The sequence below is a fragment of the Pseudomonas sp. GW821-FHT09E04 genome (assembly GCF_059416185.1).
This window is the reverse complement of sequence record NZ_JBWKOR010000001.1, coordinates 1-221,976: the sequence shown is the minus strand read 5'-3', so window position 1 is coordinate 221,976 and position 221,976 is coordinate 1. Positions and strand designations below refer to the sequence as shown.

Below are 221,976 nucleotides of genomic sequence, written 5' to 3'. Positions count from 1 at the left end.
CACCTCCAGCAACCCCGGCACCTGCACCGGCTCCAGCCATTGCTGAATCTGCCCGAACAACTCGGTGATCCGTGTGGCCCAGGTCGCTGACTGCGTCTCGAACAATTGCTTCTTGTGCGCTTCGCTGTCGGCATAGTGGCGAAGCATTTCGCCCAGTTGCTGTACGTCGTCCATTTGATTGCCCTCGGAGAGTAGCGATACCGCGAAGGTCGATCATGGCAGGTTCTGCGTCGGGGCGTACGACAAAGCCTGGACGTGTTAACCGCCTGTTCTCCGGAGATTACGACGAACGGCTGCTTTTTTCGGGGTTTACCTGTCAGATCTGACAGTAGGCACGCTGGGATGGGCAGTGTTTGATGACGGTACCCGTTGCAGCTCATGCAACTACCGTCACGAATACCGGAGTGCAGAAGATGAACAGTCCATTTGTGGTGTATCCCGCCAAGGTTGTCGGGGGAATTCAGAGCCCCATTTACTACCCCAACCCCGCTGTGAAACCTCACTACGGCGCACCACTTGCACTCTTCACCTCACCCGGCGATCTGCTGCGCCTTGAGATTATCCCGTGGGACGCACAGGCGATAAACGATTCTGCGTATTTGATCATCAACAACGGTACTCCCCAATTCATGAAAACCATTGGAACGGGGGACGTAGGCAAGTCTTTCGACTATTCCGTGCTTAAAGCTTTTTTGACTGATGGAATCAACACGCTGGTCGTGCGGGTCACAAACACAGTCCAGCCCGGAGGAACGGATTCAATTGACCTTTTGGTCCTCGTCCACACACCGCGCCCGGGAGGAGAGGTCGCAGGCTCCGGGGACAATCGGAATCTTATCCTGTCCATGTCCCACACAAACGTGGGCCCCACAGAGGCTGCAAACGGAGTCGACGCCACACTCACCTACACCTACATGCGAGAAGGCGACGACATCAATCTTGATCTGGACGGTCGAACCTATCCGCATAAAGTGAGTGCAACAGAGACGCAACTGGGTCGAGTAGTGATAAAGCTCTTCGCCAAGGATTTCTGGCAGGACAATCAACGGTTCGCCATTCGTTTCCGAGTGACCGACAGTCTCGGCAACTCCTCAGGCCCGCAAGCCATCTGGTCAGCACCCACCTACATCGATGTGCATGTGAAACAGCCGGCGCTGATCCTGACAAAACCCGATGTACAGGAAGCCAAGTTATCTAACGGTAATCTCCTGGATTTCAACAATGACTTTTACTCCGCGCCACACGCTACGGTGAAGGTAAAGTACACGGGCTCTGATCCAGCACAAAGAGTCTACGTTGAATGCATAGGACGCGCCGAAACCTATACGACTACTCCCCAGCCAGGTCCTGCCGCCGGGCAGGAATTGCTTGTTTTGATTCCACGCCGAGTGATTATCGACTCGATCGCCAACAAGATTCAGTTCAGGTACTACGTCAGGCTACCGAACACAACGCAGGATCTCCCGTCGTTTGATCGGGATGTCAACATCACCCCACAGCGGCACATCTGTGGCGTACCCACGATCAACGCTGCCAGAAACAACCTCAGGCTTTACGCCCCAAATCCCCTCGAGGCGCCATATACGGCACGTATCTCATTAACCATCGATGGTCAGACACGTCTCGACAGCAACGAGATTCCTTACGTCCAGGGTCCCTATATGGACTTCAGTATTCCGGCAGGCTGGGTGAGCAGCAACCCAGGCAAGACCGGCTATTTCAACTACTCCATCAGGCGTACGGGTAGCACGGACCCCATCATTTTTTCGCCGTATTTGAAGATATTCCTCTAAGAAGGCCCCTCTTCAATAACAACACCGAGAACCCGCCGGCCCGTTAAACGGGCCGAGGATCAAGTCATGCACAAAATAATCAGCATACTGCCCCTGATGCTGCTCGTTGGCTGCGCGCAAGTAGCGACCCTGCCACCTGAAGCTCGCACATCCCCCCGCTCCGCAGCGGACAGCTACATCCAGACGGTGGAGCGTTGCTCGAGTTACGTCGCCAGCGCGCGATGGATATACCGGAACTACGAGTGGACGATTTCCATCAAGCCAACCGACTGCGCCAGACGAACACCACCGGAAGGCACGGCCTATTTGTGGGATGAACTCACCCGTGATTATTCCAACAGCCGTTACTGGACGAACACCCACGGCCTGCGCCACCAATTGATTTGCCATTTGATGGTTGCGCGGGACAAACCGGAGTGGAACCTGGAGCCCTGGCGCCCGGATGTAGGACTTACAAAAACCGTGGCAGCAGGCTGCAACCATGAAGAGCCGTTGCCTGAAGTGGCCCCTTGAACAGCATAAGGACATTCAAGATGAGCAGCCTGAAAGCAATCAGCGTGAAGCACATCGTTCAAGCGCTACTGATTGCAATACTTCTCGGTTGTACCCAGGTCGACACCCAGTCAACGCTCCCACAGATTGCCAGCAACAACCCGCACGCTGCGATGACCGGCCCCCAAGTGGTCGAATTGTTGAACACGCTCTATAACCGCCAGTTTCCGAACTGCGACAAGAACGACAATCGACCTGCGTTTCTATGCTCCGGCATCATCTTTCGAGTCACGGACAAGAATCCCGGCGACACCCATCATGTCTGGAATCCCAGTCCGACTTCAGTCAAAAACGGAGGGGTTTCGTTTTCCTACCTCAGGGCCGACTCGAAATTTGGGCGCCTGGCCTGGGGCAAAGGCAACGGTTTCATGCTGTACCCGATCTTCGGCGCCCCCGGGGACAAGGTTGATCTCGATGTGCTTTGCTCGTTTCCGATAGATGGCTGGACCTGGAACCGAACAACGCCCTGCGGCCCTTATGTCTCGTTTCCTGCTACGAGTCAGCGCTGCCAGAGTGCCGGGGTTGCCACCGCCGAACAATGGAAGAATGTATGGGACACCTCACCCAACAGTCATCATTTGCGCCAATGCGGGTTTGACGTTTCCGAGGCCACCGGCAGACCTGCTGGCGTGCCCTTCTATCAATCGGTACGCGCAAGGGGAATGTTGAGCCAGATGCCTGCGCATTTCTCCGCACAGAATGAAATCGTGATCAAGACCTGGCCACAGAACCTGCAAGACACACTCCCGCTCATGGCGTTTTTCTTCATAGCCGGCGGCACCAATGCCGGGCTTGCAGAGGCACAAGGCAATCAGAAGGATTTTTACGATTCCACGACCGCCAGAATCTGGGTGCCGGTGATTCGCTTGTTTCCGCCGTCGACGCCTGCCGCTGAGGCAACGTTCCAGTACGTAGAGTCGGATCAGTTGGTCAAGCCGTGACCCGACGCAGACGCGCCATGCTCAGGGTATCGACCCATTGTCCGTCGCGTACGGCGTAATCACGGAACAGGCCTTCGGTTTCGAAGCCGAACTTGCGATAGAGCCCGATGGCCGCCTCGTTGTCGGCGTACACCGAAAGCTCGACACGGTGCAGGTTCATCCAGTTGTCCGCCACGTCCAGCGCCGCCGCCAACAACTTCGAACCGACACCTTTGCCCTGCCACGCCACCGCAACGGCCATGCCGACACTGCCGGCGTGACTGCGGCGAATCCGCGAAAAAGCCTCCAGCCCGAGATGCCCGATCACCACGCCTTGATGCAGCGCCACCAGTTTCACCATGCGTTCGTTTTCCGGCATCAACCGCTGGCGCCAGATTTCGGCAGACTGAAACGGCATCTGCAACACCTGCCGGGTCACGGCCGGGTCGTTGTAAAGCGCGGTGACGCCTTCGACGTGGGACTCGCTGAAGCGTTCGAGGTGAATGGCGGGGTTGTGCTCAGGCATGAAAGATCCCTCCTGGACCAGTGCGTGGCCGGTCACTGTAAACCGGCGCAACTGATTCTGGCGAGACCTACTCAAACCACTCCTGCCGCTCATTGAACGTTCGCTGAATCAACTCCACCAAGGTCTGCACTTCCCCAACGTCCTGCGATTCGCTGTTCACCGCCAGCCACGCCTGCAACCGCATCGCTTCCTCAAACAAACCAGGCAACGCCACCAACCCGCGATCAAATCGGCTCATGTACATCGGCAACAGTCCGATGCAAGCGCTGCACCGAATCATCTCCAGCATCAGTTCATAAGACTGCATCTGCACCACGCCAGCCAAGCGCTGCTCGACGAGATTGTTCCAGGGGCGGAAGCTGTCGATCTGCCGGTCATGCTGCCATTGCACCAGCATGAAATCGGCGAGGTCATCCGGGCTTTCCGGGCGTGCAGTCACGCGGGAGTAGCGTTTGGCAATGTGCGGCTGATATTCCAGTTGCGCGAGGCGTTGCGGTTCGCTGGTGGCGAAGGTCGGGCCGGGATGCGGGGTGTCGCCATGGGCGAGCCACAGCACGATGTCGGCACTGACCGCACGCAGGGCCAATTCGCTGTCGAGGGCGATGATCTCGAGGCGCACGCTGGCGTTGCGGCGCAGCAGTGCAATGAGGTCTCGGCCGAGGATGTCGTGCAGGATCGACTCGGCGACGGCCAGCCTTATCAGCGGCTGCTCGATCACCGGCAGTTTGCGCTCGTGGGCCAGGGCAACCAGTTGCGCCTGCAATTGCTGGCCTTCGCGGGTCAGGGTCAAGGCACTGCCCTGGAAGCTGAACAGCGCGCATTGCAGTTGTTGTTCAAGCTGCGCCAGTTGCTTGCGCAACAGGGTCGAGCGCACGTTGAGGCTGCGGGCGGCCTGCATGAAGCAGCCGCAACGGGCGCTGACCAGAAAGTATTGGGCGACGTCGCCGTCGAGGGTCGCGGCGTGCGCCGGCCAGGGTTCTTCCTTGTCCCGGGGCCAGCGGAAATCGGCGCTGCTCTGTCGTGCTGCGGGTTCGGTGAATGACATCGATGACTCCCTGTCGATCTTTGTTTTGGTGTGCAGCGCTTAAGGTTTGGTCTCCAGCACCTTGTTGAGCTCGGCCCCGTCGATGCTCAGGGTCGCGGTGTTGAGCATGCCGTCCAGATACGCTTGGGCGATCTGTTCCTGACGCTGGGCACGCAAGGCCTGAGTCAGTTGGTCGCGCAACTCGTCGAGGGTCGCGGTGCGGGCCGGTTGCTGCTCGGTGAGTTTGATCACGTGAAACCCGGCGCTGCTTTGCACCGGTTCGGAGACCGCGCCGACCTTGAGCCGCGCCACCGCACCACGCACTTCCGGCACCAGTTGCTGCAACGGCTGCAACCCTGTGTCACCGCCACGTTCAGCGGTCAGGCGATCCTGGGAAAACTCTTTGGCCAACGCTGCAAATTCCGCCGGGCTCGCCTGTGCTTTCTTGCTCAACTCCGCCGCCTGCTTGCGCACAGCTTCAAGATTCTGCGGCTCATTCACGCCGAGGAAAATCTGGCTGACCCGATACAGCGCCGGCGTCTGCCAATTGGCCTTGCCCGCGTCATACGCCTGCTGCAACTCGGCGGCGCTCGGGTAATCCGCCGGCACTTTGCTCACCGACTGCAAATAGTCGCGGAACACGATCTGCTCGGTGGCCGCACGGGTCTGCCGTACCACGTCCGGACGCTGCGCCCAGCCCTGGGCATCGGCCTGTTCCAGCACGGCCTTTTCGGCCAGGCGTGAACGAATCCAACGCTCCAGCGCTTCACGATTGCCGCGCAATTGATCGCGGGTCTGCGGCGGTACGGCGGCCAGCAACGCCTGCAACTCCTCCGGCGACACCTGCTGATTGCCCAGCCGCGCCACCGCCGGCCCGGCATTCGCCGCAATGACCGGCGCCGGTTGCTGGGCGGCGACCGGGTCATTGCCCGGCCGCACAACCAGCGCCACGGCCACCACCAACAGCGCCACCGCAGCGGCGCTGATTACCATGGCAGGTTTCGTCACAGCGCGACTTCCTCTTGCTCAACCTTTGGAGCCTGGGCGGCAGCAGCGTTCTGGGTGAAATCACGCAGATACACGATGAACTCCTGAAGCAGGCGATCCCACAATTCCAGGTTGCCGCGCAGGTAATCGCTGCTGACGCCAGCGGCCACCACCACGTCCATTTCCATCACCAGAAACTCGCCCTGCAACGACAATCGGGCAAACCGGCGGGTCGCGTTCCACTGCTCGGCCACACCGGCCGGCAACTCACCCTGCACGCGCAAGGCGCAGCTGAAGGTGAAGTCGACGTAGCTGCCCTGCTCCGCCACCGCCGGGTTGCCGAAACGCACCGCGTAACCGATGCCCTGGCTCGCGCTGAGCAACTGGACGATACCGTTCTGTTCGGTCTGGTTGACGCGATAACCGGCGGCTTGCAGGACGTCGGTCAGGGATTGCGGGGAGACGTGGGAGATCAATTGAGTCATTACTTCTTCCTTGTTTATGAGTCTTTTAATCAGTGCGCGATCGCGGCTTGCGGCGCATCGAATTGAGTCTTGTACAGCTCATCGCCGAAGCCCTGAGCCAGTTCATCGAACTTGACCCGGGCGCTCCCGGCGAAGGGCTGGCGGATTTTCATCACCTCGGCCACATCGATGTTTTCGTAGGCGGTGAGAATCTGCTTGGCCACGCCGTACATCTGCTGATTCTTGACCGAACATTGCTGCACTTGTGTGTCACGTTCAGTCAATTGCGCCTGAAGCTTAGACCGTTCTGCCTCTTTGGCACGGGCCATGACCAGCAGCTCGTCATAGGCTTTCTTGAACTTGCCGGTCTGCTCGTTACTCGCCGCCACCTGTGCCTGAGCCTGGCTGTGCAGACTTTGCTGCTGCCCGGCCAGTTGCTCGGCGACGCCTTTGGCCTTGGCCAGTTCGGCGGTCAACTGCTTGATTTGCGCCTGCGCTGCCTTGGCTTCGTTCTGCGCCGCCAGCTGCGCGGCGCTGGCCTGGGCCTGCTGGCTTTGCAGGGTTTGCAGCTGCTGGGTGGTGCTGCGCAACTGAGTGCGCAGACGTTCCTCCATGCCTTCGGCGCTGGCCCCGCTGGCGACTATCAAGCCCAGACCCAACACTAAAAATCGCGCGTTCATAACCCTCTCCCGACGCCTTAGAAGCGCGTGTTGATCTCGAGCTGCAAGACGTCGATGTCGAACGGCGCGCCATACACCGCCTCGGTGCTCATCCAGCGGCCGGTGGCGTAGACGTTCTTCGCCAGACCGTAGTTGCCACCCAGGAAATAGCCCTTGGCGTTGGTGCCGCCGAGGTGGAACGACGAGTCGTTGAAACCGTCCGGCAAGGCGTCAGGCTGGATGTACTTGTAGCCGGCGAACATATTCCAGTCGCCCTGCTTCTTCAGCTCCAGCGCGCTGCCGAGGGTGAACTGGACCATCCACGCATTGGCGCCGCTTTCGATGTTGCCGTTGCTGTCGAGGTTGTTGACCAGTTGCCCGGCCGCACGCTTGCGCATGTCGCCTTCGTCGTAGCCGAGGTTGTGGATGTAGTTGCCCTGGGTGCGCAGCTTGAAGTCTTCCGGCAGGTCGGCGTCCCACACGAGGTTCAGGTCCAGCAGGTTGAACTCCGAAGCCAGGCCAACGAATTGCGGCTGCGGCGTGGTGCTCGGGTTGAGCGGATTCGGCGTGATGTCACGCAGCAGGAACACGCTGTTGCCCTTCTGCATGAATGCGGCACGCGTGCCGTCGCTGTCGCAGCCCGGCGCGCCGGCCCACGGCTCGCAAGGGCTCGAGCGCTGACCCTGGATGTCCTGAAAGCGGTAGTAAGCCAAAGCACCTTTCAAGCGGTTGTTGCTGTTGATCGCCCACTTGGCGCCGACCTGCCCGCCATAAAGCCACTTGTTGTCGCTTTCTTCCTTGTCGAAGCCGTTGCTGGTGGTGGTGTCGTTGGTGTAGTCCACCGGGAACGCGCCGATGGTGCCGAACACGCCCCAGTCGCTACTGAGTTTGTGGTCGAAAATCGCCGCCACGCCGTCGAAGTTCAGGTCGTTGGAATACAGCATGTCGGTGGACATGAACGGGTTGGCGAACCGGCCACCGGTCAGGGTCAGTTCATCCGACGGCTTCCAGGTCAGGTAACCCTGATCGAGCCAGATGTCTTTCTTGGCGAAGCCGCCGCCAAGGCTCTGGGTGGTCGACACCGGGTTGTTGTCCGAGCCGGTGCCGATGCGGATACCGGCGGTCCATTCCGGCGAAATCACCGCTTTCATGCCCAGCCGGGCGCGCAGGCGGAACAGGTTGGTACGGTCTTCACGGGTGTTGAGCAACGGCGGCAACGCGGTGCTGCTGTTGGGGTTCACATCGTACGGGCCGTTGTTGTTGAGTTTGGCGAAGTCGACGATTTCGTTGCTGTTGCTGCCCGAGTAGTAGCGCGATTCGTCACGCAGACGAATATCGCCGTCGAAGCTGATGCGCGACGCCCAGTCCGGGAAGGTGTTGGGCGCGGCCCAGTTTTCTTGCTTGGCGGTGGCCATGACCTCGGCCTTGACCTGATCACGGATCTGGTCGCGCACCGCGGCCGGCACGTATTGCACCCGCACATCGCCCGGTGCTGCGACCGGCCCGGCTGCCACAGCGGTAGACGCCGCAGCCTGCTTGGCCTGGGCCGCTTCGTTCTGGGCCTGGGCGATCAGTGCGTCAGCCTTGTCCTGTTTCAGAATGCCCTGCTCGACCAGCAAGCGGATCAGATTGATCGTGGCGTTCTCCGAGGGCGCAGGCGCTGCCGCGGCCTGACCGACCAGGGTCGCGATGACCATGCCGACCGCCAGGGACAATCGATTCACGTTGGAAATCATCTGCACACAACTCCTTTTCATACAGCTTTATGAATTCGGTTAACCCGGACGCCGCCCTTGCAGGGACATGCGCACAGGCAAGGTGATGGAGGCCGGCGGCCGTTCGCTCAGGTGCGGCGCGTTACGCAAGGCCGCCAGCACCTGACTGTCGATCTCGGGGTTGCCGCTGGACTTGATCAGCTCGACCCGGGTGATCTCGCCGACGCTGCTCAGCCACACATCGGCCTGCAGCGAAAACGCGAGGTTGCGCAGGTCGGGGTTCTCGCGCAGCAGCTTCTGGAAAGTGAACGCGAGGAACTGGCTGTAGGTGCCGTTGCCCACGCGCCCACCACCGGCACCCGCCATGCCGCCGCCCTTGCCCGCACCGATGTTGAAGGCGTCGTTGCCGCTCTGGGCGTCGCCGTCCATTTGCATCGGGTTGGCCAGGTCGTCCGCCGGCGATGGCGGTGCTTCTTCCTCGGGCTTGACCTCTTGTGGCTCGGGTGTCGGCTCGGGCTCGACGATTTTTTCTTCCACCGGGGTTTCCGGCTCCGGCGGTTTTTCCGGCGGCGGAGGTGGCGGTGGCGGCAACGGAATGATCGTCGGCACTTTCGGCGCTTCGCGGCGGATGCCGCTCATGTCGTTGGCCCACTGCCACAGGAACCACGCGGCGAGTGCGGCAAGAACCAGCCCGGCGCCCCACTTCGCATAGCGCAAGGGCGACTTCTTCACCGGCAGCGGTTCGATCGGAAGTTGTGCAGTCATGACTCAGCCCTGACTCGGTTTGCCGGTGACGAGACCGACCTGGGACAGTTCGAGCCGGCGCAGCAGATCCAGCACTTCGATGACCTTCTGGTACTGCACCGTGGCGTCGCCGCGTACGATCACCGGGAAGTCCGGGTTCTGCGCCTTCTCGATGCGCAGGCGCTCTTCCAGCTCCGGCAAGGTCACCGGGTAGGCGTCGAGGAACACCTGGCCGCCGTCGTTGACCGAAATCGCCTTGGTCTTGGCCTCGGACAGCGACACCGCGGCGCTGGCCTTGGGCAGGTTGATCTGGATCCCGGAGACCTGCGCGGTGGCGGTGAGGATGAACATCACCAGCACCACCATCAGCACGTCCACCAGTGGCGTGATGTTGATGCTGTCCACTGCGGCATCTTCGTCATCGTCGTGGGAGGCATTTACGGACGCCATGTCAGTGCTCCTCAGGCCGGTACGGAATGGTTGGCGTGATGACCGCGCTGATGCGCCGCTTCACTGGACTGGCCTTCGCCGTGCATCTCCGCCAGACGGGTGATGAACTCGTCGACGAATACGCGCATGTCGGCGCTGACTTCCTTGTTGCGGGTGATCAGTCGGTTGTAGCCAAACAGCGCCGGGATCGCGACGAACAGGCCCATGGCGGTGGCCAGCAAGGCTGCGGCCATACCTGGGGCGATAGCGTTGATGTTGACGTCGCCGGCCATGGCCGTGCCGAGGAACACCACCATGATCCCCAGCACGGTGCCGAGCAGGCCGATGTACGGGCCGCCGGCGATGGCGTTGGACAGGGTCGAGAGCTTCGAGCTGAGTTGCTGGTTTTCCCGGGTGCGCACACCGTCCATGGAGCAGCGGATGGCTTCGATGGTCGCCGCCGAAACCGACGAGGTATCGGCGCCCTGCTCGCGGCGGGTACGGATCTCTTTCACCGCCACTTGGTACAGGTGCCACAGCGGCGAGTGCTGCAAACGCTGGGCGAGTTGCGCGTCGTCCGCGAACATCTCCAGGCGCGTGCCAACCTTGGCGAATTGCACGCGGAAGTCTTCGTTGGCCGCAGTCACGCGGCTGAGGGTGCGGTTCTTGCGCAGCATGATGATCCACGACTGGAACATCATCAGCACCAGCACCGCGATGATCACCCAGGCGTCCACCGGCACGGCGTTGAGCAGGAAGCCGAGGCTGCCGAAACCGAAACCGGACTGTTCTTCATCGACACCGTAAGCCACCAGTTTCGACTCGGCGCCCTGGGAGGTGGCATCGGCCAGTAACAAGGGCGCCGGGCGTGCGACTTTCGACAGACGCAGTTCATCGATGGCGCCCACGAACGGCTGGAAAGGACCTTCGTGCAAATCGGCGCCAATGGCCATGACCGAATTGAACGCCGGCATCGCCTGGGCCAATGCCGCGCCTTCGCGACCGTTGATGTACAGCGTCACTTTCGCGCCTTCGGCGGTCAGCGCAACGTGCTGCCATTGGCCCGGATTCAGCGGTTGTGTGGCCACAGCGCGCTGGCCGTCGATTTCCACGAACGGCACGCCCTGGTTCACACCGACCAGCAGGCTGTTGGCGCCTTCGCGGCGGGCCAGGATCAGTTGTTCGCCGTTGGCCTGATCCAGTCTCAGCCAGGCACTGAAAGTGAAGGCGCTGCCAGCGTTATGTTGCAACGACGGACTGGCCGGCAGCAGCAACGGCTGACCGCTGAACTGCAAGGCCCGCCCTACTACGCCGTCGATGGCGGCGCCGGTCGCGCTCTGCGCGGTGTTGCCGTAGGCAGTGGTGTCTTTCGCCGGGGTGCCGGTGGCGCCTTCGAAGTGATAGAGCGCGGTGTAATTCGGATCGAATGTGAGCTGACCGTTGCCGGTCGCCGGCGCCTTCTGGTTGCCGTAGTACATCCAGATGTCCTGGCGCTGACCGCCCTCGACATTCGGCACATCGACCCAGATCAGCGCCATGCCCATCAGCGCATCGAAGCTTTCGATCTGGTGGTTGAGAACGGTCTTGTCATCGGCCGCGACGAAGCGCAGGTCCGAGCCGTCCTCTTTCACACCATCAAACGTGAAGTTACCGGTGTGCAGACGCACCAGCAGCGCGGTGCGGCCGAGGGCCTGATTGATCCCGACGCCCTGCGGCGTGGTGTCGACGGCGATCTGTTTGCGGTAATGCCAGTCGTCCTGCCACCAGGCCTGAGCCGTGGCCGGGAGCACGAAGCCCAGGCAGATCAACAACGAAAGGAAGAGGCGCTGCATGGAAGTGCTCCTTGTTAGAAAGTGGCCTGAAGGTTGAAGTGCAGGCGCGATTCCTGTTTCGAGGTGTTCGGCCCTTCGAGTAGCGGGTAGCCCCAGTCGACGCTGCCGGACAGCCATTTGCTCAGGCTGGCGCGGGTGCCGAGGCCGACGCTGGCCAGGGCGTAACTGGCGTCCTGGTCCGGAAGTTCGTCGCGCAGATAGAGTTGCGCGCCTTCGGCGAAGGCGTAGAAGCGCCAGTCCTGCATCCAGGTGCCGGCGTACTTGGCCAGCGACGGTGTGCGGACTTCCTGACTGAGCAACACGCCGTCATCGCCGGTGCGCTCGGCGGCCAGATAACCGCGTACCGAAGTCGCGCCGCCGGCAGAGAATTGTTCGTTGGAAACCAGTGGCCCCGACGCCAGCTGGAACGCGGCTTTGCTCGCGCTCTGCCAGTCGTTGTCGAAGGTCCAGGTGAAGTTGGTATCGCCCTTGAGCACGGCGAAACTCGGGTTGGCGCGGTAGCGTTTGTAGTCGAAGTCTTCGTCGGAGCTGCCGTAGCCGAAGATGCTGCGAGTGGCCGCGACCAGGCTCAGGCCGAGGCCGAGCTGGCTCTTTTCGGTGTAGCGATAGCCGTTGTAGGCGAAGGTGAACGGCGCGTATTTAAGCGGCACCTTGTCGCTCTCGCCGGACAGGGTCAGGCGTTCGTCGAAGTCCTTGAAGTCGATGCCGGCCGACAGCGAGTTCGACCAGTTGCCACTGGACGGGATGGTGTAGATCGCCGACACGCCGTAGGAATGGCCCTTGCCGAGCACGTTGCTGCCGCCGATGGTGGCGACGTTGCTGTCGGACTGGTAACCGGAGAACTGCACGCTCCAGCGATCGGTCAACGGCGCGGTGTACGAGCCCGACCAGACCTTGGCGTTGTCGGTGTCCTGCGGCGCGGTGAAGAACGTCAGGTTGACGCTGTGGCCGAGTTGCCAGAGGTTGTTGTAACCGAGGCTGGTGACGGCGCGGAGTTTTTCGGTATCGGCGCTGTAGTCGTTATTCAGCCCCACGCTGGCGGTCCACGGGTTCTGGTCTTCGACTTGCAGGTCCACGTCCATGGTGCCGGGGCGGCGACCTTCGCGTACCAGAGGCATCACTTGGCGTCCCGGGGTCTTGTTGAGTTGCGCCAGTTCACCCTGGACCTTGGCGAAGTCCGGCACCTCGCCTTCTTTGAGAGCCGGGACGTTGTCGCGAATATCCAGCGGCGAATAGTGTTTGGCGCCGACCACCCGTACCCGGCCGACCTTGGTTTCGCTGACTTGCAGGTAGACGATGCCGTCGGCCACCGCTTGCTCCGGCAGTTCAACGAACACCGATTGATAGCCGCGTTCCTGATAGACCTTCTGCAAGGCGTCCCGCGCGCCTTCGATGTCGCTCAAGGCTTTTTGCGGGCCGAGAAACGGGTACACCGCTTCTTCGATCGCCCGCGCATCGAGCACGGTGTTGCCGCGCACGAAGTATTCGTTGACGTCCACCAGACGCTGCGCCGCTGTGTTTTCGGCCTCCTCGGCGAACGCCGGCTGCGCGCCGGCCGTCACCAGCAGCCAGCCCCACAGCGCCAGCCGTGACGTGAAAATCTGATCCACACTACCCCCTGAAATTCGCGATGACCTATTGGCGCTCATGCGCCTTGCGTGTGCGTCAGTTACTGGCGTTCTTGATTGCTGAAGTGCAGGCCCCGGTGTGTTTGCCCAGCCAGGTGTGCAGCAGCGCGAAGTTCAAGGAGAACTCGGGCATTTGCAGCAGCGCGCCGCAGAACACTTCACCGATGATTTTCTGGATGAGCTGCACCGCACGCGGCTCGTTGAGCAGCATGGCGATGTCGCGACTGAGGACGTTGAAGCTCCAGACTTTCTGGTTCAGGCCCAGGCCGACGAACCAGCGGAACAGCAGGTTGTAATTGAGCTGTTCGTAGAGCTGCTGCTCGCTGGGCACCGAATACAGCAGTTGCAGGAGCAGGATGTGCATGACCGTCTGCGCCGGGATCAGCATGCCGGGCTGGGCGTTGAGGTCGTGCAGAAGATCGCTGTGAGCGTCGAACAGGTCGTCGATCTGCGGGCGCAGCAGCACCAGCGAATGCCCTGGGGGAATGTAGCTGGAGACCTCTTTCAAGGCGCCCTGCCAGTCATCCTGCGACACGATCCAGACCCACGGCGCGCCGTAGCGATACACCGAAACCGGCTTCTTGCGCGCGGCTTCGACGATCTTCGACAGGCGTTGATCGAGTTCCTGCATGCCCACTTTCGAGTAGCGTTCCATAGTCCCCATTGCCTCACTCCCGGCGTCCCGCCTCGGCTTGTGAAAAGCGCCCAAAGGGCCCCTCAAGCGCGTTACATAGGCATGACCGGACTGGCGATGTGCTACCGAACTTTTGTCATAAAAGCTTCATTACAGAAATCCAGTGAGGGTTGAGGAAGCTGCAGCAACACCGTGAAACAGGAAATTTCAGCGCTGCATTTAGGAAACGTCCTAACGCCAGGTCAGGGGCCGCCCGGTTAGGTTTCGCGCCTCTTCGGTTACATGCAGAAAAACAACCATGGCGCGGGACAACGACATTCCCCAGGTCTGGGAAGACCGGGGCGGCAATGGCGGCGCCGGACACGGCAGGCTTGTCCCACGGGACATGACGTCGACCGAGTTCGCCGAATTCAAAGCCCGAGAAGCGACCTACGACGCAATGATCGCCCGCCAGCAGGCGTATGAAGATCGGCACTTGCGCCAGGTCGAGCAGCGTCCGCAAGCGCCCGGCCGGGGTTGTGTGTTCGCCAAAAGCTGCAACCTTCCGGACGGCGTGATAGATCACAAAAATCCGGCCGGTTTTATCCCGACCGAACGCTTGGCCGAGTACGGTCAGTGGGCCGTTCTCGGCAGTCAGGTACCGATCAGCGCTGAAGGCGTGCCATTGAAATGGGCGGCAGGCTCCGGAAGCGGTCGGGCGCTGGCCCAGCGGCTCGGCGGTTCGCTCGGGCTCAGCCTGTTGAGTGGCGCCAGTACCGTCGGCACGCTGGCGTTGTTGATCCCCAACACGGATACCTCGTCCGACAGCGCTTTTTACACAACCGAACAATACGCACTACTCGCCAGCGGCCGCACCCGTGTGCGCTTCAGTGCCAAGACACTGCCCGACGGCTCAATCAGCGCCTACGGCTTCTACACGGGTGGCAAGAAAGACTGGGAGTTCGTCCCGGTCATCAAGGCGCAACGAGAAGGCGAACACTTCGTCGCCGACCTCGGCCACGGCATCGGCCTGATCTGGACACCTGCCGCCAATCCCGACGACGCGCCCCCCATCCCCGCCCTGGAAGGCGCCCCGCCGCTGCCGACGATCTGGGTCTATCCGCCGGGCGAGAAGACTGACCGCATCCTCGTCAATCCGCAGCATCCGCCGGATTATCACGACGCGATCGTCTGGTTTCCGGCGGATGCGGGGCTGGCACCGATTTATGTGGTGCTCAGCACGCGGTATGAGCCGGGGGTTGTGACGGGGGTAGGTGAGGATGTTGAGGGGACTTGGTTGGTGGGGGCTGGCAATGGGTTGGGTGCTCCGATACCGACGCGGATTGCTGATCAGTTGCGAGGGCAGCGATTCAGAGATTTCGATGAGTTCAGGAAGGCGTTTTGGACGACTGTAGGATTTGATCCCGGGCTCCTCGATCAATTCAAGCCGGTCAATAGAGGCAAACTCTTGAACGGTAGAGCACCTTTTGCACCCAGGACAGAGCACAACGGCGAAAACTCTCGATATGAAATACATCATATTGAACATATTCAGAATGGTGGCGCCGTTTACGACGTCGACAACCTTGCCGTGATGACGCCCAAGCGCCACGCGGAAATTCATAAGGAGAAGAAGCAATGAACACCAAAACCAGCATTACTGACTACACGGAAGCCGAGTTCATCCAGTTGATACAAAGCATCGTGGGGAATGAGGAAAGCGAAGAGGACGAAAACTCGCTCGTGCACCACTTCAATACAATCTGCGAACACCCTGCTGGCTCCGACCTGATTTTCTACCCGGATGACGGTGCGGATGATTCTGCGCAAGGAATCACAAGAACCCTGAAAGAATGGCGTTCATTTCGAGGGCTACCGGGATTCAAGCAAGAATGAATGACTCCTTCATCAAAGCCAGCATTTCTGATTACACAGAACATGAATTCATTAGTTTTGTGGATGAGATTTTCAAAGAAGACAAGGCATCTACGGATGCGCGTGCCGACTTGCTGGTTCGCCACTTCAACAAGATCGTCGGGCATCCGGAGAAGATGAACCTTATCTATCGTCCGCTGCCCGAGGCCGATGACTCAGCGGAAGGAATAACCCGAACCATAAAAGAATGGCGCATATCCCAAGGCCTGCCGGGATTCAAACCCGACTAACCTTCAGGTATACACCGGCCAGCTGTCGACAATCTTGCCGCCACGTACCGCCAGCAAATCACCAAACTGCAGCAACACCGCCTCGGTCTGGGTCGGTCGCAGGAACACCTGATCCTCCACTGTCAGCCCCACTGCATTTGAACCATTGACCATCTCCTGATTCGAACTGCGCCCGTAAACGCCATTGCTCTGCAGCCCCGGCGGCGATTCGAACTCGGCCATCCAGTTGCCGCCGTAGATGAAAAAGGTCTGGCGCTGGTTGGCATCCCACCACGAAAACAGCCTCGACTTGTCGTCCAGCGCCGGAATATTCACCGCCCCCGTGCTTTTCAACACCGGTGTGGCGATGTACGCGGCAGGCTCGTGTTCGACCAACGACGGTAAGTCGTAATGAGTCGGCTTGAGCATCGCCGTCCCCACCGAGACTTCGCTGCTCAGGTTTTCGTTTTCGTGCATGCGGTAACTCGGACTGCCGGCGGTGTTCAGGCACAAGCCGTCATGCCACAGCGCCGGATATTGCTGCCGGGTAAAGTCGACGCAGCGCTGATAAATCACCATCACCTTGGCGAACAGCTCTTCGGGCGAACCGAGAATCCCCGGCACGCCCATGCCCACGAACGGGTCGTAGCCCATGAACCCGGCGAACTCCAGGTGTTGCGGGTTGGCGGCGATCAGCGCGAGCATCTGCCCGAGCACGTTCAGATCACTGACGCCGCCACGGTGCAGGCCGACGTCCAGCTCGATGTTGATCCGCATCCGCGTACCCAAACCCTGAGCCAGCGCGAGGTATTGCTGCAGGCGTTCGGGGTTGTCGACCAGCCATTGCAGTTGCTTCGCCGGGTCGAACGGGCCTTTGTGGGTCTGGTAGAACAGCTCCGCCGAGCGTACCGGCAAGGGCTTGCCGAGCAGAATGTCGGACTGCGGGTAAACCTGTGCATCGTGATTGAGAAACGGCTGATGAAACGACATCAGTCGCTGAGTCCCTGCCCTTTGAGCGATGTAGCTGAGCAAACCCGGCGACGGCAACGATTTCTCCACCAACCGCAGGTGTTTGCCGGTGCGTTTGACCGAGCGCATCACCACATCGATGTTGTGATCCAGCCGATCCAGATCGATCAGCAACACCGGGCGCATCGGGCCTTTTGCCTTGAGCTCATTGTTCAGCGCCCGGAAATATTCACTGTAAGGGCCGCCGCGATCCCCCGGCCGCAGCCAAGCGCCAACGCCCACCAGCAAGGCACCGACACCCAAGGTGCCAAGCACAAAATTACGTCGATTGACCGCCATCAGCTCACCCCCAGAATCGACGACAGATGCCCGTTGAGAAATTTGCCGCTCGGGTCCAGCGCCTGGCGTACTCGAGTGAATTCCTGCCAGCGCGGATAGAGCGTTTGCAACGTGCGGGCATTGAGTGTGTGCAACTTGCCCCAGTGCGGGCGGCCGTTGTACTTCCAGAAGATCGGCTCGACGGCGGCGAAGAAGTTGTGATGGTCCATCTGGTAATGCTGGTGGACCGAGATCGAACAGCTGTCGCGGCCCTCGAACATGCTCAGCGGAATGTCGTCGGCCTTCACGTAGCGGTACTCGATGGGAAACCAGGTGCGCAGGTCCTTGTCACGGATCAGCTTGAGAATCTCGCGCAGGCATGCCGGGCCCTGCTCGGCGGGCACCGAATATTCCATTTCGTTGAAGCGCACCGTGCGCACGTTGGCGTAGATGTCGAACGAGTCGCCAACCCGGTCATCGAAACTCGCCAGATGCCGCAGGCTGTTGAGTAGCGAGCTGCGCAGGTTCGGGAAGTCGCTGCCGTACTTGTCGATCTTCTCGATCAGCGTCACGAACTCGTTGCCGCCCTCCTCTTCAGGCGGGATCGGTGGCGTGGGCGGGTCGGTGGTTTCGTTGAGGGCGATCGACAAGGCGTAGTCGGAATGAGTGACGACGAGCATTTCCCAGTGCTGGTTTTCGCGGGTGTTCTTGTCGATGTCTTCCAGCAGTTCTTCGGTCTTGGCGATCCACTGGCGTTCGCGCAGGCGATAGGCCGGGCGGTTTTGCAGGCGGATTTTGGTGGCCACGCCCAATGCGCCGAGGGATACCCGGGCGGCATTGAATACTTCGGGATGTCGCTGGCTGTCGCAGTCCATCAATTCGCCGTTGGCGGTCACCAGTTGCATCCCGCAGACATGGGCCGAGTAGGACTGGAAGGTTTTGCCGGTGCCGTGGGTCGAGGTGGAAATGGCCCCGGCGAGGGTCTGGTAGTCGATGTCGGCCATGTTTTGCAGGGCCTGGCCGACGTCCTTGAGCGGCGTGCCCATGCGCGACATCGGTGTGCCGGCGGCGAATTCGGCTTGCAGGGTTTTCGGGTCGTGATCGAGCAGGCCGTTGAAGTAACTCAGCGACAACAACGTGCCGTCGGTGGGCACCAATGCGCTGAAGGAATGCGCCGAGCCGACCGGGCGAATCTTGCCCGGTGCCTGCTGAATCACCGACGTCAGTTCATCCAGATTCTTCGGCGCCACCCGCGCCGCTGGCAGGCAACTCTGCCCGCCCGACCAGTTGCGCCAGGGAATCAGTCGCGGCGCGCGCATCAACTGGCCCAGCGCCGGATTGGAGGCCAGCGCGCTGAACGCGCCGACGATGCTTGCCCGTTGCAACAACTGCCGGCGTGTCAGATCTATCGGCATGCCAGGATCCTTATTGTGGGAGCGGCTGGTCGGCCATGAAGCCGATCAACTGAAGGAATTGTTCTTCCGAGCACTCCACGCACTGGCCCATCGGCGGCATGCCGTTGTAGCCATTGATGGCGTGGTCGAGCAGCGTGTCGGCGCCCTGCTGGATGCGCGGCTCCCAGGCCTTGCGGTCACCGGTCAGCGGCGCGTTGGCGGCAGGATTGGCGTGACAGAGCTGGCAACTGTTGGCGTAGATCTGCGCCAGCGCCGGGTCTTTGGGCATGGCGTTGTTAGTGCTGGCCGGGGGGTTGGGGTCTTCGCCGCAGCCGGCCAGTGCAGTGACCAGCATCAGCAGCAACGTGATTCGGGATGCCCGCATAACGATCCTCGCGTGGGGTGCCACTTATTGTTGTGATCACACCTTAAGGCAGCGACGGCGGCGGGTTGAGGGCATTGCGGGCCAGTGAAGGGGGCAAACGGGGACAGTCGGGATGAGACTCGGGATCGAATAAAAGGTGGGAATCTTGTTGAGCCCTCTGCCCTGCGCCTTTGAGTGACATTCGGGTGACATTTGCGGGTTTAAATTTCAGCGCATTCAGGCGTATAACCTGTACAGACTTTTTCAATTGGCAAGCAGGGTAGCGACATGACCACAGCAAACATCCTTGGCAACTTGTTCCCTTCTGTCAGCGACATCGCGGAAAAATACCGCCTCGACGGTCAGGTCGAGCAACGCGAATACCTGGTCGATGGCCAGTTGCGCCGCTGGGACGGCCCGCTCGCTACCGTGCGCAGCCCGGTCTATCTCAAGGGTGAGAACGGCGACGAACAAGTGATCCTCGGCAGCACGCCGCTGCTGGACGCCGAGACCGCCCTCACCGCCCTCGACGCCGCCGTGCGCGCCTACGACCGGGGCCAGGGCCTGTGGCCGACCATGCGCGTGGCCGAACGCATCCAGCACGTCGAAGCCTTCCTTGGGCGCATGCGCCAACAGCGCGACGCCGTGGTGAAACTGCTGATGTGGGAAATCGGCAAGAACCTCAAGGACTCGGAAAAAGAGTTCGACCGCACCTGCGACTACATCGTCGACACCATCAATGCGCTGAAAGAACTCGACCGCCGCTCCAGCCGTTTCGAGCTGGAACAGGACACCCTCGGCCAGATCCGCCGCGTACCGCTCGGTGTGGCGCTGTGCATGGGCCCTTACAACTATCCGCTGAACGAGACGTTCACCACGCTGATTCCGGCGCTGATCATGGGCAACACCGTGGTGTTCAAACCGGCCAAGCTCGGCGTGCTGCTGATCCGTCCATTGCTCGAAGCTTTCCGCGACAGCTTCCCGACCGGTGTCATCAACGTCATCTACGGCAGCGGCCGCGAGACCGTCAGTGCGCTGATGGCCAGCGGCAAGATCGACATCTTCGCCTTCATCGGCACCAACAAGGCCGCCAGCGACCTGAAGAAACTGCACCCGAAACCGCACCGTTTGCGCGCCGCGTTGGGGCTGGATGCGAAGAACCCCGGCATCGTCCTGCCCGAGGTCGATCTGGATAACGCGGTGAGCGAAGCAGTTACCGGTTCGCTGTCGTTCAACGGCCAGCGTTGCACCGCGCTGAAGATCCTGTTTGTGCATGAAGACGTGGTTGAAAGCTTCATCGAGAAATTCAACGCCAAACTGGCCAGCCTCAAACCGGGCATGCCGTGGGACAGCGGGGTTTCGCTGACGCCGCTGCCGGAGTCGGGCAAGGTCGACTACCTGCACGGTCTGGTGGCCGATGCGCAGAGCAAAGGCGCCCAAGTGGTCAACCCGAATGGCGGCGAGTCGCGAGAGTCGTTCTTCTATCCAGCAGTGCTGTACCCGGTGACGCCACAGATGCGCGTGTATCAGGAAGAACAGTTCGGCCCGGTGGTGCCAATCGTGCCGTACCGTCACCTCGATACCGTGATCGATTACGTACTGGAATCGGACTTCGGCCAGCAACTGAGCATCTTCGGCACCAACCCGGTGGCCGTCGGCCGATTGGTGGACACCTTCGCCAACCAGGTCGGGCGTATCAACCTGAATGCCCAGTGCCAGCGCGGCCCGGACACCTACCCGTTCAACGGGCGCAAGAACTCCGCTGAAGGCACGCTGTCGGTACACGATGCGCTGCGGGTGTTTTCGATCCGTACGCTGGTGGCGACCAAGTTCCAGGAACCCAACAAGGATCTGATCAGCGAAATCATTCGCGGACGGGATTCAAACTTCATCGCGACCGATTACATCTTTTAAGGAGGAATCAGCGCTGAGCACTTTCAGCCCCCACCGCTGGCCGCCGCTGTTGCGGCGGATACTGCGGCCGCTGCTGGACCCGTACCGTCGCTACCGACACGCGCGGTTGATTCATGCGGTGCGGGTGGCGCTGGGGTTGCTGGCGACGATTCTGTTGACCACCGGCATCAACCTGCCCCACGGCGAGTGGGCGTCGGTGACCATGCTGGTGGTCATCGGTGGTTTGCAGCACCACGGCAACATCGGCAAGAAAGCCGCCGAACGCGCCACCGGCACCTTGATCGGTGCCGGCGTCGGCCTGTTATTGGTGGCACAACAGGCGTGGCTGGGAATGCCGTGGCTGACCTATTTTGCAATGGCGGTGGTGTGCGGATTCTTCTCGTATCACGCCATCGGCAAGGGCGGCTACACCGCCCTGCTTTCGGCCATCACCGTTTTCATTGTCGCCGGGCATGGCGACAACCCGATCACCGACGGGCTGTGGCGCGGGGTCGATATCCTGATCGGTATCGCCCTGGCCCTGGCTTTTTCCTTCGCGTTGCCGCTGTACGCGGTGTATTCGTGGCGCTACAACCTGGCCGACGCATTGCGCGATTGCGCCACGGTGTACGGGCGGATCATCAGTGGTGAACCGGTTTCGGCCGATGAACACTTGAAACTGATGGGCCGGCTGAACACGGTGATGGTGCAACTGCGCTCACTGATGCCGTCGGTGTCCAAGGAAGTGAAGGTATCGATGACCGAACTGGATGCGATCCAGCGCAACCTGCGCATGTGCATCAGCACCCTGGAAATCCTCGGCAATACTCGGCCGGACACCAACGATCCTGAAGCGATGGCGCATCTGCAATCGGCATTGAAGGCCGAGCACCGGCAGATTCGCGTGCAACTGATCGGCATGGCCCGGGCCCTGAAAACCGGTGCAACCCAGCGTCTCGGGCGCCCGGTGGAATTACCGGACGCCAGCCTCGACGCCCCGGTCTACAACCCGTTGGACGGTTACCGTCTATTGACCCGGCAACTGGCGTCCAACATCGGCGAAATGCGCCAGCGCCTGGCGAAAACCGCGCCGCGCTGGAACATCTGAGGTTACTGCGCCGCCAACCGTCGCGACTTGAAACCCCAGCCCTGTTGCATCCCGGCGGCAGCCAGCAGGATGGCCGCCACGCCTACCCATTGCAGGGTTTGCAGTTGATGGCCGAAGGCAAACCAGTCAACAAAAATCGCCGCAATCGGATAGATGAACGACAGTGCGCCAGTCAGTGCGGTCGGCAGTTTCTGGATCGCGCCGTAGAGCAGCACATACATCAGGCCCGTGTGAACGATGCCCAGCGTGACCAGACTCGCCCAGGCACTGGGCGCTTGCGGCAGCGCGCTGAAGTGAGCAAACGGTGCGAGCATCAACACCCCGGTGCAGACCTGGATCAGCGCGATCAAGTGTGGCGGCGTGCCGGTCAGGCGCTTGATGATCAACGCGGCGATGGCATACAACAATGCCGCGCCAAGGGCCAGGGCGATCCCCATCAGGTAGTCATTGCCGCCCTCGCCTTGCTCGCCGTGGGCACTGACAATCGCCAACATGCCGAGGAAGGAAATTCCCAGCCAGAACAGCTTTTGCAGGGTGATCTTCTCGCCAAGAAACAGCGCCGCCAAACCCACCAACATGAACGGCTGTACGTTGTACACCGCCGTGCCGATGGCAATCGACGCCCGGGAATAGGAGGCGAACAGCAACACCCAGTTGCCGACGATCGCCATGCCGCTGAGCACCGCCAGCAGGAAGGTGGGGCGCGTCAGAATCCCCGGACGCAAGAAACCGAACGCCGCGCAGATCAGCAGCAAGGTACCGGCGCCGAACACGCAGCGCCAGAACACCACGTCCAGAACCGGTTGGCCTGACACCAGCACGAACCAGCCGATCGTCCCGGATATCAGCATGGCAGCGGTCATTTCAAATGAGCCGCGACGGATTGTTTTGTCCATCATCAATCTCCTTAATGTGTGGCAAAAGTATGCCAAGCGAGACCGGGGCTTCTCCAGCGCAAAAAGCAGGCTAAACTCGATTTCTGCCTTTTTTATCAAGGGTGGTTTGCGTCATTCGCCTAATGCGGGAGATTTTTGTATGACCGACGATATCGACCAGATCCTGATCGGGGCCTTGATGGAAGACTCCCGGCGTTCGCTCAAGGCGCTGGCGCAAATCAGCGGATTGTCTTCACCGAGCGTGGCCGAACGCTTGCGGCGCCTTGAAGAGCGCGGCGTACTCAAGGGCTACACCGTGGAGATCGATCCTAAGTGCTTCGGCTACCAGTTGCAGGCCATTGTCCGGGTGCGGCCGTTGCCGGGGCAGTTGCAGGAAGTGGAACGGCAAATTATGTCGATTCCCGAGTTCACCGAGTGCGACAAGGTGACCGGCGAAGATTGCTTCATTGCCCGCCTGCATGTGCGCTCGATGGAGCAACTGGATACCTTGCTTGATCGACTCAATACGCTGGCCGAAACCAACACCGCGATCGTCAAGAAGACCCCGGTCAAACGACGATTGCCGCCGATGGCGTGAGAAGCGTAGATTGGCGTTTTTCCGGCGAAGGATTCGCGGCATGAAAATTCAGGCGGTGATACTGGCGGCATTGATGCTGGCTGGTTGCGGGACCATACAGACCGTGGTACTCAGCGATAAGGCAAACGTGGATCAGTTGAAGGCAAATAGAACCTACTGCGGCGCCGTACCGCGCATCTACAGCGGCGTGACGTACGATTTCTGCATGCTGCACGCCGAAAAACCGGATGACGTCGATGCGTTCAACTACAAGAACCCGTCCCTCGGGCTGGTGGTCGACGGAGCCGTTTCCGGGGTGCTGGATACATTTCTGCTGCCCTACACGATTTACAAGCAACACGCCGACGGCAGCATAGAGATCAACTGATCGCTGCGCCCTGCCCGCTTTTTCGCAGACAACAAAAAACCCGCTTTCGCGGGTTTTTTGTTAACGCCGATTAAACCAATCAGTCGTCGCGGCTCATGATGCCGAAGATCTGCAACAGGCTGATGAACAGGTTGTAGATCGATACATACAGGCTGATGGTCGCCATGATGTAGTTGCGTTCGCCGCCGTGGATGATGGCGCTGGTCTGGAACAGGATGCAGACCGACGAGAACAGCACAAAACCTGCGCTGATCGCCAGTTGCAGGCCGCTGATCTGGAAGAACATGCCCGCCAGAGTGGCACCCAGCAACACGAAGAAACCGGCGGTGATGAAGCCACCGAGGAAGCTCATGTCCTTGCGGGTGATCAGCACGTAGGCCGACAGACCACCGAACACCAGTGCAGTCATCGCGAACGCCGAGCTGACCACTTCAGCGCCGCCCTGCATGCCCAGGTAACGGTTGAGGATCGGGCCGAGCAGGAAACCCATGAAACCGGTCAGGGCAAACGCGGACACCAGGCCCCAGGCCGAATCACGGAGTTTGTTGGTGAGGAAAAACAGCCCGTAGAAGCCGATCAGCACCACGAAAATGTTCGGGTAGCCAACACGCATCTGCTGAGCTACGAAAGCCATCACGCCGCTGAATGCAAGAGTCAGCGCCAGTAGGCCATAAGTGTTGCGCAGGACGCGGCTAACCTCTAGCTGCTCAGCCTGCACGCTGTTGTGAACTGCGTAATCCTGTTCGCGCATGGCGACACTCCTGTTGGTTTGAAACGTTCAGTCGCAAAGATCATAACAGACGCTCTGTAACAAGCCATGCACAGAGTTTGACAGTGTGTTTCATTCAGGTATTATGGCGCCCGCAACGCAACGGAGGTGTGGCCGAGTGGTTTAAGGCAACGGTCTTGAAAACCGTCGACTGTAACAGGTCCATGAGTTCGAATCCCATCGCCTCCGCCATATTTGATACGACAAAGCCCTGATTATTCAGGGCTTTGTCGTTTCTGGAACCCGCGTTTTTTGGTCCTCCCTTTCTGGATCGTTTCCGCATCTTTTCGGTCATTTCCGCAACCCTATCCTTCTAACACCACTGGATTGGCGCTAGTCAAATCACACCAAGCAGAACTTGTTGCTGCGTTGAATGCGGTCAGTAGGCAGCTTTCGGCCAGAAGCAGGCTCCCCCCCCCAGTTGATCAAGCCTTGTCGTCTAGCTCTGGCTCATCATCTCCCGTCGCATTCCCAGCTAATCTTTCCTCTCCGCCAGGAGGATTTGCCATGCTTCAAGCTCCACTCCTTGCCCTGCTCTATAGGCTCAACCGGGACACCATGGCGGTAGCCAGAGTCGTCGAGGAGTGAGTCGGCCATCTGGACGAACTTAAGCTATGCTTACATGGTGCCTCAATTGAATCGTTAGGTAGAAAAATCACAAACGCTCTGGGGAGGTTAAAATGATTGAAGATGTGTCCACCGAAGCGGTCCAATCGGTGCTAGACGCCCTCACAAGCCCCGACTTCAAGTGGCGCACGGTGGAGGGGGTCGCTCATGAAACGGGACTGACACAAGAGATCGTTCATCAAGCAATATCTGAAGCGTCAGACAAAATTGTTCGCTCATCAGTTCCTTCCTCTGATGGGCGCGAGCTATATGCGACGCGAGAGCACTTCCGAGAGTTCGCATCACTCTCAGAGAAGCTGCTAGGGGCCATCAAGAATCGCGTAATCTGAAGGATCTATACCATGAGCGAGATATTTACTTCACCAGTGATCCTCGCGGCAATTGGCGGTCTCGTCGTCAACCTTCTGAGTTTGATCGAACTACAGCACATTCCTAAAGAACAGCGCCCTGATTTCAAGGACCCACTTTATTGGCTCCCCTTTCTTGCTTGGCCATTATTAGGCGGCTTGGTCGGATTCCTTTATAATGATACGAACTTTCCCCTAGGCAAGTTCGTATCTTTTCATTTAGGTCTCTCTTCGCCGTTGATATTGAAAGTTGCAGCTAGCACGATTCCGAGTCCGTCACCTCCGAACCTCCCGCCGGGTGCCTAAATCGTTTAGGAACTTAATGTTTTCATCAAGCAGGCACCAAAAGCTGCGCTGCTCCTCATAGTCAAGTTTAAGTGCAAAGAATCACTCCGAGCCCGCGTCGAAACGATGACCACCAACAACAAGCTCTTCAAACAGCTCTGGCCGAGCGGTCTCGTCCTACTGTCCTCCAGATGATTCTCAGATTTGTTTTGCATAGCCTGAAAGTCCGCTTCGGGTCGGAAGGCAACGGTCTGGCCCAGACCGTCGCAGTGGAAGATCAGACTTCTGTCTGCTCTGCCATTTCTAGAGCATCGTCTAACTCTATGCCAATAAAGGGGACTGATTTATTTTTTATCAATAAAGGGGACTGATTTATTTTTCTCTGCCTGAAGTAAACCAGGCGTAGCCAGGCCCCATCCGAGCTTTTCCCGCCTTTACAAATTCCAGAAATGAAAAGCCCAGCGCAAGGCCAGGCTCATGCAGCGGCAGCAGTACTACTTTCGATAGAAGCGCCGAAAAACAGTTTTTCCGTCATACAGTCGCTTGCAAATTTTTCGAGATGCAAGCGCGCACAACAGGAAAATGGCTCCAAAGATCACCCAGAGTACTGCGGAGTTAGTCGTGATGAAGGTATGGACCACCTTGGCTCCCCACCATCCCGCAACAACACAAAGTATCAGGAAAAAAACTGCGACGCCTCGAGGCGTACCATAGCGGACTTCGGCTTGACAACCTCGGCAGACCAGAGCCCCCCATGGTACTTCGTTCATGCAATGGGGGCAGGTAACAGTGTGATTGTTTGTCACGAATTCATTCCTTTGATTGGTACCAAAAACGCTACTGCCTTAGAAACGCTTTCGCGTCAGAAGCTCAGCGATCCAGACGGTCAATCTTCCAGCTTTGGCCAGTTGAATTTGTAGTTGAGAGGGGGGAGCTCAAAATGCTCTGCCAAGTAGAGTGCAAGCATTTCTCCTTCCTTAGCGTGGGCGGTCGCCTTGTCAGCTGTCGGGTACCAACTTACCCACAATGAATCCAGTGGAAACACCTTTTCGAACGACGCGTAATTAAATCGCCAGCCTGCCATGTGGCCGGCGGCGCCTGGGTTCTTAGCGCACCGCACGAATGCAGCCAGTCGGCGCCGAAGATTGTCGGATTCGCCGATAGTCAAAATACCCTGTTCATCCGAACCGACTGCACGCTGAATCTCCCTGTCTGCGCAGATGATATACGCGCCCGGTACCGCCGGAGCACCTCCAAAGTGCTCCGTCAACTTGAGCCATTCAGGCTCCCATCCTTGCCAATTTTTGACCCTCACCGCTTGCCTCCTACAAATGAAGGCACAACGATATCACGACCTGTACGAATCCTTATGACGGTTGGCTGCCGGACTCGCAATGGTCAGGGCGGTGAATGCACGAATAAAGGGGGACTGATTTATTTTGTGGTTTCTGCAATGAAGCCGGTACGCCTCCATTGTCATGCGACCGAATCTCCTACCATGCGAAAATCAAGAAACTGGCTAAACTCCCCTACGCATCATCATTTCCGGCTGGAGACTTTAGCTAAGGGGTATATCGTTATTGTAGTAACGATATTCATCGGACAGTAGCTGATAACCATGCCGGTCAACTCTCTGTCTAAAAAGGATATGGATATGGGTATCACTGTTACGAATAAATCGCTTAACAAAATCGAAGTTTCAATCAACAAATGGGGCGACGAAGGGAAGACAAATTTCTTTTCGATAGAAAACGGAAAAACCGAAAGCTGGGATAGATCTGACGAACGTGGCTTTGTACTATCCTTGAAGAGAAATGGAGCTCAGAACCCCTATTATGTGCAGGCTACCAGCCAAATTGAGGTTGATCACAGCGCAGTGAAAGATCACGGGCAAGAGATTCGCCCAATCTCATAAGTTGGCAATAGCAGCCAAGGTACCGCCAGGCACCTTGGCTGAACTGGAACAGTGTAGACACACCATTTCACCGAAATATCTCTTGCACGCAACTCTGGCATGCTTGCAACCCAATCAGCCCATCAGTCCCCGATCGCCTTCATGCTGGGTGAAAACCTCAGCGATTCTCTGATTTCAACGTCACTCGGCAGGAATGCTCGTGAGCTCTTTGAGTGGGCGGACTGTCCTCTCTTGCAAGGTACCTCCGTCGGTGAGCTTGGGTTCGTCTTTGATATTTGCGTAACAGGTTTTCAGCAAACGGTTACGTCTGTAGTCATCAGGTAGCGCCACCATATGCCCAAACTTACAGTTTGCTTCATTGACGACATGGATCGGATCCTCCGCCCAAAAAGAAAGAAGTGTCATCAACAGAAACATCAATTGCAGTCCTTGGCGATTCAGTGGGCCGGCGTTTTATCAGGCCGACGCCGCACCATCAACCCCCTTTCGACACAACCCGAATACTCCCCCTTCGCGCCCAAAGGCAACCCGCGAAGCGTAGGGCGACCTGATTTGCACAACAAGCCTTATGTACCCCGACAATACGCCGATACGGTACAGCAGCACGGAAGCACTACTGACTCCAAAAAGGACCCTGAACAATGCTGGAACACATCTGGCGCAGCATCCACTCCCCGGACTACTTTCCCAGCGTACTGGAGTGGATGATCCATATCCTCCTCAACCCGTTCATGGTGATGATGTGCCTTATGGTCGGAGCGCTGGCCGGTAAAATGGTGGAGAGCCGGCCCCTACGGCAGTCTCACTTGTTATGTGGTGTTCCTGAGCCGGTCGTCATTCTATCTGTGGGGCAGCATATTCCCCGAAACCGGCCTGCCTGCGTTGTTCATTGATGGCGCACTGTTGGCCCTTCTCGGCTTTTACTTGAACGGTGTGCTCAGATCCCGCTCAGAAGCAAAACCCGAAGGCCATCGGTTGCGCTGGCTTTATAAAGGCCTGAAGGGCGTCATGCTGACAGTCATGGTGACGTTCTGGGGACTCGTCGTACTGATTGTCGTGACCTTAACAATCTCGGTCGCTACCCAACCGTCATTGGTGCACTGACCCGTTTCAGAAACGACCAATCAGGGGCACGCAAACCCTCTAAACGAGATTTGCTCTGTTACGTCGTGATAAAACTGTCGCCTCAAAGACCAATTGCCAAGGAAGCATTCATTGCAAGACTCCAAGTATCTGGAAGACCTCCGCTCCCGCTTCAACTCAGGAGAGGCGCTTGAATTTACGTTTTTCTGGGGACACCAGCGAAGCAAGAGCGGCGTTACAGCGTCATGCTTCAGCCAGTGGTTCGAGGCTGAATTCGTTGTCGACGGGCAACGCTACGCGACTGCCGAGCATTTCATGATGGCCGAGAAGGCCGCCTTGTTCGGCGATCAGGAAGTTCGAGCTCAAGTGCTCCTGGCGCCTACCCCCAATGCAGCGAAAGCGCTTGGCCGCAACGTGCGTGGATTCAACGAACAGGATTGGCTGCAACACCGATATGCAATTGTCGTCCGGGCCAACCAGGCCAAGTTCTCTCAGAACCCGGAGTTGAATGCATTCCTCAAGGACACCGGTTCGCGCATCATCGTTGAGGCAAGCCCGGTTGATAGCATCTGGGGCATCGGGCTCGCCCAGGACCACGAAAACGCGAGGAACCCCAACCTGTGGCAAGGCCTGAATCTGCTGGGGTTCGCGCTGATGCAGGTCCGCGACGGAAGCTGATTCGTCCACTATCACACTCTAGCGATCCAGTCGCGGTGGTGAACACCGCGACCGATCTAGCGAACAGTCATCATGCGACTTGCGCGACCGCCCTCTCATGCTCGCTTTCGTGGACGTAAATCCATGAGTCGTTTCCAGTAGTCGGCCCGTTCCATGATCTGGCCATCCGTGAGCACCACACGAAAATCGTCCGCTGGCTGTCCTCCTGTCCGGGGCCAATGACGAAGATGGCATACTCCCCCTGAACCTGATCATTTCGGAGACCCCTATGCTTCGCGTGTTTGAACGCAGGCTCGACCCCTTCCCCCCCGACGAGGCGCCGCCACCGCCGGTTGGCCTGATGCGATTTCTGTGGGCCTGCACCCGCGGTGCCCGTGGTTATGTCCTTGCCCTTGCGTTGTTGAGCGCCAGTGTGTCGATCTACGAAGCCTGGTTGTTTTCCTTTCTCGGGCAAGTGGTGGACCTGCTCTCGACCTGGCAGGCCGGTGGTGAAGTGAGCGGGCAAGAAAGCCGAGTGCTGTGGGGGATCGCAATCGTGTTGCTCACCAGCATCGGCCTGGTGGCGTTGCGCACGATGGTGCAGCACCAGATTCTGGCGATCAATCTGCCGCTGCGGCTGCGCTGGGACTTCCATCGCCTGATGTTGCGGCAAAGCCTTTCGTTCTTTTCCGATGAGTTCTCCGGCCGGGTCACGACCAAGGTGATGCAGACCGCGCTGGCAGTGCGCGAGGTGCTGTTCACCCTCATCGAAATCGCGCCCGGCATTGGCGTTTACTTTATTGCGATCATCGCGCTGGCCGGTGGCTTTGCCCTGAAACTCATGCTGCCCTTTCTTGCCTGGGTCGCGTTGTTCGGGTTGGCGATGCTGTACTTCGTGCCGCGCTTGGGGCAAGTCGGGCAGGAACAGGCCCATGCACGCTCCTCGATGACGGGGCGTATTTCCGACGCATACACCAATATCACCACCGTCAAACTGTTCTCGCACTCCAACCGTGAAGCGCATTTCGCACGCGCGGCCATGGAGGATTTCAAGCAGACCGGTTTTCGCCAGATGCGCCTGGTCAGCCAGTTCGAGATCGTCAATCAGGCGCTGGTGGTCGGATTGATCCTTGGCGCAGGCGGCTATGCCCTCTGGCTCTGGCATCAGGGCCAGGTCGGTGCGGGTGCTGTGGCGGCGATCACCGCCATGGCGCTGCGGATCAATGGCATGTCGCACTGGATCATGTGGCAAATGACGTCGCTGTTCGAAAACATCGGCACCGTGCAGGACGGCATGGCCACCCTGACCCGTGGCCCGAAAGTGCAGGATGCGCCGGACGCCGGCCTGCTGATGCCTTCGGGCGGCGCCGTGACCTTTGACAACGTGCACTTCAACTACAGTGGCGAGCGTCAGGTGCTCGACGGATTGAGTCTGAAGATTCGCGCGGGCGAAAAAATCGGTCTGGTGGGCCGCTCCGGTGCCGGTAAATCCACGCTGATCAATCTGCTGTTGCGGTTCTATGACGTCGACAGCGGTGAGATTCGCATCGACGGGCAGAACATCGCTCAGGTAACGCAAGACAGCTTGCGCAGTGCAATCGGCATGGTGACGCAAGATACGTCCCTGCTGCATCGCTCGATTCGCGACAACATCGCCTATGGCCGCCCGGATGCTACCGATGCGCAAGTGCGCGGCGCCGCGATCAATGCCCAGGCCGACGGTTTCATCAGCCAACTGAGTGATCGCCAAGGCCACTCGGGCTATGACACGCTGGTGGGCGAGCGCGGCATCAAGCTATCGGGCGGCCAGCGCCAACGTATCGCCATCGCCCGGGTGATGCTCAAGAACGCTCCGATCCTGCTGCTCGACGAGGCCACCAGTGCTCTGGATTCCGAAGTCGAAGTCGCCATCCAGGAAAGCCTCGATGAAATGATGACGGGCAAGACCGTCATCGCCATCGCCCATCGGTTGTCGACGATTGCGGCCATGGACCGTCTGATTGTCATGGATGAGGGCCGCATCATCGAACAAGGCACCCACACCGAACTGCTGGAAAGAAACGGCACCTACGCGCGACTCTGGCAGCACCAGAGCGGTGGTTTTCTGGGTGAGGATCAAAGGCTGGATGAGGCGATGGACCGGGCGTGAAAATAGGGACAGATTTATTTTTTCGTCCCCACCAAATCGACAAAGCCCTGATTATTCAGGGCTTTGTCGTTTCCGGACTTCCTGGATATTACAACCCGGTCAACGCCCCGGGCACTTCGAGACTTCGCCATTGGCAGCGCCGCAACGGATGAGATCCCTGACGTCCGGGTTTTTAAAGTAGTCAACGTGCGCGTTCAGGGGGCTCTCCATGATCAGGAGCTTGGGTGCATTCTGCACAAATACGTCCGTCACATCGATCCGTGGCCGCCCTCCCGGTGCAGCCTCAGCGTTGGCGTACCAACTCGGGATATGCCAGGTGAGCAGGTCATTTGTGTCATTGAAAGAGACTATCTGAAGGCCGTCGGTTTGTTTTCCGGTCTTCGTTTCTACGGTTGATTTTAAATCTGCGAGTTCCGAAAGAACATTTCCGTACACAACCGGTCCTGCGTTTTCTTGCGACTGAAACGAGAGAGCATCAAAGTCACTTACAGGAAATAACTGCCAAAAAAAAGGATGTGCGACGCTATCACTGGAGCGGGCTAGAGGCGGAACTTTGGCCAAACCCAGCAACGAAAGCTGATTCGCCATCATGTAGAAGGCAGGCGTATTCGCGATCATGTTTTCGATGAATCCCTGTGCACTGCTGCGTTCGCTGTAGGGAAAAGGGTTGGTCTTGCTGTCTTTTGTCTGGTCCAGAAGCTGGAGGAACATATCGTAAGTCATGCGACTGCCCAGACTGTGGGTCACGAATAAATTCTTGTGCGGTGTTTTTTCACTTTCCTGCGCAGAGGGCCATACACATTTTTTATCCTTGTCCGTAGGCGTGATGGCATGGCAAATCCCCTCTGCAAGCCCTCGCACCATGGTCTGCCCATAGGTTCCGGTATAGAGAATGGCATCGGACAAGTTCCGGTCAAAAACCTGCTCCTTGATTGTTTTGTCGAGCAAAAGCCTTGGTGGCGCCTGTACCGTTGGAGGAATTTTCGGGTCGGGGAACTCAATGCATGGCTCGCGTTTTTTACTTTCGAAAACAGACGGCGAGTCATATCCAAGCTGATTGCTTTTCAGCCATCGGGTCAGGGCTGACCAGGTAATTTCAATCGCCTCTACGCTCACTGCGCGGTCCCTGTCAGGCAAAGTCAGAGAGTAATTTCTTTTGCGGACGTTCACCTCTGAGTACGGGTCTTTTTCTCCCCCCATAAAGACGTTCACATTGATGGATTCATCAGATTCGATTCCGCCGGGTACGGGTTTCAACCCCATCGCAGCAGCGTTTTTTTCATTCAACCAGCCGTCAGGACCCAGGGCGTAACCCGGACAGTGATCTCCTACACCATGAACAAAAAACAGCCTCACAGGGGTGTTGTCAGGGAGCAGTTTCTGTAGCGGTTTTATAGTGCCTGGAGAGTTATCGCTGGCATTGTAGATAAGCGGGGTGGACGAACAAGCGGTCAAACTCAAAACGATAGTTGCGCAGAGCGCGCGAGGGATGTTCATTTTCAGACTCCTTGCCTATGGATGTAGCTATCCAGTCATGGGCATTGAAGTCATGCAGATTTGAAGCTGGCGGAGCGCACACAGATGCCCATGTTGAGGTTAGGTGTAAAAACCATGGCTGCAACCTGCGCAAACTCGCACAAGCGTCTTGATGAGTCCGCGTGGTGATGGGTAACCCTTGCCTCAACGACCGGTTGACCGGCCTTTGAGGCAAGGAAGATACGCTGAATGACTCAGGCGCTGTTGGCCGCTACAACTGAGCGGCTGACCGGCGCACGTTGATCCCGGATTCCCGAAAGAAAAATCCACGACCACTCAGACAGCGCATCACTGCAAATCACAAGCGGAAGTACGATACGTAAGGCAGGAACGGCGAGCGCTTAACCTGAATGGTGTTCATATCAAACACTTCAAGCAGCGCTTGTGTTTCGCCTGGGAAGTGAGGGCAGTTCAGCTCGTCAAAAACCAGAATCGAACCTTTTGACAGTCGTGGCTTGATCGCTTCCAGTACATCCTTCGTCGGCTTATAAACGTCCATATCGAAAATGGCCATCGAGATGAGCGAGTGAGGATTGTCTTCAAGCCATTGTTTCGAAGTCTCTGAGGCATCACCCTTGATCAGGGTGAACTTCTTCAGGTGATTATTGGGGCTCAGCGACTCTTGAGCCTGGAGCAGCCGCTCCAGCAAATTCTCATAACCATCGTCTACATGAAAGTCGCCCGCTTTGACTTGCGCGCCATCTTTCTCGTCAACTTCGGCAAAACCGCTGAAGGTGTCGAAGCCAAAGATATGCCGCGAGTAATTGTAGGGTTCCTTGATAGCCCGAAGATTCAGCAATGTTGCCAGACTGCTGCCGTAATGAACGCCGAACTCGCAGATCGATCCCGCAACAGGGAGCATCTCGTCGTACAGGAGGTTAAGGTTCAGGATTCGCGCCAGCGAAGGTCGTGACAGCGTAGCAACCGAAGGCCAGTTCCAGTATTCCCCTGCGATTGTATGAATCTCGCCATGAATATCCCGCAGTTCCTTGTAGGCATCCGCCTGGCTGGGAGGGGTAAAAAACAGCTGACCGTCTTGAGTTTTCATTTACTTTCCATCAAAAAGTTAAGACCGTTCGAAATGAGTTTGCTTTGAATCAGGTACGCCAGTTTGGAAACCTTGGCGTGGATACTGGATATGTTTTGATCCGGCCTGTGCACGAGCCCCATGCCTCCGATGATAATCGCCTCCAGCGTCAACTCGGCGTTCAATATCCGAGACCAGACATGCCGCGAAGCCTCGTAGCCGACGGTACCGCTCTCATATTCATCCGACGCGGTGAGCAATCTGACGGGAACAGGACCGCCCACGGCCTTGTTCAGAAAACGCTCGAGCTGCCCAAGCAGCAAATCAAAGAGTTCTTCACCTGGGGAGTCATGGAGCTGGCTCGTTTTTATGTCGATTCCGGACACACACTGGGTAAACGGCCCTGGATTCCGGCGCAGAAAGTCTTGCGCAAGATCATAGAGCGACCCGCGATCCCAAGAGGCCGGGTATTGGTACAGCGATTGATTCGCGTAATAGAAGCCCTTGTCGAGCCCCAGGTGTTTGAGGTTCGCCGTGGTGGCGGCCTGATAAGACTTGAATCGGGATTCAATCATCTCGTCCGCACTTTGCTTGTCAAAGGACGGGTAGTTGACAGGGAAACTGTCAGCGATACCGAACTGGATAAAAAAGTAACGGCTTTCAACCGGGACAGCACTCAAGCATTCATTGAGCGCATCGGTAAGCGCAAACGGATATTCGTGCCAGTTATCATTGGCATGAATAACCGCATCGGTTTCAGACACCACAGTCACAATCGAATCATATTCCGTGAAATCCGGATTGATGAAGCATCTCAACTCCACCCCATCGACGTAATGTGCCTCTTCTGTCAGTTCAACCGGATAGCGACCGGTGAGGCGCTCAATCCGCTTGGAGAGTCCATTCGTCTTGAATTTCGGAACAAAGAACGTGGCATCCGCCAAATGCTGCTGAATGAAAAATTCATCCAGATGATCATCATGACCATGCGAGATAATGACATTAAGTTTATCGGCCGGAAGAGAAAGCAACTTCTCAATCATTGCTGTTCTGGGTGACGGGTTTTGAATCCAGCCGCCAAACGCAGGAGAAACATACCAGGGATCAGTAAGAAAATAACTGCCCTTCTCTTCCAGAAGCAATGAGGCGTGATTGACGAACTCTATATCCAACTGCCTAACCCTTCATATATTAATTAATCAAATTGTGAGTTAAGCAAAAGAACAACAACCTCAAAAAATAACCCGTTGCCAGTTTACTGACAGACCACCACTAAACGCAGCCGCTACACCACTTTGTATACATATTCAATGACCTGCTCAAAAAAATAACACACCCGGGCTCAGTACGAAAAGTAGCGGCGCGGTCGTCGCAGCGCGCAGATCAGCAAGGTACTCTGGGCCTGTATCGGCCGCCAAACGCGATTCCACACCTGTCCATCCAACAAAAATACTGAGGTCTTTGATGTTGTTTTCAAAAACGTGGCTCGCACTTGCAGGCCTGGCGCTTGGCCTGATCGGCCCCCATGCTCAAGCGAAAGAGCCGCTGCTATACACCCTCAGCGCCTCAAAGGTATTGCCAGGCGACGGTCACAGTTGGGGCTTCGCGGCACTGGAACCCAAGGGGCCGCACCTGTTCGTGTCCCGCCGGGAAAACGGACTGTCGGTGTTCGACGTCGAACAGCAACGGTTGGTGAAGACCCTCGACAACTCCGCCGGCGCTAACGCCGTCACCTTCGTGCCAGAGCGCAATCGGGCGTATGTCGCCAACATGGACGGGACGTTGGGGATCGTGGCGCTGGATCGCCTGCAAGTCCTGCAACGGCTGAAGCTCGATTCCGGCAACCTCAACAATCTGCTTTACGACGCCAGCCGTGACCGGTTGATCGTCACCAGTGGCCGGCGCGGTGATCATTCGACGCTGTACCTGATCGACCCGAAAACCGATCGCCTGACGGACGCGGTGGACGTGCCGGCGCAGAAGCTCGACGGCCCGGTGATCCTTAAAAACGGCACCTTCATTGTCCCCATGCGCGATGAAGACAAGGTCGCCGTACTGTCAGGGGCGAAGCTCGAAGATCGGCAGTTCTGGACATTCAAAGGCTGCAGCAAGCCCAGCGCTCTGGCCGCGGACGAACCGCATCAACGCCTGTTCGTGGCGTGCCGAGGCGGCGATCCCGTTCTGGTGATCGCAGACCTGACCACGGGCAAGGCCTTGAACACCCTGCCGATCGGCCGCGCCGTGAACGCACTGGCTTACGATCCCGTGAAAGACCAATTGCTGGTGCCCAGCGGCACCGACGCCAGTCTTGCGATCGTTCAGCGCGACAACCAGGGCCAATACCAACTGCGCGGTACAGTCGGGACGCGGCCGTGGGCCCACAACATGGTGCTGGACACCAAACGCAGTCAGGCCTACCTGTTCACCGCCGACTTCACCCAGCCGGCACCGAGCCGGGAACAGCCCAAGCCCGACCCGGTGTTTCACCCCGGCACCTTCACGGTACTGACCTTCAAGTCGCAGTAAGCGTCAGGATGCCTCGATGATCCCGGCGGCCTGTGTCTTGTGCCGCCGACGTTCGAACCACAGGTAGACCACCGGCGTGGTGTAGAGCGTCAGGATCTGCGAAACCGCCAGACCACCGACAATCGCGATACCCAGCGGCTGACGCAACTCTGAGCCAGCGCCATGCCCGAACGCCAGCGGCACGGCCCCGAGCAACGCGGCCAGCGAGGTCATCAGGATCGGCCGCAAACGCAACAGGCATCCTTCCCTCACGGCTTCCCGAGGCGACAGCCCTCGCTGCTGCGCCTGCAAGGTGAAGTCGACGATCATGATCGCGTTCTTCTTGACGATGCCGATCAGCAGAATGATCCCGATCATCCCCAGCACCGACAGATCCTGCCCACAGAGCATCAAGGCCAGCAGCGCGCCAAAACCGGCGGACGGCAGAGTCGAGATGATCGTCAGCGGGTGGATCGCGTTTTCATACAACACCCCGAGCACGATGTAGACCGTCAGGATCGCCGCCAGAATCAGCCACGGCTGCGACTTCAGCGAATCCTGAAACGCCTGGGCGGTGCCCTGGAAACTGCCCACCACCGTGTCGGGCATCGCGACCGCCAGCGATGCCTGATTGATCGCGCTGACCGCTTCGCTCAAGGCGTGCCCCGGCGCGAGGTCGAAGGACAGGGTAATGGCCGGGAACACGCCCTGATGGTTGATGATGATCGGCACCTGTTCGGTCTTGATACTGGCCAGCAGGTTCAGCGGCACCAAGGCCCCGGAGCTGGCGCGAACGAACAGATGCTCAAGGGTGGCAGTGGACGTCTGCCAACTCGGGTCGAGTTCGAGAATCACATGGTTCTGATCCAGTTGAGTGAACATCGTCGCAATCTGCCGCTGACCGAACGCGTCGTACAGCACGTCATCAATCGCTTGAACCGTCACGCCCAGGCGCGCAGCGGTCGGACGGTCGATCACCAGCGTCGACTGGGCGATCGCCTGTTGCTGGTCAGAGGTGACGTGTTGCAGTTGCGGCAAGGTCTTCAGTTTGGCCAGCAGCACCCCGCTCCAGTGATCCAGCTCGACGCTGTCCGGGTCCTGCAGGGTGTACTGATACTGGGTCTTGCTGGCCCGGCCGCCGATCTGGATGTCCTGGTTGGCCTGCATGAACACCTTGACCCCGGACAACCCGTCGAGCGCCGGTTGCAGGCGCCGGATGACCTCGGCCGCGCTCGCCGTGCGCTCACTGAACGGTTTGAGGTTGATCATCACCTTGCCCTGGCTGACGGTCGGGTTCGGGCCGATCCAGAAATACACCCGCGCCACTGCCGGGTCCTGGCCGATGATCTCGGCCGCCCGGTTGACCTGCGCACGCATGGCGATCGGCGAAATATCCGCCGCCGCTTCCGCGACACCCTGAATCAGACCGTTGTCCTGCTGCGGGAAGAACCCTTTGGGAATGCCGACATACAGCACCGCCGTGGCCGCCAGCGTAGCGATGGCCACCGCCATGGTCAGGCGTTGATGATCCAGTACCCAGTCCAGACTGCGTCGATAACCGTTGTGCAATCGGTCGAACACGCGCTCGCAGGCCTGGGCAAAGCGCCCCTCCTCCTGATCGGCATGGGGTTTGAGCAGCCATGCGCACAGCATCGGCGTGATGGTCAGGGAGACGATGCCGGACATGATGATCGCGACACTGACCGTCACCGCGAACTCACGCATCAAGCGCCCGACGATGCCGGACATCAACAGAATCGGCAGGAACACCGCGATCAGCGACACCGTCATCGAAACGATGGTGAAACCCACTTCGCGCAAGCCATCGACCGCCGATTGCAGGCGCGACTTGCCCATTTCCAGGTGCCGGACGATGTTTTCCATCACCACAATGGCGTCGTCCACCACGAACCCGACGGCAATCGCCAGGCCCATGATCGACAGGTTGTCGAGGCTGTAACCGAGCAAATACATGACGCCGAACGTGGCCACCAGCGACAGCGGAATGGTCAGGCTGGGAATCAGCGTGGCGGTGGCCTTGCGCAGGAACACGAAGATCACCACGACCACCAGCGCAATCGACAGCAGCAAGGTGAACTGCATGTCATTGACCGACGCTTCGATGGTCTGGGTACGGTCGCCCACCACTTGCACCTGCACGTCGCGAGGCAATGAAGCGGTCAGCTCAGGCAACTTGGCCTTGATTGTGGCGATGGTCGACAGCAGGTTGAAACCCGGCTGCTTGTGAATGTCGACGATGACCGTGGGCTCGCCACCCAGCTGCGCGGCTTGCTGGGTGTCCTCGGCCCCGGCGATCACCCGGCCAAGGTCGCCCAGTTTGATCGGCATGCCGTTCTTGTAAGCGACGACCTGATCGCGATAGTGCTGCGGATCGAGCAACTGGTCGGTCGCGCCAAGGGTGATCGAACGACTCTGGCCATCGAGCGTGCCCTTGGGCTGATCCAGGGTGCTGACGCCAATCACGCTGCGCACATCTTCGAGGGTCAGACCCCGTGCGGCCAGTGCGTCAGGGTCGATCTGCACGCGAACCGCCGGTTTCTGCTCGCCATGGAAATCCACCAGGCCGACGCCGGGCATTTGCGACAGGCGCTGGGCAATGTAGTTGTCGGCGTAGCGATCCAGCTCCGGCAGCGTGCGGGTCGGCGACGTCACCGCCAGCGACAGCACGGTGCCTTCGGCCGGGTTGACCTTGTTGAAGGTCGGCGCGCTGGACATGGTCTTGGGCAGGTTCGGGGTGGCGGTGTTGATCGCCGTTTGTACGTCCTGCGCAGCGCCATCGATGTCCCGCGACAGATCGAATTGCAGAACGACCTGAGTCTTGCCGGCCGCACTCGACGAGGTCATCGAAGTGACTTGCGGCACGGCAGCGAAGGCTCGTTCCAGTGGGGTTGCCACCGACGACGCCATGGTTTCGGCGCTGGCCCCCGAGAGTTTCGCGGTGACCTGAATGGTCGGGAAATCCACCGTCGGCAGCGGCGCCACCGGCAGCTGGAAGTAAGCGAAAGCCCCCAGCAGCATGACGCCCAGCGCCAGCAGGCTCAGCCCCACACGCCGTTGAATCAGTCCGGCCAGCGCATTCATTGGGCAGCCTCCGCCAGATCGGCGGTGGTGTCAGTCTTGACCGGCACAACCTTCAGCCCCGGTGCGACCCGGGACTGGCCCTGCACCACAACGGTTTCGCCCGCATTCAGGCCTTGGCGAATCCACTGTTTGCCGTCCACCACATTGGCGGCGTCCACCAGACGCGGCTGCACCCGCTGCTCGGCATCGACCACGTAGACGAAATTGCCCTGACGCCCCAATTGCACCGCATCGGCCGGGACAACGGCCACATCGCGGTGGGTCTGCACCAGCAACCGCGCACTGACCAATTCACCCGGCCAGAGTTTGGCGTCAGCGTTGTCGAACTGCGCCTTGAGCTGGATCTGACCGCTGGCCGCCGTCACCTGGCTGTCGATGAAGCTCAGATGCCCATGGGCGATTTCCTGTTGGCCATCCCGGGTCATGGCGACTACTTGCAGGGCGCCTTTGGCGTTCTCATCGAGGATTTCCGCCAATTCGTCCTGGGACACGGCGAACGCGACGGAGATCGGGTTCATCTGGGTGATCGTCACCAGCCCCGTCGCCTCGGCACCGTGGGCAATCGCGCCGACATCCAGCAGTCGCTGGCCGGTGCGGCCGGTCAGCGGTGCCTTGACCTGAGTGAATTCCAGTTGCAGCCGCGCCGCATCCAGCGCCGCCTGATCGGCCTGCACGGTCGCCTGTTGAGCGGCCAGTTGTGCCCGGTAAGTGTCGACGTCCTGAGTCGGGCCAGCCTTGGCAGCGGCCAGTTTGCTCGCGCGGTCGAGATTGACTCTGAGGTTCGCCAGTTGCGCCTGATCCTTCGCCAGCAATGCCTGAGCCTGAGCGACCTGGGCTTGATAGACCCGCGGATCGATCACCGCCAACAGGCTGCCGGCGGTAACGGTCTGCCCTTCGTTGAACAGCACTTTCTGTAACTCGCCGTCCACCCTCACCCGCACATTGACGCTGTTGAGCGCCTGCACGTTGCCGATGGCACTGATCCACACCGGCAGATCCTGACGGCTGACCTGCGTCATCTGCACCGGGATCGCTCCGCTGTCAGTCTTTACCGGTGCGGCCTGAGCCTGTTTGATCCATTGAAAACCGCCGACGGCCACCGCCAGCGAAAGTGCCGCGACGCCCAGGAAAACGACGCGACGACGTGGGTGCAGGACAGTCATGGGTGAGTCACCTGAGCAAAAGAATTGAGAGCGAGGGCGTCAGCGGAAAAGTCGCCGCCCAGAGCGCGGAACAGACCGACAGCCGCTTGCAGGTGTTGCAGGCGCACCTGCAACAGCGTGTCTTCGGCCTGGTATTGCGTGCGCTCGACGATCAGTAGCGTCTGGAAGTCCGTGGAGCCGAGGCGATAGCGAACCTGCGCCAGGCGCGCCGCTTCCCGTGCCGAATCCACCGCCGAGGCGTTCAACGCGTAGCTCTTGTCGAGTTCACGGGCGGCGCTGATCTGGGTTTCGACGTCTTGCAGGGCCTCGACGATCGACTCGCGGTAACTGGCGGTCAGTTCCTGTACGTGGGCCTGATCGAAATGCAGTTGGCCCTTGAGTTGACCGCCGGCGAAAACCGGTTGGCCGAGGGTGCCGATGACACTCCAGATCTGCCCGCCGGCAAGGGTGTCGATGCCACCCAGCAGATCCAGCGACAGATTGGGCAGGAACGCGGCGCGGGCGACACCAACGTCGAAGTTGGCGGATTTCAGCCGCGCTTCGGCGGCCTGAATGTCTGGCCGCTGGCGCAGCAGGCCGATGGGCAGGCCGGTCGCCGGTTGCGGCACTTGCAAGGCACCGAGGCCGTCGCCCTGCAAATGGAACCCTTGCGGTGGCGCCCCCACCAGCACCGCCAGTTGATACAGCGCCTGATCCCGTTGCTGACGCAAGGGCGGCATCGCTGCTTCGAACGTCTGCATGGCGTTGCGCTGCTGGGCGACTTCAAGGTTGGAAACCGCGCCCTGACTGGCCTGGATCTCCACCAGATCGAGCACCTGCCGGGCATCGTCGGCGATCGACTGGGCCAGACGCAGGCGCTCTTCCAGCGACAGCACCTGAAAGTAGCTGTCAGCGATGCTCGCGCTCAGACTCATGCGCAGGGTCTGGGCATCGAACGCCGTCGCGTTGGCCAGCGCCTCGGCCGAATCGGCGGCGGCGCGCTGCTTGCCCCAGAAATCCACTTCATACGTGGCTTCGGCAAATACACTGCGTTTTTGCGTGGTGCCGTAATTGTTCTGGCGCTGATAGTTGCCGCCCAGGTTCAACGCAGGATATTGCCCGGCGCCGGTGACCTGCGCAGACGCCCGCGCCTCGTCGATACGGCTGATCGCTGCTTTGAGGGTGAAGTTGGAGGCCAGCCCGCGATCGATCAACTGATCCAGCTCGGCGCTGTGAAACTCGCGCCACCATTGCCCACCCGCCGCCGATTGACCGCCAGAAGCCTCGTTCCACTGCTGGGCCAAGGGCAGTTCGGGTTGCCGATATTCAGGCACCATCGAACAGCCGCCGAGCGTCAATACGCCCAGCAGGATCAGCGTCGCTGATGATTGAAATGCAACGCGCCGTCTGCGCGCTTTGGTCTTTGAAACCAACATGAGCAAGCTGTCTCCCCCGCTTGAGCCTTTGTGGAGCGATCCACGAATGCGGCGAAGATAGCGAGGGGTGCCTGCCAGAGCGTTCCCCGGCAGATAAACTTTTGTTTAGCCTTGCTCGGGCGTCGTCTGGAAGCTGTAGCCGGCACCGGGCACCGTCTTGATCAGCGAATACTCGAAACCGTCATCGAGTTTGCGCCGCAAGCGGTGGATGTGTTTGTCGATGACGTTGTTGTTCGGGTCGAATTCGTAATCCCAGGCGCTGTCGAGCAACATGTCGCGGGTCACGATCTGGCCGCTGTGGCGCATGAGTTTTTCCAGCAACAGGGCTTCGCGATGCTGCAACGCGATGACCTTGCCCCGCCGCACCGCGGTACGCGTGGCGCAGTCCAGTTGCAATTCACCCACGACCAATTGCCGCGCCGGCCCTGCGGCTTGATCGCGCCCGCGCAACAAGGCTTCGAGCCGTGCCAACACTTCGGCGAACGCATAAGGTTTGGCCAGGTAATCATCACAACCAGCCTGCAAGCCTTCGACTTTCTGCTCGGTCGATGCCTGGGCACTGAGCATCAGGATCGGCACCCGCACCTGCCGGGCACGCAAGGCCTTGATCAGGCCGATGCCGTCGAGGCCGGGCAAGCGCCGGTCGACGACCAGCACGTCGTAAATGCCTTCCAGCGCCATGTCCAGACCGCTGTTGCCATCGCTGGCGACATCGACCACATGCCCGCTTTCGCTCAAGCCGCGCAGCAGGTAAGCGGCGGTCTGGGCGTCATCTTCAACCACGAGAATGCGCAAGGCACCTACTCCATCAAGCCAACCTGAACTTTTATTTATCCAGCGGGAACGTGGCGCGACCGCAGGCTTTGCCACACTATGCCATCTCTGCCTGATGATGTGAGTGGTTCAAAAGCCATGACCCATGTTCTGGTCGTCGAGGACGACTTGCCCACCCGCCGCGAAATCGAAGCGGCCCTCACCGACCACGGTTTCACCGTGAGCAGCGTCGACAATGGCCGCGAAGGGCTGCTCAAAGCTCTTGGCGAGCCTTTTGACCTGATCGTTCTGGACCGCATGTTGCCCGGCGGTCTCGACGGTCTGGGCGTACTCACCGCGTTGCGCGCCGCCAGCGTGAACACGCCGGTGCTGATTCTCAGCGCCCTGAGTGCTCTGGACGAACGGGTTCGCGGCTTGCGTGCGGGCGGCGACGACTACCTGACCAAACCGTTCGAGTTCATCGAATTGACCGCCCGCCTGGACGCCTTGAACCGGCGCCGCGCCGAGCCGGTTGCCCAAATTCAGGAAACCCGTTTGCGAGTCGGCAGTCTGGAAGTCGATTTGCTGAGCCGGACCGTCCGACGCGGCGAGCGCACCATCGATCTGGTGCCCCGGGAATACGCGCTGCTCGAACACCTGGTACGCAATGCCGATCAGGTGGTGACCCGCACCATGCTCTTTGAAGCGGTGTGGAATTACAGCTACGACGAGCGCACCAACGTCATCGAAGTGCACATGAGCCGATTGCGCCGCAAGGTCGACGGTGACGGCGAACCGCCGATGATCCATACCATTCGTGGAGCCGGGTATGTTCTCCGTTCACCTGAGTGAAATCCCGCGCACCATCAGCTTTCGCACGGCGCTGCTTTTTCTCGGGCTGTTCGGCTGTTCGTTTCTGGCGTTGTTCGGTTACGTCTACTGGCAAACCGCGTTCTACCTGAAAACCGAAGCGGACACCGCCCTCTATCGACAGGTGGAAAACCGCAGCGCCCAGCCGCCGGAACTGCAATTGCAGGAAATCCGTAAACACGCGCTGCAGGACGTCGAAGCGCGCCTGCCCCACAGTCTGTTCGACGCCGACGGTAAATTCATTGCCGGCGTGATCAAGCAACTGCCGCCCTTCTCCGCCTATGACAAACCGCAGGAATTTCGCTGGCTCAAGTCCAACGGACATCATCGGCCGGTTCGGTTCATCGTTCATAAACTGGCCGACGGCAAGACCCTGCTGGTCGCCCAGGACGTCCACGACATTCGCGAGTTCGACGAGTTGCTGATCAACGCGCTGATCTCCGGCGGCCTGCTGCTGTTGCTGGTCGGGTTGCTCGGCGCCGTGGTGCTGGGTTATTCGGCGCATCGCCGGCTGGATAAAGTCAGCCGCTCGATCAAAGGCATCATCGAGGGCGACCTGACCGGGCGTTTGCCGGTTCAGGGCAACAACGACGACATCGACCGGCTCGCCTCGGTGGTGAACGGCATGCTCGATGAGCTGGAACGACTGATGAGTGAGGTCAAAGGCGTGTGCGACGACATCGCCCACGACCTGCGCACCCCGCTGACCCGCTTGATCGCCGGCCTTGAACGCACCCAACGCCGGGGCCTGGATGAAGCGCAATACGCCGCCAGCATCGATGCGGCGCTGACGGAAGCCAAGGCCTTGCTGCTGACCTTCAAAGCTCTGCTGCGGATTTCGGAAATCGAAAACAGCGCCCGGCGCAGTCACTTCGCCCCGCTGGACCTGAACCTGATCAGCGCCGATGCCGCCGAGCTGTATGAGCCGTTGGCCGAAGAGCGCGGCATCAGCCTGACCATCGAAAACAGTCAGGCCCCCGCGATCATGGCCGGTGACGCACAACTGCTGTTCGACGCCTTGTGCAACCTGCTCGACAACGCCATCAAGTTCTCGCCCGACCACAGCCAGGTGCGCCTGAGCGTGATCGCCGATCAGGACAGCGTCGGGATTCGCGTCACCGACAACGGACCCGGCATTCCCCCGGCCGAGCGTGAAGCGGTGTTGCGCCGGTTGTACCGCGCGGAATCCAGCCGCCACACCCCGGGCAACGGGTTGGGATTGAGCATGGTGTCGGCGGTTGCGCGCCTGCATGACATGCGGGTGACGGTGAACGATGCGGCGCCGGGCTGTCGGATTGACTTGCTGGGCAAGGCAACGCCGGTTATCGACCGGCCTTGAAAAACGGGCGCCCGTGGATGCCGCCAGCAGCGCCTGATACCACTCGGCAGATGCCCTGGAAAACGCCTTGCATGCAGAATAACGCCGACTATGCTCCCAACAGCTGTCCTACTGGCCATTGGCCTTAAGCGGCTGAACCTCCGGTTTTGCTGTCCGGGCCTCGCAACGCTGATTAGCAAGACGCTATGCACCTGACGACGCCATTGCGGTCGCCGCGGTGTTCCCCAGGAGGGAGTCATGCCTGCACCAGGACAGTACCTGATCGCAATCGCGGTCTACGATGGCGTGGATCTGCTCGACGTCAGTGTTCCTTACGAGCTGTTCAACTGGATGGCTCAGATCGAGTCTTCGCAGAACCCTTCCACCCCCACCCGCGTCGTGCGGCTGATCTCCCTTCATGGGCCTTCCATCACCACCCGGGACGGCATGACCATCGGTGGAAATCTGCCGACTTTCGATCAACATTCAGAACACATCAGCCTGCTGTGGATCCCTGGCGGTGACCCCGGCGCCTTGCAGCAACTGATGAAAGATTCACACCGTATGACTTGGCTGTTGCAGCAGGGCCAGGCCGCGCAATTTGCCGCATCCGTCTGCGAGGGCGCCTTGCTCGCGGCCGCCGCCGGTTTGCTGGACGGTTACAACGCCACGACTCATTGGGCCTTCATCGCCTGCCTGAAACTCTTCACGCGTATCAACGTAGTGGAAGGCTATCCGCGTTACATCGTCGACGGGCAACGCATTACCGGTGGCGGCATCTCGTCAGGCCTGGACGAGGCCTTGAAAATCATCGCCCTGATCGCCGGGGAGATCGTTGCCCGGACGGTGCAGTTGAGCATTCAGTACAACCCCGATCCACCCTTCGACAGCGGCGATCCCTCCGTCGCCAGACCGCCGGTCTACACACCCGGCACCGCGCGCACCTGTGAATTCGATGGCATGGCAACGACCATCGCCGAAGTGCTCAAGCGCACAGGCCCCTCCTGACAGCGAGCGTGCAGCAATACTTCTCAAGTTGTTCAGTTGATCAAAGGACACGCGGCCATCGAGGCTGTCGCAGACACTCGCGCAACGACGCAGGGAGCACAACATGGCTTCGCTTCAAAGGGTTCTGGCCGGATTGATGATGTGTACAGCCTCCCACGCAGCGCTCGCCGACCTGTCGGCGCAGCCTTTCCTGTCACCGCCCAGGCTTCTTGAAAAGGGCCGGCCCGGCACACTGAAAGCCACCGGACTGGCCGTTGCGCAAACGGGTTGCAATCCGGCGGGCGATATCACCCGCGACGGGCAAACCGTGGAACTCAACCTGCAAGTGCAGAAACGCGAAAACTACATGTACAACCCGGGCAATCCCGATGGCGCCAAGGACAAAGTGATGCTGCGTTCGTATGGCGGCTGCCTGTCGGGGCCGCTCATCGACGTAAGGCCCGGCAACACCCTGCGGGTGCATCTGGACAATCAACTGGATAAAAACGACCCCAGCTGTCCGGGGGGACAGGACCCGGCGAACGGTGACCCCGGCTGCTTCAACACGATCAACCTGCACTATCACGGGATGCACGTTTCGCCAGCGGGCAACAGTGACAACGTGCTATTGAACATCGCGCCGCAAACAAAATTCGAATACGAGATCAACATCCCCACCGATCACCCATCCGGCACCTTCTGGTATCACGCGCACCGGCATGGTTCCACCGCGCTGCAGGTCGCCAGCGGCGCGGCCGGCGCCTTGATTGTGCGCGGCGACCGCCCTTACACCGGCGACAAACCGGGCGACATCGACACCATCCTCAAGGACGCAACCGGGAAGCCGTTTACCGAACAGGTTTTTCTGTTCCAGCAGATTCCCTACGCCTGTTTCAACGACGATGGCACCATCATCACGCAAAAGGATCACACCTGGACGTGCCCCAGCGGCAAGACTGGTGTGGTGGAGAATTTCGACAAGCAGCTCGCTTCGGCCACGGTCTGGGACGAGAGCGGTCGATTCACCAGCATCAACGGCGTGGTGCAACCGACACTGCAAGGCATCTCTGCGGGCGAGATCCAACGCTGGCGCTTTATTCACGGCGGCATCCACGACACCGTGAACCTGCAGATCGTGCCCATGAACACGGCCAGTCCCAAAGCGAGTCTCGCCCTCAAGGGCGTACTCGGCGGCACGCCAAAGGAACAGGAAGCGATCATCGCCGACCTATGCCCGGTGACGGTACCCGCCCCCAGCAAGCCGGTCGAGCTTGTCCCGCAATTCGAAATTGCCGCCGACGGAATCACGCGCACGGCGATCCGCCCCATAGGCGTGAACAAGAAAAGCATCAGTGGCGGCATCGGCAGCAACTTTCTGCAACCCGGCTATCGCAGTGACGTGCTGCTGATGTTCCCCCGTGACGGCACCTACTGCGTGCTGAACCAGGCGGCAACACCCGCAGAACGCGCCAACGCCGGGCCTCATGGTGGACCCGGCGGCCAGGGACCGAACGAAACCCAATTGCTGGCGACGGTCATCGTCACTGGTGGAAAAGTCGTCACCGACGACCCGCAGCGTTATATCCAGCAAGCGCTCTACGACGGCAACAAATCAGACTCATCGCTGCCGGCCGAGGCCCTGCAGGGACTGCTGGACGGCAACCTGAAGCCGTGGCGCGGGATGGACGACCTCAAGGATGCTGTGGTCAACGACGACATTCAGAAGGTCGACTTCTTCATCGGCAATCCGCCATTCCCGCCCTCACCTCCTGCGACCCCACCGTCGAAACCGGGAGAACCATGGACGGGTGCGTTCGGTTTTTTCATCAACTACAAATCCTATGACCCGGACCGGGTCGACTTCACCCGCCAGGTCAACACCACCGATGACTGGGTGCTGACCTCCCAGGGCGAACCCCACATCTTTCACATTCACGTCAACCCGTTCCAGGTGATGGATGTGCTGTACGCCAAGCCCGGCGAGAAGCCCAAAAGCATCTACGGCCCCAATGGCGAATGCCTGGTGCCGGCTGACGAACTGGGACTGCAAAACCAGTACTGCGGAATGTGGCATGAATTCAAAGACACCCTTTTCGTGCAGAACGACTATCAGGTGCTGGTGCGCACTCACTACGACCGCTACATCGGTGAGTTCGTCATCCACTGCCACATCCTCGATCACGAAGACGGCGGCATGATGACCAACATCCGGATCGTCCCGGACCTCAATGCCGCCGGCGGCGGCATCGGCATGGCCGGCATGAAGCACGCAGCGAATCAACCGTCGGACACCCATCAGCACTGATGGTTAACCCCATTGCACGAAAATTCACGACAAGGAGTCGGGCATGAAAACTACATCGACCTCAACGTCTGTCACCAACCCCACCTGGTACGGACAGATCCGCGACATGTTCACCACCCAGGACCAGCAGCACATGGCCGCGCAAGGCCTGGACCTTGCCAGCTACGAGGCCGTGGTGAATCACGCCGGCGACATCTATCAACAAGTGGCGGTGGGGAACATGCCACCAGGGCGACCCTGGTCCCCTGACTGGGTGAGCACCTTCCTCAACTGGATGAATAACGGCTATCCGAAAGGCGTCCCTGTCACCAGCGCCAACGAAGTGGAGTTCGATGCTCGATTGCTGTCCATTGCGGCGGCCCCGGCCGGCAGGATCCGCAAGGACATCACCACGCTGTCCAGCACTGAACTCAACCTGCTCAAAAAGGCGTTTTCCGGCATCGTAGCCAAGGCCCCGAGTGACCCGAACAGCTATTTCGTCCAGGCCGGCTACCACTGGTTTCCGGCCCCCAATACTTACTGCATGCACCATGTCCCGGGCTACAACCCGTGGCACCGGGCGTATCTGGTCAGTTTCGAAAATGCCCTGAGATCGGTCCCCGGCTGCGAGAGTGTGACGCTGCCCTACTGGGATATCACCACGCCCTTCCCCGACGTGCTCAAAAGCGCGCCCTTCGATACGTACGTGCTGCCACAAGCGGTCAGCCCGGATTACCCCGAAGGCTATAGCACTTCACGTTTTGACTACGACACGATTGCCCAGAACCTGCTGAACAACGGTGTGGCCGACGACGTGAACCGCGCCATGAGCAAGACCGACTGGGAAGACTTCCACGGCTACTGGTCAGACGCCAATTACAACACCATTATCGCGGCCCATGACGGGGGCCATAATTCCATCGGTTCGACCATGGGCGCCCAGGAGGTCGCGGCGTTCGACCCGGTGTTCTGGTTCTTCCACTGCAACTGGGACAGGTTGTTCTGGGAATGGCAGAAAAAGATGCTGGCCACCGACCTGCATGGCTTGCTGACCACCATCAACCAGGACAGCGACCCCTTGAGTTATCAGATCTTCAATGAAGCGGCGCTCCAGTCCCTGAACCCGTTCACCAGCAACCCACCCGAGTTGAACACGCTGGCGATCATCGACTCGGTCGCCCGACTCGACGTTGACTACGGCCCTTCCGCGACAGCCTCGAACGTCGACTTTCTGCCCAAGACCCAGCGCACACTCGCCGCCAACAAACATTTCACGGTCCAGACCAGTCGGGTCAACGTGCGGGTCAGCGGTATCAATCGCCTGAAGATTCCCGGCAGCTTCTCGGTGCACTTGCAGAAAGACGGCAAGACCATCGCAACCCGATCACTGTTTCAGCCGGTGGCGGTTCAAACCTGCGCCAACTGCGTGGCCAACGCCATGAGCCACTTCGACTTCGAGCTGCCGCTGGCCGAGGTATCGGGCGGCAAACTGAGTGTCTGGGTGGAACCGGTGAACAAGAGTTTCGTCGGCGACCGCTTCCCGCAGAAGTTGATGGGTAACCCGGTTATCGATGTGCATCTATTGCTGCAAACGGATTAGCGCTGCTGCTGGACCCTGGCGCCGGAGCCTACGTGATAAGGGCCGGCGCCGACGTTGGGCAGACATCACCTAACAACCCACCGCCCGCAACCATTCAAGCAAATCCGTTTCCAGGCTGCCCGGCTTGGGAGGTGTGGGCGACAGCAAGCAATAATGCGAGCCGTCTTCAACAAACCCTGATGGCGCGACCAGTACGCCGCTCTGGATATCGTCGCGAACCAGGTGCCACGGCCCCATGGCCACACCCAGGCCGGCGACCGCCGCCTGAATGCTGAAATAAAAGTGCTCGAAGGACTGCATCTGCGTCGCCGGAACCGGCTGCCCTGTTGCGGCAGCCCATTCCTGCCAGGCGGTGGGTCGGCTGGTCGTTTGCAGCAGAGGGGCCGTGGCGCGCAGGCATGTCCCCCGTTCATCGAACCACTGACCGACTTTATCCGGCCGACATACCGGCCCGACCTTCTCGGCAAACAGCCTCTCGGCGTGGTAACCGGACGGACGGGGAAAATCGTCTCGCCGAATGGCCAGGTCTATCCCCTGCTCAAAGGAAAAGAGCCCACCGCCGGCCACCAGATGAATGTCCGGGCCACGATGTTGTGCCTGGAACTCACTCCAGCGCGGGATGAGCCACCGCATCAACAGCGTTGGCTCGCAGGACAGGACCAGCCGCCGCGCACGGCGTGCCTCGCTGCGTATCTCGCGGACGGCATGGTTCATCACCCCAAGCCCTTCACTCACTGCTTTCAGCAGTCGTCTTCCAGCGTCCGTCAGGAAAACCCTGCGCTTGCGCCGCTCGAACAGGTCAACGCCCAGGTCCTCTTCAAGCAGGCGCACGGCCCGGCTGATGGCGCCGGGCGTCAGATGCAGTTCATCAGCCGCACGGGCGAAACTTTCAAACCGGCCAGCAGATTCGAAGCAACGCAGCGCCAGCAGAGAAGGCATTCGCGATTCGGATTTAAGTGATTCAAAATCACCATCTACTTCAGAAATCATCGTTAGTTCCAGCGCACGACATCTGTAAACATGGCTTTCTATCACCAACCACCGCAAGGTTCCACCATGAGCGAATGGATAGCCGTAATCACCATCACACTGCTGGCGTGCATCAGCCCCGGGCCGGATTTCGCCATGGTCTCTCGCAACGGCTTGCTGCTGTCTCGACGCGCAGGCGTTCTCACTGCGATGGGCATTGGTCTGGGGGTGCTGGTTCACGTCGGCTATACGCTGCTTGGCCTCGGATGGGTGTTTCAGCAAACGCCCTGGTTGTTCAATGCGCTGAAGCTGGCCGGGGCTGGGTATCTCGTCTATCTGGGCATCAAAATGCTTCGCTCAAGGCCCGATGTTCAGCCGCAGAATGCGCCGCCACCTGCCCTGTCGGATCTGGCCGCGCTGCGTACGGGGTTTCTCACAAACGCGCTGAACCCCAAAACCTCGATTTTCATCGTGAGCCTGTTCATGGGTGTCGTCCGGCCGGACACGGGTCTGGCGGTGCAACTGGCCTATGGACTGTTCATCGCCGGGGCGCATGTGGTGTGGTTCAGTCTGGTTGCGCTGTGCTTTTCGGCCGGAAGAGTGCGCGAGAAGCTGATGGCGGCACGGCTGTGGATTGACCGGGCCTTTGGCGGCCTGCTCGTGAGCTTCGGGATACTGCTGAGCCTCTCTCAACGCTCAGGATGATCCGGCCGCTACACAGCGATACATAACCCCCCGCTGCAGGACACATCCCGGGTACATGCCGATGCAAAAGTGTGGGCCATCGGAACCTTCGTTTCCGACTCCATCACTCACTCAGGCAGGCATTCCCATGATCAATCAAATCGACACAGTGCTGTACACCGGCAAGACCCGCACCACCGGCGGACGCGATGGCGCCTCGCGCAGTTCGGACGGCAACCTGGATATCAAACTGTCGCCACCCGGCTCCGCTGGCAGCGGCACCAACCCGGAGCAATTGCTGGCGGCCGGTTGGTCAGCCTGCTTCATCGGCGCCATGGGCAAGGCCGCTGCCGCATTGAAAATCAAACTGCCGGCCGATGTAGCAGTGGAAACCGAAATCGATCTGGGCAAGACCGGTGATGCATTCTTCCTTCAGGCACGCCTGAATGTCAGCCTGCCGGGGCTGGAAACTTCGGTCGCCCAGACACTGGTGGAAGCGGCGCACCAGACCTGCCCGTACTCCAAGGCCACTCGCGGCAATATCGACGTGACCCTGCGCCTGATCTGAAACAGGTTCACGCCGGTTTCATCCTCAAAAGCCCGAAGCATTGCTTCGGGCGTTTTTTTACATCACTCGTGTGCGGCATACCGGCGTGACAGTCAGCGAGAACCGGCAAGGGTCTTGCGCATGAAAACCCGGGCAAATCCGTCCTCGGTGGCGCGATGGGTTTCCACAAAACCGAGCTTTTCATAGATGGCGATGTTCTCGGTCATCCGCTCATGGGTGTACAGCCGCACCGCTTCGCAGCCGGCACTCAACGCATGCTCTTCACAGAACGACATCAGCACTTTGCCCAGGCCTTTGCCCTTGTGCCGAGGCGACACCGCGACGTTGATCAGCAGCAGTTCGTTGCCTTCCTGGCTCATCACCAGCACACCGAGGATTTCATCGTTGTCGGTCAGCACGAACGTATCGGTTTCGCGCAGCACTTGTTCGTAGTCATCGAGCATGGGCGCAGGCTTGCGACCGATTCGCGGGATGTAAGGGCTGTAGGCCTCATCGACCAGCGCGGCGATGGGCGCGGCGTCTTCGGATTGAGCACGGCGAAGGGTCTGCAAGGGATGCCTCTTCAGTGACGATGAATAAGACGTTCAGCATGCGATGGATGGCGTTCGTTGCCAACGCCGGGCCTTTGAATTTCTGACAACTCCGGAGCCGATCCCAAGCCTTGCCGTAGCACAATCGAAGCGCTCGAGGATGAACATACGTTCACCAAAAACATCGCCGGATGCGTCTAGTCTGCGGGTTCCAACATAGTGACTACAGGAGTAACCCACCATGTTCTCGCACGAAAGCGTCCCGCTGATCATCCTCTTCATCATCCTGCTGCTTGGCGTGCTGACCGCCGTTCTTCATCCGGTACATGCGTTTTTCAGCTGGCTTCAGAGGCGCAGGCAAAGAGCATCGGCCGGGAATGTGAAAGAGGTGGATGTACGCTGAAGTTCTTTTAATTTGAATGGGGCGGCAATATCGGCTTGATCATCTGCCTGCCTTGAATCCACCAACAACAAAAAGGCCTGCCACTGTGGCAGGCCTTTTCAGTTTCCCGGACGTTATTGCTTGAGGATCAGCAACGGCTCGCCCTTCTTGACGATATAAGTCGCCAGTTCCGAACCCTTTTCGTTGCCGACGTTCTTCGCGATGTGCGCCACGCCCTCCGGGATGAACAGCGAGTCTCCCGCCTTGAGTGTCACCGGTGCCCGGCCTTCCAGCTGATATTCGAAGGTGCCGCTGATCACATAGGCGACTTCAACGCCCGGATGCGCATGCCGAGGCGAAGTGATGCCCGGCTCGAAATCGACCCGCGCCTGAATCACTTCACGATCCGCTGCGCCCAAATCCTGGCGGACGAGATCCGTGCGGCTCAGGCCTTGTTGCCAGCTCTTCGCGGGGGCGGCGGTTTGGGTGTCAGCCGCGTGCGCGAGGCCGGTCATTGAAACGAGTACGGCTGCAGCGGTCATCAGAAGTGTGCGGCGCATGGTGTTGCCCTCTCGGAAATAGTGATGTGTCGACAGTCACTCTGAGCAAGGCATGTACACGGGATGTGTCCTGATATCGGCGTAAGTTACCCCAGTGTGTACGGCGACGGGATTGATACACGCGCATACAACTCAAAGCACCTGCGACAGCCACTGCCTGAACGCGACGATTTTTTTCGAATCGGCGTTTTCATGGGACGTGACGAAGTAGAAACCGGAATCGGAATTCAGCCGCAGATCAAACGGCGCCACCAGCCTTCCGGCCCGCAAGTCGTCCTCGACGTAGGTCGAGCGGCCGATACAGACGCCCTGCCCGTCAATCGCGGCCTGCACCGCCATCATCGCCAGGTCGAAGGTCATGCGCGGGCCTTTGGCCGGGAGCATTGGCTGGCCTGCCGCGTGCAGCCAGTCGCGCCAGTCATTGGCGGTCAGGCCGCTGACTTGCAACAAAGGGTGATTGATCAGGTCCGCTGGCGCCTTCAAAGCGTTTTCGCCGGTCAACAGTCGCGGGCTGCACACCGGGAAGATCTCGTCGGACATCAACCAGTCGGCCCGCAAACCCGGCCATTCGCCGGTGCCATAGCGGATCGCCGCATCGATGCCGCCCTTGCGAAAATCCACCAGTTCGGTGGACGCGCTGATCCGCACATCGATCTCGGGATGCGCCTCGCGAAATGACGGCAGGCGTGGCAGCAACCATTTGGACGCTACCGAAACCAGGGTACTGATCGTCAGGACGCTGTGGTTATTCGACTCCAGTAACCGTTCGGTGGAGTACCGCAGCTCCAGAAACGCCGAACGAATCCCGGGAAAGTACGCATTGCCCTCATCGGTCAACGCCAACCCATCTTTCAAGCGCATGAACAGCCGCACACCCAGCTCATCTTCGAGGCGACGGATCTGATGGCTGATCGCGGTTTGCGTGACGTTCAGCTCTTCGGCGGCGCGGGTGAAACTCAAATGGCGAGCCGCACATTCGAAGGCGCGCAATCCGTTGAGTGACGGTAGTCGGGGGAGCATAGGGTTTCTTCAGTCCATGAGATTTTGTCATACGCTAGCACCACAGATGTCCTTTGCGAAGCGGCGCAGCGGTAGTGGATTCTGGGCCTTCATCTGAAAGGAGATCCCATGAAACTGTACTTCGCGCCCATGACCTGTTCGCTGTCCCCGCACATCGTGCTGCGTGAACTGGACTTGCCGTTCGAACTGATCCGGGTCAACAACCAGACCAAGCGCACTGCCGACGGCCGGGACTTTCGCGAGATCAATCCGAAGGGCTACGTGGCGGCGCTGATGTTGGAAAACGGTGAAGTGTTGACCGAAGGCCCGGCGATTCTTCAATACCTCGCGGACCGGGTGCCGGGGCATTCGCTGGCCCCGGCCAATGGCACCTGGGAGCGCTCGCGCCTGCAGGAATACCTGAACTTCATCAGTTCGGAAATTCATGGGGGCAGCGCGCCGTTGTTCAGCAGCGAAATCCCGGAATCCACCAAAACGATCTTCAAACACAAACTGTTCAAACGTCTGGATTACCTGAACCGCATCCTCGCGACCCAGCCCTTTCTGATGCAGGTGTTCGGCGTGGCGGATGCCTATCTGTTCACGGTGTTGAAGTGGCTGCCGACATTCAGTATCGCCATTGAAGACTGGCCAGCGCTGGCGAACTACATGACACGTATCGCCGAACGGCCCAGCGTGCGGGCGGCCATCGCGGAAGAAGATGCCACGCAACCGGTTTGAAAACGGCCGGTTGCGTGGTCGTTGTCAGGCCTTGGCGGCCTCGTCGATCAGCGCCGCCACTTCAGCAGCGTGAGAGGCCAGCGAGGCATGACTGGCGTCGAGGGTGATGACTTTCTTCGCGTTGAGCCGGGCGGACATGCGTTTCTGGTTGTCCGGGTGAATCATGTGGTCCTGACTGGAAATCTGATACCAGGACGGTTTGTGCTTCCACGCCGGATCACTGATGACATCGCCGAAGGTGCTGGCCAGCGGCGCTTTCTGCGTCACGGCCATCACCAGCGTCTCATCCGCCGGCAGGTCCTGGCAGAAGCTTTCATGGAATTTGTCGGCCTTGAGCCAGAGGAAACCGTCGCTGTCCGGCGCCAGATTCGGCGCGGCGGCAGGCAGATGTTCCTGGGTGATGCCGCCGGGGCTTTCGCCTTGATCCGGAGCGAACGCGGCGATGTATACCAGCCCGACCACATTCGGTTGATTGCCGGCCTGAGTGATCACCGCCCCACCATACGAGTGCCCGACCAACAGCACCGGCCCGTTCACCTGGGCGATCATTTTGCGGGTGCGCTCGGCGTCGTCGGCCAATGAGGTCAGTGGCATTTCCACGGCCTGAATTGCGCTGTAGCCCTTGCGTGTCAATTCAACAATGACTTTGCCCCAGTGCGCGGCACCGCCCCAGAATCCGTGCACCAGCACAATCGTCGGTTTTTCACTCATGGCGTTTCTCCTGCGGATGATGAAGGTCGATTTACCAATGGCGCACAGGAGTATGGAACGGTTCCGGTGACGTGTCTGCCGGCCAGACCAAAGGTGCGTTTCCAGATGTGAAAGTTGTCGAATGCCTCAACGCGCCTATATTGAAGGGGTTCACGCCCTCCTCCCAACGAGCGCCCATGGCCAGCACCGATCGACTGATCATCTGCGAGCATTGCGACTGCGTGTACAAACACGCCACGCTCGCCAAACATCAGAAAACCCTCTGTTCGCGCTGCGGCGGCGTGCTCCAGCGCTATAGCGGCCTGACCGTGGAACAACGACTGGCCTTGAGTTTCACGGCGGCGATGCTGTGGTTGTTCGCCAATTTCTACCCGGTGATGAGCATCAGCATGCAGGGCCTGAAAAACAGCGCGACCCTGTGGGATTCGGTGTTGGCGCTGAGTCAGGGGCCGATCACCTTCATGGCAATGGTCGCGGCGATCTCGATCATCATCGCCCCGGCCTTTCAGCTGGTTCTGTTGATCTGGGTACTGAGCTTCGCCCTCGCCTCGCGCCGTTGCCCGGCCTTCAAGGTGTGCATGCGCTGGCTGGAAACGCTACGGCCCTGGAGCATGCTCGAAGTGTGTCTGCTCGGCGCCATGGTCGCGGTGTTCAAACTGGCGGGCATGCTCGACGTGATTCCCGGCATCGGCCTGTTTGCGCTGGCCGTGCTCAGCCTGTTGCTGATCCGCATCGCCGGGCGCGACGTGCGTGAACTGTGGGACATCCTATGAAGCGACCACCGACTGCCAGCGAACTCAACCTCTGCCTCTGCCACAGCTGCGGACTGGCCTGCGACATGACCGGCGAGCCCCACCAATGCCCGCGCTGCGACGCCCCGCTGCACCGGCGCAAGACCAACTCGCTGGCCCGCACCTGGGCCTACATGTTCGCCGCCCTGGCGTTTTACGTGCCGGCGAATCTGCTGCCGGTGATGAACACCACGCTGCTCGGCAACGGCGCCGACAGCACCATCATGAGCGGCGTTCTGGAGTTCTGGGAGCACGGTGCATGGGACATTGCCCTGATCATCTTCATCGCCAGCATCGCGGTGCCGGGGGTGAAATTCGTCGCGCTGACGCTGCTGCTGGTGACCGTGCAACGGGACAGTCACTGGGCGCGACGGGAGCGCTCGAAGCTGTACCGATTCGTCGAATTGATCGGCTACTGGTCGATGCTCGACGTGCTGGTGGTTGCGCTGGTGGCGGCGCTGGTGAAATTCCAGGCCCTGGGGGACATTGAGCCACGACCGGGGATTCTGTTCTTTGGCCTTGTGGTCGTGTTCACGATGTTGTCGGCGATGAGTTTCGACCCGCGTCTGATCTGGGATAACGCGCCGGCCGAAGAAACGGACGAGCCCCGGCACTCGACTGAACAAGTGCCGGGGCATTGACCGACACAGATCAGATCTGCGCGGTGCCACCGTCAACGAACAACTCGATGCCGTTGACGAAACTGCTGTCATCCGAGGCCAGGAACAACGCAGCCTTGGCGATTTCGCTCGGCTCACCCAGACGCCCGATCGGCACGATAGACGCCAGTTGATCGAACAGCCCTTGCGTATGTTCCGCCGGCACCAGCCCCGCCAGACCTGGCGTACGCACCGGGCCGGGGCTGATCGCGTTGACGCGGATACGACGAGGTTTCAGATCCAGCAACCACGACCGGGCGAAGTTGCGCACCGCCGCTTTGCTCGCGCTGTAGACACTGAAGTTTTCCGTGCCCTGCACCGAAGTGGTCGATGAGGTCAGCAGGATCGATGCGCCATCGCGCAACAGCGGCAACGCCTTCTGCACCGTGAACAGCGTGCCCTTCACGTTGGCGCCGAAAATCCGGTCGAAGTGCTCTTCGGTGATCGAACCCAGCGGCAGCATGTCCCCGCCACCGGCATTGGCGAACACGATGTCGAGGTGCCCGGCCTTCTCGGCGATTTCGCGGTAGATGCGATCCAGATCTTCCAGACTCGCCACATCGCCCTGAATGCCGATGGCCCGTGGGCCGATGGCGGCGACCGCTTTGTCCAGCTCCGCCTGACGCCGGCCGGTGATAAATACGGTGGCGCCCTGGGCGACGAATTCCTGCGCCGAGGCCAGGCCGATGCCGGTGGTGCCGCCAGTGATCAGTGCGATTTTGCCTTCAAGTCTGTTGCTCATGATGTGTCTCCAATAACCGTTTCAAGGAAGGTGACGGGTCGTAGGTGAGCCGTTGAAAGCGACTTTAGGCCGATGGATTGAATTGAAAAATCCGCCAAATCGGTTTTGTTTGTGCACATACATGCACAATACTCAGCCCTGCCTTCCCCTCCGAGCCCGAGCCGATGAATCAGTTAATGGCGATCCGCACCTTTGCCCGCGTCGTGGAAAGCGGTTCATTCACCAAAGCCGCCGACTCGCTGAACCTGCCGAAAACCACCGTCAGCAAACTGATTGGCCAACTGGAAAGCCACCTCGGCGTGCGCCTGCTGCAACGCACCACCCGCCGCCTCACCGTCACGGCCGATGGCGCTTCCTACTACCAATTGACCCAACAATTGCTGCATCAACTGGACGACATCGATCAGGGTTTCAGCCAGGCCCAGGCGTTACCGCGCGGCAAGATCCGCGTGGACATCGGCGGCTCGACCGCGACGATGCTGGTGATTCCCGAACTGCCGAAGTTCTTCGAGCGCTACCCGGATATTCAGATTGATCTGGGCGTCAGCGACCGCCCGGTGGACATGATCAGCGAACGTGTCGACTGCGTGATTCGCGGCGGCGCGCTGACCGAGCAAACCCTGGCCGTGCGCCGCCTCGGCGAAGTCTCATGGAGCACCTGCGCCACGCCCGAATACCTGCAACGCCACGGCACGCCGACCCACCCGCAGGAGCTGGCCAACCACCAGATGATCACCTACCGCTCGGCCTCCACCGGGCGCATCCTGCCGTCGAACTTCCAGCGCAACGGCGAACGTCATCAGATCGAAGGCAAAGGCCTGGTCAGCGTCAACGAAAGCAATGCGCACCTGGCGGCCGGGCTGGCGGGACTGGGGATCATCCACACCTTCAGCTACACGGTCAGGGCCGCCATCGAGCGCGGCGAACTGGTGTCGATCCTCACGGACTGGCGCCCGCCGGCGTACCCGTTTCATTTGCTGTATCCGCCGAACCGGCATTTGAGCAATCGGGTGCGGGTGTTTATCGATTGGCTGGTGGAGTGTTTTGCTCAGGTCGACTGAGCCCTCGCAATCGCGCCGTTTCGTCTAACCTGACTTTGCACCCGATGACGAATGTCATCGCCCGCGCATCGATCCAGACGACCACGAAACGGAGAACTCCATGCTCAAGCGAACCCTGGCACTGACCGCTGGTTTGGCCCTGTCCCTGTCCGCCGTGCTGGCGCACGCCGCGGATGTGTTGAAGGTCAGCGCAATTCCCGACGAAGCCCCGACCGAGCTGCTGCGCAAGTTCGAGCCGCTGGGGGCTTATCTGGAGCAGAAACTGGGCATGAAAGTCGAGTTTGTGCCGGTGGCCGACTACCCGGCGGTGGTCGAAGCATTGGCCACCAACCGCCTCGACATGGCGTGGCTCGGCGGTTTCACCTTCGTCCAGGCACAGCTGAAAAGTGATCCCAAGGTCATCCCATTGGTCCAGCGCGAGCAAGATGCGCAGTTCACCAGCAAATTCATCACCGCCGACCCGAACGTCAAAAGCCTCGCCGACCTGAAAGGCAAAACCTTCGCGTTCGGTTCGGTGTCGTCCACGTCCGGCAGCCTGATGCCGCGCTATTTCATGCTCAAGGACGGCATCAAACCGGAAAGCTATTTCAGCCGCGTCGGCTACTCCGGCGCCCACGACGCCACCGTCGCCTGGGTACAGGCCGGCAAGGTCGACGCCGGTGTACTGAACGCCAGCGTCTGGCAGAAACTGGTGGACGCCGGCAAGGTCGACACCAACAAGGTCAAGGTCTTCGCCACCACCCCGACCTACTTCGATTACAACTGGACCGTGCGCGGCACCCTCGACCCGGCGCTCGCGGCGAAGATCAAACAGGCCTTCCTCGACCTCGACCCGGCCAACCCCGAGCAGAAGAAAATCCTCGACCTGCAAGCCGCCAGCCGCTTCATCGCCACCAGCCCGGACAACTACAAAGGGATCGAGGAAGCCGCCCGCGCCGCCGAATTGCTGAAATGACATTGCGCCTCCAGCAGGGCTTTCTGCGCCACACCCATGGCGTCGAAGCCCTGCGCGGCGTGGATTTAGAGATCGAGGCCGGCGAACAGGTGGCGATCATCGGCCCGTCCGGCGCCGGCAAATCGAGTCTGTTGAACCTGCTGGCCACCGCCATTCGGCCCAGCAGCGGTGAGATCGAAGTGCTGGGCGAGCGCGCCTGGCACTTGTCCGCCCGCCAACGGCAACGCCTGCGCGCACGCATCGGCCTGATCCATCAGGCGCCACCCCTGCCGCCCCGGCAACGGGTGGTGACGGCGGTGCTGGCCGGCAAGCTCGGGCAATGGAGCCTGGGCAAAAGCCTGATCAACCTGCTGCATCCGCTCGACGTGCCCGGCGCCCGCGCCGCATTGGCACGACTGGATCTGGCGGACAAACTCTTCAGCCAATGCCAGCAACTGTCCGGCGGGCAATTGCAGCGCGTCGGCATTGCCCGTGTTTTGTATCAGGCACCGGAGGTGTTGCTGGCCGACGAACCGGTTTCGGCCATGGACCCGGTGCTGGCCGGGCACACGCTGACGATCCTGTCGCGCCATGCCCGGGAGCACAATGTCACGCTGGTCGCGAGCCTGCACGCGGTGGAACTGGCCCTGGCGCACTTCCCGCGCATCATCGGTTTGCGCGAGGGGCAAATCCTCTTTGATTGCCCGTCCGCGCAGGTCAGCCGCGAGATGCTCGACACCCTCTACGCCAACGAACAACTGCAATCCCCGGCGCCGACCGTGCCGCCGCTGGTTGTGCAGATTCCCCGATGCTGAGCGCCGACACCCGCGACCCCGCCGCGCTGCCACGGCTGCTGCTGACCGTGCTGGCGATTGCCTTGCTGTGGCCGGGGATTCAGCTCAGCGAGCTGGATGTGGGGGTGCTGTTGCGCGCCGACAATCAGAACGAAATCGGCCGGTTTGTCTCGACGTTCTGGCCTCCGGAACATGATCGGGAGTTTCTTCAACTACTGCTCAAAGCCACCCTGCAAACCCTGGCCATCGCCACCGCCGGCATGGCCATGGCCCTGTTGCTGGCGGTGCCGGCCAGCCTGCTCGCCAGCCGCGCCTTGTCGTTGTCCGCCGCCTCACGCAGCGGTCGCCCGAGCCTGTTGGGCCGACTGCTGCGCTGGCCGGTGCGCGGGCTGCTGATCTTCCTGCGCAGCGTGCCGGAAATCGTCTGGGCGCTGCTGTTCGTGCGCGCCGTCGGTCTCGGCCCGGCAGCGGGCGTGCTGGCCATCGCGATCACCTACAGCGGCATGCTCGGCAAGGTCTACGCCGAAATCTTCGAATCCACCGACCAACGCCCGGCCCACGCCTTGCTCCAGGCCGGCAGCGGACGCCTGGCCAGTTTCGCCTACGGCGTACTGCCCAACGTCGCGGCAGAACTGCTCTCCTACACCGTCTACCGCTGGGAATGCGCCATTCGCGCCTCGGTCGTGATGGGCTTCGTCGGCGCCGGCGGCCTCGGCCAACAGATCGACCTGTCGATCCGCATGTTCGCCGGCGGCGAAGTCGCCAGCATGCTCCTGACCTTCCTCCTGCTCGTCCTCAGCGCCGACCAACTCAGCCGCCTGCTGCGCTGGAGGCTGGCATGAAACGCCTGATCAACCCGCTGCTGATCCTCGCCATCGTCGCCGCCGTCATTGCGTCATTCACCTACCTTGGCCTCGACCTCGAAGAACTCGGCAGCGCCACCAGCCTTAAACAAATGGGCTCGTACGTGGGCCGCTTTCTCAGCCCCGACCTCAGCCCCGGTTACCTGAGCGCCATCCTTCGCGGTTCGATGGAAACACTCGCCATGTCCGCCCTCGGCACCCTCCTCGCTGCCGTGCTGGGACTGCTATTGGCGCTCCCCGCCGCTGGCCGCTTTGGCTGGTTTTTTCAGAGTGCCGCGCGCCTGCTGCTCAATGCACTGCGCGCCATTCCCGAACTGGTTTGGGCTGCGTTGATGGTGCTTGCGGCTGGGCTGGGGCCGAATGCCGGGACACTTGCGCTCGCCCTGCACACCACGGGCGTGTTGGGGCGGTTGTTTGCGGAGGCGCTGGAAAACACACCGCCGGAACCGGCCGAGGCGATTCGGTTGCAAGGGGGGAATCCGGTTTTGGCTTTCTGCTACGGCACGCTGCCGAACCTGGCGCCGCAGTTGCTGGCGTATTGTTTGTATCGGTGGGAGAACAATATTCGGATGGCCAGCGTGCTGGGGTTTGTCGGGGCTGGGGGGTTGGGGCAGATGTTGTATGTGAGCTTGAGTTTGTTTCAGGAGGCGCAGGCGGGGACGGTGATTTTGGCTATGTTGGGGTTGGTGTTTGCGGTCGACTTTTTGAGTGCTTGGAGTCGGGGGCGGTGGGTTAAGGCGTAAGTTGGATAGTAAAACCGAGTAAACGCAGGAGTTCGTCAAGGTCCGCTTTCGGCCAGAAGCGGACATTCGTGACGTGTAGGTGCGCAGTTCCTGGGCGTGCTCTCGGCGGGTCACGTCGCGCTCGCCGTACTTCGCCCAGCTCGTCGGCTCGGCCTGGACCTGCTTGGCCACCCACTGGATCACCGATTCAGGGAGGTCCCTGTCGGTGCCCAGCGCATAGCCGGGGTAGCGCAGCAGGCAAAGATGCACCGCAAAGCCCAGGCGGTTGGCATCGCCACGCCGCTGGCGGATCAGCGACAGATCGGAGTCGTTGAAGGTGTAATAACGAATCAGGTCATCCTGACTCTCCGGCAGCGCAAGCAGGGTGTCCCGCTCCGTTGCCGAGAGGATCGAGCGACGCGGCATGGATCAGTCATCCGTGCGGAGGTACTGGTAGAGTATTTCCCGGCTGATGTTGAGCTCGCGGGCCAGTTGTGCCTTGGGCTCACCGGCCGCCGCGCTGCGCCGCAGGGTAACAGCCTGCTCTCCGGACAGGGCTTTCTTGCGGCCTCGGTAGGCACCGCGTTGTTTGGCCAGGGCGATGCCCTCGCGTTGCCGTTCACGGATCAGGGCGCGCTCGAACTCGGCGAAGGCACCCATCACCGGTAGTCGCCGGCGCCGTTGCGTGTGGCGATGCAAGTGCTGGTGCATAGCTGACGCCGTTTCACCAGTCCATCGGGTAATGCTCGATCCTGCAAGGGTGGCTGTTGCCGTCGCCTTTGCAGATGCCATCCAGGTATTGGTAACGCATCCTTACCCATTGGCCGGACGCAGGCCAGAGCTTACGCGGGATCATACTTTGCCAGTCGGCGCTCTCCGGCTCGAAGGTGATCACCGTTCCTGTCTTCGGGCACTGAGCGTCTGCGGGGTCAGCCTTAACTGACGCCACACGGCCCTGGAGTTCGGGGTAGGGCTGCTTCCCACTCGCGGTGATCTCTACTTCTAACTTACAGACCTGCCAGCTGGAAGCCTGCGTGGAGCTTACCAAGATCGACGCCATAACCCCTACAACAGCTATGATAATGCTTTTCACGGATATTCTTGTGCCCATAGGAATATATGGAAACGCGTGGTCACTGGAGATCGCACTTCACTCACGTACAAGTCGGACCTCAAGGTTCAAAACGAGCGGCTCGCAGGTAGTGTTGCCGTCGCGCCACAACACCCAGACCCTGACCCATGAACTGCTGTCCCGCGTCTCGGAGCCACCGTTGCAGACGGTAGAAGTCCAATAGCCCTCGTGCAGCGGCGATGTTCCGGACGCCGGGAAATCGGCAGCGGGTATGTTCACTATATTGAACCAACGCTCTGCAAGGCTGTTGACTTCTTTGATGGTGGGCAGGCGCCAGCCCGGTTGCGCGCTGGCGTCTACTAAGGCTCGCAGGTAGCGGTAGCGAACAGGCATCCCGATGCAGCGCTGGCCGCTCCATACTTGAGGCTCCTGACAGCGGCGCCACACCAGGCCGGTGTGGCGGTCTTCAACCACGCCGCCGGGCACGCCGCGTTCGTCGGCTACTGCGCGATAGCGCCCTGCCTCCGGAGCTTCGGGGCCGCGCACCAAGCGAACAAACAACGGCGCAGTGTCGCTTGTCATCCTGCGGTGGCACCTGTTGACAGATCCGGAGTCGAAGCTTACGCACCATATGCGGGTCATATCGGCAGGCTCGGAGGTCATGTAATTCCCCGACACGGTGTTGGGAAACCATTGCACATCGACGGCCGCCTCTGGGGGCCTTTTATCGGCCAGTACATTGATCAGTTCGTCCATATCGATCAAGCCCTGCAGCTCAGCCACCGTGGGCAGGCGCCAATCGGTAAAGCCGCACAACCGCATCGCATTCACCTGTGCCACATAAGCCATGGCGTCACCCGGCCGTCCATCGCCATAGTAAGAATAAGCGTCGCTATTGGTCCGGCTTCCTGGTGTCGGCTGGTTGTGCGGTCCGTAGGTATTGACCAGCGAGCTATAGCCCAGGTCGGGCGGGCCAATCGGCCTACGTGTGAACGCAGGTCTGCCGCTATCTGGCTTGCCCTCCCAGACCAACCCGGACACCCGATCCCGCACGCACGAGCTCAAAGGTTGGCCAGCCACCGTCTCGTAGTCGGGACGGCCTGCACGCAACATGCCGTCCTGTTTTGGTACTAAGGTCAGCGGCCCAGAAGCTGTACACGATTGAGGCGCCGGAGTTTGGCCTTGCTGCCACCCCAGGCATATGCGCGCTCCGGTGGGCGGCACCCTCATTGTTATCTGTTCTGCGGTGCTTGCTGACGGCTGCGCAGCGGCAGACACTGCGCCCAGCCCAAGCATGAAGATCACTGTGGCTGCGACACGCACCACGGTCATCGCGCTGGATTTCTGTTCGGATCGAAGTCGATTCCGGAAAGCCACCACTCCGGAAGCACGAACCATGGCGCAGAGCGCTCGGGGCTTGGGACGGTACCGCGTACTGGCGAGATTGCTGCGGACTTGAAGGTCGGCCTCATGCATTGTACTTGCTCTTCCATCGGGCACATATGCTCGTGTAATACCACCTGGGGCGCCATCGGGAGTATCCAGCAACTGCAAGCGCTTTTCTAGGTATCGTAAGCTCGAACAACTTCGATCATCCATTGTGAACACTATCCCTAGTCGATCGATTAGCAGTAAAGGGGGCTGATTTATTTTCTAAGAAATAAATCAGTCCCCTTTTTCCCCCAAACTACCAAACATAATTTTTGGTTAATTACTTTAGCACCGCCAACGTCGTCAACTCCTGCACGATCACTCGCAGATCAGTCATCATTCTGTCAATATCCTGCCGTTGCGCAATAAATCGACGACTGTGCGCGGACATATCTCCGACATCTTTAAGTCGCGGGAGCGCTGTTTTAGCATTCTTGCTAAGATTCCATTGCTTCTGCGCGGTAAGAGCAGATATGAGATCTCGCAAATAAAAGAAGTCCCCTTGCGAGGTCTTTATGCTGTCAGATAATCCGTACTTCTCATAAACCTCAATTATCAACGTCTCGACTAGGCGGCGTATCATTACCGCTGAAGCATCGTACCAACCGTGTTCGTATGAACCGTTAATCTGGTGCACTAAGCGTTCTAGATATCCCCGTGTGTTACGAACAAGAGAAAAATAAATTACAGGCTCTTCAGGGCTCGGCGCCCCCTCTTCGGGTGGAGGATTTTTCTCTCTCACACTGTCTCTTAGTTGACGAATATTTTGTAGAACACGCTCGGTACTCATTCAATTAGCCCATAAGTGGCAAGTGCTTGGCCATACTTTCGAAAATTTTATCGATTTGTTCAGGACTGCTATCAGGTGAGATATGAATCTGAATATCCACATGCAATTTTGGACTAAAACCGCGCTTTTCCCTCGCATTATTAACATTTTCTTCAGCAGGATCTTGCGTTTGAGCCAACGGCTCACTCTTGGTTGGCTTGATGGCTTTACTTGAAGAACTCACCGAGGCTTTAGCAGATTTAGCAACACCATTACTGGACTTTAACTGCGTTATTTTTTCTTTCGCGCGCGTCAAGTCCGCCTCTATTAGCATCATGTAAGTTGCGCTATAAGCTCTTGCCGCAGACTCTCCAACCTTGGCATCTCGAGCGAACCACGCAGCAACATCCTTCAAACTAGCACTTGATTCTGAAAACAAATCGAGCAACTCCCGAGGATAAGTTCCCTCGAGAATAGCTTTGCACACTGACGGATATTTATTGTCATCCCGCCATTCATAAGCCAGATCTGTTGGTTTCCCCAAGTCATCAATCAGACCGAAAGCACGAAGGGGAGGAATGATATTAGCACTAGCGGATCTCTCCCCCATAGTTAGAGCTGATGCAATATAGCTCGGCGTCACCTTTTCCGGAGTTCGCTGCTTAAATTTATCCCGTAGCAGAAACCAATTACTCATCGGAATTTTCGGATAGCCCTTCTTTTTCTCATCAGCCATAACACACTCCGCCCCATTTTATAGATGAAGCCTCCTCATGCGCCAAGGTGGCCTCCTTTCACCAATCCAATGTAGACCATGGCATCCGATAGCGCGAAAGCGTTTCGGTTTGAATGCAAATCCGGTCGACCAAACTCCATCAAATTATTTTTTCGAATTGCAGAGGTAATGTCTCAGTCTGATGACCAAGGTCTCGGTGGAATGTTAGCGTGACTCCAGCGCAATTTTTGAGGCCGCGATATAACTACGGTATATCTTGAAGGCAATCCCCTCCAGGCTTTGAGCGCTTAAACAGGCCACGTTTAAAGCAACCTGCCGTAACTTCCCCAAGGCTACAACGCCTTGCGTCTTTGCCTACGACTACGCCAGAATCCGCCGGCTTGTGTGTCTACGACGCGGGTCTTATCGTTTCCCGGTCACTGAAAAATAGTGATCGGGTTTGGTAGCCCGAGACAAACACAAGATGCAGAGCACACCATCGCGGCGGTCAATCGTCTCGGTTCTATGGTGGCCATGCACAGGGCACTTTCGAGTGCGCCGGTCTCCTTGTGTCCCGGTCTACCAACCTGCGTATGGCCGCCACCCCATCGTTTGGTAGCGAGTGGGTGATGGCTCCTTATCGCGACACAAGGAGTTTCACCATGATCAAACCAACACCCAACCCACCCGAAACCGACCCAACCTCCCCCTACGAATCCCCCAACTCCAAAAAACTCCACGACGCCGCCGAGCGTGCGCTGGATCACTACCTCTTTCCCGCCGCCGGGGTCATGTCGTCCTGCAACGAGCCCGAGCGGATGTACCTGGCCAATCCGAAGTACAACACCGAATGCTTGCTGGCCAATGCCAGCGAAACCTTGAGCTCTGCGAGCGAGATGCTCAGTAACTTCGCCGCCCTGCTCGATCCCTCGAACCGCAAGACGGCGCTGGGTATCGCGCAAGTGGTGATGATTGCCGAGCTGGCGGTGAATCAGGCGCTGGATCACGTCGAAGTGGCGTAATCGGTCGAATGCTGTGGGAGCAGTCGGTGGCTGCTTCTACAGCGCGATTTGTGTGGGTTGTCTAACGCCCGTTCAGTTTTCAGAATGTTGCATCATGAGCGTCCATGACTGCGTCAGGCTCGGATACCATTCGCTTCGCTCACTCGGTGAAGTCTCGTTGAATAGCCCTGGTGCTGCGCGGGGGTCTTAGGAGAAATGGGGTCATGGAGAAATAGATGAAACGGTTGTTCCTTGGGCTCTTGTTCGGAGTGCTATTTGTCTTGGCCGGTTGCGCAAAGGCCGAACCGCACTGTGAGGACTTTCTAGCAAAACTCAGCGACAAACCTGAGTTTGTTGAGCTTCTGGAGTGCACCCAGGACAACAACATACAAGGAAAACCTTTCGTTGCTCGCTACCGAGTAAAAGGCCTTGATGCACTTGAAGCTGAGCGATACATGAATCAGAGCTTCGGTCTGCCAAAGCTTCAGCACATCTGTTGCGGATGGGATTCAGCGCCGCTTTTCTATCGCGACGAAAGAACACATCTGGGGTACATGCTGGGTATGGGGTCCGAAGAGACGCCAATAGACAAACGGGATTCGTGGTCAGAAATAAAGTATTTCTACATCAACGTTTCCCTCTTCACTGAAGACACCTAAGCACAACGTCGCCCGATTCGGATCAATCCAAAAAAGCGGTCGCTCGTCGGAGGAATTTTCGCTTTGGGACATTTTCTCACTGAGCCGCAACTGACAAAGATCAGAGCCGCCCTTTCTGAGCCGTTCAATCACTTTCCAACCGATTACGACTACATCGCGCGGGAGGTCAAAGACGTCGCTCCTAATGTGCTGTACGAGATCCTTTATTCAGAAGTGGCGCCCGTGTGCTTCACCAATATTGCAGCAGTCTTGCCCACTGTCTGGACAGGCTTCGATCCTGACTCACTCAGAGCCTCAATAGAGGAAAGGCTGGCAGCAAGAAAACGTAACTGGTTTCGCAGGCAGTTCGATAAGGCATTGGTTCGTTGGCTGAAATACAACTACGACTACATCTGGAAGGAAATCTCCTCCAGACTTTGAATGCAATCGGGAAAAATCACAGAGGCTCTGTCAGAACCATTAAATGAAAATAAAACCACTCCTCATCAGCCTTCTCTGCTGCATCAGCCCCCTGTCCCACGCAACGGACGTCCCGATCAAAGAACACATGCCCTTTGTAAACGCCCGAAAGGCCTTGATCAAAAACGGCTGGAAGCCGAACCCGACCTACACAGGTGAATACGGGGTCGAAAACATCCTCCAGAGAAAAGGCTTCACTGAAGTCGAGTCGTGCACGGTTGGTCTTCAATTCTGCAGTTTCAACTACGTCAGGAACGGCGTCTGTCTGGGCGTGGCGACTGTCGGGGAAGAGGTCAAAGACATGAAGATTTATTCTTGGGGCTTCAAATGTCCTGAGAAGGATTGAGGCACTTTAAAACGCCTCAATCCTCCTGCCACTTCACCAAAACCAATACGGCAAAAACTTCGGCGTGGGCTCGATCATGAGCTCCAGGTGGTAGGTGATTGGGTTGAAGAAGAACATATCCAGTATCAGAAAGGCCCCTACCCCAAACGACAGCGTCATGAACTCACGGTAGCGATGCTCGGCGAAGTACTCGCGCTTGGCATGGTAGAAGCTCAACAGCGCAAACAGTCCAAGGCCTGCGCCCAGGTAGTTGGGCTGCAATGGGACTTCGGCGAAGTTGTTGTACACCAGCACCGACAACAGCAGACCCAAACCCAACACTGGCAACTTGAGACAGAACTGCATCAAGCCGTTTTTGGCGCGCACGAATGCTGCTTCATGGCTGACAAAGAGGTAGGCGGCCAACAAGGAAATGGCCGGGGTGATTGCCAGTATGTAGCGTGCTTTCTTGGAGCTTGGAATGGTGAACAGTACAAGCAGTACCAACAGCCACCCAGTTAGATAAAGCAGCAGGTCGATGTCTTTATCGCGGGTCGAGCTGAAGAACAATTTGTACTTCTTCAGAATCACGCTGATGGCGTAAAACACCGTGAAGCCGTAGGTAAACAGGCCTGCGGAGAAGTAGAAGTAATAGCGCGGTGCGTGGTCGGAGCCGAAGCGTCCGATGCCCTGCATGTTCAGCACGTCTTCGAGGAACGCTTGCCCCCCTTGCAAGTACGCGGCCCATGCCAGCAGCACAACCCCAGCGGCCAGAATCAGGCCCGAGAGGAATGAAAACAGCAGCAACATGCGCCATTGGCGGCTCAGGAAGTAAAAAGCCCCGATGACACAGGCGGGCCCGATCAAGCCGATAGGCCCACGAAACGCAAAACCCAGTGCCAGCCCGACGAACAGAAACACCAGGCGACGCGGGTCTTTTTTCAACTCGGCCGAATAGGCAACGTAGAAGCAGATCAACGTGAACAGGGCCGGATAGATATCAAGTGCCAGTGAGTTCACGCCGTCCAGAAAGGCCCAGGTCAACAGGCTGAAAAGTACGCCATACGCGCCCCACTTCTTGCTGTGCAACGCCCCCAGCCGATAAATGAACACCAGCATCAGGGAGGCGGCAATGCAGGAAGGCAGCCCCATTGAAAGAATGGAGACACGACCAAACGGCAAGGAAGCCAGATAGACCAGTAAGGTGTTGAGGACCGTATAGTCGGGATAAGGTTTGAGGTCGTCGGCAATGGGAAACAGCGTGACGCCGTTCGCCAGCATGTAATCGGCGAAGTCGACAAAGCGTGTTGTGTAGTTGAGAACAGCGGGTTTGTACTGCAACACCATGAACACGGCCAGTGTCATGAAGAAAATGCTCAGGCATGGATTTCTTGTAATCAATCCCTTCAACATGCCTGCCCGCCAAGTGCGCTCTACAACAAGCGGGGCATCATATCGATCCATCGGTAACCCTTTAGTGAAGTTGTTCTTTTTGGCTCCAGTCCGGAAAGCACGCGAATGCTGAAAATGAAGTCCTGCTCTCTGGAAAGTTGAATTTGAGCCTAGCCCACGGCGAGGACTATTCAAGCATTACGCGCCCCAACATTCCCTGAACGAGACTAACGAAAGTCAATAAAAAGCCCGGCCAGATACCTCCGTCACTGACGAAGAGTATCTAGCCGGGCTTTTGGCTTTTCAGTTACTGGTTATTGACGGTGATGTAGGGATCCCAGGTGTGGTCTGTGCCAATCTGGTTAAGGTCACGGTCGTACAGAGCGAAGTTGATGGTGTACCAGAGTTTTCCTGGATTCAGAGCAGTGGCTTGCCACAGGCTGTACGTCACATCGGTTTTGGAAATACCGCCGGGAGCCCCCTTGTTCAGATAGATCACCACACCGGGCACGTTGAAAGAGACCGGTGTCGAGATGGTGCCTTTGTAATCGCCGCCCTGGTGCGGGTCGCCTGGCTGGACGTTTTTGATCTGTGCGATGCGGTCGAAGTTGCGCGACAGCGTGGTGGCACGCCAGCGGATGTTGTCGCCGGTTTTGACATCGATCCACAACTCGTTGCCGCCTTCGCCGGTGCTGCCGCTGGCATGCGGATCGACGGCATCGCGCGTCACCAGCATGGAAATCGCACCGCCGACGTCGTTGGGATGGGCAATCAGGTAATCGGCATCGATGTTGACGAGCACGTCATAAGTATTGGTCGCACTGGACATTTTGCTGCTCCTTGTTGGAATGGCATAAACGACCGCGCCCGCAAAGGCTGTCCGGCTCATCCGGTCCCTGGATGCGGTCTGCGGAGAACAATAGGAGATGGCTTTATGGTGTCAACGTGCGATCAGTTGACGCGAAATAAACGCGGTGTGATGCGGACTGACCAAGGCTTTGATTTACTTCTCTGCTGGCCAATCTCGTCATCGTTTTCTGGATGTTCGCTGACTGCTTGAGTTGGCAAAGGCGCACAGTTGTTGTCGGCAAGTGCCGCATAGTAAAAAGGGGACGTATCTATTTCCGGAAAAATAAATACGTCCTCTCTCAGCGCTATGTCGATTCGCATTGGACTCCGAATATCGGCGGGTTAGTCCCTTTGGTCTTCCTCAAGCCTGTTACGGAGCTGGTTCAGCACATTGTGGGTCGTCTGGATGTCATCGACGTCCAGCCCCTCCGAAAGTGTGTTGATCCAGGGCGCTTGAAGTTTCATCGCACGTTCGAATGCTTCTCTTCCGGCATCCGTCAGCACAACCAGCTGCGCTCGGCGATGGTGAGGATTCGGCTGAAACTCCAGCAGTCCATCCTTCACGAGATCGTTGACGATCCGCTGAACGTTCTGGCGATTCGCACCCATGTCGCGAGCAATCCATGAAACGGGTTGCGCCCGATCGGCATTGACGATCGTTCCCAGGAGCTGCCAGCGGGCACTTGTGAGACCTATTTCTGCTACGAGGCGATCGCCTGCCGTGATCATTCGTGCACTTGCTCGAAAGAGTTCAAGGACCAGATCAGTCATCGCGCGCCCAGCGGGGGTGTGGTTTGGCTTCTTCATGGTGCGAACCTTTCCACATTGACACCATGGTGTCAATTAACTAGAGTTTCGACACCTTGCACCACATTGTCATCATGTTTACAAACTGGAGGTCATCATGCTTTCTAGCTGAACCGTTACCCCTCCAGCGCCATGGCCATGCCGCATCTGTTTACCAAGGTCGCGGTGCCGAACATCTGTACCGCTTGAGTAACGCCCAATTGACTGACGGTATTCGATAAATGCTGAAACGACTCCACTTGACCGCCAGCATGCTGGCACTGTTTTGCATCGCCACTTTCTTTCTATCGACGATTCTTGTCGAAACCATGGGAGCCCGGCAGTCGATCGCCCAGCTCAAGCACCTGATCGTCAGCCCCGGACTTTGGGTGCTGATCCCGACGATGGTGCTGGCCGGGGCGAGCGGAATGCTGCTGAGCCGATCACGGCAAGGACGCCTGGTGGGCTCAAAGAAGAAACGTATGCCGTTCATTTCCGCCAATGGCCTGTTGGTGCTTGTACCGTGCGCAATTGCGCTCAACCTATGGGCGGCCACTGGAAGATTCGACATGTGGTTTTACATCGTACAGGTCATCGAACTCATCGCAGGGGCCGTCAATCTCACGCTGATGGGGCTGAATGTGCGCGATGGCTTGCGTTTGAGCGGCAGGTTGCGGCGGGCCACACCTCACGGTCAGTAAACTCGGGCCATCCTTTGCTCTGGCACTCGGATCATGTCTTGCTGCATGAACCTAAAGTGACACCCGCTCCAGAAACCTTTTGATCTCCAGCGAATACGCCCCTGGATGCGAGAACCTGAACATGTGCCCGGTGCGCAGCAGGATGACTTCCTGCGAACCCTTGATGCCGTTGAGGAGAACGCCTGCGGCGTCTTTGCCGATCAGTTTGTCTTCCTCGGGCGTCAGAATCAGTGTGGGCACGTCGATCTTTTTCAGCAGCGCCGTGTAGTCCGCGTTCTCGATCGAGCGCATGCGGTTGATGTAGGCCTTGTGGGACGTTTCCTTGATGAAGAAGGCGCGGCTCTTGCTGGTTGACCAAGGGATCTCCCCTTCCCTGTCGAACGCCGACGCCAATTGCGCGGCGTGAATGCGCAGGGTCATCTGCCGGTAGAACGGGCCTGGGAAGAATGGTGCAAGGGCTGCCAGGGTCTTGAGCCAGGGCGAGGTGATCGGGCTCCTGGCAAAACCGCCGGACAGCACCAGCCCCTTGAGGCCTTTCGGCTGCCGAGCTGCTACCGCGATCGAGGACACTGCGCCGTAGGAATCACCCACCAGCACGTAGCTTTCAAGGTCTTTCACCTGGTCGGTGATGAAATTGGCCAATGCTTCCAGCTCGCACACGTCGTCCGGCAAACGCAGGGTGCGCAGGGGGCGGTTCTGCAAGTGGGTCATCTGGTTCAGCTGCCACGGGGCCCCGGCGAAGCACGGGATCATGACCAAAGTGGGCTCTGTGCGCATGGGGTATTCCTGGCGGGTTGAATGAACGACAACCGAACTCTAGGAAGACCGACGCAGGCGATCCAATGGCTTTTACACAGCCTGTTGATGCACCAGATTCATAAAGCCTCAGTCGGCGATCATCATGTTCGTGATCCACTCGATGGCGGGCTCGTTGGCGCGCCCACGTGCTCGAACAACGAGCACCTCCCAGGTGGGGAGCGCCAAGGGCAGTTCGAACAGGCTCAGTTGCGCGGTCTCTTGCAGCTGCAAGGCGACGCGCTCGGCCACCACGGCGATGGATTGCGACGCGCCGATCATGAACGGAACGGCCAGAAAGCTCGGGCAAGTGACACTCACCTTGCGAGTCCGACCGAGGCTCTCCAGCGCCTCGTCGACGGCGCCCCGAGCATCGCCGCGTGGCGAAACCAAGATGTGCGGCAGGCGCACGAAGTCATCCAGTTCCATGTGCAATTTCTTGCCGCGCTTGACCAGCGCCGGGTGGCCCTTGCGCGCGATGCCGACGAAACGTTCCTGATGGATGAGCTGACAATCAAATCGCTGCGGGATCTGGGCGAAAGAGCCCGAGCCCAGCACGATGTCCAGCTCGCCGGCGTCCAGTTGGCGCAGAGCGGATTCGCCATCGGCCGGCCTGAGTTTCAACACCACGTCGGGCGCGGCGGCCTGAATCCGGGCCAGTGCCGGAACGATGACGGTCAACACCGCGTGATCGGTGGCCGCCACGTTGAGTTCGGCTTGTAAACGACTGGGATCGAACGAGCCACGAGGACTGGCGACGAGCCTGACCGACTCAAGCACCGCCGCGACTCTCGGCATTAGCTCGGTGGCCAGCGGCGTCGGGGCAATACCACGGGGATGACGGATGAACAGCTGATCATCGAAAGCAGTACGCAACCTCGACAAGGCGTGACTGGTGGCGGACTGGGACAGGTGCAATCGTTCGGCGGCGCGACCGACGTGTCTTTCGGCCCAAAGCGCCTCGAGCACCACCAACAGGTTGAGGTCGAAACGCGTCAGGTCCAGGGGCTTCATCCTGTTGTAGCCTTTTTGTTGATTGTTCGGAGCCACGATAGCGTGAGCGCCCTTCAATTGACAGGTATCGGCCGAGGCGTTCTGGAATAAGATCGGTTAGAACGCGTAACGACAGCGGCTGAAAATATGGCTAGTATTCCGGCGTTTTTTGCCAGCATTCAAATCGGACGAAAGCTAATCCAGACATGAAAAGACCACCCGCCTTTCTTGCGCTCATTATCACTTTGTATGTCGCCTATTCTGTATGGCCAATCCTGTTTGGGCCTGCATCAAACAACCTGGGCTATGTAGCGTTTTCATTGACTGTTTCGCTTTTTGCTTTCTACGGAAGTGTGATTGCTTGCAATATTCTGGCGATCGTATGCGCCATTGCGGCTCAGGGCGCTCTCGGCACTGCCATAGAGATCATCGATAGCAGCATCTATATGAGCGCTGTCTTGATTGCTGCTGCAGTGCTTCTGGCGCGCGGCGCTCACTATCTGCTTTTCAGCAAGCGAGTTCACGAGTTCCAAGGAAAGTATGCTCAGTAAAATCCTGGATTGAACGGTAATAACGGAGAAGCAATGCCAGCAGAATTAAGTCAACACGATGGGCTGACGATGACCATCCTGCCATGCCCACGCGGTCGGTCGGGCTGTATTCAGGTTCGCCTCACTGGCACTGCGATGCAGGCAGAAATAACGTCGGAGAAATTTTCTGCGGATATCCAGCAGCCGCTTGACGCGTTTTTTGCGTCGGTTGCGCAGATTAAGGTGGGGGTCGATCAAGATTGGCTTTCTGAAAGCCAGGACTTTTCTTTGTCCGCCACTTTGGACCCATTCTTTCCCGGGTTTATTTACTTGCGTGTGTACCTGGGCTCCACGTCCGATGACGCCTGCGATTGGCAGATGAATGGCTCTTTTTTAGTGACGCCTGAGCAGGTCAGTCAATTCGCCAAAGCGTTGTTGAGCATTTGACGGAGCACGAGGAATTGCCCGGGCATCCGATGGATGTTCCGGCCTTTCACAAAGCCTCAAGCTACGTTAGCGTGCACGTTTTTATGCCGGGAAGCTTCAATGAAAGCAGTGATGGAACGACTTGAAAAATGGTTGGAAACCAATATTCCTGAAATACGTGAAGATTTGGCGCCGGGATGTTCGGACGCTGCAATCGCCGAGTTCGAAAACCTGGTTGGCAGGCCTTTTCCAGACAGCCTGAAGGATCTCTACAAGTGGCATGACGGGCAACGCGGTGCTACGAACTCAGGCCTTTTCTATGGTCTTGAGTTTCTGTCACTGGCAAAGGCCAGAGAGAATTGGGAATCCTGGAAAGACATTATCGATGAGTGGTCGCCCGAAGAAATGACCGAGGGGAGCGCCTTCTGCACGTCTGGAACGCCCGACGCTGTCCAGGCGTTGTACGCCAACCGATACTGGATTCCCTTCGCCTACGACTACGGCGGCAACCATCTCGGCGTTGATCTGGACCCAGGCCCGCGCGGAATCGTGGGTCAGGTCATCAATTTTGGCAGCGACGAAGAAGATAAATACGTTGTGGCTACCTCCGTCGCTGCGTTTATGGAATGGCTGGTTGATCAGCTCGAAAGTGGCAACTTCGCAATCAGTGAGGAAGATGATGGTTCGCGAAGCTTGAACACCAAGGTGCCCGAGTTGTTTCATTTTCTGGATGCGGTTCCCGTTCTGTTTGGGGCACAGCGTGCTGAGTGAGTCGGAATAAGCACTTAAAAGGGAACTGGTTTTTTTCAAATAACAAATCATGCCCCTTTTTTCACTCCAGACGGTGCAACGTGCTCGAAATACTTCAAGAGGACGGTCATGTACGCTTTCGCGATTAGACAAGGCTATGGCAGCAACAAACTGCTAATTGAGTTCTATCCACAGCCATCGGATATTGGGTTCCAGGAGGCGCTCCGCCTGGTACTGGCGCCATTGGGATTCTCAGTCAGCACCACTGAGCATGGCATTTGGGCATCCCACTCCCATCTAGAAAGCAAGTTTGGAACTGTTCGAATTGATAGCGACTCTTGGAGCACGTTCGGAGAAGCCGACCAGTGTTCCGATAATGCCACTCTCAATAGGCAACTCATTTATGAGCTCGGTTCAATACTGACCACTAGCGAAGCGTTCCAAGAAGTTCCGTGGCATTGCGCTGGCAAGTCGGGTGACTAAATGCCTGCAAAGGGCTAATGAGTGTGGACAGCTATCGGCCATCTTCTGCCCGCCGCGAGACAGAAGAAAACGACCCAACACAGCCGGTCGGCACCGCTCGAAGTGGACCAAAAGCGGGAGTTATCTGCTATGACAGCAATGACGAATTGGTCTGTGAGAGAGATTGTAAAAATATGAGCACCCAGGGAGGCACTGGACCAAAAATGGATTTCATCGTGGACTTCCTGTTCAACGTATTGGCTTACAAGGTTGGCGTTTTCGTGCTGCGCCTGCTGAGTGGCGGCCGTTTCAAGGGTGAAAGCGGTTTTGCCTGGGGCTGGGCACTCGTCGTCGGCGGTTTGGTGCTGTACACACCTTTTGTGGTTTTTATCGCCCTGCTCATTCATTACAGCGGCGGGTAGCTATCCGTCATTCGCGTCAACTTCTGAAGCGAGTGAAGCGTTTCATCGTCAAAACCCATCAATATCGACCTATAAAAATGAAAACATCAGTCTTCTCTTTACTGGCCATTTTGCTACTCACTCAAACAGGCCCTTCCTTTGCGGACAACCTCAACGGAAAGAATCTCTACTCACAGAGATGCGCCGTGTGCCACGGACCCGATATCAAGGGAACCGGGCCATTGGCCCATAAAAGCAATCCTCCGACACCTGATCTGACAACACCTGCCTTCAAGAAGCGGCTGAATGATTACCCGGGCGTGATCGTGTCCTCGATCATCCTTCGCCCGAACGGCGACCTGATTCCAAAAACCTTGCGCGAGAATGGTGTAAAGATCCCGCCGCACGCCTGGAGCGTCAGCGATTTTCGCGATTTGAATCAGTACATGAACGATGTCATTTCAAAAAAGCAGCACTAAGCCGGGCAACAGTACCCTTCAGCCTTGGTCAGTCTTTTTGTCGGTGCCTTTTATGTTTTCAATCAGGTCAACGACGTAGTCCTGATTGAAGCCCGCCACAAATGACCAGAACAGCAACTTGGCGTAGGCCGCGTACCCTTCCGCATGTTGGCAAAAAATATCATTGAAGATTTGCTTCAAACATTTCGGATCGTCGTCCGGAACGATCACCGGAAACAGATCGCCCCTGATAACGCCGGAAAGGAACAGGAGATACAACAGCCCCGCCAGTATCCCGCCGATGAATGAAGGCAGTATCAAAGCGAACCATGACTTGGCGAGGTTTTCGATTTCCGGATCGGTCAGTATCGACAGTCGTCTGTGAAACCCTACGTAGCCCCCGATATTCCCGGCGATACAAACGATAAAGGGCACTTTGTAGTCGGGCAGACTGTAAGTGACGGCAATCGCCAGCAACAACAGGGCTATGAAAATCCAGAATATTCGCTTCCAGATGATGTTGAGGTCGTCCTGACGATTCATGATCAGCTCCCTGATCCTGGCCATGTGTTGATCTTCATGACGATAGACGAATCCTGTCGCACGCATGAAAGATCAAACCGAAAAATGCCTCGAAGGTCCGCCTCTAAAGCAACACGCACCCTCGCGGCATTTCGGATGCCACCGCTCAGCCCAACCGCATCGACACTTCAATGTCATCGGCAAACGGCACGCTGAGGTAACCGTTCTCCGGCGAGCGCACATGGGCCAGGTATTCCGGACAGTAATCGGTGTTGTCGGCCACCACCAGCGCGCCAGGTCGCAGGTGTTTTTCAACCAGATTCAACACATCGCCATACAACGCCTTGGCGCCATCGAGCAGCAACAGATCGACCGTTTCCGGCAGGTCGCTCGCCAAGGTCACCAGTGCATCACCTTCGCGGATTTCAATCAGATCACTGACGCCACCCTCAACGAAGTGATGCCGCGCCAGTTCGATTTTCGACGGTTCGAATTCGCTGCCGATCAGCACACCGCCGCCGTTGTCCCGCAGGGCCGCTGCCAGGTGCAGGGTCGACAGGCCGAACGAGGTGCCGAACTCAACAATGGCTTTGGCCTGGGTGCTACGGGCCAGCATGTACAGCAGTTTGCCGGTGTCGCGGGAGACAGGCAGCCACAGGTCCTTGAGCATGCCGTACAGCTCGCGGTACTCGGTTTTGCTGTGCATCAGGCGTTCACGTTCTTCATTGGACACGGTATTCAGGAGCGGACTGGTGGCGGCGCTGGCCTGGGTGTAGAGGCGTTCGATCAGAGTTGCCAGTGGCTCAGTAGTCAACGTTGTCATAGGTGGTTTTCCGTCAGTTGAGGGCTAAAATGCGAATGATTCGTCGCGTTTAAATGATGCGAGCGAATGGCCCGATTCGCTATTCGCATTCCCTCTTCACGCCTGAGCCGACCATGACTGACCGCCAGACTGCCCGTATTTCCTCACGCAAACAGCCGCAACAGGCCCGCTCCGCCGAGTTGGTTTCCGCGATTCTGCAGGCGGCTATTCAGGTTTTGGCCAAGGAAGGCGCGGCCCGATTCACCACGGCGCGGGTTGCGGAGAAGGCTGGCGTGAGCGTGGGCTCGCTGTATCAGTACTTCCCGAACAAGGCGGCGATTCTGTTTCGGTTGCAGAGTGATGAGTGGTTGCAAACAACGGAGATGCTGCAGCGGATTCTGCAAAATCGGGAAGCATCGCCACTGGATCGTCTGCGCACGCTGGTGCATGCGTTTATCCGTTCGGAGTGTGAGGAGGCGCAGATGCGCGGTGCGTTGAGTGACGCGGCGCCGCTTTATCGTGATGCGCCCGAGGCCCATGAAGTACGGGCGGCGGGCAAGCGAACCTTTGAGGCGTTCATGGTTGAATTGCTGCCCGAGGCAAGCGAATCCACTCGTACGCTGGCCTGCGATCTGATCCTGGCCACACTCAGTTCGGTGGGGAAGGATTTCTCACTCAGCCCGCGTACTGACGACGAAATCACCGCGCGTGCGGAGGCGATGGCCGACATGTTTCGTGCTTATGTGGTTTCGCTCGATGACAGGTAAAGCTGTCGATACGCCGTCACCAGTTGTTCCTGGTTGAACGCCAGATTGCGGCCGCTGGGATTCGGCAGAACCCACACTGCCGCACCGCCAAACGGGGTGTTTTGCAGCCCCCATTCAATCGACTTTTTCCCGGACAACCCGGCATAGGCAGCCTTGCCGAGAAACGCCACGAAGCGCGGCGAATACCGGGCGATCTTGCGTTCGAAATTCGCAGCGGCGGCGGTGAATTCGTCCGCCGATAACTGATCCGCCCGGGCCGTCGGACGCTCGACCACGGCGGTCAACCCGCAATGAAATTGCAGGATCGTACGATCGCTTTCAGGGCTCACCTCGTGCGGTGTGAACCCAGCCAGGTGCAACGTGCGCCAGAAGCGATTGCTTCGTCCGGCGAAGTGATGCCCCTGCTCCGCCGCTAACAGGCCAGGGTTGATCCCGCAGAACACTACGGACAGGCCTTCGGTCAGGATGTCTTCAAGCATCAACTTTTCCCCTTTATTTCAGATACTCCAATCTGTACGACTGCGTGTTTTGATATTGACCGTTCAAAACAGTCATACCCCATTCCTTCAAGCTACAAGCCCTTGCGCAAAAACCTACAAATACGTCAGAAAGTGCTGGCTTGTGGGCCAATTCCTTAGGCTTTATCTTTCCCCCGGTCCCTGCTCATCGACAGAATGAAAAGCACATTCAAGACTGATGGGCAGGCCTTGATCAAAACAAAGAAGGCGCGATTGACGGCACCGTCATCGCTCCCTAACCTACCCACATCCCGCCCAAGGCAGTAAGCCGTCCTAACCATCCAGGACGTGCCAAACCCTTGGGCGTTTTTGTTTTCAGGAAGAACGTATGCCCACAGCGGTTCTGGTTGACGGTGCCTACTTCATCAAGCGATTTCGAAGGATAGAACCTCACAACGCATTCAATGCCGAACGCGCTGCCGATCTGGTACACCGATGGGCAACAGCTCACCTGATGTCCAGAGCCTTCTCTGGTCAAAGTGGCCTGCCTTCAGGGCCGCAGCAACGTCCCAGAAAAGAGCTTTATAGAATATTTTTCTACGACTGCCCTCCATTGGACACAAAGCAGCACAACCCCATAACGAAAAAATTCGTGGATTTTTCCAAATCCAAAGAAGCGGTTTTTCGTAGAGAGCTACATATTCGGTTGCGAAGCAAACGCAAACTGGCCCTGCGGCTGGGACATCTATCGAAAGATGTGAAATGGACAATCAAACCCTCAAGAATCGCCGAACTGCTCAAAGGCAAAATTCAGATATCCGACCTGACAGAAACCGACGTCAGCATAGACACCCGACAAAAGGGGGTTGATATGAGAATCGGCGTCGATGTCGCATCACTTTCGTTCAAGCAACAAGTCGATCAGATCGTCCTCATTGCGGGTGATGCAGACTTTGTACCGGCGGCGAAGATGGCTCGCCGCGAAGGCGTTGATTTCATACTTGATCCGATGTGGCAGAACATTCCTGATGGGTTGATGGAGCACATCGATGGATTGCGCTCCACATGCCCGAAGCCGAAGCTTCGACCCGCATCCAATGACCACAGTATCGATCTGGGTTCAAACCCATGATCCGCCCGGCAACTGGCCCACGGAATAACCTCAAAACTGTAACTGTTAACCGCGCAGATCATGAGCGAAATTAAGGCCATTTCCCGCCCTCATGAAGTGAGCGAAAACCTTGGAACTGACCGTCACCACCCTCCTCGTCACCTTCGCCGGCGTGTTCCTGATCTGCTTCATGAAGGGGGCGTTCGGCGGTGGTTTTGCGATTGTCGGGATTCCGTTGCTGTCGTTGGTGATGGACCCGATCACGGCTGGCGGGCTGTTGGCGCCGCTGTTTGTCGCCATGGACTTGTTCAGTCTGCGCTACTGGAAGCCCTCAACCTGGTCGAAACCGGATCTGCGCCTGCTGGTACCAGGACTGGTCGTCGGCATCGGCCTGGGTTATCTGCTTTTTCGGGTGCTGGATCACCGAGCGATCGCCATCGTAATGGCGGTGGTCACCCTGCTGTTTGTCGGTTTGTGGTTCAAGGCGGGTGGAGAAGTCCGCGTGAAGCCGCGCTCATCGCCCAAAGCGCTGGCCGCCGGCCTTACATCGGGCATCACGACCATGGTCGCGCACTCCGGCGGGCCGCCGCTGGCGATCTATCTGTTGCCGCTGGGCCTGAGCAAACAGATGTATGCCGGAACGACAAGCCTGTTTTTCACGGTCGGCAATCTGCTTAAAGCCGTACCCTGGCTGCTGCTGGCCAAACCCAGCGGCAACGTCCTGACGCTGATGCTCGTCAGCCTGCTCGCCGTACCCAGCGGGGTCTGGCTGGGCTGGCGGCTGCACGCCAGACTGGATCAGCGCCAGATGTACCGCGCCTGTTATGGCTTGCTGGTAGTCACAGCGCTGAAACTGTTGTGGGATGGTGTCGAGGGATACATGGCCTGAGTGAATTCTCAGGCCAGATCCGGTTTACTTGAACACCGGCACGGCAGCCGACCCGTCCGACTGTTTGAGATACTCACGCAACCGCCCACCGATTTCCGCAATCTTCGCCTCCCCCTCTCGCAAGGCTTGCGGGTTGGTGTGCACGGAGTAGTTTCCCAGCGCCAGGTCATAGGGATGTGGTTGCGCCGAGCCGATCACGAACACCGTGCCTTCGCGCATGGCCTTTAGCGTCACGGCGCCGTTGCCAGGTTCGAAGACCGCCATTTCACCCGCGCTGACCAGATCCGGCGCCGCCAGCAATCCACGGCTGACACTCAGCCATAACGACTCGTGACCTTCGGGTGGGGTGTACGTCCAGGATTCCCCGGCACCCAGCGTGACCAACAAGTAATTCATTCCCGCAGGCGCTCTAACCGGGCTCTGGACGCCTTGGTGCAAGCCGAGAATCACCCGCGCCGGCCCCACTTCAGGCATCGCGCCGGACTCAAGGTATTGGCTGTCGACACTGGCGTTTTCCAGCTCTGGAGGCAGCGCCACCCACAGTTGAAAGCCCTGAACCCGCTCCGAAGTACCCACCGACATTTCCTTGCCGTGCCAGACGCCGCCGCCCGCTCGCATCCACTCCACGCCGCCGTAATCAATCATGCCCTTGCCCGACTCGGCGTCCTCAAACCGCAGGTTGCCCTCGGTAATCACCGTCACGGTGGCGATCCCCGAATGCGGATGCATCGGCATGCCGTGAATGAACGAGGCCTCGCCTTCAAACAGATCGAGAAACACAAACGGCTTGATCAGATGCCCCAGATCCGAAGGGCTCATCAGTCGCACGATCGCGCCATGCCCACTGCCGCTGGTGCGATAACGGATTGCTCGGAGGGTATGGGTCTCACGGGTATAGCCAGAAAGTTGTTGCTGAACGGTCATGATGATTACTCGGTTCTGTCGCGGGGTGCGGCCAACAAAAAAATGCTGAAGCGCGGTGAAGGAGCCTGTCCTTCACCGCGCTCGGGTATCAACCGCGACGAGCGTCGAGGCTGAAGCGGCCGGCACCGAAGGCCACGACCTGCAACAGGCCACCGGCCATGGCGATGTTCTTGAAGAAGTGGATGAACTGGTTCTGGTCAGCCAGTGCACTGTGGAAGGCCAGTGCGGTGAACACGCTGAACGCAGCCAGCACAGCGGCGACGGTGCGGGTGCGGTATCCGGCGATCAACGCCAGGCCACCACCGACTTCAACGATGATCGCCACTGCCAGCGCCACTTGTGGAAGCGGCAGGCCCACCGAGCCGATGTAACCGATCATCATGGCCGGCGCGGCGAGTTTGGAAAAACCGGAGAGAATGAAAATCACGCTGAGCAATACGCGACCAATCAAGGCAGCCGAAGCTTGTTTGGTGTCGGAAGCGTTCTGTTCAGAAGCCTGTGTTTGAGCGATGTTTGCAGAAGTAGCCATGGGAGTATTTCCTTCAATGGGGTCCGGTTCGACTTGAACCGTCCGGATGAAGAAATGTTGCGCCTCGGCAGCTCATCTGAATAGCCGACTAATTTAGATCATTACGTTCGATAAAATAGGTAAGCTGCATATTCCACGGTAACGCGCCCATGGCGACTCAAGGACACAGGCATGATCTCCGATCCAGGCACACCGACACTCGATCAACTGCGCGTATTCCTGACTGTCGTCGAAGTCGGCAGTTTTGCAGCCGCTGCGCGCAAGCTTCACCGGGCGACGTCGGTGATCAGCTACTCGATCGCCAACCTTGAGATGCAATTGGGCGTCACCTTGTTCGATCGTGAAACCACCCGCAAACCGCAACTGACCGACGCCGGCCGCACCGTGCTGGCCGAAGCCCGGACCATCGCCAACGGCGTGCATGGCTTGAGAGCCAAGGTCAAAGGCCTCCTTCAGGGACTTGAAGCCGAAGTGCATGTGGTGCTCGACGTCATGCTGCCCGCCGAGCGCGTGGTGGATGCGCTGAAATCCTTTCGGGAAGAATTCCCCACCGTCGCCTTGCACCTGCACATGGAAGCACTCGGCGCAGTGACTGAACGGGTGATCAATCGCGGCGCGGTGGTCGGCGTCAGCGGGCCCATGAACGACGGCATCAACGGCATCGAAAGAATCGGCATCGGCAGCGTCGAGCTGATTCCGGTGGCAGCGCCAAATCATCCGCTGGCTTCGGGCGAAGCCAACGTTCCCGGTGCCGGACGTGAGCATACGCAACTGGTGCTGTCCGATCGCTCACGCCTGACCAAAGACAGGGAGTTCGCCGTGCTGAGCAACCGCACCTGGCGCCTGGCGGACCTGGGTGCCAAACACATGTTGCTGCGCGAGGGCATCGGCTGGGGGAATATGCCGAAGCCGATGATTCAGGAGGATCTGGACAGCGGCCGACTGGTACAGCTGGATTTGTCGGAGTACACCAGCGGGCAATACACCTTCGATGCGATCTACCGTACCGATGTGCCACCGGGGCCGGCGGCGCGGTGGTTGATCGAGCGGTTTGTACAACAAGGCAAGGCGCACGTGACGGCTGTCTGAAGCGCCCGCGAAACCAATTGATATTTCACTGAAAAAAGAGCACGACATGGAGTTATCTTTGATCAAAGAAATGTTCGAGTATTCGGCTTACGCCATTCTCGGAATTCTGGGTCTGTTTATTTGTTTTTGCGGGTTGTTCGTTTGGCAAAGCCGTTTATTGCCAAGCCGGCTGAATGACATTGGTTGGAAAAGAGTTGATTACGCCTGGATCATCGCGGGCTCGATGGGCCTCATATTTCAATTTATCCAGGTTGGCCTGGACTCAAAGCTTTCAAACCTGAGAGTGGAAGAAACCTTTGGTCAGCTTTCTGCCCAGTCCCTGAATATCGCAGCAGACGAGTTAAGCGATGCCAGAATCTGCTTGCCAATTTCAGTGAAAAAAGACGACGTACTGGAGCGCGAATCAGCCCAGCAGCTCGCTAGCGCCTGTGATCTGTTTCAAAAAATTCGTCCTGTAAACCGCGTGGACACTAAAGTAGACAGAAACGTTTTCATGAATTACGACAGCGTTTTTCCAGAGGCTGAAAGATTTTCCGATCCGCTGATCGTTGAACAAGTGAAGCGCTTCAAACGGGCCTACGCCGATTACGAGGAACAGGCTCAGGCATTACACAAAACGCAATACGCTGCCTACGTCTACGAACGGTACCTGAAACTCCTTCAATTAATGGCAACACCTCTTCTGGTGGTCGCGGTTGCCCTCAGACTGGCCAAGGTGAAGGGTGAAATTCGATTAAAAACCCACCCTATGGAAAATAAACCGGACAACTCCATCTCCCCGCAAGCGCTGGCCAATGCGGTAAAGGGACTGGCAACTTCGGCCCAAGTGGACGACCTGGTCGTCAGGCTCAATAAACTCGAAAGTTCAAACCGGCTCAAACTGAACATTATCTTCATAATGATGTTTGTACTCGGCGCGGGGATTATCTCGGTGTTTATGCTCTCGAACGTTCACTAGAACCAGAACTTCAGTGATTCAATTATCAGGGTTTGCCGCAATCTCGCGCCTGCGTCGCAGGAGCTTTACATCCTTCAACGAAGTTGACGAGCGGTCATCCGAATGTTCAGATGCCGCCCTGTTTCAGGTGTCCCATGCCGCCGTGCATGGGGTGAAACGGGAAACCGGTACGTTCTTTTCGAACAAGTCCGGTGCTGCCCCCGCAACGGTAGGCGCGTGATGCTTTCGACACACCACTGTGGCCAGACGGCCATGGGAAGGTGAAAGCATCCATACGCGCAAGCCCGGAGACCGGCCTGAAATTCTGTTTGGCAAAATCCTGCGGTGGGCGGGCATGGGCCGGTGTCGGCGTGTGCGCGATGCCTTCTCCTGCATGCTCTTCTGCGAAGATCCTTTCGAGAAGATAATGATTCGACCTTTCAACACTCCGGCTCCATCCCTGTTGCTTGGCTGTCTGTTCAGCCCCCTGTTGCTGGCGGACGACGCGCCGCTCGAACTCACTCAGCAAATCGTTTCCGCACCGTCCGTGGAGTCCACGACCGTGGCCGACATGGCGCAATTCGGCAGCAAGGTCGAGATCGTCACCCGCGAGCAGATCGAGCGCGCCGGCCCCAGCGCCGATGTCAGCCGCGTCATGCAGATGTTCATTCCCGGCCTGTATGTCGCGCCGAAAAACGGCCCGTTCGACTACGGCACCTATTCCCAGCTGGGCGGGCGCAACGATGACACGCTGATCCTGCTCGACGGCGTGCGCCTGAACAATCGCCTGTACGGCGGCCTGTATCTGGACACCCTGCCGGCCAACGCCATCGAACGCATCGAAGTGCTCAAGGGCGGGCAGAGCCTGCTGTTCGGCACTCAGGCCGTGTCCGGCGTGATCAACATCGTCACCCGCAGCCCGCAGACTCGCAAAGCCTCCGGCGAAGTGAACATGGGCGTGGATACCTTCGGTGGCACCACCGAGGATGCGCGGGTCGAGAACATCTTCACCAACGGTTTCGGCGACCTGGGCTTGCTGGCCTACGTCAGTCATAACGTCTCGGACGGCTATCAGCCGTTTCGCAATCGCGACATCAAGAACGACAGCGAAAAGAAGCGCGCCTACGAAGTCACCACCTTCGGCGGCAAGGCGATTCAGTCCTTTGGCGACGACGCGCGCATGGAGCTGTTCTACCAATACGCCGACGCCAACCTCGACTTCGCCCGCCCGGTCGACAACCACAAGACCACCAACGACCGCGTCCAGCAGATCGCCACGGCGACCTTCGAACAGAACATCAACGAGCGCCTGAGCTATTTCGTCAAAGGCCACATCAACGACTGGGACACCCGCTACACGCGCATCAACAACACCGCCAATGGCGGCACCAGAACCATCAACCACAACGACTACTGGGGCTTCACCGACTGGGGCGTGCAGGCCGAAGGCAAAGCTGAATTGCCCGGCGGCCATGTGCTGGTGTTCGGTACGGACAACCAGTGGTTCAAAGGTCAGGACGATGTGCTGATCATCGACAATGACAAGGCCGAAGCCCACGCGCTGTACACCCAGTTGCGCCCGCAGATCGACGCCCTGCCCGACTGGCACCCGAGCATCGGCATTCGTCACGAAGCCATGAGCGGCGGCGACAGCGCCACGGTCGGCATGCTCACTTCGCTGTATGACCTCAATGAACACTGGGCACTGCGCGGCCAGTACGGCACCGCCTACAAACTGCCGAACGCCGAGCAACTGTTCGTCAACGAACCGGGTGACGAGTTGGGCAACCGCAACCTGAAACCCGAGAAAAGTCGCAATGCCGAACTGGGTCTCGACTATAAGGGCTTGCTGCTCGATCGCGAGTTCAGCGCCAGCGTCACCCTGTTCAAACGCAAGATCGACGACCTGATCACCCTCGACGACATCCAATGGGTCAACGGCCAGGGGCGGATCCAGATGCGCGGTTTCGAGGCGGACGCGAAACTGGCGCTCAACGAGCAATGGAGCCTGCAAGCGGACATGACTCGCAACCTCACCGAATCGCGCGCCGGGGTGACGCTGAACGATGTGCCGAGCTTCTTCGCCCGCTCGCGCATCGGTTACGAGTCGGTTGACCGGATGTGGGGGGCCGGCGGCGCGATCCGCTACATTCGCGATGTGATCAGCTCGAAACAGGTCGAGTACGGCCATTACTCCGTGGTGGACGCCGACGCTTATCGCTACCTGGACGGCGCGCACCAGCACCGGTTGAGCCTGCTGGTGGAAAACCTGTTCGACCGCGATTACGTCACCAGCCGCTCGAACAACGTCGACAACCTCGGACGGCCGTTCACCTCCGAAGTGCGCTACACGTACCGTTTCTGATGGCTGAAATCAAAACCATCGACGGCGTCGACACGCACCCGGACTGGTCGCATGTTCCCGCCCATGCCCGCCACGTATTCCTCTGCACCGGCCCGCGCTGCACCCAGCGCGGCGCCTTGCAGATATGGAAAACCCTGCGTCGGCACTTGCTGGCGCATGACCGCATCGAGACACCGGGCGGGGTTTTGCTGACCCGCACGCACTGTCAATTCCCGTGCAACCTGGGGCCGGTCATGACGGTGTATCCGGAGACCTGCTGGTATGGCGTGCGCAGCCACGCGGATGCGCAACGGCTGGTCGAAGTGCACCTGGTGGGCGGCGAAGTGGTCGAGGATCTGTTGATCAAGGAGCGCTCGTGAGAACGCTGTGCTTTCTGGCGGGCGCCCTGCTCTGCGCTTCTCCGATTCTGGCAGATGATTACCGCAATTGTGGCGAGACCTGGCACCTGCCGGCATCACCACCGTCGCGGATTATCGCCCTCAATCAGCATGCGGCCGATCTCGTGTTGGCGTTGGGCGCGGGCCCGGCGCTGGCCGGCGTCGCCTATCTGGATGACACCGGTGCGCCGCAATCCGAGTACTTCGGCGTGCCGGTGATTTCGCCCCGCTATCCATCGAGCGAAGTGCTGTACGCGCAGAAACCGGATCTCGTGGTCGGCGGCTTCGCCACGGCGTTTGGCAACGGCGTGACGTCACGCAGCGGGCTGGGGCGCAACGGCGTGGCTTCGTACTTGCTGGAATCGGCCTGCAACGGACATTCGCTGGATTACTTCGAACACATCCGCAACGACCTCTCGACCCTCGGTGCCTTGCTGCACAAGCAGCAGCGCGCTCGGGAACTGAGCGATGCAATGGATGCCGATCTGGAAAAGGCCAAGGCGTTAACCCGCCCGGGCAGGCCACTGTCAGTGTTCTATCTCGACAGCGAGGTCAATGGTCTCGACAGCGAAGGTCGACGGGGTTTCGTCACCACCCTGCTGGCCGCAGCCGGGGCTGGAAACCTGTTCGCCGAGATCAATCAATACCGGGTGACCGTCAGCCGCGAAACCCTGCTCGCCAGTGATCCGGATGTGATCCTGCTGGCCGACGCGCAATGGTCGCCGGCCAGTCGCAAGCGTCAGTTGCTGATGCAAGATCCGGTGCTGTCGACCCTGCGGGCGGTGCGCGAGAACCGGATCATCGATATTCCCTTCACGCATCTGTTGCCGACGGTGGGTAGTGGTCGGGTGGCGCTGGAGTTGGCGCGACAGCTCAAGGCATTGAGTCCTTAAAGGAGTCCTTAAAGGGGACAGATTTATTTTTCCTGCCTCCGGCTGAAAGGCGTTTCGCGAGTTCTTGGTGAGAATCCCGCACCGCCGCCATTCATGGCGGCAAATGACGATTTTCAATGCGTCCAGCTTTCGGTACTCCCGATTCGCGTTTACCATACGCCCAACTCGTATTACCGCGGCTGCTGAACCCGGTATTCACGAGGACAGACCATGAACAGAACCCGCGCCTGGAGACGCACCCAGGCCCGTAAACACGGCAATGACAAAGCGGTTCGTCCGCCAACTTTCAAACCGGAAAAGAACTGGAAGTTGATGTACATCCGATCCACCAAACTGGTCAGGGCTCGCCAACTCGGCATGAGCTACCCCATTCGTTCCACCCGCCAATTGCTGGATCAAGAGTGACGAACCTACTGTTCATTTGCAGTCGTAACCAATGGCGCAGCCCAACAGCGGAAGCAGTCTGGCGCCGCCGGCCCGGCTTCAATGTTCGTTCAGCGGGCACCAGCCCCAATGCACGCAAGACCATCGGCCCAGCGGATATTCGCTGGGCCGATTTCATTTTTGTGATGGAAACCAAACACCTGAATCGCCTGCAGGCCGAGTACGCCCGGCTGCTGGAGCACAAGCGAATTCACTCGCTGGACATTCCGGATGACTATCACTACATGGATCCGGAGCTGGTAGAACTTCTTGAGAAATCGGTAAAACCCTACCTCCCTGACTGACTTCTCCGTCGCCAGGCAATGAAACAAATAAAACGGAATTCCCCTCATGCCTGCATCATATGGGGACAGATCTATTTTTCAATCGAAGGCGCCGTTTAGCACTTCATAAATCAACCCGGTGGCCAGCGCGACCAGGATCAGATCGGTGCCGACCTGCTGCCATTCGTAGCCGTCGTAGTGCGGCAGTCTGCCGACCAGTCGACCATCGAGCTTCTTCGCAATCCCGGGTGGGAGCGGCTTGCCCCGGGCCAGGTTCTTCTGGATCCCGGGCGGCAACGCCGGGCCCGGGGTCCAGTAGCCGCGATACCCGTCCACAATCCCGATCACCCCGGCGTAGTCGATACTCGGACCATGCCCCTGATACCCGTCCCCGCCTTTTTTCCCCTGATTGCCATGGCCCTGGCTGTTATGCGGATTGCCTTTGCCCTGCCCCTTTCCGTTGCCAGGATCGGCCAGCGCTGTCACCGAACTGCTCAGCAGCGCAATACAGGTCGTGGTCACAATCAATGTGCGTAAACCGGACATCGGTCGTTCCTTGAATGAATGGGTGTCTGTGGATTCTAGTCAGTTTTTTTACAGGTATGGAGAGACGGCCCTGTCATCGCGGTTTGTGACGATTTTCGATGCGTGCAGCTTCCGGTACTCCCCGATTCGCGCTTACCATGCGCCCGACTCGTATTACTGCGGGGAAGAAGTCTGGCGCCGTTGTCCCGACTTCAACGAAAAGGAATTCACCCCATGTTTGAACGGAACAAACTGGTTCCAGAATTGATGGTCACGGATCTGCAGGCCAGCCTCGCGTTCTGGGTCTCCTGCCTGGGGTTCAACATCGCTTATCAACGCCCTGAAGATGGCTTCGCCTACCTCGACCTGAATGGCGCTCAAGTCATGCTCGAGCAGGTTGAACCGAATGCAGGCCAGTGGCTGACGGCGGATCTGAGCAAGCCTTTCGGAAGAGGCGTCAATCTGCAGATTGACGTTGAGGCGGTTGCCCCCATCATCGAAAGACTGGGCACTGCCCAGGTCTCACTCTATAAAACCTGCAAAGACACCTGGTATCGAGCTGACGATGTCGAAGTCGGCCAGCGTGAATTTCTCGTTCAGGATCCCGACGGTTATCTCGTAAGACTGGTAGAACGTCTGGGCGAACGTCCTGTTTGCCCGATTTGATCAAGGAAGATAAAAACAATGAAAAACGCTTTCCGCATCCTGCTTCTGATCTGCTTTTCGGCCAGCGCACACGCTGACGAAAACCCCATCGGTTTCCGGACCGCCACACTGCCGGATGCGCACAACGACCGTCCGCTGGAGATGGTCGTCTGGTATCCCGCCAAGACCACCGCCACCCCGCAGTTGATTGCCGACGATATTGTGTTCTTCGGGACGGCGGCAGTGCGCGATGCACCACCGACTACCGGTGAGCATCCGTTACTGGTGCTCTCGCATGGTTACCGAGGGAACTGGAGCAACCAGGCCTGGCTGGCCACCGCCTTGGCCCGTCAGGGTTACATCGTGGCGGCGGTCAACCATCCCGGCACCACGACGCATGACCGCAGTCCTCAAGCCGCTGCACAGTTGTGGCAACGACCTGCCGACATCAGCCGCGTCATCGATGCGGTCACCGCTCGGCCCGAGCAAACGGGTGCCGTTTCGATGCGGCGAATTGCGGTAGCCGGCCATTCACTCGGCGGCTGGACCGCCCTCGAAATCGCCGGTTCACGGTTCGATCCCGAGCGCTTTGCGAAGGACTGCACAGCCCATCAAAAACTGGCCAGTTGCTCGGTCTACAAGACGATCAACGTCGCCGACACGCCAGAATCGAAGAGCCGGATGAGCGCGGACTTGAGCGACAAACGCGTCAGCGCGATCGTTTCACTGGACCTGGGCCTGTCACGCGGGATGACCGATACAAGCCTCGCCGCGCTACCGATTCCGACACTGGTGATTGGCGCTGGCGTACCGTCAGAAGACCTGCCCGCCCAATTGGAGTCGGCCAACCTTGCCAAGCGGCTGCCTTCGGCATCGTCGCAGTATGTCGAGATCAGCGACGCCAGCCATTTCAGCTTCATGGCATCGTGCAAGCCCGGCGCAGTGGAGTTGCTTGAAGAAGACTCGCCAGGCGACGGCATCATTTGCGGGGATGGCGGCGGCCGTTCGCGTGAAGTGATCCAGCAACAGGTGGTGGCCTTGATCGACGGGTTTCTGACCCGGTCACTCCCGAACTGATGACGGTGTTGCCCGTGCAGCACCGGGCGGCGCTTGATGAGTTTGAAAGGGCTGAATAACAGCGGGTTTTGACCAAGGTGACTCTGGATGACGGTACGGCAATGGATGCCTTTGTCTACGCCCTGCGCTAGACAGCTTCACCAATACGGCTACGCCCTGCTCCGCCAGGCAATCCCGGCTGCATGGCTGACCGGACTTCGGACCACGTTCGACACCGGTGTAAGGCCCTCAAGCGAATGGCCCGTGCCCCGTGGCATCGACTGGCGCCATTCGCTGCTGGACACGGATCCGACCGTTCAGGCCGTGTGCCGATTGCCACAAGTGCTGGCGGTGGTGGGCGAGTTGATCGGCGAACGCTTCTTCCTCTCCCAGGTGGAGGGCCGCGAGCCGCTTGCCGGTGGCGGCCATCAACAGTTGCACCGAGACTTGTCGACGCAACGCCCTGGCGACACCGTCAACGCGCTGGTGTACCTCGACGATTACGGTCCCAACAACGGCGCAACCCGCATCGTCCCCGGCAGCCATCGCCCTGCACTCGGCGAGCCCCCGTTCGATTTCACTGACGAGTCCCGCTCGGTGCAGCTTTGCGGCAGTGCTGGCGACATCCTGATCTTCGATGCCGACCTGATCCACGCTGGCAGCTTGAACCCCACCGGCACACGCCGCCGCACTCTATTGATCACCTGGTTTTCTGAATCTCTCTACGCCACACACCTGGAAACAGTGAGCCTCAGAAACATACAAATGGACACGACCGAGCGGTTCGATCCGGCGGACTTCGTCCTCGAACCCCTGAACTGAAGCAGCCACCCGCCACTGAAGGAACGTGACGCCCCATGGACGACACCACGCAGTACAGAATTGCCACCGCTGAAGATGCATTGATCGTTTGCGAACTGGGCCAGATTCTCAACGCCGTCCACCACGCAGCCCGCCCCGACATCTACACCGCCACCACCGAGGACTTCGCCCGTGACCTGCCGCACTGGATGAACTACTTCGACAAACCGGGTCAGGTTGTCTTCATTGCACACGCCGGTCAGCAGCCCGCAGGTTTCATTGCGGCGAGCCTATCGGCCAGCACCAGCCCGCTGATGCAACCCATGAACATCGTGCGCATCGGATCGGTGTGCGTCGCCGAGGCCTTCTGGGGCAAAGGCATCGGCCGTCAATTGATGGAGCGGGTCAAAGGCTGGGCCATCGAACACAACGCCCAAGAGTTGAGATTATCCGTCTGGCCGTTCAATGAACGCGCGGCACGGATGTATGCAGAGTTCGGGTTCGAGAGCCGCACCGTCGATATGGGTATGCGTTTGTCCCCGGCATGATCAACGCCGACCGTGCCACGACGTATGCATTCTCAATGCGCACGTCGTGACGCAGCCTCACTCATTGCACGCTGATGTACTGGAATTTCGCCTGGGCTTTTTCTACGGCACTGCGCGCCGCATCCTTCTGACCCTCACCGCCCGCGTAATAGATGCGCATGCCATTCAGGTCGAGCGACTCAAACGCATTCTTGATGATGGCCACGTCGAGTGACGTCCCCGCACCGATGATCAAGAAGCCGCTTTCGCCGGCAGACTTGGCGATCAGCAGTTGTTGCTTGAGCAGCGTGGCGTTGGCCCCGCCGCCGGCTGCAATCGCCAGATTGTCGGCGATCAGGCCGTGACTCTGGATTTTGGTTGCGGGCAGGCTGACCTTGTTCTGCCCGGCAGGAAGGGTCATGACATGGGCGTCGGCGGCTTCCCGGTAAATGGCATCGTCGCTCTTGCCGTGGGATGCACAACCGGCCAGAAGGGCCAATACAGACGCAGCAATCAGTAATTTCACGTTCTTTCCTTGTGAGTGTGGCTCCATGAACACGCAGGATAAGGGAGGCTGCCGTTGGTCAGCAATTCATTTGACTTGGTTGCCTTGAGCAACTATATAGTTGCTCAAGGCAACCATTTGAGCACCCACCATGTCCACGCCCCCTCTCATCGAACGAGCCGACATCGTCCGCCAGTTCAACCGTTTCTACACCCACCAGATCGGCGTTCTGCAGGAACACCTGCTGCAAAGCGATTACTCGTTGACTGAGCTGCGCATCCTCTACGAACTGGCCTCCCGCGGCGACCTGACCAGCGCCGACCTGCGCCAGATGCTGAGCCTGGACGCGGGCTACATGAGCCGGATCATCAGCGGCTTCGACAAAAAAGGCCTGATCCAGAAAGTCCCCTCTGCCACCGACGCCCGCGCCAGCCAGTTGCACATCACCGACCTCGGCCGCGAAATACTCGCCCCGCTGGAACAAGCGTCGCGGCAGGAAGTCATCACCCTGCTCGAACGCATGGCCGAGCCGCAGCAACTGCAATTGATCGAGTCCATGAAGCAGATCCAGACCTTGCTCGAGGGCCGCCAACAGCCGACTTACCTGTTGCGCGACCCGCAACCCGGCGACATGGGGCTGGTGGTGCAGCAACAAACCGTGATCTACACCCGCGAATACGGCTGGAACTGGGAGTTCGAAGCGCTGGTCTCCGAGATCGTCGCCAAGTACCTGCGTGAGTTCGAGCCTGCCAGCGAACGCTGCTGGATCGCGGAAAAGGACGGCAAGGTGGTGGGCTCGGTGTTTGTCATCCGGCACGACGCAACCACGGCAAAACTGCGCATGCTGTTTGTCGACGCCAGCGCTCGGGGGTTGGGGATCGGCAACCGACTGGTTGAAGAGTGCCTGCGCTTTGCCCGGGATGTCGGGTACGAAAAGATGATTTTGTGGACCACCAGCAATCTGGTAGAGGCTCGCCGTCTGTATCAGCGAGCGGGGTTTCAATTAATGGAAGAAGAGTCAATTCAGAGCTTTGGAAAAGAGCTTGTAAGTCAGACCTGGGCGATTGAGTTGTGATGCTCCACTTCCTCTGATTCGCTGTGTGCAGGTCAATCATTTGGCGTTGCCTCCCGGCGCACTCTTGGTTTTTCAAACGCCAACTGGTAGCGTGCGGCACCTCGCTGTATTGCCCGATCCCTTTCGTCATTCGTGACCTGTAAAAGGCAGACGTGCACGAGTACCGTTGCCCCACTCGAGGGCACCGACGCAGGACGCATCGGGCGATGCACAGTCATTCGCAAATGGAGTTCACAATGACGCAAAACAGCACCGTGCTGTCCGGCATCCAGCTGGATCAATTCATGGATCGTCTTGAGGCCGAGCATCAGGAACATGGTGTCGACTACCTGTTGGGCCAGCTGCGCGGCCAACCGCTCAAGGCAACCTCGCTGGAATCGATCGGACGGCTACACGTGCTGTGGGTCAACGCGGGTGATGCAGACGCGGCCAGGGCGGTACTGGCCGGCGACGGCCAGGCACTGATCGAAGCTACGCCTGATGATGAGCGCAACGAACTCAAGGTCAACCTGCTGATCTACCAACTGCGGCTGGACAACTACCTCAAAGATGAGCAGGGCCTGCTTCAGGCGCTCGACACCCTTCAGCAATTGACCAACGAGCCGCTGCCGTTCGATATCGAGCAGTACCGGCGCTACCGCATTTTCGAAGATCTCCAACATGCCACACTCGACGTCGCCCTGAAGACCATCGAAGTGCGTCACACCCTCGCCCTGATCAACCCCGACCGTCATGCACTGCGGGCCTGGGACGATGCCGATCAACACCAGCGACGGGCCCAGGCGCTGGCCGCCCATGAACGCGACGAAGAAGCTCGCGAAGCCGCGCTGGCGGCAATTGCCGCATTACGCACCGCTGGCGAAGATCAGGATGTCGACGGTAACGACTGGCTGTGGCTGGGCGATGCGCTCATCGAAATCGTTCCGTTGCGCCTGGCGATGTTCGAACAGCCGGTTGTGCGATTGATCGCCGAATTGTCGCTGCCCCAGCGTCGAGAATGGGAAGTGCGCCTGGCACGTCTGGCCGCCCGCTCATTGCAGGCCCAGGGCGACCTGGCCGGTGCTTTGAAAATCTGTGAAGTGGCGACCCTGAGTCTGGATTCCGGCGGCGGTGACAACTTCGTTGACTTCCATTTGCCTTGGCTGCTTGAAAACGGCCAGATCGACGACGCCGGGCAACGTGCATTCATGGAAACCTATGAAATGCGCGGCAAAATGTGGCCGGGCACGGCCTACTGGGTACAAGATCGCCTGCTCGATGCCGAGGATCAGTCAGCGTGGTGGCCATTGTGCGTGATGCGTGCCTGTGATGATCAGAGGGTGCTGGAGCGATTCACGTCCGGCCTGCCGTGGCGGGACGAGTCGACCCCGTCCATGGGCCCGCTGCTCGATGCACTGCATGACGCGCGCGATGACCTTGAGCAAATCGACAACGTCTTCACTCTGGCCCTTGCAGAAGCCCGGCGACGCGCGCCGAATCACCCGTGGATCACTCGCCTGGTGGCGGTGCGTGAACGTCAGGCCGGGCGCATCGACGCCAACACCGAACTGACGATGCTGCGCGAGGCGGTTTCGGCCGGCGATCTGCAGGACTACCGCAGCGTCTACAGCCTGTTCAGCGCCCACGCCAATGTGTTCGGCATATCCGATGCCTTGCGCCAACCCTTGCCGCCATTGGCCAGTGGCATGTACTACTACAATTTTGCGACTTCCCTTGAAAGCGTGGTCGAAGCGCATGTCGAGAACCTTTCAAGCGAGGAGACAGATTCGGCCTGGTGGCGGCTGCGAGAAGTACAAAAGGCTGCTTACGAACAGGGCCAGGCCCGTATGGAGCAATGCTTCGCCAACGGCCACGGGCACCGCTACGATGCCTGCGCGCACCTGTACTCGATGCTGTGCAACAACCTTGCGCTCAATTACCAATGCTACAACGACAAACTGATGGGTCTGGCCCTTGAGTTGCATAGCCGTGGCATCGCCGCCAGCCCGTTCGCCGAGCACTATCAGGGCATCCTCGACAACCGCATTCTGCTGAACGATAACCCGGGCATCGCCGAAGCCGCCGAACAACTCTGGCACTACGCAGCCGACTATGGCTACGGCCGCCACGACCCGGAAGATTACGTACAGGACGTCACCCGCGCCCTGTTTCAACTGGACCGCGAGCGCGAGATTCTGATCTGGCTGGAGCGCGTTCTCAAATGGCAGGAAGATCGCGAAATCAGCGACAAGGACCTGGAATATTCGCCACTGTTCGCACGAATGAAAATTGCCCTGTACCTGTCATACAGCCTGCCGGAGGCGGCCACTAGCCTGTGGCTACGTTACGCGCCGGTCATTGATGAACTCGCCGAACCCTCTCTGCTGGCTTGTGCCGGCGATGTGCTCAAGAGGCTCGAGCGCAAGGCAGAGGCCGTGGCCTATTATCAGCGCTCCATTCTGCGCAGTGATCCGAACAACGAAGTTGATCGGGGAAACAATGAAATGATCCGCCAGTGGATCGCCGAGCTGCAGGCGCCGGCAAAACCGGCCGGCAAGGCCTGGTGGCAGATATGGAAGTGACACCGGAGCTGCGAACGTCCGGTTACGCCCCGCGCAATGCACTCAATGCCGATCAACTCAAGCGTGGCATTGCCGAGCGCAGCAAGGCCCGAGGTGATGCGCCAGAGGTGGGCAAATGGTTGCTCAACCATTTCTACCGTCATCTGGTCGGCAATTTCGAGCCTGCGCGACGAATCCTGAGCATGGGGCAGGCTATCGAGGCATTGGGAGCCGAGCCGCCATCCTGGGTAGTCAGGCATTTGAGCGAGGCCGGCAGAGATTCACTTGCACCGCTGGTGTGGATCGATCCGCAGCAGGCCCCACTGCTGGCCCAGGAGGCCTTGCTGGTGGAGTTCCTGACCTCGCGCCAGGGCACAGCGCTCGCGGGCAAGCTCGAACGCATCAACTGCCCCCAGGCGTTGTTGCTGTGGCAAAAGGAACACGCGCAGATGGCGGCGCGGGTCGAACAAGGCTGGCGCCAGAGCCAGCCCGAGGCCTTGCTTGCGCGGGTGACCACCGCTGAGCACCTATTGCAGGAACTGCGTCCCGAAAGTTCCTTGCTGCGCGCGGAAATGGCCTTTGAAAGCTACGTGATGCGCCACTGTCTGGGCCAGTTCGCCGATCGCCGCGCCTTGACTGGCGGCTACGGCGAACGCTATGCCGAAGCGGTGGAACAGCAGCGCATGCGCGTGTTCAGTTTGCGTGACAGCCAGGGCCAGCCACACATCACCATCAGCCTGATCGTCCAGGCCGACGGCACCTTGACGGTCGAGCAGGTCAAGGGTAAGCAAAACCGGCCTCCGGTCGAGCGCTATTACCAGGACCTGCTGCAGTGCCTGAATGCCCTGGGCACCGACCAGCAGACACCCGCCGACTGTATCGCCATCGGCATCGTGCGTACCGAAGCAGGCTGGCTGCGTATCGAGGAGGTCAACGACCCGACCGCCCAGACTCGCCTGGTTGCCCGATATCCGCAACTTTACGAGCGCCTCGATGCACCGTCCGCCATGGTCGAATGGCTGGTCGCCGGGCGTCAGCCGCAGCAATTCCTGCAGGCTGCCCCGAAGACGGTGTCGGTCAAGTACGCCATCCGGCATATTTTCAGCACACACATCGAGCGTCAGCCCAAAGACCCGCTGTACCTCACCGAAGGTGTGCCGTGGCCGGAAATGACCTCGCCAATGGCCGAGGAAATCCAGGCCTGGCAGGCCCGGGCAAGGTAAGGAGAGCGGCATGTTTTTGCTTATCGCAGTTGTTGTTTCAGCCTGGATGTTGTGGCGAGCATTCAGACCGCGTGGCGCCCAGTTGTTCAGCCAACGCAGGCACTGGTCGCTGCTGCTGGCCAGGCCCATGGCCGATGCGATGGACGTCGAGGGCTTCTACTCGCCGGCGTGCGATCACTTCACCGAGCAAGCGCAGACGATCGTGCGGGCAGCGCTGCTGCACCAGGCCGGGATACGCAGCGATTGCAATGACGAAGCGGTGCGGTCGCATTTCAATGCGACCCTCGAACAGCGATGGTACGGCCTCGATCTGCAGGCACTGAAGGTTGGCGATGAGCCCCGTGCGGCCATGGCCTTTGCCTGTGTGCGGGTGGCGTTTCTGGTCCGTTGTGCGCTGCTGATGCGTTGGCTCGAGCCCGACCTCGCCTGGCGTGTGCTGCTGCTCAATGCACAGCGGGCGCAGGACTGTTTCGACAGTTGGGAAGATTTCGGCAAGGCCTACCAGCTGGGGCGCGAGCAGTGGGTGGCGGCGTTTCGCGTCGATTCGCTGGGCAAGGCGTTCCATGAGCAGCACCTGCGCCAGTTGCTGACGCCCGGCAGCGGTGCCTGGGCCGATGTACTCTGGGGTACGCCAGCGGCGTTTAACCTGGTTCTGGCGAAAGCGCTTGGGTGAGCGCGTTGTGTCAGAATCGGATGGCCTGCATGGGATCGGAATCTTGTTTTTGTGTGGCGCAATACAAGCTGCCGACCCATGCAGGTCTCTTCAATTCCCGACTTCTTGATCTGTTGTAAGAAAAAGCGGGGAATTCTCAGAATCAGTCCCTTTCATATCAGTGCAAGTCAGAGGGGTTTCTTCATTGAGAGCCGTACTCGTTGCCATTCATTCCAGCAGTCCTCGGCCACTAAGTCCCGGAAACCACGTTCGTTCTCCATGTCAAAGGCGACATCGAATGGAACTGCAACACACGTGGCTTGGTCACGGATCTTGAGGACTTCGGACTCTGTGAGTGGCGAGCCTTTGTCAGTTTCGGGTCGAAACCAGTCACTCGCGAACGTCTGCTTTTGGCCGTTCTCTGCCAGTCGCGTGACTCAGAAAACCCCAAATAAATAGCCGATGTCGAACACAACAAACCGTCGGGAAGAATTACTTCCCGGGTTTCAAACGTTCGATTGCTTCGAGGAGCTGGCCGTCGAAGTACTCGGTTTCATCTCGTTCCTGGTCTTTCAGGCGGCGTTTCGCCTCGATGAGCATGTGTTCGGTGGCAATGTTCTGATTCAAAAAAGTAGCAACCATAAGATCATTCAATCTCTCCAAAGGCGTATCCCAGGCCTCCTTGCAACGCTGAATGAGTCCTGTGGGGGCATCCCCACTCCATGGACCTGCGATATCCGAGACTGCCAGGGTGGAGGTCATGAGCCTGCCTCTGTGAGCAATTGAAGGTCTGGTAATTTCGCACGCTCGGGAGTGAATGAGTGAGTGAGTGAATAGCAAAATCGAATCCAGTTTCTGGCCGTAAGCGATCATTCAAACTGAATTTAGCCCATCGTATTTTTGGCTTCGGCGTCAAACCTGCCAAGCAATGCAGCCCCCTCCGAAACCCCAAGAATTCCATCGACCGCAGCGATTTTCCGGACCACGCTGTCGAGCCGAAAATCCTCATGCCCGTACACCGCCTCAGCTTCATTGTGAACGGCATAGGCAAGGTGGGCCGCGATACGAACGCTCATTGGTGCGTCCACATCACTTCCCAGGTAATCACCCAGCAACGTCTTGATCTCAAGCAATGTGAGTGCGAGCAATCGGGTTTGGTCAGTCTGCATAGAAGGCCTTCAGTAAGCACAACGTATTTGCCAGCGGGTTTCGTCAGATAACATAACCTCTCGGCCGGGCAACAAGAAAAAGGGGGTTGATATATTTTTCAAATAATCCCCCCACCCTTTTACTCCTTTCGCATCAGTCAGATGTGTTCCTGATTCACTCAGGCGAACTCGCAAGCACTGCACTCAATTCGATCAATCGCGCCCTTCCAGAATCTCGAATGAGTTATCAAGCGGCGCGTACCCAACGGTTTTTCTAGTCTGATCAATTGAAAGGCGTTTGTAGCGGTTATCCGAGACACCATGGACAACATGGAATCCGCTCAGCTCGGCCTCGACGCATCGCTCCAGTAACGCAACGACATCCCTGAAGCTGATAAACGCAGCCACGTCCCGGGGGCTGTGGGTTTCGCCAGCATGAAATCTGGCTACGTTCGCAATACGGACCGCGATTGTCGTCATTTGACCATCGTTTGCATGCATCGAAGCCAGCGCTTCGCCAAACGCTTTGCTGACCCCGTAAAGGTTGCCTGGTTTCGGTGCCATCCCTTCATGTATCTGGACGTCTTTCGGATAACCCTCAATCGCCTGGGCACTGCTCGCGAATATGAAACGCTTGCAGCCTTGAGCTTTTGCGGCGAACAGCATGTTGTAGGTGCCGATAATATTCACAGGCAGCAGCGAAGACGTGAAGTCGGCGTCCGGGTTCGGATCAGCAGCGAGATGGATCACAGTGTCTATGCCTTCGCAGGCTTCGAGACAACTGGCCTGATCCCTGATATCGAGAGCGAAACGTTGTGCCGAGTCCGGAAGTGTTGCTACGTCTATATCGGCCAGGCGCAAATCGGATTTATCGTCCCGCGCGGTCCAGAAGGCTCTGCCGATCTGGCCCGAAGCCCCCGTGATCAAAATTTTTGGCGTGCTCATGTCCGTATGTCCTTTTGGTAAGCCTCACGCCAGCCTCTCAGGCTTGTGACCGATTCACAACATTCAAGATGATTGAAAAGTGTGAACGCCGAATGTTGTCTATGGAGGAGAACAGGTTAGAACCCGCAAGACTGGGCAGTACGAAAAAGCATCGATACACTCCCCGCTCACCACTCTACGAATGGATTCGAAATTGCGCCGGTTTTCAGTTGTTCTAATACTCAGCGTCGTTGCATATCTCGTTGTTACCTTCTTTATCACGCTGTGGCGAAGCCCTTTTAACCTCACCACCTTGATCGCTTCAGCCTACGAGGACGGCCTGGTAGTTGGCCGCAACCCTGGCAAAGCTGCCGAGTGGTATTTGAGCGCAGCAGAAAAAGGAGACCGTCTCGCGCAGTTCAAGCTCGGCCTCATTGAATATTACGGTCGAGGTGTTGAAGTTGATCGACCAAAAGGCATGCGGTTGATAAGCGAGTCGGCTGAGCACGGCAACCCGGACGCCCAGTATTTCATGGGCGTTTCGAGCATTGCGGGCCTGGAAATACCGAGGGACTTTACCCAGGCCGCTACGTGGTTTCGCAAGGCTGCAGAACAAGGTCACGCCAAATCTCAACGTCAACTCGCTACCCTTTATTACAAAGGTACCGGTGTCGAGGCAGACCCGCGGCAGGCTTTCAACTGGGCCAGCAAAGCAGCCGCCCAGGACGATAACGAGGCTCTGACATTACTGGGCACTCTCTATTTGTTTGGTCACGGCGTTTCAGCAGACCCTCAACATGCCGTGAAATTACTCACCCAAGCGGCCACTGCTGGCGACAGTCAGGCATCCGGATTGTTGGGAGCGACTTATTTCAACGGCGTGGGCACGAGCATCCCCAAAGATCTGTCAGCCGCATTAAATTGGTATACCCGCTCGGCCGAACAGGGCGAGGCCAAGGCACAGTACGTCCTCGGCGCTCTCTATAGCGGCGGCACCGATGTGCCGGTGAACTATCCACTGGCAAATCGCTGGTTGTTGCAGGCGGCCCTTCAAGGACACGCTGTTTCGCTCGTTACCCTTGCCGTTCATCTCGATAACGGGCAAGGCTTCGAGAAGAACAAGCGCAAGGCTTGCGGGTTATTGCGTGTAGCGCTCAAACAGACGCTGCCTGACGACATGGCAGGCCCCATGCGCGTGCAGCTTGAGAATGAAGAGAAGACACTTTCCCCGGAACAACTGACCGAAGTACTGGCTATGGAAAAACTCTACTCAAGCCCAGCGGGTCTCAGGGAACTGCAAGGTGATCTGACAAGCGAACAGATAGCGAAACCCGCTGAGCCGACAGGCTGAATTCGGTGGAAGCCAGCATCCCGGCCCTACTCAACCCGGAGCTCCGCATGAAGATCGGCCTCATCTCCGACACCCACAACCTCCTGCGCCCCGAAGCCCTGGCCGCGTTGCAAGGCTGCGATCAGATCATCCATGCCGGCGACATCGGTAACGCGGACATCCTCGCGCAAATGACCGAAATCGCCCCCGTCCACGCAGTGCGCGGCAACAACGATCTGAACAGTCCGTGGGCCCAAGACCTCCCCGACCTCCTGAGCGTAAACCTCAACGGCTGGTCAACCCTCCTCATCCACGACATCGCCGACGTCCCCACTGACCTCGACCCCAACGTGAAACTCATCATCACCGGCCACTCCCACAAACCCCGAATCGAATGGCGCGGCGACCGGCTCTACGTCAATCCGGGCAGCGCCGGTCCCCGGCGTTTCAAACTGCCGGTCACCCTGGCAATCCTTGAGATACAACCTGATGCCATCGAACCCCGCCTCATCTCCCTGCTGGATCCCCCCGCCTGAAACCGCTACCGTTCCCCCATCCAGAACAGGAAACCCACGTGCCATGTCCATCGCCGACAACCTCCTCGCCTTCACTTTCGCCGCCACACTGCTGACGCTGACACCCGGTCTCGACACCGCGCTGGTTCTGCGCACCGCCACCGTCGAAGGCAAGCAACAGGCCTTGCGCGCTGCGTTGGGCATCAACGCCGGTTGCCTGTTGTGGGGTGCGGCGGTGGCGTTCGGCCTCGGGGCGTTGATTGCGGTGTCGGAGCTGGCCTACAACCTGTTGAAGTACTGCGGTGCGGCGTATCTGGCGTGGCTCGGGTTGAACATGCTGCTGCGCCCTCGCCGCTCGCTGGCTCCCGCCGAAGCCAACGGCAAGCCGGGGGCCAACTGGTTTTTGAAGGGCATGCTGGGGAATGTGCTCAATCCGAAGATCGGGATTTTCTACGTGTCGTTTCTGCCGCAGTTCATTCCGCAAGGGCAGCCGCTTGTGCCCTGGACGTTCGGGCTGGTGAGCATTCATGTGGTGCTCGGGTTGATCTGGTCGCTGGTGTTGATCGGCGCGACACAGCCCCTGTCCGGGTTTCTGCGACGGGAGAAGGTGATTCGCTGGATGGATCGCACCACCGGGATGATTTTCGTGCTGTTTGCGGCGCGACTGGCCTTCAGCAAGCGCTGAGTCGCCCGAACTTACGGGGTCAAAAAACAAGAGGGGGATTTTGAATAAGTATTCAAAATCCCCCTCTTCGTTCAATCGCTGAAAGCGCGTTACTTCACAGCCATCGCTTTAACCTTGTCAGTGCACACGCTTACCAACGATTTCACCGGTAGCCGCGTCTTCCAACCATATTTCCAATCGGTTGAGACCCACATATTGCGAACGGGCGATGATCTTCTGACCGGGTTTGCCTTCGAACTCCAGATCGGCAAACAGGAACTGCAACGGCAGATTGTATTCCAGTTGAATCGTGTACTTCCCCGGGATCAGCACAGCACGCTGAGGCGAGTCATTCTTGTAATAGTAAGTGGAGAATGGAATGTTCCCCACTTTCTTGTCGTTGATTCTAATGATGTTCAGGTTTGGCTCGCCGTCCCCCCAGGAGCGCTGAGGCCTTCCGGCATAGGTATCGGTTTCGACGACGGTGTAACGGGTTTCGTCGCTCGGCTCACCGGACTGTACGTTCGAATACGCAGGCATCTCTGCACAACCCTGCAGGCACAGCAGCAGGATAAACGTCGGTATCGCAATCTTGATCATTGATAAATCTGCATTGATTGAAGATGAAAACTTGATGTCCTGGCAGTCGACCAAGTCAAAGCACGCGTTGTTTCGCAATGAAGGCCACATGCTATCACTCACCCCGAAAAAGTCACCCTCGCGGGTTGTGGATTGGCGAGCATCTGGCCTTCAGCCAGCGCCTGGGCTGGCGATAACCTGGTAAGCGTTTTACCGGCTGATGAAGACCCGAGAGCCACATGATGGACTACGATCACCCCATGAAAATCCACTTCCCCACATTCTGGTCACAGGACTCCGGCATCGATTACAGTGCCCCGGTACTCCACCTCCACGACTTATTGCCACGTGTTGGCCAAACCACATCGGCCCGTTTTGATCAACGCGAACCGATCCGCACCGGCGAAACAATTCAGGTCATTTGGTGCCCGCCGGTATCCGACCTGAATGGCTGGGATGGACAGCCTTCGGAAATTGCGCAGAGCTACCTCCTGACCGCCAAAGTCGTCGGCACTGCCCCCTCAGGCCTTTATCGATACGAACTCGAAATCCTTGCCTGTGAGCGGTTTGTGAATGTATTGCGAGCGCTTGTGGAGGATTTGCAGACGCAGCAAAACTTCATACACCTGGATCGTCTGGCCTGGGATGAAGTGTCTTGGGCTGGCAGTGCTACTGTTGAGGAGTTCACCTACCTGACCGCCAGCACACCGCATGAAGCCTTCATGGAGTTGATCGTAAAAGTCATTGGGAACGAGGTCATCGGACTGTTTTCGCTGCACATCGATCCGGGCGGTGTTTTCTGCAGACTGGGCAGCAAGCGTCTGGCAGGTTCGGAACTGACAACAGTCAAACGGACGCTCGCCCTTGCCCGTCCACTGCACGACATCCTGGCCCCTTACCTTGCGTGATCCTCTCTGACAGCGTTTCCGCAGAGTTCATTAAAGAAGAGGCTTGCCCAATACATATGGAAATCCGTATATTCGGACAACCATATGTATTGAAGGCATTGTCATGCTCAATCCCGCCTCCGTTTTCAAATGCCTCGCCGACGAAACCCGCGCCCGGGCCACGCTGCTGATCACCCGTGAAGGTGAGCTGTGTGTCTGCGAACTGGCCTGCGCGCTGGACGACAGTCAGCCAAAGATTTCCCGCCATCTCGCGCAGTTGCGCACCTGCGGCTTGCTGCTGGATCGCCGTCAGGGCCAGTGGGTTTATTACCGGCTCAACCCTGACCTGCCAGCGTGGATCCGAACACTGCTTGAAACCACCCTGGCCGCCAACACCGCGTGGCTGGAAGAAAACAGCGCCCGGCTCGATGCCATGGGTGACCGCCCGCTCAATACATCCGCCTGCTGCTGAGGACCGAACATGCGCGTTCTATTCATGTGCACCGCCAACAGCTGCCGCAGCATTCTGTCCGAAGCGATGTTCAATCACCTTGCGCCGCAAGGTTTCGAAGCGGTCAGCGCCGGCAGTTTCCCCAAGGGCCAGGTGCTGCCGCGCAGCCTGACCACGCTGCAGGAGGCCGGCATTTCCATCGCCGGGTTGAGCAGCAAGGGCAACGACGCCTTCGAAGACAACCCGCCGGACATTGTCATCACCGTGTGCGACAAGGCTGCCGGCGAAGCCTGCCCCGTCTACTTCGGCCCGGCCTTGAAGGCCCATTGGGGGCTAGAGGATCCGTCGGAGGTGCGCGGCGATGAAGCCGCCATCAACGCAGCCTTCCACGGGACCCTCGCCCGGATCAAAACCCGCTGCCGGGCCTTCCTCGCCCTGCCCTTCGCCCAACTCGACCGCGATGCCCTCAAGCGCGAGCTCGACCGCATCAGCACGCTGTGACCGGAGCCGTCATGACCGACCTGCCCAACCTCGATCCATCACTGATTCAGAAAACCACCCGCGACGACGGACTCCACAAGCCGCGCATTCTGCTGTTGTACGGCTCGACCCGCCCACGCTCGTTCAGCCGATTGCTGGTGGAAGAAGCCGCGCGACTGCTGGAGCACTTCGGAGCCGAGACGCGGATCTTCAACCCCTCGGGCTTGCCGCTGCCGGACGATGCGCCCGGCGACCATCCGAAAGTCCAGGAACTGCTTGAGCTGATGCAATGGTCCGAAGGCCAGGTCTGGTGTTCGCCCGAACGTCACGGCGCGATGTCGGCGGTGTTCAAGGCGCAGATCGATTGGGTGCCGCTGGCGCTCGGTGCGGTGCGCCCGACCCAGGGCAAGACCCTGGCGGTGATGCAGGTCTGCGGTGGTTCGCAATCGTTCAACGTGGTCAATCAACTGCGCGTGCTGGGCCGCTGGATGCGCATGTTCACCATCCCCAATCAGTCGTCGGTGCCCAAGGCGTATCTGGAGTTTGACGAAGGCAATCGCATGAAGCCTTCGGCGCTGTACGACCGTGTGGTCGACGTGATGGAGGAACTGGTGAAATTCACGCTGTTGCTGCGTGATCGCCCGGACCTGGTGGATCGCTACTCGGAGCGCAAGGAGTCGGCGGAGGAACTGATGCAGCGGGTCAATCAGCGCTCGATCTGAAAACCTGAATAAAAACCGGCGCGATGATTCGCGCCGGTTTTTTTTACTTCACAGCCTTACTGGCTGATCGAAACCAGCGTCGCTTTGCTGCCCTCCATCCGGAACGAAAACTTCACCCGGTCCCCCACCGCCAACCCGGCCAACTGTTCCTCAGTTGCCGCAAACCCCATGGTCATCGGCGGCCACTGCAACGCCGCAACCGCACCATGAGCGATGGTCACAGTGTGCTTCGTGGCATCGATGGCCTTGATCGTGCCTTCGGCATTCGCGGCCGGAGCCTGTTGAGTGGCGGCCTGCATCTGCATGCCCTGCATGTCGTCCATCTTCATGCCGGGCATGTCCTCGGCGTGGGCAGTCAATGCAAACGCAACCAGCGTGCCGGCAACAGTGATCGGGATCAGTTTCATGAGGTTTTTCCTTCAGGTTGGAGGGTTTCAACGGACAAGTGACGACGGCGCATCAGTCGATACGCCGCCGGGATGACGAACAGGGACAACAAGGGCGCCGTGACCATGCCGCCGACCATGGGCGCGGCGATGCGGCTCATGACTTCGCTGCCGGTGCCGCTGCCGAGCAGAATCGGCAACAGACCGGCGATGATCACGGCCACGGTCATGGCTTTGGGGCGTACGCGCTGCACGGCGCCTTCGCGAATCGCTGCGACCAGTCCGCGCTCGGTGCGGTCGCCGAGGTCTTCGCGTTCAGCCCAGGCGTTTTTCAGGTAGAGCAGCATGATCACGCCGAACTCGGCAGAGACCCCGGCCAGTGCGATAAACCCGACCCCGGTGGCGACCGACAGGTTGTAGCCCAGCAGGTAGAGAAACCACGCACCGCCGCTCAGGGCGAATGGCAACGTGGCCATGATCAGCAGCGCCTCATCGAAGCGGGCGAAGGTCAGGTAGAGCAGCACAAAGATGATCAGCAGCGTGGCCGGCACCACGAGTTTCAGGCGAGCGTTGGCCCGTTCGAGAAACTCGAACTGCCCCGAGTAGCTCAGGCTCATGCCCGGCTGCAACTTGACCTGTTCGCTGACCGCGCGGCGCAGATCAGCCACCACCGAAGCGATGTCCCGGCCCCGCACGTCGATGTACACCCAGCCGGACGGTCGGGCGTTTTCGCTCTTGAGCATCGGCGGGCCGTCCGTGACCTTGATCTTCGCCAGCATGCCGAGGGTGACCTGACTGCCCGAAGGCGTGTAGATCGGCAGTTGCTCCAGAGCACCGGGCGAGTCACGCCACTCTCGCGGGTAACGGATGTTGATCGGGAAGCGTGCCAGTCCTTCGATGGTTTCCCCGATGTTCTCGCCACCAATGGCACCGGCGACGATCGACTGCACATCACTGATGTTCAGCCCGTAGCGACCTGCGGCGTTGCGATCGATATCGACGTCGATGTAGCGGCCACCGGTCAGGCGTTCGGCCAACGCAGAACTGACGCCGGGCACCCCTTTGGCCACGCGTTCGACGGCTTGAGTGGCCGCGTCGATCTGGGCCAGATTGTTGCCGGCGACTTTCACGCCGATGGGACTTTTGATCCCGGTGGCGAGCATGTCGATGCGGTTGCGGATCGGCGGGATCCAGATGTTGGTCAGGCCCGGCACCTTCACCACACGGTCCAGTTCTTCCACCAGTTTTTCCGGGGTCATGCCCGGGCGCCATTGCTCATGGGGCTTGAACTGAATGGTGGTTTCGAACATCTCCAGCGGTGCCGGATCGGTGGCGGTTTCGGCACGGCCGGCCTTGCCGAACACATGCTCGACCTCGGGCACGGTCTTGATCAGGCGATCGGTCTGTTGCAGCAACTGCGAGGCTTTTTGCGCCGACAGTCCCGGTAAGGCCGATGGCATGTACAGCAGATCACCCTCGTCCAGCGGCGGGAGAAACTCGCCACCGAGCCTGGAGATCGGCCATGCCGCGCTGATGAACACCAGCAGCGCCACCAGCAAGGTGAATTTCGGTCGGCGCAACACCGCATCCAACGCCGGTTGGTAGATCCGGATCAGCCAGCGGTTGAGCGGATTGCGGCGCTCATCCGGAATCCGCCCGCGAATCCAGTAGCCCATCAGCACCGGTACCAGTGTCACCGACAAGCCCGCTGCCGCCGCCATCGCGTAGGTCTTGGTGAACGCCAGCGGACCGAACAGCCGCCCCTCCTGAGCCTGCAAGGTAAACACCGGAATGAACGACAGCGTGATGATCAACAGGCAAAAAAACAGCGCCGGCCCCACTTCCGCTGCCGCGTCTGTCATCACCTGCCAATGGCGCTCGCCCTTGAGTTCCTGTCCCGGATTGGCCGCGTGCCACGCTTCGATTTTCTTGTGGGCATTCTCGATCATCACCACGGCTGCATCGACCATCGCGCCGATGGCGATGGCAATCCCGCCCAACGACATGATGTTGGCGTTCAGCCCCTGATGGCGCATCACGATAAAAGCGATCAGCACACCCACCGGCAACGAGATGATCGCCACCAATGAAGAGCGCAAATGCCAGAGGAAGATCCCGCAAACCAGCGCGACGACGATGAACTCTTCGAACAGTTTGTGGCTGAGGTTATCGACGGCGCGGTCGATCAGCTTGCTGCGATCGTAAGTGGTGACGATCTCCACGCCGGGCGGCAGGCTGCTTTTCATGTCGTCGAGCTTGGCCTTGACCGCCGCGATGGTCTCGCGGGCGTTCTTGCCGCTGCGCAGGATCACCACGCCACCGACGGTCTCGCCCTGGCCGTCCAGCTCGGTGATGCCCCGGCGCATGTCCGGCCCGGTCTGGATCGTCGCGACATCGCCCAGGGTCACTGGCACCCCGCCGGCGCCGAGTTTGAGCGGGATCGCCCGGAAGTCGTCGAGGCTCTTCAGGTAGCCGGAGGCCCGCACGATGAACTCGGTCTCGGCCATTTCCAGCACGGCACCGCCGGTTTCCTGATTGGCTTTGCCGATGGCCTCACGCACCTGCGCCAGGGTGATGCCGAGACTGGCCAGCCGCACCGGGTCGGGCTGCACCTGATACTGCTTGACCATGCCGCCGAGGGTGGCGACTTCGGCGACGTTGGGCAGGGTCTTGAGCTCGAATTTGAGGAACCAGTCCTGCAACGCGCGCAACTGCGCCAGATCGTGCTGGCCACTGCGATCCACCAACGCGTACTGATAGATCCAGCCGACCCCGGTGGCGTCCGGTCCCAACGCCGGTTTGGCACTGGCCGGCAGGCGACTCTGGATCTGGCTCAGGTATTCCAGCACCCGCGAGCGCGCCCAGTACTGATCGGTGCCGTCCTCGAACAGCACATAAACGAAGCTGTCACCGAAGAACGAATAGCCGCGCACGGTTTTCGCCCCCGGCACCGAGAGCATGGTGGTCGTCAGCGGATAGGTCACCTGGTTCTCGACAATCTGCGGCGCCTGTCCGGGATACGGCGTGCGGATGATCACCTGCACGTCGGACAGATCCGGCAGCGCATCGATCGGCGTGCTCTGCACCGACCACACACCCCAGGCCGTGACAAATAGCGTCGCCAACAGCACCAGAAAGCGGTTGGCCACGGACCAGCGAATCAGCGCGGCGATCATGGCTGGCTCCCCGAGGCGTTCCCGTCCACCTCAAGCGGCTCGGCGACGATGCCCCTGAGACTGGCCTCGGAATCGAGCAGGAACTGGCCGGACGTCACCACTTCCTGCCCCTCCTCCAGACCTTTGAGGATCACCGTTTTGCCGTCGCTTTCCTGACCGAGACGTACCTCTACCGGGCGGTAGTGCCCCGCCTCTTCGGCGAGCATGACCAACGCGCGCTTGCCGGTACGGATGACCGCTTCGGTCGGCACCCACAGGTTGTCTTGCCCGGCCGAGCCGTTCAGCCGCACTTGTGCGGTCATCCCCGGCCGCAAGCGTCCATCAGCGTTGGCCAGTTCGACCCGTACGCGCAGGGTGCGGCTGTCGGGGTTGGTGTCCGGCAGAATCGCGCTGACCTTGCCGTTGAACACGATGCCGGGAAACGCCGGCAGTCGCGCTTCGATGGACTGCCCCTCGGTGATTGAGCCGGTTTGCGACTCCGGTACCGCCACAGCGAGCCAGACACTGCCCAGGCCGTTGATCCGCGCCAGTGTTTCGCCGTTCGCCACGGTCATGCCGGTGCGCACGTTGAGTTCCTGCAACACGCCGCCCACCGGGCTGGTGACGGCCAGGTTCGGCTGAACCTTGCCACTGCGCTCCACGAGGGCAATCAGGTTCGATGGCATGCCGGTCAGTTGCAAACGCTGACGCGCCGCTGTGATCAGGTCCCGGTCGCCGCTGCGCTTGAGGGCGAGAAACTCGGTCTGCGCCGCCGCCCAGTCCGGTACGAGAATGTCTGCCAACGGCGCGCCTGCCGCCAACACATCCCCCGGTGCCCGGGCATAAACCCGTTCGACAAACCCGCTGGTACGCGTCTGGATCACCGCCACATCCCGCTCGTTGAACGCCAGTACGCCCGTCACATCGAGGCTGGAGGCAAAGGCCCCGCGTGTGACCTTTGCCGTGCGCAAGCCCAGATTCTGGGTCAGGCCCGGATCGATGCTGACCGTCGCATTGCCTGCGCCTTCGCTGGCGTATCGCGGTACCAGTTGCATGTCCATGAAGGGCGACTTGCCCGGTTTGTCGAACTTCTGCTGCGGATACATCGGGTCGTACCAGTACAAGGCTTTCGATGTGGCGCCCTGCTCCGGAGCTGCGCCGGGTTCGCCGTTCATGCGCTGATAAGCCACGCCGTAACCTGCGGCAACGCCCACTGCGAGGGCGAGACCGGCCAGCCAGAAGCCATTGAAATTGGGTCGGTTCACAGGCTGGTCTCCCCATAAGCGAAATGCAGACGCGCAGCGGTCAGCGCGCGCTGTTCTTCCACGTCGATCTGTTGGAAGCGAGCCTCAATGAGTTCCCGGCGGGCGCTGACCACCGCGTTCAGATCGCCCTTGCCCGCGCGATAACTGGCCAGGCTCAAGTCGACTTTCTCTTTGGCCAGCGGCACGAGGCTTTGCTGACTGCGCAGCAGCGCCCGGTCGAGCCGCGCGTAGTCGGCCAATTGGTTTTCCAGTTGCTCGGTGTGCTCACGGGACAGGGCTTCGCGCTCGGCTTCCAGCTGGCTGAGTTCGGCTTGTCGGGCGGCGATTTTCGGGTTCTGCCGCGTCTCGGGAAACAACGGCAAATCCCAGGAGAACTGCACGCTGACCATGTCGCCAAACTCGCGGCCACGGTGCTGGTAATCCACTTCCCAGCTCCAGTCGGACTTTTTCTCGGACACCGCCTCTTGCACCTTCGCCTGCGCTTCGCGAGTCATGGGCGCAAACGCGGCCAGTTCGGGATGGTGTTGCAGTTGATGGTTGAAGGTGGCGGGCTCGACCGGCCATTGCGGCAAGTTGCCTTCGGGCCTGTCGTTGGCGGCCGCACCGATCCAGCGTTTGAGGGCCGCTCGGGCCTGGGTGCGCTCCAGTGTCAGGTTGTCTTCCTGCTCCGCCAGTCGGGCGGCCTCCTGCTTCGGCGTCACGGCGTCGGCGGGTTGCGCGCGGCCGCCGGCGATCTGCGCCCGGACGGTGTCGGTCAGCAGACGGTTTTCCTTGTAGAAGTCCTGAAGCAAACCCTGTTTGCGCTCGACCGAATAACTGCCGATCCAGGCCAGTGCCGTGGCCTGACGGACTTTCAGGCGCTCGACGCGACGCTCCGCCGCCGCACGTTCAATGGCCGCGTCGGCGACCTCGATGCGCGCCTTGCGCTTGTCGCCGTTGGGCATGTCCTGGCGCCAGCCGACCATTTGCATGGTCATGAAGTCCTGGTCGAGGCTGTAGCGATCCGGGCCGCCGACGGGATAGTTCTGCACGCCCAGCACCAGTTTCGGATCGGGCAGCTCCCCCGCCGGGATGGCGGCGCTGCTGGCGGCCTGGATTTTTGCATCTTGCGCATTCAGCGACGGCGCATGGGTTTCCGCCAGCCGCAGCGCTTCATCGAGTGTCAGCGCGGCGGCAAAACCCGGCCACGCCAGCACGCTTGCCGCGAGACTGGCCACCAACGGCCACCCCGTGCAATTGCACTTGAATTTCATGTTTACGATTCCTGTGATCGTCCGCTGCGCGCGGTGAAAAACACACGCACAGCCAATCCACTCCGCCTGGGCGGAATGAGCTTCGAAGGGAGACAGGAATCAGACGCGGGGCGGTCGCCAGACCCCGGACGGGGTCGCTACAGGCAGGGAATCACTGAAGAATGAAAGCGTCACGGGGCTGAACACAGTGACGGGCGGCTTGAGGATCGAGACCTGCAGCACGCCGCCGGTCTTGCACTCCTGGCCTGGCTTGCAGGGAGTGCCATGGTCGGCAGGACTTTTCATGTCCTTGCAGCAATCCATGTTCATGCCGTCCATCATCGCCATGCCCATGGCTTGCATCGGGCAGGGTTCTGTCGGCGCCTGCACGCCCGCCATCCCGCTGAGGGGAAGCGCCAGGCTGATCAGGAAGATGAGACAAAACCGCAGATAGCGTTTCATGGCCGGGAGTTTAGTCGCGAAAAAGAGTGCTTTCAATTCGATGCCCGGCGATATCACCGGACACGCATTAAGCCAGGATTAGCAACAGAAAATGATGCAGCAGGCGCCTGATCACCTAACCTCATTGATTGTGTGATCAACCGGAATCAGCCAGTCCCATGCGCAATGCATTGATGTCATTGGTATTCGTCGCTCTGACCCTGCTCGGTCCGGGCCTGACAACCGTGTCGGCCGCCGATTTGTCGAGCACAATCGACATCGGCGCCCCGCTTCCCGGGGTCGGCCAAAACGATCTGCAAGCGTTGCAACAACGTCTCGATGGCCTCAAGCAGCAGATTTCGTCCGCCAACAACTACAACCAGCTCGAAGGCCCGCAGGATCGGGTGCAGATGTTCATTCTGGACATCGATCGGTTGTCGGCGTCGCTGCTGCCGCAGCAGGCACAACTGACCGTGCAACTGGGCGTATTGGGGGCGACGCCGGCGGAAACGGTGGCCGCCGAACAGGCCGATATCGCCGCACAACGGGCGACGCTGATCGAGCAGAAGAACAAAGTCGACACCGCCCTGAAGAACCTGGCGACACTCAAGCAGAACGCCACCGACCTGATCACACAAATTGCCAGCATTCGCCGTACGTTGCTCGAAAGCGAGCTGACCCTCGGCACCGACAGCATCCTGAGCCCCGGCTTCTGGGCACCGTTGGTCGATCCCGACCCTGACGATCGCCAGCGCCTGCGTTCATTCGTCGATCAGATCCAGGAAACCGGCACCGAGGCCTGGCAGCCGGGGCAACGGTTCTACACCAGTGTGCTGGTGGTGCTGGCCTTTATCATCTGGACATTGGGCCGCCGGCTCGCCGACCGCTGGCTGGCGTGGGTGTGCATTCATCGCATGCCGGAAGGTCGGCTGCGCCGCAGTTCCCTGGCGTTTGCCTCGGCGCTGGCGACACTGGCGACCACCGCGATTGCCCTGGAGTTGCTGTATTACGCCTGCACGCGGCATGTGCCGTTGCCACCGATGCTGGCGACGTTTTCCGACGAGTTCCAGAAAGTGGTGTATGCCTGCGTGATGATCACCGGCCTGAGCCGCGCGTTGCTGTCCACCGAGCACCCGTCGTGGCGGCTGCCGGTGATTGCCGAGCCGGTGGCGCAGACACTCAAGCCGTTCGCCCGGATCCTGTCCGCCACGCTGCTGGTGCTGGTGACGGCGGTGCAGGTCAGCAACGCGTCCGGCATGAGCAGCCAGATCGTGATCGCCGGCCGAGGCGTGATTGCGCTGGTGGTACTGGGCATCGTCACGGTGCTGCTGATGCGCGTTGGCAAGGTGCGCAAGGCGCTGGCGGCGGCCGGCGATGCACAGGTGACGGGCAACACGTTCGCCGGCGTGGTCTACACCCTCGCGACACTGGCGATGGTCATTTCATTGGGGGCGTTGCTGACGGGGTATGTGTCGCTGGCCCGGTTCATTACCTACGAACTGGTGTGGGCGTTTATCGTGTTTTCCGGTTTCTACCTGCTGATGCAGTTGCTTAAGGACAGCTGCGAATACTTCTTCTCGCCCCGCCACTCCAGCGGCAAGGCACTGAAGCAACTGCTGGGGGTCGGCGACCGGCGCCTCGAACAAGCCTCGACCCTGCTGGCCGGCGTGGGCCGCGCCGCATTGTTGCTGCTGGCGGTGATCACTCTGTTCGTCGGCGGCATCGGCACCACCCTCGGCCAGTTGGCCACCAACATCGGCGCGATTCTCGGTGGCGCCGGCCTGCGCAAACTGAACATTGTTCCCGGGCATTTGCTCAACGCGGTGCTCGCGCTGCTGATCGGCATTTACCTGATTCGTGCCCTGCGCCGCTGGCTGGACAACGAATTTCTGCCCAAGACTGACATGGACCCGGGCATGTGCGCCTCGCTCAGCACGCTGTTTTCCAATATCGGTTATGCGCTGGTGGTGTTGCTGACGCTGTCTTCGCTGGGCGTGAAGTGGACCAATCTGGCGTGGATCGTCAGTGCGCTGTCGGTGGGGATCGGTTTCGGTTTGCAGGAGATCGTGAAGAACTTCGTCTCCGGTCTGATCCTGCTCACCGAACGCCCGGTCAAGGTCGGCGACTTGATCAGCATCAGCGGCGTCGAGGGCGACATCCGCCGGATCAACGTGCGCGCCACCGAGATCCAGCTCAGCGATCGCTCCATCGTAATCGTGCCCAACTCGCAACTGATCTCGCAGAATCTGCGCAACGTCACCCTCGGCGGCAGTGCCCAGGGCGTGGCGACGCTGGAGCTGATGTTCCCGCTGGACATCGATCCCGAGCAGGTCAAAAACCTGCTGCTCGACACCTACAAAGAGCACGAAACCATCCTTGGCAAACCGGCGCCGTTCGTGCGGTTCAGCAAGCTTTCACCCGATGGCATCACCCTGACCGTGACCGGTTACGTCGACAGCCCGCGGATTGTCGGCAAGACCAAGAGTGATCTGTTGTTCGAGATTCTCAAGCGGCTGGGGGCGGCGGGGATTGAGTTGGCCAAACCGGTGCAGCCGAGTGCCTGATGCGGTTAAACCGGCTGAAAGCGCAGATCCTCAGCGGGATGTGGACACTTGCGGAGCCGAACGCTGTTGAGTGAAGGGCAACTTCACTGAACCCAAGGCCAGCGCCAGTAGAACCAGCAAGATAAACGCCCAATCAAAGGGGCCAGGGTGTTGGCCGAGAATGACCGTCGAACTGACGATGCCAAATACCGGAATCAGCAGCGACAACGGTGCCACGCGCGAAACCGGGTATTCACGCAACAGCAGGTTCCATCCCCAGTAACTGAAGTGCGTCGCGGCGTACACCTGGAACGCGAGTGAAAACAGCGTCATGCCATTCAGTTGCGAAGGCAGCGCATTGAAAGGAGCAGAACCGTGTAGCAGCCACGTCAACAGCAAGAGCGGGATGGGTGGAAACAGACTCGCCCAGACGACGAAGGCAAAGATTTCACGCGCTCTGGAAACCTTGATGATCACGTTGCCCATGCTCCAGGCCACTGCGCTGCCAATCACCAGGGCAAAACCAGCCCTCGGTACATCGCCGGGACTGCACAAGACGATCCCCACCAATCCTGCAGCAGCCAACACACTGCCAATCAACTGAAGCCGTCCCAAGCGTTCTCCAAAGAAGAGCACGCCCCAGCCCAGCGTGAAAAACGCGCTGAACTGGATCAGCAACGACGCGCTACCCGGCGGTACGCCCCATGCGATCCCCTGATTGATCAACGCCCACATCGCGACACCGAAGATCAACCCATAGGCCGCGATCCATCCGAAGGCAACCTGCGGACGCTTGACGAAAAACACCCAGGGCAACGCTGCCAGTGCGAAACGCAACGCCGTCAACAGCAGAGGGTCGATACCGGCCAGCCCGAGCTTGGTGACGGGGAAGTTCAATCCCCAGACAGCCGTTACCAGGACGGCGAGTAAAAAGTGCTTCTTTTGCATATTCAGTGTTTCCCCAGCGCATAGCGGAAATGCTCGTGCCAGGAGAAATATGCAAGCAATCGACCTGGCCTGCTTTCAGTCACAGGCCAACTTTCATTAATATCGGGCCATGCGCGAAAAAACCGTACCGACCTACCAGAACACACCCCGCGATGCCGTCGTGACCGCACGTGACTACGCGGATGGAACGCTGTTCCCGTTGCATGACCACCCGCGTGGACAGTTTGCGTATGCTGCCAGTGGCGTCATCACCGTCTTTACCGATCACGGCAACTGGGTCGTCCCGCCTCAGCGCGGCATCTGGGTCCCGGCGCAACTGCCTCATTCCATGCAGATGCGCGGCCCTGTCACGCTCCACAACACCTATATCCGCAAACATGCGGCGCAGCGTCTCGGGCTGGCGGATCAGTGTCAGGTGTTGGACGTATCGCCGTTGTTGCGCCAGTTGTTGCTGAAGGCAATCGATGTACCTGCGCGCTATTCCACTCAGGGGCGCGACGGTCATCTGATGGGATTACTGCTACATGAAATTGCCGGGATGCCTGCGCTGTCGCTCAACGCGCCGTTGCCGACAGAACCGCGTCTTGCGCGGGTATGCCGCGAATTTCTGACCCAGCCCTCGCTGGAGGTGGGTATCGACGAAATGGCCCAACGTGCAGGCATGAGCCGCCGAACCTTTACCCGACAGTTTCGCGTGCACACGGGCATCAGTTACATCGAATGGCGACAGCAGGCCTGCCTGCTCTCTGCGGTTGTACAGTTGGGAAAAGGTCAGTCGATCACACAGGTCGCGATGATGTTGGGCTATAGCAGCTCGAGTGCATTCACGACGGCTTTCAAGCACTTGCTGGGGGAAGTGCCCAGTCGATACTTTGCAGAAAAATCTCTACTTTAAAGGGGACAGATTTATTTTCTGGATTTATTTTCTGGAAAATCAATCTGTCCCCTTTTGGTCGTTGAAGTGCCGTGTCTGATTGCTATAGGATCTTTGCAGGAGATGGCATTCCTCCTCAAACCGCCTCGTGCTGATGATGCCTACGTGAACCCTGGACAGGGTGCGTAGGCGTGTCTGCTCCCCTGTCCCCCAACCACAGGACAGGATCATGATTCCCTTTATTCAACCCGCCGTTTTTTGCTTTTCCCCTCCGCTACCTGTTTGGCCGCAACGGTCTGAAGAGGTAAGCCCGGTATGCTGAAATCACTTCTGGTCATTGCCGTGGGTGCGTCACTGGGCGCCTGGTTGCGCTGGATCCTTGGCATGAAACTCAATGCTCTGTTCCCCGCGATTCCTCCGGGCACCGTGGTTGCCAATATGGTCGGTGGCTACATCATCGGCCTGGCTATCGCATTCCTTGCTGCCTCCCCTTCCCTAAGTCCTGAGTGGCGGCTGCTGATCATCACCGGCTTCTGTGGCGGGCTGACGACCTTTTCCACATTTTCAGCCGAAACCGTTGCCCTGATTCAGGAAGGCAGACTGCTCTGGGCGCTTGGCTCGATTTCATTGCACGTCGTCGGTTCGCTCGCAATGACTGCGGCGGGACTGTTGTCCTATCAATTGATTGGCACGCGTTAAGGAGACCGAAATGAAAGGTTTTCTGGTGATTTTCTTCACTCAACAAAACCGTCGTCATCAAGGAAAGATGCTCGGCGACTGGATTGTCGATCTGGCAAAGGAACTGGGCCTGCGCGGTGCGACCCTCTCCACTGCCATTGAAGGTTTTGGCCATACCGGGCGACTGCATTCCTCGCACTTTTTTGAGCTGGCGGATCAGCCGACGGAAATCCGAATGGCGATCACCGAAGAAGAATGCGACAGACTGTTCAAGCGCCTGGAAGCGGAAGATTTCTCTGTGTTTTACATAAGGACGCCGATTGAAATGGGCTTTGTCGGCAGAAAGGCCGATAGGCCGCCTCCTTCAACCCATGGCGCCCCATGATCAAGCCCTGAACAAGGACAAAAGGGACAAAAGGGGACAGATTTATTTTCTGAAAATAAATCTGTCCCCTTTTCGTTCAACTCTCAGTGGAAACGACCGAGACCTGAGCCGCTTCAGCTTCCAGTTTCAACCGATCAGCCTTGCTGATGTACTTCGGCTTGTTGCTTTTCGGCGCCAGTTTGGCGTTGGCCTTTCTGGATTTTTCCTTGAAGAGCTGTTGCAGTTTCTTCTGACGGTTCATGGTGTTTTGCCCTGCTTGAAAGTTGTTGAATGATATCAGCCCTGAGTCGGGTTCAAGCGAGCACTTCGGTGATCCACCGCACCTGCCGGGCCACATCCTGCACCTTCTCTTCGCACACGGCATGCCGCGCATGCCCGAAGTGGCTCAGGGTCTGCTGCTTGTGTCGCAACCTGTGTTGCCACTTGCTGACAAACGCCGGGCTGCGCGCCTGCATCTGCAACGGTCCGAAGTACAGTTCCTCAGGGGTGTAGGCCACTGGCCCATCGCGTTCGGCGACGATGATTTCGTAGTCGAAGCGGTTTTCCCGCAAGAGTTCCTCGCAAAGGATCCGGTAGTCGTTGTCCATCAGCCATTGGCGCAACGGTTGCTCGCCGCCGTTGGGTTGCAGGATCAGGCGTTCGCGGCCGCTCAAACGTGCCTTGCCTGCCTCGAGAATGTCGCGGATGGTCTCGCCGCCCATGCCGCAGACGCTGATCGCGGTGATTCCGTCTTGCGGCTCGATCGCCATCAAGCCATTGGCCAGGCGCACGGTGATCTGTTGACCCAGATCGTTTTCACGCACTGTGCGCTCGGCCGAGCGAAACGGCGTCAACGCCATCTCCCCCGCCACCGCCGCCTCGATGGCGCCGCGACGCATCAACGCCACCGGCAGGTAGCCATGATCCGAGCCGATATCGGCCAGGCGCGCACCGGCCGGTACGTGCGCAGCTACACGCTCCAGGCGCATGGACAATGTCTGTTCGTTCAACCGCTACCCCTTTTCACCTTGAGCGTCCGGCACCAGTGGCCGGAACGGGGCGCGATTCTGGGGGGCTACGCGGTGTATTTCAAATTTAAATGACCGGGTGCCTAGATCAGACCAACACCGTCAACCACGCCGACAGCAACAACAAAAACGCCAGCCCGGCATTCATGCGCCGGAATGCCCGAGGTGAACCAAAGAACCGCGCACTGCCCACACCCAGCAACGCCCACGCCGTCATGCACGGCAAGCAGACCAGCAGAAACACAAAGGCCAACAACACCATCCGCGCCTGTTCGTCGCCGTTCCCGCCAAACACGCTCACCACCGCCACGGCCATCATCCAGACCTTGGGGTTGATCAATTGCAGGCCGGCGGCGCCGAACAAGCTGAAGCCGTCATCACCCGCCGCTGCCGAGTCCAGCGATGGCGGCGTACTGCGAAAGATCTGCCATGCCAGCCAGCTCAGCCACAGCACTCCGGCCCAAGCCATCGCCTGCTGCACCCGGGGATAGCGCAGCAGCGTTTCACCCACGCCGAGCCCAACCACCAGCACCACCAGTGCCGCCGACAGACAGGCGCCGAAGATGATCGGCAACGTGGCGAGCATGCCGCGCCGCGAACTGTGGCTCATCACCAGAATATTGGTCGGTCCCGGGGTGATCGAGGCAACGAAGGAAAACAGCAGGAAGGGCAACAACGATTCCATGGCATGGACTCCGAATCAGAACAGGAGGCCATGGTCGCGGTTGTGCGCGGTTCAGTCTGGAAGGTTTGAGCAGTGCTTGCGGGAGTATTGCGGCGCGAAGTAGACCTAATCCAGCAGCTCATGCCTAAGCAGGAAAAACTCTTCCGCCAACTTCTCTGCGATCTCTTCCGCACGCCCGGTGATGTCTACATATAACAAAACCGGATATTCGGGAAATTCCTGTTCCACCGCTTCGCCGTCGAAAGGGTCAATATTGTTTTTCAGCGTGAGGTGCTCTGACTCTTTATTACCAAAGAAATAATATTCACCGCCGTGATAGCTGCTTTCGCGTCTATCAAGGGAAAGCTCGAGACTTTCCTCAACTTTCAAACTGGCGGCTGAAATACTCAAATTTTTGACACCGTACAAATCGTAAGCAGCCATTAATGCACCCTTTGCAAACATGATGTCGGAGTATTCCAGCCTTGAACCTTGCGTCTTGCGCCACCTCCGCTAGATGCCAAGGAAGACCAGATAATTCTCAAACGTCCTCACAACTAATATCGAACCCACTTCCCCGTAGATATCAATTTCGGATTATCAGGGTCAACCAGGTATACCCATTCCGGATCATGCCCCAATGAACCTACTAAAACACCTAACGCATTTGGGTTCTCGGGCGTCGTTGTGTGGTGCACTGCCCCAATATAGCTTCCGATACCATTAGAGCGCAGTTGAAAACGCAAAGAGCCATCAGCATTGTAGATAGCCGCATTATCAGGATAGTTAAAAAACCAGGGAAAGTCAGGCGTACTAAATTTTGAAGGCTCTTCATTGAAAACCACCAAAACCCCTGTTCTATCTTCAAGAATATAGGGTGTCTCACTGACTGGAAGGCGTACTTCAACGCCATTCTCAAGAATCAGGTATTGCTCAAAACGTACGACTGGGTGTTCTAGTGCATATAGCATATTTTTTTTTGTATCTTCGAAGCTGGTAGAGGTTCCGTCCCAGCGGCGAAAATTCTCAAAGAGCAGACCATCATCGAATTCCCACTTCGTTCTTATTTCGGTGATCAACTGACTCACTGCAACAACCTCACTGCCCCCCCTATGAACCTCATACAACTTTGAATGGGTTCGGGGCGTTTTATCCATGGAACTCCCCTGATGTCCGTCACCAGGCAAGCGAGCTTCCTTCATAGCATCCCACATATCGCCCACGTCTCCATCAGGAATTCCGACGTTACACGGGGTTCAGTCTGGAAGGTTTGAGCAGCGTTTGCGGTAGTCGGCAGGGGTCAGGTGATAGGCGCGGCGAAACCAGCGGCCCAGATGGCTTTGATCGGCAAACCCGAGCGCACTGGCGACATTGGCGGGCGTTTCACCCCGCGCCAGCATTTGTCGGGCTCGAGCCAGTCGCAACTGAATCAAGTAGCCATGGGGCGCCAGACCGAAGGCCGACTTGAAGGCCCGGGTCAAACGAAAACGGTCAACCCCGCAGGCCCGGGCCAAATCATCGAGCCCGATATCTTCGAACGCATGAGCATGCAGATAATCCCGCGCAACCTGCGCCACTCGAGGCAACCGTGGATCGAAGGCCAGCCGCTTGCGCCAGTCGAGATGAGCGGTCAGCGATCCGAGCAAGGTGTCAATCGCGCTCTGCCGGACGATGCGCAAATCGCCGTGATGCAGGGCGTGAAAGGCCTGATTGATGGAAGTGGCCAGGCGTGGATCCTGGCTCAGGGTGTCGGCGAACCCGAGCTGACTGTTGTCCGGCACGTGTTCGAACAGCGCAAGCAACTCGCGCTCCAGCCAGTGCGGATCGAAATAGAGCATGGAGTAAGTAAAACCCTCCTCGGTCGGCGCATGCCCATCGTGGATTTCCCCCGGCTCCAGCATGATCACCTTGCCCGGCGTACTGAAATGCCGCACGCGCCGGCAATCGAACTGCTGAACCCCTTGCTCGGTGACGCCCACCAGAAAACTGTCATGCCAGTGCGGGTCATAGGCATGGCCCTGGAAGTGGGCACGAATCGACTCGATCCCGGTGTCGGCATCCTGGGACAGGTCGATCCAGTTGCGTTTGTCCACGCAAGGCTCCAGAGAAATGGGTTCAACGGCTAAATTACCGCGCTTCATGCCAGCGCGTTTAGAAGATTTGTGCAGCTACCGGCGCATTGCAACGGGTTTGTATCTCAGTGTGTACGACCGCCTCCCGGATACACCCGCCTGCATCTGGCGCGCAAACCGGAAACAGCGCGGATACATCGACAGGCTTTACTGGACTCCAGTTCAGAAGGGTTCACCCCGAACCCGACCCCGTCGATTGCAAAGGAGTCTTCCCATGAAGCATGCACTGCACACCACCGCTACCGGCAACACCCGTCGTCGCCTGCTGGGCCTGTCGATTCTCGCCACCGCCCTGATGCAATTCGGCACGTTCGCCAACGCAGAATCGACGGCGCCGCAATCGGTCAAGGCTGAAGTCGCCAGCGTGAAAGCCGACCTGCCCTTCGGCGCGTTGAAGCATGTGAAGGCCGGTGTACTGGACGTGGCCTACGCCGAAACCGGCCCGGCCGATGGCCCGGTGGTGATTCTGCTGCACGGCTGGCCCTACGACATTCACAGCTACGACGACGTCGCGCCGCTGCTGGCGGCCAAGGGTTATCGGGTATTGATGCCGTACGCCCGGGGTTATGGCGATACGCACTTCCTTTCCGACAAGACCGTGCGCAACGGTCAGCCTGCGGCGCTCGCCAGTGACGTCATCGACTTCATGGATGCACTGAAAATCAAACAAGCCGTGCTCGGCGGCTACGACTGGGGCGCGCGGTCGGCGGATATCGTCTCGGCGCTGTGGCCTGAACGCGTCAAAGCGCTGGTGTCGGTCAGCGGCTACCTGATCGGCAATCAGGCCGCCGGCAAGAATCCGCTGCCGCCCAAGGCCGAGCTGCAATGGTGGTATCAGTTCTACTTCGCCACCGACCGTGGTGCTGCCGGTTACGCCAAGAACACCCACGATTTCGCCAAGCTGATCTGGCAGACCGCCTCACCGAAATGGGCGCTGGACGACGCCACCTTCGACCGCAGCGCCAAGGCCCTGGAAAACCCCGATCACGTCGCCATTACCGTGTTCAACTATCGCTGGCGTCTGGGCCTGGTGCAGGGTGAAAGCCAGTACGAAGCGCTGGAACAGAAACTCGCCACCGCGCCATCGATCAGCGTGCCGACCATCACTCTGGAAGGCGATGCCAACGGCGCGCCACACCCGGCGCCCGAGGATTACGCCAAGCGGTTTACCGGCAAGTACGAGTTCCGTCTGATCAACGGCGGCATCGGCCACAACCTGCCGCAGGAAAGTCCGCAGACCTTTGCCAAGGCGATCATCGACGCCGATCACCTTTGAAGTAGCACGCCAAACGGCTCATCGATGTAAAGGAAAGATGTCAACCCATGGACATGCGTGAAACTTGCGCAGACCTTGGCATTCACGATGAATGAACCATGTCCATGGGCGCTTGCAGAAAACTGATCTCGGCCAGGCCGAGAAAATTTATGCTTACTCCGAAATCCATCAGAACTACAAATTTGACTCAAATTGAACAATCATGTTCAATTTGTGCTGTGCCGTATTCCTGCGTCTGGAGGCTCCCGTAGTGAAGCTTAATCCCGCACAGCAGCCCGTTAATGTACAAAAAAACCTGCAGCCAGCACGCCACGAGGCACCCACCGTGCGCGCCCATGCGCTGACTCATCTGATTTTCGAGCGGCCGGATCTGGAGCGGACCGAGCGATTTCTACGGGACTTCGGACTGCTGACGGTTCTGCGCAATGCGGATCTGCTGCTTTTGCGTGGTACCGGAACGGCACCCTATTGCTATCGCGTACATCGCGGCAAGAAGCCACGTTTTATTGGTTTCGGTCTGAGCGTCGATTCCCGTCCCGACCTGCAGCGTCTGAGCTTGTTACCGCAAGCATCATCCATCATGCCGTGCGATCACCCCGGCGGTGGCGAACAAGTCACCTTGCGCGATCCGTCCGGTTTTCTCGTCGAGGCCCTTCATGGCCAGTCGGTGGTTGGCTCCAGGCCCCATCGCTCGCCCTTGCCACTCAACCTTGGGGATAGCGTGGTGCGCATCAATGCAACCCAGCGTCCGCCGATTGCTCCACCGGAGATCATCCGCCTTGGCCATCTCGTGCTGGAAGTGGCGGACTTCCAGCGCACCTGCGCCTGGTACACACAACACTTCGGATTCATTCCCAGCGATGTGCAGTTGTTGCCTGACGGTTCGCCGGCGGTGGCCTTCCTGCGTCTGAATCTGGGCGACACGCCAGCCGACCATCACACGCTGGCCCTGGCCCAGGGATTCATGCCGGCCTACAGCCATAGCGCTTATGAGGTGGTCGATCTGGACGCCGTCGGCATGGGCCAGAAGGTTCTTCGGGATCGGGGTTGGCGCCATGCCTGGGGTATTGGCCGGCACATTCTTGGAAGCCAGATCTTCGATTACTGGCAGGACCCGTTCGGCGACAAGCACGAGCACTATTGTGATGGTGACCGATTCACTGCCGACCAGCCCACAGGTGTGCACAGTGTCAGCGCAGCGGCGATGTCCCAGTGGGGCAAATCCATGCCCAGAAGTTTTACCAAACCGAAACTGACACCGGCGAATGTTCTTTCCTTGTTCCGCCATCTTCGCCGCAGTCCGGATCTGAGCGTGCGCAAGCTGATCACACTGGCACGCCTGTTCGCCTGATTTTGCAGCGTCGCAAACCACACGAGGTTGGCGCTGGCCCCCTCCTCCCCCCCCAGGAGTCGTTGTCATGGCTGTGCAGGTTGTCCGTTTCGAATATCAGAACACCGTCCAATGGGGACGTATTCACAATCAGCGCATCACGCCCGTTTCTGGGCAATACGCGACAACCGGCGAGTTCATCCGGCAAGTCAGCATCGAGCAGTTGCGCGACCTAAAGAGCCCGACACTCGAACTCAATCAAGTGCGGCTGCTCTCCCCGGTCACCCGCAACCAGCAGTTTGTCTGTCAGGGTGCCAACTACCGTCAGCACATGATCGAGTCCGGGATGGATCCGGACGCCAAGTCGTACAATATGATGTTTACCAAGGCAGCCAGTTGCATTTGCCCGGCCGACAGCGACCTGATCAAGCCACGCCATGTCCGCTTTCTCGACTACGAGATTGAACTGGGCCTGGTCATGCGCAGCGACATCAACGGCCCGGTCCAGATTGACGACAGCAACCTGCACCAGTTCGTGGCCGGACTGGTCATCGTCAATGACTATTCGGCGAGGGACATCCAGATTCCGCAGATGCAGTTCTACAAAGGCAAAAGTTTCCGCACCTTCGGTCCGGTCGGACCTTATTTGTGTCTTTTGGAAGCCAAACAGATGCATTACCTCAAGGCCCTGCAGCTGCGCCTGACCGTCAACGACCAACTGCGCCAAGAGGACAATACCGCGAACATGGTTTACACCCCTGCGCAGACCCTGACAGAACTGTCTGCCGTGCAAGACCTCGCGGCCGGAGACCTGATTGCCACAGGCACTCCGGCCGGCTGTGCGCTGGCCATTCCATCACCCGCCACCCAGCGCATTGCCGCCCTGCTGCCCGAGGCCCTCAAGTGGAAACTGTTTCTGAAGGCCCAGGCCAGCCGCGAGCGCTACCTCAAGCCGGGCGACAGGGTCGAGGCGAGAATCCGTAGCGCGGACGGCATTGTCGATCTGGGTGTCCAGCGCAATCTTGTCGTCGAGCAAGACTGATCAGAAGCTGTGATTCAACTGCAGCCCAAGTCCGTTGATCGTGTTCTGGTAGGTGGCGCTGTAACCCGGACGCAGCCCACCCTGGGACGTGTCCTGTGACACTTTTACCGGATCTTCGTGGATGTAGCCGTATCCCAGATCCAGAGAGGTCTGATCGGTCATCTGCCAGTTCAGGCCAACCGTGAAAATCTTCCGGTCTCCCGTTGGTGCACGGGTGGACGTGTACTGATTGGGCATCGGCGTCGGCTCATAGGCGATCCCGCCACGAACCTTCCATTGCTTGTTCAGGCGATAGGACATGCCGGTGGAGAACGACCAGGTATCACGCCACTTCAGGGTTTCGAGGATCGTATCGAAAGGGCCATAGGCCTGTGGCACACCGGAGTTCAGCACCCTCAATTCCTGCACGCGACTCCAGCGACTCCACAACGCACCGGCGGAGACATCCAGTCGATCATTGATGCGCCAGGTCGCCGAGGCATCGACCGTTTCCGGTGAAGTGAAATCCAGGCTCGCGTCATATTTGCCGTTGAGCCCCGGCAGCCCCAGCCCCGGGATCGGTGCCAGCAATCCATTGGCACCTGAGACCTTGGTCTTTCCGCTCAGCTTGTAATCGACTCTGGAGTGATAGGTTAGCCCCAGGGTCAGGTCGTCGAGCGGGTCGAACAGGATGCCCAGACTGAAGCCCATGGCCGTGTCGTCGCCGGTGACTTTGACAGTCCCGTCGCCCTGCCCGCCCACCGCGTTGTTGGCGATCTTGCTTTCGAGCAGCCCGTCGATGCGGTTGATCGTCGGCCCAAAACCCACGGACAGTCGATCATTGATCCGGTAACTGACCGTCGGCTGCAAGGTGACGACCTTCACCTGAGTCTGCGAGCTGCGGTAGCGTCCCTGGAAGTTGCTTTCGTAGTCCGTGCTCCCGCCAAACGGGGCATAAACCCCGAACCCAACGTGCCAGTCCTCGTTGAGTTGCAGCGTGTAGAAGCCCGATGGCACGACGATCGGATCAGGCACCATATCGCCGTGCGAAGTGCCCGACACCGTGGTATTGACGTTGCTGATGCGCGAACTGACATCAATGAAACTGAGACCGCCACTGACGTGTTCACCCGCCAGGCGGGACATGCCGGCGGGGTTGCCGTAAACGATCGAGGCGTCCTGCACATCAGAAGCCCGACCGGAATAAGCCTTGCCTCCCGAGCTGATGCTCTGTTCGTTGATTTGCAGGCCGTTGGCCAGGAGTTGAGTGGAGGTGAGGCAAAGCCCCAGCACACAAAGCTGATTTCTTATTGTCATGATCTGGCTCTTGTTATTTTTTTGGTGGGCGCGAACACCCAAGGCACGCGGATGGATCGTTGGATTCAATGATGAGATAGGTCGCCGGCCATCCACGGCGACGGGTTTGGTTCAGCGTTTGCGCATCCGCTCGGCCAGCGCACCGATCGGTCGGGTCATGCTGCGTCGCAAGCGTTGAGAGAAGGATTCGCCCTCATAGATCGGTGCCGGGGTGACCACTTCATTTGGCTGGCTGTACTGCGGAAAAAGACTGAGTGCATGGGCACGGTTGATGCCATGCATGATCGCCGGCGACCACATCACCAGGCTTTCCAGCGTCCGGCACTGCAGCGCCGTGGCGGGAGCCGGGGCGAAGGGATAATCACTGCCGAAAAGAATGTGTGACGGTTCCACCAGTTCCTTGAGCGCCGCCATGGAATAAGGTGACGGTGACAACGCCGTGTCGAAGTAAAAGCGACGGATGTAGGTCATGACGCCTTGCGGTGCGTGCTGCTGAAATTCCGGCAACATGTTGGCCAGCGAGACACGCCAGGCCACAAACGGCAGGAAGCCGCCGGAGTGGGACAGAATCCAGCGAATGCCGGGATAGCGCTCCATGGTCCCGCCAAGGATCAGATTGACCGCCGCGCGCGTGGTATCGCAGAGAAACTCAATGAGAAATCCCGGGGTCTGCAGACCGATGCTTTCGCTGGTCTTGTGCATGTTGGGATGGATGAATACCACGGTTTTTCGGCGGTCGAGCTCGGCCATCAGTTCATCGAAGCGTGGGTCGCCCAGGAATACCCCGTCGGTGCTGCCCAGCAAAACAATGCCCTCGGCCTTGAGTACGTCCAGCGCGTGAATGGCTTCACGGCAGGCGGCCTCGGTGAACGGCATCGGCAGCACCGCGAAGTTGCCGAAGCGGCTCGGATAGCGCGTGCGCATCTGCGCGGCGAACTCGTTGCAGCGTCGCGCCAGCTCGCTGGCCTGTTGGACCCCGTCACCGAAGTGGACGCCGGGCGCAGACAGCGAGGTGATCGCCCGTTCGATGCCGTTCGCATCCATCACCTCAATGGATTTTTCCGGCGTCCAGTCTGGCAGCGGCGCACCCGCGACAGAGTGCAGCCCTCTGGCGTTCATCGCATCGACGAATGCGGGTGGAATGATGTGATGGTGGACATCGATACGGCCTTGCTTGATTGACATGCTGACTCTCTTGTTTGGGCTTCGACCGAGCGCCTGCGGCTACTGGGTAAAGAACCGTGCTCGGTGAGCGTACAACTTTCGAGATCAATATTGAACATTTGTGTTCAATTATGTCAATGATCGGCAAACGCTGATTTGCTTTATTTTGAACGCGCTTGTTCAATGTCCGGAATCTCTCCGTTGGAGCTCATTGCTTTGAAACTCAGTCCCGTGCAGAAGCGCATCCATGAGGCTGCGATCCGGCTGTTTGTCGAGAAACGTGTCGAAGAGGTCAATGTCAGCGAACTGGCACAGATCGCCGGGGTAGCGCGCGGCACGATCTACAACAACCTCAACTCGGTGGAGACGCTGTTCGAAGATGTCGCCAGCCAGCTGAGTGCCGAAATGAACGACAGGGCCGCGCGCAGTACAGATCCCCATGCGTCCCCTGCCGTCCGCCTGGCCACCGGCATCCGCCTGTATATCCGCCGCGCCCATGAAGAGCCGCACTGGGGAGCCTTCATCGTGCGCTACGGCGCCAGCAATGAGACGCTGCAACAGATGTGGAGCGGTCCACCCATGCACGATGTGCTCAGCGGCCTGAGCAGTGAGCAATACAGCTTTCGACAGGAGCAACTGCCTTCGGTGATGGCGATGATCGGAGGCGGGGTGCTGGGGGCCACGATGCTGGTACTTCAGGGTCACAAGACCTGGCGCGACGCGGGTTCCGATATGGCTGAATTCGTTCTCAGGGCGCTCGGCGTGCCAGCCGATGAAGCGCGCGGCATCGCTACTCAGGATCTGCCCCTTCTCGCAGCCTGAAGTCCTACGCTGATTTTTCTTGAGCCAGATCCCTTGGGGAATCTGGCTTTTTTATTGCCCGCAAAAAGACAATTGAACACTGTTGTTCAATTATAATCTTGAGTGTTAGAGTCTGTCGCAAGCACTGACCCACCGCCCGGGTCGAAGTGCCTTACGCCAGGAACTGACAATGAACAATAAAGAACCTCTTCCTGCCCTGACCTCGCGAACGGTACAAGTGGGTCGTCGGCAGATTTTCATCAGCGAAACGGGCGTCGGCCATCCCCTGCTGATGCTTCACGGTGGCGGAGCGGGAGCCTCGGGACTCTCCAACTACTCGCGCAATATCGAATCGCTTGCCCGGCAGTTCCGCGTCATTGTGGTCGACATGCCCGGTTACGGCCGATCCACCAAAGGTGTGGATCGCAAGGACCCCTTCGGCGATCTCGCGGGGGCGATGCTCGGCCTGCTCGACACCCTGAAGATCAGCAGCGCTCACGTGGTGGGCAACTCGTTGGGTGGTGCCTGTGCCTTGCGCATGGCGCTGGATGCACCCCGCCGGGTGTCGGCTCTGGTGCTGATGGGCCCCGGTGGCGTCAATACCACTCGCAGTCTGCCGACACCGGGTCTCAAGCTGTTGCTCGACTACTACAACGGCGAAGGTCCGACGCTGGCCAAGATCACGCGTTTTATCCGGGACTACCTGGTGTATGACGGCAGCCAGGTCAGTGACGAGATGATCCGCGAGCGTTTCGAGGCGAGTATCGACCCGCAGGTCATTGCGGCCCCTCCCCTGCGTCGGCCAACGAGTATTCCCCGCTTCTCGCGGTGGGACTTCACCCGTGATTCACGCCTCAAGCATTGCCAGGTTCCGACCCTGGTGCTCTGGGGCGCGGACGACAAGGTCAATCGTCCCAGCGGCGGTGAGGCGCTGCGCAGTCGCATGCCGGATTGCAACCTCTACCTGTTCAGCCGGACCGGTCATTGGGTGCAGTGGGAACGTGCGGACGAATTCAACTCCGTGACTCTGGCGTTCCTCGCCAGTCGCACAGCGCGCTGAGTTGTCGTCATGAACAATCAAGCAACGATCAGTCGGAAAACGCCGGACATCTTCGGCGCCAGCAGCATGGGCTATGCATTGATCGAGTCCCGCCACCTGGCGCGTTGGCGTGAGCTGCTCCAGCACGGCATCGGCCTGCACCTGGCCAGCTCGGACGAGCAAACCCTGGCTTTTCGTATGGATCAGCACCAGCGGCGGATCATTATCCAGCGCGGTCCGCAGGAAGATTTTCTTGCCGTCGGCTGGCAATTACGCGACCAGTCCACCCTCGACGAAGTGCTCAAGCGCCTGCAACGCCTCGGTATCGAAGCGCAACCCAGCCAACCGGAAGAAGCCGCACAACGTGGGGTGAAAAGGTTCTGGCGGGTGCTCGGCCCCAAACGTATGGCCGTCGAGCTGTTCTGGGAGCCGCTGCTGAGCGACAAGCCGCTGAACATGCTCAGTGCAGGTTTTATCACCGGGTCCGCCGGGATGGGCCACCTGGCGATCACCTCGCGCAAACCGCAGCAGATGCAGCGTTTCTGGCAGGAAATATTTGATGCACGAGCCAGCGACCACATCGCCGAGCGGATTGCCGGAGTGACCCTGGACATTGATTTCTTCCGGGTCAACGAACGTCACCACTCGATTGCCATCGCCCGTTTGCGTGGCCTGCCGATGGATCCGATTCGTACCCGTGTGCAACACATGAACCTGCTGACCACCTCGGTCAGCGAACTGACCAACGCCTATTTGCGCTGCCGCACGCTCGGTTTCGAAATGGCCCACGAAATCGGTGAGCACCCCAACGACCGTGAGCAATCGTTCTACGTGATGAGCCCCAGCGGTTTCGAGCTGGAACTGGGTTGCAACGCCAGGGTGGTCGATGAGGCGCAGTGGCGCACAACCTCCTATCAAGGCATCAGCCTTTGGGGGCATCGCCCGGAGAAAAGCGGTGCCTGGCACACGTTGACCACCAACCTGGCCAACTTCGCCCGCGGCACACGTTCATTGCTCAAGCCCGAATATTCACCGCTGTAAGAGAGATATCGTCATGAATAACAAAAACGAGTCTGTAACGAGCGTCGATGTGATTATTTCCGGGCTTGGCCCGACGGGCGCCACGCTCGCGCATCTGCTCGGCAAGCGTGGTTTGTCGGTGCTGGTACTGGAACGCGAGCCCATGTTTTATGGCAACGCCCGGGCGGTCTATACGGACGACGAATGCATGCGCGTCATGCAGGCGGCCGGCGTTGCCTCCGAGCTTTCAGCCAACATGCAAGTCGATACGCCCGCTCAGTGGGTGCTGGCCAATGGCAAGATCCTCGGCCAGTACTGGCGCCTCGATCGCCCCTACGGCTGGCCGATCATCAACTTCCTTTACCAGCCCTGGCTGGAAACCACGCTGAGCGATCTGCTCGAGCGCTATCCCAATGTGCGGGTTGCCCGTGGTCGTGAACTCACGCAGTTCACCCAGGATGAACATGGGGTGACCGTGACCCATCAGGCCACCAGCACCTTCCGTTTCAGTGATGCGACGGATGCCCGTCAGGCCTGCGAAATCGATCCGGATCCGCAAACCATTCGCGGGCGCTATCTGGTGGGGGCTGACGGCGGCCGCAGTACGGTCCGTGAGGCCTTGGGCATCGGCATGAGCGGCAAGAACTTTCCCGAACCCTGGCTTGTGGTCGACCTGGAAATGAAGGAAGGCGAGGATGCCTTGCGTCATCTGCCCTACTTCAGCTTCATCTGCGACCCTGATTGCCCGACGGTCTGCTGTCCTCAGCCCGGTCGTTTCCATCGCTTCGAATTCATGCTGATGCCCGGCCAGACTCGCGAACAGATGGAAGACCCGACCGTGGTGCGTAACCTGATCAGCCGTTACGTCGATCCGGACAAGTTCGAAGTCAAACGCAAGCTGGTCTACACCTTCAACGCGCTGGTGGCGAAGGATTGGCGCAAGGGCCGGGTTTTGATTGCCGGCGATGCTGCCCACATGACGCCGCAGTTCATGGGCCAGGGCATGAGTTCCGGCGTGCGTGACGCCTACAACCTCGCCTGGAAAATCGACGCCGTGATCAAGGGGCAAGCCGGTGAGCGGCTGCTCGACACCTATGGCAGCGAACGCTTCCACCATGCCAAGGCGATGATTGATATTTCGGTGCAGATGAAGGACTTCGTCTCGATGTCCAGCCCGGTTTCCAGCCTGATGCGCAACCTGCTGGTCAAGACCGTCCTGGCGACGCCATTTCTCGGCCGCTATGTTCGCGAAGGCCGTTTCAAACCGGCCCCGACCTATGCCCCTGACAGCTATCTGGGCATGCCTCGCCGCCATCGGCGTTCGCCGGAAGGCCGGATGATTCCGCAACCCGAAGTCCGCACCTTCAAAGGCCAGCGCGTATTACTCGATGACCTGCTGGGCGACGGTTTTGCCTTGATCGGTCTTGAGGTCGATCCACGCGTCCACCTGAGTCAGGCGTCCCGGAAACTGCTGGATATCCAGCACACACGCTTCGCCACCCTCTTCCCGTTCGGCACCCGTCCACAGGGCGCCGGTACCGATCGTTCCAATACCCAAGAGTTGGTCGAACTGGAGGATGTGCAGGGTGAGATGGTCGCGTGGTTCAAACGCTCGGGGTTCTCCAGCGGAGCCATCGCCGTGGTGCGCCCGGACAAATTCACCTTCGCCATGGTCGAGGCTGCGGATCTGGATCGGGCCATCAACGAACTCAAGTTCCAGCTGCAATGGAGCCCCGGCGCTGAAGTCGTCGCAGACGAGCCTCGGCTGCTGAGGAAAATTGCATGAGCCAGTTCCCTTTGCAGCCTCTGCAAGACGCCGCCGCTGCCTTGGCCAGAGCACGGGAGCAACGCGAGCCCTGTGCACGGATCTCGTCCACTTTCGGTATCGATTCGTTGACCGGCGCCTATGCCGTACAGGAGATCAACACCCAACGGGCCCTGGCCCAGGGGCGGCGTCTGGTCGGCCGTAAAATCGGACTGACCTCGGCTGCCGTGCAACAGCAACTGGGCGTCGATCAACCGGATTTCGGCATGCTGTTCGCCGATATGGAAATCGCCGATGGCGGTGAGATCCAGATCAGTCAGTTGATCCAGCCCAAGGCCGAAGGCGAGATTGCGTTCGTTCTGGGCCGCGATCTTCCATATGAAGATACGACCCTCGCGGAACTGCTGCGGGCGGTCGAGTACGTGGTGCCTGCGCTGGAAATCGTCGACTCGGCCATCGAGAACTGGAACATATCGCTGGTGGACACGGTGGCGGACAACGCTTCATCAGGGTTGTATGTGCTGGGTAAACAGCCGACTCCACTCGCCTCGCTGGACCTTCGGCTGGAAGGCATGCTGCTGGAAAAAAATGCCGCCACGGCTTCGATCGGTGTCGGTGCCGCATGCCTCGGCAATCCGGTGGACGCCTGCCTGTGGCTGGCTCGCACCATGGCCCGGATGGGCCGTCCCTTGCAGGCCGGTGAGGTGCTGCTTTCCGGCGCCCTGGGGCCGATGACGCCTGTCGTGGCCGGGGACAGCCTGCACTTGCACCTGACCCGACTTGGCCAGATCCGTTGCCGCTTCATCTGACCTGCCCGTCCTTCTGCGCCAGGCTGTCGTGGCCTGGCCAATTTGAGAGATTGCTCCCATGAGTCAAACCAAACTCAAGGTCGCCATCATCGGCTCCGGCAACATCGGTACCGACCTGATGATCAAGATTCTGCGCAACGCCAGACACCTGGAAATGGCGGTGATGGTCGGGATCGACCCTGCATCCGACGGCCTCGCCCGCGCCGAACGCATGGGCGTCGCGACCACCCACGAGGGGGTTGAAGGCCTGGCCCGCATGGACGCGTTCAAGGACATCGATTTCGTCTTCGACGCCACCTCGGCTAGCGCCCATATCGAGAACGAAAAACGCCTGCGCTCGATCAAGCCGGGTATCCGCCTGATCGACCTCACTCCGGCGGCTATCGGCCCTTACTGCATTCCAGTGGTCAACCTGGAGCAAAACCTGGATCGACTCAACGTCAACATGGTCACCTGTGGTGGTCAGGCGACCATTCCAGTGGTCGCCGCCGTATCCCGTGTTGCCCGGGTTCACTACGCCGAAATCGTCGCCTCGATCGCCAGCAAGTCTGCCGGCCCCGGCACCCGGGCCAACATCGACGAGTTCACGGAAACCACCTCCAGGGCCATCGAAACGGTGGGTGGGGCTTCCAAAGGCAAGGCGATCATCATCATGAACCCCGCCGAACCACCACTGATGATGCGTGACACGGTATTCGTGCTGTCCGAAACCGCCGATCAGGCGCAGATCGAGGCTTCCGTCGAGGAGATGGTGGCGGCAGTCCAGGCCTATGTGCCGGGCTATCGCCTGAAACAGAAGGTTCAGTTTGACGTCATTGCCGAATCGACACCTATGAACATTCCGGGACTGGGACGCTTCAGCGGCCTCAAGACCTCGGTATTCCTTGAGGTCGAAGGCGCCGCCCATTACCTGCCAGCCTACGCCGGCAATCTCGATATCATGACCTCCGCTGCCTTGGCCACCGCCGAGCGCATGGCGCAGTCGATGCTCAACGCCTGAGGGGCCCGACATGACATTCAATCCCGGCAAGAAAATCTACATCTCCGACGTGACCCTGCGCGACGGCAGCCATGCCATCCGACATCAGTACTCGCTGCAGAATGTGCAGGACATTGCGCGCGCACTGGACAAGGCCAGGGTCGATTCGATCGAAATCGCCCACGGCGACGGGCTGCAGGGTTCGAGCTTCAACTATGGCTTTGCCGCCCATACCGATCTGGAATGGATCGAAGCGGCCGCCGATGTCATCAAACACGCCAAGATCACCACCCTGCTGCTGCCGGGGATCGGCACGGTGCACGACCTCAAGGCCGCCTATGACGCCGGCGCACGGGTGGTGCGCATCGCTACGCACTGTACGGAAGCCGACGTTTCGAAACAGCACATTGAATATGCTCGCGAGCTGGGCATGGACACCGTCGGTTTTCTGATGATGAGCCACATGATCGCCCCTGAGCACCTCGCGGCCCAAGCCCGGCTGATGGAAAGCTATGGCGCGACCTGCGTGTACATGGCCGACTCCGGTGGCGCGATGAACATGCAGGATGTTCGCGAGCGCTTCCGGGCTTTCAAAGCCGTTCTGAAACCGGAAACCGAAACCGGCATGCACGCCCACCACAACCTGTCGCTGGGCGTCGCCAACTCGATAACCGCCGTCGAGGAAGGCTGCGACCGGATCGATGCAAGTCTGGCCGGAATGGGGGCTGGTGCCGGCAACGCGCCGCTGGAGGTTTTTATTGCCGCCGCCGAACGTCTCGGCTGGAACCACGGCACCGACCTCTACACGCTGCTCGACGCCGCCGACGACATCGTCCGCCCGCTGCAGGACCGGCCGGTGCGGGTCGACCGTGAAACGTTGGCACTGGGTTATGCCGGCGTCTATTCAAGCTTCTTGCGGCATGCCGAAATTGCCGCCGCCAAATATGGTCTCAAGACCCTCGACATTCTTGTCGAGCTGGGCAAGCGGCGCATGGTCGGCGGTCAGGAAGACATGATCGTCGACGTCGCGCTGGATCTGCTCAAGCGTTGAACCGTGCAACGTTGCCGGCTTATCGCCCATGCCGCGGTGGGCCGGTCTCGGAACTGTATCCGGTGGAGCTCCGGCAGCGTGTCAGCGCTGCGACTTCGGGTGTCCACGATATGCACCTTGTTCTTATCATTTGACGAGCCGTTTTTCCTTGGACGGCCGATAACCGAAATAGGCGCTGTAGCACTTGCTGAAATGGCTGGGCGAGACGAACCCGCAAGCCACCAGCACATCGACCTGCGACAGCTCGGTGTGTTGCAGCAGACGCCGGGCCTCGGTGATGCGCAGTTCCATGTAATAACGCTGCGGCGTGGTGCCCAGTTGTTCCTTGAACAGCCGCTCCAGCTGACGCCGGGAACGCCCGGCGTACACTGCCAGTTGCTCCAGCTCCAGCGGTTCTTCGAGGTTGGCGTCCATCAGCTTCACTACTTCGCGCAACGGCGCGCTGACGCTGATGTTTTCGGTGGGTTTGATCCGCCGGTAGCGCGATTCCTCGAACGCCAGAATGTCTTCGATCCCTTCGACCAGCGCTTTGTCGTGCAGACCCTTGATCCAGTCCAGTGCCATGTGGAATGCGCCGGACGGGCTCGAAGCGGTCAACCGGTCACGGTCGATCACATAGGGCTCGCTGCTGACCTGGGTGGCCTTGGAGATTTCCGCCAGCGCTGGCCGATGCTCCGGGTGAATCGCACAGCGATACCCTTCCAGCACCCCTGCCCGCCCCAGAAACCATGAACCGTTCCACAACCCGGCCAGCAACACGCCAGCCTCGGCGGCCATTTTCAGCAGACCGATGAACTCATCGCTGGCCTTCAATTCCGTACGGTAACCGCCGCAGATCACCAGCAGATCCAGTTCCTGCAACACACTCGCCTCAAGCCGTGAATCCGGGCGGATCACCAGCCCCAGATCGCTGATCACTTCGCCGTCGCTCAGGCCGAAGGTGCGTGTAGAGAACAGACCGGGGCGCAGCAGATTGGCGGTGACAAGGGTGTCCAGCGCCTGGGTGAAGGCCGGCAGGGAAAAATGCTCCAGCAGCACGAACCCGGTACGGGTCATGCGCCCCGCCCCGGAGGAAGGCTCGTTCAGGTAGCGAAGGTTCTTGCCCTTCATGCCACCGCTGAATTGGCGTCGTTCGATCAAGATGTGGTCCATCAGTTACTTGTTATGCCGCCATGCTAACCGCCGGGACGGCAAAATACTCGGGAATGAATGCAATTCGCCCCAACCGGTACAAACGTACCGATCGGGGCGAAAGTGACCTGTATAAAACCGCGATGGATCAGGAAGCGTCGATCCAGATGGTTTTCAGCTCGGTGTACTGATCATGGGCCCAGATCGACTTGTCACGCCCACCGAAACCCGACTCCTTGTAACCGCCGAAAGGCGTCGAAGCATCGCCCTCGCCGAAGCAGTTCACGGTGACGATACCGGCGCGGATCCCCCGCGAGAGTTTCAGCGCATGGCGCAGGCTGCCGGTGTAGGCCGAGGCTGCCAGGCCATAAGCCGTGTCGTTGGCCAGGCCGATCGCCTCGTCGACCGAGTTGAACGTGGTCACGCTCAGCACCGGGCCGAAGATTTCTTCCTGGAACAGACGACTGTCACGGCTGACGCCATCGACGATGGTCGGCTCGACGAAGATGTTGTCGGCCGTGTTGCCCCCCGCCAGCACCGACAGGTTTTCCTCCCGGGCATGGTCGAGGTACGAACGCACCTTCTCGAAATGCGCCTTGCTGATCATCGAGCCCAGACGGTTTTCCGGGTCCAGTGGATCGCCCATTTTCCAGTCGGCCAGATGCACCTGCACGCGTTTGAGCAGTTCGTCCTTGATGTCCGAATGCACGATCAACCGCGACGAGGCCGAGCAGTTTTCGCCCATGTTCCAGAACGCGCCGTTGACCACGTGCTGAGCGACCAGATCGACGTCTTCGACATCGTTCATCACCACCGCCGGGTTCTTGCCGCCGCACTCCAGCACGATGCGTTTCAGGTTGGATTCGCTGGAATACTTGAGAAACAAGCGCCCGGTGTCGGTGGACCCGGTGAAGCTGACCATGGCGACGTCCGGGTGACGGCCCAGCGGTTCCCCCGCTTCCTTGCCACCGCCGGGCACCACGTTGAACACACCGGCCGGAACTCCCGCCTGATGCGCCAGTTCGGCCACACGCAGGGTGCTCAGGGTGGTTTCCTTGGCCGGTTTGACCACGATGGAGCAACCAGCGGCCAGCGACGGGCCGATCTTCCACGCGAGCATCAGCAGCGGGAAATTCCACGGCAACACCAGACCGACCACGCCAATCGGTTCGCGCACCACCATGGTCACCGCGCCGTTACCGGTCGGTGCGGTCGAGTCGTAGATCTTGTCGATCAGTTCGGCGTGCCAGCGCAGGGTATGAATCGTTTCGGGCACGTCGATGTTCTGGCATTCGCGGATCGGTTTGCCGCTGTCGAGACTTTCCAGCACCGCCAGTTCATGAGAGTGGTCTTCCAGCAACTGGGCAAACCGCAGCAACACCGATTTGCGCGCCGACGGCGCCAGCCCCTGCCAGCGTCCGTCTTCGAACGCAGCCTTGGCGGCGGCGACAGCAACGTCCACGTCCTGGGCACCACACGCGGTAATTTCGGTCAACACCGCTTCTGTGGCCGGGTTGGTTGTGGTGAAGGTCTTGCCGGACAGCGCGCTGCGAAACTCGCCGTTGATGAACGCCTGATTGCGAAACTCAAGCTTCGCCGCCAGTTCGCGGTATTGCGCTTGACTCAGAAGATCGGCCATTTCAAACCTCCGCGACGATGCGCGCCACATTCTGCTTGAGGGTTTTGATCACGCTTTCCAGCACTTCCTTCTCGGACGCTTCCAGCGGCTGCATCGGCTTGCGCACGCCGCCGGCGCACAGGCCGACCAGTTCGCTGCCGTGCTTGATCGACTGAACGAACTTGCCACTTTCCAGCACATCCATCAGCGGCAACAGCGCCGACATGATCCGTCGGCCCTTGTCGAAGTTCTTCTCCAGAACGCAGGCTTCGTACAGCGCGATGTGCTCGGCCGGAATGAAGTTCGAACCGGCGCAGACCCAGCTGCGCGCGCCCCAGGCGAAGAACTCCAGGGCCATGTCGTCCCAGCCGCAGGACAGCTGGATCGAGGGATGCGAATGCGCCAGACGATGCAACTGAGCGGTGTCGCCGGAGCTTTCCTTGATCGCGACGATGTTCTTGCAACCGGCAATCGCATCGAAGAACTCAGGGCCCATCGCTACGCCCATCCGCGCCGGATAGTTGTAGAGCATGATCGGCAGACCGGCAGCCTTGTCCACGGCCAGCACGTGCGCGGCGATTTCCTTTTGCGTCGGCAAGGCATACGGCGGCGAGCCCACCAGAATGGCGTCGGCCTCGATCGACTTCGCATGCTCGGCGAAAGACACCGCATCCTCGGTGCGAATCCCGCCCGTGCCGATCACCAGCGGAATGCGGCCGTTGATCACTTCCCTGGCGCGCTCGGCCACTTTCAACCGCTCGGCGGTGGTGTGGGCGTAGTACTCGCCGGTCGAACCACCGATAACGATGCCGTGAACCCGCGACTCGATCAGGTACTCGAGCACCTCGGCGAAGGCCGAGTAATCGATCTGGCCATCGGCGGACAAAGGCGTAATGGCGGGGGTAAAGATGCCGTCAAAGTTCATAGGGTTTTCTCCAGTGTTTGCAGTGTTCAATCGCTAAGCCCTCGATGACTCGAAGACCTCATTCAACTTTCTCGACCGGCGCGGTACTGCCCCCACTTGAGGTTCATGTTCACCCCGAGGGAAAGAAACGGTTGCGGTGGATTGCCGTTGGGCCCCGGCGCTTGCAGCAGGAAATCGATCAGTTCGTCACGCTGCCCGGCCAGCCAGTCGGCCAGCAACTTGCCGGTGACCGTGCCCCGGGTCACGCCCAGGCCATTGCAACCCAGCGCGCCGTAAACGTTCGGTGCCAGTTCGCCGAAGAAGCCGTTGTGGTTCCTCGACATGGCCAGCGCCCCGCCCCAGGTGTATTCGAACGGCACGCCCGGCAGCATCGGAAAGCGCTGATCGAACGAGGCTCGGTGACGGTGCACGAACCGCTCGTTGTATTTGCTGTTGCTGCGCCCGTCGGGGTTGAAGCTGAAGCTGTTGCGGATCAGCAAGCGGTTGTCCGGCGTGCGGCGCACCGTGGTGCCGAACGGATCGGCCGGAATCGCGCCCCAGAACGGTTTGCCACCCAGGCGCGCCTGCTCTTCTTCAGTCAGCGGCCGAGTGATGCTGGCGTAGGTGTAGATGGGCAGCATTCGCCCCTGCAGAAAGCCGAAACGCATGCCGAACGAGTTGTTGGCGAGGATCAGTTTGTCGGCGGTGATGCTGCCGTAAGCGTGCTTGAGAACCGTCTGGCGGCCGTACTCCACTTCCAGAATCGGCGTGCGTTCGTACAAGGTGACGTTCGCCGGCAGACTGTCCGCCAGCCCTTTCACCAGCGCCGAAGGCTGAACCAGCACCGCGCCGGGCGTGTACAAGGCCTTGCGATAAAAGTGCGTCCCCAGGTGCGAGGGCAACTCGTCCGCATCGATCATCTGATAAGGCTGACCGAGTTTGTCGAGCCCCCGGCGATAAGCCTCCAGCACCGCAATGCCACGTTCTTCGACAGCGGCCTGATACTTACCGCAGGCTTTCATCTGGCACTCGATGTTGAACCGGTCGACCAGGCAACGCAGGATCGACTGGCCGGCCAGATTGAGTTTCAGACTCGTCCGGGCCAGGTCGATATCGCCGATGTAGTCCTCGGACCCGATGTCGTGGGGCAGATCGATGGCAAAACCGGCATTGCGACCGGACGGCCCCAACCCCACTTCCTGCGCCTCGACCAGCACCACTTCGTCATCAGGAAAACTCAGCGCCAGTTGCCGTGCAGCGGCCAGCCCGGTGAAACCGGCACCGACAATCACCCAACGGGCCGAGCGATGTCCCCGATGACCGGGCTCGGGGCTGCGTGGGCGGCTCAGGTGGAACCAGCCACAACTGTCATCATCGGCAGGTAGCGAACTGACTTTCATAGTGTTGAACCGTCTATCGTAGGGAGGACAAATCGAACCGGCTTACTTGGCCGCCGCGCGCGCATCGCTCAGCCAGCCGTCGTAGCTTTGCTGGTGGGCCTTGATCCATTCGGCGGCGTGGCGCTTGATGTCGGCGAGGGACTTCTCGCCCTGCTGCATCTTCAGGTTCTGCGCACTTTCGTCGGCGGTGCTGATGCTGACTTCGGAGAGGAACTTGCGGGCCACCGGGTTCTTCTCGGCGAATTCCTTGTTCATGACGGCATTGATCGTGTCCACCGGGAAGCCGAGGTTTTTGCCTTCGTAGAAGGTGTCCTTGCTTTCCTTGCCGTCAGGCAGATCGGTGTACGGCACCGGCAGCCAGACCACGTCACGCCCTTCGACCAGCACGCTGGAAATCCACTGCGGCACCCAGGTGAAGAACAGCACCGGTTTGCCTTGCTGGTAGCGGGCGATGGTGTCGGCCATCAACGCGAAGTACGAACCGCGGTTGTCGACAACGGTAGGTTCCAGGCCGTAAGCCTTCATGTGGTGCTCGACCATGACCTCGCAGCCCCAGCCCGGGTTGCAACCGGTCAGATCGGCCTTGCCGTCACCGTTGCTGTCGAACAGTTTGGCGATCTCGGGCTTCTTCAGATCCGACAGATCCTTGATGTGATAGGCGTCTGCGGTTTTCTTGTCGATCAGGTAACCCTGCAACACGCCCTTCATGATCTGCCCGACCTTGACCATCACGTCATCACCGCCGGCCTTTTCATAAAAGGCTTCGTGCAGGTTTTCCCATTCATGCACGGTGAAATCCGCGTCGCCGTAGGACAGCGCCAGGAACATCGCCGGGTAGTCGGTCTCCTTAGGCTGCTTGACGTCGTAGCCCAGTTCCTTGAGCCCGGCCATGACCACTTCACCGCGAAAGCGCTCTTCAGCGATGGTCGGGAATATCGGCGTGATCGACACACCGGCGCCGGGCTTGTTGGCGTCAGCCGCGTACGCTGCTGAACACAGAATCGTGCCCATGACTGAAGCAACCACACCCGCCACGACGCTTTTCTTGAGATTTGCCAGTTTCATGTTTCACCACGCTTTGGAGTTTTGATCGGTGAGCAGAAAGGTTCAGTTAATGACCGCACGAGCAACGTTCTTCTTTTTCTTCAACTTCATGACCAGGCCGACCGGCCCGCTCTCATACCAGCGCTGCCCGGTGGCCAGATCGCTGCTGCGTTCACCCATGGCCTGGGTCAGGCGATCGAGGAACACCGCAAGCAACACCAGCCCTGCCCCGCCGACACTGGCCAGGCCCATGTCGAGGCGACCGATGCCGCTGAGCACCATCAGCCCCAGCCCGCCGACCGAAATCATCGAGGCGACCACCACCATCGACAGCGACAGCATCAAGGTCTGGTTCAACCCGGCCATCATGGTCGGCGCGGCCAGCGGCAGTTGAACCTTCATCAGCATCTGCATAGGTGTGCAGCCAAAGGCCCGCGCCGCCTCGACCTTGTCCGCCGGCACCTGACGGATGCCGAGATTGGTCAGCCGTACCAGCGGCGCGACAGAGAAGATGATCGTGACAATCACACCGGGCACGTTGCCGATGCCGAACAGCATCACCACCGGCACCAGGTACACGAACGCCGGCAGGGTCTGCATGGCGTCGAGCACCGGGCGGATGATCATTTCCGTGCGGTCGCTGCGGGCACAGAGGATGCCCAGCGGAATCCCGATCACCGCGCAGAACAACAGCGAGGTCAGCACCAGCGCCAGGGTGACCATCGCGTCGCTCCACACGCCGATCAGTCCGAGCCCGGTCAACGTCGCCACACTGAAGATCGCGATGCGTTTGCCGCCGATCTGCCAGCTGATAAGCCCGGCGATGATGATGAAGACCGTCGGCGGCAACGAAAGCAGTCCCCACTGGACGCCATCGAGCACCTGATCGACCGGCCAGCGAATCGATCGAAAGACATCCCGGAAGTTATGCACCAGATATTTAAGGGCGGTTTCAACCCACGACCCCAGAGGAATATTCAAACTCTGGAAGGGATCCAGAAAGTTAAAGTCGGACATGACGCTACCTCGCACTTGCGTACTGCGTGATCATTCTTTTTAAACAGAAGCGCTGTTAAACAAGCGTTCAGTTATTACCGAGACAACTTAAAAGATGCCCCTGCGAGATCGACCCTTTATAAAGTCCAACTTCATCGACCACCGGCATCGGTGTTGAAGAAGCGGCGACTATATGAAAGATCTCGCGCAAGGAAGCGTCGGCCTTGATCGGGGTTTGACGGGCCGGGTCATACGTAATGCCCGAATCGGTTTGCGCGATATCGCCTGCCCGCAATATCCGGCTGGTGTCGAAACCGTTGAAGAAATCCCGGACATACTGGTTCACCGGGTTGCACAGCAATTCACGGGGCGTGCCGATCTGCACCACGCGCCCGCCCTCCATGATCGCGATGCGATGGCCGATGCGCACGGCTTCTTCAATGTCGTGGGAAATGAAAATGATGGTGCGATCCTGCTCAGCCTGAAGCTTGATCAGCTCGCCCTGCATCTCGCTGCGGATCATCGGATCGAGCGCGGAGAACGCTTCGTCCATCAGCAGGATGGCCGGATCGTTAGCCAGCGCCCGGGCCAGGCCGACCCGCTGTTGCATGCCGCCGGAGAGCTGATGGGGGAAGCACATTTCCTGCCCGGAAAGCCCGACCTGTTCAAGGGCGCCCATGGCCCGGCAGTAACGTTCCTTTTCGCCGACTCCGCTGATTTCCAGGCCGAAGCTGACGTTGTCGATGACGCTCATGTGCGGCATCAGGGCAAACGACTGGAAGACCATGCCCATGTCTTTGCGGCGCACCTGCAACAGGTCCTTGTCGCCCAGACCGGTGATTTCCCGACCATTCAGAAAGATGCTGCCGGCGGTGGGTTCAATCAGGCGATTGAACAGTCGGACCATGGTCGATTTGCCGGAACCGGACAAACCCATGATGACAAAGATCTCGCCTCGCTTGACCGAGAAGTTGGCATCGAACACACCAATGGCCTGCCCGGTCTTTTTGAATACTTCGGCTTTCGATGCACCTTCTTTTATCAACTTCATGGCCAGTGCTGGCTGTGAGCCGAAGACTTTATATACATTCTTGACGCAGATTATTTCGTCGGAGCGAGTCATACCTTGCCTCCATCGCGTTGTGCATATTCGGGTTCAAGCAACATGCAATCGAGCGAAACTGGTTTTAAGCGGCAGCGGTAATAGTCATATGTCGTCACGACGGGTTTCCTTTTATTATTTTTGGGCCCCCAGGAACGAGGGACGTTTCAAATTTATTAGCATCCCCGCGCTTAATCCAACGACATTTACAGGGGCAAGTTGATAACGTCGGGTTATCGATCACGCCGGCATCCGCCCCTTGCAGCAGGCATCGCCCACCAGCGACTGCGACTATCCTTGCTGCGACGCCGGCATATCCCTGCGCGCAGGCTTGGGCTACCCTCGTCGCGCTTCGCCGGGGAGCCGTATCGTGAGGAGGCCGTACGAATGACCAAGCATGTCGACCCTGACACCATCTTGCTGAAGATGCCGTCCTTGAGGGCCGTAAAGGCATTTGTCGCTGCCGCCAAGTATCAGAGTTTCACCCGTGCCGCCGAAGCATTGTGCGTTTCGCAAGCCGCCATCAGCCGGCAGATCCGCGAACTGGAAAGCTACCTGGGGGCGCAGTTGTTCACCCGTGTCGGGCGGGCCGTCGAGCTCACTTCGGCGGGTGCGCTGTTTTTCGACGCCGCGCAGCTGTCATTCGTGAACATCGCCCAGGCCGCCGAGCGCATCCGCAGCAGCCAGTCCGGCAAGAAAGTGCTGACCATCTGCTGTTCCCCGGCGTTCTCTGCGCTGTGGCTGTCGAATCACCTGCCGGAATTCTTCGCCCAGAGCGAAGGCATCGAACTGAACCTGATCACCACCCAGAATTTCCTGACCATGGAACCGGGCGTGCAACCCGACGTGTTCATCACCAAGATTTCGCGCATCCGCGAAGGCTATCGCAGCTACCCGCTGTGCCACGACCTGATCTACCCGGTGTGCACGCCGCAGTACCTGGAGCAGCACCCGGAAATCTCGACCATCGAAGGCGTGCGCGATTCGGCCCTGCTGAACCTGAGCCCTTATGGTCGCTCGCAAGTCGCCGAGCATGTCGATTGGGGCGTGTGGCTGGCGTTTCAGTCCATCGACATCGACGACCGCCCGGCGACCAGCCCGCAGATTTTCAATGCCAACGACTACAACCTGCTGATCAGCATGGTGCTGACCCATCAGGGCATCGCACTGGGCTGGAATCACCTGGTTGCGCCGCTGTTGCAGCGCGGCTTGCTGGTGCGCCCGATTGAACAGGAAGTGCAGTTGCGCAACAGCTGGCACTACCTGAGCTGCCGAGAGACGGCGGACAACGAAGACGCCCTGCGCCGGTTTCGCGACTGGATCCTGTCGAAGTTTCCGCGCCGCTAGCCATCGGTTTGGTTATCAATTGCCCGACGAAAATGTCGTTGGAGCGGCATCACCTTCCTGACTCATTGTGGAGCGGCGCCGGCCGGGATCTGGCCGGTTCCCCTCACAGGAAGGAACTGTTGAATGTCACTCTACGAATTCTGCCGCGACTTTGATTTCCTCCAGGCGCCGGCCAAGACCCGGGAGATCCTGCAGAACAGCTTGCTGGATATCATCGGTGTCATGGCCGGTGCCGCGTCCAACGACACCAGTGTGGCGCTGCGCCGTTTTGCCGTTTCACACTACCCCACCGGCGAGTACGGCAGCCGCCTGCTGTTCGACGGTCAGCGTGTGAGCCTGCTGGGCGCGGGTTGGGCCGGTGGCTTTTCCGCCGACAGCCTCGATGCCCACGAAGGCCACTTCCGATCCAAGGGGCACGCCGGCGCGACCGTGGTGCCGGCCCTCCTCGCCCTCACCGATGCCCTGCATCACCAAGGCAAAGACGTCAGCGGGCATGAGCTGTTGAGCGCGTTGTGCCTCGGTTATGAAACCGGATTGCGCGCAGGAACAGCGCTGATGGCAACCTCCCCGACTTATCACGCGTCCGGCGGTTTTTCGGCGATTGGCGTGGTCTGCGCCGGCGCCCGGCTGCTGGGTTTTGACGAGACGACATTCCGCCATGCACTCGGCATCGCCGAGTACTTCAGCGCCCGTTGCCCGATGATGCGCCTGATCGCGTTTCCGACCATGTTGCGCGACGCCCATGGCAGTGGCGCCTTTGTCGGATTGAATGCCCTGCTGATGGCCATGGAAGGCGTAACCGGTGCGCCGGCGGAAACCGTCGAGGACGCTTCGGTGGCCGAGCATTGGCTCGACCTCGGCCAGCGCTGGGAAATCGACAGCCAGTATTTCAAACCCTGGCCGGTGTGCCGCTGGGCGCAACCGGCGCTGACCGCGATGCTGCAACTGCGAAAGGAGAATCCAGCGCTCAATGCCGAGGTGATCGAAACGATCCGCGTCGAGACCTTCTACGAGTCGATGTGCCTGCAAGGTCATGCCCCGGCGGATGCCGATCAGGCGCAATACGCCCTGGCCTTTCCGCTGGCAGCGCTGATCGTCAGGGGCAAACTCGGGCCGGACGAAGTCACCGGAGAATCCATTCACGCCGCCGACATTCGCGCCTTGAGCGCGCGCATCGAGATTGTCGAAGCCGCCGATATTTCCGCGCGGTTCCCCACTGAAATCCTCTCGCGCGTCACCGTTACCCTGAAAAACGGCAACGTGCTCGTCAGCCCGATCACCGCCGCACGCGGCGATCCCGAAACGGCCCTGAGCCGCGAAGAACTGGAGCAGAAGTTCGACCTGTTCGCCTCAAGCCTCGGCCGCGAACGCAGCCTCGCGGTGAAACAGGCCATTCGCAATCTGGATCAGTCTGCGTCGGCCATCGCCACGCTCGAGCCGGTTTTCGCGCGCCCTCACCCATAACCTCAACGCATCGATTGCCCACCGGAAATGTCGTTTGTGACGGCTTTCCTGGCACAGATAGGCTGGAACCCGTTCCGGCCCTACGCGCATGACGAGGATAACAATGAATAACAACGACACCGTGGTTGACCTGATCGCCCAGCGCAAACCCTGGCACTCGCTGCCGGGCGCCCTCTACAAGGATGAAAACGTCTACCGCCAGGACCTCGAACAGATCTGGCACAAAGACTGGATTTTCGCCGGGCACACCTTCGAAATTTCCAAGCCCGGCCAGTACTTCACCCTGCAGATCGGCGATTACCCGGTCGCCGTGGTGCGCGGCAAGGACGGCGCAGTCCGCGCGTTTCACAACGCCTGCCGCCATCGCGGCGCCAAGATCTGCGAACACGAGCACGGCAAAGTCGCGAAGATGGTCTGTCCCTACCACAAGTGGACTTACGAGCTGGACGGCAACCTGCTGTACGCCGGCAACATGGGCCCGGATTTCGACAAGGCGCAGTACAACCTCAAATCCGTGCACTGCGAAATCGTGCACAGCTACATCTATGTCTGCGTCGCCACCAGGGCGCCGGACTTCGAAGGCTTTCGCAAGGCCGTCAGCCCGTTCATTGCCCCGCATTATCTGGACAACTGCAAAGTGGCTTTCGAGTCGACCATCATCGAGAACGGCAACTGGAAACTGGTGTTCGAGAACAACCGCGAGTGCTACCACTGCGACGGCTCCCACCCCGAACTGCTGAAATCCTACGTCGACAACCCGTCCGTGGGTGGCGCCGGCGGCGAAGATGATCCGCACCTGACGGCCTACTGGAACACCTGCGAGAAAGCCGGGCTGCCGAGCCGACTGGTGATGGACATCAACGGCCAGTACCGCATGACCCGCATCCCGCTGTCCTCCGGAGCCGTCAGCTACACCATGGACGGCAAGCCTGCAGTCGCAGGGCGTCTGGACAAGACCGCCGAACCGGACATCGGTGCGCTGCTGTACTTCCACTACCCGTCCACCTGGAACCACTTCCTCGGCGACCACGCCCTGAGCTTCCGGGTGCTCCCGATCAGCGCCACGCAAACCATGGTCACCACCAAATGGCTGGTGCCGGACACGGCGGTGGAAGGTGTGGATTACGACCTCGAACGCCTGACCCGAGTCTGGGTCGCCACCAACGATCAGGACCGCACGCTGGTCGAAGGTACCCAGCGTGGCGTGACCTCTCCGTCCTATGAACCGGGGCCGTACTCGGAAACAGCGGAGACCGGCGTCTGCCAGTTCGATGACTGGTACTGCGCCACGATGACGGACCGGCTCAAGGGGCCGATTCCGTTGAAGTCCGTGGGCTGACGGGCATTCGGGGCAACATCGGCCGGCCTGCGTCCCAGCGTCGCAGGCCCGGTACCTTGGCAAACGCCACACAAGGCTTAAAATCGCGCCTCCTCTTGCAGTCGCCCGACCGGCGCCTGCCCGCAGCCATGACAACCCTCAGGTTTGAACAGCCGGCCACTTTCACACAGTGCGCCAGGCTCAATCGTCCTGCCCGTTCGGCGGTCGCTTGTCTTCAACACACTTCGGCTTGGCACTCGCATGCGCAGAGGCGCACGTTCCGCTGTTCGATCACTTGAGGTTTTTATGACACCGCGTTTGCTGGCCATGGCGCTGGCGCCCCTGCTCGGGCTATTCATTGTTGCGCTGGGCAACGGCTTTCTGTCTTCTTTGACCACCTTGCGCCTGGGCGCTGCCGGCGAATCGGCGACGATGATCGGCATCGTGTCCTCGGCCTATTTCATCGGTCTGACGTTGGGGGCGATCTTCAACGACCGGCTGATCCTGCGCATCGGCCACATCCGCGCCTACAGCAGCTTCGCCTCGCTGATCGCCGCGACCATCCTGCTGCAAGGGCTGTTTTATGACACCTGGGGCTGGGTCGTCCTGCGCCTGATCAACGGCTGGGCCACGGTCGGCGTGTTTCTGGTGATCGAGAGCTGGCTGCTGCTGGCCGGCGACGCGAAGATTCGCGGGCGTCTGCTGGCGCTGTACATGATCGTCCTCTACGGCGCCGGGGTGCTCGGCCAGGCCACGCTGGGGAAAATCACCGGCCTGGGCGATACCGCACCGTTCATGGTCGCCGGCATGCTGGCGACGTTGTCGGTGTTGCCGATTGTGATCCTGCCGCGAGTGTCGCCATTACTGGAACAGGTCGAACCGCTCAAGCCACGGGCCTTGCTCGGCGTATCACCGACCGGGCTGGTCGGCTGCTTCGGCTCCGGCGTGACCATAGCGGCGATCTACACCCTGCTGCCGCTGTACCTGCAACGCATCGGCCTGAACGTCGGCGAAGTCGGCAGCATGATGGCCTGGACGATCCTCGGCGCGATGCTGTTGCAATACCCGGTCGGGCGCTGGTCCGACCGCAAGGATCGCCTGCAAGTGCTGACCGTGCTGTGCGCCGCGTGCACCGTGCTGTCGCTGGTGATCGTGCTGGTACCGCTGTCCTCGGCCATGCTCGCGGCGGCTCTGTTCCTGTTGGGCGGCGGTGTATTCGCGCTGTACCCGGTCGCCGTCAGCCACGCTGCCGACCGTGCACCGGTCGAAACGTTGGTACCGATGATTCAAGGCATGTTGTTGATCAACTCGTTGGGCTCGGCGATGAGCCCGCTGCTGATTTCGCCGGCGATGAACGCCCATGGCGGAAGCGGCCTGTTCTGGGCCTTCGCGCTGGTCAACCTGAGCATGGTGACGTTCTTCTTCTGGCGCCGTGGCAAGCGTCCGGTGCCGGCCAATCCTGCTCCGTTTGCAGCAGCGGCAACCTTCTCGCCAACTGGCGCAGAGCTGCGGGTGACCGAGGATCTGCGTCAGGCCGCGCAGGAGCATCCGCCGATGGTCGATGCGTTGAGTGGCGAAGCGGCGCCGACAACGGGATCGCGTTACGAAGCCAGTTGAGTTTCTGGCAGGCATAAAAAACCGGTGACTTTCGTCACCGGTTTTTTATTGCCTCTGAATCAGTGCGGCGCCCGAGGAATGGTCTTCATCAGGTCTTCAGGGCTGATATGCCCCACCACGCTGCCCGGCTGCGGCAGATTCAGGATGTGGCCCTTCATCTTGCCGATCACGTGCATTTCGCACGGTTTGCAGTCGAACTTCAGGGTCAGCACTTCGTCGCCGTGAATCAGCTGCATCGGCGCGACTTTGGTCTTCACGCCGGTCACGCCTTTGGCCTGTTTCGGGCACAGGTTGAAGGAGAACCGCAGGCAGTGCTTGGTGATCATCACCGGCACTTCGCCCGCTTCTTCGTGGGCCTCGTACGCGGCGTCGATCAGCTTCACGCCGTGGCGGTGATAGAAATCACGGGCCTTCTGGTTGTAGACGTTGGCCAGGAACGACAGGTGCGCTTCCGGGTACACTGGCGGTGGCGTGGTCTCGGCCTTGCGCCCGCCACGCGGGTGGGCGGCAACGCGGGCGGCCGTCAGCGCTTCGATCACTTCACGGCGCAACGACTTGAGCTGCGAGTTCGGGATGAAGAACGCTTGCGGCGCATCGAGTTTAATCGAGGTCGCGTGGTACTCGGTGGTGCCGAGCTGGCCGAGCAGATCGTGCAAGGTGTCCAGCGCCTGTTCCGGTTTGTTGGCGACGCCGAACGGGCCTTCCAGCGCAACGCTGGCGCTGATGCCCTCTTCGCTGGTCACGGTCAGTTCCAGACGCTCTTCACGCAGCTTCGCCAGCCAGCTCACGCCGATACGACGCTCGGCAGAAGTCTTGAGCAAGGCCTGCTGCCAGTTGTGGTCGAGGTTGCGGTTCAGCGGATGGTTCGGGCGCAGCTTGTACAGGCCTTCCGGCATTTCATTCGGCTCGACGCGGTAGCGGTAGCGCTTCTCGCCTTCTTCCTCGAACTCGCCCTTGGCTTCGGCGATGTTGGCGCGGAAACCCACCACTTCGCGCTTGACCAGCACGTTGAGGCCGTCGCCGTTCGACAGCGGCTCGTGGGTGATCACTTGCATGTCACGCTTGCCGACTTTCTCGACCACGCCCACTGCCAGACCGGTGAAGGTCGGCGAATCGAACGCGCCGATGTCGATCTTGCGCTCGCTGACGAAGTAATCGGTGCTGCCACGGTGGAAGGTCTTTTCCGGATCCGGCATGAAGAAATGCGCGGTACGGCCGCTAGAGGCGCGGGCCAGATCCGGACGGTCGTTGAGCACGTCGTCGAGGCGCTGACGGTAATAGGCGGTGATGTTCTTCACATAGCCCATGTCCTTGTAGCGACCTTCGATCTTGAACGAGCGCACACCGGCCTCGACCAGTGCGCGGATGTTGGCGCTCTGGTTGTTGTCCTTCATCGACAGCAGGTGTTTTTCGTAGGCGATCACGCCACCCTTTTCGTCTTTCAGGGTGTACGGCAGACGGCAGGCCTGGGAGCAGTCGCCACGGTTGGCACTGCGCCCGGTCTGCGCGTGGGAAATGTTGCACTGGCCGGAAAACGCCACGCACAACGCGCCGTGAATGAAGAACTCGATGGCGGCATCGGTTTCATCGGCGATCGCGCGGATTTCCTTGAGGTTCAGTTCACGGGCCAGAACCAGTTGCGAGAAACCGGCCTGATCGAGGAACTTCGCCCGCTCAAGGGTGCGGATGTCGGTCTGGGTGCTGGCGTGCAGCTCGATGGGTGGAATGTCCAGCTCCATCACGCCCAGATCCTGGACGATCAGCGCATCGACGCCGGCGTCGTACAACTGATGGATGAGCTTGCGCGCCGGCTCCAGTTCGTTGTCGTGCAGGATGGTGTTGATGGTGGTGAAGATGCGCGCGTGATAGCGACGGGCAAATTCCACCAGTTCGGCGATTTCGCTCACCTCGTTGCACGCGTTGTGGCGCGCACCGAAGCTCGGGCCGCCGATGTACACCGCGTCGGCGCCATGCAGGATGGCCTCGCGGGCGATGGCCACGTCACGGGCGGGGCTGAGCAGTTCCAGGTGATGTTTGGGCAAGGACATATGTTTTTTTAGTCAGGCTGTCACGGTCGAGGCGCGCATTGTACCTGCGAAAGGCCTGACCGGCACCCATGGGGCGATGTGATGCAGGAAGTCGCTAGCACAGTTTCGAGGATCGCATAACTGTAAGTTCTGTCAGTGGTTGAGCTGCGCCATATAGAACACACTTCCTGTCAGATACTTCCGAGCATTGAAGTATCTTTTCGCCTTGTCAACTTTTACATAAAGAGGAACTTGATAATGGACAACGAATTTTATCGGGCACACGACTGCAACCCGAAAACACTGAAAGACGACAACGTCCCCACAGGAGATAACAATCTTTTCGAAGCTGTTTTTCGCCCGCCATTCCCGAATATAGAGGAGAGGTTTATAGCCACTGTTTTTTTCTATGAGTCTTTGGTGGAAGGCACTGTCAGCGTCATCGGGCGCATTCCATACCCCGAAGCATTTCAACAATTTTCGTTCGTAATACCTTGTTCAACAGAGGATGGAACGTACCAAATCACTGAAGCGGACACGGGGATTTCGGCAGCATTCATTACTGGCTACGTAGGAATAATTCGCTTAGTAAAAGGCACAATCAAATTCAGCAGAGACAAGGTGCGAAACACTATTGATGCATCTTTTAGTGTGTACATCCCCCACAAACACGAGGAGGAGGAAACAGAGGAATATCACGCCGAAGGGAGAATCTTTCTGAACGCCACAGGCCCGCTTTGTGTGGAAGGCTAATCAGGTTGTATTCGAGAAATATTGAAGCGCAGCCGAACCTGAATATCCCTGTCCGGCGTGCGCTTCTTTTTTTGCGGTAGGAATCAGGCCTTGGCGGCCATTGCGGTGACTTCCACCTTCATCCCCTCAACCGCCAGCGCCGCCACGCCAACCGCGGCGCGCACCGGCCAAGGCTTGGCGAAGAAGCGCTTGTACACCTCGTTGAACGCGGCGCGATCAGCCATGTCGGTCAGATAAATGGTCAGGTGCAGCACGCGGTCCATCGAACTGCCGGCCTTTTCCAGTGCGACTTTCAGCGCCTGCAGCGTGCATTCGCTTTGCGCAGTGACGTCGCCCAGTTCCAGGCTGCCGTCGGCACGGGTCGGAATCTGGGTCGACATCAGGATGCCGTTGAATTCGGTCACGTCCGAAGAGATCGAGTCTGCATCCGGATCCGGGGTGTAGGTGATGTCTTGGTTGGCCATGGGAAAGTCCTTCGCTGGCAGTGAGGACGGCGCCATCGCGCGCCGTTTCGGGCGGCCAGTTTACAGACACGGCGACGGGTTTGAAGTCATGGCGGTTTTTGGGGTGATTTCTGACGGATGTTTCAGCGTGTTTTGTTGGCTGATAAACAGGTTTCGATGCGTGTGTTTAAAGACACCTGGAGTTACGCGCAATTGCCCACAAATCCTTGCGCCAGAGCCTACGGCTACGCCAGAATCCGCCGGCTTGTGCGCCTTGGGGTCGGCCGGTAACTTGGATCGGGTCACTGATTCGCAGTGATCGGGTTTAGCAGCCCGGACAGGATGGACTTACGGTTGCATTGGCATCATCAGTCAGGTACTCACCTGCGCTTGATGGTAGCTGTGTGCATGGCATCTTCGGGTGCGCCGGGTTTGGTCTTCCTTCCGGTCTGCTAACTTGCGCACAGCTGCCACCCCCTTCGTTTAGCAGCGAACAGGTTGCGGCTCTACTGTAAAAGGAAGATCGCATGTTCAAAGCAACTCCAAATCCCCCGGTCACCGAACCGGCCAGCATCACCGACCCAACTTCCCCCTACGAATGCCCTGACTCGAAGAAATTCAACGAAGCCGCCAACCGCGCCCTCGACTACCACCTCGGCCCGATCTCAGCCCACATGATGGCCGCGCCCTACTCCCCCAACCGCCTCTACCAGGCCAACCCGGCCAGCAACAACGAATCCCTGCTCGCCGACGCCGTCGAAACCCTGGGCTCGGCCAACGTCATGCTCAACAACTTCGTCGACCTTCTCGAAGGCCCCCACCGCAAAACCGCGCAAGGTATCGCGCAGATCGTGATGCTGGCGGAACTGGCGGTGAATCAGGTGCTGGATAACGTTGTGCCGACGGAATAATCCGCATCGGCGAAGCTTGTCTTCGCTAACACAAAACATAAAAGGGGACGATTAAGTAAATCTGTCCCCATTTTTCTCTGGAGCCGGGCCGGCAGGGGCTGCCAGGACCGAGTCGTCGCCGTGGTTGCCGCCGCTGGAAACAGCGTTCAGCTTGCCGGTGTTGATGGTCGACTTCTCGGTGCTGGTCGCGGCCAGGGCACGGAGGTAGTAGGTGGTTTTCAGGCCACGGTACCAGGCCATGCGGTAGGTCACGTCCAGCTTCTTGCCCGATGCGCCGGCGATGTACAGGTTCAGCGACTGGGCCTGGTCGATCCACTTCTGACGACGGCTGGCGGCGTAAACGATCCACTTGGTGTCCACTTCGAACGCGGTCGCGTAGAGCTCTTTGAGTTCTTGCGGGATGCGCTCGATCTGCTGAACCGAACCGTCGTAGTACTTCAGGTCGTTGATCATGACCGAGTCCCACAGACCGCGAGCCTTCAGCAAAGGGGACAGATTTATTTTCCAAACCCACCTACCAAAAGTATCAACACAAACATCCGCAGCCGCACCTGACAGAAATGACAGTTTTTAATACTTATTCAGAACTACCAAAATTCTGAAAAACTATAAAAACAAAGGGGACAGATTTATTTCCTGCACACCCACAAGCAAAGTATCAACACAAATAACCGCAACCACACCTGACAGAAATTACAGTTTTTAATACATATTCAGAACAACCAAAATTCTGAATAACTATAAAAGCCACGGACGCAAACTCATTTAACTCACCCCCTCTCCGAACCAACCAATCCATCTCCATTTCGCCCCACACCCACCGCCCCCACTGGATATCCCCCCAATCCCAATTATGCTCAAAGAAACCCCGCCCTCCCGCGAGGTCGAGAGTCTGTGCACGCTCCAAGAAACACCAGCTCCAGCACCAACCAAAGGCCTCGGGTACGCGATGTTGATGAAGTGCTCCGGCCTACAACAACAAGCACGACGGAGAACACCCATGGCAGTACTCGACAGCATGTCCACCGGCAGTGCCCCGCACCACAGCGTCAGCCGAGAGGAGCGCAAGGTCATCTTCGCCTCCTCCCTCGGCACGGTGTTCGAGTGGTACGACTTCTACCTCTACGGCTCGCTCGCCGCGATCATCGCCAAGCACTTCTTCGCCGGGGTCAACGAGACCACGGCCTTCATTTTCGCCCTGCTCGCCTTCGCCGCCGGTTTTGCGGTGCGGCCGTTTGGGGCGGTGGTGTTCGGGCGGTTGGGTGACATGATCGGGCGCAAGCACACGTTTCTGATCACGATAGTGATCATGGGGGTGTCGACGGCGATTGTGGGGTTCCTGCCGGGTTACGCGACCATCGGGGTCGCGGCGCCGATCATTCTGATCACCCTGCGATTGTTGCAAGGTCTGGCGCTGGGCGGTGAATACGGTGGCGCGGCGACCTATGTCGCAGAGCATGCGCCGAAGGGCAAGCGCGGGTATTTCACGTCTTGGATTCAGACGACGGCGACGCTGGGGCTGTTTCTGTCGCTGCTGGTGATTCTGGCCTGCCGCACCGCGCTGGGCACCGAGGCGTTCGAGGCCTGGGGCTGGCGGATTCCGTTCCTGCTGTCGATCTTCTTGCTGGCCGTGTCGGTGTACATCCGTCTGCAACTGAACGAGTCACCGGTGTTCATGAAGATGAAGGCCGAAGGCAAATCCTCGAAAGCGCCGCTGACCGAATCCTTCGCCCGTTGGGACAACCTGAAAATCGTGATCATGGCCCTGCTTGGCGGCACCGCAGGGCAAGCGGTGGTCTGGTACACCGGGCAGTTCTACGCGCTGTTTTTCCTGCTGCAAACACTGAAGATCGACCCGCAAACCGCCAACCTGCTGATCGCCGGTTCGCTGCTGATCGGCACGCCGTTTTTCGTGATTTTCGGCAGCCTGTCCGATCGCATCGGGCGCAAGGGCATCATCATGGCCGGGTGCATTCTGGCGGCGGTGACCTACTTCCCGATCTTCCACGCGCTGACCCAGTACGGTAACCCCGACGTGTTCATCGCCCAAGAGAAGAACCCGGTCAAAGTGGTCGCCAACCCTGACCAGTGCTCGTTCCAGTTCGATCCGGTGGGCAAGGCCAAATTCACCAGTTCCTGCGACCTGGCGAAAACCATTCTGGCCAAACGGGCGATCCCCTACGAAAACGTGGTGGCGGAACCGGGCACCGTGGCCCAGGTGCGCATCGGCGACAAGGTCATCGAAAGTTTCGAAGGCACCGCCATGCCAGCCGCCGACTTCAAGACCCGCAACGACGCCTTCACCGCCAGCCTCGGTACCGCGTTGAAAGAAGCCGGTTACCCGGAAAAAGCCGACCCGGCCAAGACCAATTACCCGATAGTGCTGCTCCTGCTGACCGTGCTGGTGATCTACGTGACCATGGTTTACGGCCCGATTGCGGCATGGCTGGTTGAGCTGTTCCCGGCGCGCATCCGCTACACCTCGATGTCGCTGCCCTATCACATCGGCAACGGCTGGTTCGGCGGGTTCCTGCCGACCGTGGCGTTCGCCATGGTCGCGGCCACCGGGGATATCTATTACGGCCTGTGGTACCCGATTGTCATCGCAGTGATGACGGCGACTCTCGGCATTTTCTTCATGCCGGAAACCAAGGATCGGGACATCCATCACACCTGAGGATAGAGCGCCGCCCGCTTCTGCAAAGAAGGGGCGGCGCCAGCCTCACCGTGTTTCCCAGCGTTGCACGGCAGGCGGGATTGTCGAAGCAGCCGTCACTGACGCATCGATTTCTTCCAGACTCAAGTGCGCGGTCTCCTTGAGGAAGAACGAGCAGACCGCCACGATCCCCAACGCCACCGCGCCGTAAACTGCTACGCCAAACGCGTCGTGGTTGTTGGCGATCAGAATGGCCGTGGCCACACTCGATGCCGTCCCGCCTCCCAGCGCGGCACCGATCTGGTACGCCGCCGACATCCCTGAATAACGCATGTCCCGTGGAAATTGCTCGGCCAGGAACGCCGGGATCGGCCCTTGCGTTGCGCCCATGAACGCACCGATCACGATGTAGGCGAGCGTGGAGATCAACAGACTTTTCAGGCCCACCAACGGGAAGAACATGAAGAACCCGGCCGCCATGATGAATGCCCCCAGGATCATCACCTTGCGCCGGCCGATGCGGTCGGAAAGCAAGGCAAACAGCGGCGCGGTGATGACAATGGCGACCGACAGCGCGATGTCGAAAATCAGCGCATCGGTGCTGCCATAGCCCAACTGCGTGGCGTAGGACAGGAAGAACGTGCTGCCGATATACGCGATGGTCACGTAGCCAAACGCGATGCCAGTGCACAGCAACATGGCCCGAGGTCGCGCACGCAACGCTTCAATCAACGGCATGCGCCCGTGGACGTTCGGTTCGTTGAGTGACTGCGCCGGTTTCTGTAACCGCGCATACAGCCCGACCAGCACCAGCACACCGCCCAGCCAGAACGGAATGCGCCAGGCAAAACCGGCGAGGTCATCGTTGGCCGCCACGCTGACCACAGCGAACACCGCCGAGCCGAGAATCCCACCGATGCCGATGCCCATGCTGGTGAAGCTGCCCCACAACCCTCGACGCCCCACGGGTGCCGACTCGATGCCGAACAGCGCCGCCCCGCCCCACTCGCCTCCCGCCGCAAAGCCCTGCACCAGTCGCAGCAGCACCAGCAACGCCGGCGCGCCCAAACCGATCGACGCGTAGCCCGGCAGGCACCCGATCAGAAACGTACTGAGCCCCATCAACAACAAGGTGATGACCAGCATTTTCTGGCGGCCGAGCTTGTCGCCGTAATGCCCGAACACCATGCCGCCCAACGGCCGGGCGAAGAACCCCGCGCCGAACGCGCCAAAGGCAACGAGCGTCGCCGTGAGCGGATCCATCTGCGGGAAAAACACCTTCGGAAACACCAGCGCGGCGGCGGTTCCGTAGATCACGAAGTCATAGAACTCCAGGGCGGTGCCCATGCCGGAGACGAAGAAGGTTCTCAGCGCCGACGGTGAACCCGCCGTGCGTTCAGGGTGACTGGCCATGTGGGGTGCTCCTCTTGTTGTTGTTTTTCGGGGCGTTGCTTCAGGGTTTCAGAAACGCTGGTAACCGTTTCTGGCCAACTGTTTCGGGTTGCCGGCGGCGTATTCGAGGACGCCCAGTTCGGTGTCGATGCCAATGGTCAGCAAGGTTTCCCAACGCTCGGTGGCCGGCATGCTCAGATCGGGGCGGAAGCAGATCGGTGCTTCCTCGCCGGCCGCGCCGCACATGGCATCGGCCCGAAGTATCAGGTCGCCCTCGGTCATGCCGCTCAGCAAGGCGTTCACATGGTCGATGCGGGCGTAGGTGGTCGAGGCGTCCGGCGTGCGTTCGCCAGCGCTCAGGCTCGGATCGAGGAAATGGTTGGTGTGGGTGATCCAGCCTTCGGCGTTCGGCAACACCACGGCTGTGGCGGCTGGCGACAGCTCGATGCTGGCGGCACGAAGGGTCGAGTCGGCGCGGGAGAACACCGTCAACACCGTGGACGCGCTGACCCGCGCCGAACGTGCCAGTTCGATGGCCTCATCGACGCTGCGCGCCTGTTCCAGAATCCGTCGCGCAATCGCATGCACCGGTACACCGGCGGCGCCGTTGTCGCTGGCATGGTGAAGAATGTTGAAGTGCAGCCCGAGCCCGGCACTGTTCACGCCGATCTTGCCGAGCATGCCGAATTCGGTGAATAGCTTGACGGTCATCCCGGCGTCGGTGGTGAGTTGCAGGATCAAACCGTTGGGCACCAGCGTGTCGTGCCAGTCCCAGGTCTGAATCGTTTTTGGTGCCGCCGAGCCCTGGGGGGCGAAGACCGCCGTCGAGCATTCGCCTTCGGTGGACGGCATCACCGCGAGGATTTCGGTGCGAGCATTGAGGGCCGCAAGCTGCCACAGCGGCAGATCCGCGCCTTCGGCCATGGCGACGATTTCCTCGGCCAGTACCGGGCTCCAGTCTTCCAGGGCTTTCAGGCTGGCGTCGCCGATGTCGCGTACTTGCTGCGACGGAATATCGAGTTGATCGAAAAAGTCGAGATACAGCGCAACGGTCTGGCGAATCTGCGCGCTGAAGGCGTCACCGATCTGGTGCCCACGGGTTTGCGGGTTATGGGTGTCTGTGACGAAGCAATGAAGGTTCACGAAAGGGTTTCCTTTTTTAGCGTTGTAATCGGAGTGCGGCTTACGGCTGGCGGCGATAGATTTCGCGGCCGGCGAAGAAAGTGTTGAGCACCTGGGTGTCGCGCAGGGCTTCGGGGGCGACCGTGAACACATCGCGGTCGAGCACGATCAGGTCGGCCTGCTTGCCGGGCTTGAGCGAGCCGATGCTGTCTTCAAGGCGCAGAACCTTGGCCGCATTCAGGGTGTAGGCCTGGAACATGGTCTGGCGGTCGATGTCTTCGGCGGCGTTGAGCACGCCTTTCGGGCCCTTGCGGCTGACGGCCTGGTAAATGGCTTTCCAAGGTTCGGGCGTGGTGATCGGCCAGTCGCTGGCACCGGCAATGGTGGCGCCCTGCTTGAGCAGCGAGCGCGCCGGATAGGTGTACATGAAGGCCATGGCGCTGACGTATGGCTTGACCAGATCCATGCTCGATTCATCGGCGCTGGCCCAGTACATCTGCATCGAGGCGATGACGTTCAGCGCCTTGAACCGGGTGAACTCTTTTGGGTTGACCATTTGCAGGTGAGTGATCGAATGGGCGATGCCGCTCTGGCGATCCTTGCGCGCCTGCTCGATGCCATTGAGTGATTCGCGCACCGCACGGTCGCCGATGGCGTGGATGTGCACCAGCCAGCCACGGGCGTCGGCGGCGCTGACCAGCTCGCCAAAGTGCGCCGGGTCGATCAGCAACTCGCCGGACTTTTTCGAGTTCTTGTAAGGCTCCAGCATGGCTGCGCTTTGCGCGGGCGATTCGGCCACGCCGTCGGCGAACACCTTGATGCCCGGCAGCGTCAGGTTGTGCACGCCGAGGAACTGCTGGCGGACCTTGTCCAGCTCATCGAGGTCGGCGGGTGTGGCTTTCGAATCGGCCATCAGCAACGCGGCAACGTGGGCGGTGAGTTCGCCGTGTTCCGAAAGCTTCTTGTATGTCGGCAGCACGCCCAGCGAGTCGTTTTTCACGTCGGCGCCGGGCAGTTCGTTGGCCAGCGGGTCCATCCACCCGGTGATGCCCAGACTCTTGTAGTAATCCAGCGCCGCACGACCACCCGCCAGCAGCGCCTCATCGGTCGGCGGCGGCAACAGGGCCTGCACCGGATAGAGCCCGGCATCCACCATAAAACCGTTCGGCTGTCCGTTTGGGTGATGACCGAGGGTGTCTTTCTCTTCAGGTTTGAGCGCCTGAATGCGCGCCGCATCGATGCCGGCACGTTTGAGCATCGCCCGATTCGCCCAACCGGTGTGCAGGTCCCAGCCCAGCAGCAACAGCGGCTGATCAGCCCACTCGCCCTGATTGAAACGCTGTTCCAGCGCGTCTGTTTGATTCCAGTAGGTCGAGGGCAATCCGCCGACGCTGAGGAACTCGCCGCGCCGGGCCTTGCCGTCTTCGCGCCATTGGCGCAACCGCGATTCCAGTTCATCGAGCGGCAGCATCTGCCCATCGAGATTGGCCTGAAGCAGCTGCAAACCGCCCTTGATCGTGTGGGAATGGGAGTCGATGAAACCGGGCATCACCACTTTGCCACCCAGATCGATCAGCCGGGTGTCGGCGGTCTTGAGGCGCAGCACCTGCGCATCCGAACCGACCGCCACCACCTTGTCGCCCTCGATGGCTACAGCCTGCTGCAACGGCTGGCCGGGTTCGGCGGTGTAGATCTTCGCGTTGTGCAGGATCAGGTCGGTGGCCGCCAGACTTTCCAGCGAGGCACAAGCCAGTGCGGACGACACCATCAGGGTCAGAAGCTGCTTCATGAGCGTTCTCGTTATTTTTGTTAGGCTGAGGCCAGATTAGCCAAGCCCGCCGGATAACTGAATGCCGTCTCACGCACAACTTCTGTGCCCGCCAGGAATAGATCAATGGACAAAATGAGCGCCCTGACCATGTTCGTCGCCACCGCCGAACACGGTAATTTCAGCCGTGCCGCCGAGGTGCTCGGCAACACGCCGTCGGCCCTGACCAAGGCCGTGGCGCAACTGGAAGAGGAACTCGGCAGCCGCTTGTTCGACCGCACGACACGACGCATGGCGCTGACCGAGGCCGGGCGGATCTATCTGGAAGGCGCGCGTCAGGCGCTGTTGCAACTGCAACTGGCGAGCGAAGGCGTCGAACAGCTCAAGCACGAATTGCGCGGGGAGTTGCGCATCATCGCCCCGCCCTCCTTCGCACCGGCCTTTCTCAATCAGGTGTGCTGCCGCTTCCTGAACGAGCACCCGCAGGTGAATCTCGAAGTGGATCTGAGCGACAACTACGACGACCCGGTCGATGGCAGCTACGACCTGGCGCTGCGTGACGGGCCGATCGACCTGCCGGGGGTGATCGCTCAACCGCTGGTGGAAAACCGCGTACAGCTCTGCGCCAGCCCGGCCTATCTGGCGCGCAAGGGCAGCGATGTGTCACTGGACAACTATCACCAGCACGACTGGCTGATCTTCCGTCATCCGTTGCTCAACCGGCATTTCTGGTGGGTCAAACAGGGCGAGCGACGCCTGCGCATGACCCAGCCGACGCCGCGCATCGCCAGCGACAATTACGATTTCCTGCTGGCCTGCCTGCTCGACGGCCAGGGCCTGCAATTTCTCCCGCAGTGGAGCGCCGCGCCATATCTCGCCCGGGGCGAACTGGTGGAATTGATGCCCGAATACTGGCGTGAGCCCAGCGCTTTCGGACCGTGGATCTACGTGCTGTATCAGGCCCATCGGCGCAATACGCGCAAGGTGAAGGTGTTTATCGACTTCCTGAAGGCGCACTGGCAAACGCCGTAATCCGTTTGTGTCATGTCGCTGTCACTCTCGGTTGCTAACGTCCTCGCGCCTCTTTGCCCCGACTGCCAAGGTGACCCTCCCGGTGTACTCAAGCCCGACGCGCCAGACCATCATCCTCAGATCCGCCGATATGTCCTGCGACGACTTCGGCGCGTTGTTTTCCCGCATGTTCGGCAATCGTTATGGCGACACACCGCCACCGCCCAAGGACATCATCATCGGCGGCGTGTACGGCCGGCACGACGGGGTCAGTTTCCGGCGCATGCATTATCGGGGTGATTTCACCGTAGCGTTCCCCGAGCCCTACGATGAAATCACCTTTGTGATTCCCACCGCTGGCAGGATCATCTTCAACGACTCCGCCGAATCCCTGGGTTTGCCCCATATCGGGCTGGCGATCGACAAGGCGGACCTGCGCTCGATGCGTTTCGTCGACAATCACGCCCAGCACGGCATGTCGATCAGCCGCGCAGCGCTCACCGAACGGCTGTCGTCGCTGCTGGGACGACCGATCGTGCACAAGCTGCATTTCGAGCCGAGGGTGGATCTGAACAGCCCGGCGTTTCAGGGCATTCGCGCGCTGATCGATCTGGCCACCGGCACCGAGTTCGATCTGTTGTTGAACGCCGGTTCCTTGATGCCGTCGCGCCTGCGGGAAATGCTGGTAGACGCGGTGCTGGAAGCCTGGCCGCACAACTTCAGCGAAGCCTTGCGCCGCCCCGAGGCATCGATTGCACCTCGACATGTGAAGCAGGCCATCGAATACATTCAGGCGCATCCCGAGCAATTGGTCAGCGGGACGGATCTGGCAGGACTGGTGAACGTCAGCCTGCGGGCCTTGCAGGAAGGCTTCCGGCGGTTTGTCGGGACGTCGATTGTCGCGTATCAGCGCCAGGTCAGGCTGGAGCGGGCCTGTGAAGCGCTGAAGCACGGCCAATCGTCTTCGGTGACCGATGTGGCCCTGCAATACGGATTCAGCAACGTCGGTCGGTTCTGCCAGTATTTTCAGGATGCCTACGGCGTGAGCCCCGCAGAAATGCGAAAAGGACTGCGCTGAGGCAGTCCTTTTTCTTCACTTTCAGTTGATCAGAACTGATAACTGGCCTTGAGCCCACCGCTGAAACCGTGGCTGTCGCCGCCACCGCTGGCACCGACTTCGGCGCCCAGGCTCAGGGCGCCGAGGTTGGCCATCAGGTTGACGCCGCCGCTGAACTGATCGCGGTTGTCGAACGCCGCGCGTTGTTCGATATCCAGCCCCAGCAGGTGCCCTTCGCTGTCGATTTGATGATCGCCGAGCACACGCTCGTAACCGACCCGCACGCCCGGCACCAGTTGCCACGCGCCCATGGGCATCGGGGCAAACGAGACGTCGAGATTGGCCACGGCGCTGCGCCGGGTTTGCTGGATGTCGTCGACGTCGAGGGCCAGTTCGCTGCCCTTCTCCTGGAAGCCCGACAGGTCCAGACGGCTGACGCGCACGCCAAGGCTTGGCTCCAGAATCACGCTGTTCATCGGCATCCGATAACCCAGCGCCAGCGTGGCGCCACTGAGATTGCCATGGGTGTCGCCCTTCGCCGAACCGAGGCCACCGCCGAGGTCGCGCTTGCTGTCGTAGTCGACGTAACCGGCGCTGATGTTGGCATCGACAAACAGGCCACGTTCAAGGCTGGCGAAGCCATAACGCGCGCCAAGGTCGAAGAAGGTGAAATCGGTATCGGCCTCGCCACCCGCCCCGCCGACAGTGCCTTTGCTGTAACCGATGCCGCCGCGCGCGCTGAGTTGCTCGGAGAAGCGTTGGGTGATACCGACCATCAAGCCCTGACTGTGTTCATTGCTGCTTTGCGCATGGGCCGAACCGTCGGTGCCCAGGTAGCCGGCGAGCGCGGTACTCCACAACCGGTACTGGCCGACTTTCAGGTCGGTACCACTGGCAAACGGCGCAGCGGCCTGCTCGATCATTGCGTTCTGACGCAGCAGATAACTCGCCGCATCGGCGTGTACTTGACCGCCCACGGTGGATTCGACGCCGCCGAGGGTGCCGGCGTCGATGGCCGATTGCAGGTAGTAGTTGTAGGCGCTGTAGGTGCCCGACAGTTTGCTGTTCTGCAACTCCTGCAACAGTTGCGCGCCAGCCGCGGCGTTGCCGATCAGCCCTGCCTGACCGGGCAGACTGTTGTACTCGACCATTTTGCCGCGCAGCACGTAAATGGTTTCCTGAGACAGACCCAACCCCTGTTTGAGGTAGTTGTCCATGCTGCCGTATTGCGCGGTCACCTGATCCAGGCCGGCTTGCAGGTAACTGGCCTCCACGCCCAGCAGCGGCGCGTAGATCGCGGCCATGCTCGGTGGCATCATCGCCAGGGTCTTGGCCACACGGGTGGCGGTGTAATCGTTGGTCGCCAGGTAGTTGCTCATGATCGTGGCGTTGTCGACCCCGGCGATGCTTTGCAGCACAGCGGCCGTCCAGCCGGTGCGGTCCTTGCCGGCGGTGCAATGGAACAGCGCGGCACCGTCGACGCCGGCCAGTTCGTTGAACAGCACATTGAGCTGACCGCGCATGCCGGCGTCGCTGACAAACGCACGGTTGGTCTCCTGCATCATCGCAACCGCATCGGCCGCGCTTTTGAACGAGACGGTGGTGATGTTCGCACCCGAGGTGGTGGCGCCGATGATGTCGATGTTCTGGTAGGTCGCGCCGCTGATCATCGTGTCCGGCGTGCCGGCGATTTCGCTGGGGGTGCGCAAGTCGTAAACGGCCTTGATGCCCAGACCGTTGAGGGTCGCCAGGTCCGACGCCGTCGGCGTCAGCGCGTTGGAGCGGTAGAACACACCGGCGCGCATCGTGCCGTCGTGGGTCGTTGAGTAGGCCGTGGTGATACCGGCGATATCGCGGAAGTTGTCGATGCCCTTCAGGCGTGGGGTATCAAGGTCGGCCGCATGGGCGGCAGCGATGGACAGACTCAACACGGACAGCGAACACAAAAGACGTGGAAACACGATGCAGCCTCATTGGAAACCGGTTGGGCTGCCCACTATCTACAACGCAATGTGACTGAATATGGCAAAACTTCGAAAAGCGTAAATGGCGGCGCGATCTGTCCGCCGGGCGCGCGTTCTGTCCGCGACGCGGACTAAATCCTCACCGTGCTTTGACGTTTTTTTTGCAAGCACCCACGTAAATTGCTCGCTTCGGCCATTCTGGAACCCGTCAATGAACGACGCAGACGATCAAATCCTGACGCAAGCGGCGCACTGGTGCCTGCGCCTGCAAGACGAAACCTGCACGCCTGACGAGCGCCTGGAATTCCAGCAATGGATTCAGACCGACCCGCGCCACGCCTTCGAATACGCGAAGATGCTCGAGGTCTGGGAGCTGAGCGATCAACTGCCGGACGACCGCGAAAAGTCGAAAAAACGCAAAACCACGACGCTGCCGTGCAGCTTCGAAGAGTTTCAACGCAACCTCGCGCAACGTAGCTGATGCGCCGCGATACGCCGGGGTTGTTGATCTGACGCAAAGCTACGACACACCCTGGCTCGCCCAGTCCCGCACTGCCTGAGCGAACAATCGTAGCGCGGTGGGCGGATGACGGTTGGCCGGGTAATACAGACAAAGCCCGGAGTAATTCGGGCTCCATTGTTCCAGCAAACGGACCAACCGTCCGGCCTGCAGAGCCTCCGCCACCAGGGACTGCGGCACCCAGGCGATTCCCGCACCGGCCAGCGCGGCCTCGACCATCAGGTTGAGGTTGTCCATCGTCAACTGACCTTCCACATCCAGGCTGACGCTTTGTTCGCCCTGTTTGAATTCCCAGCGAAACAGACCACCACCGGCGAAGCGAAAGCGAATGCAGCGATGGGCCTTGAGATCCTGCGGCACCTGTGGTGCCGGATGCTGCTGAAGGTAATCCGGCGAGGCCACGGCAGCGAAACACACGTCGGGCCCGAAGCGGATGGCGATCATGTCGCGTGGCACATCATCGATCAGCCGGATGCCGGCATCAAAACCGTCGCCGACAATGTCTTGCAGCGCAGCGTCGGCCACGAACTCGATGTGGATGTTCGGATATCGGGCAATGAACTCAGGAACCACGTGGCGAATCAGCGGCCGGATCGATGACTCTGACGCGCTGATACGGATCGACCCGGAAGGGCTGATCCGGGCGGATGTGACCTCGTTGACCACGTTCGCCAGGTCATTCATCAACGGTCGAACCCCGTTGAGCAACTGCTCCCCCGCCTCGGTCAGCGACACCGAGCGCGTCGTGCGGTTGAACAGGCGCATTTCCAGGCGCGCCTCCAGATTGCGCATCGAATGGCTGAGCGCCGACGAAGACACTCCCAACACCCGCGCGGCGCCACTGAAACTGCGCTGTTCGGCAATGGCGATGAAGGCGGTAAGGCCCGGCAGATCTGCGCGCAACATTGATGAAAATCCCTCACTAAGGCATGCAGCCAACCCTATATTGTTGAGCAATCAGCAGCAATATAGAGTCGTTCACCTCGTCGGGAATCCGGCTCTCACGTGAGATGAACCCATGAACAATTCAGCGAAAGTAATCGTGGTGATCGGTGCGGGCGCCATCGGCCAGGCGATTGCCCGGCGCGTCAGTGCCGGCAAGCATGTAGTGCTGGCCGATCTCAAGCAGGAAAACGCGGACGCAGCAGCAAAGGTCTTGCTCGATGCAGGTTTCGACGTGACCACCACCGTGGTGGACGTCGCCTCTCGCGCCTCGGTGCAAGCGCTGGCCCGGACCGCTACCGCCCTCGGTGACATCAGCGGGGTGATTCATGCGGCTGGGGTCTCGCCCTCGCAAGCGTCAGCCGCAACCATTTTGCGCGTCGACCTGTACGGCACGGCCGTCGTACTGGAGGAATTCGGCCAGGTCATCGCTGCCGGCGGTTCGGCCATCGTGATTGCCTCGCAATCCGGTCACCGCTTGCCGGCGCTGAGCGCTGAACAGAACAAGGCGCTGGCCACGACACCGACCGAGGAACTGCTGGCGTTGCCGATGCTGTCGGCCGAGCGCATCAGCGACCCGTTGCACGCCTATCAAGCCTCCAAACGCGGCAATTCGCTGCGGGTCATGGCAGAGGCCGTGCGTTGGGGTAAACGGGGTGCACGGGTCAATACGATCAGCCCGGGCATCATCTTCACGCCACTGGCCCGGGATGAGTTGAACGGCCCGCGCGGTGAAGGCTACCGGCGCATGATCGAACGCAGCGCCGCCGGGCGTGGCGGCACACCGGATGAAGTGGCAGCAGTCGGCGCATTGCTCATGGGACCCGAGGGCACATTCATCACCGGCAGCGACTTCCTCATGGATGGTGGTGTCACGGCGGCCTACTGGTATGGGGATCTGGCGCCGGACTAAATCACGCTTCATCCTTTATTCGGGGTTAGAATCCGCCCGGTTCGGCTAACAGTTTAAGGATGACCCCGGCATGTCCACCCTCGACACTTCCCTGCAAGACACCGTCGCCCCCGACGGCGTCTGCTTCGGCTGCGGCAGCAGCAACCCGCACGGCTTGCATATCAAGAGTTTCTGGCACGAGGACGGCGTGCACGTCATGGCCGAGCACATCCCCGAAGCCAAATACTGCGGCTGGCCGGAGCTGGTCTACGGCGGCCTGATCGCGATGCTGGTGGACTGCCATTCCAACTGGACGGCGATGGCTTATCACTACCGCGCTGAAGGGCGTGAAGCCGAAAGCCTGCCGCGCATCAACTGCGTCACCGGCAACCTCGGCATCAAGTTCATCAAGCCGACACCGATGGGCGTGCCGCTGACGTTGAAGGCCCGAGTAGAAGGTGAAGTCGGACGCAAGAGCCGGGTGATCTGCGAAGTCTACGCCGGGGAGGTGCTGACGGCGGTGGGTGATTCGGTGTTTGTTCGGGTGGATACCGAACAACTGGCGGCGGCCGCTCATGGGCGCAATGAAGACCAATGAGTAGCCGAGCAAAAAACATGGCGCTGATTGTCGTCATGAGCCTGATGGTGGTTGGCGGCCTGAATTGGCTGATGAACGAATCCTGGCTGATCGCCACGCAAGCAAGCGGCGAAGATGCTTTCTCGTATCTGATAATCGAGATTTTGCAGGCGGTGGCCATCCACTCGGTGGCAGTGGCATTCATCCCGCTGCTGTTGGCGTTCTTTAGACAGACACTCGCCAGTTATGTCGTGCTGATACTGATGCTGTCGCTCTACATGCTGCTCATTACCGGCCTCAATGCGGTCGGCCCGGCCATCGCCGGACTCATGATCGCAGCGGTGGCTTACGCGGTGTTCACAAAATCGGTCAACCTGATCCGGTACTTTCGCGCGAAGTGACCCGATTCAGCGTTCGGGCTGCTGGTGGAAATCAAATGCATGGCCGTGCGCAGGCGCGCTATACCTGTGTAGTGCTTTTCACCACCAACGCGAGGCGTTGAACCATGGACTTGACCCTCTATTACCATCCGTTGTCGTCCTATTGCCACAAGGTGTTGATCGCCCTTTACGAACACGGCACCGCGTTCGACAAACGTGTCATCGACCTTTCCAGTGAAGCCGAGCGCGCTGAGCTGCGGGCTCTGTGGCCGCTGGTCAAATTCCCGGTGCTGCATGATCGTGCCCGCCAGCGCAGCGTGCCGGAGTCGAGCGTGATCATCGAGTATCTGGATCACTACCATGCCGGCGCTGGCCGGCTGATCCCCGACGATTGGGACACCGCCCTGCAAGTGCGCCTCTGGGACCGGTTTTTCGACAACTACGTGATGACGCCGATGTCGCAGATTGTCGCCGACCGCATCCACGACCGACACGGCGACCTGACCAGCCAGCGCACCCTGCTGAACACCGCGTACGGCATGCTCGAACGTCAGTTGGCGACCCGTCAGTGGATCGCCAGCCCGGACTTCAGCATGGCCGATTGCTCCGCGAGCCCGGCCCTGTTTTACGCCAGCACGCTGGTGCCGTTCCCCGGCGACCATGGCCACTTGAATGCCTATTTCGAGCGGCTGGTTCAGCGCCCCGCTTTCAAACAGGTCCTTGAAGAAGCCAAACCGTGGTTTGACTTCTATCCCTTTGCCGAGGCGATTCCCCCACGGTTTCGCTGAACGCGGCCCTTACGCCGGCTGGTGACTGGTCACGCAGTGAATCCCGCCACCACCGGCCGCGATGGCGTCGATGTTGATCTGCACCACGTCGCGGTTCGGGTAGAGCTGCTTGAGCAGGTCGAAGGCCTTCTTGTCGGCGTCCTTGTCGCCAAACTCCGGCGCGATGACCGCGCCATTGATGACGAAATAGTTGATGTAACCGGCCGCGAAGTCGTCGTTGTTCTTGTTGAACTTGGTTTTGCGCGGCTTCAGCGGTGGTGACACGGTGTGGATCTGCAGCGGGCGACCGTCGGCGTCGGTGGCCTTTTTCAGGATCTCCAGGTGCGCCAGCGTGACCTTGTTGTCGTAGGACTTCGGGTCGGTGTCGAGGTTGGCGATCACCACGCCGGGCTTGACGAAGCGTGCGTAGAAATCGACGTGAGCGTCAGTGATGTCCTTGTCCTTGATGCCCGGCAGCCAGATGATTTTGCGCAGGCCCAGGCGTGCCTTCAGTTCCGCCTCGACATCAGCCTTGCTCCAGCCGGGGTTGCGGTTGCTGTTGACCCAGCAGCTTTCGGTCATGATCCCGGTGCCGTGGCCATCGACCTCAATGCCGCCGCCCTCGCCCACCAGTTCGCTGCGGATGTAGGTCGCTTGCGAGTCTTGCGCCACTCGTTTGGCGATTTTCGCGTCTTTGGAGTGCTGCTGCTTGTTGCCCCAGCCGCTGAAATTGAAGTCCACCGCCCCGAGGCCGCTTTTGTCATCGATGACGAAGTTGGCGCTGATGTCACGCATCCAGATGTCGTCGAGATTGGCGATCTGGTAAGTGATGTTGGAGGTGCCGCAAATCTCTTCGGCCAGGCTGCGTTCGCCGCTGCGGCAGTAAATGGTCAGCGGCTCATAACGGGCGATGGCGCGGGCGATCCGGCCCAGCGCTTCCTGGACGTCTTCGGTGAAATCTTCCCAGATCGCGTCCTGCGCGCCGAACGCCATGTAGGCGCGTTCGTGTTTGTCGCCCTCGTCGGGCATGAACCAGCGACCTTCGCTGGCCGCCAGCACCCGCGCCGGGGACAGGCCGAGGCCCATGACGGCAGCGCCTACGCCGGCGGCGACTGAAACCTGTTTGATGAACTCGCGACGAGTCGGCATGTGTACGTTCCTGTGGTGTAAGGGGCCGCCGAAGCGGCCCGGAAAAATCACTTTGCAGTGGCGGTCTTGAACTTGGTCCAGGTGCGCATGCGGGCACGCATGTCGGCCTGGGGAATGTCCTTGCCCGGTATCAGACGAGCATAGGTCGCTTCGTCGAGGTAGATGTCCGGGTTGTTGCGCATGGCCTCATCCACGTTTGGCCGGGCCCTGGCGTTGGAGGTCGGGTAACCGGTGAAATTGCTGATCGCGGCCATGTTCTCCGGGCGCATCACGAAGTTGATGAAGGCATAAGCGTACTCCGGGTGTTTGGCATCGACCGGAATGGCCATGGTGTCCATCCACACCGTGGTGCCCTCGCGGGGAACGCGGTACTGGAAGCGGGTCTGTTTGCCGGCACTGTCCGAGGTGCGCTGGGCCTGGGTCATGTCGCCGCTGTAGCCGAGGGACAGGCACAGGTTGCCGTTGACCAGATCGGTGACCGGTTGCGACTGGAACTTGCGGATGTGCGGCCGCAGCTTCATCAGCAAGTCACTGGCCGCCGCCAGATCCGCAGGCTTGGCGCTGCGCGGGTCGCGGCCCAGGTAATTGAGCACCACGGCCAGCACTTCGTCCGGCGAGTCGATCATCGAAATCCCGCAATCGGCAAACTTGGCGGCCAGTTCCGGTTTGAACAGCATGTCGAGGCTGTTGACCGGGGCGTCGGCCATGCGCTGCTTGATCTGCTCGGCGTTGTAGGTCAGGCCGATGGTGCCCCAGGTGTACGGCACCGTGGCCTTGTTCGAATGCTCGTAATGACTGCGCAGCTTTTGCAGGCCCGGCTCGATGTCGTTCATCGCCGTGACCTTCGAAGGATCCAGCGGCAACAGGCTGCCGGCACGCATCAGCCGCTCGGCCACCGTGTCGCCGGGGAAGATCAGGTCGTAGCCGCTGCCACCGGAGAGCATCTTGGCCTCCAGGGTTTCGCTGCCGTCCATCACGTCGTAGATCACCTTGATCCCGGTTTCGGCGGTGAACTTTGTCAGCGTGTCTTCGGCGAAATAATCCGCCCAGTTGTACAGCCGCAGGGTCTTGTCTTCGGCGTGCACGGCCGGCATCAGGCCAGCCAGCGCCAGGCCCAGAGCGCCCAGCAACCACTTGTGTGAGATTTGCATATCAGACTCCTTGAGGATTCCAGCGGGCGTTAAGGTGACGGCCGTCCTGGCTCAACAAGGCGCCGTACATTTCCGGACGACGGTCGCGGTAGATGCCCCAGCTCAGGCGATCTTCACGCATGGCTGTCAGATCCAGGCTTTGCACCAAGACACCGGTGCTGGCGCGGTCGGCTTCGGCGAGCATTTTTCCCTTGTGGTTGCAGATGAACGACGAACCGTAGAAATTCATTTGCAGCGTCGCATCGGTGCCCGCCACTTCACGGCCAACGCGGTTGGACGCGATCACCGGCAACAGATTGGCAGCGGCGTGGCCGCGCATGGTCATCTGCCAGTGGTCCCGCGAATCCAGATCCGCGCAGCCCGGTTCCGAGCCGATGGCGGTCGGAAACAGCAGCACTTCGGCACCCATCAAGGCCAGGCAACGGGCGGTCTCCGGGAACCACTGATCCCAGCAGATACCCACGCCGAGGCGGCCGAACGCGGTGTCCCAGACTTTGAAACCGGTGTCGCCGGGGCTGAAATATTCCTTCTCCTGATAGCCGATGGCGTTGGGGATGTGAGTCTTGCGGTACACACCCAACAGACGCCCGTCGGCATCGGCCACGCTCAGGGAATTGAAGTAAGCGTTGCCGGCCTTCTCGTACCAACTCAGCGGCAACACAACGCCCAGTTCCCGAGCCAGCGCGGCGAACCGCGACAGCACCTGACTGTCGCGGAACTCCTCGGCCAGCGCCATATGGTGGTGGCTCTGCTCGATGCAGAAATACGGCGTGGCAAAAAGCTCCTGCAACAGGATCACTTGTGCGCCCTGTGCGGCCGCTTCACGCACCAACTGCTCGGCGCGATCGAGGTTGCTTTTCAGATCCCAGGTGCACGGCATCTGGGTAGTGGCGACTTTCAGCAACGTCATCGATCAACCCTCCACCGGCCAGGCTGGCTGTTGCTGGGTGATGCAGTGCACACCGCCGCCGCCATGGGCCAGATGATTGATCTGCACCGGCACCACTTCACGGCCCGGGAACGCCTTGGCCAGCGTTTCTGCCGCGACATGGTCGGCCTCGATGCCGTACGCCGGCATGATGATCGCGCCGTTGGCGATGTAGAAGTTGGTGTACGAGGCGCAGAAGACTTCGGCTTCGGTGTCCACCGCATCGGTGGCTTCATACAGTTCGATCAACTCGAATTTACGGCCCTGGGCGTCGGTGGCCAGTTCCAGTGCGCGACGGTTTTCCCGCACCACTTCGGCGTACACCGAGCTGCGATCATGGGTAGCGTCCACCAGCAACACGCCGGGACGAGCGAAGGCACAGACGCCATCGACGTGGCCGTCAGTCATGTCGCCGGTGACGTAATCCGGATCGCCCGGCAGCCAGATGGTTTTCTTCACGCCGAGCAGGCGACTGAAGATCTCTTCCATCTCGGCTTTGCTCACGCCGGGGTTGCGGTTGGGGTTGAGCAGCACCGATTCGGTGGTGATCAACGTGCCCTCGCCGTCCACGTGGATCGCGCCGCCCTCGTTGCTCAGCGCCGTGCCAAAGCACTCGCCGCCCAGGTGATTGAGCACGCGACGGGCCAGGCTTTCGTCCAGGTCGTGGGCCGATTTGCCGCCCCAGGCGTTGAAGCGCCAGCTCACACCGGCCAGACCTTGCTCCGGATGAACCACGAAGCTTGGGCCGGAGTCGCGGCACCAGCTGTCGTTGACTGCCAGCGGGATCAGTTCGATGTTCGGCCCGCACAAGGTTTTGGCACGGGCGATGGCCGACGGATCGACAACCATTTTCACCGGTTCGAACCGGGCGATGGCGTTGGCGACGCGAGCGAAATCTTCCTGCACCAACGGCAAGGTCACGCCCCAGCCCGACTCCCACAGGGCCTGATTGTGTGGCCAGACCATCCAGGTCGCCGCGTGCGTTACCCACTCTGCCGGCATCATCCAACCGCTGTTGTTGTTTTTGTTCTGCTGCATGGTAAAAAGCCCTTTGAGTTAAGCCATTGTGTTCAATGAAAACAGCCTTGGCGGCGTTGACGTGCATGCTAATGGCGGCCTTACGGGCAAACAAACGATGGATTTAGCGGAAAACTGATTAGAGGAACTTATCGATCATGCTGAAACACTGGCCACCCCTCAGTTCGTTGCGCGGCTTCGAAGCGGCCGCGCGGCTGGGCAGTTTTCACAAAGCCGCCGAGGAACTGAGCCTCACGCAATCGGCCATCAGCCAGCAGATTCGCAGCCTTGAGGCGTACCTGGAGCAGCCGCTGTTTTTCCGCAGCGGACGCAGCGTCAGCCTGACCGACGCCGGCCACGATCTGCTCAGCACCACTCAGGCGATGCTGCAGCAACTGTCGGTAGGGATTCGGCGGCTGGGGCAATACCAGAAACCCAATCAACTGGTGCTCAACACCACGCCGGCGTTCGCGCGGCACTGGTTGTTGCCACGGCTGGGGGATTTCCGCCGCCAGCACCCGAATGTGGACCTGTGGATTTTCAGCACCGACGAAGTGCCAGAGATGGCGACCCAGACCATCGATCTGGCGGTGCGCGACGACATCAGCTCCCAGGCCGAATGCAGCTTCAAAGTGCTGCACGCGGATCGACTGTATCCGGCGTGTCATCCAAGTCTGTTGACGGTGCCACCCGCACAGCGGACAACACTGCACGGCGAGCGGGAAATGGACTGGAGCCATTGGGCGGTGGAATCCGGGATCGACGTCGGCCAGCAGGATCAGGGCCTGAATTTCTCCGATCCGGGCCTGTTGCTGGACGCGGTGTGCGGCGGGCTCGGCATCGCGCTGGTCAGCCAGTTGCTCAGCCGCAAGGCCAGGGCCGACGGGCTGTTGCAGCCCTTGGTGGACGACACCATTCGCGGCCCGAACTGGGCGCTGCTGACCCACCGCGACAGCGAAAGCGATCCGATGGCCCGCAGTTTTACCGAGTGGTTGCTGGCGAACCTGAGCGATCCATGACCGGTGCGTGGCGGGCCATTACCTCGGCGATCCAATCGATGAACACCCGCAGCTTGCGGCTGATGTGACGGTTCGGCGGGTACGCGACATAGAGCGGCATCGGATCGAGGCGCCAGTCTTCGAACAGCGGCACCAGATTACCGCTCGCCTCGTGTGCTTTGGACATGTACTTGGGCAGCCACAACACGCCCAGCCCCGCGAGGCCCGCCGACAGATAGGCATTACCGTCATCGACGGCCAGCACGTGCCGGCCCTTGATCTGCAGATCTTCGTGCTCGTTGTGCAGGGCGTAAGGTACGGGTTTGCCGGTGCGCGCCCAGAGGAAACCGACTACTCGGTGATGGCTGTCTTCCAGCTCTCGGGGATGCGCCGGGGTGCCGGCACGGGCCAGATAGCTCGGCGCGGCATACACGCCGAGCTCAAGATCGGCGACCCGCCGGGCCATCAGTGACTGATCCCGCAGCTCGCCCCCGCGCACCACGCAATCGACGTTCTCATCGATGATGTCGACGATCCGGTCGCTGACGCCCATGTCGATCTGGATCTCCGGATAGCGCGCGCAAAACTCGGGCAGCGCCGGCACCAGAATCAGATTGGCCAAGGGGCTCGGCACATCGACCCGCAAGCGACCCTTGGGCTGGGCTGACGCGCCGGGAAGGCTGGTTTCGGCATCGTCCATGTCCGCCAGCAACTTGACCACCCGCTCGTAATAGGCTGCGCCGTCCGCCGTGGCGTTGACCTTGCGCGTGGTGCGGTTGAGCAACTTGACCCGCAGGCGTGCCTCCAGCTGCTGCACCAGATGGGTCACGGTGGTCTTGCTCATGTGCAGGGTCTCGGCGGCTTTGGTGAAACTCCCCGCCTCTACCACCCGGGCGAAGGCTTGCATCGCGTCAAAACGGTCCATCACCCACCTCTAATAGCGGCTCGATTGTTTGGGATTTACAAACAGTGATCACCAAGGTTGCGCGTTTATCGCGCCGAGGCAAGTCCCTAGAGTTTCTCCATCACAGGTTTTCAACCCATTGAAGGAGACACTCCATGACCAACACCCAGCCAAAACGCGACGTGGTTTTCCCGCCCGGACGCCATGCCCTTTACGAGCGCAACCGCTATTCGCCGGCCGTACGCTCCAACGGTTTTCTGTTTGTCTCCGGCCAGGTCGGCAGTCTTGAGGACGGCTCGCCCGAGCCAGATCTGAAACAACAGGTGCGCCTGGCCTTCACCAACCTGAATGCGATTCTCGGCGCGGCCGGCGGCAGCTTTGATGACGTGGTGGACGTGACCGTGTTCATGGTCGACCCGCAATCGACCTTCGAAACCATCTGGGAAGTGGTGCCCGAGTTCTGGGGCGAGGCGCCGCATCCAACCATCACGGCGGTCGGCGTGACGTGGCTGTATGGCTTTCAGTTCGAGATCAAGGTAATCGCCAAGCTCCCGGAATGACCTGATATCGCGTCGATTTGCAGCACGAGCCGACAGTCTTCAGACTGTCGGCTCGCCTTCCTTTTGCGATCCATCGCCATGCCCGACACCTTGTTGAAGCCCAGCCTGCCCGGCATCGCCCTGCGCCGCTGGCGCGTGCTGCACCGCGTCAAGCAGAGCCATGCCGCCGAGTTGTTCAAGGTCACCCAGTCGACGATTTCCCGTTGGGAAAGCGGCATGCAGGCAATGGACCCGGAGGCGCACAGACAACTCGAGACTTTGCTCGCAGCACGACTCGACAGCGCGGCCGATCAGGCCCTCGCACGACTGGTTACGGACAGTGCACGCCCGGTTCACCTGGTCTGCGATCTGACTCATCGCCTGCTGGCCTGTTCCCCGGCCCGCGCCGCGCAGTTCAGCAGTCCGCTGAGCGATCTGCTGGGGCAATCGCTGTGGCGCTTTGCGACGGCGCAAATCCAGCACAAGGAGTCCTTGCTGGATGACGCCGGTTGGCGAGAAGTCCAGGCGCCGCCGGCACTGGAATTCGTTACCGGCAACAATGATTCAACCCTTGTCCCCATCCGCGAAAGTCTTTGCCGCTGGACGCGGATCGCACTTTCGGACGGCACCGCCGCACGGCTGGTGGAAACGCTGTAGGCCGCGTGCCGCATATTTTATGCGTGGACGATGATCGAGGCCGGGCCTAGGCTTTGAGCCCTGCTCTCTTTATCCCGGCCACCGTATGAACCTCGAAAAAATCAAGGGACGCCTCGACTTTCTGCGCGAAGCAGAACGGCTCAAGGACGTCCTCAGAAGCGCCCACACCTCCTCCGGTCGCAACGAAAGCACCGCCGAACACAGCTGGCGCCTGTGCCTGATGGCGATCGTGTTCGCCGATGACCTGGCCGGGCTCGACGTGCTGAAAGTCCTGAAAATGTGCGTCATCCACGACCTCGGCGAAGCCATCAACGGTGACATCCCGGCGGTCGATCAAGCCGATTTTCCCGACAAGGGAGAACAGGAGCGCAACGACTTGCTGCTGCTCACCCGTTCCCTGGACGACGCGCTGAGAAACGAAATCCTCGCGCTCTGGGACGACTACGAAAACGCCAGTTCCCCCGAAGCCAAAGCCGTGAAGGCCCTCGACAAGCTGGAAACACTTTTACAACACACTCAAGGAAAGAATCCGCCAGACTTCGACTATGGCTTCAACCTGGCCTACGGCAAGCAATACACCAACGCCGATCCGCTGTTCGACACCCTTCGAACCCTGATCGACCGGGATACCCGAGAACGCATGAATACAAACATCACAATCCGCAACGAACGCCCCGAAGACATCGACGCCATCGCCCGAATCACCGAGGCCGCGTTCCAGCACGAAGAACACTCCAGCCACACCGAACAATTCATCGTCAACGCCTTGCGCCGCGCCGGTCAGCTCAGCGTTTCGCTGGTGGCCGTCGAGAACGACACGGTGGTCGGCCATGTCGCCATTTCACCCGTGACGATTTCCTCCGGAACACAGGACTGGTATGGCCTCGGCCCGATCTCCGTGTGCCCGACCCGCCAGCAGCAAGGCATCGGCTCGGCGCTGATGAAAGCCTCGCTGGCGGAGTTGCAGCGCATTGGCGGGGTTGGCTGCGTGGTGCTTGGCGATCCGGGCTACTACGGCCGCTTCGGCTACAAGGCCCATGCAGGTCTGGAGTTGCCGGGGATTCCGGCGGAGTATTTTCAGGCGTTGGCGTTTGGCGGTGAGTTGCCGGTCGGTGTCGTGAAGTATCACGAGGCTTTCGACGCGACCGCGTAACGGTTCGCTGCCGCTCAAAGCGGCAGCGAGCAACTCGAATTGCTCACAATCCGTGTTCAACGGCTTCACCAAAGCGCTCTTGATGCCGTTTCGGCGATCAATATTCTGTCAGTAGCCGTTTTTTGCCCCTGACAGAAAAGAGCCCACGCCATGCCCAGCCCGAGAACCCTGTACCAGAAACACATCGACAGTCACACGGTCTGCACCCTCGACGATCAGGGCCACGTGCTGCTTTACATCGACCGCCAGGTCGCCAACGAATACACCAGCCCGCAAGCTTTCAGCGGTTTGCGCGACGCCGGGCGCAAGGTCTGGCGCCCGGCTGCCACGCTGGCGGTGGTCGATCATGTGAACCCTACAGCGCCCACACGCACTGCGACCATGCCCGACGCGGGCGGTGCGCGGCAGGTGTCGTATTTCGAAGAGAACTGCCGTGACTTCGGCATCGAACTGTTCGATGTGCTGGACAAGCGCCAGGGCATCGAACACGTCGTGGCACCGGAACAAGGCTTCATTCTGCCGGGCATGGTGGTGGCGGCCGGTGACAGCCACACCACCACCTACGGTGCACTGGGCGCGTTCGGCTTTGGCATCGGCACCTCGGAAATCGAGCACCTGCTGGCGACACAAACCCTGGTCTACAAACGCCTGAAAACCTTGCGCGTAACGGTCAATGGCGAGCTCGGTGCGGGCGTCACGTCGAAAGACATCATCATGGCCCTGATCGAAAAGATCGGCGCTTCAGGGGCCACCGGTTATGCGATCGAATTCACTGGCCCGGCGATCAGCGACCTCAGCGTCGAAGCGCGCATGACCATCTGCAACATGGCCGTGGAGGCTGGCGCCCGTGGTGCGTTCATGGCGCCGGACGACAAGGTCTTCGCCTACCTGCAACTCAAACCGCGCGCACCGAAGGGCGATATCTGGGAACAGGCCGTCGAGCGCTGGAAAACCCTGCACAGCGATCATGGCGCGGTGTTCGATCGTGAAGTCAGCCTAGATGTCACCGCGCTGGAACCGATGGTCACCTGGGGCACCAGCCCGGATCAGGTCGCCCCGATCGGCGGACGAGTGCCGGACCCGGCCGGCCAGCCCGACCCGATTCTGCGTCAGGGTCTGCAACGCGCCCTCGATTACATGGGCCTGACACCCGGCACGCCGCTGAACGAAGTGGTGATCAGCCATGCTTTCATCGGCTCCTGCACCAATGCGCGGATCGAAGATTTGCGTGACGTTGCCCGCGTGGTGCGCGGTAAGCGGGTCGCGGCTCACGTGCGGGCGATGATCGTACCCGGCTCGACGCTGGTACGCGATCAGGCCGAAGACGAAGGGCTGGCGCAGATCTTTCTCGATGCCGGTTTCGAGTGGCGGCAATCAGGCTGCTCGATGTGCCTGGCGATGAACGACGACGTACTGGCAACCGGTGATCGCTGCGCATCGAGCACCAACCGCAACTTCGAAGGCCGCCAGGGCGCGGGTGCGCGCACGCACTTGATGAGCCCGGCAATGGTCGCGACAGCCGCCATCACCGGACATTTGACTGACGTTCGCGCCTTCGCGCCGGGAGTTTGAGCCATGCAACCTTTCACCATCATCAGCGGCAGTGCCGCGCCGTTCCTGGCTGCCAACATCGACACTGATGTGATCATGCCCAAGCAGTTCCTCAAGGGCATTGATCGTCAGGGGCTGGATCGGGGGCTGTTTTTCGATCTGCGCTTTCTCGCCTCGGGTGAGCCTGATCCCGAGTTCGTGCTCAATCAGCCCACCTGGCAGGAAGCGGCTTTTCTGGTGACCGGCCCGAATTTCGGCTGCGGTTCCAGCCGGGAACACGCGGTGTGGGGCTTGAAGCAGGTCGGCATCCGGGCACTGATCGGCACCACGTTCGCCGGAATTTTCTACGACAACTGCCAGCGCAACGGTGTGTTGGCGATTCAACTTGATGCAGAGCAGTTCAAACAGATCGCCGACGTCATCAGCGTTCCGGCGACCGCGCACATCCGCGTGAACCTGCCCCAGCAAACCATCGAACTGGCGGACGGCACATTGATCGCTTTCGAGATTGATGAGCTGCGCAAACAGTCACTGTTGCTGGGGCTGGACGCCATCGGCACGACGCTGCAACGCACCGAGCAGATTCGCGCTTTTGAAGCGCGGCATCTCGCGGAAAATCCCTGGTTGGGCTGAAAACAAAAAACCGGGCGGTTCACTGAACCACCCGGTTTCATTCAACCGACAAGTCGCGAAAATGCTCTTCGAGAAATTCCACACACACCCGCAATTTGGCCGACTCGCTGAGCCGTGTCGGGTACACCGCCCAGACGTTGGCGCTCTGGGTGTAATCCTCCAGCACCTGCACCAGCCGCCCCTGTTCGAGCATCGGTTTGACGTCCCACATCGAGCGCAACAGAATGCCGCCGCCGCTCAAGGCCCACTCCATCACGATTTCGCCACTGTTGGAGGACAACGGGCCGCTGACCCGTACCGACTCTTCTTGCCCGTTGCGGGTCAGGTTCCAGATGCCGAATGAATTGTTGCGCTCCTTGAGCACCAGGCAATCGTGATCCTTCAGGTCCTCGAGCGATTGCGGCGTACCCCGGCGTTCGAGGTACTCCGGCGTGGCGCACAGCACTCGCCGATTGCTGACCAGTTTGCGCGCCAGATGCTGGCCCGGCAGGTCATCGCCGACGAGGATTTCCAGATCGAAGCCCTCGCCCACCAGATCGACCACGCGGTCGAACACGTCCAGACGAATGTCGAGCTTCGGGCACGTTCGGGACAGTTCACTGATCGCTGGCGCGACGTGATTGCGGCCGAACCCGAAGCTGCTGCAAATGTGCAGCGAACCCGCCGGCTGGTGCCGGGCCTGGGCAATCTCGCCGAGAAAGTCATCGAAATCACCCAGCAGTTTTTCCGCCCAGACCCGCACCCGCTCGCCATCGTCGGTCAGCGCAATGCGCCGGGTCGTGCGGTGCAGCAGCTTTGTCGAGAGCGTGGTTTCGAGCACCGCGATGCGTTTGCTGACGTAGGCCGGCGAATAACCCAACTCATCGGCGGCGCTGGCGAAGCTGTTCTTGCGGATGACGGTGAGGAAGACCTTGAGGTCTTCGGGCAAGGGAAATTGGTCACGATTCGTGTTCACAGGTCGAATTTTTCCACTGTTTATCTCGCAATCGGCGAAGGATAGCAGCGGCCATGACCGTTCGGCGCTTTTTCTGGCAGCCCCGTACAAACGGGGCTAGGGTTGCGTGGCTGGCGATATGCTGGCCATTTGGCAAACATCTCTCGATGGGCGCCATCAGCCGCACTGGAAGAAAAATCAGGGATGGTTTTTGTGGTTGCGGGTTATTACGACCTATCCCTGTGTTTCGTTGCTTTCTATCAAGGACAGAAAGATGACCAACGTACAGGTGAACTCCCCCCCTTTGCCGTTCCGGCAAACCTCATTACTGACGCCCGCCGCGAGGCCTGACGGTTTTGGCTGACGACGCCTGCGCGTGAGTCGAGACAAAGACCTCGAACCCGCGCGAATCAACTGACCCGCTCCACCGGATCCAGACGGATCAGGCGTTCACGTAGCCGGGAACCACTGTCGCCAGTCGTTCTTGCCGTTGGCTGTCGCCTGCCTGTCAGGGAAGGCTCCCCTCGCCTGAAGGGGACGTTTGGCAACCACCACGAGGAAACCCTCGATATGACTGGCTCAAAACACAACATGCCGCCTTACGGCGTCGCCATCCAGAGCGCTATCACGGGAGGCGATCTGCAACAGATGAAGACTTTGTTGAAACAGCGCGATTCGACGAAGCCGGAAGCGAAAGAGCTGCAAACCGCGTACGAAAAACTGGCCAAAGAAGTTTCCCGTCTGGAAAAACACTAAGGCCATTTCCCACATTGCAATGGAGGCAATCACTATGTCAGCTACTCAGCAAAATGTCGGCTTGTTCCCGTTGAGTTACCGCATTGGTACGGGGCTGCCCGGCGCGCAAAGTCTGTTGCTCAACCTGTTGGTGTCCACGCCGCAGCATGAGGTCAGCGGCGGCGCCACCGTCACTCAAGCGACCAACCCGCCGCTCGATATCCACTCTGATGTGTGGGGCGAGTACACCTACCTGACCGTCATGAAGCCCGGCGTCAGCAAAATCCTGATAACCGCCGAAGGCAATCATGGCGGCCACGGCTCCAACTCCATCATCAACTTCAAGATTCGTCTGGTGGTCGGTACTGACTGGAAAGAAGGTATCGCCAATTACCAATACCTCAATGGCACGCACTGGGTCGAGGTCAACAATGTCCCTGTGCACCTGGCGGAAGTGCAGTCGAAGGTCTTCCCACCGTTTGAGCCAGGCCCGGTCATCATTCAGCATTACCCGCCGATTCTGCCCCTGTATGCCGCTCCTATCCAGAGCGCCATCGCCAGCGGCGACCTGGCCCAGATGAAGAATCTGGCGAAGCTGGCCAAGCAGCAACTGGACCAGCAACCGCAATTGCAGAGCGCACTGGAAGCCGCGAAGAAGGAAATCAGCCGGTTGCAGGCACGCTGAGCCGACCACTGAATCCATCATTCACTTTAGGGAGTAACACCATGTCGATCGGACTTTTCCATACCCGCCTCATCGCCAGCAATTCATTGCTCGGCGCGCCGGTTCTGACCCTCGACCTGCTGGTCAATACCGTCAGCAAAAAGGTCAGCGGAGTTGCCAGTGTCTTCCAAAGCACCTGGCCGCCGGTCAATTTCCGGGCGCGAGTCTGGGGCGACTACAGCGAGGCCAAACTGACCTCGGCGGTCGAGAATCACATCGTCCTCGTCCTCGACGGCAGCCCGAGCGGCCCGTACAGCCAGATCGCCGAGACTTTTCATCTCAAAGGCATCCTTGATGGCACCTGGGAAAGCGGATTTGTCGATTACAGCTACGACGGGCATCAGGTGAAACACGTCGCCGTGCATCAGGCGCCGACCATCGAGCCGCAACCGCACGAGCGTCACTTCCAGCCGCTGTATGCCGTGGCCGTGCAGCAAGCGCAAACCAGTGGCGATCTGGCGCAGCTGAAAACCGTGGTGCAACAGGGTGAGCAGCAACTGGCCCACCAAGGCGCGTTACGCAGTGCCCTTGAGCATCTGAACGCAGAAATCGCGCGTCTGGAAGCACGCTAAACCGCACGCCCCGGGCGAGGTCACTGCTGGCCTCGCCCGGTCTTGCGGCGAATCGAGATCAGTCCAATCGTGCCGCGCACAGGACCGTGCGCAAGGATCTCCCATGACAGACATCCGCCCTGCCCGCTACCTCAATGACACCGATCTCAAACGCTACGTGCCGGTGCACGTGGTCTGGGAGATCACCCTGGCCTGCGACCTCAAATGCCTGCATTGCGGCTCACGCGCGGGGCATCGACGCCCCGATGAACTCAATACCCGCGAATGCCTCGATGTGATCGATTCCCTCGCCGCACTCGGCACCCGCGAGATCACTCTGATCGGCGGCGAAGCCTATTTGCGCAAGGACTGGACGCAACTGATCCAGGCCATCCACGACCACGGCATGTACTGCGCGATTCAGACCGGCGGACGCAACCTGACGCCGGCGAAGATGCAGGCAGCGGTCGATGCGGGCCTCAACGGGGTCGGGATTTCTCTGGATGGGCTCGCGCCGTTGCACGACAAAGTGCGCAACGTGCCCGGTTCGTTCGACAAGGCTGTCGACACCCTGCGCCGGGCCAAGGCGTCCGGGCTGGCCGTCAGCGTCAACACCCAGATCGGCGCGGCTACGTTGCCTGATTTGCCGGAGCTGATGAACACGATCATTGAACTCGGCGCCACCCACTGGCAGATCCAGATCACCGTGGCCATGGGCAATGCGGTGGATCACCCGGAACTGTTGCTGCAACCCTACCAGTTGCTTGAAGTGATGCCGCTGCTCGCGCGGTTGTACCGCGAAGGCGTGGATCGCGGCCTGCTGATGAACGTCGGCAACAACATCGGTTATTACGGCCCTTACGAACATTTGTGGCGTGGCTTCGGTGACGAGCGCGTGCACTGGAGCGGTTGCGCGGCGGGTCAGACCGTACTGGCGCTCGAAGCCGACGGCACGGTGAAAGGCTGCCCGTCACTGGCGACCGTCGGTTTCTCCGGCGGCAACGTGCGCAACATGAGCCTGCACGATATCTGGCATTACAGCGAAGGCATCCACTTCGGTCGCCTGCGCTCGGTCGACGACCTGTGGGGCTACTGCCGCAGCTGCTATTACAACGATGTCTGCCGGGGCGGCTGCACCTGGACTTCGCACTCATTGCTGGGCAAACCCGGCAACAACCCGTACTGCCATTACCGCACCCTGGAACTGCAAAAACAGGGTTTGCGCGAGCGTATCGTCAAAGTCGAAGACGCCGCCCAGCGTTCGTTTGCGGTCGGACGTTTTGACCTGATCACCGAACGCATCGACACCGGCGAGCACGTCAGCAGCGTCAGTGACAGCGGCCAGGTGATCAAACTCGCCTGGATCAATCAGGGCCAGAAATCCCCTGAGGAAGGACGCATCCCCGTGCAACTGGCGCTGTGCCGCAGCTGCCTGCAATACATCCACCCCCATGAATCGATCTGCCCGCATTGCCACGCCGACGTCGCCGCCGCCGAAGCCAGGCACCAGACGGACCGCGCCCGTCAGCAGGCGATCATGAACACATTGACGGGGTTGCTGGGGGTGGCGCCGAGTACTTTGGTATGAAATCGGGTTCAAGCGCCCGCAGGATTCGGGCGCTTGGCCCCCTCAGGAGTCTTGAAAATCCGGCCGTTTCAACCGCTCCGGGAAATAAGTAGCTGTTTTCCATGAAATTTATTTGCTTCAGGGGTTCCCAGAACGCAAGAGCGCTGGTAAAGTGCCGCCCACTGTTGCAGAGGTCCTCTCGGGACTGAAACCAATAGCTACAGGGGCGTCGCCAAGCGGTAAGGCAGCAGGTTTTGATCCTGCCATGCGTTGGTTCGAATCCAGCCGCCCCTGCCATTTTTTCCTCGTTTCACCCTCCCCCGCTTCACCTCTGCCTCAACGGCAAATCATTTCCTTGTATTCAACGTAATCGCCGAACGCACCAGCGCTTTCAGTGCCTTTGCATCTATTTTGTCGTCCTCGTGAACATCAATCGCCCGCCGGGTATTGCCCTCCAGGCTGGCATTGAACAGTCCCGAGGGATCCTCCAGCACCGCGCCTTTGGCAAACGTCATTTTCACCACAGCCTTGTAGGTTTCCCCGGTGCAGATGATGCCGTTGTGTGACCAGACCGGAACGCCCCGCCACTTCCACTCCTCGACGACCTGCGGGTCCGCCTCGTGAATGATCGCGCGGATCTCGGCCAGTTTCTGGCCACGCCAGTCGTTCAGTTCCTGGATTCTTGCGTCGATCAGTGCAGAAGGCTGTTCAGCCGCCGAGTCGCTGCTGTCTTTCTTCATCTCCTTACTCTCCCGAAAAACCTTATCCGCTCTCCAGCGTAGCGCCGACTGCGCCAAACGCCGGGCAAAAAAAAGCCCCGCAAAATGCGGGGCAAAGGAATTGGTTGGTTGCGGCCAACCAAAGGAGCATCGTCAAAAGCGTTAACCGTCAGGCGTTACAGGCACTCCTGGGCAGCCCGTTCAAAACTCGACGGTGTGAAACTTGAAGCCAGCAAGTGGCGCTCGTACAAAAACACCTTGCCGCCGTCTTGCGCCTTGTAGGCTTCCAGCACGTTGTCCGCCGACACTTTGCTCGGCACCACGATCCGGTAGCTGCGCTGGGTCTGCGAGACCGTCGGGTTCATTGCACCATGCTGCAACTTCGGCACAACGCATTCGGCGTACTGGGCGGGTGTCTTGTGGGTCTGCAAGGTCAGCGTCGGGTCGTTCGGTGCGGAGGCGCAAGCAGTCAGCAACAAAGTGGCAGACGCCATGGCAGGGATAAAAAAAGCACGCATGGATAAAATCCTGAAAATAAACGGTTCGGTTCTCAAGCAACGTTCAGCGTCACGGGCGCTGCCGTTGCGATTTTTGATTTGGGTGTTCAGCCAGCAGTCACCAGGGCTTTGAGCGAGTCATCGAACTGCTTCAGGGCACTGAATTGCAGATCCCGTTGCTGTTCAATCTGCGCTGCGATCTCGGGCGCTGCCTTGTTGTGGACCCACACCGAAGGCATCTGCTTTTGCACTGCGCCTTCCGCCTTGCCGATGTATTGCAGGTTGGCGTCGTAGAAGCGTGCGGCGAACCGTGCTTCGACCTGGCTGTTGCGTTGCGTCAGCAAACGGTTGTGGGTGTCGAGCATCACCACCACATCCGGATGGGCTTGCACCAATGAATCGAGATTGTCGTAGACGGTCACCGAGAGAAATTGCTGTTGCAGCGAACTCATCAACCAGTCGATGGCCAGTTCCGGATCGGAGCTGTTGACGAAGGCGTCGCGGATCCGCGCATCGAGCGCATCCTTGGCACCATTCACCGCCACGTCGTGATAACGCTCCAGGTATTGCTGGTTCTCCAGCGTGTTTTCGCTGTACAGCACACCCACGGTTTGCGAATGCTGCAGCCCGCTGCTGGCACCGGCGATGGGCAGAAAATGGCACGTACCGGCGTCGCTTGCGTAAGTCGGTGCGGTCACGGCCACCCCGCCCATCAGCAGGGCGACTACAGCCAGTCGGGTCAATGTCTTCATCGCGCAAATTCCTTCAGCAGCGTCTTCGATGGAGGCGATTTTCCGCCTGTCGGCCGCAAAGCAGAACTTGCGTTTCTTGATGGTCACTATTACTTGAACCAATAGTTGCGCAGCGTGCAGACTGCTGCACACTCGATCACAACGAAAACAAATGAGGATTATCCGTGCGAACCTTTGATTTGATCCGCGATGCCGTGCTGCCCGAATTCCGCGACCGGGTGGCCGAATACCTCGTCGAATACGAAACCGTGCTGTGCCAGTCAGCGGACGATTCGGAGTCGGTGCGGGCCGTCGCCAATCAATTGCGCGGCTATCTGCGCGGGCTCAATACCACACGAGTGCTGGGCATGGCGGACTGGGAAGAACTGGACCGACGCGTGCTCGCCACCTGGCTCTAGCGATCGCCCGATGACCCGCTAGACTCTTCAGGCTGCGCCCGCAGCACCGGGCCGCCATGGCCCTGTCGCCAGACCTGGAGGTGTCCAATGAGCAATAACACCGAACCGACGACGTTTACCGGTTGGGCCGCCACATCGGCCGGCGCACCACTGGAGCGCTACAGTTACGATCCCGGTCCGCTCGGGGATGAAGAAGTCGAAGTCGCCGTGGAATATTGCGGCGTCTGTCACTCCGACCAGTCGCTGATCGACAACGACTGGGGCATCAGCCAGTACCCGTTCATTCCCGGTCACGAAGTGGTTGGCCGCATCGTGCGTGCAGGCCCGCAGGTCCGCGGCCTCGAAGTCGGCCAACGGGTCGGCATCGGCTGGTACAAGAGCAGCTGCATGCATTGCTCGTCCTGCATCGGCGGCTCTCATCACCTTTGCGCGACCGCCAAACCCACGATCATCGGCAGCCACGGCGGTTTCGCCGATCGACTGCGTACTCACTGGGCCTGGGCGCTGAAGCTCCCGGACAACATCGACCCTGCCCTCGCCGGCCCGCTGTTCTGCGCAGGCTCCACGGTGTTCAACCCACTGGTGGAATTTGGCATCAAACCCACTGACCGGGTCGGTGTCGTCGGGATCGGCGGTCTCGGTCACCTGGCGCTGCGTTTCCTCAATGCCTGGGGCTGCGACGTCACGGCATTCACCTCGTCACTGAGCAAACAGGACGAAGCCAAGCGCCTCGGCGCCCACAAGGTCGTCGCCTCCACCGACAGCAATGCCTTGAAAGCGATTGCCGGTACTCTGGATTTCCTGCTGATCACCGCCAACGCCAACCTCGACTGGACGGCAATGCTCGCCACCCTGCGCGGCAAAGGCCGGCTGCACTTCGTCGGTATCGTGCCCGACGCAATTCCGGTGCACGTGTTCAACCTGATTCCCCAGCAAAAATCCTTGTCCGCCTCACCGGTGGGCTCGCCTGCCACGGCGGCGACCATGCTGGAGTTCTGCGCGCGGCATCAGATCCTGCCGCAGGTTGAGGAATTTCCGATGAGCCGGGTCAACGAAGCCATCGATCATTTGCGCAGTGGCAAGGCACGGTATCGGATTGTGTTGAACGCCAGCCAGTAAGAGACAGGCAGCAAACTTGCCCTCTCACCTGTTCCAGACCTGCTGACTGGAACAGGTGATCGCTGGCAGGCGTCAGTGATGGCAAGGGATAATGCTAATATGCCACCATTTTAATCCTCAGCAGACTCCGCATGGACGCCACGATTTATCATCTCAAACGTTTATCCCCGATTTTTCTGGTTGTAGCACTGTCCGGTTGCCAGTCGCTCTATGGCATAGACACAACCCCCAAGCCGCCTCCGATTGCATTCGAGATCTTTGATGACGCCCTGAAGGGGCTCCCCACCCCCAACTCGATCGTGCGCGAGGCCGACATCGTCACTTATTTTGTGACATCTCCCGCGAACGGAAAGCTGAATTACATCGCGCGATTTGATGCGGACTGCCATCGACCGGATGCACAAATGGGCTACGCGACCAAATCCGGGCTCGTGGTACTCACGACTGAACGCCGGGGCGCCAGCGATCGTAGACAATTGCCAGACAAGCAAAAGAGCCAATACCTGCACAGCAATCAATTCAAAGACGCATGCGCCCAGACCGCAACACCACAATGGCGAGTGTTTTCGACAGCCGAAGATCAAGTCTGGCAAATGATCGACCAGGCCAACCTGAAAGCAGACGGTAATTCCGTGACGTTCTGGTCAGCCCGGGTGCTACCTGCCGAGATACGGACGCCAGGCTCGTCTTCCTTGTATTCACAGGTCCGGCAACGCTGGACAGCCGACTGCGTCTCGCAGCGACTGACTCCACTCAGCATGTTCCAGCTCAACAGATATGGCCAATTGCTGGGTGGGGAGTTGAAAACCACGATCGAACCGGTTGACCTGAAAAATCTCGACGATGATCAGCGCCGGATCTTTCAACAAGTCTGTACCAGGCCGCTGGCGCTGGATCAGCTCAGACTTTTCACCGGCCGTGAGCTGAAGCCCTTTGTGTTGCCGGAGCCCGAGCTGGCGCCAACCGTCAAGCAGGCCATCGAAGCCTTGAAGATGCCCGAGCCGGAAAAAAGCGTCGTTCGTCTGCGCCAGTCAACGGTCATTACTTCCCAAGGCCAGCCAAGCGAGCCGCCACGCATGGGGCCGATGAATAAATTCCTTCCGGCCAGGGCGGGCAGCCAACTGACCGAACGTTCAGGCTTCGATCTGCATCAGTCGGTCGAATTGAGTTTTCGCGGATTGATCCCCCTCGCCAAATCCACGTTTGCTTATAAAAGACCTCTGGAAACAGAGGAAGAAGGCCTCACCGATCTCAGGTTCACCGGCGACTGGGCGACCATGCCGCTCGGCGCGCATCTGAGTTACACGATTCAAAGGCCTCACAAGTGGTACGAGGAGCCCAAGCCGCTGATCGAAAAACAGTTCAACTGCGACGTCAAGGAACAAAAGGCTGCCAACGAGCTTTATCCGTCCTGGACCGGTACTGCCAAAATCATCGGTTGCACTGGCGCAAACGACATCATCGGTGACGGCACGATCACCTACGCGTATCTGCAGACTTACGGACTGTTTGTACCCCTTCACTTCTCCGGAAAAGGCTGGGAGAAAAAATGGTCCCTCAAGGTCTTTGAGTGATCGGTCCCGGCCTGAGCAGCCATTCGATGTTCAGGCCGGTGCCCAGCGCCGGTGCAGTCCTCGAGCCAGCGCATCAAGGGCAAATCCGAGTACACCGATCAACAGCACCATCGCCATCAATTCCGAGTACGCCAGCCGATCCCGTGTGTCGAGGATGAAGTAGCCCAGCCCTGCGCTGACACCGAGCATTTCGCACGGCACCAGCACGATCCAGAGAATCCCGATCGACAGCCGAACCCCGGTCAACACGTGACCGAGCACGCCGGGCAGGATGACTTTGCGCAAGGTTTCCCAGCGCGTGGCACTGAGGCTGCGGCTCAATTGCAGCCAGCGTGGATCGAGCTGGCGTACCCCGGCGGCGGTGTTCAGCAGGATCGGCCAGATCGCGGCGAAGGTCAGCAGGAAATAGATCGGTTGATCGCCCACGCCCATCAGCATGACCACCACCGGCATCCACGACAGCGGCGAGATCATTCGCAAGAACTGAAAGGCAGGTGTGGTCGCCGATTCGAGATGCCGGTAGCTGCCGATCATCAGCCCCAGCGGCACGCCAATCAGCAAGGCCAGCAGCAAGCCGACCACGATCCGTTTCAGGCTGACCAGCACATGTTCGTAGAGCTCGGCCCGCCCTAATAACTCAACAAGGCTGGCCAGAGTCGCCTGCGGCGAAAACCGCGCCGCCAGACCATCGTCCCCACCGGCCAGATGCACCCCCAACCACCACAGCAGCAACAACCCCAGCAATCCTGCCGCGCCCAGCAACCCGTGGACGATGGGTGAACTCGACTTGCTCATCAGAGACTGAACTCCTCGCTGCGCTCAAAGCCTTCGGGCAAGCCGAACGCCTTCATCCCGCCGACCGTTGCAATGGCGTTGCGCACGAAGCGGTCGTCCACCAGATCCCTGGCCGTGTGCTGCGGGTCGAGGCTGGCGAGGAAGCCCTTGTCGCCTTCGATCAACGTGTCCTTGAGGCGCTTGACCAGTTCTTCGGTGTAGCTGGGGAACGGGTACGGCTGGAAGTCGATGCGCTGCTCGTCCCAATGGCTGTGCTGGATTGCGCCGCTGGTCAGGTATTGCTCGCGATCTGCGGCGGCCGGCGCCAGTACGCGGTTCAACACGGTCTGGGCATGGGGCGTGTAGCGGTTGTCGCCGTCCCTGGATAACAGCTTCGCGGCTTCGGCGCGGTTGTCGCGGGTCCAGAGTTGCGCCTTGACGATGGCATTGACCACTTTCTGCGACCACTCGGGGCGGTTGTTCAGATCCTGCTCGTGCATGAACACCACGCAGCAAGCGTGATTGCGCCAGACGTCGCCGGTAAAACGCTGCACCCGCCCGACCTTGAGTTCTTCGGCCAGCGCATTGAACGGCTCGGCGACGATGTAACCGGCGATGCGTTTGCCGGCCAGTGCCGGCGGCATGTCCGAGGGCGGCAATACCACCAGGTTGACCTCGTTGGCGGCCAGCGCGGCACTTGCCGGTTTGCTCACCGGCAGCAGTCCGTGATCGCGAAACAACTGCTGTACCACCACGTTGTGGATCGAATACCAGAACGGAATCGCCACCGTTTGCCCGGCCAGTTGTTTGACCTCGGTGATCCCCGGGGCCACAGTCAGGCCGGAGCCGCCGACATGGTTCCAGGCCACGACCTTGGCCGGCACCTTACTGCCGTAGCGGGCCCAGACGGTCATTGGCGACAGCAGGTGAATCACGTTGACCTGCCCCGACAGGAACGCCTCGATCACCTGCGCCCAACTGCGCAACAGCACCGGGCGCTCGGCCTGGATGCCTTCGGCTTCGAACAGCCCGTTGTTGTGCGCCACCAGCAATGGCGTGGCGTCGGTGATCGGCAGGTAGCCGATGCGCACCGGCGCGTTCGGCTCCGACGCAGCGCGGGCATTGAGGCTGTTGAGCAGCGGCAGTGCGCCACCTGCGGTCAGCAAGGCGCTGAGCTTAAGGAAGTCACGACGTGTGTGAGTGAAGTCGTCCAGGCACATGATCAATCTCCGACGGTTCGGGCAAAGGTGGGGTAAGTGGATTGCGGCTCGCCCGCCGAAGGGTTTTGAGGATATCGATACGCAGCGCACCCAGTTCGTCCACCAGCTCGGCGCGGGGCTGAGGCAGGTCGACGCGCCATTCGCCGAGGATCCGCGCCGGGCTGTTACCCAGTAGCAGAATCCGCTCGGAAAGCAGCAGGGCTTCGTCAATGTCGTGAGTGATCAGCAGCGCTGCGGTGTTGTGTTCGGCGATCAGTTGCAGCAACAGCTGCTGCATGTCGGCGCGGGTGATTTCATCCAGCGCACCGAACGGTTCGTCGAGCAACAGAACTTGCGGCTGCCGTGCCAGGCACCGGGCCAGTGCAGTGCGCTGGGCCATGCCGCCGGACAACTGCGCCGGGTGAAACTGCCGGGCGTGTTCCAGGCCGACAGCGGCGATGGCGTGGTCGACCCGTGCCTTGCGTTGCTCGGCACTCAGGTGCGGTTGACGGGCGAAGTCGAGGCCGAACGCCACGTTCTTTTCCAGCGTCAGCCAGGGCAACAGGCTCGGGTCCTGAAACGCCACCGCCACCCGTGGATGAGGACCGCTCAGCGGTTCACCGAGCAGGCTGACGCTGCCGCGCTGCGCCGGTTGCAACCCCGCCAGCACCCGCAACAGACTGGACTTGCCAACGCCGCTGGGGCCGAGGATCGACACCACTTCACCCGGCTGCAACTGCAAGTCAAACGCCTCCAGCACCGTGTGCCAGCCCTCGGCGCGCGGATAGCCGAGACTGATGTCGCGGGCATGCAGCAACGGCTGAGTCATACCGCCGCTTCCCGCTTCTGCCGTTGCAGTTCGGCGCGCAATTGCACCAGGCTCGGCGTGACGATCGGCACGAACGCCGACTCGCGCCAGCGCCGGGCGAACCCGCTGCCATGTTCGGTCAGATAGGCTTTGCCGCCACTGGCCTGCAACTCCAGTTGCACCGCGCTGGCCGCCGATTCGGCAAGGGCGATGCGCAGCTGGAACAACGCAGCGGGCCTTGCCAGGAAGCGGCCATCGAGCAGGCCCTGTTTGAGTTGCTCCACCGTTTGTTGCAACTGTTCGCGCTGTTCGTGCAGCGGCTCCAGCAGGATCGAGCGACCGTCCTGTAAATGGCTTTGCACTTCGCTCAAGGCGCGCCGCGCCAGACCGATGGCCAGACCACATTGCAAGCCGAGAAACGCCGGACGCACCGCCGGCAAAAACGCCCGCGCATCGTCATGCAGCAACCACTCGCGACCGACCTGCACCTGGGCAAAATCGATGGCCGCCGTGTTGCTCGACTGCAAGCCCATCAGTTGCAGATCCGCCGAACGCGACACACCAGTGGCCTCGCCGGGAATCGCCAGCACAAACGGTGAGCCGCCCTCTTCGTGCTCAATCGCAGCGGCGACGACGAAGCCGCTTTTGCGCAGATTGGTCACCCAATGCAACCGGCCACCGAGGCTCCAGCCGCTGCCCTCGGTGCGGGCGCGCACTTGCAGGGCTTCGATACCCGAGAGGAATTTCATCGCATTCGACAGCCCAGTCGCGCCGGCGAGCTCGCCGCTGCTCAACGAGGGCAACAGCCGCTCGCGCAGTGCCACGTTCGGGCTCTGCAGCAGGTATTCGATAAACGCCCGCTGGCCCCAGAACACGAAAGCCGCTGCCAGCGAATGACTGGCCACTTCGGCCAACACTTCCACGGCGTCGCTGATGTCGCCGCCGCTGCCGCCCAATGACGGGCTGATACCGACCCGCAGGACATCGGCCGCCGCCAGTTGCGTCAGCACTTGCTGCGGATCGCTGTCGCCCAGGTCCAGGGCCTGGGCGTGGTTGTCCAGCCATTGACTCAATGCCGGATCGAGCATGTCGTTTCTCTCCTTGTACGCAGCGTCAACCATAGACCACGCTGCCTGAATCGATCCGCCGGTCACGCGCGGTACGGCGCCAGCTCCGGGTTGAGCGGCGTATCGGCGAACACGTTGGCGAAGTTGCACAGGGTCGCCAGGCTCACGCCGAGAATCACTTCCAGCGCGTTGCCTTCGGTGTAACCGGCGGCCTTGAACTGGTTGTAGGTCTGCTCACTGACGTTGCCACGGGTGGCGATCACTTCACGGGTGAACGCCGCCAGCGTCTCAAGCTTTTGCTCGGGAACGGTCGCCCGCTCACGCAATGCGCTGACCACTTCCTGCGGCAGTTTTGCCTTGTTCAGCGCGACGGCGGTATGACCTGCGACACAGAAATCGCATCCATGGTTAGTCGCTGCGATCAACTGCACCACTTCGCGCTCGGCCAGGCTCAACTCGGCTTTGCCATTGAGCGCCGATACCGTAACGTAGGTTTCCAGCGCGGCCGGCGCGTTGGCCAGAACGGCCAGCAGGTTCGGAATGAAACCGGAATTCTTCTGTGCATTCTCAAGAAACGGCCGGGCCGCTTCGGGCGCGCTTTGCAAGGTGTGTAGTGTGACGCGTGACATGGGCTGGACTCCTGCTATTGGGATGTCGGGCCAGTCTGTTGGTTATAAGAATTCCGATCCATATTCTAAAGTAGCGATTACTTGCTCCTGAGTGTTTCCATTAGATGATTTCGTCCAGCCCACTGGTTGATTGGTTATTAGAGAGTCTCGAACTCGACGCCAGCCTGTTCCATGTCGGCCGCTATTGCGGCGGCTGGCACGCCAGCACGCATCGCCTGGCGCGGGCCAGTTTTCACCTGATCGTGCAGGGCCATTGCTGGCTGCACATCGAGGGCGAGACTCAGGCCTTACGCCTGAATGCCGGCGATGCGGTGTTCCTGCTGCGCGACCTCAACTATCGGCTGTCCAGCGCTGAAGACTCAGGCATCGCGCAGACCTTGCCGCGCATGACCATGACGGCTCTGGACAGCCAGGCAGAGGATGGCGTCGGGCTGGTCTGCGGGTTCTTCCACTTCAAGTCAGGGCTGTCGTCGCTGATCATCGAAGGCTTGCCGCACTGGATCGTCCTGCGAGCGGGGGATCCTTCCTCGAGTGCGGCGCGGGCCTTGTTCGAGTTGATCCTGGAAGAATGCGAACGCCAGCCGACGCCCTCTTCGGCGCTGCTGGAGCGGCTGAGTCACCTGCTGTTTCTGTATGTACTGCGCCAACAGATGGCCGACAACCCGTCACTCGGCGGTCTGGTAGCGCTGGCGCGCAATCCGCAATTCGCGCCGCTGCTGGACCGACTGATCGAGCAACCCCAACTGCCGTGGTCACTGGAAAGCATGGCGGCCTGCATCGGACTCTCGCGCTCGGCGTTCTTCAAGCGCTTCAACGAACTCGCAGGGCAGTCGCCAGGGCAGGTACTGCTGGCGCTGCGCATCCGCCATGCCTGCCAGTTGCTGAAGAACAATCACACGGTCGAGCAGGTTTGCGCTGCAGTGGGCTATCAGTCGATTGCCGCGTTCACACGGGCGTTTGCCAAGTCGGTGGGGGTGCAACCGGGGGCTTATCGCAAGCAGCATGAGGGGCGCTGATTAAATAACCTAAAAGAATTAATAAATACAAAATCAGTATTTATCGTTATAAAAATATCGGCGTACTCTCAGCTCATCCCGTCATTGATCACAGTGAAGTGCGCCATGAATCCAACCGACAACCTGATCGACTTCGCCGCCTACCGCAAACGCCGCCAAGCTCAGCAACGGGCCCGGGCCATGTGGGAAATGTATGCGCGCAACGCCGGCTACCAGGCTTTTCAGTGGGTGCAGGCCGCTCGTTCCGACGAGCCGCGTCAAGCGTGAACGCACGTGAACCTTCGCGCTTTCTGGCGAGCGCCGACGAACCCGTGCTGGATCTGAACAACCTCGAATCACTGGAAGAAGACCCGATCTGCGAGCGCGTCGCGCAGAACCTGCAACGCCTGCGTGGCAAGCGGCATCTGTCGCTGGATGCCCTCGCCCGCCAGTGCGGCGTGAGCCGGGCGATGCTGGCGCAGATCGAGTCCGGCCGCAGCGTGCCGTCGATCAAGGTGCTGTGCAAAATTGCCAAGGGTTTGAAAGTGTCGGTGGCGGCGTTTCTGGAGCACCGTGCGTTCGAAGGTGTGGCCGTGTTGTCGGCGAGTCAGAGCAAACGGCTGGTGAGTGCCAGCGGTGCATTTGTCAGTCGGGCGCTGTTTCCGTTCGATGTGGCGCGCCAATCGGAATTCTACGAATTACGCCTGAGCCCCCTGGGTGAGGATCACTCCGAGGGCCACGGCCCCGGTGTGCAGGAAAATCTGGTGGTGTCACAGGGCGTGCTGGAGATCAGCGTCAACGACGAGCGTTATCTGCTGTCGACCGGTGACTCGATCCTGTTCTACGCCGACCAGCCGCACCGCTATCGCAATCCGGCTGACAGTGAGGCGGTGGCGTATCTCGTGGTGACCTACCCGGAACGTCTGGACTGACAAACGCCTTCACCGAATTCCAGAAATGCAAAAGCCCCGGCAGCATCAAGCTGCAGGGGCTTTTTCATGCGCGATCAGAAATCAGCAGGTGCAGCACATCATCGGCATGCCGTTGCAGCTCATCATCATCGGCATGCTGCAGTCGTTCATCATCTTCATCATCAGGGCGCAGCAGTTTTTCATCATGTCCATGTTCATGCCCGGCATCGGCATGATTTTGCACATCATGCAGTCGGCCATCATGGTGCATTCCATCACGCACTTCATCGAAGGCATCGGCATGCCCATCATCGGCATCGGCATCATCATGTTCATCATCGGCATGGCCATGGCCGCCTGGGACATGCACATCATGCTCATGTTGCCGCAATGCATCATCATCGGCATGCCGCAGTCCATCATCATCTGCATCATTTCGCAGCTGTTCTTGAACATCGCCATGTCCATGCCGGCGGCCGGCATCATCTTGCACATCATGCCGTCGTCCATCATTTCACAGGACATGGTCGCCATCATCATCGGCATGCCTGTCATTGGCATCATCGGCATGTTGGCGTTCATCGGCATTTGCATCTGCATGGCGTTCATCATGGTGAAGCTCCCTGAGGATTAAGAACTGGATGAGAAGTTGATGGAGCGGATTCTAAGGATTGGCCAAACCGGAACAAGCTGCCCATCGAGCAGCAAAAAGTGCTGTTCAAACGCTTCAAGTGCAGCATTCCGTGCGCGTTGAACCGTTGCAGCAGCAGAGTAGACGCAATGACAGATCTATCAAATGCAAGAACAGGTTTTTGAACGTTTTGGATATGCGATCCAAAACCAAGTAAATAACTTAAAGAAATAATCGTTCTAACCAGCGGGAATTATTTTCACACCATCTGCTTATTCCATTAGTTAACGATCGATACACTTTTTAATCTTTTATTGCTATTACCACCTCCTCCTATAATTCGGGACAGTTCTTAACAATAAGGAAGTTCCATGCCGCAACGTTTCCTGATGGCAGCACTGTTCCTGGCGGTCGCCGGTTGTGCCAGCCCTCCTCCTGTTTCCGTACATACCAAAGACCCCGCCAGCTCAACCCTGCAAGGCGATGCCACACGCCCGGCGCAGGCGCAGTGGGTGCGCACCGAGTTGTACTTCTCGGTGGGGCCGATTGATGGCAAGAAAGGAGTGGTGAGCCCGGCGCGCTGGCGCGAGTTTCTCGATCAGGAAGTGACGACGCGGTTCCCGGACGGTTTCAGCGTGTTCGATGCCTATGGGCAGTGGAAGGACCACGATGCGAAAACGCCTGAGCGGCTGGCGACCAAGGTGATTGTGATCCTGCACGAAGGCAGCCCGAAGCGTGAGAGCGACATCGAGGCGATTCGTCTGGCTTACAAACGGATTACAGGGGATCTGTCGGTACTGCGTTTGTCACAACCGGCGCAGGTATCGTTCTAATCGCTGGTGCGCTGCAGAGCTTGCCGAGGTGTCGACACCAGGCGGCTCAACACCGCCAGCAACAGCGCGCCCACCAGCAACACCCCAATCCCCAGAAACGCCCCCACCCCCACCACCGTCACGCTGGAATACAACATGTACACGCACAACCCGAAAAACAGCAGCGGCAAAATCGGATAAAGCGGCACCCTGATCGGCCGTGGCACTTCGGGAAAGCGCTTGCGCAGGATGATCAACGCCAGGCTGCTCAAACTCAGGAACAACCAGTACACCGGCGTCAGGTACTCGACCATGGTGTTGAAACCGCTCTGGGTAAAACTGCCGAACAACACCAGCAACAACGCCACCGCGCCCTCGGCCAGCAAGGCCTTGCGCGGCACGCCATCGCGTTCGTCCCATTCACCGAAGCGACGCAGTTGCGGCACGTCGCGGGCGGCGGCGTACGTTGTGCGGGCACCGACCAACAGCGTTGAATTGATGGTGGCGATGGCCGCGATACCGACCATCAACAGAATCAGCATCACCCCCGGCGCACCGAATGCGCGGTTCAACAATTCCACCGCCGGCGCGCTGCTCGCGGCCAGGCCTTCGAACCCCAGGCCTTGGACGAACGCCCAGTTCAGTGCCAGGTAGATCGCCATCAACACCGTCAGTGCACCGAGCATGGCAATGAAAATTCCGCGTCGGCCATCGCGCACTTCGGCGGACAGCGTCGCCGCATCACTCCAGCCGCCGAAGGCCAGAAACACGAAGATCATCGCAGCGGAAAATCCTGCCGCCCCCGTGTGCTCAGGTGTGACCGGCGCACTCGGCGCCAGCGGTTCGACGCCCTGCCACACCAGCCACACACCGGCGCTGGCAATGCTCAGAAAGCCCACAGCAAGCAGCCCCACCAGCACGGTCTGGGTGATGAAACCGATGTGCTTGCCCGTCAGATTCAGCAGCACCAGTGCGGCAATGATCGCGCCGGCAAACAGTCCCGATCCGTACTGTCCCAGCGGAAAAACCGCGTTGAAATAATCGGCGAACATGAACGCCGACAACGCGATCCACCCGGTGTGCATCACCGAGAAGCGCGACCAGGCGAACAGGAAACCCATGCGCTCGCCATAGGCGGTGCGCAGGAAATGATAGTCACCGCCCGGGTGCGGAAATGCGGTGGCCATCTCGGCAAAGCACAAAGCCCCGGCCATCGACGCCAATCCGCCGAGGACCCAGACCCAATAGAAATGTTCCGGCCCGACGTTCAAGGCAACGGTCGGCGCGGTTTTGAGGATGTCGGTGGTGATGACCATGCCCAGCGTGATCAGCAATGCCTGGAATACCGGCAGATGCCGCTTGGGGCCATTGGTTTGAGTCATGAAGGTTCCCGCTGATGATCCGCCATCCATGGCGGAAAAGGCTCAGAAGCCGTAGGTGGCGGTGGCGTAGTAGTACGCGCCGTTGGTGCCGATCGGCGAGAGTACGTCGTACGGCAGGTTGCCGCCGTAGTTGATGGCCGAGCCGGAGCGTTCCGGGTAGTTGTCGGTGAGGTTGTTGCCGCCCAGGGCGATGCTGAATTTCGGGGTGAATTTGTAGGTCACCTCGGCGTCCAGTTGCCACACCGCGCCGTAGGTTTGCTCAGGCTGCGAGTCACCGAAATCGAACACCCGGGTGGTCTCGCCCTGACGAGTCAGACGGCCGAGCAAACCCCAATGTTCGCTGGCCCAGTTGGCAGAAAACACGAAGCGATCCTTCGGTGCCGCATCGGTGAGGGTGTTGGTTTCCTCGACGCCGACCAGTGCATCGTTGCCGATTCCCAACGCGGTCAGTTGCGACGGAGTGCCCTTGGTGCTGGTGACTTTGGTGTGGTTGTAGGTGTACGCGGTGGTCAGGCCCAGTTGCCCTTCGTAGAACGGCTGGTGATAGTTGAGCACCAGTTCGGCGCCGTGGGTGCTGGTGTCGGCGGCGTTGGTGAAGAAGTTGACATCGTGGACGCCCGCCACGCCGAAGTTGTCATTGATGTAGCTTTCCAGCGCGTCGCTGCCGATGCGTTGCGACAGCGTGATGCGGTCCTTGACGTCGATGCGGAACACGTCGAGCGACGCGTCGAAACGTTCGTTCAACTGGAACGTCAGGCCGAGGCTGTAGTTCTTCGAAGTTTCCGGATCGAGCTTCTGCGCACCGAGGGCACGGGCGATCGGGTCGTTGACCGAGAGCACGCGAATGTCGGTGAGCGTGCCGCCGTCGCCGAAGTTGCTGGTGGTGCTCTGGAAGCCACTTTGCGCCAGCGATGGCGCACGGAAGTTGTTCGATATCGCACCGCGCAACGCCCACTGCTCGGTCAACTTGTAGCGACCACTGAGCTTGCCGGTGAGTTTGCTGCCGGCGTCGTCGTAATGCTCCCAACGCGTGGCGGCATCGACGAAGAAACGGTCGGTGAGATCACCGGACAATTCGGCGTAGGTGCCGAACACGTTGCGGTCCAGGTCCGACTCTTCACTCGGGCGCAAACCGTTGGCGCCGTCCGCGCCGGAGCCGATGTAAGAGGCCTCGTCACCGGCGTAAGTCAGGTAGTTTTCGTAGCGGTATTCACTGCCGAGCGCAAGGACGAAGGAGCGTCCGCCCAGCCGCAGTTCACGGCTGAAATCGAGGTTGGCGGTGGTCTGGCGCAACTCGTAATCGCCGGTGTCGAATCGGGTCGGCGAGTCTTCGCCCAGGCTGACGTTGAGGGTGCGCCGGGTAGCCCCGTCGAAACGGTTGCGACCGTGGGTGACGCTGCTGTCGAAGTCCCAGTCGTCGCCGATCAGGCCTTTGAAACCGGCCGTGGCGGAGATGTCCTTGTTGTCGCCGATCGACTGCGGCAAATAGCCGTTGGGGTAGAACTGCGGCTGCTCGGACGGATAGCGATAAAACTCGGCACCTGTAGTGTGCCGCTGGTTGTAGGTACCAAACGAATAAGCCTTGCCGCCGGCCAGCGGCAATTCGCTGTTGAACCAGAGGTTGACGTCCCGCGCGATGCCGTCTCCCATCACGTAGTTGCGCTGGTTCGGTGTGTCGGCAAAACCGTCGTAACCGGCACGGTTGGTCGGGTTGCGATTCTTGTACTCGGTGCCGCCGCGAATGAAACCGCCCTCTTCGCCCAGGCGTGTGCCGATCTTCGCAGTGGTCACGCTGTTCTGGCCGTCGGTGGTGGTTTTGCCGATGGCGTCCTGATGGGTGTGATAGGCGCCGTAGCTGGTGGACACTTCACCGCCCTCGGGGGCGTCGTCGAGGATGATGTTGATCACCCCGGCAATCGCGTCGGAGCCGTACTGCGCACCGGCGCCGTCACGCAGCACTTCGATGCGTTTGATGGCGCTGATCGGGATCGAGTTGAAATCCACCGGCGCCGTGCCGCGACCGATTTTCGACGAGTCGTTGACCACCGCCGAGGTGTGCCGACGCTTGCCGTTGACCAGCACCAGCACCTGATCCGGGCTCATGCCGCGCAACTGCGCGGCACGCACATGGTCGGCACCGCCGGAGTTGGATTGACGCGGAAAACTGAACGACGGCAACAGCGTCTGCAACGCCTGACCCAACTCGCCGTCACTGGCGCCGGCGGTCTTCAGGTCTTCGGCGGTCAGCACATCCACCGGCACCGGTGAATCCAGCACCGTACGGGCGGTGCCACGGGTCCCGGTGACCAGCACGGTACCCAGCCGTGTGTCATCGTCGGCGCGGGCAGAAGAGTCTTCGGCTTGTGCGGGAAGTTGCCAGATCGCACTGACAACAGCGACAGCCAGTAATGAACGGGAACGGTGAATCATGTGACAGCTCCTTGAATCGCAGTTAATAACCGGCCGCTGCCGAATCATTAAGCGTCGGCAATCAGTGCACGGTAATTTCTGCTGTAGTTTTGATGTTCAGAAAGGCAGCGAAGTGTGTCGAACAACTATCGACTGTTAGAACGCAAGAACCCCAAAGTTAGTAGAACCCCCTGTTTACTGATCCTAGATGAGTGGTCGCCCGCCGCAAAAGAACCAATAACGCTTAGGTTATGCCCGGCGAACGGAGTGTTGCCTGAGCAACACTTGTGTTTACGCAACAACATGAACAACCAACTAACGAACAACTAATCACGCACAAAAACTCACGCCACGCTGTTGTAGAGCACGTTTTTAATCTGTGCATTTTTTTCGGCGCGAAGTTAAATGCCGTCAGTCGAAATCCTTTTCCCGCCAGGCATCTTCGGCTATGTCCAGCGCATCACCGCTGAAGCGCTGTTCAATGAACGGATCGGCGTGCAAATGAAAGCCGTTGCGCTCCCAGAAGCCCGGTTGTTCCTGATCGACGAACTCGAGCCCGCGCAGCCATTTCGCGCTCTTCCAGAAGTACCTACCTGCCACCACCAGACGTAGCGGCCAGCCATGTTGCGCAGTCAGCGGCTGACCGTCGTAATGAGTGGCCAGCAGACTGTCCGGGTGCAGCAGATCTTCGAGACGCAGGTTGGTCTGGTAATCGTGATCGGCGTGGGCCATGACGAAGGACGACGTCGGCCGGATGTCCAGGGCCTGCAACAGATCCTGCAGGTGCACCCCGCTCCAGCGGGTGTCGAACTTCGACCAGCGTGTCACGCAATGAATGTCGCATTGCAACTGGCGTTGCGGCAGCGCTTGCAGATCGGCGTAGGTCAGCTCGACCGGGTTAGCCAAGGTGCCGAACAGGCGCAGCGACCACGTCGCCAGGTCATACGCCGGCACCTCGCCCTCGTGCAGGATCGGGAAACGCTCCGTCAGCACCTGCCCCGGTGGCAGCCGTTCGCCCAGCGCCACATCGGCTTGCGGCGAACGGCTTTTGCGCAGGCGCGCAGCCTTGTCGTGCATGTCGGTTCCTCAGTTCGCCACGGGAATCCACGGTGCCCGAGCCACATTGGCGGTATCACCGAAGGTCGGCAGTTTCTGCCCCAGATCCCGCACGTTTTTCACGTCCAGATCCAGCAGTTGTTGGCGAGTGATCAGGGTCGGAGGAACCAGCACCTTGTGCCCCGGATTTTCCCCGGCGATCAACATCGCCAGACTGCGCACGCTGATCGCGCCGGCCACTTGCGGATTGACCGCTGCCGTCGCGGCCCAGGCACTGTTCGGCTCTTTCATGATCTGGATATCGGCGGTGGAAATATCGGCGCTGTAGATCTTCACCTTGCTGCTCAGACCCGCCTCGTCCACGGCGATTTTCGCGCCTTTGGCGAACTCGTCGAACGGCGCGAAGATCACGCTGATTCCCGGATTGGCCCGCAACACGGCGCTGGCCTGATCGGCCACCGAGTTGGCAATCGGTGGATTGAGCGTGCCAAATCGAGCCTTTTCGATGATCCCCGGATTGCTCGCCTTGACCTGGCTCCAGATCTCGTCGCGGCGTTCCATCGGTGTGAAACCGCTGATGTAGACGTACCCGGCGTCGAAACGGGTGCCGTTGTCCTTGACTGCTTGATCGAGTGCCAGACGCGCCAGCGCGTGGTGATCCTGCTCAACCTGAGTCACTTGTGGCGTGTTCAGGTCGACGTCGAACGCAACCACCTTGATGCCTTTGGCCAACGCACGGTCGATCGGCCCCTTGAGAGTTTCCGCCAGACCCAGTTGCACGATGATCCCGTCGACGCCAAGGTCGGCGGCCTGATCGATCATTTCGCCCTGGCTGGCCGCCTGTTGCCGGGCGTCGAACACCCGCAGGTTGGCGCCCAGCGCTTCGGTCTGTTTCTCGACGCCGCGCACGTAGGCTTCAGGGAAATCCCCGGAGAACAGATAACCCACCAGCGCGATCTGTACCTGACCTTTGTCGAACGGTGCCGGCGCCCCCGGCAAGGCTTTGGCCTGGGCGTTGAGTGCCAGTGCCGAGAGCAAGGCACCAGCGAGACAATGGCGTGCGAACTGCTTGATTGAACCGTGCATGGATCTTTCCTTGAAGCTTCAATGAACCGGCTCAGCGCGCCCGATGCGCGAGGCCGAAGGTGAACATCAGGGCCAGCACCAGCACCAGTCCCTTGACGAAATCCTGCGCGTAATACGGCGCGTTGAGCATGGTCAGACCGTTGAGCAACGAGGCCACCAGGAGCGCGCCGACCAGCGTGCCGAACGCGTTGGGCTTCTTCGCCCCGAGCACGGCAAAACCGATCAGCGCGGCGCCGAGTGCGTCCAGCACCAGACCGTTGCCGGAGCTGACATCGCCGCGCCCCAGGCGCGCCGCCAACAACAATCCGCCGAGCGACGCCAGCAGCGCCGAGAGCACATAAGCGAGCAGCTTGAAGCGCTGCACCGGCGCACCGGCCAGACGCGCCGCCTGCTCGTTGCCGCCAATCGCATAGAACAACCGACCGATGCGCGTGCGTTCGAGAAACAGCCACACCGCCACCGCGACAACCGCCGTGATCAACACCGGAATCGGCACGACGTCCCACAGCCGCCCGCGCCCAAGCGCCAGAAACAGCGCACTGAACGCGCCTTCGGCTTCGTCGCCATTGGGCAGGGTCATGCCCACCGCAATCGAGCGTCCGCCGGTGGGAATCAGTTGCACGCCGATCACCAGGAACATACTGCCGAGCGTCGCGAGAATGTCCGGCACGCGCATCTTCACGATCAGCCAGCCGTTGAGCAGCCCGACCAGCGCGCCACCGGCCAGGCTGATCAGCACCGCCGGCACCGCGCCCCAACCGAGCACCACCATCACGTAACTGGCGATCATCAGGCTCATGGCCGCCACCGCACCGATGGACAGATCCAGCCCGCCGACGGCCATGGTCAGGGTCACGCCCAACGCCAGCAGCGCGACAATCGACACCGACTGCAAGATGCTGAACAGGTTGCCGACCCGCAGGAACGCTGGTTCAGCGACACTGAAAAACACCACGATCAACGCCAGCACCCACAGCAGGCCGTAGCGAATCAGCGCTTGCACGAAGCGCTCGGACGGCGCCGGGGCGGATGACAACAGGGAACTCGAATCAGGCACTCGCTCTACTCCTTGGCGCGGCTTGAACAAAAGAATTTTCTGGATCAGTGCCGGCCAGCGCGGCGACCAGGGTGGCGCGATCCAGCCCGGCACGCGGGTACTCGGCCACCACGGCGTGATCGCGTACCAGCAGGATCCGGTCGGCGATTTCCAGGGCTTCATCGACATCCGCACAGATCACCAGCGTGGCACGACCGTCGGCGCGATCACGCAGCAGCTGACCGATCTCGCGTCGGGCACGCACATCAACGCCTTGAAAGGGCTCATCGAGGATCAACAACCTGCCCTCGCCGAGCAGCCAGCGGCCGAGCACGACTTTCTGCTGATTGCCGCCGGACAGTGCGCTCATCGGCACATCGATGCCGGCGGTCTTGATCCCCAGCGCCGCGACTTGCGCTTCCACCGCTGCCGCTTCGGCGCGGTTGCGGATGAAACCGCTCCGGGTGAAGCGTTCGAGGAACGGCAGGGTCAGGGTTCGGCGCAATGAAAAGTCCGGCACCAACGATTGGCTCGCGCGATCCTCGGCGGCGAAGAACACGCCACTCTGGATCGCCTCCCGAGGCGAGCCCGGTTGCCAGTCGGCGCCATCCAGTTGCAATGATCCGGACAAGGGTTTGCGCAGACCGAACAGCACTTCGGCGATCTCGCTTTTGCCGGCACCGAGCAATCCGGTCAGCACCACGACTTCGCCTTCGTGCAGGGTCAGGTCAAAGGCTCGGGTGCGCGGCAGCAGTTTCACGTCGTGCAGCTTCAGCACTTCGCGCCCCGCCGCTCGCGGCGTATAGACATGCGCCTCCAGCGCCTGACCGAGCATGGCTTCCAGCGCCTGAGGCAGTTGCCGGGCACTGAATTCACCGGCCAGTTGCCCGTCACGCAGGACGATGGCGCGGTCGGCCACCCGTTGCAGATCCGACAGGCGATGGGAGATATAAACGATCGCCACGCCCCGGCTGCGCAGCGTGTCGATCAGGCCGAACAGGCGTTGCGCTTCGGCATCCGAGAGCGCTGCTGTCGGTTCGTCGAGAATCAGCAACCGTGGCTGCAGAGCGAAGGCGCGGGCCAGCACCACCAGTTGCCGCTCAGCCTGGCCGAGGTGTTCGATCGGTTGTTCCAGCGGCAACACCAGACCGAGCCCGGCAGCAATGTTCGCGGCGCGCTCCAGCAGGCGTTTGCGGTTGAGCCAGAAGTCGCCGTCCGGCCGGCACAGTTCATCGAGCAGCAGGTTTTCCGCCACGCTCAATCCGGGCGCGATGCCTTCGTTGATCTGTTGATGAACCGCAACGATGCCGACCCGCCGAGCGGATAGCGGCGAGTTGAATTGCCGGGGCTGACCGTCGACCTGAATCTCGCCACTGTCGGCCGATTGGCTGCCGGCGAGGATCTTCACCAGCGTCGACTTGCCCGCCCCGTTGGCGCCGAGCAGCGCTACCACTTCGGCGGGATAAATCTCCAGGCTGACCCGATCCAGCGCGCGGTTCGAGCCGAAGGTCTTGCTCAGTTCACGTACACGAATCAGCGGCTCGGAGGCCACGGCGACAGGCGCACTCATACAAATCCTTAAAGTCGATGGGCCAGTGTGTGGCGCCCATCAGCAAGAAAATTCTGCAGAGCCTTTGATCGATTCAGCGCGTGCCGTCATGGCAATCGAGGGTTCTATTATTTGAAAGTCTGATTGGTGAGTCAGTAAAAGCTAAACGATCTTAAAAACAACAAACAAATACCGTTTTGGTATTAGCTTAGGCCCGGTACCGCCGTGCAAGTCCGCGAGATCGGAGCAGGTGCACTCAAGCCATCACTCCGGCAACCCCGCCAGTCGAAGCCCTTCAATGAACCGGGCAAAATCCTCGGGCCGTTGAATCGGCAGCCAGTCCTTGAGGTGGCCAAGGCGCAACACCGGATTCAGCGTCTGCAAACGCTGCATCGCCCAGCGGGCTTTATCCGGACGCCCGCCCAGCGCATGACTGGCCGCCACCAGCGCCGCAGCTACCAGCAGCGTGGGCAGGTTGCCCAAGGCTTTTTCGGCGAAATCTGCCGAGGCCTCGAAGTCCCCGGCGAAGTAATGCGCGAGGGCCATGCCGACGTGCATTCTGAACATTTCCGGATCCAGCGGGCTCAAGCGCGCAGCATGGTTCAAGTCCTTGATGGCCGGCGCGGTTTCACCGCGAAGCGCACGCAGAATTCCACCAAGAAACCACGCGGGTGCGAGATTGGGATTGAGCAGGCGCGCGCGGTCGAGCAATGCGATGCCGGCGTCCACATCCCCCGCCAGGTGCGCAAGCGCATGTCCGCCGCGCGTCAACGCCACAGCGTCATCGCGCCCCAGCGTAACCGCCAGACGCGCCAGGCGAATGCCCTCGGCGATCTCGGCCGGCCGATCCGTCATCCAGCCATTGAGCTTGCGCCAGAAGTGGCACCAGGCGGCCATGCCATAGGCCGATGCGAATTCCGGATCGAGTTCGAGGGTCTTGTAGAACATCGGCAGCGCCTGCTCGATGGCCTCCTGGGTGCCGCTGTGCAGCTTTGCCATGGCGCGCAAGTAGTAATCGTAGGCGTCCAGGCTTTCCGTCGGTTTGCGTTTGGCGCGCTCGATCTCCGCGCGCTCCAGTTGTGGCGCGATGGCCCCGACGACACTTTCGGTGATTTGATCCTGCAGCTTGAAGATGTCGTCGAGGGTGCCTTCGAAACGCTCGGCCCAGATGTGTGCCCCGCTCGTGGCGTCAATCAGTTGCCCGGTGATGCGCACCCGATTTCCGCATTTGCGCACACTGCCTTCCAGTACATAGCGCACGCCCAGTTCCTGCCCGACTCCTTGGGCATCGACCGTGCGCCCCTTGAACGTGAAGCTCGAATTGCGTGCGATGACGAACAGCCAGCGCAAACGCGACAACGCCGCGATGATGTCCTCCACGACGCCGTCGGCAAAGTAATCCTGTTCGGGATCGCCGCTCAGATTGTAGAAAGGCAGGACGGTGATCGAGGGTTTGTCTGGCAGCGCCAATACGCGGGGAGATGCAGTTGAGCCCTCGTCGGTGTCAGGCACCGGCTCGGTCATATCGGAACTGACTTGGCCAATGAAACGATAGCCCTTGCGGGCGACCGTGCGCAGCAGACGCTGCTCCTCGCCGGTATCACCGATAGCCTTGCGCACGGCGTTGATGTGGCTGGTGATCGTCGATTCGGAAACGATACGCCCGCTCCATACCGTGCCGAGCAATTCGTCCTTGCTCAGCACGCGTTCGGGGTTGTTGACGAACAGCAGCAACAGATCGAAGACCTGCGGGCCGACGGCCACGACCTGCCCGCGCAAGGTCAGCTCGCGACGTTCCTGATCCAGTACATAGTCTTCAAACGTGAATGGCACAGCGAACGTCCTTTTGCGACGCGCCTTCAACTCCGTGTCCCGGGCGACAGATGGTGAGAGGTCGAGAACGATAATACGCCTGACTTGAACACGCCACTGCGTCCACTCCGGGGCGCTGGCTGGACAAAAATGCAAGGGTTCGACAAGGCAAACCCAAGGTCGCCACAAGGACTTCTCTCCCCTGCACCGGCACTCTCCATTCCAACGACGCCAATGGTTGGCGTCATCGAGGAGAGACCCCATGAAGATCGTCGTTATCGGAGGCTCCGGCCTCATCGGCTCGAAACTGGTGAACCTTCTTCGCGAGCGCGGCCATGACGTGCTCGCCGCCAGCCCCAGCACGGGCGTCAACAGCATCACCCGCGAAGGTCTGGCGGCCGCCATGGACGGCACCGATGTTGTGGTCGACGTGGCCAATGCTCCGTCGTGGGAGGATCAGGCCGTCCTCGACTTCTTCGAAACCTCGAGCCGTAACCTGCTGGCGGCCGAGGCAGCTGCCGGGGTGCGTCATCACGTTGCACTGTCGATTGTCGGTTGTGAACGCTTGCCCGAGGCCGGCTATATGCGCGCCAAGGTGGCCCAGGAAAACCTGATCAAGGCATCCGGCATGCCTTACTCGATCCTGCGGGCCACGCAGTTTTTCGAATTTGTCGGTGGCATCGCTGAATCCTTTGCCGTCGCCGATGAACTTCGCGTGCCACCAGCGCTGATTCAACCGATTGCTTCTGACGACGTGGTGGCGGCGCTGGCAGACGTCGTCCTGGCCGCCCCGCTCAACGGCTCAGTGGATGTCGGCGGGCCTGAAGCACTGCCGCTGGACGAATTGGTCCGACGCTTCCTGCAGGCGAGCCAGGACAACCGCAAGGTCGTACCGGACGTGCATGCACGCTACTACGGGACGTTGCTCGACGATCAATCGCTGGTCACCGGCAAGCACTCGCGCCTGGGTGCCATCCGTTTTGAAGACTGGATCGCTCGGTCGACCGCGCGATAGTCATTCGCGCCATTCCCTTCCCTTTTTGCCAAGGAGAAAAATCATGGTTATTCGATTTTTGTTGAGCGCCGTTTTCGCAGCGTTGTCGATCAGCGCCGCATCGGCCGCCGAGCCACCCGCCGGCAAGGTCTCGGTGGTCTTTGATCGGCCGATTCCCAACATCCCCGGCAAAAGCATGAGGGGTGTGGTCGTCGAATATGGGCCGGGAGCGGCATCGCCGTCCCATACTCATCCGAAAACTGCCTTTATCTACGCCACGGTTCTGGAAGGCTCGTTCCGCATCAAAGTCAAAGGCGAGCCGGAAAAGATCTACCACGTCGGCGAAAACTTCGTCGAGGAACCGGGTTCCGTGCACCTGGTGAGTGCCAACGCCAGCGACACCCAGCCTGCGCGCCTGCTGGCGGTGTTCGTCCTCGACACCGACGAAACGGCGCTCGTCACGCCCCTCAAAAAGTAAGCCTGCAACCGACCTTCAACGTCGATGAGCCAGCGATCGCACCAGCCGATCACCCAGGCTCTGCACGCCCTGGACGAGGATGACCAGCAACACGACGGTGGCGACCATCACTTCGTTGTTGAACCGTTGATAGCCGTAGCGGATCGCCAGATCGCCCAGTCCGCCGCCACCGATCACGCCGGCCATGGAGGAAAAACCGATCAGCATCACCAGCGTCAGGGTGACGCCCGCCAGCAACGCCGGTAGCGCTTCGGGCAACAACACTTTGAAAATCACATGACGGATGTCGCCACCCATGGCGAGGATCGCTTCGATCCGGCCCTTTTCAACTTCGTCCAAGGCGTTTTCGACGATCCGCGCAAAAAACGGAAAGGCTCCAATAGTGATCGGTACCACGGCGGCCGTGCTGCCCAACGTGGTGCCTACTACCAGCCGGGTCAGCGGGATCAGGGCAATCAGCATCACCACGAACGGCAGCGACCGACCGAGGTTGATCACCGCGCCCAATGCCTGATTGATCCGGGGTAACGGGTACAAACCCTGACGGCGACTGATGAACAGCAAAACGCCCAGCGGCAGGCCGATCAACAGCGTGAACAGCCCGGCAAGCAGCACCATGTACAGGGTTTCGCCGGTGGCGTTGAGCACCAGTTGCAGGATTTCATTCCAGTCGACGGTACGGTTCATGAGTGGGCCGCCCGTACGCCGTATTGTCGGAGAAAACTGAGCCTCGGCGCGTCGTGCCCCAGCGGTAAACCGCAACTGGGCCGCAGCGAGGCACCGAGCGCGGAATCCGGAGTCGCCAGCAATCGGGCGACCGGCCCCGCCTCCACCAATCTTCCGTTGGCCATGGACGCAGCGTGATCGCAGATCGACTTGACCACATCCAGCTCGTGAGTGATCAGCACAATGGTCAAACCTAACTGCCGGTTGATATCGCGCAACAGCTCCAGAATCGACGCGGTGGTTTCCGGGTCGAGAGCGCTGGTGGCTTCGTCCGACAGCAGATACGCCGGACGCGCCGCCAAGGCCCGGGCGATGCCCACCCGCTGCTTCTGCCCGCCGGACAGTTGCGAAGGAAAGGCTTCGGCCTTGTCGCTCAACCCCACTAGATCCAGCAACTCCCGAACCCGCTCGTGACGCTGTGGTTTGGCGACTTTGGCGATTTCCAGCGGCACTGCGATGTTGTCGAACACGTTGCGTGAATGCAGCAGGTTGAAGCCCTGAAAAATCATGCCGATGCGCTGACGTTGCCGGCGCAGTTCACGGTCGGACAGCGCCGTGAGGTCTTCGCCGTCCAGCAGAATCCGCCCGGAGTCCGGGCGTTCGAGCAGATTGAGACAGCGCAACAGCGTCGACTTGCCCGCGCCGCTGCGCCCGAGAATCCCGTAGATCGCACCATCGGGAATGCTCAGCGATACCTGATCCAACGCCGGTGTCGGCGCTGACGGGTAAGTCTTGCTCAACCGCTCGACGAGGATCATGGCTTGGCGTCCGCCACAGGGATCACCGAACCCTTGAAGTTCTCGGCGATGTACTTGGCCACTTGCGGCGAAGTCAGGTCCTTGGCCAGTTGCTGGATGCGCGGATCGTTTTCCAGTTTCGGCGTGGTCACCAGAATGTTGGCGTAAGGGTTGTGCTCGGCTTTCTCCAGGCCCAGCGCATCCTTGGCCGGCACCAGACCGGCCTCCAGCGCGTAGTTACCGTTGATCACCGCCAGGTCCACATCGTCCAGCGCACGAGGCAGTTGCGGCGATTCGATTTCGAGGATCTTCAGGTGTTTCGGGTTTTCGGCGATGTCCTTGGGCGTTGCCTGATCCGCCGCCGGGTCGTTGAAACCGGGCTTGAGCTTGATCAGGCCGTTGTCCTGCAACAGGTACAGCGCACGGCTCAGGTTGGTGACGTTGTTCGGTACGGCGACGGTGCCTTTGTCCGGCACTTGGGCGAAGGTTTTGTGGCGATGTGAGTAGATGCCCAGCGGTTCGATGTGCACCGTCGCGGCCACTGCGAGCTTTTCACCAAGGGCCTTTTCCTGGGATTGCAGATACGGCAGATGCTGGAAGTAATTGGCGTCCACATCGCCGTGCACCAACAGCTCGTTGGAGTTCACACCCTGAGGGATTTCGATCACCTTGAGATTCAGTTGCGGATCGATTTTCTGGATGTAGGCCAGGATCTGTGCGTGTGGCACCGGGTCGGCGGCAACGCGCAATGGCTCTAGCGCTTGAGCACTGAATGAAGTCACCAGCGCGCCGAGGACGGCCAGGGTCAAACCTGTTTTTTTCAACATGCGAAGAGTCCTTTTGCGAGTGATGAATCAGGCGTTGGCGGTCTTGCGAAGCGGTGTCTGAGTATTCGACGCATCGGCATAGAAGCGCTGCGCGACATCGGGATGGGAGCGCAGTCGGCCCTTCAAATAATTCCAGCCGACGTCACGGAACAACGGATTGAGCGGATCGCTCGCCGGGCCCCGCGCCTCGCGCAGCAACACTGCCGGCAGCGGGTACAGCGGCACGACCGCGTCGAGTTGCGCGCCAAGGAAAAACGCGATGGACAAGCGCTCGCTACCCGCTGGCGGCGAAACCACGCGATGCACCGTGGCGCGCAGATAACCGTTGGTGGCCAGTTCCAGCAGCTCGCCGATGTTGACCACCAGGGTGTTGTCGCGAGGCGGCGCATCGATCCAGCGACCTTCTTCGATTTCCACTTGCAGACCGGCCTGCTGGTCTTGCAGCAGGAAGCTGAGGAAGCCCGAATCCTTGTGCGCGCCGACGCCCTGATTGCTCGCCTTCGAGGGCTGCCCGGGATAGCGAATCAACTTGATATGTTCGTTGGGTTTATCGCCGTACAACTGGTCGAAGGCGTCTTCCGGAAGCGCGAGCGCCTGGGCAAACGCACGCAGCAGGCGCAAAGACATTTGGGTCATGGCTTGCTGCCAATCGAGCAGCAACGGCTTGAGTTGCGGCAGCGTTTCGGGCCATTGATTGGGGCCTTGCAGACGTGCCCACAGCGGACTGTCGGCCGTCAACGGCAAGACGTCACGCTCGGCGCCCAGATCGAACTGTTCACGCTGATCAGGCTGGCCGCGAGTGATCTCCGAAGCGGCGCGGTTGTAACCGCGAAAGTGCGGGGAATTGACCATGCCGACGGCGGTTTTCTCGTTGTCGGGCAAGGCAAAGAATTGGCGGGCGTGGTCTTGCACTTGCTGGAGCAGTCCAGCGTCGATGCCATGGCCGGTCAGGTAGAAAAACCCGACGTCGCGCGCGGCGTGGCGCAAGTCATCGAGAAAGGTCTGGCGTTGCTGCGGCGTACCGTCGAGCAGGGACAGGTCGAGGATGGGTAATGCGGTGATTTCTGAGGTGTGCGGCATGATTCACTCCCGTGTGAATCAAACCTGAAGAGCCTGTGATCGATTCAGCGTGTGCCGTCATGGCAATCGGGGGTCTGTCGGTTTGATGCTTTGATTCGTCTGTGAATCAAAACTAAACGATATATAAAACTCCGAACAAATATCTTTTTTGCATTAGCTTAGGTCTGTCTATCGAGGGTGCTCCACTGACCTCAGGACCGACCGCGGCAATCGGCTTGCCGTTACCGTCGGTCCTGAATCGGCTGACTGCTACAGACCGACGCGCTTCAACCCTTCGCGCATGCCTTGATCGGCCTGTTCGCACCATTGTTTGAGGGTGAGGTTCGGCGGCAGGTTGCTTTCCAGGCTCTTGTATTCCCCATCCGTGAACACTTCGCCTTTACGGCCAAACTGTTCGTTTTTATCGCCGTCACGCTTGTCGAAATCGCCAGGCATGTTGCCAACGAATGCAACCATCTTGTTGGCGTTCTCGGTGCTATCTGCTTTCAGGAACCCCTTGTCGACGCAGCTTTTAATCAGGCCTGACATGTTGCGGCCGTTGTCGTATATCCCTTTCAGGGTGGCGGCGTCTTGCCCTTCGGCGTGGGCGAGCATGCTGGTGCCAAAAGCGGCTGCCATGGCGAGAATCAAAGAAGCGGTCTTCATATTTATTCCTTTAAATGTTGGAGGGTTTTGAACTCTGCTTTGGTTGAAGCATTTCTTATCAAAAAACGCGCCGAAAAGGCCGCGTCATGAAGATGGCAATCAATGTACAAGTATGGTTTTAGCTGACAACGGCACCTTTGGGCCCGCTGGCAATCAGCGCCGCCCCACAGGCAGTTTTCATGCCGTCGAGCGCGATGGGCACACCATCGACGGTGTAGGTGCTGCTGCCCTCGGCAATCGGAAAAATCCCTTTGCACAACGGGCAACTGACCTTGTGGCCGACCCCGGCAATCGGCTTGCCGTTGAGGTCGGTCCGGGAGAAGGCTTCGAGCACCTTGCCACCGTGGGTGGTGGAGTCGCCGAGGCGAATTGCGTCTTTCATGTTGTCACTCCTTTGACCAGGTTACTCAGCCATCCAGACGTCTTCGTACCCTTGGGTATCGATGATGAATTTGGCGCCCGTGGGTAAACACAGATATTTCATCACCAGCGGAAGCATTTCGGGTAAGTGTTCAATACAAACCGGCTGGTAAAAATCAATCGCCGCTGAATGCGTGCCGCCGTGGATGAACCAGCTGACATTCCCCCCATCCGGCAAACAAACGCGTGTGCCATAAATGGGTGTGTTCCCTAGCGACTCGATGGCGATAGCGACCATTTCCTCGGGAGGAAGCACAGACATCCCGTATTTTTCACAGATCGCGTTCTGCGCAGCACTGGGATAAACCCGCTCATGTTCGCTCACAGCCACTCCTTGTTTGTTGATCCGATTCCATTCGATTGTGGGTTCAGGGTCGTCAGCCTTCGAGCCACCAGTTCAACAGCGTCTCGTCATCATCGTCATCCAGGTTCTGATAGATGTTGGCGTAATACCATTGAATCCCGGTTCTATCGCGAAATCGGTCAAAAACCTCGTTGATCTTGTTCATCCCGTTGCTCGCTGGAACAGCCAACGAAAGATTGCCCTCAAACACGCCGTCCAGCGTTCCACCCAGTTCACGCAGCACATCGACTTCCAGCTCAGCGATATCCGCAGCACGAATGGAATCGGCGTAGATGTGAATGCAAAAGTTACCACCTCGTTCAAGCACCACCGCATGGGTGTTTTTGTTTTTGATCGATATGACGTCTCCGCGAGCCATATTCAGCGCCAGCCCGGGTGAGGACAGCAGTTCATAGGCTGTCGCGCCTACATGACGAGCCGGGAGCTCCTCGTATACCGGACCATCAGAGTGGCTGCCTGCAAATACCTTAATATGAACAGGGTTGGTTTTGTCGGCTATGCGAAAACTCAGCTTTGTATCGTTCATATTCGCCTAACCCCGGACCACACAACTGTTTCCAACGAGGTAAAATCAATACCCTTGAAATCGATTGCCGCATCCCTGAACGCCTGAGAACAGATCAGACTATCACTTCCTGACACCTGTCTCCCGTACTTGAAAAGATCGAATTTCCAATCATCACCGAGAATTAATTTTTTGAACCTGATTGGCCTGCCCTTTTCCTCTACAAACGTAGAGGCTGGATCGCAGTTTGTCCGTACATCCAACTCATCGAACAACACAGCATTGTAATGTTTTGAGGAAGTGCGTTTTCCGCCCTCCGAAAGCACGTCAATCCTGACGCTATCAACCACATTCACGTTGAAGCTATTGCAGGCGGCTAAAAATTCGTCACTCACCACATAAAAAAATTTCGAAACGCTTCGAATATCGAATTCATAGTTTTCATCTTTGGAAATTAAAACCATGCCCTCCGGAAAGGGGGTACGCGGCCCGGGCTTCCCCCTTTCCGCGTACCAGGGAAAAAAACCAAATTCAACATCTCTTGTGCAGGAATAATATCTGTCGAAAAGATCAGCACGTAAAATCCCGGCAGGACAGCCTTGCTCCTCTTTCTGTGAAAGCACATAAAAATTCATAAACTCTGTGCTCGCAGTCAAATAGGTCTCACGCCCGACCAGATCACATCCTTCAGAGGAGTGAAGTTCACCCCTTTGATCCCCTCCGCGAGCTTCTTGAACTCACTGGAACAGATAAGCGTATTACTACCTGAAATCAGCCCCTTGAACTTGAACAGATTCCGATTAAAGCCTGCTGGCAATACAAGCTTTTTGAATCTGAAAATCAACCCATCCTCCTCTATAAAAGTCGATGCCGGGTCAGTTTGCGAGCGCGCATCCAGTTCCTCAAAAAGAACAGCATTGTAGTTTCTGGATGAAATACTTTCTCCAGCTTTGGAAACCACCTTGATTGGCACCGAATCAGTAACAGCAACATCCATCTCGCTGCAAACAGACATGAATTCGTCACTGACTATATAAAAGCGGGCAATGCTACGTATATCAAAGTCATAGAGCTTGTCTTTTGAAATAAGCACCATGCCTTCTGGATAAGGCGTGTGCGTTTTGTAATGAATTTTCTCCGCGTACCACGAAAAAAAACCATGCTCAACGTCCTTGGTATCTGAATAGAACTTATCGTATAGATCCGCCTGCAAGAATCCGACCGGGCAACCGGACTCTTCTTTTTGAGAAAGCACAAAGTATTCCATAATCCCTTCTCCCTGCTTATCTAAGTCTGCGCTGTGTTGTGCCAGGTACGGAAAGACTGGCTCTCAGTCTTGTCTGAATCGCGGATATCTGAGTTCGCGCCTGCGCTTCGTCAATCACACCAGCTTCATATTTGCTTCTGACGGTCGTTACCATGTTGTTAACCATCGGGCTGTAGACCTTACCATGCGACCCACAGTGGTAAAAAACACGCTTGGTTTTCTTGGCCTGATCGGCACTGTCGGGCATCAACAATCCGTTTTCCTTTTTATCGCGTTCTCCACCCATCCCGATATCCGAGAAGAAGCTGGCCTGCCGTCCCCATACTTCCTCGGGAATCAGGTGATGGGCCTGCATCTTGTCATGGGTTTTTCCGCCCAGTGCCCGATTGAGTGCAGTGCTGCAAAGACCGTTCGGATCGACCCACTGGGTCGGACTGATTGCATATTGATAGAAGTTGATACCACCCGCGTACCCGATCGGATCACGAGAAACGAAGCGACCGACGTCTGGATCGTAGTACCGGTGACGGTTGTAATGCAGGCCGGTCTCATGGTCGTGATACTGACCCTGGAAGCGAAATGGGTTTTTCAACCCTTGCTGCAGCGCTGATGATGAGCGCTGTTCAATCGCCCGCCCCCACACTTTGTAATGAGCGCTCCAAGCCACATTCCCTTGCTGATCGGTCATTTCCTGGGGTGTACCGAGGTGATCACACTGATACCAGGCAATCGCATCAAACGGGGGCGGAACCGGAGCGTGATTCCAAAGTGGATCCTCGTCCGCCGCGTAAACGTCACCGTATTCGGGTTGAGGCACCAGACGAACAGGCTGCTGACTCAGCGCCTGTGCCACGGGGTTGTAGGTACCAGGTTCGTAAATGTAATGAACCGTGCGTCCGGTATCACCATCCAGCTGCGGGGGACTGCTCTCCCACGCCAGATTGTCACCATCCCAACCGAACATCGTGAAGCCACAGTCATGCTCACGTTGTTTACGTGCATGTTCATTGCTGTTCCACAGAGAGCCTGCCTCTGGACGATGCTTGTAGTGCGCTCGAGAGTTCTTGTGCAGGCGGCGACCTAACGGGTCGTATGCATAATCCACCGACAGACGATCATCTTCGAAATGCACCAGGCGATCGAACAGGTCCCATCGCATTTCGCAGACGCTGCCGTTACTCCAGCGCTTGATCTGATTGCCGCGCTCGTCGTACTCATAATTCGTGCCCGCGTATTCACGCAACACGTTATCCAGCAGTTTGCTTCGCGCAGGCTCTTGGTCCAGAGGCCGGCGGATTTCAAAGGCTCGTTCATCCAGGAGATTCCCGGCAGGATCGAACGCAAAGGTTTCGACCCCTATACGCGTAACGGCATTGATCAAACGACCGACAGGGTCATAACGATAGGAAAGCGGGCCCCGACGACTGTCATTGATATCCGTCAGTTGACCAGCGGCATCGTATTGGTAGTCACGCTTGAGCAGCACCGATTTGTCGGCACTGCGCTCCAGCACCTGAGCTTGCAAGCGCCCGGCCGGGTCCCATTTCTGCGTTTGCAACAGATGATTTCCTTGATGGCGAGCGACTTCACGGTGCAAATCGTCACGCTCGAATCCGGCCAGTTCATGGTCATCCAGACGCAATCCCAGCAGGTGGCCGCTGCCGTAGGTCAGCCAACTGACTCGGTGGCCATCGGGGCGCAGGGTTGCAACGCGTTGATTGAGTGCATCGTACTCATGCTGCCATATGGCGACCATCGGGCTCTCGAGGCCCAGATAGTGTTGATGCTCACGCAGGATGTTACCCGCCAGATCATGGAACCACTGCAGGCGGCTATCGGCGTTGCAAGCCATGATCAGTTTGCTGTTACCGTCGTAATCGAAGGTTTCGCTTTGCTGCTGATCACCCAGAATCGCTCTGCGTTCGATCAAACGATTCATTGAGTCAAAACGTATCTCGACGCAATGTTCACCGTTGTAGATTTTCGCAAGCCGCCCGGTTTCGGGCTCGTACGAATAACGGGTTGAACGCCCGTCAAAAGCTGTTTCTTCAAGTAAACGACCGACCGGGTCGTAGTTGAAGTGAGCACGACGTTCGTTCTCGTTCTCCAGTGCAATCAGTCGACCGAGCTTGTCCCAGCGATAACGAACGGCATGCTCCAGCGCATCCACCCGCTCGGCGATCAGCCCCGCCGCGCTGTACTTCCAAGTTGTGCAACGATCCAGACCATCGACATGGGCCAGCAATCGGCCCTCGGCATCACGCTCGAAGCGCTCCTCGGTCTTGTCCGGGTGCATGATCAACGTCAATTGCCCGGCACTGTATCGGTATTCGGTACTGTGGCCGGCAGCGTCCGTGAAGCAAATCATCTGGCCGCGTTCGCTGTACTCCCAGGCACTGGTCTTGCCTGAACAATCGACGTACTCCACCAATTGCCCGGAAGCGTTGTAGGCCAGTTTCTTTTCATTGCCGTTGGCATCTTTGACCGAGGTTGGCATCCCGGCCGGGTTGTAAGCGTATTCGGTCTTGTTGCCCAGTGGATCGACGCTCTCGACAAGGTTGCCAGCGTCGTCATAGGCCCTTGTCCATTGCCCGCCCTCGGCATCGCTGATCTTGATCAGTTGGTCGAGATCGTCGTAGGCGAAGTGGACCACCGTGTCATCGGTGCGAATGTGTTCGAGAAGATTGCTTCGTTCATCATAGCTGTAGCGATCCGAGCGCCCATCGGCACGGACGTGGCGGATCACGTTTTTTGCGCTATCGCGGAAGAACCAGTCAGAACGATCGTCGGCGTGCCGAATACGGTAGGTGTAACCCAGACTGTCAAAGTAATGCCAGGTCTCATGACCGAGCGCATCCGTGACGTACACCAGTCGAATGTTTTCATCCCATTCCAGACGGGTATCGAAACTGCCGTCATCCGCCCACTCACGAACTGCCTTGGCGTCTGCACCATGACCCAGCCATTGCAGGTTCATGCCGCGCCCGGTGCGATCGGTGTAACGGGTGATCAGGTGATGCTGGTACTGATAACGCCATGCAGCACCGTTTTCATCCTGTGCCTGAACCAGATCGCCCGCCGAATCGTAAACATAGGAACAAAGCTGACGCAGAGGCTCACCGTCACGGATCTCCCAGAGCCCGGTCAAGCGCCCTTGTCCATCAATCATCGTGCCGAGGTGCAGATGCACCTTGCCCGGATCCCCCTCGTACGTAATCAGGTCGGACAGTACTGTCCGGTCACCGTAGCGATGCTCGTAATGCAGCATGATGCCGGCGCCGCTGCGCAACTCCACACCGACCAGCAGAAACTGCTGGCCACGACGGACATAGGTTTCCTTGCGTTCGAAACCACGGCAGAGCAACAGCTTGTCGTCACTAACGCGGACAACCGTGAGGTTTTCGATCGCGTCGTAATGGAACAGGTCAACTTTGGGCAGCGGATAGTCATGGCTGCGGCCATCCGCATCATGGAACTGCAAGGCACCGTCAACGAGGTCGAATCGTGTGGTGAACGAAGTGATCCATCGTGCACCCAAATCGCCTTGGTCATAGGTATCCAGATCCGAGCTGTAAATACGCGTCCACTCGATCGGGAACGGGCCGGTCAAATTGAAATCCGTGTGAGCAATGCTTTCGGAGCCCACTGCAAAGCTGATGCTGTCGCAGGTACCCGGGCAGGTACCGTTTTTTTCAGCATTGGGTTTCTTCTTCGCCGGGACTTCCGTTTTCCTGACTTCGGTTCTGCCCTCACCTGCCCTGTGTTTGGCCTGGCTCGTTCCGCCGACTTTCACGTGACCGGCGACACCACGCCTGTTACGCAGATTCCAGGCCTCGACAGCCTTTGTCAGTACGATCAGCAGCGCGCCGATGGAAAACGGCATGTTCGGATTACTGAGCTTTTTCAGTTGAGCCTTTAGCTCCGGCCCCATGGCAACCAGTATCTTGGTTTGATCGTGAACGAGCTTCTTGGCTTCCCGAGGCAACAGATGCTTTGCAGCGCTATTGACTACGCCCTTTCCCGCGGCCTTATAGACATCGAAGGCTGCGTCAAAAATATTGCTGATGGCCTTGCCGGGATCGTGCAGGAGTTGCCCCCCCACACCGTCCATTTTTTTCCCTGCTCGCTTGAGGTCAGCACCGGCATCAAGTTCAGCATCGACAACAGCGTTCAATCCCGTGGCAATCTGCTTGAGGAACTCTTCACCCTTTTGCCCGGCTTTATCCAGCAGATCAGGCAAGGCAGATTGGGCGGTCTTAACGAAGTGATCAATCTCGCCAACAATCGTTGCGTTCAAGTGACCGGCAATCACGTTGATCAACGCGTCGCCCAAAAGCGCCTTGCCAGCCACCTTCATTTCCTGCCGAACCAGGTAAAGCGTCGGTCGAAGGCTCATGCGTGCGGCAGCCATATTCGCAGGGACAGGTATTACACCGATAAGGTCGATGCCCAGGCTGACCCAATCCAGCGGATCGCGCTTTTCACTTCGAGATAAAACGGCAATGTCATTCAAGACATCGACCAACGCCATGATGTTGCCAACTACCGGCAGGGCTCCGGCGACATATTTGATTCGCTCGAGGGTGACGTAACCGCCACTGACTTCCTGCAGCCATGCATCGAACTTGGCAGCATCGCGTCCGACATCCGCTACTTGAATCTGATTCAGTGGCACGACAGCAACTTGAGACTCTCGGCTTTGTGTTGCGCTTGCGGTAGTCATGACAGCATCTCACTTGCAATCAGCCCAGGGGTTTTAAGCGAGGATTTCGGTAGCGCGGGTGCTGGCAGACTCGGCAACTTGCCCGCCTTGCTCGCCGCCCCGAGCAGCCCGGAAGCACTCGGCATCGCCGCACTCGCCAGTTTCGGCAGCCCCGCCGCTCCGCCCTGCACGGCGCCTTTCACCTGCTGCGCTGTTTGTATCGCGCCTTGTGCGGTCTGCATCGCGCCCATCCCTGTCTGTGCCAATTCCTTGCCCTTCTCCAACAGATCCCAGTTCTTGCTCGGCAGCGCCTGCGCCACCATGGCCTGCACCTGACTCGGCACGTCTTCGGCACCCGGCGGATTCAACGGCCATTCCGGTTTGCCGATGTAGCTGCCTTCACTCCAGGTATCCGCCGGATCCTTGCCGAACAGCACGCGCGCCGGCCCCGGTGCCGCGCCGGCGACGCTGGCGAAACCCTTGCCGTCGAGCTTGCCTTTGATGCTTTTACCCAGCGCATCGATGACTTCGTAATCGCCTTCCTTGATGCCTTGGCGCCCGGCGTACTGGTTGAACAATTCGAGATTGCCCTTGCCCGGTTTCGGCGGTTCCGGGAACACGCCGGCCAGGGATTTCGCCCCGGTGTAGGCGAAGTTCGCCGCGTGGGCGGTGTACGGGCCGCTGGTGGCGTGGGTGATGCCGCCGGCGTTGTAGGTCGTGGCGCTGCCGCCGCCCTGGATCACCAGTTCGGTCTTGGCGGTGATGGTGATGCGGTCGGCGTTGGCGGTGATGTTGAGTTTGGCCAGCAG

226 protein-coding genes, 2 tRNA genes, 6 pseudogenes and 2 riboswitches (1 of these 236 only partly in view) are annotated in these 221,976 nt (G+C 59.5%); of the genes and pseudogenes, 117 read left to right on the top strand and 117 right to left on the bottom strand.

All coding sequences use genetic code 11. The annotated features are described in order from the left end of the window. Window positions 1-174, bottom strand: partial view of a hypothetical protein gene (locus AC07N4_RS01170; protein WP_493064740.1) — the start only. The gene continues 318 nt to the left of window position 1, outside the view; 174 of the gene's 492 nt are visible here — the first part of the coding sequence; its start codon is at window positions 172-174; its stop codon lies beyond the left edge, outside the window. Between the two features lie 239 nt (window positions 175-413). Between AC07N4_RS01170 and AC07N4_RS01165 the strand changes: the two genes are divergently transcribed. From AC07N4_RS01165 to AC07N4_RS01155, 3 genes are all read left to right on the top strand, one after another. Next, the gene (locus AC07N4_RS01165; protein WP_493064739.1) at window positions 414-1,793 is read left to right on the top strand and encodes a hypothetical protein; all 1,380 of its coding nucleotides are present in this window, start codon (window positions 414-416) and stop codon (window positions 1,791-1,793) included. Between the two features lie 66 nt (window positions 1,794-1,859). Then, window positions 1,860-2,306: a DUF2599 domain-containing protein gene (locus AC07N4_RS01160; protein WP_493064738.1), complete on the top strand. Its 447-nt coding sequence runs from the start codon at window positions 1,860-1,862 to the stop codon at window positions 2,304-2,306. A 20-nt stretch (window positions 2,307-2,326) separates the two neighbouring features. Continuing rightward, window positions 2,327-3,286: a halovibrin HvnC gene (locus tag AC07N4_RS01155; RefSeq protein ID WP_493064737.1), complete on the top strand. Its 960-nt coding sequence runs from the start codon at window positions 2,327-2,329 to the stop codon at window positions 3,284-3,286. On the opposite strand, the gene AC07N4_RS01150 is transcribed toward AC07N4_RS01155, so the two are convergent. The 11 genes from AC07N4_RS01150 to AC07N4_RS01100 form a co-directional block, all read right to left on the bottom strand. Then, window positions 3,276-3,791 carry a GNAT family N-acetyltransferase gene (locus AC07N4_RS01150; RefSeq protein WP_493064736.1) on the bottom strand — a complete coding sequence of 172 codons (516 nt, stop codon included), beginning with the start codon at window positions 3,789-3,791 and terminating at the stop codon, window positions 3,276-3,278. The two genes, AC07N4_RS01155 and AC07N4_RS01150, sit on opposite strands and share 11 nt — an antisense overlap. Window positions 3,792-3,858: 67 nt before the next feature. Beyond that, window positions 3,859-4,836 (bottom strand): LysR family transcriptional regulator, encoded by a 978-nt coding sequence (locus tag AC07N4_RS01145; RefSeq protein ID WP_102622316.1) that lies wholly within the window; start codon window positions 4,834-4,836, stop codon window positions 3,859-3,861. Window positions 4,837-4,875: 39 nt separating this feature from the next. Then, window positions 4,876-5,808 (bottom strand): peptidylprolyl isomerase, encoded by a 933-nt coding sequence (locus AC07N4_RS01140; protein WP_493065193.1) that lies wholly within the window; start codon window positions 5,806-5,808, stop codon window positions 4,876-4,878. 11 nt (window positions 5,809-5,819) lie between these two features. Next, complete coding sequence (locus AC07N4_RS01135; RefSeq protein WP_007955105.1) at window positions 5,820-6,287, bottom strand: YbjN domain-containing protein; 468 nt, start codon at window positions 6,285-6,287, stop codon at window positions 5,820-5,822. A 29-nt stretch (window positions 6,288-6,316) separates the two neighbouring features. After that, a complete protein-coding gene (locus AC07N4_RS01130) occupies window positions 6,317-6,946 on the bottom strand; it encodes a DNA repair protein (RefSeq protein WP_096821813.1) in 630 nt (209 codons plus the stop codon). A 17-nt stretch (window positions 6,947-6,963) separates the two neighbouring features. Beyond that, on the bottom strand, window positions 6,964-8,661 hold the full coding sequence (locus AC07N4_RS01125) for a putative porin (RefSeq protein ID WP_096821812.1): 1,698 nt from the start codon (window positions 8,659-8,661) through the stop codon (window positions 6,964-6,966). Window positions 8,662-8,700: 39 nt separating this feature from the next. Continuing rightward, on the bottom strand, window positions 8,701-9,405 hold the full coding sequence (locus AC07N4_RS01120; RefSeq protein WP_493064735.1) for an energy transducer TonB family protein: 705 nt from the start codon (window positions 9,403-9,405) through the stop codon (window positions 8,701-8,703). 3 nt (window positions 9,406-9,408) lie between these two features. Next, window positions 9,409-9,834: an ExbD/TolR family protein gene (locus tag AC07N4_RS01115; protein ID WP_096821810.1), complete on the bottom strand. Its 426-nt coding sequence runs from the start codon at window positions 9,832-9,834 to the stop codon at window positions 9,409-9,411. Window positions 9,835-9,845: 11 nt separating this feature from the next. After that, window positions 9,846-11,645, bottom strand: a complete 1,800-nt coding sequence (locus AC07N4_RS01110; protein ID WP_493064734.1) for a DUF2341 domain-containing protein — start codon at window positions 11,643-11,645, stop codon at window positions 9,846-9,848. A 14-nt stretch (window positions 11,646-11,659) separates the two neighbouring features. Then, entirely contained in the window at window positions 11,660-13,255 is a 1,596-nt protein-coding gene (locus AC07N4_RS01105) for a ShlB/FhaC/HecB family hemolysin secretion/activation protein (protein WP_493064733.1), read from the bottom strand. Window positions 13,256-13,310: 55 nt separating this feature from the next. Next, window positions 13,311-13,928: a transposase gene (locus tag AC07N4_RS01100; RefSeq protein WP_371858329.1), complete on the bottom strand. Its 618-nt coding sequence runs from the start codon at window positions 13,926-13,928 to the stop codon at window positions 13,311-13,313. A gap of 277 nt (window positions 13,929-14,205) precedes the next feature. Here AC07N4_RS01100 and AC07N4_RS01095 point away from each other — a divergent pair, with 277 nt between their 5' ends. The 3 genes from AC07N4_RS01095 to AC07N4_RS01085 are packed head-to-tail and all read left to right on the top strand — an operon-like array spanning window position 14,206 to window position 16,051. Continuing rightward, window positions 14,206-15,528, top strand: a complete 1,323-nt coding sequence (locus AC07N4_RS01095; RefSeq protein ID WP_493064732.1) for a pyocin-S2/colicin E7-DNase domain-containing protein — start codon at window positions 14,206-14,208, stop codon at window positions 15,526-15,528. Beyond that, window positions 15,525-15,782 carry a bacteriocin immunity protein gene (locus AC07N4_RS01090; RefSeq protein ID WP_493064731.1) on the top strand — a complete coding sequence of 86 codons (258 nt, stop codon included), beginning with the start codon at window positions 15,525-15,527 and terminating at the stop codon, window positions 15,780-15,782. The genes AC07N4_RS01095 and AC07N4_RS01090 overlap by 4 nt, the downstream gene beginning before the upstream one ends. Next, the gene (locus tag AC07N4_RS01085) at window positions 15,779-16,051 is read left to right on the top strand and encodes a bacteriocin immunity protein (protein ID WP_096821803.1); all 273 of its coding nucleotides are present in this window, start codon (window positions 15,779-15,781) and stop codon (window positions 16,049-16,051) included. The genes AC07N4_RS01090 and AC07N4_RS01085 overlap by 4 nt, the downstream gene beginning before the upstream one ends. Window positions 16,052-16,054: 3 nt before the next feature. Here AC07N4_RS01085 and AC07N4_RS01080 read toward each other — a convergent pair whose 3' ends face one another. From AC07N4_RS01080 to AC07N4_RS01070, 3 genes are all read right to left on the bottom strand, one after another. After that, a complete protein-coding gene (locus AC07N4_RS01080; RefSeq protein ID WP_493065192.1) occupies window positions 16,055-17,263 on the bottom strand; it encodes a DSD1 family PLP-dependent enzyme in 1,209 nt (402 codons plus the stop codon). 74 nt (window positions 17,264-17,337) lie between these two features. Continuing rightward, entirely contained in the window at window positions 17,338-18,666 is a 1,329-nt protein-coding gene (locus AC07N4_RS01075; protein WP_493065191.1) for a D-arabinono-1,4-lactone oxidase, read from the bottom strand. 76 nt (window positions 18,667-18,742) lie between these two features. Beyond that, window positions 18,743-19,096, bottom strand: coding sequence for a c-type cytochrome (locus AC07N4_RS01070; protein ID WP_493064730.1), 354 nt, complete (start codon window positions 19,094-19,096; stop codon window positions 18,743-18,745). 267 nt (window positions 19,097-19,363) lie between these two features. Between AC07N4_RS01070 and AC07N4_RS01065 the strand changes: the two genes are divergently transcribed. Further along, window positions 19,364-20,989: an NADP-dependent glyceraldehyde-3-phosphate dehydrogenase gene (locus AC07N4_RS01065; protein WP_493064729.1), complete on the top strand. Its 1,626-nt coding sequence runs from the start codon at window positions 19,364-19,366 to the stop codon at window positions 20,987-20,989. A 46-nt stretch (window positions 20,990-21,035) separates the two neighbouring features. Further along, entirely contained in the window at window positions 21,036-22,076 is a 1,041-nt protein-coding gene (locus AC07N4_RS01060; RefSeq protein WP_173861393.1) for an FUSC family protein, read from the top strand. A 2-nt stretch (window positions 22,077-22,078) separates the two neighbouring features. Here the strand turns inward: AC07N4_RS01060 and AC07N4_RS01055 are convergent, their stop codons facing one another. Next, complete coding sequence (locus AC07N4_RS01055) at window positions 22,079-22,972, bottom strand: DMT family transporter (protein WP_493064728.1); 894 nt, start codon at window positions 22,970-22,972, stop codon at window positions 22,079-22,081. A 139-nt stretch (window positions 22,973-23,111) separates the two neighbouring features. Between AC07N4_RS01055 and AC07N4_RS01050 the strand changes: the two genes are divergently transcribed. Beyond that, entirely contained in the window at window positions 23,112-23,549 is a 438-nt protein-coding gene (locus AC07N4_RS01050) for an Lrp/AsnC family transcriptional regulator (RefSeq protein ID WP_007955121.1), read from the top strand. 40 nt (window positions 23,550-23,589) lie between these two features. Continuing rightward, entirely contained in the window at window positions 23,590-23,916 is a 327-nt protein-coding gene (locus AC07N4_RS01045) for a YceK/YidQ family lipoprotein (protein ID WP_102622308.1), read from the top strand. Window positions 23,917-23,995: 79 nt separating this feature from the next. On the opposite strand, the gene AC07N4_RS01040 is transcribed toward AC07N4_RS01045, so the two are convergent. Next, entirely contained in the window at window positions 23,996-24,667 is a 672-nt protein-coding gene (locus tag AC07N4_RS01040; protein ID WP_003224442.1) for a Bax inhibitor-1/YccA family protein, read from the bottom strand. Between the two features lie 122 nt (window positions 24,668-24,789). On the opposite strand from AC07N4_RS01040, the gene AC07N4_RS01035 reads away from it, so the two are divergent. Together AC07N4_RS01035 and AC07N4_RS01030 are read left to right on the top strand one after the other, a co-directional pair. Next, window positions 24,790-24,877, top strand: a tRNA-Ser gene (locus AC07N4_RS01035). Window positions 24,878-25,653: 776 nt separating this feature from the next. After that, a complete protein-coding gene (locus AC07N4_RS01030) occupies window positions 25,654-25,965 on the top strand; it encodes a hypothetical protein (protein ID WP_493064727.1) in 312 nt (103 codons plus the stop codon). A gap of 865 nt (window positions 25,966-26,830) precedes the next feature. On the opposite strand, the gene AC07N4_RS01025 is transcribed toward AC07N4_RS01030, so the two are convergent. Then, on the bottom strand, window positions 26,831-27,259 hold the full coding sequence (locus tag AC07N4_RS01025) for a hypothetical protein (protein WP_493064726.1): 429 nt from the start codon (window positions 27,257-27,259) through the stop codon (window positions 26,831-26,833). A gap of 339 nt (window positions 27,260-27,598) precedes the next feature. Here AC07N4_RS01025 and AC07N4_RS01020 point away from each other — a divergent pair, with 339 nt between their 5' ends. Then, a complete protein-coding gene (locus AC07N4_RS01020; RefSeq protein WP_493064725.1) occupies window positions 27,599-27,859 on the top strand; it encodes a hypothetical protein in 261 nt (86 codons plus the stop codon). 180 nt (window positions 27,860-28,039) lie between these two features. Here AC07N4_RS01020 and AC07N4_RS01015 read toward each other — a convergent pair whose 3' ends face one another. Then, on the bottom strand, window positions 28,040-28,276 hold the full coding sequence (locus tag AC07N4_RS01015) for a hypothetical protein (RefSeq protein ID WP_493064724.1): 237 nt from the start codon (window positions 28,274-28,276) through the stop codon (window positions 28,040-28,042). Between the two features lie 224 nt (window positions 28,277-28,500). Between AC07N4_RS01015 and AC07N4_RS01010 the strand changes: the two are divergent. The 3 genes and pseudogenes from AC07N4_RS01010 (at window position 28,501) to AC07N4_RS01000 (ending at window position 31,748) form a co-directional block, all read left to right on the top strand. Further along, window positions 28,501-28,963: pseudogene (locus tag AC07N4_RS01010) on the top strand (hypothetical protein). A gap of 111 nt (window positions 28,964-29,074) precedes the next feature. Continuing rightward, a complete protein-coding gene (gene ybiA / locus AC07N4_RS01005; RefSeq protein WP_102622299.1) occupies window positions 29,075-29,620 on the top strand; it encodes a riboflavin biosynthesis intermediates N-glycosidase in 546 nt (181 codons plus the stop codon). Window positions 29,621-29,888: 268 nt separating this feature from the next. Beyond that, on the top strand, window positions 29,889-31,748 hold the full coding sequence (locus AC07N4_RS01000) for an ABC transporter ATP-binding protein (protein ID WP_493064723.1): 1,860 nt from the start codon (window positions 29,889-29,891) through the stop codon (window positions 31,746-31,748). 99 nt (window positions 31,749-31,847) lie between these two features. Here the strand turns inward: AC07N4_RS01000 and AC07N4_RS00995 are convergent, their stop codons facing one another. The 3 genes from AC07N4_RS00995 to AC07N4_RS00985 form a co-directional block, all read right to left on the bottom strand. Beyond that, the gene (locus AC07N4_RS00995; protein WP_493064722.1) at window positions 31,848-33,245 is read right to left on the bottom strand and encodes a hypothetical protein; all 1,398 of its coding nucleotides are present in this window, start codon (window positions 33,243-33,245) and stop codon (window positions 31,848-31,850) included. A gap of 337 nt (window positions 33,246-33,582) precedes the next feature. Then, a complete protein-coding gene (locus tag AC07N4_RS00990; protein WP_096821790.1) occupies window positions 33,583-34,332 on the bottom strand; it encodes a class I SAM-dependent methyltransferase in 750 nt (249 codons plus the stop codon). Beyond that, on the bottom strand, window positions 34,329-35,483 hold the full coding sequence (locus AC07N4_RS00985) for an MBL fold metallo-hydrolase (protein ID WP_273537182.1): 1,155 nt from the start codon (window positions 35,481-35,483) through the stop codon (window positions 34,329-34,331). The genes AC07N4_RS00990 and AC07N4_RS00985 overlap by 4 nt, the downstream gene beginning before the upstream one ends. Window positions 35,484-35,775: 292 nt before the next feature. Here AC07N4_RS00985 and AC07N4_RS00980 point away from each other — a divergent pair, with 292 nt between their 5' ends. Then, window positions 35,776-36,837 (top strand): YncE family protein, encoded by a 1,062-nt coding sequence (locus AC07N4_RS00980; protein ID WP_493064721.1) that lies wholly within the window; start codon window positions 35,776-35,778, stop codon window positions 36,835-36,837. 3 nt (window positions 36,838-36,840) lie between these two features. On the opposite strand, the gene AC07N4_RS00975 is transcribed toward AC07N4_RS00980, so the two are convergent. The 4 genes from AC07N4_RS00975 to AC07N4_RS00960 all read right to left on the bottom strand — a co-directional run bounded on the left by AC07N4_RS00975 (window position 36,841) and on the right by AC07N4_RS00960 (window position 43,291). Continuing rightward, window positions 36,841-39,918: an efflux RND transporter permease subunit gene (locus AC07N4_RS00975; RefSeq protein ID WP_102622294.1), complete on the bottom strand. Its 3,078-nt coding sequence runs from the start codon at window positions 39,916-39,918 to the stop codon at window positions 36,841-36,843. Further along, window positions 39,915-41,081, bottom strand: a complete 1,167-nt coding sequence (locus tag AC07N4_RS00970) for an efflux RND transporter periplasmic adaptor subunit (RefSeq protein WP_493064720.1) — start codon at window positions 41,079-41,081, stop codon at window positions 39,915-39,917. The genes AC07N4_RS00975 and AC07N4_RS00970 overlap by 4 nt, the downstream gene beginning before the upstream one ends. After that, window positions 41,078-42,496: an efflux transporter outer membrane subunit gene (locus AC07N4_RS00965; RefSeq protein ID WP_493064719.1), complete on the bottom strand. Its 1,419-nt coding sequence runs from the start codon at window positions 42,494-42,496 to the stop codon at window positions 41,078-41,080. The genes AC07N4_RS00970 and AC07N4_RS00965 overlap by 4 nt, the downstream gene beginning before the upstream one ends. A 105-nt stretch (window positions 42,497-42,601) precedes the next feature. Further along, window positions 42,602-43,291: a response regulator transcription factor gene (locus AC07N4_RS00960; protein WP_493064718.1), complete on the bottom strand. Its 690-nt coding sequence runs from the start codon at window positions 43,289-43,291 to the stop codon at window positions 42,602-42,604. A 117-nt stretch (window positions 43,292-43,408) separates the two neighbouring features. On the opposite strand from AC07N4_RS00960, the gene AC07N4_RS00955 reads away from it, so the two are divergent. The 5 genes from AC07N4_RS00955 (at window position 43,409) to AC07N4_RS00935 (ending at window position 50,308) form a co-directional block, all read left to right on the top strand. Then, window positions 43,409-44,101: a response regulator transcription factor gene (locus tag AC07N4_RS00955; protein ID WP_273537175.1), complete on the top strand. Its 693-nt coding sequence runs from the start codon at window positions 43,409-43,411 to the stop codon at window positions 44,099-44,101. Beyond that, entirely contained in the window at window positions 44,079-45,458 is a 1,380-nt protein-coding gene (locus AC07N4_RS00950; RefSeq protein ID WP_493064717.1) for a sensor histidine kinase, read from the top strand. Before AC07N4_RS00955 ends, AC07N4_RS00950 begins: the two co-directional genes overlap by 23 nt. 237 nt (window positions 45,459-45,695) lie before the next feature. Then, window positions 45,696-46,445, top strand: coding sequence for a DJ-1/PfpI family protein (locus AC07N4_RS00945; protein WP_493064716.1), 750 nt, complete (start codon window positions 45,696-45,698; stop codon window positions 46,443-46,445). Between the two features lie 103 nt (window positions 46,446-46,548). Beyond that, window positions 46,549-48,729, top strand: coding sequence for a multicopper oxidase family protein (locus tag AC07N4_RS00940; RefSeq protein ID WP_493064715.1), 2,181 nt, complete (start codon window positions 46,549-46,551; stop codon window positions 48,727-48,729). A gap of 43 nt (window positions 48,730-48,772) precedes the next feature. Further along, window positions 48,773-50,308, top strand: coding sequence for a tyrosinase family protein (locus tag AC07N4_RS00935; RefSeq protein WP_102622287.1), 1,536 nt, complete (start codon window positions 48,773-48,775; stop codon window positions 50,306-50,308). Window positions 50,309-50,377: 69 nt separating this feature from the next. On the opposite strand, the gene AC07N4_RS00930 is transcribed toward AC07N4_RS00935, so the two are convergent. Continuing rightward, complete coding sequence (locus tag AC07N4_RS00930) at window positions 50,378-51,298, bottom strand: LysR family transcriptional regulator (RefSeq protein WP_493064714.1); 921 nt, start codon at window positions 51,296-51,298, stop codon at window positions 50,378-50,380. 66 nt (window positions 51,299-51,364) lie between these two features. Here AC07N4_RS00930 and AC07N4_RS00925 point away from each other — a divergent pair, with 66 nt between their 5' ends. Together AC07N4_RS00925 and AC07N4_RS00920 are read left to right on the top strand one after the other, a co-directional pair. Beyond that, complete coding sequence (locus AC07N4_RS00925) at window positions 51,365-51,982, top strand: LysE family translocator (RefSeq protein ID WP_493064713.1); 618 nt, start codon at window positions 51,365-51,367, stop codon at window positions 51,980-51,982. 127 nt (window positions 51,983-52,109) lie between these two features. Continuing rightward, window positions 52,110-52,529, top strand: a complete 420-nt coding sequence (locus AC07N4_RS00920) for an organic hydroperoxide resistance protein (RefSeq protein ID WP_102622284.1) — start codon at window positions 52,110-52,112, stop codon at window positions 52,527-52,529. Between the two features lie 92 nt (window positions 52,530-52,621). Here AC07N4_RS00920 and AC07N4_RS00915 read toward each other — a convergent pair whose 3' ends face one another. Then, window positions 52,622-53,080, bottom strand: coding sequence for a GNAT family N-acetyltransferase (locus tag AC07N4_RS00915; protein ID WP_493064712.1), 459 nt, complete (start codon window positions 53,078-53,080; stop codon window positions 52,622-52,624). Window positions 53,081-53,300: 220 nt separating this feature from the next. On the opposite strand from AC07N4_RS00915, the gene AC07N4_RS00910 reads away from it, so the two are divergent. Continuing rightward, window positions 53,301-53,462, top strand: coding sequence for a hypothetical protein (locus tag AC07N4_RS00910; protein ID WP_173861392.1), 162 nt, complete (start codon window positions 53,301-53,303; stop codon window positions 53,460-53,462). Window positions 53,463-53,575: 113 nt separating this feature from the next. Here AC07N4_RS00910 and AC07N4_RS00905 read toward each other — a convergent pair whose 3' ends face one another. Together AC07N4_RS00905 and AC07N4_RS00900 are read right to left on the bottom strand one after the other, a co-directional pair. Continuing rightward, complete coding sequence (locus AC07N4_RS00905) at window positions 53,576-54,001, bottom strand: cupin domain-containing protein (RefSeq protein ID WP_102622282.1); 426 nt, start codon at window positions 53,999-54,001, stop codon at window positions 53,576-53,578. Window positions 54,002-54,133: 132 nt separating this feature from the next. Continuing rightward, entirely contained in the window at window positions 54,134-55,021 is an 888-nt protein-coding gene (locus AC07N4_RS00900; protein WP_493064711.1) for a transcriptional regulator GcvA, read from the bottom strand. 108 nt (window positions 55,022-55,129) lie between these two features. Here AC07N4_RS00900 and gstA point away from each other — a divergent pair, with 108 nt between their 5' ends. Next, a complete protein-coding gene (gstA, locus tag AC07N4_RS00895; protein WP_102622280.1) occupies window positions 55,130-55,741 on the top strand; it encodes a glutathione transferase GstA in 612 nt (203 codons plus the stop codon). Between the two features lie 24 nt (window positions 55,742-55,765). On the opposite strand, the gene AC07N4_RS00890 is transcribed toward gstA, so the two are convergent. After that, window positions 55,766-56,452 (bottom strand): alpha/beta hydrolase, encoded by a 687-nt coding sequence (locus AC07N4_RS00890; RefSeq protein WP_102622279.1) that lies wholly within the window; start codon window positions 56,450-56,452, stop codon window positions 55,766-55,768. A 176-nt stretch (window positions 56,453-56,628) separates the two neighbouring features. On the opposite strand from AC07N4_RS00890, the gene AC07N4_RS00885 reads away from it, so the two are divergent. Together AC07N4_RS00885 and AC07N4_RS00880 are read left to right on the top strand one after the other, a co-directional pair. Continuing rightward, window positions 56,629-57,225, top strand: coding sequence for a paraquat-inducible protein A (locus tag AC07N4_RS00885; RefSeq protein WP_102622278.1), 597 nt, complete (start codon window positions 56,629-56,631; stop codon window positions 57,223-57,225). Beyond that, complete coding sequence (locus AC07N4_RS00880) at window positions 57,222-57,884, top strand: paraquat-inducible protein A (protein ID WP_102622277.1); 663 nt, start codon at window positions 57,222-57,224, stop codon at window positions 57,882-57,884. Before AC07N4_RS00885 ends, AC07N4_RS00880 begins: the two co-directional genes overlap by 4 nt. Window positions 57,885-57,894: 10 nt before the next feature. Here AC07N4_RS00880 and AC07N4_RS00875 read toward each other — a convergent pair whose 3' ends face one another. Further along, window positions 57,895-58,644 carry an SDR family NAD(P)-dependent oxidoreductase gene (locus AC07N4_RS00875; RefSeq protein ID WP_493064710.1) on the bottom strand — a complete coding sequence of 250 codons (750 nt, stop codon included), beginning with the start codon at window positions 58,642-58,644 and terminating at the stop codon, window positions 57,895-57,897. A gap of 164 nt (window positions 58,645-58,808) precedes the next feature. Here AC07N4_RS00875 and AC07N4_RS00870 point away from each other — a divergent pair, with 164 nt between their 5' ends. The 5 genes from AC07N4_RS00870 (at window position 58,809) to phnE (ending at window position 63,039) form a co-directional block, all read left to right on the top strand. Continuing rightward, window positions 58,809-59,705: a LysR family transcriptional regulator gene (locus AC07N4_RS00870; RefSeq protein ID WP_493064709.1), complete on the top strand. Its 897-nt coding sequence runs from the start codon at window positions 58,809-58,811 to the stop codon at window positions 59,703-59,705. A 100-nt stretch (window positions 59,706-59,805) separates the two neighbouring features. Next, window positions 59,806-60,660 carry a putative selenate ABC transporter substrate-binding protein gene (locus AC07N4_RS00865; protein WP_102622274.1) on the top strand — a complete coding sequence of 285 codons (855 nt, stop codon included), beginning with the start codon at window positions 59,806-59,808 and terminating at the stop codon, window positions 60,658-60,660. Continuing rightward, the gene (locus tag AC07N4_RS00860) at window positions 60,657-61,454 is read left to right on the top strand and encodes a phosphonate ABC transporter ATP-binding protein (RefSeq protein WP_493064708.1); all 798 of its coding nucleotides are present in this window, start codon (window positions 60,657-60,659) and stop codon (window positions 61,452-61,454) included. Before AC07N4_RS00865 ends, AC07N4_RS00860 begins: the two co-directional genes overlap by 4 nt. Further along, the gene (locus AC07N4_RS00855; RefSeq protein WP_493064707.1) at window positions 61,448-62,275 is read left to right on the top strand and encodes a PhnE/PtxC family ABC transporter permease; all 828 of its coding nucleotides are present in this window, start codon (window positions 61,448-61,450) and stop codon (window positions 62,273-62,275) included. Before AC07N4_RS00860 ends, AC07N4_RS00855 begins: the two co-directional genes overlap by 7 nt. Beyond that, window positions 62,272-63,039 carry a phosphonate ABC transporter, permease protein PhnE gene (phnE, locus tag AC07N4_RS00850; RefSeq protein WP_493064706.1) on the top strand — a complete coding sequence of 256 codons (768 nt, stop codon included), beginning with the start codon at window positions 62,272-62,274 and terminating at the stop codon, window positions 63,037-63,039. Before AC07N4_RS00855 ends, phnE begins: the two co-directional genes overlap by 4 nt. A 75-nt stretch (window positions 63,040-63,114) precedes the next feature. On the opposite strand, the pseudogene AC07N4_RS00845 reads toward phnE, so the two are convergent. The 6 genes and pseudogenes from AC07N4_RS00845 to AC07N4_RS00820 all read right to left on the bottom strand — a co-directional run. Further along, window positions 63,115-63,444: pseudogene (locus tag AC07N4_RS00845) on the bottom strand (DUF4158 domain-containing protein); the annotation flags it as partial. 3 nt (window positions 63,445-63,447) lie between these two features. Continuing rightward, window positions 63,448-63,687, bottom strand: a pseudogene (locus tag AC07N4_RS00840) (helix-turn-helix domain-containing protein); the annotation flags it as partial. 481 nt (window positions 63,688-64,168) lie between these two features. Further along, the gene (locus AC07N4_RS00835; protein WP_493065190.1) at window positions 64,169-64,939 is read right to left on the bottom strand and encodes an Lcl C-terminal domain-containing protein; all 771 of its coding nucleotides are present in this window, start codon (window positions 64,937-64,939) and stop codon (window positions 64,169-64,171) included. A 54-nt stretch (window positions 64,940-64,993) separates the two neighbouring features. Continuing rightward, window positions 64,994-65,203, bottom strand: a pseudogene (locus AC07N4_RS00830) (hypothetical protein); the annotation flags it as partial. A gap of 598 nt (window positions 65,204-65,801) precedes the next feature. Continuing rightward, entirely contained in the window at window positions 65,802-66,311 is a 510-nt protein-coding gene (locus AC07N4_RS00825; RefSeq protein ID WP_493064705.1) for a DUF4145 domain-containing protein, read from the bottom strand. Window positions 66,312-66,315: 4 nt separating this feature from the next. After that, a complete protein-coding gene (locus AC07N4_RS00820; RefSeq protein ID WP_493064704.1) occupies window positions 66,316-67,026 on the bottom strand; it encodes a DUF5343 domain-containing protein in 711 nt (236 codons plus the stop codon). A gap of 641 nt (window positions 67,027-67,667) precedes the next feature. Between AC07N4_RS00820 and AC07N4_RS00815 the strand changes: the two genes are divergently transcribed. The 4 genes from AC07N4_RS00815 to AC07N4_RS00800 all read left to right on the top strand — a co-directional run bounded on the left by AC07N4_RS00815 (window position 67,668) and on the right by AC07N4_RS00800 (window position 69,470). After that, on the top strand, window positions 67,668-68,027 hold the full coding sequence (locus tag AC07N4_RS00815; RefSeq protein ID WP_096821752.1) for a DUF6124 family protein: 360 nt from the start codon (window positions 67,668-67,670) through the stop codon (window positions 68,025-68,027). Between the two features lie 215 nt (window positions 68,028-68,242). Further along, window positions 68,243-68,665, top strand: a complete 423-nt coding sequence (locus AC07N4_RS00810; RefSeq protein ID WP_493064703.1) for a DUF4952 domain-containing protein — start codon at window positions 68,243-68,245, stop codon at window positions 68,663-68,665. 63 nt (window positions 68,666-68,728) lie between these two features. Next, window positions 68,729-69,085 (top strand): DUF7079 family protein, encoded by a 357-nt coding sequence (locus AC07N4_RS00805; protein ID WP_493064702.1) that lies wholly within the window; start codon window positions 68,729-68,731, stop codon window positions 69,083-69,085. A gap of 43 nt (window positions 69,086-69,128) precedes the next feature. After that, window positions 69,129-69,470 (top strand): hypothetical protein, encoded by a 342-nt coding sequence (locus AC07N4_RS00800; protein WP_493064701.1) that lies wholly within the window; start codon window positions 69,129-69,131, stop codon window positions 69,468-69,470. 33 nt (window positions 69,471-69,503) lie between these two features. Here the strand turns inward: AC07N4_RS00800 and AC07N4_RS00795 are convergent, their stop codons facing one another. The 3 genes from AC07N4_RS00795 to AC07N4_RS00785 form a co-directional block, all read right to left on the bottom strand. Then, window positions 69,504-70,814, bottom strand: coding sequence for an ArnT family glycosyltransferase (locus AC07N4_RS00795; protein WP_493065189.1), 1,311 nt, complete (start codon window positions 70,812-70,814; stop codon window positions 69,504-69,506). Between the two features lie 334 nt (window positions 70,815-71,148). Further along, entirely contained in the window at window positions 71,149-71,670 is a 522-nt protein-coding gene (locus AC07N4_RS00790; RefSeq protein ID WP_493064700.1) for an AidA/PixA family protein, read from the bottom strand. Window positions 71,671-72,032: 362 nt separating this feature from the next. Then, complete coding sequence (locus AC07N4_RS00785; RefSeq protein WP_176504876.1) at window positions 72,033-72,497, bottom strand: MarR family winged helix-turn-helix transcriptional regulator; 465 nt, start codon at window positions 72,495-72,497, stop codon at window positions 72,033-72,035. 221 nt (window positions 72,498-72,718) lie between these two features. Here AC07N4_RS00785 and AC07N4_RS00780 point away from each other — a divergent pair, with 221 nt between their 5' ends. Further along, window positions 72,719-73,177, top strand: a complete 459-nt coding sequence (locus tag AC07N4_RS00780; RefSeq protein ID WP_493064699.1) for a hypothetical protein — start codon at window positions 72,719-72,721, stop codon at window positions 73,175-73,177. Between the two features lie 51 nt (window positions 73,178-73,228). Here AC07N4_RS00780 and AC07N4_RS00775 read toward each other — a convergent pair whose 3' ends face one another. After that, complete coding sequence (locus AC07N4_RS00775; protein WP_493064698.1) at window positions 73,229-73,954, bottom strand: alpha/beta fold hydrolase; 726 nt, start codon at window positions 73,952-73,954, stop codon at window positions 73,229-73,231. Between the two features lie 108 nt (window positions 73,955-74,062). Further along, complete coding sequence (locus AC07N4_RS00770; protein WP_493064697.1) at window positions 74,063-75,022, bottom strand: LysR family transcriptional regulator; 960 nt, start codon at window positions 75,020-75,022, stop codon at window positions 74,063-74,065. 149 nt (window positions 75,023-75,171) lie between these two features. On the opposite strand from AC07N4_RS00770, the gene AC07N4_RS00765 reads away from it, so the two are divergent. The 5 genes from AC07N4_RS00765 (at window position 75,172) to AC07N4_RS00745 (ending at window position 78,013) form a co-directional block, all read left to right on the top strand. After that, window positions 75,172-75,516: a hypothetical protein gene (locus tag AC07N4_RS00765; protein WP_102621595.1), complete on the top strand. Its 345-nt coding sequence runs from the start codon at window positions 75,172-75,174 to the stop codon at window positions 75,514-75,516. Between the two features lie 33 nt (window positions 75,517-75,549). After that, complete coding sequence (locus AC07N4_RS00760) at window positions 75,550-75,942, top strand: hypothetical protein (protein ID WP_096821744.1); 393 nt, start codon at window positions 75,550-75,552, stop codon at window positions 75,940-75,942. Between the two features lie 99 nt (window positions 75,943-76,041). After that, window positions 76,042-76,692 carry an SMI1/KNR4 family protein gene (locus AC07N4_RS00755; protein ID WP_493064696.1) on the top strand — a complete coding sequence of 217 codons (651 nt, stop codon included), beginning with the start codon at window positions 76,042-76,044 and terminating at the stop codon, window positions 76,690-76,692. A 479-nt stretch (window positions 76,693-77,171) separates the two neighbouring features. Next, window positions 77,172-77,555, top strand: coding sequence for a hypothetical protein (locus tag AC07N4_RS00750; RefSeq protein WP_273536273.1), 384 nt, complete (start codon window positions 77,172-77,174; stop codon window positions 77,553-77,555). A 77-nt stretch (window positions 77,556-77,632) separates the two neighbouring features. After that, window positions 77,633-78,013, top strand: a complete 381-nt coding sequence (locus AC07N4_RS00745; protein WP_096821740.1) for a c-type cytochrome — start codon at window positions 77,633-77,635, stop codon at window positions 78,011-78,013. Between the two features lie 18 nt (window positions 78,014-78,031). On the opposite strand, the gene AC07N4_RS00740 is transcribed toward AC07N4_RS00745, so the two are convergent. Both AC07N4_RS00740 and AC07N4_RS00735 read right to left on the bottom strand, forming a co-directional pair. Beyond that, window positions 78,032-78,535, bottom strand: coding sequence for a hypothetical protein (locus AC07N4_RS00740; protein ID WP_096821828.1), 504 nt, complete (start codon window positions 78,533-78,535; stop codon window positions 78,032-78,034). A 145-nt stretch (window positions 78,536-78,680) separates the two neighbouring features. Continuing rightward, window positions 78,681-79,337, bottom strand: coding sequence for an O-methyltransferase (locus AC07N4_RS00735; protein ID WP_493064695.1), 657 nt, complete (start codon window positions 79,335-79,337; stop codon window positions 78,681-78,683). Between the two features lie 113 nt (window positions 79,338-79,450). Between AC07N4_RS00735 and AC07N4_RS00730 the strand changes: the two genes are divergently transcribed. Beyond that, window positions 79,451-80,083: a TetR/AcrR family transcriptional regulator gene (locus AC07N4_RS00730; protein WP_493064694.1), complete on the top strand. Its 633-nt coding sequence runs from the start codon at window positions 79,451-79,453 to the stop codon at window positions 80,081-80,083. On the opposite strand, the gene mug is transcribed toward AC07N4_RS00730, so the two are convergent. Continuing rightward, window positions 80,056-80,562, bottom strand: a complete 507-nt coding sequence (gene mug / locus AC07N4_RS00725) for a G/U mismatch-specific DNA glycosylase (protein WP_493064693.1) — start codon at window positions 80,560-80,562, stop codon at window positions 80,056-80,058. The two genes, AC07N4_RS00730 and mug, sit on opposite strands and share 28 nt — an antisense overlap. Window positions 80,563-80,929: 367 nt before the next feature. Here mug and AC07N4_RS00720 point away from each other — a divergent pair, with 367 nt between their 5' ends. Then, entirely contained in the window at window positions 80,930-81,673 is a 744-nt protein-coding gene (locus tag AC07N4_RS00720; protein ID WP_102621601.1) for an NYN domain-containing protein, read from the top strand. A 109-nt stretch (window positions 81,674-81,782) separates the two neighbouring features. Continuing rightward, window positions 81,783-82,541 carry a sulfite exporter TauE/SafE family protein gene (locus tag AC07N4_RS00715; protein WP_273539444.1) on the top strand — a complete coding sequence of 253 codons (759 nt, stop codon included), beginning with the start codon at window positions 81,783-81,785 and terminating at the stop codon, window positions 82,539-82,541. 24 nt (window positions 82,542-82,565) lie between these two features. Here AC07N4_RS00715 and AC07N4_RS00710 read toward each other — a convergent pair whose 3' ends face one another. Next, window positions 82,566-83,465 carry a pirin family protein gene (locus tag AC07N4_RS00710; protein ID WP_096821734.1) on the bottom strand — a complete coding sequence of 300 codons (900 nt, stop codon included), beginning with the start codon at window positions 83,463-83,465 and terminating at the stop codon, window positions 82,566-82,568. A gap of 88 nt (window positions 83,466-83,553) precedes the next feature. After that, window positions 83,554-83,994 (bottom strand): DoxX family protein, encoded by a 441-nt coding sequence (locus AC07N4_RS00705; RefSeq protein WP_096821733.1) that lies wholly within the window; start codon window positions 83,992-83,994, stop codon window positions 83,554-83,556. Between the two features lie 171 nt (window positions 83,995-84,165). Here AC07N4_RS00705 and AC07N4_RS00700 point away from each other — a divergent pair, with 171 nt between their 5' ends. From AC07N4_RS00700 to AC07N4_RS00670, 7 genes are all read left to right on the top strand, one after another. Further along, window positions 84,166-85,083, top strand: coding sequence for a LysR family transcriptional regulator (locus tag AC07N4_RS00700; RefSeq protein ID WP_102621604.1), 918 nt, complete (start codon window positions 84,166-84,168; stop codon window positions 85,081-85,083). A 46-nt stretch (window positions 85,084-85,129) separates the two neighbouring features. Further along, window positions 85,130-86,041, top strand: a complete 912-nt coding sequence (locus tag AC07N4_RS00695) for a hypothetical protein (protein WP_102621605.1) — start codon at window positions 85,130-85,132, stop codon at window positions 86,039-86,041. Between the two features lie 108 nt (window positions 86,042-86,149). Next, window positions 86,150-86,355: riboswitch (cobalamin riboswitch) on the top strand. Window positions 86,356-86,447: 92 nt separating this feature from the next. Further along, the gene (locus AC07N4_RS00690) at window positions 86,448-88,385 is read left to right on the top strand and encodes a TonB-dependent receptor plug domain-containing protein (protein WP_493064692.1); all 1,938 of its coding nucleotides are present in this window, start codon (window positions 86,448-86,450) and stop codon (window positions 88,383-88,385) included. Beyond that, window positions 88,385-88,744: a (2Fe-2S) ferredoxin domain-containing protein gene (locus AC07N4_RS00685; protein ID WP_096821730.1), complete on the top strand. Its 360-nt coding sequence runs from the start codon at window positions 88,385-88,387 to the stop codon at window positions 88,742-88,744. Before AC07N4_RS00690 ends, AC07N4_RS00685 begins: the two co-directional genes overlap by 1 nt. After that, on the top strand, window positions 88,741-89,655 hold the full coding sequence (locus tag AC07N4_RS00680) for an ABC transporter substrate-binding protein (RefSeq protein ID WP_493064691.1): 915 nt from the start codon (window positions 88,741-88,743) through the stop codon (window positions 89,653-89,655). The genes AC07N4_RS00685 and AC07N4_RS00680 overlap by 4 nt, the downstream gene beginning before the upstream one ends. Window positions 89,656-89,865: 210 nt before the next feature. Next, window positions 89,866-90,060, top strand: a complete 195-nt coding sequence (locus tag AC07N4_RS00675) for a hypothetical protein (RefSeq protein WP_273541376.1) — start codon at window positions 89,866-89,868, stop codon at window positions 90,058-90,060. Further along, window positions 90,057-90,383, top strand: a complete 327-nt coding sequence (locus tag AC07N4_RS00670) for a low molecular weight protein tyrosine phosphatase family protein (RefSeq protein ID WP_493064690.1) — start codon at window positions 90,057-90,059, stop codon at window positions 90,381-90,383. Before AC07N4_RS00675 ends, AC07N4_RS00670 begins: the two co-directional genes overlap by 4 nt. 78 nt (window positions 90,384-90,461) lie before the next feature. Here AC07N4_RS00670 and AC07N4_RS00665 read toward each other — a convergent pair whose 3' ends face one another. Then, window positions 90,462-90,908, bottom strand: a complete 447-nt coding sequence (locus AC07N4_RS00665; RefSeq protein ID WP_192560703.1) for an anti-virulence regulator CigR family protein — start codon at window positions 90,906-90,908, stop codon at window positions 90,462-90,464. A 213-nt stretch (window positions 90,909-91,121) separates the two neighbouring features. Between AC07N4_RS00665 and AC07N4_RS00660 the strand changes: the two genes are divergently transcribed. The 4 genes from AC07N4_RS00660 (at window position 91,122) to AC07N4_RS00645 (ending at window position 93,937) form a co-directional block, all read left to right on the top strand. After that, a complete protein-coding gene (locus AC07N4_RS00660; RefSeq protein WP_096821725.1) occupies window positions 91,122-91,553 on the top strand; it encodes a bleomycin resistance protein in 432 nt (143 codons plus the stop codon). 18 nt (window positions 91,554-91,571) lie between these two features. Further along, window positions 91,572-92,609 (top strand): alpha/beta hydrolase family protein, encoded by a 1,038-nt coding sequence (locus tag AC07N4_RS00655; RefSeq protein WP_493064689.1) that lies wholly within the window; start codon window positions 91,572-91,574, stop codon window positions 92,607-92,609. Window positions 92,610-92,714: 105 nt separating this feature from the next. Continuing rightward, window positions 92,715-93,410 (top strand): phytanoyl-CoA dioxygenase family protein, encoded by a 696-nt coding sequence (locus tag AC07N4_RS00650; protein WP_493065188.1) that lies wholly within the window; start codon window positions 92,715-92,717, stop codon window positions 93,408-93,410. 35 nt (window positions 93,411-93,445) lie between these two features. Further along, window positions 93,446-93,937: a GNAT family N-acetyltransferase gene (locus tag AC07N4_RS00645; RefSeq protein ID WP_493064688.1), complete on the top strand. Its 492-nt coding sequence runs from the start codon at window positions 93,446-93,448 to the stop codon at window positions 93,935-93,937. A gap of 61 nt (window positions 93,938-93,998) precedes the next feature. On the opposite strand, the gene AC07N4_RS00640 is transcribed toward AC07N4_RS00645, so the two are convergent. Then, window positions 93,999-94,442, bottom strand: a complete 444-nt coding sequence (locus tag AC07N4_RS00640; RefSeq protein ID WP_192560699.1) for a hypothetical protein — start codon at window positions 94,440-94,442, stop codon at window positions 93,999-94,001. Window positions 94,443-94,572: 130 nt separating this feature from the next. Here AC07N4_RS00640 and AC07N4_RS00635 point away from each other — a divergent pair, with 130 nt between their 5' ends. The 4 genes from AC07N4_RS00635 to AC07N4_RS00620 all read left to right on the top strand — a co-directional run bounded on the left by AC07N4_RS00635 (window position 94,573) and on the right by AC07N4_RS00620 (window position 99,932). Further along, complete coding sequence (locus AC07N4_RS00635; RefSeq protein ID WP_493064687.1) at window positions 94,573-95,496, top strand: bifunctional helix-turn-helix transcriptional regulator/GNAT family N-acetyltransferase; 924 nt, start codon at window positions 94,573-94,575, stop codon at window positions 95,494-95,496. Window positions 95,497-95,732: 236 nt separating this feature from the next. After that, window positions 95,733-98,057 carry a hypothetical protein gene (locus tag AC07N4_RS00630; protein ID WP_493064686.1) on the top strand — a complete coding sequence of 775 codons (2,325 nt, stop codon included), beginning with the start codon at window positions 95,733-95,735 and terminating at the stop codon, window positions 98,055-98,057. After that, entirely contained in the window at window positions 98,048-99,259 is a 1,212-nt protein-coding gene (locus tag AC07N4_RS00625; protein ID WP_493064685.1) for a hypothetical protein, read from the top strand. Before AC07N4_RS00630 ends, AC07N4_RS00625 begins: the two co-directional genes overlap by 10 nt. A gap of 10 nt (window positions 99,260-99,269) precedes the next feature. After that, entirely contained in the window at window positions 99,270-99,932 is a 663-nt protein-coding gene (locus tag AC07N4_RS00620) for a DUF1266 domain-containing protein (RefSeq protein WP_102621618.1), read from the top strand. 471 nt (window positions 99,933-100,403) lie between these two features. On the opposite strand, the gene AC07N4_RS00615 is transcribed toward AC07N4_RS00620, so the two are convergent. From AC07N4_RS00615 to AC07N4_RS00605, 3 genes are all read right to left on the bottom strand, one after another. Beyond that, window positions 100,404-100,673, bottom strand: coding sequence for a hypothetical protein (locus AC07N4_RS00615; protein WP_102621620.1), 270 nt, complete (start codon window positions 100,671-100,673; stop codon window positions 100,404-100,406). A 122-nt stretch (window positions 100,674-100,795) separates the two neighbouring features. Further along, on the bottom strand, window positions 100,796-101,080 hold the full coding sequence (locus tag AC07N4_RS00610; protein WP_493064684.1) for a hypothetical protein: 285 nt from the start codon (window positions 101,078-101,080) through the stop codon (window positions 100,796-100,798). Window positions 101,081-101,272: 192 nt separating this feature from the next. After that, on the bottom strand, window positions 101,273-102,004 hold the full coding sequence (locus tag AC07N4_RS00605; protein ID WP_493064683.1) for an NAD-dependent epimerase/dehydratase family protein: 732 nt from the start codon (window positions 102,002-102,004) through the stop codon (window positions 101,273-101,275). Between the two features lie 181 nt (window positions 102,005-102,185). Between AC07N4_RS00605 and AC07N4_RS00600 the strand changes: the two genes are divergently transcribed. The 3 genes from AC07N4_RS00600 to AC07N4_RS00590 are packed head-to-tail and all read left to right on the top strand — an operon-like array spanning window position 102,186 to window position 104,513. Next, window positions 102,186-103,334, top strand: coding sequence for a tetratricopeptide repeat protein (locus AC07N4_RS00600; RefSeq protein ID WP_493064682.1), 1,149 nt, complete (start codon window positions 102,186-102,188; stop codon window positions 103,332-103,334). 47 nt (window positions 103,335-103,381) lie between these two features. Further along, window positions 103,382-103,849, top strand: a complete 468-nt coding sequence (locus tag AC07N4_RS00595) for a metallophosphoesterase family protein (protein WP_493064681.1) — start codon at window positions 103,382-103,384, stop codon at window positions 103,847-103,849. A gap of 43 nt (window positions 103,850-103,892) precedes the next feature. Continuing rightward, entirely contained in the window at window positions 103,893-104,513 is a 621-nt protein-coding gene (locus tag AC07N4_RS00590; protein WP_096821713.1) for a LysE family translocator, read from the top strand. Window positions 104,514-104,630: 117 nt separating this feature from the next. Here the strand turns inward: AC07N4_RS00590 and AC07N4_RS00585 are convergent, their stop codons facing one another. Continuing rightward, window positions 104,631-105,092: a hypothetical protein gene (locus AC07N4_RS00585; protein ID WP_096821712.1), complete on the bottom strand. Its 462-nt coding sequence runs from the start codon at window positions 105,090-105,092 to the stop codon at window positions 104,631-104,633. Window positions 105,093-105,310: 218 nt separating this feature from the next. Between AC07N4_RS00585 and AC07N4_RS00580 the strand changes: the two genes are divergently transcribed. The 4 genes from AC07N4_RS00580 (at window position 105,311) to arsH (ending at window position 107,611) form a co-directional block, all read left to right on the top strand. After that, the gene (locus tag AC07N4_RS00580) at window positions 105,311-105,979 is read left to right on the top strand and encodes a hypothetical protein (protein WP_493064680.1); all 669 of its coding nucleotides are present in this window, start codon (window positions 105,311-105,313) and stop codon (window positions 105,977-105,979) included. 103 nt (window positions 105,980-106,082) lie between these two features. Continuing rightward, complete coding sequence (locus AC07N4_RS00575; protein WP_273539799.1) at window positions 106,083-106,430, top strand: metalloregulator ArsR/SmtB family transcription factor; 348 nt, start codon at window positions 106,083-106,085, stop codon at window positions 106,428-106,430. Window positions 106,431-106,439: 9 nt separating this feature from the next. After that, window positions 106,440-106,910, top strand: coding sequence for an arsenate reductase ArsC (locus AC07N4_RS00570; RefSeq protein WP_273539800.1), 471 nt, complete (start codon window positions 106,440-106,442; stop codon window positions 106,908-106,910). Window positions 106,911-106,921: 11 nt separating this feature from the next. Further along, window positions 106,922-107,611 (top strand): arsenical resistance protein ArsH, encoded by a 690-nt coding sequence (arsH, locus tag AC07N4_RS00565; RefSeq protein WP_102621627.1) that lies wholly within the window; start codon window positions 106,922-106,924, stop codon window positions 107,609-107,611. A gap of 56 nt (window positions 107,612-107,667) precedes the next feature. Here arsH and AC07N4_RS00560 read toward each other — a convergent pair whose 3' ends face one another. From AC07N4_RS00560 to AC07N4_RS00540, 5 genes are all read right to left on the bottom strand, one after another. Further along, a complete protein-coding gene (locus AC07N4_RS00560) occupies window positions 107,668-108,018 on the bottom strand; it encodes a copper-binding protein (protein ID WP_273539803.1) in 351 nt (116 codons plus the stop codon). Beyond that, window positions 108,015-111,173: an efflux RND transporter permease subunit gene (locus tag AC07N4_RS00555; RefSeq protein ID WP_493064679.1), complete on the bottom strand. Its 3,159-nt coding sequence runs from the start codon at window positions 111,171-111,173 to the stop codon at window positions 108,015-108,017. Before AC07N4_RS00555 ends, AC07N4_RS00560 begins: the two co-directional genes overlap by 4 nt. Beyond that, on the bottom strand, window positions 111,170-112,417 hold the full coding sequence (locus AC07N4_RS00550) for an efflux RND transporter periplasmic adaptor subunit (RefSeq protein WP_493064678.1): 1,248 nt from the start codon (window positions 112,415-112,417) through the stop codon (window positions 111,170-111,172). Before AC07N4_RS00550 ends, AC07N4_RS00555 begins: the two co-directional genes overlap by 4 nt. After that, on the bottom strand, window positions 112,414-113,670 hold the full coding sequence (locus AC07N4_RS00545; protein WP_493064677.1) for a TolC family protein: 1,257 nt from the start codon (window positions 113,668-113,670) through the stop codon (window positions 112,414-112,416). The genes AC07N4_RS00550 and AC07N4_RS00545 overlap by 4 nt, the downstream gene beginning before the upstream one ends. Window positions 113,671-113,769: 99 nt before the next feature. Beyond that, complete coding sequence (locus tag AC07N4_RS00540) at window positions 113,770-114,111, bottom strand: hypothetical protein (RefSeq protein ID WP_096821826.1); 342 nt, start codon at window positions 114,109-114,111, stop codon at window positions 113,770-113,772. Between the two features lie 158 nt (window positions 114,112-114,269). Here AC07N4_RS00540 and AC07N4_RS00535 point away from each other — a divergent pair, with 158 nt between their 5' ends. Further along, entirely contained in the window at window positions 114,270-116,654 is a 2,385-nt protein-coding gene (locus tag AC07N4_RS00535) for a DUF3772 domain-containing protein (protein WP_493064676.1), read from the top strand. A gap of 30 nt (window positions 116,655-116,684) precedes the next feature. Here AC07N4_RS00535 and AC07N4_RS00530 read toward each other — a convergent pair whose 3' ends face one another. Beyond that, window positions 116,685-117,581, bottom strand: coding sequence for an EamA family transporter (locus AC07N4_RS00530; protein WP_273536363.1), 897 nt, complete (start codon window positions 117,579-117,581; stop codon window positions 116,685-116,687). A gap of 109 nt (window positions 117,582-117,690) precedes the next feature. On the opposite strand from AC07N4_RS00530, the gene AC07N4_RS00525 reads away from it, so the two are divergent. From AC07N4_RS00525 to AC07N4_RS00515, 3 genes are all read left to right on the top strand, one after another. Continuing rightward, the gene (locus tag AC07N4_RS00525) at window positions 117,691-118,476 is read left to right on the top strand and encodes an AraC family transcriptional regulator (RefSeq protein WP_273536364.1); all 786 of its coding nucleotides are present in this window, start codon (window positions 117,691-117,693) and stop codon (window positions 118,474-118,476) included. Between the two features lie 89 nt (window positions 118,477-118,565). Beyond that, a riboswitch (Fluoride riboswitch) is annotated at window positions 118,566-118,626 on the top strand. A 144-nt stretch (window positions 118,627-118,770) separates the two neighbouring features. Next, entirely contained in the window at window positions 118,771-119,154 is a 384-nt protein-coding gene (gene crcB, locus AC07N4_RS00520) for a fluoride efflux transporter CrcB (protein ID WP_096821701.1), read from the top strand. Between the two features lie 10 nt (window positions 119,155-119,164). Further along, entirely contained in the window at window positions 119,165-119,518 is a 354-nt protein-coding gene (locus AC07N4_RS00515) for a DUF190 domain-containing protein (protein ID WP_273536365.1), read from the top strand. Between the two features lie 76 nt (window positions 119,519-119,594). Here the strand turns inward: AC07N4_RS00515 and AC07N4_RS00510 are convergent, their stop codons facing one another. The 6 genes from AC07N4_RS00510 to AC07N4_RS00485 form a co-directional block, all read right to left on the bottom strand. Further along, window positions 119,595-119,759, bottom strand: coding sequence for a DUF2986 domain-containing protein (locus AC07N4_RS00510; protein WP_493064675.1), 165 nt, complete (start codon window positions 119,757-119,759; stop codon window positions 119,595-119,597). 52 nt (window positions 119,760-119,811) lie between these two features. After that, window positions 119,812-120,507 (bottom strand): tRNA (adenine(22)-N(1))-methyltransferase, encoded by a 696-nt coding sequence (locus tag AC07N4_RS00505; RefSeq protein WP_493064674.1) that lies wholly within the window; start codon window positions 120,505-120,507, stop codon window positions 119,812-119,814. Window positions 120,508-120,613: 106 nt separating this feature from the next. Continuing rightward, window positions 120,614-121,210: a LysE family translocator gene (locus AC07N4_RS00500; protein ID WP_493064673.1), complete on the bottom strand. Its 597-nt coding sequence runs from the start codon at window positions 121,208-121,210 to the stop codon at window positions 120,614-120,616. A gap of 105 nt (window positions 121,211-121,315) precedes the next feature. After that, entirely contained in the window at window positions 121,316-121,633 is a 318-nt protein-coding gene (locus AC07N4_RS00495; RefSeq protein ID WP_493064672.1) for a hypothetical protein, read from the bottom strand. A 113-nt stretch (window positions 121,634-121,746) separates the two neighbouring features. After that, complete coding sequence (locus AC07N4_RS00490) at window positions 121,747-122,277, bottom strand: hypothetical protein (protein WP_493064671.1); 531 nt, start codon at window positions 122,275-122,277, stop codon at window positions 121,747-121,749. Between the two features lie 168 nt (window positions 122,278-122,445). After that, the gene (locus AC07N4_RS00485) at window positions 122,446-123,282 is read right to left on the bottom strand and encodes an AraC family transcriptional regulator (RefSeq protein WP_273536369.1); all 837 of its coding nucleotides are present in this window, start codon (window positions 123,280-123,282) and stop codon (window positions 122,446-122,448) included. Between the two features lie 253 nt (window positions 123,283-123,535). Here AC07N4_RS00485 and AC07N4_RS00480 point away from each other — a divergent pair, with 253 nt between their 5' ends. The 3 genes from AC07N4_RS00480 to AC07N4_RS00470 all read left to right on the top strand — a co-directional run bounded on the left by AC07N4_RS00480 (window position 123,536) and on the right by AC07N4_RS00470 (window position 126,969). Next, entirely contained in the window at window positions 123,536-124,597 is a 1,062-nt protein-coding gene (locus AC07N4_RS00480; RefSeq protein WP_102621640.1) for an alpha/beta fold hydrolase, read from the top strand. Window positions 124,598-124,799: 202 nt separating this feature from the next. Further along, window positions 124,800-125,948 carry a VOC family protein gene (locus AC07N4_RS00475; protein ID WP_493064670.1) on the top strand — a complete coding sequence of 383 codons (1,149 nt, stop codon included), beginning with the start codon at window positions 124,800-124,802 and terminating at the stop codon, window positions 125,946-125,948. Between the two features lie 67 nt (window positions 125,949-126,015). Then, on the top strand, window positions 126,016-126,969 hold the full coding sequence (locus tag AC07N4_RS00470) for a fumarylacetoacetate hydrolase family protein (RefSeq protein WP_493064669.1): 954 nt from the start codon (window positions 126,016-126,018) through the stop codon (window positions 126,967-126,969). Here the strand turns inward: AC07N4_RS00470 and AC07N4_RS00465 are convergent, their stop codons facing one another. Together AC07N4_RS00465 and AC07N4_RS00460 are read right to left on the bottom strand one after the other, a co-directional pair. Then, window positions 126,970-128,265 (bottom strand): OmpP1/FadL family transporter, encoded by a 1,296-nt coding sequence (locus AC07N4_RS00465; RefSeq protein ID WP_493064668.1) that lies wholly within the window; start codon window positions 128,263-128,265, stop codon window positions 126,970-126,972. It lies immediately after the preceding gene. 111 nt (window positions 128,266-128,376) lie between these two features. Then, window positions 128,377-129,450: an amidohydrolase family protein gene (locus AC07N4_RS00460; protein ID WP_493064667.1), complete on the bottom strand. Its 1,074-nt coding sequence runs from the start codon at window positions 129,448-129,450 to the stop codon at window positions 128,377-128,379. Window positions 129,451-129,612: 162 nt separating this feature from the next. On the opposite strand from AC07N4_RS00460, the gene AC07N4_RS00455 reads away from it, so the two are divergent. The 7 genes from AC07N4_RS00455 to dmpG all read left to right on the top strand — a co-directional run bounded on the left by AC07N4_RS00455 (window position 129,613) and on the right by dmpG (window position 136,893). After that, a complete protein-coding gene (locus AC07N4_RS00455) occupies window positions 129,613-130,251 on the top strand; it encodes a TetR/AcrR family transcriptional regulator (RefSeq protein WP_167748762.1) in 639 nt (212 codons plus the stop codon). 169 nt (window positions 130,252-130,420) lie between these two features. Continuing rightward, window positions 130,421-131,290: an alpha/beta fold hydrolase gene (locus AC07N4_RS00450; RefSeq protein WP_493064666.1), complete on the top strand. Its 870-nt coding sequence runs from the start codon at window positions 130,421-130,423 to the stop codon at window positions 131,288-131,290. 9 nt (window positions 131,291-131,299) lie between these two features. Continuing rightward, on the top strand, window positions 131,300-132,310 hold the full coding sequence (locus AC07N4_RS00445) for a VOC family protein (protein ID WP_273536379.1): 1,011 nt from the start codon (window positions 131,300-131,302) through the stop codon (window positions 132,308-132,310). A 13-nt stretch (window positions 132,311-132,323) separates the two neighbouring features. Further along, entirely contained in the window at window positions 132,324-134,075 is a 1,752-nt protein-coding gene (mhpA, locus tag AC07N4_RS00440) for a bifunctional 3-(3-hydroxy-phenyl)propionate/3-hydroxycinnamic acid hydroxylase MhpA (protein ID WP_096821688.1), read from the top strand. Next, window positions 134,072-134,863: a 2-keto-4-pentenoate hydratase gene (locus tag AC07N4_RS00435; protein WP_096821687.1), complete on the top strand. Its 792-nt coding sequence runs from the start codon at window positions 134,072-134,074 to the stop codon at window positions 134,861-134,863. The genes mhpA and AC07N4_RS00435 overlap by 4 nt, the downstream gene beginning before the upstream one ends. Before the next feature lie 58 nt (window positions 134,864-134,921). Continuing rightward, complete coding sequence (locus AC07N4_RS00430; protein ID WP_273536381.1) at window positions 134,922-135,863, top strand: acetaldehyde dehydrogenase (acetylating); 942 nt, start codon at window positions 134,922-134,924, stop codon at window positions 135,861-135,863. A gap of 10 nt (window positions 135,864-135,873) precedes the next feature. Beyond that, complete coding sequence (gene dmpG / locus AC07N4_RS00425) at window positions 135,874-136,893, top strand: 4-hydroxy-2-oxovalerate aldolase (RefSeq protein WP_273536383.1); 1,020 nt, start codon at window positions 135,874-135,876, stop codon at window positions 136,891-136,893. A gap of 126 nt (window positions 136,894-137,019) precedes the next feature. Here the strand turns inward: dmpG and AC07N4_RS00420 are convergent, their stop codons facing one another. From AC07N4_RS00420 to AC07N4_RS00390, 7 genes are all read right to left on the bottom strand, one after another. Next, on the bottom strand, window positions 137,020-138,045 hold the full coding sequence (locus tag AC07N4_RS00420) for a GlxA family transcriptional regulator (RefSeq protein ID WP_273536384.1): 1,026 nt from the start codon (window positions 138,043-138,045) through the stop codon (window positions 137,020-137,022). Between the two features lie 127 nt (window positions 138,046-138,172). After that, window positions 138,173-139,663, bottom strand: coding sequence for an aldehyde dehydrogenase (locus tag AC07N4_RS00415; protein ID WP_493064665.1), 1,491 nt, complete (start codon window positions 139,661-139,663; stop codon window positions 138,173-138,175). Between the two features lies 1 nt (window position 139,664). Further along, complete coding sequence (locus AC07N4_RS00410; protein ID WP_493064664.1) at window positions 139,665-140,567, bottom strand: dihydrodipicolinate synthase family protein; 903 nt, start codon at window positions 140,565-140,567, stop codon at window positions 139,665-139,667. Between the two features lie 62 nt (window positions 140,568-140,629). Next, window positions 140,630-141,946: an NAD(P)/FAD-dependent oxidoreductase gene (locus tag AC07N4_RS00405; protein ID WP_493064663.1), complete on the bottom strand. Its 1,317-nt coding sequence runs from the start codon at window positions 141,944-141,946 to the stop codon at window positions 140,630-140,632. 42 nt (window positions 141,947-141,988) lie between these two features. Next, complete coding sequence (gene proX, locus AC07N4_RS00400; protein WP_173861380.1) at window positions 141,989-143,011, bottom strand: glycine betaine/L-proline ABC transporter substrate-binding protein ProX; 1,023 nt, start codon at window positions 143,009-143,011, stop codon at window positions 141,989-141,991. A gap of 42 nt (window positions 143,012-143,053) precedes the next feature. Then, window positions 143,054-144,007, bottom strand: coding sequence for a glycine betaine/L-proline ABC transporter permease ProW (proW, locus tag AC07N4_RS00395; RefSeq protein WP_102621643.1), 954 nt, complete (start codon window positions 144,005-144,007; stop codon window positions 143,054-143,056). A gap of 67 nt (window positions 144,008-144,074) precedes the next feature. Beyond that, complete coding sequence (locus tag AC07N4_RS00390) at window positions 144,075-145,109, bottom strand: quaternary amine ABC transporter ATP-binding protein (RefSeq protein ID WP_096821680.1); 1,035 nt, start codon at window positions 145,107-145,109, stop codon at window positions 144,075-144,077. A gap of 366 nt (window positions 145,110-145,475) precedes the next feature. Between AC07N4_RS00390 and AC07N4_RS00385 the strand changes: the two genes are divergently transcribed. The 4 genes from AC07N4_RS00385 (at window position 145,476) to AC07N4_RS00370 (ending at window position 150,834) form a co-directional block, all read left to right on the top strand. Next, window positions 145,476-146,435: a LysR family transcriptional regulator gene (locus AC07N4_RS00385; RefSeq protein WP_096821679.1), complete on the top strand. Its 960-nt coding sequence runs from the start codon at window positions 145,476-145,478 to the stop codon at window positions 146,433-146,435. A 123-nt stretch (window positions 146,436-146,558) separates the two neighbouring features. Next, window positions 146,559-147,899, top strand: coding sequence for an MmgE/PrpD family protein (locus AC07N4_RS00380; RefSeq protein ID WP_493064662.1), 1,341 nt, complete (start codon window positions 146,559-146,561; stop codon window positions 147,897-147,899). Between the two features lie 103 nt (window positions 147,900-148,002). Further along, entirely contained in the window at window positions 148,003-149,238 is a 1,236-nt protein-coding gene (locus AC07N4_RS00375; protein WP_493064661.1) for an aromatic ring-hydroxylating oxygenase subunit alpha, read from the top strand. A gap of 285 nt (window positions 149,239-149,523) precedes the next feature. Next, the gene (locus AC07N4_RS00370; RefSeq protein WP_102621647.1) at window positions 149,524-150,834 is read left to right on the top strand and encodes an MFS transporter; all 1,311 of its coding nucleotides are present in this window, start codon (window positions 149,524-149,526) and stop codon (window positions 150,832-150,834) included. Window positions 150,835-150,893: 59 nt separating this feature from the next. Here AC07N4_RS00370 and AC07N4_RS00365 read toward each other — a convergent pair whose 3' ends face one another. Continuing rightward, window positions 150,894-152,882, bottom strand: a complete 1,989-nt coding sequence (locus tag AC07N4_RS00365; RefSeq protein WP_493064660.1) for a peptidase U32 family protein — start codon at window positions 152,880-152,882, stop codon at window positions 150,894-150,896. 237 nt (window positions 152,883-153,119) lie between these two features. Here AC07N4_RS00365 and AC07N4_RS00360 point away from each other — a divergent pair, with 237 nt between their 5' ends. Next, window positions 153,120-153,614, top strand: a complete 495-nt coding sequence (locus AC07N4_RS00360; RefSeq protein WP_493064659.1) for a hypothetical protein — start codon at window positions 153,120-153,122, stop codon at window positions 153,612-153,614. 83 nt (window positions 153,615-153,697) lie between these two features. Here the strand turns inward: AC07N4_RS00360 and AC07N4_RS00355 are convergent, their stop codons facing one another. Beyond that, on the bottom strand, window positions 153,698-154,078 hold the full coding sequence (locus AC07N4_RS00355; protein ID WP_065261325.1) for a RidA family protein: 381 nt from the start codon (window positions 154,076-154,078) through the stop codon (window positions 153,698-153,700). 506 nt (window positions 154,079-154,584) lie between these two features. Between AC07N4_RS00355 and AC07N4_RS00350 the strand changes: the two genes are divergently transcribed. Further along, the gene (locus AC07N4_RS00350) at window positions 154,585-154,968 is read left to right on the top strand and encodes a DUF6124 family protein (RefSeq protein WP_493064658.1); all 384 of its coding nucleotides are present in this window, start codon (window positions 154,585-154,587) and stop codon (window positions 154,966-154,968) included. Between the two features lie 51 nt (window positions 154,969-155,019). Here AC07N4_RS00350 and AC07N4_RS00345 read toward each other — a convergent pair. Continuing rightward, a pseudogene (locus tag AC07N4_RS00345) lies at window positions 155,020-155,451 on the bottom strand (ribonucleotide reductase barrel domain-containing protein); the annotation flags it as partial. A 517-nt stretch (window positions 155,452-155,968) separates the two neighbouring features. Between AC07N4_RS00345 and AC07N4_RS00340 the strand changes: the two are divergent. Then, complete coding sequence (locus AC07N4_RS00340) at window positions 155,969-157,645, top strand: MFS transporter (RefSeq protein WP_493064657.1); 1,677 nt, start codon at window positions 155,969-155,971, stop codon at window positions 157,643-157,645. Between the two features lie 45 nt (window positions 157,646-157,690). Here AC07N4_RS00340 and AC07N4_RS00335 read toward each other — a convergent pair whose 3' ends face one another. The 3 genes from AC07N4_RS00335 to AC07N4_RS00325 are packed head-to-tail and all read right to left on the bottom strand — an operon-like array spanning window position 157,691 to window position 161,927. Continuing rightward, entirely contained in the window at window positions 157,691-159,037 is a 1,347-nt protein-coding gene (locus tag AC07N4_RS00335; protein WP_493064656.1) for an MFS transporter, read from the bottom strand. 48 nt (window positions 159,038-159,085) lie between these two features. Then, window positions 159,086-160,159, bottom strand: a complete 1,074-nt coding sequence (locus AC07N4_RS00330) for a C45 family autoproteolytic acyltransferase/hydrolase (RefSeq protein ID WP_493064655.1) — start codon at window positions 160,157-160,159, stop codon at window positions 159,086-159,088. Window positions 160,160-160,199: 40 nt separating this feature from the next. After that, complete coding sequence (locus AC07N4_RS00325; RefSeq protein ID WP_493064654.1) at window positions 160,200-161,927, bottom strand: amidohydrolase; 1,728 nt, start codon at window positions 161,925-161,927, stop codon at window positions 160,200-160,202. Window positions 161,928-162,032: 105 nt separating this feature from the next. Between AC07N4_RS00325 and AC07N4_RS00320 the strand changes: the two genes are divergently transcribed. Then, window positions 162,033-162,938, top strand: coding sequence for a LysR family transcriptional regulator (locus AC07N4_RS00320; RefSeq protein WP_102621654.1), 906 nt, complete (start codon window positions 162,033-162,035; stop codon window positions 162,936-162,938). 82 nt (window positions 162,939-163,020) lie between these two features. Next, on the top strand, window positions 163,021-163,995 hold the full coding sequence (locus AC07N4_RS00315) for a helix-turn-helix transcriptional regulator (RefSeq protein ID WP_102621655.1): 975 nt from the start codon (window positions 163,021-163,023) through the stop codon (window positions 163,993-163,995). 29 nt (window positions 163,996-164,024) lie between these two features. Here the strand turns inward: AC07N4_RS00315 and AC07N4_RS00310 are convergent, their stop codons facing one another. Next, a complete protein-coding gene (locus AC07N4_RS00310; RefSeq protein ID WP_493064653.1) occupies window positions 164,025-165,935 on the bottom strand; it encodes a tyrosine-protein phosphatase in 1,911 nt (636 codons plus the stop codon). Between the two features lie 214 nt (window positions 165,936-166,149). Here AC07N4_RS00310 and AC07N4_RS00305 point away from each other — a divergent pair, with 214 nt between their 5' ends. Then, the gene (locus AC07N4_RS00305) at window positions 166,150-166,419 is read left to right on the top strand and encodes a FecR/PupR family sigma factor regulator (RefSeq protein WP_493064652.1); all 270 of its coding nucleotides are present in this window, start codon (window positions 166,150-166,152) and stop codon (window positions 166,417-166,419) included. Window positions 166,420-166,458: 39 nt separating this feature from the next. On the opposite strand, the gene AC07N4_RS00300 is transcribed toward AC07N4_RS00305, so the two are convergent. Beyond that, window positions 166,459-167,364: a LysR family transcriptional regulator gene (locus tag AC07N4_RS00300; protein ID WP_493064651.1), complete on the bottom strand. Its 906-nt coding sequence runs from the start codon at window positions 167,362-167,364 to the stop codon at window positions 166,459-166,461. Between the two features lie 112 nt (window positions 167,365-167,476). On the opposite strand from AC07N4_RS00300, the gene AC07N4_RS00295 reads away from it, so the two are divergent. The 4 genes from AC07N4_RS00295 to AC07N4_RS00280 all read left to right on the top strand — a co-directional run bounded on the left by AC07N4_RS00295 (window position 167,477) and on the right by AC07N4_RS00280 (window position 170,037). After that, the gene (locus tag AC07N4_RS00295) at window positions 167,477-168,313 is read left to right on the top strand and encodes an SDR family oxidoreductase (protein WP_493064650.1); all 837 of its coding nucleotides are present in this window, start codon (window positions 167,477-167,479) and stop codon (window positions 168,311-168,313) included. A 70-nt stretch (window positions 168,314-168,383) separates the two neighbouring features. Further along, entirely contained in the window at window positions 168,384-168,890 is a 507-nt protein-coding gene (locus tag AC07N4_RS00290; protein ID WP_493064649.1) for a PaaI family thioesterase, read from the top strand. A 17-nt stretch (window positions 168,891-168,907) separates the two neighbouring features. Further along, window positions 168,908-169,270: a hypothetical protein gene (locus AC07N4_RS00285; RefSeq protein WP_493064648.1), complete on the top strand. Its 363-nt coding sequence runs from the start codon at window positions 168,908-168,910 to the stop codon at window positions 169,268-169,270. Between the two features lie 104 nt (window positions 169,271-169,374). Beyond that, window positions 169,375-170,037: a glutathione S-transferase family protein gene (locus tag AC07N4_RS00280; RefSeq protein WP_493064647.1), complete on the top strand. Its 663-nt coding sequence runs from the start codon at window positions 169,375-169,377 to the stop codon at window positions 170,035-170,037. A gap of 9 nt (window positions 170,038-170,046) precedes the next feature. Here AC07N4_RS00280 and AC07N4_RS00275 read toward each other — a convergent pair whose 3' ends face one another. The 4 genes from AC07N4_RS00275 to AC07N4_RS00260 are packed head-to-tail and all read right to left on the bottom strand — an operon-like array spanning window position 170,047 to window position 174,282. After that, window positions 170,047-171,165, bottom strand: a complete 1,119-nt coding sequence (locus AC07N4_RS00275) for an agmatine deiminase family protein (RefSeq protein ID WP_493064646.1) — start codon at window positions 171,163-171,165, stop codon at window positions 170,047-170,049. A 47-nt stretch (window positions 171,166-171,212) separates the two neighbouring features. Beyond that, on the bottom strand, window positions 171,213-172,316 hold the full coding sequence (locus AC07N4_RS00270) for an extracellular solute-binding protein (RefSeq protein ID WP_493064645.1): 1,104 nt from the start codon (window positions 172,314-172,316) through the stop codon (window positions 171,213-171,215). Window position 172,317: 1 nt separating this feature from the next. Further along, the gene (gene aguB, locus AC07N4_RS00265) at window positions 172,318-173,226 is read right to left on the bottom strand and encodes an N-carbamoylputrescine amidase (protein WP_273536499.1); all 909 of its coding nucleotides are present in this window, start codon (window positions 173,224-173,226) and stop codon (window positions 172,318-172,320) included. Window positions 173,227-173,229: 3 nt separating this feature from the next. Continuing rightward, the gene (locus AC07N4_RS00260) at window positions 173,230-174,282 is read right to left on the bottom strand and encodes an agmatine deiminase family protein (RefSeq protein WP_192560652.1); all 1,053 of its coding nucleotides are present in this window, start codon (window positions 174,280-174,282) and stop codon (window positions 173,230-173,232) included. Window positions 174,283-174,419: 137 nt separating this feature from the next. Here AC07N4_RS00260 and AC07N4_RS00255 point away from each other — a divergent pair, with 137 nt between their 5' ends. After that, window positions 174,420-175,280 (top strand): LysR substrate-binding domain-containing protein, encoded by an 861-nt coding sequence (locus AC07N4_RS00255; protein WP_493064644.1) that lies wholly within the window; start codon window positions 174,420-174,422, stop codon window positions 175,278-175,280. Here AC07N4_RS00255 and AC07N4_RS00250 read toward each other — a convergent pair. After that, the gene (locus AC07N4_RS00250; RefSeq protein ID WP_493064643.1) at window positions 175,243-176,184 is read right to left on the bottom strand and encodes a LysR family transcriptional regulator; all 942 of its coding nucleotides are present in this window, start codon (window positions 176,182-176,184) and stop codon (window positions 175,243-175,245) included. The genes AC07N4_RS00255 and AC07N4_RS00250 overlap by 38 nt on opposite strands. A gap of 134 nt (window positions 176,185-176,318) precedes the next feature. Here AC07N4_RS00250 and AC07N4_RS00245 point away from each other — a divergent pair, with 134 nt between their 5' ends. The 6 genes and pseudogenes from AC07N4_RS00245 (at window position 176,319) to leuD (ending at window position 180,696) form a co-directional block, all read left to right on the top strand. After that, complete coding sequence (locus AC07N4_RS00245; RefSeq protein ID WP_493064642.1) at window positions 176,319-176,723, top strand: RidA family protein; 405 nt, start codon at window positions 176,319-176,321, stop codon at window positions 176,721-176,723. 78 nt (window positions 176,724-176,801) lie between these two features. Beyond that, window positions 176,802-177,359, top strand: a complete 558-nt coding sequence (locus AC07N4_RS00240; RefSeq protein ID WP_493064641.1) for a helix-turn-helix domain-containing protein — start codon at window positions 176,802-176,804, stop codon at window positions 177,357-177,359. A gap of 85 nt (window positions 177,360-177,444) precedes the next feature. Further along, a pseudogene (locus tag AC07N4_RS00235) lies at window positions 177,445-178,002 on the top strand (HD domain-containing protein); the annotation flags it as partial. Next, entirely contained in the window at window positions 178,000-178,512 is a 513-nt protein-coding gene (locus AC07N4_RS00230) for a GNAT family N-acetyltransferase (protein ID WP_493065187.1), read from the top strand. The pseudogene AC07N4_RS00235 and the gene AC07N4_RS00230, both read left to right, overlap by 3 nt. Window positions 178,513-178,662: 150 nt before the next feature. Next, window positions 178,663-180,084, top strand: coding sequence for a 3-isopropylmalate dehydratase large subunit (leuC, locus tag AC07N4_RS00225; protein WP_493064640.1), 1,422 nt, complete (start codon window positions 178,663-178,665; stop codon window positions 180,082-180,084). A gap of 3 nt (window positions 180,085-180,087) precedes the next feature. Continuing rightward, a complete protein-coding gene (leuD, locus tag AC07N4_RS00220; RefSeq protein ID WP_493064639.1) occupies window positions 180,088-180,696 on the top strand; it encodes a 3-isopropylmalate dehydratase small subunit in 609 nt (202 codons plus the stop codon). A gap of 37 nt (window positions 180,697-180,733) precedes the next feature. Here the strand turns inward: leuD and AC07N4_RS00215 are convergent, their stop codons facing one another. Further along, window positions 180,734-181,651, bottom strand: a complete 918-nt coding sequence (locus AC07N4_RS00215) for a LysR substrate-binding domain-containing protein (protein ID WP_493064638.1) — start codon at window positions 181,649-181,651, stop codon at window positions 180,734-180,736. A gap of 549 nt (window positions 181,652-182,200) precedes the next feature. Here AC07N4_RS00215 and AC07N4_RS00210 point away from each other — a divergent pair. The 5 genes from AC07N4_RS00210 (at window position 182,201) to AC07N4_RS00190 (ending at window position 185,504) form a co-directional block, all read left to right on the top strand. Further along, window positions 182,201-182,386: a DUF1843 domain-containing protein gene (locus AC07N4_RS00210; RefSeq protein WP_085708738.1), complete on the top strand. Its 186-nt coding sequence runs from the start codon at window positions 182,201-182,203 to the stop codon at window positions 182,384-182,386. A 34-nt stretch (window positions 182,387-182,420) separates the two neighbouring features. Then, window positions 182,421-183,050, top strand: a complete 630-nt coding sequence (locus AC07N4_RS00205) for a DUF1842 domain-containing protein (RefSeq protein WP_096821648.1) — start codon at window positions 182,421-182,423, stop codon at window positions 183,048-183,050. Between the two features lie 41 nt (window positions 183,051-183,091). Beyond that, the gene (locus AC07N4_RS00200) at window positions 183,092-183,661 is read left to right on the top strand and encodes a DUF1842 domain-containing protein (RefSeq protein ID WP_096821647.1); all 570 of its coding nucleotides are present in this window, start codon (window positions 183,092-183,094) and stop codon (window positions 183,659-183,661) included. A 103-nt stretch (window positions 183,662-183,764) separates the two neighbouring features. Then, window positions 183,765-185,228: a GDL motif peptide-associated radical SAM/SPASM maturase gene (locus tag AC07N4_RS00195; protein ID WP_493064637.1), complete on the top strand. Its 1,464-nt coding sequence runs from the start codon at window positions 183,765-183,767 to the stop codon at window positions 185,226-185,228. A 201-nt stretch (window positions 185,229-185,429) separates the two neighbouring features. Continuing rightward, a tRNA-Gln gene (locus AC07N4_RS00190) sits at window positions 185,430-185,504 on the top strand. 50 nt (window positions 185,505-185,554) lie between these two features. On the opposite strand, the gene AC07N4_RS00185 is transcribed toward AC07N4_RS00190, so the two are convergent. The 3 genes from AC07N4_RS00185 to AC07N4_RS00175 all read right to left on the bottom strand — a co-directional run bounded on the left by AC07N4_RS00185 (window position 185,555) and on the right by AC07N4_RS00175 (window position 187,175). Next, window positions 185,555-185,947, bottom strand: a complete 393-nt coding sequence (locus AC07N4_RS00185; protein ID WP_102621675.1) for a DUF1801 domain-containing protein — start codon at window positions 185,945-185,947, stop codon at window positions 185,555-185,557. 155 nt (window positions 185,948-186,102) lie between these two features. Further along, entirely contained in the window at window positions 186,103-186,444 is a 342-nt protein-coding gene (locus tag AC07N4_RS00180; RefSeq protein WP_096821644.1) for a hypothetical protein, read from the bottom strand. 86 nt (window positions 186,445-186,530) lie between these two features. Beyond that, the gene (locus tag AC07N4_RS00175) at window positions 186,531-187,175 is read right to left on the bottom strand and encodes an ATPase (RefSeq protein WP_102621676.1); all 645 of its coding nucleotides are present in this window, start codon (window positions 187,173-187,175) and stop codon (window positions 186,531-186,533) included. A 164-nt stretch (window positions 187,176-187,339) separates the two neighbouring features. Between AC07N4_RS00175 and AC07N4_RS00170 the strand changes: the two genes are divergently transcribed. From AC07N4_RS00170 to AC07N4_RS00160, 3 genes are all read left to right on the top strand, one after another. Next, window positions 187,340-187,573, top strand: coding sequence for a hypothetical protein (locus AC07N4_RS00170; RefSeq protein WP_102621677.1), 234 nt, complete (start codon window positions 187,340-187,342; stop codon window positions 187,571-187,573). Window positions 187,574-187,660: 87 nt separating this feature from the next. Continuing rightward, window positions 187,661-188,692, top strand: coding sequence for an NADPH-dependent aldehyde reductase Ahr (ahr, locus tag AC07N4_RS00165; RefSeq protein WP_102621678.1), 1,032 nt, complete (start codon window positions 187,661-187,663; stop codon window positions 188,690-188,692). 131 nt (window positions 188,693-188,823) lie between these two features. After that, entirely contained in the window at window positions 188,824-190,266 is a 1,443-nt protein-coding gene (locus AC07N4_RS00160; protein WP_102621679.1) for a YdgH/BhsA/McbA family protein, read from the top strand. 30 nt (window positions 190,267-190,296) lie between these two features. Here AC07N4_RS00160 and AC07N4_RS00155 read toward each other — a convergent pair whose 3' ends face one another. The 5 genes from AC07N4_RS00155 to AC07N4_RS00135 all read right to left on the bottom strand — a co-directional run bounded on the left by AC07N4_RS00155 (window position 190,297) and on the right by AC07N4_RS00135 (window position 194,743). After that, window positions 190,297-191,061 carry an ABC transporter permease gene (locus AC07N4_RS00155; protein WP_273540868.1) on the bottom strand — a complete coding sequence of 255 codons (765 nt, stop codon included), beginning with the start codon at window positions 191,059-191,061 and terminating at the stop codon, window positions 190,297-190,299. Beyond that, the gene (locus AC07N4_RS00150; RefSeq protein ID WP_493064636.1) at window positions 191,061-192,260 is read right to left on the bottom strand and encodes an ABC transporter substrate-binding protein; all 1,200 of its coding nucleotides are present in this window, start codon (window positions 192,258-192,260) and stop codon (window positions 191,061-191,063) included. Before AC07N4_RS00150 ends, AC07N4_RS00155 begins: the two co-directional genes overlap by 1 nt. Next, entirely contained in the window at window positions 192,226-193,068 is an 843-nt protein-coding gene (locus AC07N4_RS00145) for an ABC transporter ATP-binding protein (protein WP_493064635.1), read from the bottom strand. Before AC07N4_RS00145 ends, AC07N4_RS00150 begins: the two co-directional genes overlap by 35 nt. Next, window positions 193,065-194,135, bottom strand: coding sequence for an acyl-CoA dehydrogenase family protein (locus AC07N4_RS00140; protein WP_493064634.1), 1,071 nt, complete (start codon window positions 194,133-194,135; stop codon window positions 193,065-193,067). Before AC07N4_RS00140 ends, AC07N4_RS00145 begins: the two co-directional genes overlap by 4 nt. A gap of 62 nt (window positions 194,136-194,197) precedes the next feature. Then, window positions 194,198-194,743 carry a carboxymuconolactone decarboxylase family protein gene (locus AC07N4_RS00135; RefSeq protein ID WP_096821635.1) on the bottom strand — a complete coding sequence of 182 codons (546 nt, stop codon included), beginning with the start codon at window positions 194,741-194,743 and terminating at the stop codon, window positions 194,198-194,200. Between the two features lie 104 nt (window positions 194,744-194,847). Between AC07N4_RS00135 and AC07N4_RS00130 the strand changes: the two genes are divergently transcribed. From AC07N4_RS00130 to AC07N4_RS00120, 3 genes are all read left to right on the top strand, one after another. After that, complete coding sequence (locus tag AC07N4_RS00130) at window positions 194,848-195,759, top strand: cupin domain-containing protein (RefSeq protein WP_493064633.1); 912 nt, start codon at window positions 194,848-194,850, stop codon at window positions 195,757-195,759. 105 nt (window positions 195,760-195,864) lie between these two features. Further along, a complete protein-coding gene (locus AC07N4_RS00125) occupies window positions 195,865-196,026 on the top strand; it encodes a hypothetical protein (protein ID WP_170929559.1) in 162 nt (53 codons plus the stop codon). 53 nt (window positions 196,027-196,079) lie between these two features. Then, window positions 196,080-196,670, top strand: coding sequence for a helix-turn-helix domain-containing protein (locus AC07N4_RS00120; RefSeq protein WP_173861382.1), 591 nt, complete (start codon window positions 196,080-196,082; stop codon window positions 196,668-196,670). Window positions 196,671-196,751: 81 nt separating this feature from the next. Here the strand turns inward: AC07N4_RS00120 and AC07N4_RS00115 are convergent, their stop codons facing one another. Continuing rightward, a complete protein-coding gene (locus AC07N4_RS00115; protein WP_244142466.1) occupies window positions 196,752-197,261 on the bottom strand; it encodes a hypothetical protein in 510 nt (169 codons plus the stop codon). 390 nt (window positions 197,262-197,651) lie between these two features. Here AC07N4_RS00115 and AC07N4_RS00110 point away from each other — a divergent pair, with 390 nt between their 5' ends. Further along, window positions 197,652-198,113 (top strand): DUF3574 domain-containing protein, encoded by a 462-nt coding sequence (locus AC07N4_RS00110; protein ID WP_493064632.1) that lies wholly within the window; start codon window positions 197,652-197,654, stop codon window positions 198,111-198,113. On the opposite strand, the gene AC07N4_RS00105 is transcribed toward AC07N4_RS00110, so the two are convergent. The 7 genes from AC07N4_RS00105 to AC07N4_RS00075 form a co-directional block, all read right to left on the bottom strand. After that, window positions 198,110-199,474, bottom strand: coding sequence for an APC family permease (locus tag AC07N4_RS00105; protein WP_493064631.1), 1,365 nt, complete (start codon window positions 199,472-199,474; stop codon window positions 198,110-198,112). The two genes, AC07N4_RS00110 and AC07N4_RS00105, sit on opposite strands and share 4 nt — an antisense overlap. Window positions 199,475-199,516: 42 nt before the next feature. After that, window positions 199,517-201,904, bottom strand: coding sequence for a TonB-dependent receptor (locus AC07N4_RS00100; RefSeq protein WP_273538617.1), 2,388 nt, complete (start codon window positions 201,902-201,904; stop codon window positions 199,517-199,519). A 390-nt stretch (window positions 201,905-202,294) separates the two neighbouring features. Then, on the bottom strand, window positions 202,295-202,960 hold the full coding sequence (locus tag AC07N4_RS00095; RefSeq protein WP_096821629.1) for a sulfite oxidase-like oxidoreductase: 666 nt from the start codon (window positions 202,958-202,960) through the stop codon (window positions 202,295-202,297). Between the two features lie 9 nt (window positions 202,961-202,969). Then, a complete protein-coding gene (locus tag AC07N4_RS00090) occupies window positions 202,970-204,025 on the bottom strand; it encodes a substrate-binding domain-containing protein (protein ID WP_493064630.1) in 1,056 nt (351 codons plus the stop codon). Window positions 204,026-204,056: 31 nt separating this feature from the next. Continuing rightward, the gene (locus AC07N4_RS00085; RefSeq protein WP_096821627.1) at window positions 204,057-205,082 is read right to left on the bottom strand and encodes an ABC transporter permease; all 1,026 of its coding nucleotides are present in this window, start codon (window positions 205,080-205,082) and stop codon (window positions 204,057-204,059) included. Next, entirely contained in the window at window positions 205,075-206,631 is a 1,557-nt protein-coding gene (locus AC07N4_RS00080) for a sugar ABC transporter ATP-binding protein (RefSeq protein WP_493064629.1), read from the bottom strand. Before AC07N4_RS00080 ends, AC07N4_RS00085 begins: the two co-directional genes overlap by 8 nt. A 243-nt stretch (window positions 206,632-206,874) precedes the next feature. After that, window positions 206,875-208,443, bottom strand: coding sequence for a winged helix-turn-helix domain-containing tetratricopeptide repeat protein (locus AC07N4_RS00075; RefSeq protein WP_102622738.1), 1,569 nt, complete (start codon window positions 208,441-208,443; stop codon window positions 206,875-206,877). A gap of 241 nt (window positions 208,444-208,684) precedes the next feature. Here AC07N4_RS00075 and AC07N4_RS00070 point away from each other — a divergent pair, with 241 nt between their 5' ends. Both AC07N4_RS00070 and AC07N4_RS00065 read left to right on the top strand, forming a co-directional pair. After that, entirely contained in the window at window positions 208,685-209,437 is a 753-nt protein-coding gene (locus AC07N4_RS00070) for an SDR family oxidoreductase (RefSeq protein ID WP_102622739.1), read from the top strand. Between the two features lie 43 nt (window positions 209,438-209,480). Further along, window positions 209,481-209,894 carry a cupin domain-containing protein gene (locus AC07N4_RS00065; RefSeq protein ID WP_096821624.1) on the top strand — a complete coding sequence of 138 codons (414 nt, stop codon included), beginning with the start codon at window positions 209,481-209,483 and terminating at the stop codon, window positions 209,892-209,894. Window positions 209,895-209,909: 15 nt separating this feature from the next. Here AC07N4_RS00065 and AC07N4_RS00060 read toward each other — a convergent pair whose 3' ends face one another. The 12 genes from AC07N4_RS00060 to AC07N4_RS00005 form a co-directional block, all read right to left on the bottom strand. Next, complete coding sequence (locus tag AC07N4_RS00060; protein WP_493064628.1) at window positions 209,910-210,581, bottom strand: methionine ABC transporter permease; 672 nt, start codon at window positions 210,579-210,581, stop codon at window positions 209,910-209,912. Then, window positions 210,578-211,378 carry a methionine ABC transporter ATP-binding protein gene (locus tag AC07N4_RS00055; protein WP_493064627.1) on the bottom strand — a complete coding sequence of 267 codons (801 nt, stop codon included), beginning with the start codon at window positions 211,376-211,378 and terminating at the stop codon, window positions 210,578-210,580. Before AC07N4_RS00055 ends, AC07N4_RS00060 begins: the two co-directional genes overlap by 4 nt. Continuing rightward, on the bottom strand, window positions 211,375-212,184 hold the full coding sequence (locus AC07N4_RS00050) for a MetQ/NlpA family ABC transporter substrate-binding protein (protein WP_096821621.1): 810 nt from the start codon (window positions 212,182-212,184) through the stop codon (window positions 211,375-211,377). Before AC07N4_RS00050 ends, AC07N4_RS00055 begins: the two co-directional genes overlap by 4 nt. Before the next feature lie 27 nt (window positions 212,185-212,211). Next, window positions 212,212-213,264 carry an isopenicillin N synthase family dioxygenase gene (locus AC07N4_RS00045; RefSeq protein ID WP_493064626.1) on the bottom strand — a complete coding sequence of 351 codons (1,053 nt, stop codon included), beginning with the start codon at window positions 213,262-213,264 and terminating at the stop codon, window positions 212,212-212,214. 249 nt (window positions 213,265-213,513) lie between these two features. Next, a complete protein-coding gene (locus AC07N4_RS00040) occupies window positions 213,514-213,894 on the bottom strand; it encodes a hypothetical protein (protein ID WP_493064625.1) in 381 nt (126 codons plus the stop codon). 133 nt (window positions 213,895-214,027) lie between these two features. Next, window positions 214,028-214,291, bottom strand: coding sequence for a PAAR domain-containing protein (locus AC07N4_RS00035; protein WP_096821618.1), 264 nt, complete (start codon window positions 214,289-214,291; stop codon window positions 214,028-214,030). A gap of 21 nt (window positions 214,292-214,312) precedes the next feature. Further along, window positions 214,313-214,654, bottom strand: coding sequence for an immunity protein Imm33 domain-containing protein (locus tag AC07N4_RS00030; RefSeq protein WP_255261940.1), 342 nt, complete (start codon window positions 214,652-214,654; stop codon window positions 214,313-214,315). 52 nt (window positions 214,655-214,706) lie between these two features. Beyond that, window positions 214,707-215,192, bottom strand: a complete 486-nt coding sequence (locus AC07N4_RS00025) for a DUF4265 domain-containing protein (RefSeq protein WP_208491909.1) — start codon at window positions 215,190-215,192, stop codon at window positions 214,707-214,709. A gap of 23 nt (window positions 215,193-215,215) precedes the next feature. Continuing rightward, the gene (locus AC07N4_RS00020) at window positions 215,216-215,833 is read right to left on the bottom strand and encodes a hypothetical protein (RefSeq protein WP_493064624.1); all 618 of its coding nucleotides are present in this window, start codon (window positions 215,831-215,833) and stop codon (window positions 215,216-215,218) included. A gap of 17 nt (window positions 215,834-215,850) precedes the next feature. Then, window positions 215,851-216,465 carry an Imm43 family immunity protein gene (locus AC07N4_RS00015; RefSeq protein WP_096821615.1) on the bottom strand — a complete coding sequence of 205 codons (615 nt, stop codon included), beginning with the start codon at window positions 216,463-216,465 and terminating at the stop codon, window positions 215,851-215,853. A 16-nt stretch (window positions 216,466-216,481) separates the two neighbouring features. Further along, the gene (locus AC07N4_RS00010) at window positions 216,482-221,188 is read right to left on the bottom strand and encodes an RHS repeat-associated core domain-containing protein (protein ID WP_096821614.1); all 4,707 of its coding nucleotides are present in this window, start codon (window positions 221,186-221,188) and stop codon (window positions 216,482-216,484) included. Continuing rightward, on the bottom strand, window positions 221,185-221,976 hold a 792-nt coding region (locus AC07N4_RS00005; protein WP_493064623.1), incomplete at its 5' end, for a DUF2345 domain-containing protein. The genes AC07N4_RS00010 and AC07N4_RS00005, both read right to left, overlap by 4 nt.

Bases quoted from the DNA above. Each gene is read 5' to 3' on its own strand.
- AC07N4_RS01165 (WP_493064739.1), top strand. From the start codon at position 414: ATGAACAGTCCATTTGTGGTGTATCCCGCCAAGGTTGTCGGGGGAATT.
- AC07N4_RS01160 (WP_493064738.1), top strand. From the start codon at position 1,860: ATGCACAAAATAATCAGCATACTGCCCCTGATGCTGCTCGTTGGCTGC.
- AC07N4_RS01155 (WP_493064737.1), top strand. From the start codon at position 2,327: ATGAGCAGCCTGAAAGCAATCAGCGTGAAGCACATCGTTCAAGCGCTA.
- AC07N4_RS01150 (WP_493064736.1), bottom strand. From the start codon at position 3,791: ATGCCTGAGCACAACCCCGCCATTCACCTCGAACGCTTCAGCGAGTCC.
- AC07N4_RS01145 (WP_102622316.1), bottom strand. From the start codon at position 4,836: ATGTCATTCACCGAACCCGCAGCACGACAGAGCAGCGCCGATTTCCGC.
- AC07N4_RS01140 (WP_493065193.1), bottom strand. From the start codon at position 5,808: ATGGTAATCAGCGCCGCTGCGGTGGCGCTGTTGGTGGTGGCCGTGGCG.
- AC07N4_RS01135 (WP_007955105.1), bottom strand. From the start codon at position 6,287: ATGACTCAATTGATCTCCCACGTCTCCCCGCAATCCCTGACCGACGTC.
- AC07N4_RS01130 (WP_096821813.1), bottom strand. From the start codon at position 6,946: ATGAACGCGCGATTTTTAGTGTTGGGTCTGGGCTTGATAGTCGCCAGC.
- AC07N4_RS01125 (WP_096821812.1), bottom strand. From the start codon at position 8,661: ATGATTTCCAACGTGAATCGATTGTCCCTGGCGGTCGGCATGGTCATC.
- AC07N4_RS01120 (WP_493064735.1), bottom strand. From the start codon at position 9,405: ATGACTGCACAACTTCCGATCGAACCGCTGCCGGTGAAGAAGTCGCCC.
- AC07N4_RS01115 (WP_096821810.1), bottom strand. From the start codon at position 9,834: ATGGCGTCCGTAAATGCCTCCCACGACGATGACGAAGATGCCGCAGTG.
- AC07N4_RS01110 (WP_493064734.1), bottom strand. From the start codon at position 11,645: ATGCAGCGCCTCTTCCTTTCGTTGTTGATCTGCCTGGGCTTCGTGCTC.
- AC07N4_RS01100 (WP_371858329.1), bottom strand. From the start codon at position 13,928: ATGGAACGCTACTCGAAAGTGGGCATGCAGGAACTCGATCAACGCCTG.
- AC07N4_RS01095 (WP_493064732.1), top strand. From the start codon at position 14,206: ATGGCGCGGGACAACGACATTCCCCAGGTCTGGGAAGACCGGGGCGGC.
- AC07N4_RS01090 (WP_493064731.1), top strand. From the start codon at position 15,525: ATGAACACCAAAACCAGCATTACTGACTACACGGAAGCCGAGTTCATC.
- AC07N4_RS01085 (WP_096821803.1), top strand. From the start codon at position 15,779: ATGAATGACTCCTTCATCAAAGCCAGCATTTCTGATTACACAGAACAT.
- AC07N4_RS01070 (WP_493064730.1), bottom strand. From the start codon at position 19,096: ATGCGGGCATCCCGAATCACGTTGCTGCTGATGCTGGTCACTGCACTG.
- AC07N4_RS01065 (WP_493064729.1), top strand. From the start codon at position 19,364: ATGACCACAGCAAACATCCTTGGCAACTTGTTCCCTTCTGTCAGCGAC.
- AC07N4_RS01055 (WP_493064728.1), bottom strand. From the start codon at position 22,972: ATGGACAAAACAATCCGTCGCGGCTCATTTGAAATGACCGCTGCCATG.
- AC07N4_RS01050 (WP_007955121.1), top strand. From the start codon at position 23,112: ATGACCGACGATATCGACCAGATCCTGATCGGGGCCTTGATGGAAGAC.
- AC07N4_RS01045 (WP_102622308.1), top strand. From the start codon at position 23,590: ATGAAAATTCAGGCGGTGATACTGGCGGCATTGATGCTGGCTGGTTGC.
- AC07N4_RS01040 (WP_003224442.1), bottom strand. From the start codon at position 24,667: ATGCGCGAACAGGATTACGCAGTTCACAACAGCGTGCAGGCTGAGCAG.
- AC07N4_RS01030 (WP_493064727.1), top strand. From the start codon at position 25,654: ATGAGCGAGATATTTACTTCACCAGTGATCCTCGCGGCAATTGGCGGT.
- AC07N4_RS01020 (WP_493064725.1), top strand. From the start codon at position 27,599: ATGGGTATCACTGTTACGAATAAATCGCTTAACAAAATCGAAGTTTCA.
- AC07N4_RS01015 (WP_493064724.1), bottom strand. From the start codon at position 28,276: ATGTTTCTGTTGATGACACTTCTTTCTTTTTGGGCGGAGGATCCGATC.
- AC07N4_RS01000 (WP_493064723.1), top strand. From the start codon at position 29,889: ATGCTTCGCGTGTTTGAACGCAGGCTCGACCCCTTCCCCCCCGACGAG.
- AC07N4_RS00995 (WP_493064722.1), bottom strand. From the start codon at position 33,245: ATGAACATCCCTCGCGCGCTCTGCGCAACTATCGTTTTGAGTTTGACC.
- AC07N4_RS00990 (WP_096821790.1), bottom strand. From the start codon at position 34,332: ATGAAAACTCAAGACGGTCAGCTGTTTTTTACCCCTCCCAGCCAGGCG.
- AC07N4_RS00980 (WP_493064721.1), top strand. From the start codon at position 35,776: ATGTTGTTTTCAAAAACGTGGCTCGCACTTGCAGGCCTGGCGCTTGGC.
- AC07N4_RS00975 (WP_102622294.1), bottom strand. From the start codon at position 39,918: ATGAATGCGCTGGCCGGACTGATTCAACGGCGTGTGGGGCTGAGCCTG.
- AC07N4_RS00970 (WP_493064720.1), bottom strand. From the start codon at position 41,081: ATGACTGTCCTGCACCCACGTCGTCGCGTCGTTTTCCTGGGCGTCGCG.
- AC07N4_RS00965 (WP_493064719.1), bottom strand. From the start codon at position 42,496: ATGTTGGTTTCAAAGACCAAAGCGCGCAGACGGCGCGTTGCATTTCAA.
- AC07N4_RS00955 (WP_273537175.1), top strand. From the start codon at position 43,409: ATGACCCATGTTCTGGTCGTCGAGGACGACTTGCCCACCCGCCGCGAA.
- AC07N4_RS00950 (WP_493064717.1), top strand. From the start codon at position 44,079: ATGTTCTCCGTTCACCTGAGTGAAATCCCGCGCACCATCAGCTTTCGC.
- AC07N4_RS00945 (WP_493064716.1), top strand. From the start codon at position 45,696: ATGCCTGCACCAGGACAGTACCTGATCGCAATCGCGGTCTACGATGGC.
- AC07N4_RS00940 (WP_493064715.1), top strand. From the start codon at position 46,549: ATGGCTTCGCTTCAAAGGGTTCTGGCCGGATTGATGATGTGTACAGCC.
- AC07N4_RS00935 (WP_102622287.1), top strand. From the start codon at position 48,773: ATGAAAACTACATCGACCTCAACGTCTGTCACCAACCCCACCTGGTAC.
- AC07N4_RS00930 (WP_493064714.1), bottom strand. From the start codon at position 51,298: ATGATTTCTGAAGTAGATGGTGATTTTGAATCACTTAAATCCGAATCG.
- AC07N4_RS00925 (WP_493064713.1), top strand. From the start codon at position 51,365: ATGAGCGAATGGATAGCCGTAATCACCATCACACTGCTGGCGTGCATC.
- AC07N4_RS00920 (WP_102622284.1), top strand. From the start codon at position 52,110: ATGATCAATCAAATCGACACAGTGCTGTACACCGGCAAGACCCGCACC.
- AC07N4_RS00910 (WP_173861392.1), top strand. From the start codon at position 53,301: ATGTTCTCGCACGAAAGCGTCCCGCTGATCATCCTCTTCATCATCCTG.
- AC07N4_RS00905 (WP_102622282.1), bottom strand. From the start codon at position 54,001: ATGCGCCGCACACTTCTGATGACCGCTGCAGCCGTACTCGTTTCAATG.
- AC07N4_RS00900 (WP_493064711.1), bottom strand. From the start codon at position 55,021: ATGCTCCCCCGACTACCGTCACTCAACGGATTGCGCGCCTTCGAATGT.
- gstA (WP_102622280.1), top strand. From the start codon at position 55,130: ATGAAACTGTACTTCGCGCCCATGACCTGTTCGCTGTCCCCGCACATC.
- AC07N4_RS00890 (WP_102622279.1), bottom strand. From the start codon at position 56,452: ATGAGTGAAAAACCGACGATTGTGCTGGTGCACGGATTCTGGGGCGGT.
- AC07N4_RS00885 (WP_102622278.1), top strand. From the start codon at position 56,629: ATGGCCAGCACCGATCGACTGATCATCTGCGAGCATTGCGACTGCGTG.
- AC07N4_RS00880 (WP_102622277.1), top strand. From the start codon at position 57,222: ATGAAGCGACCACCGACTGCCAGCGAACTCAACCTCTGCCTCTGCCAC.
- AC07N4_RS00875 (WP_493064710.1), bottom strand. From the start codon at position 58,644: ATGAGCAACAGACTTGAAGGCAAAATCGCACTGATCACTGGCGGCACC.
- AC07N4_RS00870 (WP_493064709.1), top strand. From the start codon at position 58,809: ATGAATCAGTTAATGGCGATCCGCACCTTTGCCCGCGTCGTGGAAAGC.
- AC07N4_RS00865 (WP_102622274.1), top strand. From the start codon at position 59,806: ATGCTCAAGCGAACCCTGGCACTGACCGCTGGTTTGGCCCTGTCCCTG.
- AC07N4_RS00860 (WP_493064708.1), top strand. From the start codon at position 60,657: ATGACATTGCGCCTCCAGCAGGGCTTTCTGCGCCACACCCATGGCGTC.
- AC07N4_RS00855 (WP_493064707.1), top strand. From the start codon at position 61,448: ATGCTGAGCGCCGACACCCGCGACCCCGCCGCGCTGCCACGGCTGCTG.
- phnE (WP_493064706.1), top strand. From the start codon at position 62,272: ATGAAACGCCTGATCAACCCGCTGCTGATCCTCGCCATCGTCGCCGCC.
- AC07N4_RS00835 (WP_493065190.1), bottom strand. From the start codon at position 64,939: ATGGCTTATGTGGCACAGGTGAATGCGATGCGGTTGTGCGGCTTTACC.
- AC07N4_RS00825 (WP_493064705.1), bottom strand. From the start codon at position 66,311: ATGAGTACCGAGCGTGTTCTACAAAATATTCGTCAACTAAGAGACAGT.
- AC07N4_RS00820 (WP_493064704.1), bottom strand. From the start codon at position 67,026: ATGGCTGATGAGAAAAAGAAGGGCTATCCGAAAATTCCGATGAGTAAT.
- AC07N4_RS00815 (WP_096821752.1), top strand. From the start codon at position 67,668: ATGATCAAACCAACACCCAACCCACCCGAAACCGACCCAACCTCCCCC.
- AC07N4_RS00810 (WP_493064703.1), top strand. From the start codon at position 68,243: ATGAAACGGTTGTTCCTTGGGCTCTTGTTCGGAGTGCTATTTGTCTTG.
- AC07N4_RS00800 (WP_493064701.1), top strand. From the start codon at position 69,129: ATGAAAATAAAACCACTCCTCATCAGCCTTCTCTGCTGCATCAGCCCC.
- AC07N4_RS00795 (WP_493065189.1), bottom strand. From the start codon at position 70,814: ATGACACTGGCCGTGTTCATGGTGTTGCAGTACAAACCCGCTGTTCTC.
- AC07N4_RS00790 (WP_493064700.1), bottom strand. From the start codon at position 71,670: ATGTCCAGTGCGACCAATACTTATGACGTGCTCGTCAACATCGATGCC.
- AC07N4_RS00785 (WP_176504876.1), bottom strand. From the start codon at position 72,497: ATGAAGAAGCCAAACCACACCCCCGCTGGGCGCGCGATGACTGATCTG.
- AC07N4_RS00780 (WP_493064699.1), top strand. From the start codon at position 72,719: ATGCTGAAACGACTCCACTTGACCGCCAGCATGCTGGCACTGTTTTGC.
- AC07N4_RS00775 (WP_493064698.1), bottom strand. From the start codon at position 73,954: ATGCGCACAGAGCCCACTTTGGTCATGATCCCGTGCTTCGCCGGGGCC.
- AC07N4_RS00765 (WP_102621595.1), top strand. From the start codon at position 75,172: ATGAAAAGACCACCCGCCTTTCTTGCGCTCATTATCACTTTGTATGTC.
- AC07N4_RS00760 (WP_096821744.1), top strand. From the start codon at position 75,550: ATGCCAGCAGAATTAAGTCAACACGATGGGCTGACGATGACCATCCTG.
- AC07N4_RS00755 (WP_493064696.1), top strand. From the start codon at position 76,042: ATGAAAGCAGTGATGGAACGACTTGAAAAATGGTTGGAAACCAATATT.
- AC07N4_RS00750 (WP_273536273.1), top strand. From the start codon at position 77,172: ATGAGTGTGGACAGCTATCGGCCATCTTCTGCCCGCCGCGAGACAGAA.
- AC07N4_RS00745 (WP_096821740.1), top strand. From the start codon at position 77,633: ATGAAAACATCAGTCTTCTCTTTACTGGCCATTTTGCTACTCACTCAA.
- AC07N4_RS00740 (WP_096821828.1), bottom strand. From the start codon at position 78,535: ATGAATCGTCAGGACGACCTCAACATCATCTGGAAGCGAATATTCTGG.
- AC07N4_RS00735 (WP_493064695.1), bottom strand. From the start codon at position 79,337: ATGACAACGTTGACTACTGAGCCACTGGCAACTCTGATCGAACGCCTC.
- AC07N4_RS00730 (WP_493064694.1), top strand. From the start codon at position 79,451: ATGACTGACCGCCAGACTGCCCGTATTTCCTCACGCAAACAGCCGCAA.
- mug (WP_493064693.1), bottom strand. From the start codon at position 80,562: ATGCTTGAAGACATCCTGACCGAAGGCCTGTCCGTAGTGTTCTGCGGG.
- AC07N4_RS00720 (WP_102621601.1), top strand. From the start codon at position 80,930: ATGCCCACAGCGGTTCTGGTTGACGGTGCCTACTTCATCAAGCGATTT.
- AC07N4_RS00710 (WP_096821734.1), bottom strand. From the start codon at position 83,465: ATGACCGTTCAGCAACAACTTTCTGGCTATACCCGTGAGACCCATACC.
- AC07N4_RS00705 (WP_096821733.1), bottom strand. From the start codon at position 83,994: ATGGCTACTTCTGCAAACATCGCTCAAACACAGGCTTCTGAACAGAAC.
- AC07N4_RS00700 (WP_102621604.1), top strand. From the start codon at position 84,166: ATGATCTCCGATCCAGGCACACCGACACTCGATCAACTGCGCGTATTC.
- AC07N4_RS00695 (WP_102621605.1), top strand. From the start codon at position 85,130: ATGGAGTTATCTTTGATCAAAGAAATGTTCGAGTATTCGGCTTACGCC.
- AC07N4_RS00690 (WP_493064692.1), top strand. From the start codon at position 86,448: ATGATTCGACCTTTCAACACTCCGGCTCCATCCCTGTTGCTTGGCTGT.
- AC07N4_RS00685 (WP_096821730.1), top strand. From the start codon at position 88,385: ATGGCTGAAATCAAAACCATCGACGGCGTCGACACGCACCCGGACTGG.
- AC07N4_RS00675 (WP_273541376.1), top strand. From the start codon at position 89,866: ATGAACAGAACCCGCGCCTGGAGACGCACCCAGGCCCGTAAACACGGC.
- AC07N4_RS00665 (WP_192560703.1), bottom strand. From the start codon at position 90,908: ATGTCCGGTTTACGCACATTGATTGTGACCACGACCTGTATTGCGCTG.
- AC07N4_RS00660 (WP_096821725.1), top strand. From the start codon at position 91,122: ATGTTTGAACGGAACAAACTGGTTCCAGAATTGATGGTCACGGATCTG.
- AC07N4_RS00655 (WP_493064689.1), top strand. From the start codon at position 91,572: ATGAAAAACGCTTTCCGCATCCTGCTTCTGATCTGCTTTTCGGCCAGC.
- AC07N4_RS00650 (WP_493065188.1), top strand. From the start codon at position 92,715: ATGCCTTTGTCTACGCCCTGCGCTAGACAGCTTCACCAATACGGCTAC.
- AC07N4_RS00645 (WP_493064688.1), top strand. From the start codon at position 93,446: ATGGACGACACCACGCAGTACAGAATTGCCACCGCTGAAGATGCATTG.
- AC07N4_RS00635 (WP_493064687.1), top strand. From the start codon at position 94,573: ATGTCCACGCCCCCTCTCATCGAACGAGCCGACATCGTCCGCCAGTTC.
- AC07N4_RS00630 (WP_493064686.1), top strand. From the start codon at position 95,733: ATGACGCAAAACAGCACCGTGCTGTCCGGCATCCAGCTGGATCAATTC.
- AC07N4_RS00625 (WP_493064685.1), top strand. From the start codon at position 98,048: ATGGAAGTGACACCGGAGCTGCGAACGTCCGGTTACGCCCCGCGCAAT.
- AC07N4_RS00620 (WP_102621618.1), top strand. From the start codon at position 99,270: ATGTTTTTGCTTATCGCAGTTGTTGTTTCAGCCTGGATGTTGTGGCGA.
- AC07N4_RS00615 (WP_102621620.1), bottom strand. From the start codon at position 100,673: ATGACCTCCACCCTGGCAGTCTCGGATATCGCAGGTCCATGGAGTGGG.
- AC07N4_RS00610 (WP_493064684.1), bottom strand. From the start codon at position 101,080: ATGCAGACTGACCAAACCCGATTGCTCGCACTCACATTGCTTGAGATC.
- AC07N4_RS00605 (WP_493064683.1), bottom strand. From the start codon at position 102,004: ATGAGCACGCCAAAAATTTTGATCACGGGGGCTTCGGGCCAGATCGGC.
- AC07N4_RS00600 (WP_493064682.1), top strand. From the start codon at position 102,186: ATGGATTCGAAATTGCGCCGGTTTTCAGTTGTTCTAATACTCAGCGTC.
- AC07N4_RS00595 (WP_493064681.1), top strand. From the start codon at position 103,382: ATGAAGATCGGCCTCATCTCCGACACCCACAACCTCCTGCGCCCCGAA.
- AC07N4_RS00590 (WP_096821713.1), top strand. From the start codon at position 103,893: ATGTCCATCGCCGACAACCTCCTCGCCTTCACTTTCGCCGCCACACTG.
- AC07N4_RS00585 (WP_096821712.1), bottom strand. From the start codon at position 105,092: ATGATCAAGATTGCGATACCGACGTTTATCCTGCTGCTGTGCCTGCAG.
- AC07N4_RS00580 (WP_493064680.1), top strand. From the start codon at position 105,311: ATGATGGACTACGATCACCCCATGAAAATCCACTTCCCCACATTCTGG.
- AC07N4_RS00575 (WP_273539799.1), top strand. From the start codon at position 106,083: ATGCTCAATCCCGCCTCCGTTTTCAAATGCCTCGCCGACGAAACCCGC.
- AC07N4_RS00570 (WP_273539800.1), top strand. From the start codon at position 106,440: ATGCGCGTTCTATTCATGTGCACCGCCAACAGCTGCCGCAGCATTCTG.
- arsH (WP_102621627.1), top strand. From the start codon at position 106,922: ATGACCGACCTGCCCAACCTCGATCCATCACTGATTCAGAAAACCACC.
- AC07N4_RS00560 (WP_273539803.1), bottom strand. From the start codon at position 108,018: ATGAAACTGATCCCGATCACTGTTGCCGGCACGCTGGTTGCGTTTGCA.
- AC07N4_RS00555 (WP_493064679.1), bottom strand. From the start codon at position 111,173: ATGATCGCCGCGCTGATTCGCTGGTCCGTGGCCAACCGCTTTCTGGTG.
- AC07N4_RS00545 (WP_493064677.1), bottom strand. From the start codon at position 113,670: ATGAAATTCAAGTGCAATTGCACGGGGTGGCCGTTGGTGGCCAGTCTC.
- AC07N4_RS00540 (WP_096821826.1), bottom strand. From the start codon at position 114,111: ATGAAACGCTATCTGCGGTTTTGTCTCATCTTCCTGATCAGCCTGGCG.
- AC07N4_RS00535 (WP_493064676.1), top strand. From the start codon at position 114,270: ATGCGCAATGCATTGATGTCATTGGTATTCGTCGCTCTGACCCTGCTC.
- AC07N4_RS00530 (WP_273536363.1), bottom strand. From the start codon at position 117,581: ATGCAAAAGAAGCACTTTTTACTCGCCGTCCTGGTAACGGCTGTCTGG.
- AC07N4_RS00525 (WP_273536364.1), top strand. From the start codon at position 117,691: ATGCGCGAAAAAACCGTACCGACCTACCAGAACACACCCCGCGATGCC.
- crcB (WP_096821701.1), top strand. From the start codon at position 118,771: ATGCTGAAATCACTTCTGGTCATTGCCGTGGGTGCGTCACTGGGCGCC.
- AC07N4_RS00515 (WP_273536365.1), top strand. From the start codon at position 119,165: ATGAAAGGTTTTCTGGTGATTTTCTTCACTCAACAAAACCGTCGTCAT.
- AC07N4_RS00510 (WP_493064675.1), bottom strand. From the start codon at position 119,759: ATGAACCGTCAGAAGAAACTGCAACAGCTCTTCAAGGAAAAATCCAGA.
- AC07N4_RS00500 (WP_493064673.1), bottom strand. From the start codon at position 121,210: ATGGAATCGTTGTTGCCCTTCCTGCTGTTTTCCTTCGTTGCCTCGATC.
- AC07N4_RS00495 (WP_493064672.1), bottom strand. From the start codon at position 121,633: ATGGCTGCTTACGATTTGTACGGTGTCAAAAATTTGAGTATTTCAGCC.
- AC07N4_RS00480 (WP_102621640.1), top strand. From the start codon at position 123,536: ATGAAGCATGCACTGCACACCACCGCTACCGGCAACACCCGTCGTCGC.
- AC07N4_RS00475 (WP_493064670.1), top strand. From the start codon at position 124,800: ATGTTCAATTTGTGCTGTGCCGTATTCCTGCGTCTGGAGGCTCCCGTA.
- AC07N4_RS00470 (WP_493064669.1), top strand. From the start codon at position 126,016: ATGGCTGTGCAGGTTGTCCGTTTCGAATATCAGAACACCGTCCAATGG.
- AC07N4_RS00465 (WP_493064668.1), bottom strand. From the start codon at position 128,265: ATGACAATAAGAAATCAGCTTTGTGTGCTGGGGCTTTGCCTCACCTCC.
- AC07N4_RS00460 (WP_493064667.1), bottom strand. From the start codon at position 129,450: ATGTCAATCAAGCAAGGCCGTATCGATGTCCACCATCACATCATTCCA.
- AC07N4_RS00455 (WP_167748762.1), top strand. From the start codon at position 129,613: ATGTCCGGAATCTCTCCGTTGGAGCTCATTGCTTTGAAACTCAGTCCC.
- AC07N4_RS00450 (WP_493064666.1), top strand. From the start codon at position 130,421: ATGAACAATAAAGAACCTCTTCCTGCCCTGACCTCGCGAACGGTACAA.
- AC07N4_RS00445 (WP_273536379.1), top strand. From the start codon at position 131,300: ATGAACAATCAAGCAACGATCAGTCGGAAAACGCCGGACATCTTCGGC.
- mhpA (WP_096821688.1), top strand. From the start codon at position 132,324: ATGAATAACAAAAACGAGTCTGTAACGAGCGTCGATGTGATTATTTCC.
- AC07N4_RS00435 (WP_096821687.1), top strand. From the start codon at position 134,072: ATGAGCCAGTTCCCTTTGCAGCCTCTGCAAGACGCCGCCGCTGCCTTG.
- AC07N4_RS00430 (WP_273536381.1), top strand. From the start codon at position 134,922: ATGAGTCAAACCAAACTCAAGGTCGCCATCATCGGCTCCGGCAACATC.
- dmpG (WP_273536383.1), top strand. From the start codon at position 135,874: ATGACATTCAATCCCGGCAAGAAAATCTACATCTCCGACGTGACCCTG.
- AC07N4_RS00420 (WP_273536384.1), bottom strand. From the start codon at position 138,045: ATGGACCACATCTTGATCGAACGACGCCAATTCAGCGGTGGCATGAAG.
- AC07N4_RS00415 (WP_493064665.1), bottom strand. From the start codon at position 139,663: ATGGCCGATCTTCTGAGTCAAGCGCAATACCGCGAACTGGCGGCGAAG.
- AC07N4_RS00410 (WP_493064664.1), bottom strand. From the start codon at position 140,567: ATGAACTTTGACGGCATCTTTACCCCCGCCATTACGCCTTTGTCCGCC.
- AC07N4_RS00405 (WP_493064663.1), bottom strand. From the start codon at position 141,946: ATGAAAGTCAGTTCGCTACCTGCCGATGATGACAGTTGTGGCTGGTTC.
- proX (WP_173861380.1), bottom strand. From the start codon at position 143,011: ATGAAACTGGCAAATCTCAAGAAAAGCGTCGTGGCGGGTGTGGTTGCT.
- proW (WP_102621643.1), bottom strand. From the start codon at position 144,007: ATGTCCGACTTTAACTTTCTGGATCCCTTCCAGAGTTTGAATATTCCT.
- AC07N4_RS00390 (WP_096821680.1), bottom strand. From the start codon at position 145,109: ATGACTCGCTCCGACGAAATAATCTGCGTCAAGAATGTATATAAAGTC.
- AC07N4_RS00385 (WP_096821679.1), top strand. From the start codon at position 145,476: ATGACCAAGCATGTCGACCCTGACACCATCTTGCTGAAGATGCCGTCC.
- AC07N4_RS00380 (WP_493064662.1), top strand. From the start codon at position 146,559: ATGTCACTCTACGAATTCTGCCGCGACTTTGATTTCCTCCAGGCGCCG.
- AC07N4_RS00375 (WP_493064661.1), top strand. From the start codon at position 148,003: ATGAATAACAACGACACCGTGGTTGACCTGATCGCCCAGCGCAAACCC.
- AC07N4_RS00370 (WP_102621647.1), top strand. From the start codon at position 149,524: ATGACACCGCGTTTGCTGGCCATGGCGCTGGCGCCCCTGCTCGGGCTA.
- AC07N4_RS00365 (WP_493064660.1), bottom strand. From the start codon at position 152,882: ATGTCCTTGCCCAAACATCACCTGGAACTGCTCAGCCCCGCCCGTGAC.
- AC07N4_RS00360 (WP_493064659.1), top strand. From the start codon at position 153,120: ATGGACAACGAATTTTATCGGGCACACGACTGCAACCCGAAAACACTG.
- AC07N4_RS00355 (WP_065261325.1), bottom strand. From the start codon at position 154,078: ATGGCCAACCAAGACATCACCTACACCCCGGATCCGGATGCAGACTCG.
- AC07N4_RS00350 (WP_493064658.1), top strand. From the start codon at position 154,585: ATGTTCAAAGCAACTCCAAATCCCCCGGTCACCGAACCGGCCAGCATC.
- AC07N4_RS00340 (WP_493064657.1), top strand. From the start codon at position 155,969: ATGGCAGTACTCGACAGCATGTCCACCGGCAGTGCCCCGCACCACAGC.
- AC07N4_RS00335 (WP_493064656.1), bottom strand. From the start codon at position 159,037: ATGGCCAGTCACCCTGAACGCACGGCGGGTTCACCGTCGGCGCTGAGA.
- AC07N4_RS00325 (WP_493064654.1), bottom strand. From the start codon at position 161,927: ATGAAGCAGCTTCTGACCCTGATGGTGTCGTCCGCACTGGCTTGTGCC.
- AC07N4_RS00320 (WP_102621654.1), top strand. From the start codon at position 162,033: ATGGACAAAATGAGCGCCCTGACCATGTTCGTCGCCACCGCCGAACAC.
- AC07N4_RS00305 (WP_493064652.1), top strand. From the start codon at position 166,150: ATGAACGACGCAGACGATCAAATCCTGACGCAAGCGGCGCACTGGTGC.
- AC07N4_RS00300 (WP_493064651.1), bottom strand. From the start codon at position 167,364: ATGTTGCGCGCAGATCTGCCGGGCCTTACCGCCTTCATCGCCATTGCC.
- AC07N4_RS00295 (WP_493064650.1), top strand. From the start codon at position 167,477: ATGAACAATTCAGCGAAAGTAATCGTGGTGATCGGTGCGGGCGCCATC.
- AC07N4_RS00290 (WP_493064649.1), top strand. From the start codon at position 168,384: ATGTCCACCCTCGACACTTCCCTGCAAGACACCGTCGCCCCCGACGGC.
- AC07N4_RS00285 (WP_493064648.1), top strand. From the start codon at position 168,908: ATGGCGCTGATTGTCGTCATGAGCCTGATGGTGGTTGGCGGCCTGAAT.
- AC07N4_RS00280 (WP_493064647.1), top strand. From the start codon at position 169,375: ATGGACTTGACCCTCTATTACCATCCGTTGTCGTCCTATTGCCACAAG.
- AC07N4_RS00275 (WP_493064646.1), bottom strand. From the start codon at position 171,165: ATGCCGACTCGTCGCGAGTTCATCAAACAGGTTTCAGTCGCCGCCGGC.
- AC07N4_RS00270 (WP_493064645.1), bottom strand. From the start codon at position 172,316: ATGCAAATCTCACACAAGTGGTTGCTGGGCGCTCTGGGCCTGGCGCTG.
- aguB (WP_273536499.1), bottom strand. From the start codon at position 173,226: ATGACGTTGCTGAAAGTCGCCACTACCCAGATGCCGTGCACCTGGGAT.
- AC07N4_RS00260 (WP_192560652.1), bottom strand. From the start codon at position 174,282: ATGCAGCAGAACAAAAACAACAACAGCGGTTGGATGATGCCGGCAGAG.
- AC07N4_RS00255 (WP_493064644.1), top strand. From the start codon at position 174,420: ATGCTGAAACACTGGCCACCCCTCAGTTCGTTGCGCGGCTTCGAAGCG.
- AC07N4_RS00250 (WP_493064643.1), bottom strand. From the start codon at position 176,184: ATGGACCGTTTTGACGCGATGCAAGCCTTCGCCCGGGTGGTAGAGGCG.
- AC07N4_RS00245 (WP_493064642.1), top strand. From the start codon at position 176,319: ATGACCAACACCCAGCCAAAACGCGACGTGGTTTTCCCGCCCGGACGC.
- AC07N4_RS00240 (WP_493064641.1), top strand. From the start codon at position 176,802: ATGCCCGACACCTTGTTGAAGCCCAGCCTGCCCGGCATCGCCCTGCGC.
- AC07N4_RS00230 (WP_493065187.1), top strand. From the start codon at position 178,000: ATGAATACAAACATCACAATCCGCAACGAACGCCCCGAAGACATCGAC.
- leuC (WP_493064640.1), top strand. From the start codon at position 178,663: ATGCCCAGCCCGAGAACCCTGTACCAGAAACACATCGACAGTCACACG.
- leuD (WP_493064639.1), top strand. From the start codon at position 180,088: ATGCAACCTTTCACCATCATCAGCGGCAGTGCCGCGCCGTTCCTGGCT.
- AC07N4_RS00210 (WP_085708738.1), top strand. From the start codon at position 182,201: ATGACTGGCTCAAAACACAACATGCCGCCTTACGGCGTCGCCATCCAG.
- AC07N4_RS00205 (WP_096821648.1), top strand. From the start codon at position 182,421: ATGTCAGCTACTCAGCAAAATGTCGGCTTGTTCCCGTTGAGTTACCGC.
- AC07N4_RS00200 (WP_096821647.1), top strand. From the start codon at position 183,092: ATGTCGATCGGACTTTTCCATACCCGCCTCATCGCCAGCAATTCATTG.
- AC07N4_RS00195 (WP_493064637.1), top strand. From the start codon at position 183,765: ATGACAGACATCCGCCCTGCCCGCTACCTCAATGACACCGATCTCAAA.
- AC07N4_RS00185 (WP_102621675.1), bottom strand. From the start codon at position 185,947: ATGAAGAAAGACAGCAGCGACTCGGCGGCTGAACAGCCTTCTGCACTG.
- AC07N4_RS00180 (WP_096821644.1), bottom strand. From the start codon at position 186,444: ATGCGTGCTTTTTTTATCCCTGCCATGGCGTCTGCCACTTTGTTGCTG.
- AC07N4_RS00175 (WP_102621676.1), bottom strand. From the start codon at position 187,175: ATGAAGACATTGACCCGACTGGCTGTAGTCGCCCTGCTGATGGGCGGG.
- ahr (WP_102621678.1), top strand. From the start codon at position 187,661: ATGAGCAATAACACCGAACCGACGACGTTTACCGGTTGGGCCGCCACA.
- AC07N4_RS00160 (WP_102621679.1), top strand. From the start codon at position 188,824: ATGGACGCCACGATTTATCATCTCAAACGTTTATCCCCGATTTTTCTG.
- AC07N4_RS00155 (WP_273540868.1), bottom strand. From the start codon at position 191,061: ATGAGCAAGTCGAGTTCACCCATCGTCCACGGGTTGCTGGGCGCGGCA.
- AC07N4_RS00150 (WP_493064636.1), bottom strand. From the start codon at position 192,260: ATGTGCCTGGACGACTTCACTCACACACGTCGTGACTTCCTTAAGCTC.
- AC07N4_RS00145 (WP_493064635.1), bottom strand. From the start codon at position 193,068: ATGACTCAGCCGTTGCTGCATGCCCGCGACATCAGTCTCGGCTATCCG.
- AC07N4_RS00140 (WP_493064634.1), bottom strand. From the start codon at position 194,135: ATGCTCGATCCGGCATTGAGTCAATGGCTGGACAACCACGCCCAGGCC.
- AC07N4_RS00135 (WP_096821635.1), bottom strand. From the start codon at position 194,743: ATGTCACGCGTCACACTACACACCTTGCAAAGCGCGCCCGAAGCGGCC.
- AC07N4_RS00130 (WP_493064633.1), top strand. From the start codon at position 194,848: ATGATTTCGTCCAGCCCACTGGTTGATTGGTTATTAGAGAGTCTCGAA.
- AC07N4_RS00125 (WP_170929559.1), top strand. From the start codon at position 195,865: ATGAATCCAACCGACAACCTGATCGACTTCGCCGCCTACCGCAAACGC.
- AC07N4_RS00115 (WP_244142466.1), bottom strand. From the start codon at position 197,261: ATGATGAACGCCATGCAGATGCAAATGCCGATGAACGCCAACATGCCG.
- AC07N4_RS00110 (WP_493064632.1), top strand. From the start codon at position 197,652: ATGCCGCAACGTTTCCTGATGGCAGCACTGTTCCTGGCGGTCGCCGGT.
- AC07N4_RS00105 (WP_493064631.1), bottom strand. From the start codon at position 199,474: ATGACTCAAACCAATGGCCCCAAGCGGCATCTGCCGGTATTCCAGGCA.
- AC07N4_RS00100 (WP_273538617.1), bottom strand. From the start codon at position 201,904: ATGATTCACCGTTCCCGTTCATTACTGGCTGTCGCTGTTGTCAGTGCG.
- AC07N4_RS00095 (WP_096821629.1), bottom strand. From the start codon at position 202,960: ATGCACGACAAGGCTGCGCGCCTGCGCAAAAGCCGTTCGCCGCAAGCC.
- AC07N4_RS00090 (WP_493064630.1), bottom strand. From the start codon at position 204,025: ATGCACGGTTCAATCAAGCAGTTCGCACGCCATTGTCTCGCTGGTGCC.
- AC07N4_RS00080 (WP_493064629.1), bottom strand. From the start codon at position 206,631: ATGAGTGCGCCTGTCGCCGTGGCCTCCGAGCCGCTGATTCGTGTACGT.
- AC07N4_RS00070 (WP_102622739.1), top strand. From the start codon at position 208,685: ATGAAGATCGTCGTTATCGGAGGCTCCGGCCTCATCGGCTCGAAACTG.
- AC07N4_RS00065 (WP_096821624.1), top strand. From the start codon at position 209,481: ATGGTTATTCGATTTTTGTTGAGCGCCGTTTTCGCAGCGTTGTCGATC.
- AC07N4_RS00060 (WP_493064628.1), bottom strand. From the start codon at position 210,581: ATGAACCGTACCGTCGACTGGAATGAAATCCTGCAACTGGTGCTCAAC.
- AC07N4_RS00055 (WP_493064627.1), bottom strand. From the start codon at position 211,378: ATGATCCTCGTCGAGCGGTTGAGCAAGACTTACCCGTCAGCGCCGACA.
- AC07N4_RS00050 (WP_096821621.1), bottom strand. From the start codon at position 212,184: ATGTTGAAAAAAACAGGTTTGACCCTGGCCGTCCTCGGCGCGCTGGTG.
- AC07N4_RS00045 (WP_493064626.1), bottom strand. From the start codon at position 213,264: ATGCCGCACACCTCAGAAATCACCGCATTACCCATCCTCGACCTGTCC.
- AC07N4_RS00035 (WP_096821618.1), bottom strand. From the start codon at position 214,291: ATGAAAGACGCAATTCGCCTCGGCGACTCCACCACCCACGGTGGCAAG.
- AC07N4_RS00020 (WP_493064624.1), bottom strand. From the start codon at position 215,833: ATGAATTTTTATGTGCTTTCACAGAAAGAGGAGCAAGGCTGTCCTGCC.
- AC07N4_RS00015 (WP_096821615.1), bottom strand. From the start codon at position 216,465: ATGGAATACTTTGTGCTTTCTCAAAAAGAAGAGTCCGGTTGCCCGGTC.
- AC07N4_RS00010 (WP_096821614.1), bottom strand. From the start codon at position 221,188: ATGACTACCGCAAGCGCAACACAAAGCCGAGAGTCTCAAGTTGCTGTC.